Annotated in this window: 211 protein-coding genes, 1 tRNA gene and 1 pseudogene (1 of these 213 running past the window's edge); 101 read left to right on the plus strand and 112 right to left on the minus strand. The window is 70.3% G+C overall.

Annotated elements, in window-relative coordinates; all coding sequences use genetic code 11:
- Positions 1–234 (plus strand): hypothetical protein (locus EBE87_RS29650; RefSeq protein WP_233553335.1); only part of this gene is annotated, 234 nt, incomplete at its 5' end.
- Between the two features lie 37 nt (positions 235–271).
- Here the strand turns inward: EBE87_RS29650 and EBE87_RS08650 are convergent.
- Positions 272–1,249 carry a tripartite tricarboxylate transporter substrate binding protein gene (locus EBE87_RS08650; RefSeq protein WP_120639663.1) on the minus strand — a complete coding sequence of 326 codons (978 nt, stop codon included), beginning with the start codon at positions 1,247–1,249 and terminating at the stop codon, positions 272–274.
- 143 nt (positions 1,250–1,392) lie between these two features.
- On the minus strand, positions 1,393–2,283 hold the full coding sequence (locus tag EBE87_RS08655; RefSeq protein WP_120639664.1) for a LysR substrate-binding domain-containing protein: 891 nt from the start codon (positions 2,281–2,283) through the stop codon (positions 1,393–1,395).
- 135 nt (positions 2,284–2,418) lie between these two features.
- Between EBE87_RS08655 and EBE87_RS08660 the strand changes: the two genes are divergently transcribed.
- The 3 genes from EBE87_RS08660 (at position 2,419) to EBE87_RS08670 (ending at position 4,643) form a co-directional block, all read left to right on the plus strand.
- Entirely contained in the window at positions 2,419–2,661 is a 243-nt protein-coding gene (locus EBE87_RS08660) for a DUF1127 domain-containing protein (protein WP_120639665.1), read from the plus strand.
- A gap of 101 nt (positions 2,662–2,762) precedes the next feature.
- Positions 2,763–3,137, plus strand: a complete 375-nt coding sequence (locus tag EBE87_RS08665; protein ID WP_120639666.1) for an MAPEG family protein — start codon at positions 2,763–2,765, stop codon at positions 3,135–3,137.
- Positions 3,138–3,212: 75 nt separating this feature from the next.
- Positions 3,213–4,643: a M20 family metallopeptidase gene (locus EBE87_RS08670; RefSeq protein ID WP_120639667.1), complete on the plus strand. Its 1,431-nt coding sequence runs from the start codon at positions 3,213–3,215 to the stop codon at positions 4,641–4,643.
- A 135-nt stretch (positions 4,644–4,778) separates the two neighbouring features.
- Here EBE87_RS08670 and EBE87_RS08675 read toward each other — a convergent pair whose 3' ends face one another.
- The 8 genes from EBE87_RS08675 to EBE87_RS08710 all read right to left on the minus strand — a co-directional run bounded on the left by EBE87_RS08675 (position 4,779) and on the right by EBE87_RS08710 (position 12,362).
- Positions 4,779–5,915, minus strand: coding sequence for a carboxylate-amine ligase (locus tag EBE87_RS08675; RefSeq protein ID WP_120639668.1), 1,137 nt, complete (start codon positions 5,913–5,915; stop codon positions 4,779–4,781).
- 163 nt (positions 5,916–6,078) lie between these two features.
- The gene (gene ahcY, locus EBE87_RS08680) at positions 6,079–7,380 is read right to left on the minus strand and encodes an adenosylhomocysteinase (protein WP_120639669.1); all 1,302 of its coding nucleotides are present in this window, start codon (positions 7,378–7,380) and stop codon (positions 6,079–6,081) included.
- Between the two features lie 93 nt (positions 7,381–7,473).
- Positions 7,474–8,103 carry a hypothetical protein gene (locus tag EBE87_RS08685; protein ID WP_120639670.1) on the minus strand — a complete coding sequence of 210 codons (630 nt, stop codon included), beginning with the start codon at positions 8,101–8,103 and terminating at the stop codon, positions 7,474–7,476.
- Between the two features lie 14 nt (positions 8,104–8,117).
- Complete coding sequence (gene ptsP, locus EBE87_RS08690) at positions 8,118–10,037, minus strand: phosphoenolpyruvate--protein phosphotransferase (protein ID WP_120639671.1); 1,920 nt, start codon at positions 10,035–10,037, stop codon at positions 8,118–8,120.
- Positions 10,027–10,296, minus strand: coding sequence for an HPr family phosphocarrier protein (locus tag EBE87_RS08695; protein ID WP_120639675.1), 270 nt, complete (start codon positions 10,294–10,296; stop codon positions 10,027–10,029). The genes ptsP and EBE87_RS08695 overlap by 11 nt, the downstream gene beginning before the upstream one ends.
- A gap of 89 nt (positions 10,297–10,385) precedes the next feature.
- On the minus strand, positions 10,386–10,850 hold the full coding sequence (locus EBE87_RS08700; protein ID WP_120639672.1) for a PTS sugar transporter subunit IIA: 465 nt from the start codon (positions 10,848–10,850) through the stop codon (positions 10,386–10,388).
- Positions 10,851–10,893: 43 nt separating this feature from the next.
- On the minus strand, positions 10,894–11,916 hold the full coding sequence (gene rapZ / locus EBE87_RS08705; protein WP_233553336.1) for an RNase adapter RapZ: 1,023 nt from the start codon (positions 11,914–11,916) through the stop codon (positions 10,894–10,896).
- Complete coding sequence (locus tag EBE87_RS08710; RefSeq protein ID WP_120639673.1) at positions 11,913–12,362, minus strand: HPr kinase/phosphorylase; 450 nt, start codon at positions 12,360–12,362, stop codon at positions 11,913–11,915. Before EBE87_RS08710 ends, rapZ begins: the two co-directional genes overlap by 4 nt.
- A gap of 113 nt (positions 12,363–12,475) precedes the next feature.
- Between EBE87_RS08710 and EBE87_RS08715 the strand changes: the two genes are divergently transcribed.
- Positions 12,476–13,435 (plus strand): threonine/serine dehydratase, encoded by a 960-nt coding sequence (locus tag EBE87_RS08715; protein WP_120639674.1) that lies wholly within the window; start codon positions 12,476–12,478, stop codon positions 13,433–13,435.
- A gap of 237 nt (positions 13,436–13,672) precedes the next feature.
- On the opposite strand, the gene EBE87_RS08720 is transcribed toward EBE87_RS08715, so the two are convergent.
- The gene (locus EBE87_RS08720) at positions 13,673–14,563 is read right to left on the minus strand and encodes an EF-hand domain-containing protein (RefSeq protein WP_122139952.1); all 891 of its coding nucleotides are present in this window, start codon (positions 14,561–14,563) and stop codon (positions 13,673–13,675) included.
- Positions 14,560–16,092 carry a hypothetical protein gene (locus EBE87_RS08725; RefSeq protein ID WP_147426238.1) on the minus strand — a complete coding sequence of 511 codons (1,533 nt, stop codon included), beginning with the start codon at positions 16,090–16,092 and terminating at the stop codon, positions 14,560–14,562. The genes EBE87_RS08720 and EBE87_RS08725 overlap by 4 nt, the downstream gene beginning before the upstream one ends.
- A 145-nt stretch (positions 16,093–16,237) precedes the next feature.
- Here EBE87_RS08725 and EBE87_RS08730 point away from each other — a divergent pair, with 145 nt between their 5' ends.
- From EBE87_RS08730 to EBE87_RS08740, 3 genes are read left to right on the plus strand one after another with little or no spacing between them, the layout of a single operon-like run.
- Complete coding sequence (locus EBE87_RS08730; RefSeq protein ID WP_120640954.1) at positions 16,238–17,221, plus strand: Bug family tripartite tricarboxylate transporter substrate binding protein; 984 nt, start codon at positions 16,238–16,240, stop codon at positions 17,219–17,221.
- A 55-nt stretch (positions 17,222–17,276) separates the two neighbouring features.
- Positions 17,277–17,780 carry a tripartite tricarboxylate transporter TctB family protein gene (locus EBE87_RS08735; protein WP_233553474.1) on the plus strand — a complete coding sequence of 168 codons (504 nt, stop codon included), beginning with the start codon at positions 17,277–17,279 and terminating at the stop codon, positions 17,778–17,780.
- 3 nt (positions 17,781–17,783) lie between these two features.
- Positions 17,784–19,331, plus strand: coding sequence for a tripartite tricarboxylate transporter permease (locus EBE87_RS08740; RefSeq protein WP_122139953.1), 1,548 nt, complete (start codon positions 17,784–17,786; stop codon positions 19,329–19,331).
- A 63-nt stretch (positions 19,332–19,394) separates the two neighbouring features.
- On the opposite strand, the gene EBE87_RS08745 is transcribed toward EBE87_RS08740, so the two are convergent.
- Entirely contained in the window at positions 19,395–20,204 is an 810-nt protein-coding gene (locus tag EBE87_RS08745; protein WP_120640726.1) for a siderophore-interacting protein, read from the minus strand.
- Positions 20,205–20,390: 186 nt separating this feature from the next.
- On the opposite strand from EBE87_RS08745, the gene EBE87_RS08750 reads away from it, so the two are divergent.
- From EBE87_RS08750 to EBE87_RS08760, 3 genes are read left to right on the plus strand one after another with little or no spacing between them, the layout of a single operon-like run.
- A complete protein-coding gene (locus EBE87_RS08750) occupies positions 20,391–21,521 on the plus strand; it encodes an ABC transporter substrate-binding protein (protein WP_120640725.1) in 1,131 nt (376 codons plus the stop codon).
- A complete protein-coding gene (locus EBE87_RS08755; protein ID WP_120640724.1) occupies positions 21,518–22,588 on the plus strand; it encodes a FecCD family ABC transporter permease in 1,071 nt (356 codons plus the stop codon). The genes EBE87_RS08750 and EBE87_RS08755 overlap by 4 nt, the downstream gene beginning before the upstream one ends.
- Positions 22,585–23,382: an ABC transporter ATP-binding protein gene (locus EBE87_RS08760; RefSeq protein ID WP_199707912.1), complete on the plus strand. Its 798-nt coding sequence runs from the start codon at positions 22,585–22,587 to the stop codon at positions 23,380–23,382. Before EBE87_RS08755 ends, EBE87_RS08760 begins: the two co-directional genes overlap by 4 nt.
- Positions 23,383–23,445: 63 nt before the next feature.
- On the opposite strand, the gene EBE87_RS29655 is transcribed toward EBE87_RS08760, so the two are convergent.
- From EBE87_RS29655 to EBE87_RS08780, 3 genes are all read right to left on the minus strand, one after another.
- Positions 23,446–24,528 carry a YsnF/AvaK domain-containing protein gene (locus tag EBE87_RS29655; protein ID WP_233553449.1) on the minus strand — a complete coding sequence of 361 codons (1,083 nt, stop codon included), beginning with the start codon at positions 24,526–24,528 and terminating at the stop codon, positions 23,446–23,448.
- An 18-nt stretch (positions 24,529–24,546) separates the two neighbouring features.
- A complete protein-coding gene (locus tag EBE87_RS08775; protein ID WP_120640723.1) occupies positions 24,547–24,969 on the minus strand; it encodes a DUF2382 domain-containing protein in 423 nt (140 codons plus the stop codon).
- Between the two features lie 130 nt (positions 24,970–25,099).
- Positions 25,100–25,591, minus strand: coding sequence for a hypothetical protein (locus EBE87_RS08780; RefSeq protein WP_120640722.1), 492 nt, complete (start codon positions 25,589–25,591; stop codon positions 25,100–25,102).
- Between the two features lie 172 nt (positions 25,592–25,763).
- Between EBE87_RS08780 and EBE87_RS08785 the strand changes: the two genes are divergently transcribed.
- The 9 genes from EBE87_RS08785 (at position 25,764) to EBE87_RS08825 (ending at position 35,472) form a co-directional block, all read left to right on the plus strand.
- Entirely contained in the window at positions 25,764–26,186 is a 423-nt protein-coding gene (locus EBE87_RS08785) for a DUF3830 family protein (RefSeq protein WP_120640721.1), read from the plus strand.
- A 139-nt stretch (positions 26,187–26,325) separates the two neighbouring features.
- Positions 26,326–27,135 carry a TrmH family RNA methyltransferase gene (locus tag EBE87_RS08790; RefSeq protein ID WP_122139977.1) on the plus strand — a complete coding sequence of 270 codons (810 nt, stop codon included), beginning with the start codon at positions 26,326–26,328 and terminating at the stop codon, positions 27,133–27,135.
- A gap of 89 nt (positions 27,136–27,224) precedes the next feature.
- Positions 27,225–28,223, plus strand: a complete 999-nt coding sequence (locus tag EBE87_RS08795) for a Bug family tripartite tricarboxylate transporter substrate binding protein (RefSeq protein WP_120640796.1) — start codon at positions 27,225–27,227, stop codon at positions 28,221–28,223.
- A 333-nt stretch (positions 28,224–28,556) separates the two neighbouring features.
- Positions 28,557–29,180: a DedA family protein gene (locus EBE87_RS08800; RefSeq protein ID WP_120640798.1), complete on the plus strand. Its 624-nt coding sequence runs from the start codon at positions 28,557–28,559 to the stop codon at positions 29,178–29,180.
- A 32-nt stretch (positions 29,181–29,212) separates the two neighbouring features.
- Positions 29,213–30,775: a TerC family protein gene (locus EBE87_RS08805; RefSeq protein ID WP_120640795.1), complete on the plus strand. Its 1,563-nt coding sequence runs from the start codon at positions 29,213–29,215 to the stop codon at positions 30,773–30,775.
- A 9-nt stretch (positions 30,776–30,784) separates the two neighbouring features.
- The gene (locus EBE87_RS08810) at positions 30,785–31,213 is read left to right on the plus strand and encodes a YqaA family protein (protein ID WP_120640794.1); all 429 of its coding nucleotides are present in this window, start codon (positions 30,785–30,787) and stop codon (positions 31,211–31,213) included.
- 118 nt (positions 31,214–31,331) lie between these two features.
- Positions 31,332–33,374 carry a hypothetical protein gene (locus EBE87_RS08815; protein WP_122139954.1) on the plus strand — a complete coding sequence of 681 codons (2,043 nt, stop codon included), beginning with the start codon at positions 31,332–31,334 and terminating at the stop codon, positions 33,372–33,374.
- An 87-nt stretch (positions 33,375–33,461) separates the two neighbouring features.
- On the plus strand, positions 33,462–34,325 hold the full coding sequence (locus tag EBE87_RS08820; RefSeq protein ID WP_120639910.1) for a DUF2272 domain-containing protein: 864 nt from the start codon (positions 33,462–33,464) through the stop codon (positions 34,323–34,325).
- A 16-nt stretch (positions 34,326–34,341) separates the two neighbouring features.
- On the plus strand, positions 34,342–35,472 hold the full coding sequence (locus EBE87_RS08825; RefSeq protein ID WP_120639911.1) for an NADH:flavin oxidoreductase/NADH oxidase: 1,131 nt from the start codon (positions 34,342–34,344) through the stop codon (positions 35,470–35,472).
- A 33-nt stretch (positions 35,473–35,505) separates the two neighbouring features.
- On the opposite strand, the gene EBE87_RS08830 is transcribed toward EBE87_RS08825, so the two are convergent.
- Positions 35,506–36,051 (minus strand): DUF1003 domain-containing protein, encoded by a 546-nt coding sequence (locus EBE87_RS08830; RefSeq protein WP_120639912.1) that lies wholly within the window; start codon positions 36,049–36,051, stop codon positions 35,506–35,508.
- Positions 36,052–36,228: 177 nt separating this feature from the next.
- Between EBE87_RS08830 and EBE87_RS08835 the strand changes: the two genes are divergently transcribed.
- The 4 genes from EBE87_RS08835 to EBE87_RS08850 are packed head-to-tail and all read left to right on the plus strand — an operon-like array spanning position 36,229 to position 40,499.
- The gene (locus EBE87_RS08835) at positions 36,229–36,765 is read left to right on the plus strand and encodes an invasion associated locus B family protein (protein ID WP_120639913.1); all 537 of its coding nucleotides are present in this window, start codon (positions 36,229–36,231) and stop codon (positions 36,763–36,765) included.
- A gap of 21 nt (positions 36,766–36,786) precedes the next feature.
- The gene (gene rlmN, locus EBE87_RS08840; protein WP_120639914.1) at positions 36,787–38,013 is read left to right on the plus strand and encodes a 23S rRNA (adenine(2503)-C(2))-methyltransferase RlmN; all 1,227 of its coding nucleotides are present in this window, start codon (positions 36,787–36,789) and stop codon (positions 38,011–38,013) included.
- Between the two features lie 4 nt (positions 38,014–38,017).
- A complete protein-coding gene (locus tag EBE87_RS08845; protein ID WP_120639915.1) occupies positions 38,018–39,226 on the plus strand; it encodes an MFS transporter in 1,209 nt (402 codons plus the stop codon).
- Positions 39,227–39,260: 34 nt separating this feature from the next.
- On the plus strand, positions 39,261–40,499 hold the full coding sequence (locus tag EBE87_RS08850) for an MFS transporter (RefSeq protein WP_120639916.1): 1,239 nt from the start codon (positions 39,261–39,263) through the stop codon (positions 40,497–40,499).
- 302 nt (positions 40,500–40,801) lie between these two features.
- Here the strand turns inward: EBE87_RS08850 and EBE87_RS08855 are convergent, their stop codons facing one another.
- Complete coding sequence (locus tag EBE87_RS08855; protein WP_120639917.1) at positions 40,802–41,455, minus strand: hypothetical protein; 654 nt, start codon at positions 41,453–41,455, stop codon at positions 40,802–40,804.
- A gap of 181 nt (positions 41,456–41,636) precedes the next feature.
- Between EBE87_RS08855 and EBE87_RS08860 the strand changes: the two genes are divergently transcribed.
- Positions 41,637–42,164 carry an ankyrin repeat domain-containing protein gene (locus EBE87_RS08860; RefSeq protein WP_120639918.1) on the plus strand — a complete coding sequence of 176 codons (528 nt, stop codon included), beginning with the start codon at positions 41,637–41,639 and terminating at the stop codon, positions 42,162–42,164.
- 63 nt (positions 42,165–42,227) lie between these two features.
- Here the strand turns inward: EBE87_RS08860 and EBE87_RS08865 are convergent, their stop codons facing one another.
- From EBE87_RS08865 to EBE87_RS08880, 4 genes are all read right to left on the minus strand, one after another.
- Positions 42,228–43,637: an NAD(P)(+) transhydrogenase (Re/Si-specific) subunit beta gene (locus tag EBE87_RS08865; RefSeq protein WP_120639919.1), complete on the minus strand. Its 1,410-nt coding sequence runs from the start codon at positions 43,635–43,637 to the stop codon at positions 42,228–42,230.
- Positions 43,638–43,641: 4 nt separating this feature from the next.
- Entirely contained in the window at positions 43,642–44,052 is a 411-nt protein-coding gene (locus EBE87_RS08870) for a proton-translocating transhydrogenase family protein (RefSeq protein WP_120639920.1), read from the minus strand.
- Between the two features lie 12 nt (positions 44,053–44,064).
- Complete coding sequence (locus EBE87_RS08875) at positions 44,065–45,225, minus strand: Re/Si-specific NAD(P)(+) transhydrogenase subunit alpha (protein WP_120639921.1); 1,161 nt, start codon at positions 45,223–45,225, stop codon at positions 44,065–44,067.
- A 72-nt stretch (positions 45,226–45,297) separates the two neighbouring features.
- On the minus strand, positions 45,298–45,948 hold the full coding sequence (locus EBE87_RS08880; RefSeq protein ID WP_122139955.1) for an NUDIX domain-containing protein: 651 nt from the start codon (positions 45,946–45,948) through the stop codon (positions 45,298–45,300).
- A gap of 128 nt (positions 45,949–46,076) precedes the next feature.
- Between EBE87_RS08880 and EBE87_RS08885 the strand changes: the two genes are divergently transcribed.
- The 9 genes from EBE87_RS08885 (at position 46,077) to EBE87_RS08925 (ending at position 53,501) form a co-directional block, all read left to right on the plus strand.
- Complete coding sequence (locus EBE87_RS08885) at positions 46,077–46,565, plus strand: SUF system Fe-S cluster assembly regulator (protein WP_120639852.1); 489 nt, start codon at positions 46,077–46,079, stop codon at positions 46,563–46,565.
- 12 nt (positions 46,566–46,577) lie between these two features.
- On the plus strand, positions 46,578–48,068 hold the full coding sequence (sufB, locus tag EBE87_RS08890) for a Fe-S cluster assembly protein SufB (protein WP_120639851.1): 1,491 nt from the start codon (positions 46,578–46,580) through the stop codon (positions 48,066–48,068).
- Between the two features lie 69 nt (positions 48,069–48,137).
- Complete coding sequence (sufC, locus tag EBE87_RS08895; RefSeq protein ID WP_120639850.1) at positions 48,138–48,881, plus strand: Fe-S cluster assembly ATPase SufC; 744 nt, start codon at positions 48,138–48,140, stop codon at positions 48,879–48,881.
- The gene (gene sufD / locus EBE87_RS08900) at positions 48,878–50,155 is read left to right on the plus strand and encodes a Fe-S cluster assembly protein SufD (protein WP_120639849.1); all 1,278 of its coding nucleotides are present in this window, start codon (positions 48,878–48,880) and stop codon (positions 50,153–50,155) included. The genes sufC and sufD overlap by 4 nt, the downstream gene beginning before the upstream one ends.
- Position 50,156: 1 nt before the next feature.
- Positions 50,157–51,401 carry an aminotransferase class V-fold PLP-dependent enzyme gene (locus EBE87_RS08905; protein ID WP_120639848.1) on the plus strand — a complete coding sequence of 415 codons (1,245 nt, stop codon included), beginning with the start codon at positions 50,157–50,159 and terminating at the stop codon, positions 51,399–51,401.
- The gene (gene sufU / locus EBE87_RS08910; RefSeq protein WP_120639847.1) at positions 51,401–51,868 is read left to right on the plus strand and encodes a Fe-S cluster assembly sulfur transfer protein SufU; all 468 of its coding nucleotides are present in this window, start codon (positions 51,401–51,403) and stop codon (positions 51,866–51,868) included. The genes EBE87_RS08905 and sufU overlap by 1 nt, the downstream gene beginning before the upstream one ends.
- A complete protein-coding gene (locus tag EBE87_RS08915) occupies positions 51,861–52,235 on the plus strand; it encodes an SUF system Fe-S cluster assembly protein (RefSeq protein WP_233553353.1) in 375 nt (124 codons plus the stop codon). Before sufU ends, EBE87_RS08915 begins: the two co-directional genes overlap by 8 nt.
- 15 nt (positions 52,236–52,250) lie before the next feature.
- The gene (locus EBE87_RS08920) at positions 52,251–52,619 is read left to right on the plus strand and encodes a HesB/IscA family protein (protein WP_120639845.1); all 369 of its coding nucleotides are present in this window, start codon (positions 52,251–52,253) and stop codon (positions 52,617–52,619) included.
- 231 nt (positions 52,620–52,850) lie between these two features.
- Positions 52,851–53,501: a DVUA0089 family protein gene (locus EBE87_RS08925; RefSeq protein ID WP_158600978.1), complete on the plus strand. Its 651-nt coding sequence runs from the start codon at positions 52,851–52,853 to the stop codon at positions 53,499–53,501.
- 210 nt (positions 53,502–53,711) lie between these two features.
- On the opposite strand, the gene EBE87_RS08930 is transcribed toward EBE87_RS08925, so the two are convergent.
- The 8 genes from EBE87_RS08930 to EBE87_RS08970 form a co-directional block, all read right to left on the minus strand.
- Positions 53,712–54,737 carry an MBL fold metallo-hydrolase gene (locus EBE87_RS08930; RefSeq protein ID WP_120639843.1) on the minus strand — a complete coding sequence of 342 codons (1,026 nt, stop codon included), beginning with the start codon at positions 54,735–54,737 and terminating at the stop codon, positions 53,712–53,714.
- A 58-nt stretch (positions 54,738–54,795) separates the two neighbouring features.
- On the minus strand, positions 54,796–56,097 hold the full coding sequence (locus EBE87_RS08935) for a class I SAM-dependent RNA methyltransferase (RefSeq protein WP_120639842.1): 1,302 nt from the start codon (positions 56,095–56,097) through the stop codon (positions 54,796–54,798).
- Positions 56,098–56,167: 70 nt separating this feature from the next.
- Positions 56,168–56,656 carry a cellulose biosynthesis protein BcsD gene (bcsD, locus tag EBE87_RS08940; RefSeq protein WP_158600977.1) on the minus strand — a complete coding sequence of 163 codons (489 nt, stop codon included), beginning with the start codon at positions 56,654–56,656 and terminating at the stop codon, positions 56,168–56,170.
- 71 nt (positions 56,657–56,727) lie between these two features.
- Positions 56,728–61,419 carry a UDP-forming cellulose synthase catalytic subunit gene (bcsA, locus tag EBE87_RS08945; protein WP_158611641.1) on the minus strand — a complete coding sequence of 1,564 codons (4,692 nt, stop codon included), beginning with the start codon at positions 61,417–61,419 and terminating at the stop codon, positions 56,728–56,730.
- Positions 61,419–62,255: a cellulose synthase operon protein YhjQ/BcsQ gene (locus EBE87_RS08950; RefSeq protein WP_120641139.1), complete on the minus strand. Its 837-nt coding sequence runs from the start codon at positions 62,253–62,255 to the stop codon at positions 61,419–61,421. The genes bcsA and EBE87_RS08950 overlap by 1 nt, the downstream gene beginning before the upstream one ends.
- 10 nt (positions 62,256–62,265) lie before the next feature.
- On the minus strand, positions 62,266–62,811 hold the full coding sequence (locus EBE87_RS08955; RefSeq protein WP_147465024.1) for a hypothetical protein: 546 nt from the start codon (positions 62,809–62,811) through the stop codon (positions 62,266–62,268).
- 499 nt (positions 62,812–63,310) lie between these two features.
- Positions 63,311–64,390 (minus strand): glycosyl hydrolase family 8, encoded by a 1,080-nt coding sequence (locus EBE87_RS08965; RefSeq protein ID WP_122139958.1) that lies wholly within the window; start codon positions 64,388–64,390, stop codon positions 63,311–63,313.
- A gap of 49 nt (positions 64,391–64,439) precedes the next feature.
- Complete coding sequence (locus tag EBE87_RS08970; RefSeq protein ID WP_120641185.1) at positions 64,440–65,138, minus strand: alpha/beta fold hydrolase; 699 nt, start codon at positions 65,136–65,138, stop codon at positions 64,440–64,442.
- 522 nt (positions 65,139–65,660) lie between these two features.
- On the opposite strand from EBE87_RS08970, the gene EBE87_RS08975 reads away from it, so the two are divergent.
- On the plus strand, positions 65,661–67,178 hold the full coding sequence (locus EBE87_RS08975) for a DEAD/DEAH box helicase (RefSeq protein WP_233560072.1): 1,518 nt from the start codon (positions 65,661–65,663) through the stop codon (positions 67,176–67,178).
- A 132-nt stretch (positions 67,179–67,310) separates the two neighbouring features.
- Positions 67,311–68,501, plus strand: a complete 1,191-nt coding sequence (locus EBE87_RS08980) for an acyl-CoA dehydrogenase (protein WP_120640311.1) — start codon at positions 67,311–67,313, stop codon at positions 68,499–68,501.
- 255 nt (positions 68,502–68,756) lie between these two features.
- Here EBE87_RS08980 and EBE87_RS08985 read toward each other — a convergent pair whose 3' ends face one another.
- Positions 68,757–69,239, minus strand: a complete 483-nt coding sequence (locus tag EBE87_RS08985) for a peroxiredoxin (RefSeq protein ID WP_120640310.1) — start codon at positions 69,237–69,239, stop codon at positions 68,757–68,759.
- A gap of 108 nt (positions 69,240–69,347) precedes the next feature.
- On the opposite strand from EBE87_RS08985, the gene EBE87_RS08990 reads away from it, so the two are divergent.
- Together EBE87_RS08990 and EBE87_RS08995 are read left to right on the plus strand one after the other, a co-directional pair.
- A complete protein-coding gene (locus EBE87_RS08990; RefSeq protein ID WP_120640309.1) occupies positions 69,348–69,971 on the plus strand; it encodes a YqgE/AlgH family protein in 624 nt (207 codons plus the stop codon).
- Between the two features lie 65 nt (positions 69,972–70,036).
- Entirely contained in the window at positions 70,037–71,569 is a 1,533-nt protein-coding gene (locus EBE87_RS08995; RefSeq protein ID WP_120640308.1) for a UxaA family hydrolase, read from the plus strand.
- Positions 71,570–71,608: 39 nt separating this feature from the next.
- On the opposite strand, the gene EBE87_RS09000 is transcribed toward EBE87_RS08995, so the two are convergent.
- The 6 genes from EBE87_RS09000 to urtA all read right to left on the minus strand — a co-directional run bounded on the left by EBE87_RS09000 (position 71,609) and on the right by urtA (position 78,456).
- Positions 71,609–72,925 carry an MFS transporter gene (locus EBE87_RS09000; RefSeq protein ID WP_233553392.1) on the minus strand — a complete coding sequence of 439 codons (1,317 nt, stop codon included), beginning with the start codon at positions 72,923–72,925 and terminating at the stop codon, positions 71,609–71,611.
- A gap of 188 nt (positions 72,926–73,113) precedes the next feature.
- On the minus strand, positions 73,114–73,806 hold the full coding sequence (urtE, locus tag EBE87_RS09005; RefSeq protein WP_120640306.1) for an urea ABC transporter ATP-binding subunit UrtE: 693 nt from the start codon (positions 73,804–73,806) through the stop codon (positions 73,114–73,116).
- Positions 73,807–73,809: 3 nt separating this feature from the next.
- Positions 73,810–74,547, minus strand: a complete 738-nt coding sequence (gene urtD / locus EBE87_RS09010; protein ID WP_120640312.1) for an urea ABC transporter ATP-binding protein UrtD — start codon at positions 74,545–74,547, stop codon at positions 73,810–73,812.
- A gap of 8 nt (positions 74,548–74,555) precedes the next feature.
- Entirely contained in the window at positions 74,556–75,656 is a 1,101-nt protein-coding gene (gene urtC, locus EBE87_RS09015; RefSeq protein WP_120640305.1) for an urea ABC transporter permease subunit UrtC, read from the minus strand.
- Entirely contained in the window at positions 75,653–77,206 is a 1,554-nt protein-coding gene (gene urtB, locus EBE87_RS09020) for an urea ABC transporter permease subunit UrtB (RefSeq protein WP_122139959.1), read from the minus strand. Before urtB ends, urtC begins: the two co-directional genes overlap by 4 nt.
- Positions 77,206–78,456 (minus strand): urea ABC transporter substrate-binding protein, encoded by a 1,251-nt coding sequence (urtA, locus tag EBE87_RS09025; protein ID WP_120640763.1) that lies wholly within the window; start codon positions 78,454–78,456, stop codon positions 77,206–77,208. Before urtA ends, urtB begins: the two co-directional genes overlap by 1 nt.
- A gap of 168 nt (positions 78,457–78,624) precedes the next feature.
- Between urtA and EBE87_RS09030 the strand changes: the two genes are divergently transcribed.
- The 9 genes from EBE87_RS09030 (at position 78,625) to ureG (ending at position 88,020) form a co-directional block, all read left to right on the plus strand.
- Positions 78,625–81,945 (plus strand): hybrid sensor histidine kinase/response regulator, encoded by a 3,321-nt coding sequence (locus EBE87_RS09030; RefSeq protein ID WP_120640762.1) that lies wholly within the window; start codon positions 78,625–78,627, stop codon positions 81,943–81,945.
- Complete coding sequence (locus EBE87_RS09035) at positions 81,945–82,826, plus strand: response regulator transcription factor (protein ID WP_120640761.1); 882 nt, start codon at positions 81,945–81,947, stop codon at positions 82,824–82,826. The genes EBE87_RS09030 and EBE87_RS09035 overlap by 1 nt, the downstream gene beginning before the upstream one ends.
- Positions 82,827–82,985: 159 nt before the next feature.
- On the plus strand, positions 82,986–83,813 hold the full coding sequence (locus tag EBE87_RS09040) for an urease accessory protein UreD (RefSeq protein ID WP_158611642.1): 828 nt from the start codon (positions 82,986–82,988) through the stop codon (positions 83,811–83,813).
- Between the two features lie 39 nt (positions 83,814–83,852).
- Positions 83,853–84,155, plus strand: a complete 303-nt coding sequence (locus EBE87_RS09045) for an urease subunit gamma (RefSeq protein ID WP_120640764.1) — start codon at positions 83,853–83,855, stop codon at positions 84,153–84,155.
- Between the two features lie 11 nt (positions 84,156–84,166).
- Positions 84,167–84,472 (plus strand): urease subunit beta, encoded by a 306-nt coding sequence (locus EBE87_RS09050; RefSeq protein WP_120640765.1) that lies wholly within the window; start codon positions 84,167–84,169, stop codon positions 84,470–84,472.
- A gap of 3 nt (positions 84,473–84,475) precedes the next feature.
- Complete coding sequence (gene ureC, locus EBE87_RS09055) at positions 84,476–86,185, plus strand: urease subunit alpha (protein ID WP_120640766.1); 1,710 nt, start codon at positions 84,476–84,478, stop codon at positions 86,183–86,185.
- An 8-nt stretch (positions 86,186–86,193) separates the two neighbouring features.
- A complete protein-coding gene (locus tag EBE87_RS09060; RefSeq protein ID WP_120640767.1) occupies positions 86,194–86,712 on the plus strand; it encodes an urease accessory protein UreE in 519 nt (172 codons plus the stop codon).
- A complete protein-coding gene (locus EBE87_RS09065; protein WP_456316300.1) occupies positions 86,633–87,388 on the plus strand; it encodes an urease accessory protein UreF in 756 nt (251 codons plus the stop codon). The genes EBE87_RS09060 and EBE87_RS09065 overlap by 80 nt, the downstream gene beginning before the upstream one ends.
- Entirely contained in the window at positions 87,385–88,020 is a 636-nt protein-coding gene (gene ureG, locus EBE87_RS09070; protein WP_120640769.1) for an urease accessory protein UreG, read from the plus strand. The genes EBE87_RS09065 and ureG overlap by 4 nt, the downstream gene beginning before the upstream one ends.
- A 135-nt stretch (positions 88,021–88,155) precedes the next feature.
- On the opposite strand, the gene EBE87_RS09075 is transcribed toward ureG, so the two are convergent.
- The 3 genes from EBE87_RS09075 to EBE87_RS09085 form a co-directional block, all read right to left on the minus strand.
- Positions 88,156–89,775 (minus strand): FAD-dependent oxidoreductase, encoded by a 1,620-nt coding sequence (locus EBE87_RS09075; RefSeq protein WP_120640770.1) that lies wholly within the window; start codon positions 89,773–89,775, stop codon positions 88,156–88,158.
- Positions 89,776–89,941: 166 nt separating this feature from the next.
- The gene (locus EBE87_RS09080) at positions 89,942–90,727 is read right to left on the minus strand and encodes an anti-sigma factor family protein (protein ID WP_122139961.1); all 786 of its coding nucleotides are present in this window, start codon (positions 90,725–90,727) and stop codon (positions 89,942–89,944) included.
- Positions 90,711–91,490, minus strand: a complete 780-nt coding sequence (locus EBE87_RS09085; protein WP_233553538.1) for a sigma-70 family RNA polymerase sigma factor — start codon at positions 91,488–91,490, stop codon at positions 90,711–90,713. Before EBE87_RS09085 ends, EBE87_RS09080 begins: the two co-directional genes overlap by 17 nt.
- 42 nt (positions 91,491–91,532) lie before the next feature.
- On the opposite strand from EBE87_RS09085, the gene hpnA reads away from it, so the two are divergent.
- The 7 genes from hpnA (at position 91,533) to EBE87_RS09120 (ending at position 99,516) form a co-directional block, all read left to right on the plus strand.
- Entirely contained in the window at positions 91,533–92,552 is a 1,020-nt protein-coding gene (hpnA, locus tag EBE87_RS09090; RefSeq protein ID WP_120641175.1) for a hopanoid-associated sugar epimerase, read from the plus strand.
- Entirely contained in the window at positions 92,549–93,685 is a 1,137-nt protein-coding gene (locus tag EBE87_RS09095) for a glycosyltransferase (protein WP_122139962.1), read from the plus strand. Before hpnA ends, EBE87_RS09095 begins: the two co-directional genes overlap by 4 nt.
- Positions 93,682–94,560 carry a squalene synthase HpnC gene (gene hpnC, locus EBE87_RS09100; RefSeq protein WP_120639958.1) on the plus strand — a complete coding sequence of 293 codons (879 nt, stop codon included), beginning with the start codon at positions 93,682–93,684 and terminating at the stop codon, positions 94,558–94,560. The genes EBE87_RS09095 and hpnC overlap by 4 nt, the downstream gene beginning before the upstream one ends.
- On the plus strand, positions 94,557–95,408 hold the full coding sequence (gene hpnD, locus EBE87_RS09105; protein ID WP_120639957.1) for a presqualene diphosphate synthase HpnD: 852 nt from the start codon (positions 94,557–94,559) through the stop codon (positions 95,406–95,408). The genes hpnC and hpnD overlap by 4 nt, the downstream gene beginning before the upstream one ends.
- Positions 95,405–96,670, plus strand: a complete 1,266-nt coding sequence (gene hpnE / locus EBE87_RS09110) for a hydroxysqualene dehydroxylase HpnE (RefSeq protein WP_120639956.1) — start codon at positions 95,405–95,407, stop codon at positions 96,668–96,670. Before hpnD ends, hpnE begins: the two co-directional genes overlap by 4 nt.
- Complete coding sequence (gene shc / locus EBE87_RS09115) at positions 96,667–98,604, plus strand: squalene--hopene cyclase (RefSeq protein WP_120639955.1); 1,938 nt, start codon at positions 96,667–96,669, stop codon at positions 98,602–98,604. Before hpnE ends, shc begins: the two co-directional genes overlap by 4 nt.
- Positions 98,605–98,838: 234 nt before the next feature.
- On the plus strand, positions 98,839–99,516 hold the full coding sequence (locus tag EBE87_RS09120; protein WP_120639954.1) for a phosphorylase family protein: 678 nt from the start codon (positions 98,839–98,841) through the stop codon (positions 99,514–99,516).
- Here EBE87_RS09120 and hpnH read toward each other — a convergent pair.
- Positions 99,445–100,641: an adenosyl-hopene transferase HpnH gene (hpnH, locus tag EBE87_RS09125; protein ID WP_120639953.1), complete on the minus strand. Its 1,197-nt coding sequence runs from the start codon at positions 100,639–100,641 to the stop codon at positions 99,445–99,447. The genes EBE87_RS09120 and hpnH overlap by 72 nt on opposite strands.
- A gap of 14 nt (positions 100,642–100,655) precedes the next feature.
- On the minus strand, positions 100,656–101,624 hold the full coding sequence (gene ispH / locus EBE87_RS09130; protein WP_120639952.1) for a 4-hydroxy-3-methylbut-2-enyl diphosphate reductase: 969 nt from the start codon (positions 101,622–101,624) through the stop codon (positions 100,656–100,658).
- Between the two features lie 199 nt (positions 101,625–101,823).
- Here ispH and EBE87_RS09135 point away from each other — a divergent pair, with 199 nt between their 5' ends.
- Positions 101,824–102,444 carry an ABC transporter substrate-binding protein gene (locus EBE87_RS09135; RefSeq protein WP_147426152.1) on the plus strand — a complete coding sequence of 207 codons (621 nt, stop codon included), beginning with the start codon at positions 101,824–101,826 and terminating at the stop codon, positions 102,442–102,444.
- A gap of 168 nt (positions 102,445–102,612) precedes the next feature.
- Here EBE87_RS09135 and map read toward each other — a convergent pair whose 3' ends face one another.
- From map to htpX, 11 genes are all read right to left on the minus strand, one after another.
- Entirely contained in the window at positions 102,613–103,419 is an 807-nt protein-coding gene (gene map, locus EBE87_RS09140) for a type I methionyl aminopeptidase (RefSeq protein WP_120639950.1), read from the minus strand.
- Positions 103,420–103,462: 43 nt separating this feature from the next.
- Positions 103,463–104,083, minus strand: coding sequence for a TetR/AcrR family transcriptional regulator (locus EBE87_RS09145; RefSeq protein ID WP_120639949.1), 621 nt, complete (start codon positions 104,081–104,083; stop codon positions 103,463–103,465).
- Between the two features lie 161 nt (positions 104,084–104,244).
- Positions 104,245–106,833 (minus strand): hopanoid transporter HpnN, encoded by a 2,589-nt coding sequence (gene hpnN / locus EBE87_RS09150; protein WP_122139963.1) that lies wholly within the window; start codon positions 106,831–106,833, stop codon positions 104,245–104,247.
- A 140-nt stretch (positions 106,834–106,973) separates the two neighbouring features.
- Complete coding sequence (locus EBE87_RS09155) at positions 106,974–107,819, minus strand: fumarylacetoacetate hydrolase family protein (protein ID WP_120640709.1); 846 nt, start codon at positions 107,817–107,819, stop codon at positions 106,974–106,976.
- 14 nt (positions 107,820–107,833) lie between these two features.
- Positions 107,834–108,580, minus strand: a complete 747-nt coding sequence (locus EBE87_RS09160; protein ID WP_120640710.1) for an SDR family oxidoreductase — start codon at positions 108,578–108,580, stop codon at positions 107,834–107,836.
- Between the two features lie 179 nt (positions 108,581–108,759).
- Entirely contained in the window at positions 108,760–110,541 is a 1,782-nt protein-coding gene (locus EBE87_RS09165; protein WP_120640711.1) for an IlvD/Edd family dehydratase, read from the minus strand.
- Between the two features lie 87 nt (positions 110,542–110,628).
- Entirely contained in the window at positions 110,629–110,898 is a 270-nt protein-coding gene (locus EBE87_RS09170; protein ID WP_120640712.1) for a hypothetical protein, read from the minus strand.
- A 33-nt stretch (positions 110,899–110,931) separates the two neighbouring features.
- Positions 110,932–111,102, minus strand: coding sequence for a hypothetical protein (locus EBE87_RS29365; protein WP_199707910.1), 171 nt, complete (start codon positions 111,100–111,102; stop codon positions 110,932–110,934).
- 203 nt (positions 111,103–111,305) lie between these two features.
- Positions 111,306–111,512, minus strand: a complete 207-nt coding sequence (locus EBE87_RS09175) for a cold-shock protein (protein ID WP_120640713.1) — start codon at positions 111,510–111,512, stop codon at positions 111,306–111,308.
- Between the two features lie 182 nt (positions 111,513–111,694).
- On the minus strand, positions 111,695–112,759 hold the full coding sequence (locus EBE87_RS09180) for an alpha/beta hydrolase (protein ID WP_120640714.1): 1,065 nt from the start codon (positions 112,757–112,759) through the stop codon (positions 111,695–111,697).
- 98 nt (positions 112,760–112,857) lie between these two features.
- Complete coding sequence (gene htpX, locus EBE87_RS09185) at positions 112,858–113,841, minus strand: zinc metalloprotease HtpX (protein WP_122139964.1); 984 nt, start codon at positions 113,839–113,841, stop codon at positions 112,858–112,860.
- Positions 113,842–113,883: 42 nt separating this feature from the next.
- On the opposite strand from htpX, the gene EBE87_RS09190 reads away from it, so the two are divergent.
- Both EBE87_RS09190 and EBE87_RS09195 read left to right on the plus strand, forming a co-directional pair.
- Positions 113,884–114,069 carry a DUF1674 domain-containing protein gene (locus EBE87_RS09190; protein WP_120640904.1) on the plus strand — a complete coding sequence of 62 codons (186 nt, stop codon included), beginning with the start codon at positions 113,884–113,886 and terminating at the stop codon, positions 114,067–114,069.
- Positions 114,070–114,306: 237 nt separating this feature from the next.
- Positions 114,307–114,633 carry a DUF1330 domain-containing protein gene (locus EBE87_RS09195; protein ID WP_120640903.1) on the plus strand — a complete coding sequence of 109 codons (327 nt, stop codon included), beginning with the start codon at positions 114,307–114,309 and terminating at the stop codon, positions 114,631–114,633.
- Between the two features lie 60 nt (positions 114,634–114,693).
- On the opposite strand, the gene EBE87_RS09200 is transcribed toward EBE87_RS09195, so the two are convergent.
- Together EBE87_RS09200 and EBE87_RS09205 are read right to left on the minus strand one after the other, a co-directional pair.
- On the minus strand, positions 114,694–115,134 hold the full coding sequence (locus tag EBE87_RS09200; protein ID WP_120640900.1) for a nucleoside deaminase: 441 nt from the start codon (positions 115,132–115,134) through the stop codon (positions 114,694–114,696).
- On the minus strand, positions 115,131–115,889 hold the full coding sequence (locus tag EBE87_RS09205; protein ID WP_120640902.1) for an SDR family NAD(P)-dependent oxidoreductase: 759 nt from the start codon (positions 115,887–115,889) through the stop codon (positions 115,131–115,133). Before EBE87_RS09205 ends, EBE87_RS09200 begins: the two co-directional genes overlap by 4 nt.
- Positions 115,890–116,014: 125 nt before the next feature.
- Here EBE87_RS09205 and EBE87_RS09210 point away from each other — a divergent pair, with 125 nt between their 5' ends.
- The 4 genes and pseudogenes from EBE87_RS09210 (at position 116,015) to rsmD (ending at position 119,070) form a co-directional block, all read left to right on the plus strand.
- Positions 116,015–116,758, plus strand: a complete 744-nt coding sequence (locus tag EBE87_RS09210) for a hypothetical protein (RefSeq protein ID WP_147426236.1) — start codon at positions 116,015–116,017, stop codon at positions 116,756–116,758.
- Positions 116,759–116,797: 39 nt separating this feature from the next.
- On the plus strand, positions 116,798–117,511 hold the full coding sequence (locus tag EBE87_RS09215) for a gamma-glutamyl-gamma-aminobutyrate hydrolase family protein (protein WP_120640898.1): 714 nt from the start codon (positions 116,798–116,800) through the stop codon (positions 117,509–117,511).
- Positions 117,508–118,275: pseudogene (locus EBE87_RS09220) on the plus strand (pseudouridine synthase); the annotation flags it as partial. The gene EBE87_RS09215 and the pseudogene EBE87_RS09220, both read left to right, overlap by 4 nt.
- A 231-nt stretch (positions 118,276–118,506) precedes the next feature.
- Positions 118,507–119,070, plus strand: coding sequence for a 16S rRNA (guanine(966)-N(2))-methyltransferase RsmD (rsmD, locus tag EBE87_RS09225; RefSeq protein ID WP_120641285.1), 564 nt, complete (start codon positions 118,507–118,509; stop codon positions 119,068–119,070).
- Positions 119,071–119,319: 249 nt separating this feature from the next.
- Here the strand turns inward: rsmD and EBE87_RS09230 are convergent, their stop codons facing one another.
- From EBE87_RS09230 to hemH, 14 genes are all read right to left on the minus strand, one after another.
- Complete coding sequence (locus tag EBE87_RS09230; RefSeq protein ID WP_122139966.1) at positions 119,320–120,033, minus strand: 2OG-Fe dioxygenase family protein; 714 nt, start codon at positions 120,031–120,033, stop codon at positions 119,320–119,322.
- On the minus strand, positions 120,030–120,764 hold the full coding sequence (locus EBE87_RS09235) for a pyridoxine 5'-phosphate synthase (protein ID WP_120641231.1): 735 nt from the start codon (positions 120,762–120,764) through the stop codon (positions 120,030–120,032). Before EBE87_RS09235 ends, EBE87_RS09230 begins: the two co-directional genes overlap by 4 nt.
- Positions 120,761–121,771, minus strand: coding sequence for a 4-hydroxythreonine-4-phosphate dehydrogenase PdxA (pdxA, locus tag EBE87_RS09240; protein WP_122139967.1), 1,011 nt, complete (start codon positions 121,769–121,771; stop codon positions 120,761–120,763). The genes EBE87_RS09235 and pdxA overlap by 4 nt, the downstream gene beginning before the upstream one ends.
- Positions 121,772–121,845: 74 nt before the next feature.
- Entirely contained in the window at positions 121,846–122,259 is a 414-nt protein-coding gene (locus EBE87_RS09245) for an NUDIX domain-containing protein (protein ID WP_120639157.1), read from the minus strand.
- Between the two features lie 8 nt (positions 122,260–122,267).
- On the minus strand, positions 122,268–122,759 hold the full coding sequence (locus EBE87_RS09250; protein WP_120639158.1) for an MOSC domain-containing protein: 492 nt from the start codon (positions 122,757–122,759) through the stop codon (positions 122,268–122,270).
- 8 nt (positions 122,760–122,767) lie between these two features.
- Entirely contained in the window at positions 122,768–123,145 is a 378-nt protein-coding gene (locus EBE87_RS09255; RefSeq protein ID WP_120639159.1) for a nuclear transport factor 2 family protein, read from the minus strand.
- A complete protein-coding gene (locus EBE87_RS09260; RefSeq protein WP_120639160.1) occupies positions 123,142–123,549 on the minus strand; it encodes a hypothetical protein in 408 nt (135 codons plus the stop codon). Before EBE87_RS09260 ends, EBE87_RS09255 begins: the two co-directional genes overlap by 4 nt.
- Before the next feature lie 107 nt (positions 123,550–123,656).
- On the minus strand, positions 123,657–124,370 hold the full coding sequence (gene trmB, locus EBE87_RS09265; protein ID WP_120639161.1) for a tRNA (guanine(46)-N(7))-methyltransferase TrmB: 714 nt from the start codon (positions 124,368–124,370) through the stop codon (positions 123,657–123,659).
- Positions 124,371–124,445: 75 nt separating this feature from the next.
- Entirely contained in the window at positions 124,446–125,633 is a 1,188-nt protein-coding gene (metK, locus tag EBE87_RS09270; RefSeq protein WP_120639162.1) for a methionine adenosyltransferase, read from the minus strand.
- Between the two features lie 223 nt (positions 125,634–125,856).
- On the minus strand, positions 125,857–126,627 hold the full coding sequence (gene dapB, locus EBE87_RS09275) for a 4-hydroxy-tetrahydrodipicolinate reductase (protein ID WP_120639163.1): 771 nt from the start codon (positions 126,625–126,627) through the stop codon (positions 125,857–125,859).
- A gap of 85 nt (positions 126,628–126,712) precedes the next feature.
- A complete protein-coding gene (locus tag EBE87_RS09280) occupies positions 126,713–128,704 on the minus strand; it encodes a BCCT family transporter (RefSeq protein WP_120639164.1) in 1,992 nt (663 codons plus the stop codon).
- A 172-nt stretch (positions 128,705–128,876) separates the two neighbouring features.
- Positions 128,877–129,329, minus strand: coding sequence for a protoporphyrinogen oxidase HemJ (hemJ, locus tag EBE87_RS09285; protein WP_120639165.1), 453 nt, complete (start codon positions 129,327–129,329; stop codon positions 128,877–128,879).
- On the minus strand, positions 129,326–129,982 hold the full coding sequence (locus EBE87_RS09290) for an HAD family hydrolase (protein ID WP_233553288.1): 657 nt from the start codon (positions 129,980–129,982) through the stop codon (positions 129,326–129,328). The genes hemJ and EBE87_RS09290 overlap by 4 nt, the downstream gene beginning before the upstream one ends.
- Entirely contained in the window at positions 129,979–131,097 is a 1,119-nt protein-coding gene (hemH, locus tag EBE87_RS09295) for a ferrochelatase (protein WP_120639166.1), read from the minus strand. Before hemH ends, EBE87_RS09290 begins: the two co-directional genes overlap by 4 nt.
- A 137-nt stretch (positions 131,098–131,234) precedes the next feature.
- On the opposite strand from hemH, the gene EBE87_RS09300 reads away from it, so the two are divergent.
- The 4 genes from EBE87_RS09300 to rho all read left to right on the plus strand — a co-directional run bounded on the left by EBE87_RS09300 (position 131,235) and on the right by rho (position 136,978).
- On the plus strand, positions 131,235–131,825 hold the full coding sequence (locus tag EBE87_RS09300) for a nucleotide exchange factor GrpE (RefSeq protein ID WP_120639167.1): 591 nt from the start codon (positions 131,235–131,237) through the stop codon (positions 131,823–131,825).
- A gap of 229 nt (positions 131,826–132,054) precedes the next feature.
- Positions 132,055–133,980, plus strand: a complete 1,926-nt coding sequence (gene dnaK / locus EBE87_RS09305) for a molecular chaperone DnaK (protein WP_120639168.1) — start codon at positions 132,055–132,057, stop codon at positions 133,978–133,980.
- Between the two features lie 95 nt (positions 133,981–134,075).
- Positions 134,076–135,224 (plus strand): molecular chaperone DnaJ, encoded by a 1,149-nt coding sequence (gene dnaJ / locus EBE87_RS09310; protein ID WP_120639169.1) that lies wholly within the window; start codon positions 134,076–134,078, stop codon positions 135,222–135,224.
- A gap of 479 nt (positions 135,225–135,703) precedes the next feature.
- Positions 135,704–136,978 carry a transcription termination factor Rho gene (rho, locus tag EBE87_RS09315; protein WP_007439422.1) on the plus strand — a complete coding sequence of 425 codons (1,275 nt, stop codon included), beginning with the start codon at positions 135,704–135,706 and terminating at the stop codon, positions 136,976–136,978.
- A gap of 36 nt (positions 136,979–137,014) precedes the next feature.
- On the opposite strand, the gene EBE87_RS09320 is transcribed toward rho, so the two are convergent.
- The 5 genes from EBE87_RS09320 to EBE87_RS09340 all read right to left on the minus strand — a co-directional run bounded on the left by EBE87_RS09320 (position 137,015) and on the right by EBE87_RS09340 (position 141,289).
- On the minus strand, positions 137,015–138,058 hold the full coding sequence (locus tag EBE87_RS09320) for a DUF2125 domain-containing protein (RefSeq protein ID WP_158600936.1): 1,044 nt from the start codon (positions 138,056–138,058) through the stop codon (positions 137,015–137,017).
- Positions 138,059–138,371: 313 nt separating this feature from the next.
- Entirely contained in the window at positions 138,372–139,139 is a 768-nt protein-coding gene (locus tag EBE87_RS09325; protein WP_120639171.1) for a lysophospholipid acyltransferase family protein, read from the minus strand.
- Positions 139,136–139,735: a YdcF family protein gene (locus tag EBE87_RS09330; protein WP_233553290.1), complete on the minus strand. Its 600-nt coding sequence runs from the start codon at positions 139,733–139,735 to the stop codon at positions 139,136–139,138. The genes EBE87_RS09325 and EBE87_RS09330 overlap by 4 nt, the downstream gene beginning before the upstream one ends.
- 11 nt (positions 139,736–139,746) lie before the next feature.
- Positions 139,747–140,622: a cell division protein FtsX gene (locus EBE87_RS09335; RefSeq protein ID WP_199726492.1), complete on the minus strand. Its 876-nt coding sequence runs from the start codon at positions 140,620–140,622 to the stop codon at positions 139,747–139,749.
- On the minus strand, positions 140,615–141,289 hold the full coding sequence (locus EBE87_RS09340; RefSeq protein ID WP_120641254.1) for a cell division ATP-binding protein FtsE: 675 nt from the start codon (positions 141,287–141,289) through the stop codon (positions 140,615–140,617). Before EBE87_RS09340 ends, EBE87_RS09335 begins: the two co-directional genes overlap by 8 nt.
- A gap of 107 nt (positions 141,290–141,396) precedes the next feature.
- Here EBE87_RS09340 and EBE87_RS09345 point away from each other — a divergent pair, with 107 nt between their 5' ends.
- The 6 genes from EBE87_RS09345 (at position 141,397) to EBE87_RS09370 (ending at position 148,927) form a co-directional block, all read left to right on the plus strand.
- On the plus strand, positions 141,397–141,828 hold the full coding sequence (locus EBE87_RS09345) for a zinc-ribbon domain-containing protein (RefSeq protein WP_158611643.1): 432 nt from the start codon (positions 141,397–141,399) through the stop codon (positions 141,826–141,828).
- A gap of 148 nt (positions 141,829–141,976) precedes the next feature.
- Positions 141,977–143,074 carry a TRAP transporter substrate-binding protein gene (locus tag EBE87_RS09350; RefSeq protein ID WP_120640670.1) on the plus strand — a complete coding sequence of 366 codons (1,098 nt, stop codon included), beginning with the start codon at positions 141,977–141,979 and terminating at the stop codon, positions 143,072–143,074.
- Between the two features lie 97 nt (positions 143,075–143,171).
- Complete coding sequence (locus EBE87_RS09355; RefSeq protein WP_120640671.1) at positions 143,172–143,993, plus strand: undecaprenyl-diphosphate phosphatase; 822 nt, start codon at positions 143,172–143,174, stop codon at positions 143,991–143,993.
- A gap of 335 nt (positions 143,994–144,328) precedes the next feature.
- The gene (locus tag EBE87_RS09360; RefSeq protein ID WP_120640672.1) at positions 144,329–145,012 is read left to right on the plus strand and encodes a GntR family transcriptional regulator; all 684 of its coding nucleotides are present in this window, start codon (positions 144,329–144,331) and stop codon (positions 145,010–145,012) included.
- Between the two features lie 91 nt (positions 145,013–145,103).
- On the plus strand, positions 145,104–146,717 hold the full coding sequence (locus tag EBE87_RS09365; RefSeq protein ID WP_120640673.1) for an ABC transporter substrate-binding protein: 1,614 nt from the start codon (positions 145,104–145,106) through the stop codon (positions 146,715–146,717).
- Between the two features lie 146 nt (positions 146,718–146,863).
- Entirely contained in the window at positions 146,864–148,927 is a 2,064-nt protein-coding gene (locus EBE87_RS09370) for a methyl-accepting chemotaxis protein (protein ID WP_120640674.1), read from the plus strand.
- 29 nt (positions 148,928–148,956) lie between these two features.
- On the opposite strand, the gene EBE87_RS09375 is transcribed toward EBE87_RS09370, so the two are convergent.
- The gene (locus tag EBE87_RS09375) at positions 148,957–149,505 is read right to left on the minus strand and encodes a hypothetical protein (protein ID WP_233560064.1); all 549 of its coding nucleotides are present in this window, start codon (positions 149,503–149,505) and stop codon (positions 148,957–148,959) included.
- Positions 149,506–149,526: 21 nt separating this feature from the next.
- A complete protein-coding gene (locus EBE87_RS09380; RefSeq protein WP_120641150.1) occupies positions 149,527–150,192 on the minus strand; it encodes a bactofilin family protein in 666 nt (221 codons plus the stop codon).
- A 354-nt stretch (positions 150,193–150,546) separates the two neighbouring features.
- On the opposite strand from EBE87_RS09380, the gene EBE87_RS09385 reads away from it, so the two are divergent.
- Together EBE87_RS09385 and EBE87_RS09390 are read left to right on the plus strand one after the other, a co-directional pair.
- On the plus strand, positions 150,547–151,530 hold the full coding sequence (locus tag EBE87_RS09385) for an adenosine kinase (RefSeq protein WP_120641149.1): 984 nt from the start codon (positions 150,547–150,549) through the stop codon (positions 151,528–151,530).
- A gap of 4 nt (positions 151,531–151,534) precedes the next feature.
- Positions 151,535–152,458, plus strand: coding sequence for an AEC family transporter (locus tag EBE87_RS09390; RefSeq protein WP_122139970.1), 924 nt, complete (start codon positions 151,535–151,537; stop codon positions 152,456–152,458).
- Between the two features lie 10 nt (positions 152,459–152,468).
- On the opposite strand, the gene EBE87_RS09395 is transcribed toward EBE87_RS09390, so the two are convergent.
- Together EBE87_RS09395 and EBE87_RS09400 are read right to left on the minus strand one after the other, a co-directional pair.
- A complete protein-coding gene (locus EBE87_RS09395; RefSeq protein ID WP_120638048.1) occupies positions 152,469–153,404 on the minus strand; it encodes an alpha/beta fold hydrolase in 936 nt (311 codons plus the stop codon).
- Positions 153,405–153,423: 19 nt separating this feature from the next.
- Complete coding sequence (locus EBE87_RS09400) at positions 153,424–154,401, minus strand: Bug family tripartite tricarboxylate transporter substrate binding protein (protein WP_120638049.1); 978 nt, start codon at positions 154,399–154,401, stop codon at positions 153,424–153,426.
- Positions 154,402–154,524: 123 nt separating this feature from the next.
- On the opposite strand from EBE87_RS09400, the gene EBE87_RS09405 reads away from it, so the two are divergent.
- The 3 genes from EBE87_RS09405 to EBE87_RS09415 all read left to right on the plus strand — a co-directional run bounded on the left by EBE87_RS09405 (position 154,525) and on the right by EBE87_RS09415 (position 157,468).
- Positions 154,525–155,442: a LysR family transcriptional regulator gene (locus EBE87_RS09405; RefSeq protein ID WP_120638050.1), complete on the plus strand. Its 918-nt coding sequence runs from the start codon at positions 154,525–154,527 to the stop codon at positions 155,440–155,442.
- A 104-nt stretch (positions 155,443–155,546) separates the two neighbouring features.
- Positions 155,547–156,527 (plus strand): Bug family tripartite tricarboxylate transporter substrate binding protein, encoded by a 981-nt coding sequence (locus EBE87_RS09410; protein WP_233553176.1) that lies wholly within the window; start codon positions 155,547–155,549, stop codon positions 156,525–156,527.
- Between the two features lie 8 nt (positions 156,528–156,535).
- Positions 156,536–157,468, plus strand: a complete 933-nt coding sequence (locus EBE87_RS09415) for a class I SAM-dependent methyltransferase (RefSeq protein WP_120638052.1) — start codon at positions 156,536–156,538, stop codon at positions 157,466–157,468.
- Positions 157,469–157,474: 6 nt separating this feature from the next.
- On the opposite strand, the gene EBE87_RS09420 is transcribed toward EBE87_RS09415, so the two are convergent.
- The 3 genes from EBE87_RS09420 to EBE87_RS09430 all read right to left on the minus strand — a co-directional run bounded on the left by EBE87_RS09420 (position 157,475) and on the right by EBE87_RS09430 (position 160,264).
- Positions 157,475–157,557, minus strand: a tRNA-Leu gene (locus EBE87_RS09420).
- A gap of 306 nt (positions 157,558–157,863) precedes the next feature.
- Complete coding sequence (locus EBE87_RS09425) at positions 157,864–159,555, minus strand: stimulus-sensing domain-containing protein (protein ID WP_120638053.1); 1,692 nt, start codon at positions 159,553–159,555, stop codon at positions 157,864–157,866.
- Positions 159,556–159,562: 7 nt separating this feature from the next.
- The gene (locus EBE87_RS09430) at positions 159,563–160,264 is read right to left on the minus strand and encodes a response regulator transcription factor (protein ID WP_120638054.1); all 702 of its coding nucleotides are present in this window, start codon (positions 160,262–160,264) and stop codon (positions 159,563–159,565) included.
- Between the two features lie 317 nt (positions 160,265–160,581).
- On the opposite strand from EBE87_RS09430, the gene EBE87_RS09435 reads away from it, so the two are divergent.
- The 3 genes from EBE87_RS09435 (at position 160,582) to EBE87_RS09445 (ending at position 164,574) form a co-directional block, all read left to right on the plus strand.
- Positions 160,582–162,180: a phosphoenolpyruvate carboxykinase gene (locus EBE87_RS09435; protein ID WP_120638055.1), complete on the plus strand. Its 1,599-nt coding sequence runs from the start codon at positions 160,582–160,584 to the stop codon at positions 162,178–162,180.
- A 239-nt stretch (positions 162,181–162,419) separates the two neighbouring features.
- A complete protein-coding gene (locus EBE87_RS09440; protein ID WP_120638056.1) occupies positions 162,420–163,319 on the plus strand; it encodes an oxygenase MpaB family protein in 900 nt (299 codons plus the stop codon).
- 61 nt (positions 163,320–163,380) lie between these two features.
- Positions 163,381–164,574, plus strand: coding sequence for an amidohydrolase family protein (locus EBE87_RS09445; RefSeq protein ID WP_120638057.1), 1,194 nt, complete (start codon positions 163,381–163,383; stop codon positions 164,572–164,574).
- Positions 164,575–164,692: 118 nt separating this feature from the next.
- Here the strand turns inward: EBE87_RS09445 and EBE87_RS09450 are convergent, their stop codons facing one another.
- The 8 genes from EBE87_RS09450 to EBE87_RS09485 all read right to left on the minus strand — a co-directional run bounded on the left by EBE87_RS09450 (position 164,693) and on the right by EBE87_RS09485 (position 172,502).
- A complete protein-coding gene (locus EBE87_RS09450) occupies positions 164,693–165,928 on the minus strand; it encodes an argininosuccinate synthase (RefSeq protein ID WP_120638058.1) in 1,236 nt (411 codons plus the stop codon).
- Positions 165,929–166,171: 243 nt separating this feature from the next.
- Positions 166,172–166,687, minus strand: coding sequence for an NUDIX hydrolase (locus EBE87_RS09455; protein WP_199707317.1), 516 nt, complete (start codon positions 166,685–166,687; stop codon positions 166,172–166,174).
- Positions 166,688–166,911: 224 nt separating this feature from the next.
- Positions 166,912–167,922, minus strand: a complete 1,011-nt coding sequence (locus EBE87_RS09460; protein WP_120638060.1) for an inorganic phosphate transporter — start codon at positions 167,920–167,922, stop codon at positions 166,912–166,914.
- A gap of 12 nt (positions 167,923–167,934) precedes the next feature.
- Positions 167,935–168,576 (minus strand): DUF47 domain-containing protein, encoded by a 642-nt coding sequence (locus EBE87_RS09465; protein ID WP_158600865.1) that lies wholly within the window; start codon positions 168,574–168,576, stop codon positions 167,935–167,937.
- A gap of 304 nt (positions 168,577–168,880) precedes the next feature.
- Positions 168,881–169,447, minus strand: a complete 567-nt coding sequence (locus EBE87_RS09470; RefSeq protein ID WP_120638062.1) for a transposase — start codon at positions 169,445–169,447, stop codon at positions 168,881–168,883.
- Between the two features lie 102 nt (positions 169,448–169,549).
- Positions 169,550–170,887, minus strand: coding sequence for a hypothetical protein (locus EBE87_RS09475; protein ID WP_199707319.1), 1,338 nt, complete (start codon positions 170,885–170,887; stop codon positions 169,550–169,552).
- Between the two features lie 212 nt (positions 170,888–171,099).
- Positions 171,100–171,528: an NfeD family protein gene (locus EBE87_RS09480; protein ID WP_120638063.1), complete on the minus strand. Its 429-nt coding sequence runs from the start codon at positions 171,526–171,528 to the stop codon at positions 171,100–171,102.
- Complete coding sequence (locus EBE87_RS09485; RefSeq protein ID WP_120638064.1) at positions 171,528–172,502, minus strand: SPFH domain-containing protein; 975 nt, start codon at positions 172,500–172,502, stop codon at positions 171,528–171,530. The genes EBE87_RS09480 and EBE87_RS09485 overlap by 1 nt, the downstream gene beginning before the upstream one ends.
- A 148-nt stretch (positions 172,503–172,650) precedes the next feature.
- On the opposite strand from EBE87_RS09485, the gene EBE87_RS09490 reads away from it, so the two are divergent.
- A complete protein-coding gene (locus EBE87_RS09490; protein WP_120638065.1) occupies positions 172,651–173,523 on the plus strand; it encodes an alpha/beta fold hydrolase in 873 nt (290 codons plus the stop codon).
- Positions 173,524–173,538: 15 nt separating this feature from the next.
- Here EBE87_RS09490 and EBE87_RS09495 read toward each other — a convergent pair whose 3' ends face one another.
- A complete protein-coding gene (locus tag EBE87_RS09495) occupies positions 173,539–173,973 on the minus strand; it encodes a DoxX family protein (RefSeq protein ID WP_120638066.1) in 435 nt (144 codons plus the stop codon).
- A gap of 116 nt (positions 173,974–174,089) precedes the next feature.
- On the opposite strand from EBE87_RS09495, the gene EBE87_RS09500 reads away from it, so the two are divergent.
- Positions 174,090–175,040, plus strand: coding sequence for a LysR family transcriptional regulator (locus tag EBE87_RS09500; protein ID WP_120638067.1), 951 nt, complete (start codon positions 174,090–174,092; stop codon positions 175,038–175,040).
- 296 nt (positions 175,041–175,336) lie between these two features.
- Here EBE87_RS09500 and EBE87_RS09505 read toward each other — a convergent pair whose 3' ends face one another.
- Entirely contained in the window at positions 175,337–176,362 is a 1,026-nt protein-coding gene (locus EBE87_RS09505; protein WP_120638068.1) for an AI-2E family transporter, read from the minus strand.
- 176 nt (positions 176,363–176,538) lie between these two features.
- Between EBE87_RS09505 and ndk the strand changes: the two genes are divergently transcribed.
- Positions 176,539–176,958 carry a nucleoside-diphosphate kinase gene (gene ndk / locus EBE87_RS09510; RefSeq protein ID WP_120638069.1) on the plus strand — a complete coding sequence of 140 codons (420 nt, stop codon included), beginning with the start codon at positions 176,539–176,541 and terminating at the stop codon, positions 176,956–176,958.
- Positions 176,959–177,058: 100 nt separating this feature from the next.
- On the opposite strand, the gene EBE87_RS09515 is transcribed toward ndk, so the two are convergent.
- Positions 177,059–177,217 (minus strand): preprotein translocase subunit SecE, encoded by a 159-nt coding sequence (locus EBE87_RS09515; RefSeq protein ID WP_120638070.1) that lies wholly within the window; start codon positions 177,215–177,217, stop codon positions 177,059–177,061.
- A gap of 123 nt (positions 177,218–177,340) precedes the next feature.
- Here EBE87_RS09515 and EBE87_RS09520 point away from each other — a divergent pair, with 123 nt between their 5' ends.
- Together EBE87_RS09520 and EBE87_RS09525 are read left to right on the plus strand one after the other, a co-directional pair.
- Positions 177,341–177,829 (plus strand): GFA family protein, encoded by a 489-nt coding sequence (locus tag EBE87_RS09520; protein WP_120638071.1) that lies wholly within the window; start codon positions 177,341–177,343, stop codon positions 177,827–177,829.
- A 77-nt stretch (positions 177,830–177,906) separates the two neighbouring features.
- Complete coding sequence (locus EBE87_RS09525) at positions 177,907–179,286, plus strand: GDSL-type esterase/lipase family protein (protein WP_120638072.1); 1,380 nt, start codon at positions 177,907–177,909, stop codon at positions 179,284–179,286.
- A 197-nt stretch (positions 179,287–179,483) separates the two neighbouring features.
- Here the strand turns inward: EBE87_RS09525 and EBE87_RS09530 are convergent, their stop codons facing one another.
- Positions 179,484–180,341 carry a LysR family transcriptional regulator gene (locus EBE87_RS09530; protein WP_120638073.1) on the minus strand — a complete coding sequence of 286 codons (858 nt, stop codon included), beginning with the start codon at positions 180,339–180,341 and terminating at the stop codon, positions 179,484–179,486.
- Positions 180,342–180,435: 94 nt separating this feature from the next.
- Between EBE87_RS09530 and EBE87_RS09535 the strand changes: the two genes are divergently transcribed.
- Positions 180,436–180,816, plus strand: coding sequence for a tautomerase family protein (locus EBE87_RS09535; protein ID WP_120638074.1), 381 nt, complete (start codon positions 180,436–180,438; stop codon positions 180,814–180,816).
- A gap of 60 nt (positions 180,817–180,876) precedes the next feature.
- Here the strand turns inward: EBE87_RS09535 and EBE87_RS09540 are convergent, their stop codons facing one another.
- From EBE87_RS09540 to purM, 3 genes are all read right to left on the minus strand, one after another.
- The gene (locus EBE87_RS09540) at positions 180,877–181,818 is read right to left on the minus strand and encodes an SPFH domain-containing protein (protein WP_120638075.1); all 942 of its coding nucleotides are present in this window, start codon (positions 181,816–181,818) and stop codon (positions 180,877–180,879) included.
- Between the two features lie 85 nt (positions 181,819–181,903).
- Entirely contained in the window at positions 181,904–182,563 is a 660-nt protein-coding gene (gene purN / locus EBE87_RS09545) for a phosphoribosylglycinamide formyltransferase (protein ID WP_456316272.1), read from the minus strand.
- Positions 182,560–183,627: a phosphoribosylformylglycinamidine cyclo-ligase gene (purM, locus tag EBE87_RS09550; RefSeq protein WP_120638078.1), complete on the minus strand. Its 1,068-nt coding sequence runs from the start codon at positions 183,625–183,627 to the stop codon at positions 182,560–182,562. Before purM ends, purN begins: the two co-directional genes overlap by 4 nt.
- A 66-nt stretch (positions 183,628–183,693) precedes the next feature.
- On the opposite strand from purM, the gene EBE87_RS29660 reads away from it, so the two are divergent.
- The 6 genes from EBE87_RS29660 to EBE87_RS09575 all read left to right on the plus strand — a co-directional run bounded on the left by EBE87_RS29660 (position 183,694) and on the right by EBE87_RS09575 (position 190,860).
- Positions 183,694–184,497 carry a hypothetical protein gene (locus tag EBE87_RS29660; RefSeq protein WP_233560066.1) on the plus strand — a complete coding sequence of 268 codons (804 nt, stop codon included), beginning with the start codon at positions 183,694–183,696 and terminating at the stop codon, positions 184,495–184,497.
- Positions 184,481–185,083 carry a CDP-alcohol phosphatidyltransferase family protein gene (locus tag EBE87_RS09555; protein ID WP_233553546.1) on the plus strand — a complete coding sequence of 201 codons (603 nt, stop codon included), beginning with the start codon at positions 184,481–184,483 and terminating at the stop codon, positions 185,081–185,083. The genes EBE87_RS29660 and EBE87_RS09555 overlap by 17 nt, the downstream gene beginning before the upstream one ends.
- Positions 185,084–185,162: 79 nt before the next feature.
- On the plus strand, positions 185,163–186,356 hold the full coding sequence (locus tag EBE87_RS09560) for an AI-2E family transporter (RefSeq protein WP_233553548.1): 1,194 nt from the start codon (positions 185,163–185,165) through the stop codon (positions 186,354–186,356).
- A 3-nt stretch (positions 186,357–186,359) separates the two neighbouring features.
- Entirely contained in the window at positions 186,360–187,094 is a 735-nt protein-coding gene (locus tag EBE87_RS09565; protein WP_122139972.1) for a P-loop NTPase family protein, read from the plus strand.
- Positions 187,036–189,327, plus strand: coding sequence for an RNA degradosome polyphosphate kinase (locus EBE87_RS09570; protein WP_408887706.1), 2,292 nt, complete (start codon positions 187,036–187,038; stop codon positions 189,325–189,327). Before EBE87_RS09565 ends, EBE87_RS09570 begins: the two co-directional genes overlap by 59 nt.
- Positions 189,328–189,351: 24 nt before the next feature.
- Positions 189,352–190,860 carry a Ppx/GppA family phosphatase gene (locus EBE87_RS09575; RefSeq protein ID WP_120640182.1) on the plus strand — a complete coding sequence of 503 codons (1,509 nt, stop codon included), beginning with the start codon at positions 189,352–189,354 and terminating at the stop codon, positions 190,858–190,860.
- Positions 190,861–191,134: 274 nt separating this feature from the next.
- Here the strand turns inward: EBE87_RS09575 and EBE87_RS09580 are convergent, their stop codons facing one another.
- The gene (locus tag EBE87_RS09580) at positions 191,135–191,908 is read right to left on the minus strand and encodes an inositol monophosphatase family protein (protein WP_120640181.1); all 774 of its coding nucleotides are present in this window, start codon (positions 191,906–191,908) and stop codon (positions 191,135–191,137) included.
- Entirely contained in the window at positions 191,908–192,444 is a 537-nt protein-coding gene (locus EBE87_RS09585; protein WP_120640180.1) for a c-type cytochrome, read from the minus strand. The genes EBE87_RS09580 and EBE87_RS09585 overlap by 1 nt, the downstream gene beginning before the upstream one ends.
- 190 nt (positions 192,445–192,634) lie before the next feature.
- Here EBE87_RS09585 and EBE87_RS09590 point away from each other — a divergent pair, with 190 nt between their 5' ends.
- Complete coding sequence (locus EBE87_RS09590) at positions 192,635–193,489, plus strand: prephenate dehydratase (protein WP_120640183.1); 855 nt, start codon at positions 192,635–192,637, stop codon at positions 193,487–193,489.
- Between the two features lie 37 nt (positions 193,490–193,526).
- Here the strand turns inward: EBE87_RS09590 and dut are convergent, their stop codons facing one another.
- Together dut and coaBC are read right to left on the minus strand one after the other, a co-directional pair.
- Positions 193,527–193,976, minus strand: a complete 450-nt coding sequence (gene dut / locus EBE87_RS09595; RefSeq protein ID WP_120640179.1) for a dUTP diphosphatase — start codon at positions 193,974–193,976, stop codon at positions 193,527–193,529.
- A gap of 10 nt (positions 193,977–193,986) precedes the next feature.
- A complete protein-coding gene (gene coaBC / locus EBE87_RS09600; protein ID WP_120640178.1) occupies positions 193,987–195,195 on the minus strand; it encodes a bifunctional phosphopantothenoylcysteine decarboxylase/phosphopantothenate--cysteine ligase CoaBC in 1,209 nt (402 codons plus the stop codon).
- A 217-nt stretch (positions 195,196–195,412) separates the two neighbouring features.
- On the opposite strand from coaBC, the gene EBE87_RS09605 reads away from it, so the two are divergent.
- A complete protein-coding gene (locus tag EBE87_RS09605; RefSeq protein WP_120640177.1) occupies positions 195,413–195,718 on the plus strand; it encodes a hypothetical protein in 306 nt (101 codons plus the stop codon).
- Positions 195,719–195,794: 76 nt separating this feature from the next.
- Here the strand turns inward: EBE87_RS09605 and EBE87_RS09610 are convergent, their stop codons facing one another.
- The 3 genes from EBE87_RS09610 to rpe all read right to left on the minus strand — a co-directional run bounded on the left by EBE87_RS09610 (position 195,795) and on the right by rpe (position 199,445).
- Positions 195,795–196,907, minus strand: coding sequence for a glycosyltransferase family 4 protein (locus EBE87_RS09610; protein WP_120640176.1), 1,113 nt, complete (start codon positions 196,905–196,907; stop codon positions 195,795–195,797).
- A 220-nt stretch (positions 196,908–197,127) separates the two neighbouring features.
- Positions 197,128–198,774: a heparinase II/III family protein gene (locus EBE87_RS09615; RefSeq protein WP_199726493.1), complete on the minus strand. Its 1,647-nt coding sequence runs from the start codon at positions 198,772–198,774 to the stop codon at positions 197,128–197,130.
- Positions 198,774–199,445: a ribulose-phosphate 3-epimerase gene (gene rpe, locus EBE87_RS09620; protein ID WP_120640629.1), complete on the minus strand. Its 672-nt coding sequence runs from the start codon at positions 199,443–199,445 to the stop codon at positions 198,774–198,776. The genes EBE87_RS09615 and rpe overlap by 1 nt, the downstream gene beginning before the upstream one ends.
- Positions 199,446–199,609: 164 nt before the next feature.
- On the opposite strand from rpe, the gene trxA reads away from it, so the two are divergent.
- Both trxA and EBE87_RS09630 read left to right on the plus strand, forming a co-directional pair.
- Entirely contained in the window at positions 199,610–199,942 is a 333-nt protein-coding gene (gene trxA / locus EBE87_RS09625) for a thioredoxin TrxA (RefSeq protein ID WP_120640628.1), read from the plus strand.
- 8 nt (positions 199,943–199,950) lie between these two features.
- Complete coding sequence (locus tag EBE87_RS09630) at positions 199,951–201,144, plus strand: PQQ-dependent sugar dehydrogenase (RefSeq protein WP_120640627.1); 1,194 nt, start codon at positions 199,951–199,953, stop codon at positions 201,142–201,144.
- A 242-nt stretch (positions 201,145–201,386) separates the two neighbouring features.
- Here EBE87_RS09630 and EBE87_RS09635 read toward each other — a convergent pair whose 3' ends face one another.
- Both EBE87_RS09635 and mutS read right to left on the minus strand, forming a co-directional pair.
- On the minus strand, positions 201,387–204,197 hold the full coding sequence (locus EBE87_RS09635; RefSeq protein ID WP_120640626.1) for a [protein-PII] uridylyltransferase: 2,811 nt from the start codon (positions 204,195–204,197) through the stop codon (positions 201,387–201,389).
- A 378-nt stretch (positions 204,198–204,575) separates the two neighbouring features.
- Positions 204,576–207,170, minus strand: a complete 2,595-nt coding sequence (mutS, locus tag EBE87_RS09640) for a DNA mismatch repair protein MutS (protein WP_122139981.1) — start codon at positions 207,168–207,170, stop codon at positions 204,576–204,578.
- 234 nt (positions 207,171–207,404) lie between these two features.
- On the opposite strand from mutS, the gene EBE87_RS09645 reads away from it, so the two are divergent.
- From EBE87_RS09645 to EBE87_RS09660, 4 genes are all read left to right on the plus strand, one after another.
- A complete protein-coding gene (locus tag EBE87_RS09645) occupies positions 207,405–208,988 on the plus strand; it encodes an ABC transporter substrate-binding protein (RefSeq protein ID WP_120639627.1) in 1,584 nt (527 codons plus the stop codon).
- Positions 208,989–209,078: 90 nt separating this feature from the next.
- Positions 209,079–209,549, plus strand: coding sequence for a methylated-DNA--[protein]-cysteine S-methyltransferase (locus EBE87_RS09650; RefSeq protein ID WP_120639628.1), 471 nt, complete (start codon positions 209,079–209,081; stop codon positions 209,547–209,549).
- Positions 209,546–210,520, plus strand: a complete 975-nt coding sequence (locus tag EBE87_RS09655) for a quinone oxidoreductase family protein (protein ID WP_120639629.1) — start codon at positions 209,546–209,548, stop codon at positions 210,518–210,520. The genes EBE87_RS09650 and EBE87_RS09655 overlap by 4 nt, the downstream gene beginning before the upstream one ends.
- Before the next feature lie 197 nt (positions 210,521–210,717).
- On the plus strand, positions 210,718–211,728 hold the full coding sequence (locus tag EBE87_RS09660) for a polysaccharide pyruvyl transferase family protein (RefSeq protein WP_120639630.1): 1,011 nt from the start codon (positions 210,718–210,720) through the stop codon (positions 211,726–211,728).
- Positions 211,729–211,750: 22 nt separating this feature from the next.
- Here the strand turns inward: EBE87_RS09660 and EBE87_RS09665 are convergent, their stop codons facing one another.
- The gene (locus EBE87_RS09665; protein ID WP_120639631.1) at positions 211,751–212,506 is read right to left on the minus strand and encodes a GNAT family N-acetyltransferase; all 756 of its coding nucleotides are present in this window, start codon (positions 212,504–212,506) and stop codon (positions 211,751–211,753) included.
- Positions 212,507–212,785: 279 nt separating this feature from the next.
- Between EBE87_RS09665 and EBE87_RS09670 the strand changes: the two genes are divergently transcribed.
- Positions 212,786–213,664 carry an aldose 1-epimerase family protein gene (locus EBE87_RS09670; RefSeq protein ID WP_120639632.1) on the plus strand — a complete coding sequence of 293 codons (879 nt, stop codon included), beginning with the start codon at positions 212,786–212,788 and terminating at the stop codon, positions 213,662–213,664.
- A 27-nt stretch (positions 213,665–213,691) separates the two neighbouring features.
- On the opposite strand, the gene EBE87_RS09675 is transcribed toward EBE87_RS09670, so the two are convergent.
- From EBE87_RS09675 to EBE87_RS09700, 6 genes are all read right to left on the minus strand, one after another.
- The gene (locus tag EBE87_RS09675) at positions 213,692–214,720 is read right to left on the minus strand and encodes an acyltransferase family protein (RefSeq protein WP_158600962.1); all 1,029 of its coding nucleotides are present in this window, start codon (positions 214,718–214,720) and stop codon (positions 213,692–213,694) included.
- A 179-nt stretch (positions 214,721–214,899) separates the two neighbouring features.
- Positions 214,900–215,322, minus strand: a complete 423-nt coding sequence (locus EBE87_RS09680; RefSeq protein ID WP_120639634.1) for a hypothetical protein — start codon at positions 215,320–215,322, stop codon at positions 214,900–214,902.
- Positions 215,323–215,333: 11 nt separating this feature from the next.
- Positions 215,334–216,914: an ABC transporter ATP-binding protein gene (locus tag EBE87_RS09685; protein WP_120639635.1), complete on the minus strand. Its 1,581-nt coding sequence runs from the start codon at positions 216,912–216,914 to the stop codon at positions 215,334–215,336.
- Between the two features lie 238 nt (positions 216,915–217,152).
- Positions 217,153–218,184: an ABC transporter permease gene (locus EBE87_RS09690; RefSeq protein ID WP_120639636.1), complete on the minus strand. Its 1,032-nt coding sequence runs from the start codon at positions 218,182–218,184 to the stop codon at positions 217,153–217,155.
- 1 nt (position 218,185) lies between these two features.
- Positions 218,186–219,298 (minus strand): microcin C ABC transporter permease YejB, encoded by a 1,113-nt coding sequence (locus EBE87_RS09695; RefSeq protein ID WP_120639637.1) that lies wholly within the window; start codon positions 219,296–219,298, stop codon positions 218,186–218,188.
- Positions 219,299–219,305: 7 nt separating this feature from the next.
- On the minus strand, positions 219,306–221,201 hold the full coding sequence (locus tag EBE87_RS09700) for an extracellular solute-binding protein (RefSeq protein WP_122139973.1): 1,896 nt from the start codon (positions 221,199–221,201) through the stop codon (positions 219,306–219,308).
- A 159-nt stretch (positions 221,202–221,360) separates the two neighbouring features.
- Between EBE87_RS09700 and aroC the strand changes: the two genes are divergently transcribed.
- Positions 221,361–222,359 carry the 5' portion of a chorismate synthase gene (aroC, locus tag EBE87_RS09705; RefSeq protein ID WP_120639564.1) on the plus strand. It continues 108 nt past the right edge of the window, so only the first 999 of its 1,107 coding nucleotides appear in the window; it begins with the start codon at positions 221,361–221,363; its stop codon lies beyond the right edge, outside the window.

Here is a 222,359-nt window from a genome sequence, read left to right on the forward strand (position 1 = left end):
GATCCATCGCCAATAGACGCCAGATCAAACCTTCCAAAAGCAATTCATACTTCCAGAAAACCAGATGCAATTTTCAAAGATCAAACCGACGACTTCATCGGCCGGGGGCCTTATCTGGCGATCTCTCGACCACCTGTCAACCCCTGGCCTCAGCCAATCATCGTCCGTTCGCCGTTAGCAGCGCCAACCGGCGGCGTGGGGCGGCTTATATGCCCCTCCGCCACCCTTGCCTAGTGCCTTTTTGACCTTTCCGCTTCCGTTGCGAAATGGCTCAGCTATCGGCCTGGATCTTGTTGGCGCGGATCACCTCGCCCCAGCGGGTGATCTCCCGCTGCAGGAAGGTGCCGCATTCGGCCGGGGTGGAGCCCACCACGTCGGCCCCCTGCTCCTCGATCTTCTGTCGCACGTCGTTGTCGGCCAGCACCGTCATCAGCGCCGCATGCATCTTGTCCAGGATCGGCTTCGGCGTGCCGGTGCGGCCCAGCAGCGCCCACCAGGTCGGCGCCTCGAAGTCGCCGACGCCCTGCTGCGCGAAGCTCTTCACGCCCGGGACATGCCGGGTCTCCCCCCGGGTGGTCACGCCCAGCGGGCGCAGCACGCCGGCTTTGATGTGCTGGCTGATCACCACGACGTTGGACATGAAGAGCGGTACATGCCCCGCCACGGCATCCTGGGTGGCCGGGCCGCCGCCCTTGTAGGGCACATGCACCATACGGAAGCCGCCCACCTGCTGCAGCAGGGTGGTGGCCACATGCGCCAGGCCGCCGACGCCGGAGGTGGCGTAGTTCAGGCTGTCCGGGTCCTTCTTCGCCGCCGCCACCACATCGGCATAGGTCCGGAAGGGCGTGCTGTGATGCGCCACCAGGGCCAGCGGGCCGGTGGCCACCAGGCTGACCGGGGCGAAGGCCTCCATGGTGTGGAAGGGCAGCTTCATCACGCTTTCATTGGTGGCCTGGGTATCATAGGCCAGCATCCAGGTGGTGCCGTCCGGTGCCGCCCGCGCCGCCTCGATGGCGCCGATCGAGCCGGAGGCACCGCCCCGGTTGTCGATCACCACCGGCTTGCCCAGCACCTCCTGCAGCTTGGGCTGGATGATGCGGGCCACCGTGTCGGTGCTGCCACCGGGCGGCCAGGGCACCACCAGCCGCAGCGTGCGGTCCGGCCAGGCTTCCTGCGCCCGCAGCAGGCCCGGCATCGCCAGCCCCGCCGCCGTCAGCGCCAGCAGGCCCCTTCGATCGGTTGTCGTCATTCTTGCTACTGCTCCCAATCCCGAAGTCCCCCTGGGGGCTTTTGCCATCCTTGCGGGGAATGCCGCGAAAGGCGCCGGCGCTCCGGCTCCCCGCTTCATTACGGATCAGTGCAGCACCCAGGTGCCCCACAGGGCAAGCACGATCAGTCCTCGCGGTCGGGCAGGCCGCCGGGTTCGTGGCGGAAGCTGTCGATGATGTGCCGCTCCAGCGCCTCGGTCACCGGGGTGTCGCTGCCGCTGGCCAGGGCGATCTCGAATTCGGGCAGCGGCGGCAGCCCGTCCGATTCGCCCAGCACCCGCAGCCCCGGCGGCAGGGGCGTGGCCAGCCCCACCGTGATGGCCAGCCCCGCCAGCACCACCGCATGCGTCCCCATCTGGGAGGAGGAGCTGTAGGTGACGCGCCACGGAACACCGGCCGCGTCCAGCGCCGCCGTGGCCGCCCGGCGCCAGATGCAACTGGAATGCCCGAGCGACAGCCGCAGCGGCGAGAGCCGGTGGATGGCATGGGCGGAAGGCCCTACCCAGTGCAGCGGCCCGCGCCAGAGGGAGGTGCTCTCCGGCTCCCGCCCATGGCCGGCGGAAAAGATGGTCAGGTCCAGTTCCCCGTCATCCAGTCGTTCCAGCAATTCGTTGGAGGGGGCGCAGATCACCTCCATCTCCACCGCCGGGTGGCTTTCGGCGAAGCGGGCCAGGATCTCCGGCAGCCAGACCAGGACGTAGTCGTCCGGCGTGCCCAGCCGCACATGGCCGGTGATGTCGGGGGAGCGGAAATTGGCCAGGATGTCGTCATGCATGGCCAGCCAGGGCCGTGCCCGCTCCAGCAGCCAGGAGCCATGCGGGGTCAGGGAGAAGCCGTTGCGGCCGCGCAGCAGCAGCGGCTGGCCCAGTGCGTCCTCCAGCCGCCGCATCTGCATCGAGACCGCCGACTGCGTCCGCCCCACCCGCTGGGCGGCGCGCGTGACGCTGTTTCCCTCGGCGATCAGCACGAAGGAGCGCAGCAGATCCGGGTCCAGGCCAGGCGGCAGGGCGAGCATGGGCACATCATCAACAACGTTGATGCCGCACGGCAAAACAATTCGTTTTCGTTATTTCGTTCGCGGCCGCAGCATCCGCCATGCCGAGGGGTACAGGATCCCCGGCAGAAGAACGGAGCTTGAAAGGTCCTTCCAATGTCCGCCCATCTTGGCCACGCCTCCTCCCTGCCTTCCGCGCAGAGCAGCGCCACCGGCGCCCAGGGCTGGTCCGCCCATTTCCGCCGCGCCGTCACGGCCGTCGAGACGCGCCTGCAGCTGCGGGATTTGGACGAGCATATGCTGCGCGACATCGGCATGACGCGCCACGATGCCCTGCTGGAGGCCGCCCGAGCGCCCTGGGATATCGGCCCGGACGGCAAGCCGCAGCGACGGCCCTGACCCTGCCGCCGGGGGAAGCCCCCCTCCCCCGGAAGCCGCCGCCTGGACAGCCGGGCGCCGGGGCGGTCTGCTAGCCCCTTCCCTCCCCTGAAGGCGGCACCATGACCCTGGCGAACTGGATGATCCTGGCGGCGGCGCTGCTGCCCTATCTGGCGGCGGTGGTCGCCAAGGCGGGCGCCGCCGGCTTCGACAACAGCGCCCCGCGCGCCTGGATGGAACAGCAGGGCGGTTACCGGCAGCGGGCCGACTGGGCCCAGCGCAACCATTTCGAGGCCTTCCCACCCTTCGCCGCCGCCGTGATCCTGGCCCAGATGGCCAGCGCGCCGCAGGAGCGGATCGACCTGCTGGCCCTGGCCTTCGTGCTGCTGCGGCTGGCCTATACCGGCGCCTACCTCGCCAATCTCGCCACACTGCGCAGCCTGCTCTTCGGGCTGGGGATCGGCTGCGTGGTCTGGCTCTTCCTGCTGCCGCTCTAGCTGGGCCAGCACGCCGCTTGACGCATGGGCGTGCCGGCGCCACTCCCGCCTCTCCGGGCAAGCAGGAGCATGGCCATGCGCAACACCGAAGAGATCTGGCATCTGGTCGATACCAAGAAGGATGCCTTCACCGACCTCAGCGACCGGGTCTGGGGCATGCCGGAACTGCTCTACAACGAGCACCGCTCCTGCGCCGAACATGTCGCGATGCTGGAGGAACAGGGCTTCCGCGTGACGCGCGAGGTCGCCGGCATCCCCACCGCCGTGATGGGCGAGGCGGGCGAGGAAGGCCCGGTCATCGCCTTTCTCGGCGAATACGACGCCCTCCCCGGCCTGTCCCAGGAATCCGGCGTGGCCGAGCCGCGCCCGGTGGAAGCCGGCGGCCATGGCCATGGCTGCGGCCACAACCTGCTGGGCGCCGCCGCCCTGCTCGCCGCCACGGCGCTGAAGGACCACCTGGAGCAGAACGGCATCAAGGCCCGCGTGCGCTACTATGGCTGCCCGGCCGAGGAAGGCGGCGCCGCCAAGACCTTCATGGTGCGCGCTGGCGCCTTCAAGGACGTGGACGCCGCCATCACCTGGCACCCCTTCGCCTGGGCCGGCGTGCAGGAAGCCGATTCGCTGGCCATGACGCGGATCGACTTCTCCTTCACCGGCCGCAGCAGCCACGCCGCCGCCGCGCCGCATCTCGGCCGCTCCGCGCTGGACGCCGTCGAGCTGATGAATGTCGGCGTCAACTACATGCGCGAGCACATGCCCTCGGACGCGCGCATCCACTACGCCTACCTGAACGCCGGCGGCATCGCCCCCAACGTGGTGCAGGGCCAGGCCAAGGTGCGCTACGCCGTGCGCGCCCATACGCTGCACGAGATGTTCGCGCTGATCGAGCGCGTGAAGAAGATCGCGGACGGCGCAGCGCTGATGACCGAGACCACGGTCGAGAGCCAGATCCTCTCCGCCACCGCCAACCTGCTCGGCAATGCGCCGCTGGAGGAGGTGATGCAGCGCAATTTCGAACGCCTCGGCCCCGTGCCCTTCGACGAGGCGGATCGCGAATTCGCCCGCCAGATCCAGGCAACTCTCTCGCCGGCCGATATCGCCAGCAACTACAACCGCTCCGGCTTCAAGCCGCGCAGCGACGAGCCGCTGGCGGAGAAGATCCAGCCCCCCATCGCCGAGCGCAGCGGCGCCAGCCTGCTGGGCTCCACCGACGTGGGCGATGTCTCCTGGGTGGTGCCGACGGTGCAGGCCAGCGGCGCGACACTGGCCATCGGCACGCCCGCGCATTCCTGGCAATGGACGGCGCAGGGCAAGATGCCGGCGGCCCACAAGGGCATGACGCATGTGGCCAAGGTGATGGCCGGCACCGCCGTGGACCTGATCGAGAACCCGGAGCTGCTGGCGGCCGCCAAGGCCGATCTCGCGGCGCGCACGGAAGCCACGCCCTATGTCTGCCCGATTCCGGAAGGGGTGCAGCCGCCGCTGAAGATGGCGACGGGCGGCTGAAGGCCGGGGGAATGAATTCCCCCGGACCCCCTTCTTTTTTTCTTCGAGTTGCGGCTGCGCCGAAGGATTCGGCCCTGCCACCGGAGGGTCAGGCCAGACCCGAAACCTGAAGAAAGAAGAAGGGGTTCGGGGAATTCATTCCCCGACCTTCTCCTCCCCCCGCGTCGTCCTCGCCAGCCAGTCCACCACCGCCCCCAGCGCTTCCCGCTCGCTGGCGCCGCCCTGGCGTGCCCGGGCGAAGACCGTCGCCTGCCGGTCAGCGCTGGTGCCTTCGCTGGCGATGCGGCGCAGGGCGCTGATGTCCGGCGCGCAGCCAAGCGCCTCGGCATCCTCCGCCACCAGGGCCAGCAGGGTGTCCAGCGCATCGGCGAAGGGCACCGCCTCCCCCTTGGCCTCGTCGATCAGCATGGCGCGGGCGCCGTCGCGCTGCGCGCGCCAGAGGTTCTCGGCCACCAGGGCGCGGGAGGTGCCGGTCATGCCCCGGTTCAGCTCCGGCCGCCGGTCGGCGCACCGCACCAGGCAGCGGTAGAGCGCGGCGATGGCGATGGTATCCTCCAGCCGGGTGCAGGCATCGGCCACGCGCAGCTCCAGCGTCGGGAACTTGATGGAGGGGCGCAGCGTCCACCACAGGAAGCTGGCATCCTTGATGGCGCCGGCGCGGGTCATGATCTCCACGTAGCGGGCGTAATCCTCCGCGTCGTGGAAGAGGTCGGGCAGGCCGGTGCGCGGCATCTCGCCAAAGACCGAGAGGCGATAGGCGGCGAGGCCAGTCTCCTGCCCCTGCCAGAAGGGCGATGAGGCGGAGAGCCCCAGCAGCAGCGGCATGAAGGGCATCAGCCGGTTCATAAGGTCGATGCGCGCCTCAGGGCGCGGCACCTCGACATGCACGTGCATGCCGCAGACCACGTTGCGGCGGCCCAGCATCCGCAGGTCCCGCATCAGGCCTTCGTAGCGCTCGGCCTCCGTATGGTCCTGGCTGGACCACTGGGCCAGGGGGTGGGTGCCGGCGGCCAGCACCAGCACGCCATGCTCCCGCCCGATATCCGCCAGGCCACGGCGCAGGCCGGACAACACGCCACGCGCCTCGGCGAAATCGGTGGAAGGGGGCGAGGCGACTTCCACCTGGCTTTGCAGCAGCTCGCGCTCGGCCTCCGGCAGGCGGTCGCGCACGGCGGCATGGAACCCGGCCACGGTGGGGCCGGGGGTGCCACGGGTGGTGGCATCGGCGAGGAAATACTCCTCCTCGATGCCGAAGCGGTAACTGGCGGTCACGGGCGCTCCCCTCGCAGCAGGCCGCCAGGGCGGCGGGCGAGGATGGCAACAAACCGACGCGCTGAAGGTTTCCCATGGAACGCGAACCGCCGCTCCCTCTTGCGGGAAGCGGCGGCGCGGCAGCCAGACTGGCGCGCCGGGGCACGGGCCCCGGCGGCTGGTCTCAGTAGCGGTATTCTTCGTGCTTGAAGGGGCCGGAGACACCGACGCCGATGTACTCGGCCTGCTGCGGCGTCAGCTTGGTCAGCTTGGCGCCGACCTTGGCGAGGTGCAGCGCCGCCACCTTCTCGTCCAGCTTCTTCGGCAGGGTATAGACCTTGTTCTCGTAGTTCTTGTGGTTGGTCCAGAGCTCGATCTGCGCCAGGGTCTGGTTGGAGAAGCTGGCGGACATCACGAAGCTCGGGTGGCCCGTGGCATTGCCCAGGTTCACCAGCCGGCCCTCGGACAGCACGATCAGGCGCTTGCCGTCGGGGAAGATCACCTCATCCACCTGCGGCTTGACGTTGTCCCACTGGAAGTTCCGCAGGGCGCCGATCTGGATCTCGGAATCGAAGTGGCCGATGTTGCAGACAATGGCGCGGTTCTTCATCGCGCGCATGTGGTCCAGCGTGATGACATCGACATTGCCCGTGGCGGTGACGAAGATGTCGCCGCGCGGCGCGGCGTCTTCCATCGTCACGACCTCATAGCCTTCCATCGCGGCCTGCAGGGCGCAGATCGGGTCGGCCTCGGTCACCAGCACGCGGCAGCCGGCATTGCGCAGCGAGGCGGAGGAGCCCTTGCCCACGTCGCCATAGCCGGCGACGACGGCGACCTTGCCGGCCATCATCACGTCGGTGCCGCGGCGGATGGCGTCCACCAGGCTCTCGCGGCAGCCATAGAGGTTGTCGAACTTCGACTTGGTGACGCTGTCGTTCACGTTGATGGCCGGAACCTTCAGCGTGCCCTTCTTCGCCATCTCCCACAGGCGGTGCACGCCGGTAGTGGTTTCCTCGGACAGGCCGCGCACGTTCTTCAGCAGCTCGGGGTACTTGTCGTGCATCAGCACGGTCAGGTCGCCGCCGTCATCGAGGATCATGTTGATCTCCCAGCCATCCGGGCCGCGGACGGTCTGCTCGATGCACCACCAGAACTCCTCCTCGTTCATGCCCTTCCAGGCAAAGACGGGGATGCCGGCGGCGGCGATGGCGGCGGCCGCATGGTCCTGGGTGGAGAAGATGTTGCACGAGGACCAGCGGACCTCGGCGCCGAGCGCGGTCAGCGTCTCGATCAGCACGGCGGTCTGGATGGTCATGTGCAGGCAGCCGGCGATGCGGGCGCCCTTCAGCGGCTGGGAGGGGCCGTATTCCTCGCGGATCGCCATCAGGCCGGGCATCTCGTCCTCGGCCATCGAGATCTCCTTGCGGCCCCATTCGGCCAGGGAGATGTCCTTCACCTTATAGTCGGCAGTCATGGTCGCGCTCATACGGCAGCCCTCTCGAAGATGGGGCGCGGCGTAACATGCCCTGGCCGGCATAGCCAGCAAGACCGACAAGATATCAGGATATCTTTATGTATCTCAGGTCGGGTCCATCAGGCGGGAGAGGAAGGTGACCATGGCATCCATGTGGCTCACCCCGGCGCGCGGCCGCAGCAGCCAGAGCGACTCGGCCTGGGCCTCGGCCTCGAAGCAATCCAGGATGGGGCCGTAATTCCCCATCCGCTCCGGCAGCATGTCGTGCACCATCAGGCGCAGGCCGCGCCAATCCTCCCGCACCAGCAGGGCCGAGAGAGCGGAGGCGACGCGGAAGCGGCCATCCACGAAGACGAGGTCCGGCACCTGCCGCCGCCGCTGCCATTCGGCCCAGGGCGCGCGCAGGTATTGCGGCCAGAGCTTCACCGCGCCCGTGCCCTCGGGCGCGCCCCAGTTCCCGGTGGGGCCGATATCGCCATGCAGGGCCGCGATCCGTCCCGCGGCGATGCCGGGGGCGATCTCCTCATGCGCGCGGATGCTTTCCACCCAGCGGCGGTCGGAATCCACGGCCACGACCGTCTGGAACCCCACGCGCGCCGCTTCCAGCGTCGAGCCGCCCATGCCGAATTCGGCATAGCGGCGGGCACCGCCGCGCAGCCAGGCGCGGAAGGCTTCCAGCTCGACTGGGCTCATATGCGGCGGGCCGAGCCGCGCCGGGGCGATCGCCTGCTCCATGGCGGAAGCTCCCCTCAGCCGTCCTGGCCGAAGCCCATCACCAGTTCCTGGATGCGCTTCGGATCGCCCTGCTCCATCACCCGGCGGGCGAAGCGGGCGCAGTCGTCGATCTTCAGGCTGCGCACCATCTGCTTCACGCGCGGGATGGCGCTGGCATTCATCGACAGTGCCCGGATGCCCAGGCCCAGCAGCAGCGGCACCAGGCGCGGATTGCCCGCCATCTCGCCGCAGACCGAGACCGGCATGCGCAGCCGCAGCGCCGCCTCGGTGGCGAACTGCACCAGCCGCAGCACCGCAGGGTGCAGCGGGTCGTAGAGGTGGGCCACCTCCGCCTCCGCCCGGTCCACCGCCAGGGTGTACATGGCCAGGTCATTGGTGCCGATGGCGAAGAAATCGGCTTCCAGCGCGATGGCATCGGCGGCCAGCGCGGCGCCGGGCGTCTCGATCATGGCGCCCAGCAGCGGCATCTTCTCCGGCAGCGGCACGCCCTTGCGGCGCAGGCGGCGGCCCACGCGCTCATAGATCTCGCGCGCCTGCCGCACTTCCTCCGGCACCGTCACCATCGGCAGCAGGATGCGGATCTGGCCGGCGGGCGCGCCCTGCCCCGTCACCTGCTGAGCGGCGGTGCCGGCCACGCGCAGGATGGCGGCGAACTGCGCCTCCAGCAGTTCCGGCTTCTTCAGCAGCATGCGGATGCCGCGCAGCCCCAGCGCCGGGTTCGGCCCGGCATGGAAGGGCCCGATGCCCTCCGCCAGCGCCTCCATGTCCTTCTCGCCGCCCCAGTCCAGCACGCGGATGGTGACGCAGTCGCCCGCCATCGCCTCCACCACCTGGGTATAGGCGGCGACCTGGGCATCCTCGTCCGGCAGGTCCTCGCGGTTCATGAAGAGGAATTCGGTGCGCAGCAGCCCGATGCCCTGGGCACCGGCCTGGGCGATCAGCGGCAGCTCGGCCGGGATCTCCAGATTGGCCTGCAGCTCCACTTCCTCGCCATCCTGCGTGATGGAAGGCAGGCGGCGCAGCTTGGCCAGCCGCGCCTTTTCCTTGGCATAGGCGGCCAGGGCCTCCCGCCCCGTCTCCAGCGCGGCGGCGCCGGGGCGGAGCACGATGGTGCCGGCGGCGCCGTCCAGCACCGCCTGGTCGCCCCGGGTGGCGGCCTCGGTCAGGCCGGCGCAGCCCAGCACGCTGGGAATGCCCAGCGCCCGCAGCATGATGGCGGTATGGCCATCGGCGCCGCCCTCGTCGGTGGCAACGCCCGCGATGCGGGTGGGGTCCAGCAGCGCGGCATCGGCGGGCGTCAGCTCCTCCGCCACCAGGATGGCGCCGGCGGGCACGTCCTTCAGGCTGCGGAAGGGGGTCGCGGTCAGGTTGCGGGTCAGGCGGCGGGCGATCTCCCGCACCTCCCCGGCGCGGCGCTTCAGCCCGGGCTTGTCATCGTCCTTGGTGGCCAGGATGGTGGCGGCGATGCTCTCGGCCTCGTCCTGCACCGCGGTCTCGGCACCCAGCAGCTCCTCACCGATGCGGCGGCGGGCGCCACGGATCAGCCGGCTGTCGCCCAGCATCATGGCATAGGCGTCGAGCAGGGGCTCCAGCTCCTCCTGCGCTTCCTCGGGCAGCACGCCCAGGCGCGCCTTCAGCTTGGAGACCTGCTTGCGGCTGGCGGCGACGGCGGCGGCCAGGCGCTGGCGCTCACCATCCACCTGCCCCGCCTGGATTCTGCGGCGCGGCGCCTCGGGCGGCACCTCGCTGGTATCAAAGACCGCGCCGATGATCACGCCCGGAGAGACCGGGATGCCCTTGATGGTGAGTTCCCGCGCGCGGCGGGACGCCGCCGCTGTCTTGCGGCCACCCTCGGCGGCCTTGGGCGCGGCGGTGGATTTGGCGGCCCCGTCGGGGGCCCTGGCTACGGTGCTGCGGCTGCCCTCAGTCTTCATGGAATCCGGCCTCGATCAGGCCGGCCACAGCATCGAGGGCTTCACGGGCGTCCCAGCCTTCCGCGTCCACCACCACCTCGCTGCCTTTGCCGGCACCCAGCATCATCAACCCCATGATGGAGCATGCGGGTACGGTCTGACCATGGCGGGAAACATTTACGCAGGCTGAAAAACGCTCGGCGGTGGTCACCAGCTTCGCCGCCGCCCGCGCATGCAGGCCCCGGCTGTTGCTGATGGTCACGGTGCGGCGCAGCACCATGGGGTTATCGGCCCCCGGCTGTGCCTGGGCCTCGCGAAAGGAATCGGAGGGCGCGAGGAGGACAGGGCGCAGGTGCGGGGACAGGTTCATCAGCTCGTTCCGGCCTTGCCGTCGGCACCGCACAGGACCATCGGCTCCGGCGGGGTGCAGCGGCTGGGTGTGGCGCAGGAGATGTAGCGCCGCCCCGCAGACATGGCGTGTTCCACGGCTTCCGCCAAGGGCTGGGCGCCGCGAACCCGCGCCAGCTTCACCATCAGCGGCAGGTTGATGCCGGCGATCACCTCGATCGGGCCGCCGGCCAGCGAGGGCTCCTCGGCCACCGCCGTGGCGAGGTTGGAGGGGGTGCCACCGAACATGTCGGTCAGGATCACCACGCCGTCGCCCTGGTCCACCGCGGCGACGCAGTCGCGAATGTCCTGCCGGCGGCCCTCCATGTCGTCCTCCGGGCCGATGCAGACCGTGGCGACGCCGCGCTGCGGCCCCACCACATGCTCCATCGCCAGGCGCAGCTCATCCGCCAGACGACCATGGCTGACCAGGACCATCCCGATCATCGCACGGCCGCCGCGACAGGACAGCACGTCATGAAAAGGCGCATCATTGCGTACAAGAAGAAGGGGCCTCCCGACCCGCAGGGGAAACAAGGGCAGCCGGGCCATCCCCGGCCCGCTGTGGCATGGGGCTCCCGGCCCCTGCCTGATCTTTGTGGACACTCTCCGGCCGGGTGAGCTCCCGATGGGTGAGATCAACCCGCCAGCCGCCACGCGCCAGATGAGCCGCCAGCATTTCCGCCAGCAGGACCGAGCGGTGTTTGCCGCCGGTGCAGCCCATGGCCACAGTGAGGTATTTCTTGCCCTCCGCCGCATAGCGGGGCAACAGCGGGTCCAACAGCGCCGTCATGCGTTGCCAGAATGGATCGAACGCCGAATCCTCTTGAATAAAGGCGGCGACCTTCCCATCCCGCCCCGTCAGGGGGCGCAGTGCCGGGTCGTAATGCGGGTTGCGCAGGAAGCGCAGGTCGAAGACCAGGTCGGCCTCCCGCGGCAGACCCTTGGGGAAGGCGAAGGAGAGCACGGCCACGGCCATGCCGCCCACGCCGCTGTCGCGGAAGCGCTGCTCGATCTGCCGGCGCAGGTCCGGCAGCGGCAGGTCGGAAGTGTCGATCACCGCATCCGCCACTTCCTGCAGCGGCGCCAGCAGGGCGGCTTCCCGCGCGATGCCATCGGCCACCCGCGCGCCCAGCGAGCCGCCGGGAGCCAGCGGATGCCGCCGCCGGGTCTCGGAAAAGCGGCGCAGCAGCACCGCCTCGTCGGCCGTGGCGTAGATCAGCTGCGGCGCGATGCCCGGCACCTGCCGCAGCCGACCCAGCAGCGCCATCACATCGGCGGTCTCGAAGCCACGGGTACGGGCATCGACGCCAGCCGCGATCGGCACGCTGCCGCCTTCCCGCACCACTTCCTCCAGCACCGAGAGTGGCGGGTTGTCCACCGTCTCGAAGCCCAGGTCCTCCAGCATGCGCAGGATGGAGGACTTGCCAGCGCCGGAAAGGCCGGTGACCAGCACCACCGGGCGCGGCGTGCCGCGGGCCGCGCCGTCCGGCTCCGGGGGAATATTGCTCATGCCGCCGACAATGCGCCGGCGTGCAGCGCGTAGCGCGCCTCGGCCACGCCCAGGGCCAGCTCGATCTTGGCGGGGGCGGAGCATTCGAAGGCATGCAGCGCCAGCAGCGGCAGGTCGCGGCCTAGCACGGTGAAGACACGCGGCTCCGGCAGCCGGGGCACATCCTCCCGCCCCACCAGCAGCACCGCCAGGCGCAGCTCGGCCGGCCCGTGCGGCAGGCTCTGGAAGATGCCGATGCCGCGCACTTCCAGCATCCCGGCCAGCTCCGCCGGCGCTTCCGCCAGCACCGCCTCACCCTGCGCCGAAAGCGCCACCTGATCGTCAGCCACCAGTTGCCAGCCGCGCTGCATCAACCGCAGCAGCAGGTCGGACTTACCGGACCCTGGCACCCCCAGGAACAGGACCCCTGCCCCGCCGGATGCGGCGCAGCTTCCGTGCTGCAACATGTCGGCCCCCGCTTCCCGCGTGAAATATCGGGAAATATGGCACTTTTTGGGCAGGGGCCACAAGGGCACCACCGGTTGCACTCTTCGCGGCGGGGATGCAACCCTGCCGCGACATGACCGACCTCGCCAATGACACCACCCCGCCCGTCACGGGCGACGCGATCCGTGCCGCCGCGCGGCGGATCGCCCCCTATATCCGCCGGACGCCGCTGCTGCGCCTGCCGGCCCAGGCGCTGGGCACGCCCTGCGACCTGGTGCTGAAGCTGGAGCTGCTGCAGGCCAGCGGCTCCTTCAAGCCGCGCGGCGCCTTCAACCGCATGCTCTCGGCGCCGCTGCCGAAGGCGGGGGTCATCGCGGCCTCCGGCGGCAACCACGGCGCGGCAGTGGCCTATGCCGCCCAGGCGCTGGGCGTGCCGGCTGAAATCTTCGTCCCCGAGATCACCGGCCCGGCCAAGGCCGCCCGCATCCGATCCTATGGCGCCCATCTGGTGCAGGGCGGCGCCGCCTATGACGATGCCCGCCGCGCCAGCGAGGCCCGCGCCGCCGAGACCGGCGCGCTGCAGATCCACGCCTATGACCAGCCCGAGGTCCTGGCCGGCCAGGGCACCCTGGCGCTGGAGCTGGAGGAAGACGCGCCGGAGCTGACGCATGTGCTGGTGGCCACCGGCGGCGGCGGGCTGATCGGCGGCATGGGCGCCTGGTACGCCGGCCGCGCCAACCTTGTCAGTGTCGAGCCCGAAGGCTGCCCCACCCTGCACACCGCCCTGCGCGAAGGCCGCCCCACCCCCGCCCCGGTGGGCGGCGTGGCGGCGGACAGCCTGGGCGCAAAGCAGGTGGGGGAGACCATGTTCCCCATCGCCCGCCGCTTCGTGCAGCAGGCGGTGCTGGTGCCGGACGATGCCATCCGCGAGGCCCAACGCCGGCTGTGGGAAGCCTGCCGGCTGGTGGCCGAGCCAGGCGGCGCCACCGCCCTGGCCGCGCTGCTCTGTGGCGCCTTCGTGCCACCGGAAGGCGCGCGGGTTTGCGTGGTGGTCTGCGGCGCCAATACCGACCCAGGCAGCGTGCTGGACTGAAGGCTGGAGGGGCGCAGCCCCTCCAGGCCACCCCGCCGGGGTGACAGTGTCACCCCGGACCCCGCCATCTGTTGAGCGCTGGGACGCGGTGATCCAGCCAGAGAATCGAAGGTGTAGGCGCCTAGAGACTCGGCAGGCATTTCATTTTTTGAACAAATTGAACAGCGGGGTCCGGGGGGGACTTTCCACCCCGGCAGGGTTCCAAGGGGCGGCGCCCCTTGGCCCCGGCTCGCCGGGTCATTCCTGCTCGAACAGCAGCCCCTCGACCACGCCGCGCAGCAGCGCCACGCCTTCCTGCAGTCCCTGCATCCGCACCGGCCGCCCATCCGCCTGGCCGGTGGCGCGGCCGAAGCCCAGCCGGTCCTGCGCCAGCTCGGCCGCCGAGAGCTTGCCGTCGCCGTCGTAATCCAGGCTTTCCATCAGCAGCCGGCCCATGGCCACGCCGGCCAGTAACCCGCCACCGCCGGTGGCCAGCACCGTCTCGGGCGTCGCGTCCTCGGCGGCGGCCAGCAGCCAGGAGGCGCCGCGCACCAGCCGGGCGATTTCCGCCACCGAGAGCTTGCTGTCGCCGGAAATGTCGCCTTCGCGGATCACGGCCGCGACGCAGGCCTCCGGGCTGGGCGCGGCGGGGCCGCAGGCGGCTTCCAATCCTTCCAGGGCAGAGAGGAAGGCCACGCCCTCGCCATGCAGCGCGGCCAGGCCGGGCGGCGCGGCGGGGCAGCGGTGCCAGGACTGCACGGGCGTTGCGCCGGGCAGGCGGTCGTCGCGCAGCTTGGGCTCGGGCTCGGCGGTTTCCAGCGCCTCGGCCGTGCCGCGCAGCAGGATGCGGGGGGCCTCGGCGCCACGGCCGGTGCCCAGGGTCCAGCCTTCCTGGAGGCGGGACTGGGAAAAGCGGATCAGCCGCGCCGGGCCGTTGTCCGGCAGGCGCACGGCGGCGCGGGCCGTCAGGTGCAGCGCGGCGGAAGGGTCGGCGCAGGCCCCCTGGTACCAGGGGCCGCGCAGCGGCTGGGGCACCGGGGCCTGGATGGCGGGCGGCGCCGGCTGCTGCGCCAGGGCCGGGCCGGCGGCCAGGGGCGGCGCCAGCAGCAGCACGGCGGCGGCGCGGAAGGTCTTCAGGCTGGGCATCATGGCAGGGCCACCTCGGCGCCGGAGCACAGGTTGAAGCCGGGGCGGGAAATCTCCCGCCCGTCGCGGAAGACAGCGGAAAGGGTCACGGTGCAGCCGACGCCCTCGGGCGGCTGGAAGTCCAGCGCCTCTCCCTGGCCCAGTACGGTGGCGCCGAGGCGGTCGGGGCCGCGCGGCGCGCCCTCGGGCGCCACATAGAGCTCCACGATGGGCGAAGGCCCGGTGTTGCGCAGCCGCACGCTGCCCTCGCGCGGCGGCGCGCGCTCGATCGGGCCGGGGTTGCGGTCCAGCTTGTCGGCCAGCACCCAGTCGGGACGCAGCACGATCAGCTGCGTGGCGCAGATGTCGATGCCGCGCCGCTCCTCGGCGCTGCCATTGCCGAAGACGATGCGCAGGTCGATCTCGCAGCCGCCCTGCAGCACCACTTCCTGCCGCCCGCCGCGCTCCAGCGTGCCGGTCAGCCGGTCGTCGCCCCATTCGGCGTCATTGGTGCCGGAGGCATAGGCCTCCTCCACCGCCGCGCTGTGGCGGTTGACCAGCACGAAGGCACGCTCCGGCTGCCGTGCGATGCCGCTGCCGTCGAAGAGCACACGGCCGGTGCCGCCGCAAAGCTCCACGCCGCGCTTCTCCTCGACGCTGTCGTCGTCATAGGTGGCGCGCAGGTCGGCCTGGCAGGCACGGCTGCGCAGGCGCATCGGGAAGGTGTCGCCGGCCTCCAGCGTGGCGCCGCCCAAGCGGTCGGGGCCCCATTGGTCCTGCGGGCGCGTCTCGCCCGGCTCCAGCGGCGGGGCGGCCATCAGGCTGCGCATCACCCGCCCGGCGCCATTGGCCACCTCCAGCTCCCGCCGGGGGATGGAGGGGTCGCCAAACACCACGCGGGCGCGGCGGCAGAGGTCCTGGCGCGGCTTCTCCTCCACCGAATCATCCTCGAAGACGCCGATCAGGTCATAGACGCAGTCGCGCACCCGGCCGAGGCGGAGGTTGAAGGTGGAATCCGGCCCCAGCACCTCGGCGGTCAGCCGGTCCTGCCCCCGGTCAGAGGGATTGCGCCGGTTGCCGGAGGGGATGGCATAAAGCTCGCGCAGGGTTAGGTCGGTGGCATTCTCCACCACCGCCTCGCGCAGCGGCACGCCGGGGTCGCCGAAGGTGACGCGGCCAACCTTGCAGAGATCCACCCCGCGCTTCTCCTGCGCAGTGCCATCGGCCAGCACCACGCGCACGTCGAACAGGCAGAGCGACTGGCGGCCCAGCGAGACCCGGAGCGTCGCGCCATTGGGCAGCGTCTCGGCGCCCAGCAGGTCGGTGCCCGGCTCCACGCTGCCGGTGGGGGTGACATAAAGCTCGTGCAGCGCCAGGCCCAGTTCATTGGCCAGGAAGAAGGTCCGCTCCTGCGCCTGGCGCGGCGCCTGCGTCGGGCCTGCGGCACGGGGCCCGGCCGCCGGCACGGCGCCACTCGGCCGCTGGGCAAAGCCCGGCGCTCCCGGCGCTCCCAGCAGCGCCAGCACACATCCCACTGCAAGCCAGATACGCATCCAGATCCCTGCCCCCGCATTGCAGCATGGGCGGGGCGCCCGCCCCGGTGCAAGGGTGCCAAGGTTGCTGGATTGCCATTTGCCCGGAGCGTGTTCTTCGCGCAACCTGACCGCACCAGAATCAACGAGCCGAGGAAACCTACTCATGCTGGCCCGCCGTCAACTCCTGTCCACCGCCGCCCTGGCCACCGCCGGCGTGGCCCTGGGCCTGCCGCTGTTTTCCTCCGCCGCTCGGGCGCAGGAGATGTTTTCCTCCCTGAACGTCTTCATCCCCGCCGGCCCCGGCGGCGGCTGGGACGGGCTCGGCCGCGCCATCGAGCAGGTGGCGCGCCAGGCGGGCATGGTCGGCACCTTCCAGTTCGAGAACGTGGGCGGCGCCGGCGGCACCGTGGGCCTGCCGCGCTTCGTGGCGCAGCGGCGCGGCCGCGGCGATGCCATCATCGTCGGCGGCGCCATCATGGTGGGCGCGGTGCTGGCCAACCGCTCCCCCATCGGGCTGAAGGACACCACCCCGCTGGCGCGCATGACCACCGAGCCCAGCGTGATCGTGGTGCCCGCCAACAGCGACATCAAGGACATCAAGGGCCTGCTGGCGGCGCTGAAGGACAATCCCGGCGCCACCTCGGTGGCCGGCGGCAGCGCGGGCGGCATCGACCACATCATCCTGGGCCTGATGCTGAAGTCGCAGGGCCGCTCGGCCAAGGATGCCTCCTATGTCGCCTTCGCCGGCGGCGGGCCGGCCCAGGCCGCCATCCTGGGCGCCCAGGTCAAGGCCGGCATCTCCGGCATCTCCGAATTCGCCGAGCAGGTGAAGGCCGGCCGCATGCGCGCGCTCGCCACCACCGGCGACAAGACCAGCCTGGAAGGCGTGCCGACGCTGAAGGAAAGCGGCATCGACATCGTCATGGGCAATTGGCGCGGCATCTTCGGCCCGCCCGGCATGAAGCCGGCGGACAAGGAGAAGATGGTGAAGTTCCTCACCGACCTGGATGCCGCCCCGGGCTGGCGGGAGATGTGCGAGCGCCAGGGCTGGGACCGCGCCTTCCTGGCGGGCGATGCCTTCGCGAACTTCCTGAAGGAAGACGAGGCCGCCACGGCCACCGTGCTCAAGGAAGTCGGGCTGGTCTGAGCCGCTGGAGAGCCGGCCCGGCGGGTGCGGGCCGGCTTGAAACAAGGGGGATGGCGTGAGTGAACCAAGGACAGGCTTCCTGAAGCCTGGGGCCGGCCCCGACCTCGCGGTCGGGGTCTTCGTGGTGCTGCTGGGGCTGCTGTGCCTCTGGCAGGCCAGCATCATCCCGGCCACGCCGCTTTACGCGCAGGTCGGGCCGAAATTCGTGCCCTATCTGGTGGGGGCGCTGGTGGCGCTGATCGGCGCCGGGCTGGTGGTGCAGGCGCTGCGCGGCGGCTGGTCCGCCGAGATGGAGGAGGTGCGCGACGCGCCGCCCACCAACTGGCGTGCCCTCGGGCTGGTGGGCGCGGGGCTGGTCGCCAACCTCGTGCTGATCGACACGCTGGGCTTCGTCTTCGCGGCCACCGTGCAGTTCGCGCTGGTCTCCGCCGGCTTCGGCAGCCGCAACCTGCTGCGGGACGTGCTGATCGGGCTGGCGGTTTCGCTGAGTGCCTTCCTGGCCTTCGACAAGCTGCTGGGCGTCGATATCGGCGCCGGCATCCTGGAAGGGATTCTGTAAGTCATGGATGTCTGGTCCGGGCTCGCCCTCGGCTTCGGCAATGCGCTCACCCTCACCAACATGGGCTGGGCGTTGCTGGGCTGCTTCCTGGGCACCGCCATCGGCGTGCTGCCGGGCATCGGCCCGGCGCTGACCATCGCGCTGCTGCTGCCCATCACCTTCAAGGTCTCGGCGACGGGCGCCTTCATCCTGTTCTGCGGCGTCTTCTACGGCGCCATGTATGGCGGCTCCACCACCTCCATCCTGCTCAACACGCCGGGTGAATCGGGCTCCATCATCACGGCGCTGGAAGGCGCCAAGATGGCCCGCAACGGCCGCGCGGGTCCGGCGCTCTATACCGCGGCGGTGGGCAGCTTCGTGGCCGGCACCATCGGCACCCTCGGCCTTTCCTTTCTCGGGCCGCTGGTGGTGGACCTGGCGCTGAAGCTGGGGCCAGCGGAATATTTCTCGCTGATGGTGCTCTGCTTCGTCACCGTCTCGGCGGTGCTGGGCAGCTCGGCGCTGCGCGGGCTGGCCGCGCTGGGGCTGGGGCTGATGCTGGGGCTGATCGGCATCGACCTGCAGACCGGCCAGCCGCGCATGACCTTCGGCGTCATCGAGCTGCTGGACGGCACCGACGTGGTGCTGGTGGCCGTGGCGCTCTTCGCGGTGGGCGAGACGCTCTACCTCGCCTGGCGTTACCATGACGAGCACGCCCAGGTGCGCGAGATCGGCCGGCTGTCGATGTCGAAGGAGGACTGGAAGCGCTCGGTCGGCCCCTGGTTCCGCGGCGCGGCCCTGGGCTTTCCCTTCGGCGTCATGCCGGCCGGCGGCAGCGAGATGCCGACCATGCTGAGCTATTACTTCGAGCGGAAGCTGGTGCGCCCGCAGTTCCGCAAGGAATTCGGCACCACCGGCGCCATCGAGGGCGTGGCGGGGCCGGAGGCAGCCAACAACGCGGCGGCCGCCGGCATCCTGGTGCCGATGCTGACGCTGGGCCTGCCGACCTCCGCCACCGCGGCCATCATGCTCTCGGCCTTCCAGTCCTATGGCATCCAGCCGGGGCCGATGCTCTTCACCACCCAGGCCGACCTGGTCTGGACGCTGATCGCATCCCTCTACATCGCCAACATCATGCTGGTGGTGCTGAACCTGCCGCTGGTGGGGCTCTGGGCGCGCATCCTGAAGATCCCGCAGCCGCAGCTCTACGCGGGCATCCTGGTCTTCGCCACCATCGGCACCTACGGCATCAGCAACAGCGTGGTGGACCTCGTCATCCTCTACACGCTGGGCGTCATCGCCATGTTCATGCGGCGCTTCGACTTCCCCACCGCGCCGGTGGTCATCGGCATGATCCTGGGCCCGATGGCGGAGCAGGCGATGCGCCAGGCCCTGACCATCAGCCAAGGCGACTGGTCCACCTTCGTCACCCGCCCCGTCTCGGTCTGCATCCTGGCGCTGGCGCTGGTGGCGCTGGTGGGGCCGCGCCTCTACGGCCTGGCCAGCCGCCGCCGCGCCCTGGCCGCGCGGGCGGAGGCCGGTGGCCCCACCGCCGGGCCGCCGCCGGGCTGATGTCACCAGGGGCGGCAGGCCACCTGCCGCCCCCCTCCTCAATCCGGCGTAAGAGGCGCCGCCTCAGCCCTCCAGCGTCTCATGACTGGCGGCGGCGCCGTGCTTCCAGTAGCCGGAGGCCTTCACCGCTGCCTTGTCCAGCCCGTGCCGCTCCAGCAGCACGGCACGCAGCGCGCGGGCCACGGCGGATTCGGCGGCCACCCAGGCATAGCCCTCGCCTTCCGGCAGTTGCAGGCCAGCCAGCGCCGCCACCAGCGCCTCCGGCTGCCCCGGCGCGGCGCCGTCGCGGTGCAGCCAGGTCACCGAGACCTCGGCTGCGGAGGGCAGCGGCTGCTCGGCCGAGGCATCCGCCACCTCGGCCAGCACCAGGGCACGCGGACCGGCAGGCAGCTCGGCCAGGCGGCGGGCGATGGCGGCCAGCGCCGTCTCGTCCCCCGCCAGCAGGTACCAATCCAGCCCCTCAGGCGGGATAAAGGAGCCGCGCGGGCCACCGACGCCGATGCGCTGCCCCGGCGCCGCCTGCGCCGCCCAGGTCGCGGCCGGGCCTTCCCCATGCAGCACGAAGTCGATCTCCAGCTCCGTTTCGCTGAAGCGGCGGGGGGTATAGTCGCGGGCGGCCGGGCGGGGGCCTTCGGGATAGATGGGACCATTGGGGCCGGGGGTCGGCAGCAGCGGCTCGGCCTCCCCCGGATGCGGGAAGAAGAGCTTCACGTGGTCGTCGAAGCCGGCGCTGACGAAGCCCGCCAGGGCCGGGCCGCCCAGGGTGATGCGGCGCAGGTGCGGGTTGGGCTGTTCCACCCGCAGCACCTCCAGCAGGCGGAAGCGCAGTTCGTGGCGCACGCGCCGGGCCGCGAGGGAAGAGGTCGTCGTCATGTCGGAGAAGCTCCGTGGTCGGAAGTGCCGGGCCTGGGCCGGACGCGGCGGGCCCGGCATGGCGGGCGGCGGCGGGAAGCGTCCCGGGGCCGTCCCCAGCGGGACCGCCCTTATGATATTGCAAATCGTTTTCATCGGGTCTAGCCCGCCTTGCCCATCCCGCCTCCCGGTTCCGGAGACCCGCCGATGCTTCGCCGTGCCCTGGCTGCTGCCTGTTGCGCCGCTGCCCTGCTCGCCCAGCCCTGGGCCGCGGCACGGGCCGCCAGCGTTACCGACCTCGCCGGCCGCAGCGTGGAACTGCCGGCGCGGGTGGAGCGGGTAATCCTGGGCGAGAGCCGCATGCTGCCGGTGCTGGCCATCCTGGAGAAGGGCGACCCCACCGCCCGGCTGGTGGGCATGCAGGACGATCTGCGGCAGGTGGACCCGCAGGGCTATGCCCAGTTCCGCGCCGTGGCGCCCCGGCTGGACGAGATCCCCCGCCTCGGCCGCAGCAGCAGCGAGACCTTTTCCGTCGAGCGCGCCATCGGCAGCGTGCCGGACCTGGCGATCTTCGGCGTGGACGGCCATGGCCCCGGCGCGCAGTCCCGGCAGGTGATCGAGGCGCTGGAAGCCGCCGGCACCGCCATCGTCTTCGTCGATTTCCGTGGCGACCCGCTGAGCAACACCCCCCGCTCCATGCTGCTGCTGGGTGAGGCCCTGGGCCGGCAGCAGGAAGCCGAGGCCTTTGTCGCCGAATGGCGCAAGCAACTGGCTCTGGTGACGGAGCGGCTGGCCGAGTCCAAGCCCCGCCGCCCGCGCGTCTTCCTGGAAAGCCGCGTCGGCTTTTCCGAGGACTGCTGCGACACCATGGCCCGCGCCATGATGGCGCATTTCCTCGACGCGGCGGGGGCCGAGAATACCGGCGCCGCCCTGGTGCCCGGCGCCACCGGCAAGGTCTCGCTGGAGAAGCTGCTGGCGGACCAGCCGGAATTCTGGGTGGGCACCGCCGTCGGCGCCGTGGGCGCGGCGCCGCAGCCGGGCCATGCCCGCATCATCCTGGGCCATGGCGCCACGTCGGAGCTGGCGCGCGCCACCCTCGACGCCGCCCTGGCCCGCCCCGGCGTGCGGGAGCTGGAAGCCGTGAAGGCGCGCCGGGCGCTCGCCATCTGGCACAGCTTCTACAACTCGCCCTTCAACGTGGTGGCGGTGCAGGTGCTGGCGAAATGGCTGCATCCCGACCTCTTCGCCGACCTGGACCCGGAGGCCACCATGCGCGGACTGTACGACCGCTTCCAGCCCGTGAAGCTGGACGGCACCTTCTGGGTGGCGGCGCAATGAGCGGCCAGGGCCTCGCCGCCGCCCCGGCACCGGACAGCCTCGCCGCCGGCTATGCCGGCTTCGTGCGGCGGCGCTTCATGCTGCTGGGCCTGCTGGCCGTGGCGCTGCTGCTGGCGCTGCTGGCCGATATCGCCACCGGGCCGGCGCAGCTTTCGCTGGGCACCGTGGTCTCCGGCCTGATCGACCCGGCCAGCCTGCCGCGGCCGATCCAGGTGATCCTGTGGAACGTGCGGCTGCCCTACGCCATCATGGCGGTGCTGGTGGGCGCCTCCCTCGGCCTTTCGGGCGCCGAGATGCAGACGGTGCTGAACAACCCGCTCGCCTCACCCTTCACGCTCGGCGTCTCGGCGGCGGCGACGCTCGGCGCCTCGCTGGTCATTGTCATGGGCGTGGGGCCGCTGGGGCTGCCACAGCATATCGCGGTGCCGATCGGCGCCTTCGCCTTCGCCGCCGGCGCTTCCGTGCTGGTGCAGGCCATGGCGCGGATGCGCGGCACGGGCGTCGATACCGTGGTGCTCTTCGGCATCGCGCTGGTCTTCGCGCTGAATGCCGCGGTCGCCCTGCTGCAGTTCATCGCGGATGCCGAGACGCTGCAGCAGATCGTCTTCTGGGGCATGGGCTCGCTGGCCCGCGCCACCTGGCCCAAGATCGCCGTGGTGGCCATCGTGCTGGCGCTCTGCCTGCCCTTCTCCATGATGGGGGTGTGGAAGATGACAGCGCTGCGGGCCGGTGAGGCGCAGGCGGAATCGCTCGGCATCGACACCGCCCGCCTGCGGCTGGTGGTGATGCTGCGCGCCAGCCTGCTGGCGGCGACCGCCGTGGCCTTTGTCGGCACCATCGGCTTCGTGGGTCTCGTCGGCCCCCACATGGCGCGGCTGCTGCTGGGCGAGGACCACCGCTTCTTCCTGCCCGGCGCCGCCCTGGCCGGGGCGCTGGTGCTGTCGCTGGCCTCCATCGCGTCGAAGATGCTAGTGCCGGGGCTGATCATCCCGGTGGGCATCGTCACCTCCCTGGTGGGCGTGCCGCTCTTCCTGGCGCTGCTCTTCGGCAAGGGACGCGGGCAGTGAGCACCCAGCAAAGCACCGGCCTGCTGCTGCAGGGCGTCACCGCCGGCTACCGCAACCGCCGCGTCATCGAGGGCTTCGACCTGCCGGCCCTGCCGCCGGGCACGCTGCTGGGCCTGCTGGGGCAGAATGCCGCCGGCAAGTCCACCCTGCTGCGCGGCATCGCCGGGCTGGGGCGGGCCAGCGGCACCATCGCGCTGGATGGCGTCTCCCTGCCCGCGCTTTCAGCGGCCAGGCGCGCGGCGCTGGTCGGCTACCTGCCGCAGAGCCTGCCCTCGCCTTCCCCGCTGGTAGCCTATGAGGCCGTGCTCTCCGCCTGCCGCGCCGTGCGCGGCGACCTCAGCCACGCCCAGGCCGAGGCCGCCATTGCCCGCGCCTTCCAGAACCTCGGCATCACCCATCTGGCGCTGCGGCGGATGAGCGAGCTGTCCGGCGGCCAGCGGCAGATGGTGGGGCTGGCGCAGGTGATGGTGCGGGAGCCGAAGCTGCTGCTGCTGGACGAGCCCACCAGCGCGCTGGACCTGCGCTGGCAGCTTTCCGTGGTGCAGGCGGTGCGGGATGCGGTGCGGGCGAGCGGCGCCATCGGCATCGTCGCCATCCACGACATCAACCTGGCCATCCGCGCCTGCGACCAGGTGGCGGTGCTGGCCAAGGGCCGGCTGCTGGCCGCAGGCCCGCCGGCCCAGGTGGTGACGCCGGACGTGCTGGCGGAATCCTTCGGCGTCGCCAGCCGGGTGGAAGCCTGCTCCCAGGGCGTGCCCGTGGTGCTGGTGGACCGGGCGCTGTCGGTGGTCTAGGCAGGCCGGAGGCGCCGGCACGCGGTGCCGGCGCCTCCCTGCGTCACGGGCCCGCCCGCCGGGTCAGACCTTGTCGTCCGGCAACGGGGTGCCGGTCTTGCCCGTGGTGTCGCGGGTATCCTCGACCTTCACGTCCTGGCGGCGCACGGTGCCCTCCACCGTCTCCGTGCGCTCGGTCGCTTCCTTGTTGATCGAAACCTCCTCCACCACCCGGGCTTCCTTGGAAACCACGGGCTCCTCCCGGTGCTCCACCGCCTCAATGGTCTGCTCGCGGAAGGCGTCATCGGCATCGCTCAACGGCCGGTCGACGGGGCGGCGCTGCACTTCCACATATTCCTGGCGCAGCGAAACCTGCTCGGACACCGGTGTCTCAACCACATAGGCGCGGACACGGACACGGCCCTGCTGCGTGTCGCGCTTGCCGACGCGCAGCGTCTCCTGAACAACGGGGATCACGCCTTCCTCGCCGGTGCGGCCGTTCCCGGTAGCGGCCATGCCGCTGCCGCCAGTTCCGCCGTTTGGCGCCGCGCCGAGCCCGGAGCCCGCGATGCCCAGGCCGGGTCCCGTGGTCGTTCCGGTGCCGGTGCCGGTGCCGAGGTTGCTGTCCTTGAACTGGCTGGTTTCGGCCGCTGTGGCGCTGCCTGGCTTGGCATCCCGGCCCGTTCCGGCGGCAGCGCCGATGCCGGTGCCGGCCGCCATGCCGGCACCAAGCCCGGTGGCGGCGGCGCCGGTGGTGGTGCCGGTGGTGGTGGCACCGGTGGTGGTGGCACCGGTGGTTGTGCCGGTGTCAGGCTGATAGCCCTGCCAGCCGCTGCTGCGCCATTCCTGCTCCCGCGCATCCAGATCGACGGCGCCATGTTCCTCGAAGACATCCATGGCATGGGTCACCTGGCCTTCCTCCAGCTCCGCCGCCAGCAGATAGCCGCCACGGCGCAGGCCCTCGGAATAGGCGTAGCGATCCTCGTCCGGCACAAACAGGCTCTTCAGCGAAGCCCAGAAGCCTTCGGGCTCCGGGTTGTCCATGGCGGTGCCATTGCCGTGCAGGGTGATGCGGGTGCGATCCACGCCGTCATGGGTGACGAGGTGGTCGATCACGGCCTCCGCGGCGCCACGGGTATCGAACAGGCCAGTAATGGTTCGGGTCATCTTGGGTCCCTCAGCGTGTTATGGGGAGCCGGCGGACCCTGATTCATCAGGACGATCCAATTCATTGGGTGCCAGCCTCTCAATAACCGCGCGCTGCACACGCCGTTCCACTGGCTGTTCGACGATTTCATCTATTTCATCGAAACGGACATGAACTTCTTCTTTTAGGTATAATTTTTTTACTACTACGAGAACTTCCTCAACCACCGGGATGATCAGCACGCCACCCTCCTCGCGTGTTGCCGGTGCCTGGTCGATTTCCTGCCCTATCGGCACCCGCTGTACCCGGGCGCTGCGGCTGCGCAGGGTTTCACGCACCGTTTCCTCCACCGTTTCCGTGCGGACGGAAACGCGGACGCGGCCGGTTTCCAGCAGCTTCTTCTCGACCCGGAGTTGTTCCTCGCTCAGCGGGAGCATGGTCTCGGGCTGCTTGGCCGACATGATGGCTCACCCCTCAGGACTGCACGGTATCAACGCGCCCGCCGGCACGCCGGTTCCAGCCGCAGCGGCGGCCGGTGGCTCCTTTGGTCAGGCGGAAGCTGGCGCCCGTGATGCGTCTGCCGGGCTGTTCTCAGCGCGGCGTGGTGTCGGCGATGTAGGACCGCGCCCGCCCATCGCCGACATCAGGCTCCCGCTGGCCGCTGCGCGGCTGACCCGCACCGGGGCTCGAGGCCATGCCGCCCGGCGCGCCGGTGCCGGCGGCCGGCGGGACGTAATCCTTCCAGCCTTCCGCCCGCCACCGCGCCAAGAGGCTGTCGAGATCGACGGCGCCATGGGAGGTGAAGACGCTCAGCACATGATCCACCTTGTCTTCTGGCAGTTCGACGGCCACCAGGTAGCTGCCGCGCCGGATCGCCTCGGCATAGGCGTGGCGGGCGGAATCGGGAATGAACAGGTGCAGCATCGAGGTCCAGAAGCCGTCGTGCTCGTAGCCGTCGTCGGCTTTGTCGGGGCCATGCAGGGTGATGTGGCTGCGGTCGATGGAATCGTGGCTCATCAGGTGGTGGATGACCGATTCGGCGGCGCCGCGCGTGCTGAAAAGGCCTGTGATGGTGCGTGTCATGGGGTGCGCTCCCTTCCGCCCGCGCAGCGTGGCGCCCTGGCGGCATGGTGGGGTTCTTTTGCTGAACAAAACCCTGCCCCGCCATGGTCGTTGCAGCCGGTCCCGCTGGCGCTGGTCCCCCGCCCGCCGGGCCGCTAGACATGCCGGGCCTTCCGCACAGGAGTTCCGAGCCTTGGCCGACATCCGCATCGACATCGGTGGCGAAATCTTCTCCGCCCGCTTCGAGGAAGCCGCCGCGCCGCAGACGGTGGCCCGCTTCCGCACCATGCTGCCCTACCGGGACCGCATCATCCATGTGCGCTGGAGCGGCGAGGCCTGCTGGATCCCGATGGGCGAGCGCGACCTGGGCGTGGGCTTCGAGAACGCCACCCGCCACCCGGCGCCGGGGCAGGTCATCGTCCATCCCGGCCATGTGACGAACATGAGCGAGACCGAGATCCTGGTGGCCTATGGCCCCTGCTCCTTCGGCTCCAAGGCGGGGCCACTGGCCGGCAACCACTTCCTGACCATCACGGACGGGCTGGACCGGCTGGCCAATGTCTGCCGCTCCGTGCTCTGGGACGGCGCCAAGCAGATCACCTTCAGCGCCGCCTGAGGCGCCAGGGCGGCCCCTCACAAGCCCGAGGCGGCCGCCCCCCCTACCCTCCTGGCACCGGCCCGCTGACGCCCTGGCCGCCAGGAAGCGCCGCTGAAATCCCTTGGCGGCGGCGCCCGGTGGCGGCAGAGACGCCGGCATGACCCTGCCGCCGCGCCGCCTGCCGCCCCGTCCTTCCCCCGCCCCGCGCGACCCCGCGCCCGCCGCCCCGCCGCGCCCGCCCCAGCCGCGCGCGCCGGAGCCGGACCGGATCTGCGGCCCCGTGGCGGTCGCCGCCCTTTTCGCGCACCGGCCGCAGGCGGCGCTGCGGCTCTTCTACCTGCCGACCCGGCGGCTGGAGGCCGGTCCTTTCTGCGCCCAGCTCGCCCGCACCCGGAAGCCCTACCGGGAAGTGCCGGCGGCGGAGCTGGCCAAGATCGCCGGCACGATGCATCACGGCGGCATCGTCGCCATCGCCCAGCCGCGTGCCGTGCCTGCCCTGCCGGCCGCCGAGGCGCTGCCGGGCAAGCTGCTGCCGGTGCTGGACGGCATCGGCAACCCGCACAACCTGGGCGCCATCGCCCGCTCGGCGGCCTTCTTCGGCTGCGAGGCGATGGTGATCTCGGGCGACCCGCGCCAGGCTGGCCTTTCGGATTCCGCCTGGCGCACCAGCGAGGGTGGGCTGGAGGCCCTCTCCCTCTACCGCGCCGCCGACCTGCCCGCCGCCCTGGCCGCCCTGGCGCCGCGCTTCCTGACGGTGGCCGCCGTGGCGCGCGGGGGCGAGCCGCCCGAGGCCCTGGCGGATGACCCCCGCTCCGTGGCGCTGGTGCTGGGCAACGAGGAACAGGGGCTGGCGGCTTCCACCATCGCCGCCTGCGAACGGCAGGTCACGCTGCCCGGTTCCGGCGCCGTGGAAAGCCTGAATGTCTCGGTGGCGGCGGCGGTGCTGATGCATGCGCTGCGGCGATGACACCCTTTCTGCGTCGCAAGAACCCCTTGCTCCGGCGATGACAAAAGGGTGAAACCCCTGTCGGACCTCAGCCGGAGCCTCCCAAGACCATGACCATCAGCCGTCGCGCCATCCTCGGCGCTGCCGCCACCTTGCCCTTCGCCACCCCCAGCATCCTGCGGGCGCAGGATAACTTCCCCTCCCGCACCCTGCGCATCGTCGTGCCCTACGCGGCCGGCGGCTCGGTGGACCTGACCGCCCGCCTGATCGCGGAAAAGCTGCAGGCCGAGCTTGGGCAAAGCGTGGTGGTGGACAACCGCGGCGGTGCCGGCGGCAACCTGGGCGTTTCCGAGGCCGCGCGCTCCGAGAAGGACGGCCACACCATGGTGCTGGCCTCCGCCTCCATCCTCTGCGCCAACAAGTTCCTGTACCGGAAGTCGATGCCGATCGACCCGATCAAGGACCTGGGCCCCATCACCCGCGTGACCACCGGCACGGTGTTCATGACGGTGAATGCCAACAGCCCCTACAAGACCTTCCAGGACGTCATCGCGGCGGCCAAGAAGGATCCGGGCAAGCTGACCATGGGCTCCTCCGGCACCGGCACGGTCAGCCACCTGACCATCGCCAAGGTCTGCAAGGTGACGGGCGCCGACATCACCCATGTGCCCTATCGCGGCGGCGCCCCGGCACTGCAGGACCTGCTGGCCGGCAACATCGACATGATGTTCGACGTCATCCCGCTCTCGATGTCCAACGTGCGCGAAGGCCGCCTGCGCGTCCTGGCCGCCGCCTCGGCCGAGCGCGTGACCTATTCGCCGGAACTGAAGGACGTGCCGGCGATGAAGGAGCTGCTGCCCGGCAGCAACATCGACATGCAGTCCTGGTACGGCATGAACCTGCCGGCCGGCGTGCCCGCCGACCGCGTGGCCAAGCTGCACGCGGCGATGGTGAAGGTGGTGGATAACAACGACTTCCGCGGCAAGATGGAGCCCAACGGCTTCACCACCGTGGTGGATGCGAGCCCCGCCGCCTATGGCACCTACATGCAGGAGCAGGAAAAGTTCTGGAAGGGCCTGGTCGAGGATTCGGGCGCCAGCCTGGACTGATCGCCGGACAGGCGGGCGGGCGGGGCCAAAGAGGGCTCCGCCCTCTCTGGACACTCCCGCTGGGGTGACAGTGTCACCCCAGGCCCCGCCATCTGTCTGGCGGCGTGTCCCGCCGGAGGTCCATGCGGCCTTCGGATCTTCCGGGAAGCCTGCGGCCCAGGCCACGCGCCGGCCCGGGCGGCCCAAGTGAAAACTGACAGCGGGGCCCCGGGGTGGACTGTCCACCCCGGCGGGGGTTCCAAGGGGGCGGCGCCCCCTTGGCCCCGGATGACATTTCGTGTCTCCCCCTTTTGAGCCCTGGCAGCCGCACCCCCGACCTGTTACCGGATGTTCATGTTGGAAGACTGGACATCGGGCTTCGAGGCCTGGTTGCGCGCGCATGCCGCCTGGGGTGCGCCGCTGACCTTCGTGATCGCCTTCCTGGAATCCTTCCCCATCGTCAGCATCCTGGTGCCTTCCACGGCGCTGCTGCTGGGCATCGGCGCGCTGCTGGGGGCGGAGATCCTGCCCCCCGGCCCGGTGCTGCTGGCCTGCGTGGCGGGCGGCATTCTGGGCGATGCGGCGGGCTACTGGCTATCGCGCGCCATTGGCGGGCGGCGGGTGCGGCGCTGGCTGCCGGCCTCCTGCCGCCGGCCTTATGCCTGGTCCGTGGTGGTGTTCCGCCGCTGGGGCTGGTGGGCGGTCTTCATCGGCCGCTTCCTGGGCCCGATGCGCGCCGTGACGCCGTTGGTCGCCGGCGTCACCGGCATGGGGCAGCGCCGCTTCCAGAGTGCCAATATCCTCTCCGCCCTGATCTGGGCCCCGGTGATGCTGATGCCGGGCAGCATCGGCGGCTGGCTGGCGCGGCAGATGGGACCGGAGACCAATCCGCTGGCCCTCGCAGCCGTGCTGGGCGGCATCGTGCTGCTCTGGCTGGGCTGGCAGCGCTTCCGCCCCCGTATCGCCGCGCCCCGCTGACCACGACCGCTTTCCGAGGCTGATAGCCGTCCATGGAATGGATTGCCGACCCCACCGCCTGGCTGGGCCTGGGGACCTTGATCGTGCTGGAGCTGGTGCTCGGCATCGACAACCTGATCTTCATTGCCATCCTGGCGGACAAGCTGCCGCCGGAGCAGCGCAACCGCGCCCGCCTCATCGGCCTGGGGCTGGCGCTGCTGATGCGGCTGGGGCTGCTGGCGGCCATCTCCTGGATCGTGGGGCTGACGGCGCCGCTCTTCTCGGTGGCTGGCATCGCCATCAGCGGGCGCGGGCTGATCCTGGTGCTGGGCGGCCTCTTCCTGCTGTTCAAGGCTACGATGGAGCTGCACGAGCGGCTGGAAGGCGGCCACGGGGCCAAGGAAGGCCCGCGCGTCTGGGCCAGCTTCTGGCAGGTGGTGGCGCAGATCGTGGTGCTGGACGCGGTCTTCTCGCTGGATTCCGTCATCACGGCCGTCGGCATGGTGCAGCACCTGTCCATCATGTACATCGCGGTGGTGGTGGCCATGGCGGTAATGGTGGCCGCCAGCCGGCCGCTGATGCGCTTCGTCTCGGCGCATCCGACGGTGGTGATCCTTTGCCTCGGCTTCCTGCTGATGATCGGCTTCAGCCTGATCGTCGAGGGCCTCGGCTTCCACTTCCCCAAGGGCTATCTCTACGCCGCCATCGGCTTCTCCATCCTGATCGAGGCCTTCAACCAGCTCGCCCGGCGCGGCCATGCCCGCGCCATGAGCACCGGCGACCTGCGGGACCGCACGGCCATGGCCGTGCTGCGCCTGCTGGGCGGCGGCCAGGCGGAAGCCGAGCCGGCGCGCGAGGCGGATGGCGAACCCCCGCCGCCGCCGGCCTTCGGGCCGCAGGAACGCTCCATGGTGCAGGGCGTGATGGCGCTGGGGGAGCGGCCCGTGCGCTCGATCATGACGCCGCGCAACGAGGTGGTCTGGCTGGATATCGAGGACCCGCCGGCCGAGCACCGCCGCACCCTGGTGGAAAGCGGCCGCTCCCGCCTGCTGGTCTGCCGCGGCCGGGTGGAGGAGATCGTCGGCGTCGCCCTGGCCAAGGACCTGCTGCGGGACCTGCTGGAGCATGGCGCCATCGACCCCGCCCGCTCCATCCGCCCGCCGCTGGTGGTGCATGACCGGCTGGACGTGCTGCGGCTGATGGAGCGGCTGCGCGGCGCCCCGGTGCAGATGGCGGTGGTGCTGGACGAATACGGCACGCTGCAAGGTGTCGCCACGCCCACCGATATCTTCGAGGCCATCGCCGGCGAATTCCCCGAGGGCGAGGCCGGCCTGCCGCTGATGGAGCAGCAGGCCGATGGCGTATGGCTGCTGGACGCGCATCTGGATCTGCACAGCCTGGACCGCCAGCTCGGCACCCGGCTGGCGGATGAGGCGGGGCAGTATTCCACCGTCTCCGGCTATCTGATGGCCCGGCTGGGCCGGCTGCCGGTGCTGGGGGACGTGGTGCAGGTGCCGCAGGAATCCGGCAGCCTGGCCTTTGAGGTGACGGCGGTGCAGGGCTTCCGCCCCGCGCGCCTGCGGCTGCGCCAGAACCCCGCCGAAGCCCAGGGCTGAGCCGCGCCGGTGGAGGCCCTGGCGGCCTATGGCGGGCTCTTCGCCGCCGCCTTCCTGGCCGCCACCCTGCTGCCGGCGCAGTCCGAGGCGCTGCTGGCCGCCCTGCTGCTCGGCGGCCAGCACCCGGCCTGGGCGCTGGTGGCCGTGGCGGGGGCCGGGAATGTCGGCGGATCGCTGGTCAATTACGGGCTGGGGCGGGGGCTGGAGCGGTTCAGCGAACGGCGCTGGTTTCCCGTCTCCGCCGCCGCCCTGGCCCGGGCGCAGCACGCCTATGCCCGCCATGGCCGCTGGGTGCTGCTGCTGAGCTGGCTACCGGTGGTGGGGGACCCACTGACCCTGGTGGCCGGGGTGATGCGGGAAAAGCTCTGGGTCTTCCTGCTGCTGGTGACGCTGGGCAAGGTCGGCCGCTATGCCGCGCTGGCGGCGATGCTGGGCTGAGGCCGGCAGGCTGGCTTGATACATGGAGCCGGGATGACGGCATCCTTACGGGCCTGCACAGCCCCGCCCGAGGGGGTTATAGGATAGGGCCGACTGAACGCCGCACCGGATCTCTGCCATGCCCGATATGCTTCGCCCCCCCGAGCGGGACCGCCTGATCGCTTATCTTGAGCGGAATCTGGCGCGCCCCCGGCAGCTCGGCGGGAGGGAGGTGCTGGCGCTGCGCGACAATCCTGCCGGCGGCTCGCCCGAGGCCGAGCTGTGCTGGACGGCCGATGCGGCGGCGGCGGTGGAGCTGCTCTCCATGCCCGCCCTGCGGCCACGCTGGGCCGCGCTGGGGGACGGGCTGACCGACTTCCTGCTGGCCATGGGCGAGGACACGCTGCTGCATGACCGCACCGCCCGCACCGGCTGCGTGGTGGACAACCTGGACCCGCGCGAATTCCGGGTGCTGACCGGCACGCATGAATTCACCGGCGACCTGTCGCGCGGCCTGGTGCGGCAGGCGCTGCGCGGCCCCGCCGCCAGCCGCCACAGCGGCCCGGCCACGGTGCGGGAGGTGCTGCATACCGGCAACCTGGTGGAATTCCGCATCGGCAAGAGCAGCCATTGCCTGGATGTGGAAGACACCGTCGTCCGCTTCGGGCTGGTGCCGCAGGAAGGCGGCGGCGTGGTGCTCTTCCATGAAAGCGAGCTGCGCGCCCCGCATGGCCTGCTGCGGCGGGAAGGCGTGGTCGGCACGCTGCGCTACGAATACATCGTGAGGCCGGAAGACCCGCGCCTCGGGCTGCGCGTCTCGCTGCAGGCGGCGCGCGGCGTGTCGCTGAGCGAGGTGCGCGTCACCACCGCGCTGGACGAGCTGTCCGGCGGCCCGCCGGAGCGCCCCTTCGGCCGCATCGTGCTGGGCGCCGAGGGCCGCCTGCGCCCGCTGCGGCTGGAGGCCGAGACCCTGGCCAACCTGCACCAGGGCCCGGCCCATTCGCTGAGCCTGGTGGAGGAAGCGCAACCCGCCGCCGCCACCGGCCTGCACCTGCACATGCCCTCCGCCCAGCGGCTGCGCAGCATCAAGCTGGCGACGCGGGCGGTGGAGGGCGCGGTGCGGCCGCACTGGCTGCTGACCCGCTACCAGGCCGCCACCCTGCCGGCCGGCGAGAGCTTCACGGTGGAGGAGGAGCGGCTGCTGGCCGCCGGCACCCTGGCGGCTTCCGAGCACGCCTATGCCGCCCTGCTGGCCCAGCCGGCGCGGCTGGCCGGCCGCGACCCCGGCACCGGGGAAGCGCAGGGGCTGGCGCTCAATGCCGTGGCGGCGCAGCTGCTCTTCGCCACCAGCGGCGCCTATCAGGAAGCCGAAGCTCCGCCCCTGGCGCCGGAGCGGCTGGCGCGGCTGCGTGCCTGGTACGACCGGCATGTCCTGGCCTTCTTCGCCGCCATGGCCGATGCCGTGTCCGCCGATGCGCTGGCGGCGCCGCTGCGCCCCGGCCGCGTCGGGCTGCGCGGGCTGAGCTTCGCGTTGCTGTCGCTGGAGATGGTGACGCGCCTGCCCGCCGTGTCCGGCGCGCCCGACTACCACGCGCTGCTGCGGACGGGGCTGGAGGCGCTGCTGGCACGGCAGGACACCACCGATTCCGAGGGCACCTTCACCGAGGCCGGCGGCGAGGCGGCGCTGGACGGCCATGCCGCCGCCATGCTGCTGCTGGCCCGGCTGGCGCTGCGGCAGCCGGAGGAACGGCTGGCGGCGGCGCTGCGGCTCGGCCTGGCGGCGCTGCGGCTCGGCCCCTCACTGCGCGGCGGGGAGCCGCGGGCGCAGCACCACCCGCTGCTGCGCCTGCGGCGCGCCGATGGCATCTGGTCCGGCGACGACGGCTTCCGCTCCGCCAAGCTGGGTGTGCTGATGCGCGCCATGGCGGTGCTGACGGAGGCCGAGAAGGCCGGCGCCGTGCCGCTGCAGCCGGCGGAGCGCGAGCATATGCAGGCCATCTTCGATACCTGCTTCCGGCTGCTGCGCGGCCGTGTGCGGCTGCAGGGGGAGGATCTGGAGGTGCTTTCCAGCCCCGTCGCCAGCGCCGGCGACGCCGCCACCCAGCCCCTGGTGCTGCTGGCGCTGCTCTCGCCGGACGAGGCGGCGCTGGCCGCCGGCGCGCCGGCGCAGCAGCCGGCCTGAACCGGCGGAAAGCCCCGCCCCAGCTTGGAAGCGGCGGCCAGCGCGGCGATAAGGCGGCTCCGCGTCCACGGAGGAACCGTCGCGCCCATGCCTACCGCCTTCCGTCTCGCCCTGCCCCTGCTGGGCACGCTGCTGCTGGCCGCCTGCGCCACCTCCGCCCCGCCGCCGCCGCCCCCGCCGCTCTCCTATCCCGCCTCGGCGCGGGAGCGGATGCAGCGCATCGCGCTGGAGGAATGGGCGGAATGGGGCCGCATCGTGGTGCGGGACGGTGCGCCCCGCCCGGCCGGGCCCAGCCAGGAATCGCGGCTGGCCAATTTTCCCCGCGTGCTGGCCTATTGGCGCGCGGTGGAGGGCGAGGGCCGCGCCGCCATCGACCGCAACCGCGACCGCTATGCCACGGTGCTGAGCTACCCCGAGGCCCCCGGCGGCATCTGGAGCGAGCCGGCCTGGTCGGCCGCCTTCATCTCCTTCGTGCTGCGCAACGCGGGCGTGGACCAGCGGGAATTCCCGCCTTCCGCCGCCCATGCCTTCTACATCGACGGCATGCTGCGGGACGCGGCAACCTTCCCCGCCCAGGCGCCCTTCATCCCGCGCGCGGTGGAGAGCTACGCCCCCGTGCCGGGGGACCTGGTCTGCGCCGACCGCTCCCGCCGCCCCCTGCTGTCCTGGCAGGAGCGGCTGGCCGAGGCCGGGCAGTTCCGCCCCATGCATTGCGACATCGTGGTGGCCACCGGGCCCGGCACCGTGCAGGCGGTCGGCGGCAACATCGCGGATGCCGTGACCTTGTCGGTTTTTGCCACTGACTCGGCAGGTCGGGTATTGGCACGGCCGCCGGGACAGCCCACTTGGTTCGCCATATTCGAAAACCGCCTGGGCCGCCTGCCGCCCTTTGGCGGGCCTGCCGCCACCACGCCCATCGCGGCGCGCGGGGGCCCGGGCCCATCGTCCTGAACGGAGATCTCCCCCTTTGACCGACCTTTTCTCCCCGATCACGCTGCGCGGGGTGACGATCCGTAACCGCATCGGCGTCGCGCCGATGTGCCAGTATTCCTGCGACCCGCGCGGCGATGCCGCCGGCAAGGCCACCGAGTGGCACCTGGCGCATCTGCATGCCCGCGCCATCGGCGGCGCCGGCCTGGTGGTGACGGAAGCCACCGCCGTGACGCCGGAAGGCCGCATCACGCCGCAGGACCTGGGCCTCTGGAGCGACGACCAGATCGCCGGCCATGCGCGGCTTGCCCAGGTGATCGCCTCGACGGGCGCGGTGCCGGGCACGCAGATCGCCCATGCCGGCCGCAAGGCCAGCACCAACCAGCCCTGGGTCGGTGGCGTGGCCGGCGACGACGCGCATGGCTGGGAGCCGCTGGCCCCCAGCGCCGTGGCCTTCCCCGGCCTGCGGGAGCCGCGCGCGATGTCGGAGGCGGAGATCCTCTCCACCATCGAAGCCTTCGCCGCCACCGCCCGCCGTGCCGTTAAGGCCGGCTACCGCTTCATCGAGCTGCACGCGGCGCACGGCTACCTGCTGCACCAGTTCCTCTCGCCGCTGTCCAACCAGCGCAACGACGCCTGGGGCGGCGACTTCGCCGGCCGCAGCCGCATCGTGCTGGAAGCGGTGAAGGCGGTGCGCGCCGTGATGCCGGACGACATGCCGCTGGGCATCCGCTTCTCCCACACCGACTGGCTGGACGGCGGCTGGACCACCGAGGAGACGGTGGAGCTCTCCCGCCAGGTGAAGGCGCTGGGCGTGGACCTGGTGGATGTCTCCTCCGGCGCGCTGCTGCCGGCCAAGATCCCGCTGGAGCCGGGCTACCAGGTGCCGGGCGCCCGCGCGGTGCGGCATGGGGCAGAGGTCGCGGTGGCGGCGGTCGGCCTGATCACCGAGCCGAAGCACGCGCAGGAGATCCTGGAGGCCGGCGACGCCGACATGATCTTCCTGGCCCGCGCCCTGCTGCGCGACCCCTACTGGCCGCTGCATGCCGCCGAGGCGCTGGGCCGGGCGGAAGCCTTCCAGGCGCCGGCGCAGTATGACCGCGCCTGGGGCGCGGCCGGCACCAAGGGGGTGGACTTCGCCACCGCGGCGCCGCTGCCAGTCCTCTGAGGCCGCAGGGGCCGGGCACCCTGGTGCCCGGCCTCATTGCTCCTGCTGGCGCGCCTCCAGCGCATCCAGCACCACCTCGGGCGCCACGTCCTTCGTGGCCTCGCGGATCTCGGGGTCGGCGGCGGCCTCGATGCCCATCTTCTGCGCCATGGCGGTGACCAGCGCGGTCAGCGTGGTCAGCTCATGTTCCGCCAGCAGGTTGATCTGCAGGTCCAGGTCGGCGCGCTTGTCGGCCGCCGCCGCCATGCGGTTCTGGCTGATCAGCACGAAGGTGGAAAGGAAGATGGCCTCCACCGAGGCCACCATGGCCAGCACCACGAAGGAAGGGTCGAAGCGTGGCACCCCGGGCACCAGGCCCAGGTTGATCACGATCCAGCCGCCATAAAGCGCCAGGTGCAGGTAGACGAAGCGCATGCTGCCGGTGAAGGCGGTGATGGCCTGGGCCACCCGCTCTTCCCGAGTCGCATCGGCGGCCTCCTGGCGGCGGCGCTCTTCCAGCGCCTCGATATTGCGCCGAAGCGCGGCGCTGAGGCTGTCCGGCCGGGGGGGCGGCACGGTGGGGGTGACATTCTCTGGCATCTGGGCACCCTCCTTGGCCGGCAGTGCTTGCCGGCGCTGGATAAAGCCTGGCCCGCCAGACCAGTTGCGGTGAGCAGCTTGGCCTTGGCCGCCATCCGTTGCGATAAGCGGCGCACGCGTATCGGACTACCTCTTTGCGCGGTTGCGGTGCGGCAGGGCGAACCTTAATTGGAGGGCATGACACGGCTCCTCCCCCTCCTTCTGTTGCTGGGCGCCACCGGCGGTTCGCTGGTGGGCATGTCCGGCTTGGCATTGGCACAGCAGAAGCCGGCCCCTGCCGGCCCGCGCGCGCTTGGCACCTTCCAGGACTGGACGGCTGCGACCTATGCCGAGGCCGGCAAGAAGGTCTGCTACGCCTTCACCCGCGCCAGCAAGACGGAGGGCGCCGGCAGCCGGCAGAATGTCATGCTGACCGTGACGCACCGGCCGCAGGGGCGCGACCAGGTCGCCGTCCGTGCCGGCTACACCTATGCCCGCAATGCCGAGGTCGAGGTGAAGGTGGGCTCCAACGAGTTGCCCTTCTACACCGCGCAGGACAATGCCTTCGCGCGTGAGGGCGCCAAGGCCGTGGCGGCCTTCAAGGGCGGCGCCGATGCCGTCTCCACCGGCCCCGGCCCGCAGGGGCGCGGCAAGGCGACCGATACCTTCTCCCTGTCCGGCTTCTCCGCCGCCTATGACGCCATCAGCAAGGAATGCCCGCCCGGCCGTCGCTGAGGCAGCATTCGGAATCCTGTCATGACCCATCCCGCCGCCGCTGACGTCAGCCTGCCCCCGGTCGAAGCCGACCTGACCGCGGCCGAGCGCGCCCGCATCCTGGCCAAGTCCGCCCTCTTCGCGCCCCCCGACGCCACCCTGGCGGACGGGCGCCGCGAGCTGGTGGGCCTGTCGCGCGAGGAACTGGCGGCGGAGATGGTGGCGATGGGCGAGAAGCCCTTCCGCGCCAAGCAGCTCTGGCACTGGATCTACCACCAGGGCGTCACCGACTTCTCCAAGATGCCTACCATCGCCAAGCCGATGCAGGCCAGGATGGCGGAGCGTTTCGTGGTCGGCCGCCCCGGCGTGAACCTGGAGCAGACCAGCACGGACGGCACGCGCAAGTGGCTCTTCGGCTTCCGCGACGGGCAGCAGGTCGAGACCGTCTATATCCCCGACCAGCAGGAAGACCGCGGCGCCGTCTGCATCTCCACCCAGGTGGGCTGCACGCTGAGCTGCAAGTTCTGCCACACCGGCACGCAGAAGCTGGTGCGCAACCTGGGCGCGGCCGAGATCGTCGGCCAGTTCATGGCGGCGCGCGACAGCTACAACGAATGGCCCAGCCCGACGGACGGCACGCCGCGCCTCTTGTCCAACATCGTCATCATGGGCATGGGCGAGCCGCTCTATAACTACGAGAACACCGCCAAGGCGATGCGCATCATCATGGACGGCGAGGGCATCGGCCTCTCCCGCCGGCGCATCACCCTCTCCACCTCCGGCGTGGTGCCGATGATGGACAAATGCGGCGCGGAACTCGGCGTCGGCCTCGCGGTGTCGCTGCATGCCGTGCGCAACGACATCCGTGACGAGATCGTGCCGCTGAACCGCAAGTATCCGATCGAGGAGCTGATGGCCGCCTGCCGCCGCTACCCGGCGGCCTCCAACGCGCGGCGCATCACCTTCGAATACGTCATGCTGAAGGGCGTGAACGACTCGGAGGCCGATGCGCGGGAGCTGGTGCGGCTGCTCGACGGCATCCCGGCCAAGGTGAACCTGATCCCGTTCAATCCCTGGCCCGGCAGCCCCTACGAGACCTCCTCCAACAACGCCATCCACCGCTTCGCCAAGGTGGTCTCGGATGCCGGCTATTCCTCGCCCATCCGCACTCCGCGCGGGCGCGACATCCTGGCCGCCTGCGGCCAGTTGAAGACCGAGAGCGAGCGCAAGCGCGCCGCCAGGCCCGCCGCCGCCCCGGCCGCGGCGTAACGGCATGAGCGAGCAGGCGGTGGGCAAGACCGCCCCGGGTGTTTCCTCCGGGGCGGCGGCCTCCACCGTCCTGCCGTTGCTCTCGCTGGCGGCCTTCGCCACCGGCTGCGGCATGCGGATGCTGGACCCGCTGCTGCCGACGCTGGCCGCCGACCTGCGCGTCACAGTGGCGGAAGCCGCCATCGTCATCTCCGCCTTCGCCCTGCCCTATGGCCTCTGCCAGATGGTGCTGGGGCCGTTGGGGGACCGTTTCGGCAAGCTGCGCGTGCTGGTGCTGGGGCTGCTGCTCTACAGCCTGGCCATGGCCGCCTGTTCCCTGGCGGGCAGCCTGGGGCATCTGGTGGCGCTGCGCGCCGTGACCGGCGGGCTGGCCGGGGCCATCGTGCCGCTGGCCATGGCCTGGATCGGCGACAACGTTCCCTATGCCGACCGGCAGGCCACCCTGGGCCGCTTCCTCACCGGCATGGTCATGGCGCAATTGCTGGCCGGGCCGCTCTCCGGCGTAGTGGGGCAGGCGCTGGGCTGGCGCGCCGTCTTCCTGCTGGTGGGCGCCCAGGCGCTGCTGACGGGCTTCGGCATCATGGCCGTGCTGGGGCGCAAGCTCTGGCACCCGGACAAGCCCGCCAGCGCCGGCAGCGGCTTTTCCCGCTATCTCACCCTGCTGCACCGCCCCGCCGGACGGCGGCTGCTGACGGCGGCCTTCGTTGACGGGCTGCTGCTCTTCGGCGGCGCCTTTCCCTTTATCGGCTCCTACCTCATCCAGGTCTTCCACCTGGAAGCCTGGCAGGCCGGGCTGGTGGTGGCAGGCTTCGGCCTTGGGTCTCTGGTTTATACCCGCATGGCGCGGCTGCTGGTCTCGCGCCTGGGTGAGGCCCGGGTCTCGCTGGTGGGCGGGCTGGTGCTGGCTGCCGGCCTCGGCGGCCTGGCCCTGGCGCCCAACTGGTGGGTGGTGGCGGCTTTGCAGGCGCTGCTAGGCCTCGCCTTCTTCATGTTCCACGGCACCTTGCAGGCCCGCAGCACCGAGGCCCTACCGGAAGCCCGCGCCACCGCCGTTTCCGCCTTCGCCATGGCGCTGTTCCTGGGCCAGGCGCTGGGCTCAATCTGCTTCGGCGCCGTCATGGCCCGCGCCGGCTATCCTGGTGCCTTCCTGATCGCAGGTGTCGCGATGGCGGCCCTGGCCCTCTGGACACGCGCCACCCTGCTGGCACGATAGCCGCCACCTGCCACACGGATTCAAGCAGATACCAATGAATAACAGGGAGGGCTCGGCCGCCTTCGTGGCGCCGCTGCTCGTGCTGGCCCTCGGCCATATGATCTCCAACCTGCTGCGCACGCTGCCGGCCATCTCGGCCGATGTGCTGGCGCGCGACATCGGCACCACGCCGGAAGGGCTGGCCTCGCTGACCGGGGCCTATCACCTCACCTTCGCCATGGGGCAGATCCCGCTCGGCGTGGCGCTGGACCGCTTCGGCGTGAAGCCGGTGGCCCTGACCCTGCTCGGGATCGTCACGCTGGCGGCGGCGGCCTCGGCCATGGTGAGCGGCCCGGTGGGCTTCCTGCTGACCCAGGTGGCGCTGGGCCTGGGCAGCTGCGGCGCCCTGCTCTGCCCCATGACGCTGGCGGCCAAGATCCTCAGCCCCGCCAAGTTCGGCCTCTGGTCCGGGCTGATCCAGGGCACGGGCAATGCGGGCATGCTGCTCTCCGCCAGCCCGCTGGCCTGGGTGGTGGAGCATTCCGGCTGGCGCGCGGGCTTCTGGGTCGCCGCCGGGCTGGCGCTGGTGGTGGCCCTGCTGGTGGCCAAGCTGGTGCCGGCGCCCGTGCCCGCCGCCATGCCTCCTGGCCCCCGCCCCTCCCTGCTGGCCGAGGCGCGGGAGGTCATCCGCCTCGGCCTGTCCCGCCGCCTGCGCGGGCTGGTGCTGCTGGCCTTCGCCTCCTTCGCCGTCATCATGGGGCTGCGCGGGCTCTGGGGCGGCCCCTGGCTGATGGAGGTGAAAGGCCTCAGCCGCATCGAGGCCGGCAACCTGCTGCTGCTCTTCACCGTGGCGCTGATCGGCGGCGCCATGCTGAGCGGCATGCTGGACCGCATCCTGGGCCACCGCCGCCTGCTGCTGGCCCTGGGCCATGCCGGCGCCAGCCTCTGCCTGCTGCTGCTGGTGGCCGGCGGACCGGGCGGCTGGCTCTCCGAGATCCTGGGGGTGCCGATGCTGCCGGCGGCCTACGACGCCGCACTCTTCCTGGCCTTCGGCCTCGCCATCACGGTGCAGCCGCTGGCCTTCGCCATGACGCGCGCCCTGGTGCCGCCGGAACAGGCGGGCAAGGCACTCTCGGCCGTCAACCTCTCCTTCTTCCTGGGCACAGCGGTGCTGCAGGCGGCCTCCGGCCCCGTGGCGGCGGCCTGGGGCATCGGCGCGGCGCTGGTCTTCCTGGCGCTGGCCAACCTGGTCTGCACCGCCTTCTTCATGGCGACCACGCGGCAGCAGGCCTGAAGCGGGGCTGGAGGCCGGGGCCAAAGAGGGCTCCGCCCTCTCTGGACGCTCCCGCCGGGGTGGAAAGTCCACCCCGGACCCCGCTGCCAGTTTCGGGTCAAGACCGGACAGACACGGCGCAGCGCCAGCCACCAGCATTGAAAATCGGACAGGGCCACGCGGGCTGAGGCCGCAGTCGCCGGAGGTCCAGGACCTCCGGCGCCCCTCCGCGTCACTGAACAAATGGCGGGGTCTGGGGTGACCCTGTCACCCCAGCGGGGAAGGTCCGGAAGGGGCGGCGCCCCTTCCGGCTCCGCCCTCCCTCAGCGGAAGGTCAGTTCCCGCGTCGCGCAGAGGTTCACGTCCCGCCGTTCCTCGCTGCGGCCGTCGTCCCAGACGATGCGCAGGTCGTACTGGCATTCGCCGTCGGGCAGGCGGATGGTGCGGCGGCCATGGGCGCGCAGCATCTCGCGACCCAGCTGGTCCTGGCCCCAGTCATCCTCGTTGCTCGGGCTGGCATAGATTTCCCGCACCGGGCTGTTGGCTTCGTTGCGCAGGGTGAAGCTGGGGTCGCCGCCCTTGCCGCCCTGGCGCTGCGCCTGCCGCGCGCCGGTGCGCTCGGGCGTGCCGATCACCACGTCGCGGTCCAGGCAGGTGTCGATGTCCCGCCGCTCCTCCACCAGCCCGCCTTCGAAGCCGATGCGCAGGTCGGTGCGGCAGCCGCCCTCCGGTGCCATGCGCACCGGCAGGTTGGCGCCATTCGCCAGGGGGCCCCGGCTGTCCAGCCGGTTGTCGCCCCAGTCACTGCTGTCGAGCGGCGAGGCGTAAAGGCGCTCGATCACCCGGTTGCTGCGGTTGATGAGGTTGAAGGAACCGTCCTGGTCCCCCGCCGCCTGCGCGGGTGCGGCCGTGAGGGATGCCGCCAGCAGGCCGGCCAGGCCTAGGGCGGACAGGAGGTAGGGCGCGGGACGCGGCATCGGGTGGCTTTCCTTCGTGGCTCACCACCGGGCGCGGCTGCGCCTGTGGCTTGACAGCAAGTTGTTGGCCTGATGCCGGCTTTGACAAGCCGGGCGGCACGCAAGATCGCGGGAGAAGTCAGCCTGCCGCAACGCATCGTGCTTCCCTATCTTTGCACCCAGAACGATGCCGGAGCCTGCCATGCCCCCCGCCGAAGCCACCCCGCCGCAATGGGACGAGGAGATCCTGGCCTATGCCGCCCAGGTCTTCCAATGCGCCCGCGCCGGCGATGCCGAGACCATGCGCAACCTGCTGGCGCGCGGCCTGCCCGCCAACCTGACCAACGACAAGGGCGACACGCTGCTGATGCTGGCCAGCTACCACGGCCACCTGGAGACGGTGCGGACCCTGCTGCACCACGGTGCCGACCCCAACCGCCTGAACGACCGTGGCCAGACCCCGCTGGCCGGCGCCGCCTTCAAAGGCTTTCCCGAGATCGTCTCGCTGCTGCTGGAGAAAGGCGCGGAGGTCGATCTCGGCGGCGAGGATGGCCGCACCGCCCTGATGGTCGCCGCCATGTTCAACCGCCGGGACATCGTGACGCAGTTGCTGTCCTTCGGGGCGGACCCGCACCGCCAGGATGCCCAGGGCAAGACGGCGCAGATGGTGGCCGAAGCCATGGGCGCCGCCGAGACGGCGCAGCAACTGGCGGCGCTGAGCTCGCCCTGAGGGCCGGGCGCCAAACTCGAAGAACGAAGATGGGGTCCGGGGAATTCCTTCCCCGGCCTTTCCTTACTTCTGCAGTGCCTGGACGATCTGCTGCGTCACCTTCTTGGCGTCGCCGAAGAGCATCATGGTGTTGTCGCGGAAGAACAGCTCGTTCTCCACGCCGGCATAGCCGCTGGCCATGCCGCGCTTGATGAAGAACACCGTCTTGGCGCGCTCCACGTCCAGGATGGGCATGCCGTAGATGGCGGAGGACTTGTCGGTCTTGGCCGCCGGGTTGGTCACGTCATTGGCGCCGATCACGAAGGCGACGTCCGCTTCCGCGAATTCGGGGTTGATCTCCTCCAGCTCGTGCACCTCCTCGTAGGGCACGTTCGCCTCGGCCAGCAGCACGTTCATGTGGCCGGGCATGCGGCCCGCGACGGGGTGGATGGCGTAGGAGATCTCGGCGCCTTCCTTCTTCAGCAGGTCGCCCATCTCGCGCAGCACCTGCTGCGCCTGCGCCACCGCCATGCCGTAGCCGGGCACGATGATGATCTTGGATGCGTTCTTCATGATGTAGGCGGCGTCCTCCGGGCTGCCGGACTTCACCGGGCGCGCCGGCTGCGCGGCACCACCGCCCGCCGCTGCGCCACCGGCCTCGGCGCCGAAGCCGCCCAGCAGCACGTTGATGATGCTGCGGTTCATGCCCTTGCACATGATGTAGGACAGGATGGCGCCGGAAGCGCCGACGAGGGCGCCGGTCACCACCAGCAGCAGGTTCTGAAGAGTAAAACCGATGCCCGCCGCCGCCCAGCCGGAATAGCTGTTCAGCATGGAGACCACGACCGGCATGTCGGCGCCGCCGATCGGGATGATCAGCAGGAAGCCCAGCGCCAGCGCCAGGATGGCGATCAGCCAGAACAGCACGCCACTGCCGGTGGCGACAAAGGCGATGACCAGCACCACCAGCAGCACGCCGAGGCCGAGGTTCAGCCAGTGCTGGCCCTTGAAGGTAATGGGCGCGCCGGACATCAGCGCCTGCAGCTTGGCGAAGGCGATGACGGAGCCGGAGAAGGTGATGGCGCCGATGGCCACGCCCAGCGACATTTCTACAAGTGACCCGCCATGGATGGCGCCGGCATGGCCGATGCCGAAGCTCTCGGGATTGTAGAAGGCGGCGGCTGCGACAAAGACGGCGGCTAGGCCTACCAGGGAGTGGAAGGCGGCCACCAATTGCGGCAGCGCCGTCATCTGGATGCGGCTGGCGAGCACGGTGCCGACCGTGCCGCCGATGGCGAGGCCCGCCAGCACGATAACGATGCCGGAGAGTTCCATCCCCGGCCGCAGCAGCGTCGCCACGATGGCGATGCCCATGCCGATCATGCCGTAGAGATTGCCGCGGCGGCTGGTGGTGGGATGGGAAAGCCCGCGCAGCGCCAGGATGAAGAGGACGGAGGCGACGAGGTAAGCCAGGGTGGTCAGGGACTGTGCCATGGCCTCAGCCCTTCTTCTTGCCGGCGAACATGGCCAGCATCCGTCGCGTGACGAGGAAGCCGCCAAAGATGTTCACCGCCGCCAGCGTCGCGCCCAGGAAGCCGAAGAACTTGGCGATCCAGCTATCCCCCAGGCCCGTGGCCAGGATGGCGCCGACGATGATGACGGAGGAGATGGCGTTGGTGACGCCCATCAGCGGGGAGTGCAGCGCCGGCGTCACGTTCCAGACCACGTAGTAGCCGACGAAGCAGGCCAGCAGGAAAATGGTCAGGAGCATCAGGAAGGGCTCGGCGGCCTGGGCCACCGGGGCGATGGGGGCCAGGGTGTTCTCGGCCATCATGCGGGCCTGGGCGGCCATGGCCAGCGCGCGCTCGGCGGTGGTCGTCGCCTGGTTGGCGAGGTCGGTCGGGTTCATCTCTCGCCCTCCTCAGGCGGCCTGGGTCAGTTGCGGGTGCACCACGGCCCCGCCGCGCGTCAGCACCACGCCGCGCACGATCTCGTCGTCTTCCGGCAGGCGGGGCGCCTTGGCGTCCTTGTCCCAGAAGGTGGTCAGGAAGGTCAGCAGGTTGCGGGCGTAGAGCGCGCTGGCGGCACCCGCGATGCGGCCCGGCCAGTTGCCGTAGCCCAGGATCTTCACGCCATTGCCGGTGACGATGGCCTGCCCCGGCACCGTCAGGGCGCAGTTGCCGCCGGCATCGGCGGCGATGTCCACGATCACGCTGCCGGGCTTCATGCTGTCCACCATGGCTTCCGTCACCAGGGTCGGCGCCTTGCGGCCCTGCACCAGGGCGGTGGTCACCACCACGTCCTGCTTGGCGATATGGGTGGCCACCACCTCGGCCTGCTTGGCGTAGAATTCGGCCGAAAGCTGCTTGGCATAGCCGCCGGCGGTCTGGGCCGCCTTGCTTTCCTCGTCCTCGTAGCCGACGAAGCTGGCGCCGAGGGACTTGATCTCCTCCTTGGCCGCCGGGCGCACATCGGTGGCCGAGACGCGGCCGCCCAGCCGCCGCGCGGTGGCGATGGCCTGCAAGCCCGCCACGCCCGCGCCCATCACGAAGACATTGGCGGCCGGAATGGTGCCCGCCGCCGTCATCAGCATGGGGAAGCCCTTGTCGAAGGCCACCGCGCCCTCGATCACCGCGCGGTAGCCCGCGAGATTGGCCTGGGAGGAGAGGATATCCATGCTCTGCGCCCGGGTGATGCGCGGCAGCAGCTCCATGGAACAGGCCTGGAGCCCGGCATCGGCATAGGCCTTGGCGCGCTCGGGGTTGCCCAGCGCCTCCAGCGTGCCCAGCAGCAATGTGTCGCGCGGGATGAGGGACAACTCGTCCACCTCGCCCTCCCCGGCGGCCAGCGGCGCGCGGACCTTCAGCAGGATGGCGGCGCCGGCCAGGGCGGCAGCGGCATCGGGGGCGATCTCGGCGCCCGCCTCGCGATAGGCGGCATCAGGGTAGCCGGAAGCCAGCCCGGCGCCGCTTTCCACCGCCACCGCCGTGATGCCGAGGCCGATCAGTTTCTTCACCGTCTCCGGTGTCGCGGCGACGCGGGTTTCCCCCGCACGCCGTTCCTTGAGCACAGCAAGGCGCATCGGCCCCTCCTCCCTCGATCACGGGGAGGATGAAGGCCGCATGGACATCCGGCAAGGTGAAGCTGTTTCAGCTCAGCTCCGGGCTGCCTCCGGCACCGCCGGCAGGCGTTCCGGCAGCGCCTGGTCGAAGCCCTGGTAGCAGACCAGCGGCCGTTCCGCCCGCGCTTCCGGCGGCAGCGCCATGATGGCCGAGAACTGTTGCAGCACGCAGGCGGTGATGGGCGCCACCGCGGCGCCCGCCACTTCCTCCAGCGTCATCCAGGCCAGGGTCTCCAGCTCGCCGCAGCCGGCCAGCGTGCCGCGCGCCGCCTCGGCGGGGGCGGACAGGAAGCGGGCATTGAAGCGGATGGGGCTTTGGCGCGGCGTGACGGCGCGGCAGACGTAATCCAGCACCTCCAGCGCCGGGGCGGAGTGGCCGGGGGGCGCCAGGGTCAGGCCGGTTTCCTCCTCCAGCTCCCGCGCCGCCGCCATCGCCAGGGCGCGCGCCAGCCGGGGCGGCGCGGCCCGCTCCAGCGCCGCGCGGGTGGCGGGCTTCGGCTCGCTGGCGGCGGGGGCGGCGCGGTCGGCGAAGTCCACCCGCCCGCCGGGAAAGACCAGGCGGCCGGGCATGAAGCGGTGGCCGGCATGGCGCAGGCCCATCAGGATCTCGGTATCCCCACTGGCACGCTGCCGCCACAGGATCAGGCTGGCGGCATGGCGGGGGAAGGCGGCGGATTTCGGCATGCGCCCAGGGTGGCACCGCCATGCCCGGCAGGCAAACCAGGGGTGCGGCTTCCTTGACATTCGGGGGTCCAAAGCGCATCTGCCTGAAACCGGACGAATCAGGTCCACTTTAAAGGAGAGGCCCGCTTTTGCTGCGGCTGTCGAAGCTCACCGATTACGCTGTGGTCGTGCTGGCCCGGCTGGATGCCGAGGGCGGCATGCAGACCGCGCCCTGCCTGGCCCAGTGCACTGGCATCGCCGAGCCCACGGTGGCCAAGGTGCTGAAGGCCCTGGCCCACACCGGGCTGGTGGACGGGCTGCGCGGCGCGCGCGGCGGCTATCGCCTGACGCGGCCGCTGGCGGGGATCGCCCTTTCCGACGTCATCCTGGCGGTGGATGGGCCGATCGCGCTCACCGCCTGCGTCGATGGCGCCTCCGGTGGCTGCGAGACGGAGGCGACCTGCCCCGTGCGCGGCCGCTGGGACCCGGTGAACGAGGCCGTGCGCGGCGCGCTTGCCTCCATCACCCTTGCTGACCTTGCCGGTCCGGCCACGCGCACCTGTCAGTCGCATGGCCGCACCGCTGCTGCTTCCGCCAATCCCCTGCCGGCCATGCCGGCATCCCTGGCTGCCGAGTAGGGACCCCGACCCATGCCTGCCGTGACCGAAACCATTGACGCCGTCCAGTCCGTTACCGAGGGTGCCTACAAGTACGGCTTCGAGACGGACATCGAGATGGAGTTCGCCCCCAAGGGGCTGAACGAGGACATCGTCCGCTTCATCAGCGCCAAGAAGAACGAGCCGCAGTGGCTGCTCGACTGGCGGCTGAAGGCCTATGCCATGTGGCTGAAGATGGAGGAGCCGCGCTGGCCCGCGGTGAAGTACCCGCCCATCGACTACCAGGATTCCTATTACTACGCCGCGCCGGTGAAGAAGGCCGGGCCGAAGTCGCTCGACGAGGTCGATCCCGAGCTGCTGAAGACCTATGCCAAGCTGGGCATCCCGCTGAAGGAGCAGGCCCTGCTGGCCGGCGTCGAGGGTGCCGAGCTGGATGGCGAGCGCCTGCCCGTCGCCGTGGACGCGGTCTTCGACAGCGTTTCCGTCGCCACCACCTTCCGCGCGCGGCTGGAGAAGGAGGGCATCATCTTCTGCTCCATCTCCGAGGCGGTGCAGAAGCATCCGGAGCTGGTGCGCCAGTATCTGGGCAGCGTGGTGCCGCAGGGCGACAACTTCTTCGCCGCGCTGAACAGCGCGGTCTTCACGGATGGCAGCTTCGTCTACATCCCGAAGGGCGTCCGCTGCCCGATGGAGCTGTCCACCTACTTCCGTATCAACGCCAAGAGCACCGGCCAGTTCGAGCGCACGCTGATCATCGCCGAGGCCGGCAGCCATGTGAGCTACCTCGAAGGCTGCACGGCGCCGATGCGCGACGAGAACCAGCTGCATGCCGCGGTGGTGGAGCTGGTGGCGATGGATGACGCCACCATCAAGTACAGCACGGTGCAGAACTGGTACCCCGGCGATGCCGAGGGCAAGGGCGGCATCTACAACTTCGTGACCAAGCGCGGCGCCTGCCGTGGCGCGCGTTCCAAGATCTCCTGGACGCAGGTGGAGACGGGCTCGGCCATCACCTGGAAGTATCCCTCCTGCATCCTGCAGGGCGATGACAGCGTGGGCGAGTTCTACAGCGTCGCCATCACCAACAACTACCAGCAGGCCGATACCGGAACGAAGATGTTCCATATCGGCAAGAACACGAAGTCGACCATCGTGTCCAAGGGCATCAGCGCCGGGCGCGGGCAGAACACCTATCGTGGCCTGGTGAAGATCAGCCCGAAGGCCAGCGGCGCCCGCAACTTCACCCAGTGCGACAGCCTGCTGATCGGCGACCAGTGCGGCGCCCATACGGTGCCCTACATCGAGAACCGCTGCATCTCCGCCAAGGTGGAGCATGAGGCGACCACCTCGCGCATCGCCGAGGACCAGCTCTTCTACTGCCGCCAGCGTGGCCTGAGCCAGGAAGACGCGGTGGGCCTGATCGTGAACGGCTTCTGCCGGGAGGTTCTGAAGGAACTGCCGATGGAATTCGCGGTCGAGGCGCAGAAGCTGCTGCAGATCAGCCTCGAAGGCTCGGTTGGCTAATCCGCCGGTGGAGCGGGGCGCGCGGGCGCCCTGCTCCCGGCCACAGATTTTGGGACGGACGAGTTACACATGTTGAAGATCGAAGGCCTGACGGCCGAAATCGATGGCAAGCAGATCCTGAACGGGATCGACCTGGAGATCCCGACGGGCGAGATCCATGCCATCATGGGCCCGAACGGCGGTGGCAAGTCCACGCTCTCCTATGTCCTCGCGGGCCGTGACGGCTACGAGGTCACGGGCGGCACGGCCACCTTCAATGGCATCGACCTGCTGGCGCTGGAGCCGGAGGAGCGCGCCGCCGCCGGCGTCTTCCTGGCCTTCCAGTACCCGGTGGAGCTGCCGGGCGTCGGCAATGCCAATTTCCTCCGCACAGCGCTGAACGCCATCCGCCGCACCAAGGGTGAGCCGGAACTCGACGCCATGCAGTTCCTGAAGCTGGCCCGCCAGCGGATGAAGGAGCTGTCGATGCCGGAGGACATGCTGAAGCGCGGCGTCAATGTCGGCTTCTCGGGCGGCGAGAAGAAGCGGAACGAAGTGCTGCAGATGGCGCTGCTGAAGCCCGGCCTCGCCATCCTGGACGAGACGGATTCCGGCCTCGACATCGATGCGCTGAAGATCGCGGCCGATGGTGTCAACGCGCTGCGCGGCCCGGATTTCTCCGCGCTCGTCATCACCCACTACCAGCGCCTGCTGAACTACATCGTGCCGGACCGCGTGCATGTGCTGATGGGCGGCCGCATCGTGCAGTCCGGCGGCCCGGAACTGGCGAAGCAGCTTGAGGAGAGCGGCTACACGGCCGTTCAGGCGGCATGAACGCGATTTTCGAACCCGGCCCCCTGGGCTTCCTGCGCCGCTACGAAGGCCTGCAGCCCCGCCTGCCCGGCGCCCGCACCCCCTGGGTGCAGGCGCTGCGGGACAAGGCGGCGGAGGCCATTCGCGCCAATGGCTTCCCCACCCGCAAGATCGAGGCCTGGCACTACACCGACCTCGCCCTGCTGGCCCGCACCGGCTTCGCCGAGGCGCTGACGCCGGTCGATGAGGATGTGGTGCTGCCGGAGGCCGTGGCGCCGAGCCGCGCCGTGCTGATCGACGGCCGCTTCCGCGCCGACCTGACCAATGCCCCGGTGCGCAGCCTGGGCGCCGACCTCTCGGCCGCCGAGGGGCTGCTGGGCAGCGTGGCGCGCGTGGACGACGTGCCGATGGCGGCGCTGAACACCATGCTGTTCGAGGACGGCGTGCTGATCAACGTGCCGGCGGAGCAGAACGCGGGCGCCATCGAGCTGCTCTCCATCATCCAGGCCGAGGGCGACCGGCCGGTGGCGGTGCATCCGCGCCATGTCATCCGCCTCGGCGCCGGCGCGCAGCTCGTGCTGATCGAGCGTGCCATCGGCCGTGGCGAGGGCCGCTACCTGCACAACCCGGTCATCGAGATCGAGCTGGCGGAAGGCGCGCACCTGACCCATGCCCGCATCCAGCAGGAAGGCGCCGAGGGCATCTTCCTGTCCACGGTCTTCGCCAGGGCGGCGGCGGGCGCGACCTATGACAGCTTCCTGCTGCATGCCGGCGCCAAGCTGTCGCGCAGCGAGGCCTATGTCTCGCTCGATGGCCCCAAGGCCATGGCGCATCTGAACGGCGCGCAGCTGCTGTCCGACGGCCAGCATGGCGACTGCACCACCTTCCTGGACCACGCGGCGCCCGATTGCGCCAGCCGCCAGACGGTGAAGACGGTGCTGGCCGGCAAGTCGCGCGGCGTCTTCCAGGGCAAGATCCACGTCCACCAGATCGCCCAGCGTACCGACGGCTACCAGATGAACCAGGCGCTGCTGCTCTCGCCCGAGGCGGAGATCGACAGCAAGCCGCAGCTGGAAATCTACGCCGACGACGTGAAGTGCTCGCATGGCGCCACGGTGGGCGAGCTGGACGAGGACCAGCTTTTCTACCTGCGTGCCCGCGGCATTCCCGCCGCCACCGCCCGCTCCATGCTGATCGAGGCCTTCCTGCAGGAAGCCGTCGATACGGTGGAGGACGAGACGGCCCGCAACGCATTGGCCACCGCCGTTGCCGGCTGGTGGGAAAAGGTCGCGTAACATGGACGGCGCGGTGCTGGCCCCTGCCTTCGACGTGGAGCGCGTGCGGCGGGATTTCCCGATCCTGTCGCAGACCGTGCGTGGCAAGACGCTGGTGTTCCTGGATTCCGGGGCATCGGCGCAGAAGCCGCGCGCGGTGATCGACACCATGGTGCGCACGATGGAGACGGCCTACGCCAATGTCCATCGCGGCGCCTATAACCTGTCTGAACGCGCCACCGCCGATTACGAGGCCGCCCGTGCCGCCGTCGCCCGCTTCCTGAACGCGGCGGATGAGCGGGAGATCGTCTTCACCAGTTCCTCCACCGCCGCCATCAACCTTGTCGCCCATAGCTACGGGCGCGGGGTGATGCACCCCGGCGATGCCGTGCTGATCAGCGAGATGGAGCACCACGCCAATCTCATCCCCTGGCAGATGCTGCGGGATGCGCATGGCGTGGAATTCCGTGTCTGCCGCATCACCGATGCCGGTGAGCTGGACCTTGAGGATGCCAAGGCCAAGCTGGCGGACGGCAAGGTCAAGCTGATGGCCGTCACCCACATGTCCAACGTGCTGGGCACCGTGACGCCGGCGGCGCAACTGGCCCGGCTGGCCCATGCGCATGGCGCCAAGCTGCTGCTGGACGGCTCCCAGGCCGCCGTGCACCGGCGCGTGGATGTGCAGGCCATCGGCTGCGACTTCTATGTCTTCACCGGCCACAAGCTCTACGGCCCCACCGGCATCGGCGTGCTCTGGGCGCGGCGGGAGCTGCTGGAGCGGATGCCGCCCTTCCTGGGCGGCGGCGACATGATCGCCGAGGTGTCGCTGGAGCGCTTCATCGCCGCCGAGGTGCCCAACAAGTTCGAGGCCGGCACGCCGCCGATCATCGAGGCCATCGGCCTGCATGCCGCCATCGACTATGTGGAAGCCATCGGCATGCCGGCCATCGAGGCGCATGAGCGCGCCCTGGTGGACCATGCCATGGCGAAGCTCACGCCCATTGAGGGCCTGACCCTGCTGGGCCGGGCGCAGGACCGCGGCGGCGTTTTCGCCTTCGCGCTCGACAATGCGCATGCCCATGATCTCGCAACCCTGCTTGACCGAACCGGCATCGCCGTTCGCTCCGGCCGCCATTGCGCCGAGCCTCTGCACGCACGATTTAACGTGGAAAGCACCTGCCGCGCCTCCTTCGGCCTCTATACCACGATGGAAGAGGTCGATTACCTCGCCGAGGCGCTGGTCAAGGCCAGGGAGTTTTTCGCGTAATGTTCGATGACCTGCGCGACCTGTATCAGGAAGTCATCCTGGACCACGGCCGCAAGCCCCGGAACTTCCGCCGGCTGGAGGATGCCAACCGCTACGCGCGCGGTGACAACCCCATGTGCGGCGACCGGATGGAGCTCTGGGTGAAGCTGGATGACGGGGGCCGCATCGCGGATACCGGCTTCCAGGGCCGGGGTTGCGCCATCTCCATGGCCAGCGCCAGCCTGATGACCGAGACGGTGCGCGGCAAGACCGCCGCCGAGGCGCATGAATTGGGCGAGAAGTTCCGCGCCCTGGCCATGACCGGCACCTGCCCCGAATGCGAGGCCAGTCTGGCCGACGACATGGAGCGGCTGCAGGTGCTGGGCGGCGTGTCCGAATACCCGAGCCGCGTGAAATGCGCGACGCTGGCCTGGCACACGCTGAACAATGCTCTGGACAACAAGCAGGAGGCGGCAAGCAGTGAGTGACAACACGACAACCGCCTCCAGCACCGGCCACGGCGCCTGGACGCCTGATGGCGAGACCCGCCCTGCCGTCTCCGAGGACGCGGTGATCAGCGCCATCGGCACGGTCTATGACCCCGAGATCCCGGTGAACATCTACGAGCTGGGCCTGATCTACGCGGTCGAGATCGGCGATGACGGCAAGGTGGCGGTGGAGATGACGCTGACCGCGCCTTCCTGCCCCTCGGCCCAGGAACTGCCGCAGCAGGTGGAGGAAGCCATCCGCCTGATCCGCGGCGTCACCGACTGCACGGTCGAGGTGGTCTGGGACCCGCCCTGGGACCCGTCCCGCATGAGCGAGGACGCCCGCCTCGCCCTGAATATGTACTGAGAGAGGGGTTTTTCGATGAGCACCTCCACCACCGCCCCCCGCCCCGCCCGCGCCCTGCCGCCGCTGATGCAGGTTTCCGACGCCGCAGCCGAGCGCCTGCGCGGCCTCTATGCCGGCGGGCAGGAAGGCAAGCTTCTGCGCGTGGCCGTCAACACCAAGGGCTGTTCCGGCATGGCCTATGACCTGACCTGGGCCGATGCCCCTGGACCGGGCGACGAAGTGGTCACCACCAATGGCGTGACGGTGCTGGTGGACCGCAAGGCCACGCTGTTCCTGATCGGCACCACCATGGACTACGAGGTGAAGGCCATGTCCGCCGGCTTCACCTTCGTGAACCCCAATGAGAAGGGGCGCTGCGGCTGCGGGGAAAGCTTCCACGTCTGAAGCGCCTGCAAGGCGTGCAGCCCGGCCTGGCAATTTCTGCAAAATGCTGAATGAGGCGCGGCGGAGGGGACATCCCCTCGGTCGCGCTTTTCTGCGCCTTGTCCAAAAACCGTTGCAATGTCGGAAGATTTAACACTCACGCTTGAGATCTCAATTAAGTTGCTGATCCGCAACATTGGCACACCCCTTGCACCTCCTCCCTTGCCCAATGACGGGCATGGGAGCTGGAGCATGCGAAAGACTCTGCTGGCGGCATCGGCCGCCGTGGCTCTGCTGATGGGGGCAGTGCCGGCCTCGGCGGCAAATTTTTCCTTCACAGGTAACTTCGAGATCGATGACGCGGTCCAACTGTTCAACTTCAGCCTGGACACCGAATCCACGGTGACGCTGCGCACGCTCTCCTATGCGGGCGGCACCAATGCGGCTGGCGAGACCATCGCACGCGGCGGCTTCGACCCGATCCTGTCCCTGTTCAACGCATCGGGGGTGCTGCTGGGCGTCGGTGACGATGGCGGCTATGGCGTTGTCGGCACCGATGCCCTGACCAATTCGGCCTGGGACGCCTTCCTGACCACGACTCTGGCGGCGGGCTCCTACACCGTGGCCCTGACGCAGTACGACAGCTATTCCTTCGGCAACCTAGCGGATGGGTTCTGGCGCAGTGGCGAGGGCAACTTCACCGTCTATATCGGCTGCCCGGAAAATGGCGCGGCCTTCAACGATGCCTCGGGCGAGGTGGGCTGCGCCCGCAACGGCCAGTGGGCCGTCGATGTCCTGAACGTCACCAGCGCCGTGGCGGTGCCGGAGCCCGCTTCCCTGTCGTTGTTCGGGCTGGGCCTGGCCGGGCTGGGCTTCATCCGCCGCAGGAAGACGGCGGCCTGAAAACCCGCAACTGCGGGCGGCCTGGGTCCGTCATGGCCCCGGGCCAATACCTGAAGGCTGGGGCGCTGCCCCAGACCCCGCCGGGGTGGTGAAGACCACCCCGGACCCCGCTGCCAGTTTGGCCCCGGCCTGGCGCCGGTCTTTCCAGTCTCCGCAGCCGCCGGCCGGTAGCTGAAGGCGGGGCCTCCCGGGCCCCGCCCCATCACGCAATCAGACGCCGGTGGACCAATCCGCCGGAATGAAGCGGTAGCCCTCGCCGTCCTTGACGACATAGCCATTCGCCGGGAAGGGGAAGTGGTAGCCCATGCAGCGGATGCGGTCGCTGGCCACGCGGTCCAGCACCTCCCGCCGGGTCTTTTCCGCCTGGTCGGCATCCATGTCGAAGACCAGGTGCCAGTCGGGACGCGCCAGGTTCAGTTCGGGCCGGTTGGTCACGTCCCCCAGCACCAGCGCCTGCGCATCGCCGCTGGAGAGCAGGTAGCTGGTGTGGCCCGGCGTATGGCCGGGGGTGGAAAGCGCCACCACGCCCGGCACCACCTCGCCATCGCCGCTGATCTTGCGGATGCGGTCCTTGTAGGGCTCGAACCGCTTGCGGACATTGGCGAAGGCGCCCTTCATCGCTTCGGGTGCCTTGGCGGCATTCTCCTCGCTCATCCAGTAGTCCCACTCGGCCTCGGGCACGATCAACTGGGCCTTGGGGAAGAGAGGCTTGCCGTCGGCGGTGGTCAGGCCGGTGATATGGTCGGCGTGGAAATGGGTGAAGATGATCTGCGTCACCTTCTCCGGGTCCAGCCCCGCCGCCTGCATATTGGCGGCCAGGCGCCCGGCGGTATTGCCCAGCTGCCCGCCGCTGCCGATGTCAAAGGCGATCAGCCCGTCCGCCGTCTCCAGGAAGGGCACGGTATAGGGCAGGCGCAGCGCGTCGGTGGGCAGGAAGGCGGCCTTCAGGGCTTCCTCCACCACTGCGGGATCGGCATTGCGCACGAAGCCCTTGGTGGGGTCCGGGCGGACACCATAGCCGTCACTGACCATGGTGACGGTACGGTTGCCCAGCTTGAAGCGGAAGAAGCCTGGGTTGGGCGCCGGGCCGGCGGCACCGGCCGCCTGCGCCGCCACGCTGGGCACCGCCTGGGTCTGCGCGACGGCACTGCCCCAGGGGGCCCAGCCCAGCCGCGCCAGCAGTGGCGTGGCGGCCAGCACGCCCGCCGCCGCCATCAAGCCACGTCGGTCGATCATCGAATTCTCTCCCGGTCCAGGGTCGTGTCTCGTCGAAGTGGGCGCGCCGGGGCCGGGATCAAGCCTTGCGGCCACGTGCGAAGACCACCACGGCTTCCAGCTGCGCCGACCACAGGAACTGGTCCACCGGCGTGGCCGAGGCCAGCCGCCAGCCGGCCGCCTGCAGCAGCTTCGCGTCCCGCCCCAGCGCCGCCGGGTTGCAGGAGACATAGATGATCCGCTCCAGCTTGGTGGTGCGGGCCAGCAGCGGCATCTGGTCGGCGGCGCCGGCGAAGGGCGGGTCCAGCACCACGGCGGCGAAGGCGTCCAGTTCCTTCGGCATCAGCGGCTGGCGGGACAGGTCGCGCCGCACCGCCTGCACCTTTCCGCCGGAATGGCGCGCGGCGGCATCCAGCGCCGCCACCGCATCCGGCGCGCCCTCATAGGCCGTGACGCGGGCGCGGGCAGAGAGCGGGAAGGAGAGCGTGCCGAGCCCGGCGTAAAGGTCGGCGATGCGGGCCTTGCCGGTGAGCTTCGGCGGCAGCCCGGCCAGCACGGCGGCGACGATCGCGGCCTCCCCCTGCGGCGTCGCCTGCAGGAAGGCGCCGGGGGCCGGCGCCACCGACACGCCGCCCAGGGCGATGGAGACGGCGCCGACCTGCGCCACATTCTCGCTCACCATGCCCTTCAGCGGCGCGCAGGCGATGCGCGGCAGGCCATGGGCGCGGGCGAAATCGGCCAGCAGGGCACGGTCGGCGACATTGGGGATGCCGTCCAGCCGCAGCAGCAGGTCGGGGCCGCTGTCCAGCAGGTTCAGCACCGCCGAACCCTCCCGCCGGAAGGCCGCGAGGCTGCGCAGCATGGTCTTCAGCGGCTGGAACAGCGCCACCAGCGCCGGGTCCAGCACCAGGCAGGTGTCGAGATCCACCACGGCGCCGCTGCCGCGGGCATGGAAGCCCAGCACCGGCACGCCATCGGCCCGGCGCAGCGCCAGGTCGGCGCGGCGGCGGGTCTGCGGCGGCGTCACGGCGGGCTCGGCCACAACGGCATCCGGGTAGCCGGCGCGGGAGAGTGCCTCGGCCAGCCGCGCCCGCTTCCATTCGGCGTAGGGCGGAATGGCCATGTGCTGCATGGTGCAACCGCCGCAACGGCCGAAATAAGGGCATGGCGGCTCGGCCCGCTCGGGCGCCGGGCGCAGCAGCGCGGTCAGTTCGGCGGCCTGGCCCTCGCCCAGCTTGCCGGTGACGCGGGCGGCCACGCGTTCCCCGGGCAGGGCGTAGGGGATGAAGACGGGGCGACCATCGGCACCCTGGGCCACGCCGTCGCCGGCGGCACCCAGGCGGGCGATGTCGTATTCGGTCGGCTCTGGCGGCAGGGGCATGGCGGCGGCATGCCCGCCCGGCCCCGGGATGACAAGCGCCGAGATAACAGGGCTGCGCCCTGCCCGCTCCTCAGGCGCCGTATTGCAGCCGGGCCAGGCCGGGCTCCAGCGATTCCAGCCGCACGGTGGCCGGGCCGGCTTCCTCGCCCCCCGGCTGGGCGGCGAGCCAGGCGCCGTAGAGCCCCTCCAGCACCGGGCCCAGCCAGGCGCCGGCGGGGTCCTGCGCCGTGCCGATGCAGGGGGCGGCGCTGTGGCGGAAGCGCAGCCGGCGGTCCTGCGGGTCCAGCTCCAGCGCCACATGGCCCCAGGCGGCGGCGGCCAGCGCCTCGTTCATCAGCCGCTGCAGCCCTTCCAGCGTCTCTGCGGGGGGCAGCGGCATGGTGGCGGCGAAGCGCTGGCCCACGGCGCGCAGCAGGGCATCCCGCGCCGCGCGGTCCATCTGCGCGTCCAGCACCTCCAGCAGCGCGGCCAGGAAGCCGCGCCACTGCCGGCTGACATCGCGGCGCGCCAGATAGGCCAGGGCGGCGTGGTCCGTCGCGGCGTGGTCCGTCTCAGTCATAAGCCTTTGCATCCTCCACGTCGTTGCTTCTGCCGGTGGTCGCTCTTGCCAAGCCTTCAGGTACCAAGCCTTCAGGTCCGGGTCCGCAGCCGGCGGGCGGCACGGCGGCGCATCAGCCAGTAGCTCGGCATGGCCACCAGCAGGGCAGCCACCAGCACCAGCAGCAGCAGCGTGTCCGGCCGCGCGCCCAGGTAATACTGCGGCCAGAGCCAGGGCGGGATGAAGCCCACCGTGTAGTTCCGCCCGACCTTGTAGGAGGTCATCCGCCCGTTGGAGAGAATGGCGAGGTCGCCCTGGACGCGCGGCAGCAGCTCCACGTCGCGGAAGGCCGCCACCATGGCCTCGACGCCCTGCGGGCTGGTGCCGGTCAGGGCCACCACGCTGCGCTTGGGCGCCAGTGGGCTCTCGAAGCCCAGCAGCATGCCGCTGCCGGCACCCGGCGCCGCCAGGGTGGCCTGCAACTGGTCGCGCTGCTGCCGCTCGTCATCGCTGATGAAGAGGTTACGGAAGCCGCCCAGCGCATCCCCCAGCGACAGGGTGACGCGGTTGCCCTCGATCTGCAGCGGGCTGCGGTCGCGCAGCATGTCGGCCAGCGCCGGCTGGCGCGTGATGGCGCCGATCAGCATCAGGTCCCGGTTCGCCACTTCCTGGATGCCGGAAGGGCGGGCGATGGCGATGCGGGTGGCGGCATGGCCCACATTGGCGGAAAGCCGCCCCAGCAGCGTCAGGAAGGCCGAGATCTCGGAGCCGGTCGGCCGCTCCGGCAGCACCGCCGCCGTCTCGGCGAAATCGGCCAGCCGGGTATAGGGAAAGCCGCTGCCGGCGAAGAAGGCCAGGTTCGGCATCTCCGTGAAGCGGTAGCCGCGCGACAGGTCCAGCGTGCTGTCCGGGTCGATCGAGGCGCGCACGTCGCCGGGGATGGAGACGCAGTCGCCGCGGTTCAGCGGCCGCATGTCGAAGCGCAGCTGCAGCTCGTTCTGCCCGAAGATCAGGTAGGGCGGCAGCCCCACCTGCCCTTCCGAACGGTCGCCGGTGCCGGCGGCGCGCACCCGGCGCGCGATCCAGTTCCAGGGCCAGCCCGGCTCGGGCTCCCGCAGCGGGAAGGAGCGCAGGTAGACATTGTTCAGCCCGGCATCGAGGCGGGAGACCGCCACGTCGGTGATCGGGCCCGGAGGCGCGCGGTAGAAGACATCCACCGGCAGGGCGCGGTCGCGCCAGGTGTAGAGGTCGGGCGCGGTGCGGAAGGGCAGCGCGATGGTGCCCGGCGCGAAGCCGTAGGATTGCAGCTCCGAGGGGTCCACCAGCTCGCCGAACTTCACCGGGCGGTCGGAGCGCACCCAGCGCGGCCCGTCATAGGGCTGGCGCGGCGGCATGTCGGGCGCCTGCACCATGGCGATCTCGCCCGAGAGCGCCTGCCGGCCCACCGCCAGCGCCTGCGCCGCCGCGGCGGCATCGGCGCCGTTGCGGCCGCCCACCACCAGCAGCAGCCCGTCCGGGTCGGAAGGGTTGGGCACCACGGCCAGCGTCGGGCCATCCATGCGCGGCAGCGCCAGGCCCGGCACCGCATCCGGCCCCGCCGCGATCACCACCGCATTGCCGCGCGCCGGCACGCCGCCGCTGACCGGGAAGGTGGCGCCGCGGTAGTCCGCCTGCACCGCGAACCAGGAGGTCGCGATGGCGGCGGCGCGCACGATGTCGTTGCCGGCGCCTTCCGGCAGCACCACCGGCAGGTTCAGCGGCTCCCGCAGCACGCGGTGGTCGAAGAAGGGCTCGGGCAGCCGCGCCAGGTCGCGCGGCAGCGGCAGCCGCTCCAGCGTCAGCTGCACGGTCGAAAGGTCGGAGACCGTGGACCAGAGCAAGCCGGAGAGCGGGTCGTTGCACTCGATGGCGTAGCGGCCGGTGAAGCGGAAGTTCAGCCGGTTGGCATCGGCGAAGAAGACCGGGTTCATCGGGAACTCGACCGGGCCGAAGGCCGGGCGCGCCTTGTCCGGCGTGACGGTGCCGACGAACTGGTCGTTCAGCGTGATGGCGACCTGGCTCAGCTCTGGGATCAGCGCCGGCGAGGTGGCGCCCTGGATGGTCAGCTTGGCGCCGGTCACCACCTCATCCGCCCGGATGCCGAAGAGCAGGCCCTGGAGGTCGGAGGTGCCGCGCAGCTGCATCGGCCCCGCGAGGCCGAGCTGGCGCAGGCTGCGCGTCTCGATGCGGGAGGAGCCGACGGCCCCGGTGGGCGCGCCAAAGGCATAGGGAGAGGCCGGCGCCGCCGGCGCGGGGGCCACGGGCGCGGCGGCCGGCGGCAGCGCAGGCGGCGGCTGCGCCACCAGCGGCTGGCCAAAGGGCGCCTGCGGCGGCATCAGCGGCGCCTGCACCAGCACCATCCCTGGCGCGGCGGCCGGGGCAATGCCGAGCGGCAGCGGCAGGCTGCCGGCCACCGCCAGGGTCGGCAGCGGCGGCGGCGCCTGTGGGCGCTGGGCGGAAGCGGCGGCGGGCAGGCCCAGCGCCGCCAGCAGCAGCGCGGCGGCGCGGCGGCCACCCCGCGCGGTGGGGCTGGGCGGCGCGGTGGAGGCATCGGCCGCCGGCGCCTCGCCGAGGGAGGAGGCAGGCTGGGCCAGCGGCGCGCGGCCGGCGCGGGCCTGGGCGGCGCGCTCCTTCCGGCGGGCACGGCGGGCGCGCAGCGAGAGCTGGCTGTTGCCACGGAAAAGACCACCGACGCTCAACACCACCTCCAGCATCGCGCGCAGCGGGCGGTCCGCGCGCACATCGTCCCAGTGCAGCCAGGCATCGGCGCGGCCGAGCGCGACACGCACGATATTGCCTTCATCCAGCAGCCCGCGCGGGGCGAAGCGCACCTGCATGCGGTTGCCCTGCCAGCGCAAGGTCTCGGCCGGCACCGGCACCGCCTCGGTGCCGATATCGAATTCCAGGAGGACCATGCCCTCCGGCAGCACTTCCGGCCGCTCCACCGTCAGCGCCGCGCCGCCAAGGGAAAGGTCGATGCTCTCCCCTTCCAGCCGGCGGCCATCGGGCAGCACCACCGTCATCGGCACGCGGGCGGCGACGCGGTGGCGCTCGCGGATCTGGCGCCGCTCGCGGCCCACGGCGAGGCCGGCCAGCACCGTCACAAGCGAGAGCAGCACCCAGACGGCGTTCAGCGCATTGGCCTGGAACTGCAGCGAGGAGGGCGGATTGGCTACCATGCCGTAGATGCCCGACATCAGCCCCAGCACCAGCGCGCCGCCCAGCACCAGGTTGGGGCCCACGGCGCGCACGTCGAAATAGCCGTCCTGCAGCGTGCCGCCCTTGTCGGTGACGTTGAACTTGCCCTTGGTGGGGTCCAGCAGCGTGGTCATGACCACCGGCAGCAGATAGAGCGCCAGCACGGTCTCGTAGATCTCGGACCAGAAGGAATGGCGCACCTTGCCCTGCAACCGGCTGTTGGTGACCACCGAATGCACCACATGCGGCCCGGCATAGGCGACGATCGCCAGCGGGGAGGCCGCGATGATGTTCTCCCCGAACAGCAGGAAGGCCAGCGGCGAGGTCAGGAAGACGACGCGCGGCAGCGGGAAGAGGAAGTGCCACTGCGCGTTGAGGTAGCAGAGGCGCTGCGCGAAATTCAGGCCGCGGCCCAGGATCGGGTTGTCGACGCGCAGGATCTGGATCATGCCGCGCGCCCAGCGCATGCGCTGGCCGATATGCGCCAGCAGGCGGTCGGTGGCGAGGCCGGCGGCCAGCGGCAGGCGCAGATAGGCGGTGCGCCAGCCCAGCCGCTGCATCTTGAGCGAGCAGTGGCAGTCCTCGGTCACGGTCTGGGTCGGCACGCCGCCCACTTCCTCCAGCGCCGTGCGGCGCAGCACGGCGCAGGAGCCGCAGAAGAAGGTGGCGTTCCAGGTGTCGTTGCCCTGCTGCACCAGCCCGTAGAAGAGCAGGCCCTCGTTCGGCACGCGCTTGCCGGAGGCGAGGTTCCGCTCGAAGGGATCGGGCGAATAGAAGTGGTGCGGCGTCTGCAGCATGCCGATGTCGCGGTCCCGCAGCATCCAGCCCAGGGTCAGCTGCAGGAAGGCGCGGGTCGGCACGTGGTCGCAGTCGAAGATGGCGACATATTCGCCGCTGGTCTTGGTCAGGGCGTGGTTGATGTTGCCGGCCTTGGCGCCCTTGTTGTCCGGGCGGATCATGTAGCCGCAGCCGACTTCCTCGCAGAAGGCGCGGAAATCCTCGCGCCGGCCGTCATCCAGCACGTAGATGTTCATCTTGTCGCGCGGCCAGTCCATCGCCAGCGCGCCGAAGACGGAGGGCTTCACCACTTCCAGCGGCTCGTTGTAGCTGGGGATGAAGACATCCACGACCGGCCAGTCCGCCGGGTCCGGCGGCAGCGGCACGGGCTTGCGCTCCAGCGGCCAGGCCTGCTGGAAATAGGAAAGTAGCAGCGCCAGCACGGCGTAGACCTCGGCCAGCAGCAGGCCGGTGCCGAGGAAGGTGGCGATATAGCCGGAATAGCCCAGCGTCTCGGTCACGCGCCAATAAAGGTAGCGCAGCGAGATCATGGAGGAGAGCGCGATCAGGAAGAAGGACGCGGCCTTGCCCGGCAGGCGGTTGACGATCAGGAAGACCAGGAAGCCGCCCAGCGCCAGCCAGGCCTGCTGCTCCGCCTCCAGCGGCGTGACCATGAAGATCAGCCCCAGCAGGACGCCGATCAGCACCACCGCCGCGTTCAGCAGCGGAATGCGCCCCAGGAAGCTGGTCATGCGACGACCCAGGCGCATCAGTGCGTTCCCCATTCCGGAGCCGTCCAGGGCATAGCCGCGCGCGGCGGGGCCGGTGGGGGCATGGTCGCATTGGCTGGCAGCAGCGCCGTGATCGCCTGCGCCAACTGGCGGATATCCTCGGCGGCGCGGCTGCCCGGCGCGGCATCGGCCACCAGCCGCTGGCCGGTCAGGGCCTCGGCAAAGGCATCGTCGCGGCTGACGGCGCCGAGCAGGCGGGAGCCCAGGTGGCGCGCCACCGCCTCCGCCGCCGTGCGGGACAGGCGGGAGGCCATGTCCACGCCATTGAGCACGAATTGCAGCCGCCCGGCGAAGAGCGCGGCCATGGTGCCATTGCCCAGGAAGCGCCCGGCCTCGATCTCGGCCAGCATGGCGGCGGAGATCGCCTCGCTTTGCAGCACCGTCACCACCAGGTTGGCCATGGGCATCAGGATGGCCAGGGCCTGGGAAGGGCCCGGCGGCATGTCGGCCACCACCACCACGCGCGGGTCGGCCAGCATCTCCCGCACCGGGGTGGCCAGCAGGCCGGGGTCACGCTCCAGCGCCACGCCGTATTCCAGCGCGTCGCGCAGCTCCATCGCGCCATGCGGCAGCAGCAGGGTGCCGGAGGCCGCCTGGCGCAGGCAGGAGCGCCAGTCCGGCCGCCGCAGCAGTTGCGCGTTGAAGCCGGAAAGGTCGCCCACCGGCACGCCGAAATGCAGCCGCAGCGAATTCTGCGGGTCGAGGTCCAGCGCCAGCGCGGTGCGACCCTGGCGGCGCAGCATATCCGCCACATTGGCGGACAGTGTGGTCTTGCCGACGCCGCCCTTGGGCGAAGCAAAGCAGATCAGCGGCACCCGTCAGTCCTCAAGCGCGCCTGTCAGGGCGCAGGCCCCGCAGGATGTCCTTCAGTGAATCGGTCGGCTTCGGCGGCTCCGCCGGCGGCGGCGGCACGGCGGATACCATGCGGAACATCTCCGCCAGCGAGCCGGTGGCCGGCGCGGGGGCGTGGCGAGTCCTGGCCGCCACGGCGGGCGGTTCCGGCGCCATTGCGGCGGCGGGCGGCGGCGCGGCGGGCTGCTGCGACCAGAGCGGTTGGGCCGGGGCAGTGGCCGGCGGCCCGCCGAAGCCACCCGGTGGCAGGTTCAGCAGCGCCTGATCCGGTGTGGGGGCCTGGATCGGCCGCCCCGCCAGTGGCGCGAAGCCATGCGGCTGCGGCGCGGCCAGCGGCAGGTCCCAGACGGCGGGCTGCGCCAAGAGGCCCAGCAGGCCCTCGCGCGGCGCCGGGCTGGCGGCGCTGGAGGCGCGCAGTTCCTCCAGCAGCGAGGCAGACCGCTCAACCGGGGCCGCCGGTGCATCCTGCGTGGCGGTGCCGCGCAACGCCATCAGCAGCGACTGTGCCGTTTGGGGCATATGGGCTGCCAGCTGCGGTTGCGGTTGCGGAAGCGGTTCCGCCGGCACGGGGGCCAGCATTTCGGGCAAGGGCGGCGGCGCGGCAGGCAACGAAGGCGTGGACGCGGCAGGCGGTGCCGGTGCCTGGATGGCAGGCGGAACAGCGGCAGCCGCGATGGGCTGCGCCCGCACAAAATCAACCATGGATTGCAAAGCTGTGGCTGGCCTGCCGGCTTCAGGGAGAACCTCCGGCGCAAACGGTCCACGCTCCTCGCCCGGCGCCTCGACCGAGAAGCTGGCTTCAGCGGGAGCAGTTGCGGAACGGGGTGTTTGTCTCAGCGGGCCATTGCCGAAGTTGCGGTAGCGGATAACGGGCGCACGCAGAGCCGCGGCCACCCTCGCAACGTCACGATCCTGTCCCATCCACCGCTACCAATCCCTGAGTGTTCACAGAATGCAATTTAGGGCAGCGAAACGGAACCAAATTTTCGCGGGATGATAGCAATATACTGTCTTATTTTTAAGAAATTTCCGCGCCAGCCAGGATCGTCATGATTTTCAGGATGGCTGCGTAATAGTCGTCTGTGTTTTTCGGCAGGAGCACTGTTGCTTCACCGCCAAGCCTCCGCTCATCTCCCGCGATGAAGCGCCGGATGGCCGCGGCCCCCTCTCCCGAGGGATAGGGCGAAACCTGATTGTTGCCCAGGTCGGCCCAGGCCGGCAGATGCGGGTGACCGGGATCGCTCCAGAAGGCCAGGGCTGCCCGCACCGCCGGCTCGTCGCCCAGCCCGGCCCAGGCCATGTAGAGCGGCACGCGCATCGCGTCATAGGAGAAGCGCGGCGGCCAGGCCGGCGCCAGGCCGAGGGCGCCATCCGCCCGCCGCAGCGTCAGCCAGTCCGGCGGCAGGCCCCAGCGGCCGAAGCGGGCCAGGCGCAGCAGCCCAACCCCATCGGCCACCAGCCGCAGCCAGGCCGGGTCGGGCACCGCCCGCGCCAGCAAGCGGATGGCGGGGAAAGCGTAATAGGAAGGATTGAGCACCACGCTCTCCGCCTCCTCGAACCCGGCGGCGCCGGGCAGCAGCACGGTGCGCCCGGCCACCTGCCGCAGCAGCAGGCGCAGGATGTCGCGGGCCATGGCGGTGCCGGCCTCGGCATAGGCCGGCTGTGCCCAGCGCCGGGCGGCCAGCAGCAGCGCGGCGGCGATGAAGAGGTCGCCATCCGTGGCATTGTTGCGGTCCGACCATGTCTGCGCCGCGCCGGGGCGGTAGCGCCAGGCATGCAGGCGGTCCTTCGGCCGGCGCAGCGCCTGCCGGGTCCAGCCCAGCAACTGGTCGAAGGCGGCGCGGTCATCGCAGCGCTCGGCGCAGAACAGCGCCCAGCCCTGCCCCTCGGAATGCGAGATGCCGCCGTTGCCGGTATCCACCACCCGCCCCTCAGGCAGCAGGAAGCGGGCGCGGAAGCCCTGCCAGGCGGCGCGCAGATGCGGCGGCGCCTCGGGCGGCGCGGCGGCAGCGGCGATGGGCCAGCCGCCCAGGGCGGGCAGCGCCGCCAGGCGCAGGAACCCGCGGCGCGGCAGGATGGATCGGCGGGCAGGATGCATCGCCGCAGCTTCCGCCCGCCATCCTTGCCGAATCCTGAAGCCCGGGGGCTCAGGCGCCCAGGAGCCATTCCCGCATCAGGCCCGTGACGGCCTCGGGCTGCTCCATCGGCGGCAGGTGGCCGGCCTGCGGCACCCGCGCCAGCCGCGCGCCCGGAATGGCCGCGGCCATTTCCTCGGACAGTTCGGGCGGGGTGAGCTGGTCCTGCTCCCCCACCACCACCAGGGTCGGCACGGCGATGCCGGGCAGCATGGGCCGCGAATCGGGGCGGTGCAGGATGGCCTGCTGCTGCCGCAGGAAGGCCTCGCGGCCGATGCGCTCCGCCATCTCCCGCACCTCGAAGCCCAGCGGCCCGTCCAGATGCGCGGGGTGCAGCAGGCTCGGCAGCAGGCGCGGCGTCACGCCCTTGAACTGGCCCGAGCGCGTCAGCGACATCAGGCCGCGCCGGCGGCGGGATTGTTCCTCGGTATCCGGGCGGGCGCCGGTATCCATCAGCGCCAGCCGCGTCACCCGCTCCGGCGCCCGGCGCATGATCTCCAGCGCCAGGTAGCCGCCCATCGAGAGCCCGGCCAGCGCGAAGCGCCGCGGCGCCACGGCCAGGGCGCGGAGCGCCATCTCGCCCAGGCTGGCATCCTGGGTGGTATCGGCCACCTGGCAGGCGGCTACCCCCTCCAATCCGGCGATCTGGTCGCGCCAGAGCCGCTCGTCGCAGAGCAGGCCGGGCAGCAGCAGCAGGGGATGGAGGGTCATGGGCGGCGGGCTTTCCTCGGGCAGGGCGCTGATCAGCAGTTAACCGCGTCAAAATGCCGGGTAAATGGGCCGAAAACCTTGCCAAGAAGCGCCTTCCGGCGCATAGGGGCGCCGATGCCGGATGAAGGGCCGCGCGGATCGCGCGTGACCGGCCGGCACGATGTGCCCCCATGAGGCCCGCCGCATGGTCGGCGAAGGGACCTACTGCACTTGAGCGATCAGCCTGTCACGCCCGCGGATGCCGCGGCCGAAAACGAGCATTCCGATGCCCTGCCCCCGCCGGACGCCCTGCCCGGCGCTGAACCGGTGGCTGGTCCGCCGGAAGAGCCCGTGACGGTGGCGAAGACCGAGGCCGAGACGCAGGCCGACGAAGAGGCTGCGAGCTGGGACCAGCACGAAGACGAGACGCCCCGCACCGTCTTCGCCGACCTCGGCCTGTCCGAGCTGCTGCTGAAGGGTGTCGAAGACGTCGGCTACCTGCACCCGACGCCGATCCAGGAACAGGCGATCCCCATCGTGCTGATGGGCCGCGACGTGCTGGGCTGCGCCCAGACCGGCACCGGCAAGACCGCCTCCTTCGTGCTGCCCATGATGGACATCCTGGCCGGCTCCCGCGCCAAGGCCCGCATGCCGCGCAGCCTGATCCTGGAGCCGACGCGCGAACTCGCCCTTCAGGTGGCCGAGAACTTCGTCAAGTACGGCCAGCACATGAAGCTGACCCATGCGCTGCTGATCGGCGGCGAGAGCATGGCCGAGCAGACGGATGCGCTGAACCAGGGCGTGGACGTGCTGATCGCGACCCCGGGCCGGCTGCTGGACCTGTTCGACCGCGGCCGCGTCATGCTGGCCGATTGCAAGGTGCTGGTGATCGACGAGGCCGACCGCATGCTGGACATGGGGTTCATCCCCGATGTCGAGCGCATCGTCTCCATGCTGCCGCCGCTGCGCCAGACGCTGTTCTTCTCCGCCACCATGGCGCCCGAGATCCGCAAGCTGGCCGACGCCTTCCTGCAGAACCCGAAGGAGATCACGGTCTCCGCCCCCGCCTCGGTGGCCACCACCATCACGGCCGGGCTGGCGATCGTGCCGGAAGGCGAGAAGCGCCGCGCGCTGCGCAAGCTGCTGAAGCGCGAGCCGGTGCAGAACGCGCTGATCTTCTGCAACCGTAAGCGTGACGTGGATGTGCTCTTCAAGAGCCTGACCAAGCACGGCTTCTCGGTCGGCGCCCTGCATGGCGACCTGGCGCAGTCCGTGCGCTTCGCCACGCTGGAGAAGTTCAAGAACAACGAGCTGCAGTTGCTGGTCTGCTCCGATGTCGCCGCGCGCGGCATCGACATCGGCGGCCTCAGCCACGTCTTCAACTTCGACCTGCCCTTCCATGCGGAGGACTACGTCCACCGCATCGGCCGCACCGGCCGCGCCGGGCGGGAAGGCCATGCCTATTCCATCGCGACGGCCGACGACGCCAAGCTGCTGGCGGCCATCGAATCCCTGACCGGCCATGTGATCCCGCGCATCACCATTGAGGGTATCGAGCCGGTGAGCGAGGAGGAGATGACCGAGGCGCTGGAATCCAAGGGCCGTGGACGCGGCCGTGGCGGCGCACGCCCGGCTGGCCGCGAGGAGCGTGGTGGCCGCCGGCCCGAGAAGGACGCCCGCAGCGGTGGCCGCCGCGAGGAGGCGCCCCGCCGTGGCCGCCGCCGCGACGAGGAGCAGCCCCGCCCGCGGGAAGAGGACGTGGTGGAGGCCCCTGCCGCCATCGCCCCCCTGCCCGAGGAAAACCGCCGCCCGCGCGAGGAGCACCGCCGCCACCGGGAGGAGGAGCGCCCCCGCGCCCCGCGCGAGGAGCATGCGCGCGAGCCGCGCGGCCGCGACGAGCGCCGTGGCCGCGACCGTGACGAGAACCGGCGTGACCGGCGCGACCGCGACGACCTGGGCCCGCCGGTGGTGGGCTTCGGCGATGCGGTGCCGGCTTTCATGCTGATCCCGATACCGCGCACCAAGCGCGACCATCGTGCGTCGGAAAACGACGCCGCCTGAGACGATCCCGGCGCCTTCCAGGCCGGGCCGGGTTGCCGGGGCGGGTCTGGGGCGTCACTCTCCCTCACGCTGAGATCGCGCCACCGGCTGCCCGCCTTCCGGGCCGCCGGCCCGGCCGAGGAGGAAACGCCCATGAACGTCGTCACATCGCAGACCCGCCCCGCCTTCAACTGGGAAGACCCGCTGCTGCTGGAAGACCTGCTCAGCGAGGACGAGCGGATGATCCGCGACGCCGCCCGCGCTTATTGCCAGGAGAAGCTCTTCCCGCGCGTGCTGGAGGCCAACCGGCACGAGGTCTTCCACCGGGAGATCATGAACGAATTCGGCGAGATGGGCTTTCTGGGCGCGACGCTCGACAGCCACGGCTGCGCCGGCGTCAACTATGTCTCCTACGGCCTGATCGCGCGTGAGGTGGAGCGGGTGGACAGCGGTTACCGCTCCGCCTTCTCCGTGCAGTCCTCCCTCGCCATGTTCCCCATCTGGGCCTATGGCACCGACGCCCTGAAGGACCGCGTGCTGCCCGGCATGCAGCAGGGCAAGCTGGTCGGCTGCTTCGGCCTGACCGAGCCCGATGCCGGCTCCGACCCCGCCTCCATGCGCACCCGCGCCAAGGCCGTTGATGGCGGCTACCTGCTCTCCGGCTCCAAGACCTGGATCACCAATTCCCCGATCGCTGATGTCTTCGTGGTCTGGGCCAAGGACGATGCCGGCGACGTGCGCGGCTTCGTGCTCGAGAAGGGCATGAAGGGCCTGACCGCGCCGAAGATCGAGGGCAAGTTCAGCCTGCGCGCCTCGACCACCGGCATGATCATGATGGACGAGGTCTTCTGCCCGGAAGAGAACAAGCTGGACGTGAAGGGCCTGAAGGGTCCCTTCTCCTGCCTCAACCGCGCCCGCTACGGCATCGCCTGGGGCTCGCTGGGCGCCGCCGAGTTCTGCTGGCACGCCGCGCGCGACTACACCATGGGCCGCCAGATGTTCGGCCGCCCGCTGGCGCAGACGCAGCTGATCCAGAAGAAGCTGGCCGACATGCAGACCGAGATCACGCTCGGCCTGCACGGCGTGCTGCGCCTGGGCCGGCTGTTCGACGAGCACCGCGTGGCGCCGGAGATGATCTCCCTGCTGAAGCGCAACAACTGCGGCAAGGCGCTGGATATCGCCCGCGTGGCGCGTGACATGCACGGCGGCAACGGCATCGCGGACGAATACCATGTCATCCGCCACGTGATGAACCTGGAAGCCGTGAACACCTACGAAGGCACCCACGACGTCCATGCCCTGATCCTGGGCCGGGCGCAGACGGGCCTGAACGCCTTCTTCTGAAAGGCTGGAGGGGCTCTGCCCCTCCAGGCCACCCGCTGGGGTGACAGTGTCACCCCAGGCCCCGCCATCAGTTTTGGCACTGGTAGCACGGCGGTTCCGCCGGAGGCCCATGACCTCTCGGCTGCGGCTTTCAGATCCACACGCGGCGGCCTGGCGCCGCCGCGCGTCCTTCAGCCCCGATTCGAAACCCGAAGCGGGGTCCGGGGTGGACTTTCCACCCCGGCAGGGTCCAGGGGCGGCGCCCCTGGCCTGTCCTCAGAGTGCCGCGAGCACCGTCTCCGCCTTGGAGACCTCGAAGGCGCCGGGCTCTTCGATGCCCAGGTAGCTCACCACCCCATCCTTGGCGACGAGGGCGAAGCGCTGGCAGCGGATGCCCATGCCGCGCGCCGTCAGGTCCAGTTCCAGCCCCAGGGCCTTGGTGAAGGCGGCCGAGCCATCGGCCAGCAGCAGCACCTCGTCCTGGATGCCCTGGCTCTCGCCCCAGGCCTTCATCACGAAGGGGTCGTTCACCGCCATGCAGGCGATGGTGTCGACGCCCTTGCCCTTCAGCACCGCCGCCTGCTGCACGAAGCCCGGCAGGTGCTTGGCCGAGCAGGTCGGCGTGAAGGCGCCGGGCACGCCAAACAGCACCACGGTCTTGCCGGAAAAGAGATCCTGCGTGGAGAGTTCGCGCGGGCCTTCGGCGCTGGCCTGGGTCAGCTTGGCCGCGGGGATGGTGTCGCCGATCTTGATGGTCATGGTCACGCTTTCCTGCCGATATGGTCGGCGGTGACTTTTACGCCATCGGCTTTCCTGTCAACCGGGGTGCTTGCACGCCGCCCCTCGCCCCGCCATCTTCAAACCACCATGGCGAGACGCGCGAGCGAGCACGAATTTCCCGAGGCGAGGCTGCCCCGTTCCCCGGCGGGCATGGCGGAAGGCTATCTGGGCGGCCAGCTTCTGGTGGCGATGCCGAGCCTGATGGACCCCCGTTTCGCCCGCGCCGTCATCTGCATCTGCGCGCATTCGGCGGATGGTGCCATGGGCATCGTGCTGAACAAGCCGCTGGAAACGCTGAGCTTCGAGGACCTGCTGAAGCAGCTGGAGGTTGAGCCCCTGCCGCCGCAGCGCCAGATCCGCCTGCTGGCGGGTGGGCCGGTGGAGGGCGGGCGCGGCTTCGTGCTGCACACCGCCGACTGGGAAAGCGATGCCAGCCTGAAGGTCTCCGGCGACCTCGCGCTGACCGCCAGCGTCGATATCCTGAAGGCCATCGCCGGCGGGGGCGGGCCGCGCCAGGGGTTGCTGGCACTGGGCTATGCCGGCTGGGGCCCCGGACAACTGGAGATCGAGATCCAGCGCAATGCTTGGCTGAATGTCACGCCGGACGAGGCGCTGCTCTTCGACAGCCAGCCGGATACCCAGTGGCGGCAGGCCCTGGCCAAGCTGCGGATCGATCCGCTGCTGCTTTCGGCCGATGCCGGCCACGCCTGACGCCGGGAGTTTTTTCTCGCCCGCCCCCGTGCCACGATGCAGGCCCCCTGGAGGAAACAAAGACGATGGATATCGCGGTCGACACACCCTTCATCCGCCTGCACCCGGAGGATACGGTGCTGATCGCCCGGCGCGCGGCCCCTGAAGGCAGCCCGGTAGCCCCCGGCATCCTGGCCGCGACCCGCATTCCGCCCGGCCACAAGGTCGCGATCCGCGCGCATCAGGTGGGCGAGCCGATCAAGCGCTACGGCCAGATCATCGGCTTCGCCACGCAGCCCATCGCGCCCGGTGACTGGGTGCATGTGCAGAATTGCGGCATGGGCGAATTCACCAAGGACTATGCCTGGGGCATGGATGCCAAGCCCACGCTCTACGTGCCCGAGCCCGCAACCTTCATGGGCATCGTGCGGCCGGACGGGCGGGTGGCAACGCGCAACTACATCGGCATCGTCACCAGCGTGAACTGCTCGGCCCATGTGGCCTCGATGATCGCGGATGCCTTCAAGCGCAACCCGTTCGTCGGCAACGACCCGCTGGCCGAATACCCGAACGTGGACGGTGTGGTGGCGCTGACCCACAAGACCGGCTGCGGCATGGGCGACAATGACGGGCTGCGCATCCTGCGCCGCACGCTGGCGGGCTTCGCGCGGCACGTGAACTTCAGCCATGTCATCGCCATCGGCCTGGGCTGCGAGGTCAACCAGATCTCCGGCCTGCTGGAGGAACAGAACCTCGCCGGGCGCCTGCGCAACATGGACATCCAGACCATGGGCGGCACCCGCAAGACGGTGGAAGCCGGCATCGCCTTCGTGAAGGAAGTGCTGGAGGAATCCAACAAGGTCCACCGCCAGCCTGTGCCGGCCAGCCATCTGACGGTGGCGCTGCAATGCGGCGGCTCGGACGGCTATTCCGGCATCACCGCCAACCCGGCGCTGGGCTATGCCTCCGACCTGCTGGTGCGGCACGGCGGCACCGTCATCCTCTCCGAGACGCCGGAAACCTATGGCGCCGAGCACCTGCTGACCCGCCGCGCTGTTTCACGTGAAGTCGGTCAGAAGCTGGTGGACCTGATGGCCTGGTGGGAAGACTACGCCGCCCGCGGGCAGGCGGAGCTGAACAGCAACCCCTCCCCCGGCAACAAGGCGGGCGGGCTGACCACCATCCTGGAGAAGTCGCTGGGCGCCATGGCCAAGGCCGGCACCACCAACCTGACGGCCGTCTACGACTACGCGGCCCCGGTGACGGAGAAGGGCTTCGTCTTCATGGACACGCCGGGTTACGACCCGGTGGCGGCCACCGGGCAGGTGGCGGGCGGCGCCAACATGGTCTGCTTCACCACCGGGCGCGGCAGCGTCTTCGGCTGCAAGCCTGCGCCCTCCATCAAGCTGGCGACCAACAGCGCCATGTACGAGCGGATGGAGGAGGACATGGACGTGAACTGCGGCACCATCCTTTCCGGCCGCGAGAGCGTCGAGGAATGCGGCCAGCGGATCTTCGAGCTGATCCTGCGCGTGGCTTCCGGCGAGCATACCAAGAGCGAAAGCTACGACTTCGGCGCGGCAGAATTCGCGCCATGGCCGATTGGCGCAACGATGTGAAGGAGAAGGCCAGGGGGAATTCCTTCCCCCGGCCTTTTTTCAATCCTGCTCGATCATCTTGCCCCGCGTCTCCGGCAGCCGGACAACGCAGACCAGGGTGATGACGGCGATCAGCGCGATATAGCTGGCCAGGATCCAGGGCGTGCCATTGGCCAGCGCCAGGAACCAGCCAGCGCCCAGCGTACCCACCGAGCCGATCAGCGCGCCGATCTGCTGCACGAAGGAAATGCCGCTGGCGCGCATGCGGGTGGGAAACAGCTCCGCGAAGAAGGCGGCCTGGGGCGCGTACATGGCGGCATGGCCGATGGCCAGGGTGCCGACCAGCATGATCCAGATCAGCGGCTGGTGGTCGCCATAGACCACCCAGAAGGTGGGATAGACCAGCGCCAGGTTGACCGCCGCACCCAGCAGGTAGACCGGCTTGCGCCCGATGCGGTCGGACAGCATGCCGAACAGCGGCAGCGCGATCAGTTCCAGCAGGATGGCGATCAGCGTGGCTTCCGTCATCACGCTGCGGTCGATGCCGCGGGACACCGCATAGGCGGTGATGATGACGGCATAGGTGGTGAAGACCGTCGCCTCCAGCAGCTTGGCGCCGATGCCCAGGATCACCGGGCGCGGATATTCGCGCAGCATGCGGGACAGCGGGTTGGGCTCGCGCTGGGCGCCCTCGCGCTTGAACAGCGGCGATTCCGAGAGATGCAGGCGGATATACATGCCGATGCCCACCAGCACGGCGCTGAGCAGGAAGGGAATGCGCCAGCCCCAGGAGAGGAAGGCCTCTTCCGACAGGGTGGAGGTCAGCAGCGCGAAAAGCCCCAGCGGCAGCACGAAGCCGGCCGGCGCGCCCAGCTGCACCAGCGCGCCATAGAAGCCGCGTGAGCGTGCGGGCGCATGTTCGCAGGTGATCAGGATGGCATTGCCCTGCTCGCCACCGATGCCGAAGCCATGGATCAGCCGCACGATCACCAGGATGATGGCACCGGCCGAACCGATGGTCTCATAGGTCGGCAGCAGGCCGACGACGAAGGTGGCGATGCCCACCATCAGCAGCGTGGTCACCAGCGCCGACTTGCGCCCCTTGCGGTCGCCGATGATGCCGAAGACCAGGCCGCCGATCGGCCGCGCCAGGAAGCCGGCGGCATAGGTGCCGAGCGCCACCAGCGAACCCACCAGGGGGCTCAGCTCCGGAAAGAAGAGCTTGTTGAAGACCAGGGCCGAGGCCGTGGCATAGATGAAGAAGTCATACCATTCGACGGTGCTGCCGATGCAGGAAGCCAGCGCCACCTTCCGCAGCATGGCGGGGGAAGCTTCCGTTGGCGCGCCTGCCGCGGCCGGAACGGTGGTCGTGCTCACATCCAATCCTCCTGTGGCATCGGCAGAAGAAGGACGTGGGCCGGCAAGGAAAGCTGGGCGCAGTCTCCGCGCGGCGGTGGGTCGTGTTCCTCTGCGCGATGTTGTTCTGCCCCCGCGCTGGGGATGCAGCAGGAATACTACCATACATGAATAGCAGGCAAGTGGCCACGAGGCGGCCGGGAACGGCGTCACACCGTCAGCAGCCGCCGCACCGCCTCCTCGTCCAGCGTGCCCGACTGGCCGGCCAGGGCCACCTCTCCCCGCACCAGGATGGCGAGTTCATCACCCAGCTCGCGGGCGAATTCGTAATATTGCTCCACCAGCACCACCGCCATGTTCCGCTGCCGGGCCAGCAGGGCGATGACGCGGGCGATGTCTTTTATGACATTGGGCTGGATGCCCTCGGTGGGCTCATCCAGGATCAGCAGGCGCGGGCGCGCGGTCAGGGCGCGGGCAATGGCCAGCTGCTGCTGCTGCCCACCCGAAAGGTCGCCGCCCCGCCGGCGCAGGAACTGCTTCAGGATGGGGAAAAGCTCGAAGATATCGTCGGTGAGCTTCGACCCGCGCGGCGCGGCGGCCAGGGCGGTCTCCAGGTTCTCCTTCACGGTCAGGAAGGGGAAGATCTCCCGCCCCTGCGGCACATAGCCGATGCCCGCCCGCGCCCGGTCGGCGGCGGCAAGGCCGGAGATATCCCGCCCCTCCCAGACGATGCGTCCGCCCCGGATGCGCTCCAGCCCCACGATGGCCCGCATCAGCGAGGATTTGCCCACCCCGTTGCGCCCCAGCACGCAGGTGATCCGCCCCGGGTCGGCGCCGAGGGAGACGCCGCGCAGCGCCCGGCTGGCGCCATAGAAGAGGTCGATGCCTTCCACCCGCAGCATGGCTCAGCGTCCCAGATAGACTTCGATGACCCGTGGGTCGTTCTGCACATGGTCGATGCTGCCTTCGGAGAGCACCGTGCCCTCGCAGAGCACCGTCACCTTCTCCCCCAGCGCGCGGACGAATTCGAGGTCGTGTTCCACCACCACCACCGAACGCTGCCCGGCGATGCGGCGCAGCAGGGCGGCGGTGTGCTCCGTCTCCTGGTCCGTCATGCCCGCCACGGGCTCGTCCACCAGCAGCAGCTGCGGCTCCTGCATCAGCAGCATGCCGATCTCCAGCCATTGCCGCTGGCCGTGGGACAGGATGGCGGCGCGGTCCCGCGCCCGTTCCGCCAGCCCGATCTCCTCCATCACACCCTCGATGCGCCGGCGCGCCGGGGCGCCCAGCACCCAGCGCAGGCAGGACCAGGGGTCGCGCGGCGCCTTCAGCGCCAGCTCGAGGTTCTCGAAAACCGTCAGCGCATCGAAGACCGTGGGCTTCTGGAACTTGCGGCCGATGCCGAGATTGGCGATGGCGGGCTCGTCCAGCCGCGTCAGGTCATGCTCGCCGAAGCGCACCACGCCGGTGGTGGGGCGGGTCTTGCCGGTGACGATATCCATCATCGTGGTCTTGCCGGCGCCATTGGGGCCGATGATGGCGCGCAGCTCCCCCGGCTCGATGATCAGGGAGAGGTTGTTCAGCGCCCGGAAGCCATCGAAGACCACGGAGACGCCATCGAGGTAGAGGGAGGAACCGCTCATGCCACCGATCATTGCCCTGGCCCCTTGCTCATCAGCCCCGCCAGCCCGCGCGGCAGGAAGAGCGTGACGGCCACAAACAGCCCGCCCAGCACGAAAAGCCAGAGATCGGGCGCGAAGGAGGTCAGCCAGGTCTTCAGCGCATTGACCGAGAAGGCGCCGAGCAACGCCCCCACCAGCGTGCCGCGCCCGCCGACCGCCACCCAGATCACGGCCTCGATGGAGTTGCCCGGGCTGAACTCGCCGGGATTGATGATGCCGACCAGCGGCACGTAGAGCGCCCCCGCCAGCCCCGCCAGCATGGCGGAAAGCACGAAGACCGAGAGCTTCACATGCGTGGTGTTGTAGCCCAGGAAGCGGACGCGGCTTTCGGCATCACGCACCGCCACCAGCACGCGGCCGAGCTTGGACTGCGTGATATGGCGGCAGAGCAGCAGCGACAGCCCCAGCACCGCCAGCGCCGCGTAGAAGAGCATGGCGCGCGTGCCGCCGGAATTCAGCGGCATGCCCAGCAGTTCCTTGAAATCGGTGAAGCCGTTGTTGCCACCGAAGCCCATGTCATTGCGGAAGAAGGCCAGCATCAGCGCATAGGTCATGGCCTGCGTGATGATGGAGAGATAAACGCCGGTGATGCGGGACCGGAAGGCGAGGTAACCCACCACCCCCGCCAGCAGCCCCGGCACCAGCAAAGCCATCAGCAGCGCGAAGGGAAAACTGGAAAAGCCCCACCAGGTCCAGGGCAGTTCCGTATAGCCCAGGAAGACCATGAAATCCGGCAGCACCGGGTTGCCATAGACGCCGCGCGGCCCGATCAGCCGCATCAGGTGCATGCCCATGGCATAGCCGCCGAGGGCGAAGAAGGCGCCATGGCCGAGGCTGAGGATGCCGGCATAGCCCCAGGCGAGGTCGATCGCCAGCGCCAGCACGCCGTAGCAGATCCATTTTCCCGTGACGGCGACAACGAAGTCCGAGACATGCAGCGCCGAATCCACCGGCAGGCGGTTCAGCAGCGGCAGCAGCGCCAGGATGGCGAGGCCCGCCAGCAGCAGCCCGCGCAGGACCAGCGCGCCATGCAGGCGCGGCGGCGGGGCCAGGGTGGTTGTCGCGCTCATTGTTCCGCAGCCCTTCCCTTGAGGGCGAAGAGGCCCTTCGGCCGCCGCTGGATGAACAGCATGATGCCCACCAGCACGGCGATCTTCGCCAGCACCGCCCCGGCCCAGGGCTCCAGCATCTTGTTGACGAGGCCCAGGGTGAAGGCGCCGATCATGGTGCCGGCAAGGCTGCCGACACCGCCGAAGACCACCACCATGAAGCTGTCGATGATGTAGCCGGTGCCGAGGTTGGGGGAGACATTGTCGATCTGGCTCAGCGCCACCCCCGCCATGCCGGCGATGCCCGAGCCGAAGGCGAAAGTCATGGCATCCACCCGCCCGGTGCGGATGCCCATGGTGCTGGCGATGCGCCGGTTCTGCACCACCGCCCGCATCTCCAGCCCGAAGCGGGTGAAGCGGATGGCGGCGATGGTGACAGCCAGCACCAGCAGCGCGAAGAGAATGATCCAGAGCCGGTTCTGCGTCACCTCCACCCCGCCGGGCAGGGTGACGATGCCCTGCATCCAGGCCGGGCTGGTGACCTCCTGGTTCTGCGCACCGAAGATCAGCCGCACCGCCTGCTGCAAAATCATGCCGACGCCGAAGGTCATCAGCAAAGTCTCCAGCGGGCGGCCGTAGAGATGGCGGATCAGCATGCGCTCCAGCGCCACGCCCACGGCGGCAGCCACCAGAAAGGCGGCGGGCACGGAAAGCGGCAGCGACCAGGGCGCCAGCGGCGTCGCGCGCAGCAGGCCCTGCACCACCACGGTGGTATAGGCGCCCAGCATCACCATCTCGCCATGCGCCATGTTGATGATGCCCATCACCCCGAAGGTGACGGCCAGGCCCAGCGCCGCCAGCAGCAGCACGGAACCCAGCGAGAGGCCCTGGAAGGCGGTTTCCGCCGCGCGGCGCAGTTGCAGGCGCTTGTCGATGGCGGCGATGGCGCCATCGATCTCGGGCGCGAGGTCCGGGTTGGCGGCGCGCGCTTCCAGCAGCAGGGAGCGCGCTTCCGGCGAGCCGGTGCCGCCCAGCAGCAGGATGCCCTGGCGCCTCGCCGCGACATCCGGCGCCGCGAGGCGGGAGGCCGCCAGCGCCTGCTCCATCGCCGGGCGCACGGCGGCATCGCCCTCGCGCCCCAATGCGTCTTCCAGCAGGGCGATGTTGTCGGTGCTGCGGGCGCGGAACAGGCCCTGCGCGGCGGCGATGCGCGCGGCGGGCTCGGGCGCCGCCAGTTCCAGCCGGCCGAAGGCGCCGCGCAGGGCACCGCGCACGCGGTTATTGATGCGCACCGCCTCCAGCGGGGCCGTGGGGGCGGGCGCGCCGGTCAGCGCCTCCCGCCCACCGATCACCAGCACCCCCTCCGGCGTCTTTTGCAGACGGCCTTCGGAGAGCGCGCGCAGGATCGGCAAGGCACGCGGGTCCCCCAGGGCGCCGAGGCGGTCCACCGCCTCAGCCTGGGCCGCGAAGCCGCCGGCCAGGCCGGCGGCGGCAGTCTGGACGCCGTCCTGCGCCCGCAGCGGCGCTGCCAGCAGCAGGAACGCCGCCACGAGGCACAGGAGGCGCGACATCAGCCGGCCTTGGCGCGGCTGGCGTTCTCCGGGATGTAGGGCGACCAGTTCTCGGCCTTGATGGCCTGCGGCGTCTTGTAGACGATGCTGAACTGCCCATCCGCCTGGATCTCGCCGATCATCACCGGCTTGGAGAGATGGTGGTTCTCCCACATCTGCTCCGTGTAGCCGGAGGGCGCATCGACCTTCTGGCCATACATCGCCGTGCGCACCGCATCCACCGCCGTGCTCTTGGCCTGGGCCACCGCCTGCGCCCACATCCTGAAGCCGGTATAGGTGGCCTCCATCGGGTCGTTGGTGACGCGCTTGTCGTTCTTGATGTAGCTGCCCCACATCTTCTTGAACTCGGTGTTCACCGGGCTCTCGACGCTCATGAAGTAGTTCCAGGCGGCCAGGTGGCCGACCAGCGGCTTGGTGTCGATGCCGGCCAGCTCCTCCTCGCCCACGCTGAAGGCAACGCAGGGGATGTCCTCGGCCTTGATGCCCTGGTTGCCCAGCTCACGGTAGAAGGGCACGTTGGCATCGCCGTTGATGGTGGAGACGATGGCTGTCTTCTTGCCCTGGCCGGCGAACTGCTTGACGCGGGAGACGATGCCCTGCCAGTCGGAATGGCCGAAGGGCGTGTATTCTTCCATGATGTCGGCATCCGCGATGCCCTTCTTGTTCAGGAAGGCGCGCAGGATGCGGTTGGTGGTGCGGGGATAAACATAGTCGGTGCCCAGCAGCACGATGCGCTTGGCGCCGCCGCCATCCTCGCCCATCAGGTATTCCACCGCCGGGATGGCCTGCTGGTTCGGCGCGGCGCCGGTATAGAACACGTTCTTGGACTGCTCCTCGCCCTCATACTGCACGGGATAGAACAGCAGGCCGTTCAGTTCCTCGAAGACCGGCAGGACGGATTTGCGGGACACCGAGGTCCAGCAGCCGAAGGTGACATCCACCTTATGCACCTGCAGCAGCTCGCGCGCCTTCTCGGCAAACAGCGGCCAGTTGGAGGCGGGGTCCACCACCACGGCTTCCAGCTTGCGGCCCAGGATGCCGCCCTTCTTGTTCTGGTCCTCGACCATCATCAGCACGGTGTCGCGCAGCGCCGTCTCGCTGATCGCCATGGTGCCGGACAGCGAATGCAGCACGCCCACCTTGATGGGGCCGGTGCCCTGGGCGAAGGCGGGACGGATGGCCGGCAGCGCCAGGGCGCCGGCGGCGCCAGCCAGCAAGGCGCGGCGGGAGAAGGGGGTCCGGACGGTCATGGATCGCTCTCCTGGGGCAATGGCGGGGGCCGCCTTGCAATGGATGCGCCCAGTCTCGCGGCAATCCTTCCGGGGGCGTTATACGTCAAATGACGTAGGCGGGGCCTGCTTGACCCTGCGGCCGGCCCTGCCCCACTCTTCCCGCCAGAGCACCCCCAGGGACATCGCATGGCGACACGCCAGCGCATCATGCGCATCCGGCGCGACTACAACCGCTGGGTGGCCGACGAAACGATGGAGGACTATGCCCTCCGCTTCACGGCGGAAAGCGCGCGGAAATGGTCCGCCTTCCGGGTGGCCAATACCGCGCTGGGCTCCATTTCCTTCCTGGCGCTGGAAGCGATCGGCGGCGCCCTGACCGTGGCGCATGGCTTCACCAACAGCATCGCCGCGATCCTGTTCGTGTCCGCGCTGATCTTCGTGGCGTCATGGCCCATCTGCCTGAACGCGGCGCGGGCGGGCGTGGATATCGACCTGCTCAGCCGTGGCGCCGGCTTCGGCTATATCGGCTCCACCATCACCTCGCTGATCTATGCCAGCTTCACCTTCATCTTTTTCGGCATCGAGGCCGTCATCCTCGCCGCCATGCTGGACAGTTTCTTCAATGTCCCGCTCTGGCTCGGCTACATTCTTTGCGCCGTGGTGGTGGTGCCGCTGGTCACGCATGGCATCACCTTCATCAGCCGCGTGCAGACCTGGACGCAGCCGCTCTGGCTGGTGCTGAACGTGCTGCCCCTGGTGGCGCTGCTGGTGGCGCACCCCGAATGGATCGAAGGCTGGACCGCTTACGGCGGCGAGCATGGCACGGGCGGCTTTAACCTCCTGGCCTTCGGCGCCGCCGCCTCCGTGCTCTTCGCGCTGATCACCCAGACTGCGGAACAGGTGGATTACATCCGCTTCCTGCCGCCGCGCAGAACGCAGAAGCCCTGGGTCTGGTGGGGCGCGCTGCTGGCGGGCGGGCCGGGCTGGATCGTCTTCGATGTGCTCAAGCTGCTCGCGGGCTCTTTCCTCGCCTATGCCGGGCTGCAAGCCGGGCTCTCCGTGGCGCAGGCGGTGCAGCCGGCGGAGATGTACCGCCTCGCCTTCGGGGCACTGATCGGCTCGCCCGTGCTGGTGCTGGTCGCGACATCCGTTTTCGTCGCGCTGTCACAGATAAAAATCAACGTCACCAATGCCTATGCGGGCTCGCTGGCCTGGTCCAACTTCTTCTCGCGGCTGACGCATAGCCATCCGGGCCGCGTGGTCTGGCTGGTCTTCAACATCGCCGTGGCGCTGCTGCTGATGGAGCTTGGCGTCTACAACACCATCGAGCAGGTGCTGTTCATCTACTCCAATGTCGCGGCGGCCTGGATGGGCGCGCTGGTGGCAGACCTTGCAGTGAACAAGCCGCTCGGCCTCAGCCCGCCAGGCATCGAGTTCAAGCGCGCGCATCTCTACGACGTGAACCCGGTGGGCGTCGGCAGCATGCTGCTTTCGGTGCTGGTCTCCTTCCTGGCCTATTACGGCTTTCTCGGCCCGCTGGCGCAGGCCATGTCCACCTTCATCGCCTTCGGCACCGCCTTCGCCGCCGCGCCGGTGCTGGCCTGGGCCACCGGCGGGCGCTTCTATCTGGCGCGCAAGCCGCGCGCCGCCTGGGCGCGGAATCCCGCCCTCTCCTGCGTCATCTGCGAGCATGACTTCGAGCCGCGCGACATGGCCTATTGCCCCGTCTATACCGGCCCCATCTGCTCGCTCTGCTGTTCGCTGGATGCGCGCTGCGGCGATGGCTGCAAGCCGCATGCGCGCCTCTCCGCCCAGGTCATGACGCCGCTGCGCGCCGCCCTGCCGGCGCCGCTGCTGCGCGCGCTGTCCACGCCGGTCGGCTCCTTCACGGTGGTCTTCCTGCTTTTCGCTGCCACCATCAGCATCGTCTTCCTTGGCATCCGCGCCCAGGCGCCAGCCAGCGCCGATCTCGACGCCGCCTTCTGGAAGGCTTTCTTCGTGCTGATGGTCATCGGCGGCATCACCGCCTGGACGCTGGTGCTGGCGCATAACAGCCGCGCCGTGGCGCAGGAGGAAACCCGCCGCCAGACCAGCCTGCTGATGAGCGAGATCCGCGCCCACAAGCGCACCGACGCCGCGCTGCAAAAGGCCAAGGAGAACGCCGAGGCCGCCAACATGGCCAAGAGCCGCTACGTGATCGGCATGTCGCATGAGCTGCGCTCGCCGCTCAACGCCATCCTCGGCTATGCGCAACTGCTGGAACGCGACCCCGCCATCCCCGAACGCCGCCGCGACGGCCTGCGCACCATCCGCCGCTCCGGCGAGCATCTGGCGGCGCTGATCGAGGGCCTGCTGGATATCTCCAAGATCGAGGCCGGGCGCATCGAACTCTACCGCGACGAGATCCGCTTTCCGGACTTCCTGGACCAGATCGTGCAGATGCTGCGGCTGCAGGCGGAGGCGAAGGGCATCGCCTTCTCCTTCGACGCGCCGCCCCGCCTGCCGGAGATCGTGCATACCGACGAGCGGCGGCTGCGGCAGATCCTGATCAACCTGCTCTCCAATGCCATCAAATTCACCCGCGCGGGCAGCGTCACCCTGGGCCTGCGCTTCCGCTCCGAGGTCGCGGAATTCGAGGTCATCGACACCGGCATCGGCATCGCCGAGGAAGACCTCGCCCGCGTCTTCGAGCCCTTCCAGCGCGGCGCCAATGTCCATGCGCCCTCCACCCCCGGCGTCGGCCTCGGCCTCACCATCACCAGGACGCTGACGGAGGTGATGGGCGGCGAGATCTCCGTCACCAGCAGGCTGGGCGAAGGCAGCCGCTTCCGCGTCCGGCTGCTGCTCTCGGGCAAGGGACATGCGCCAGCGGTGGTGGAACACCGCATCTCCGGCCGCGCCGGCGCCAGCCAGCCGCTGCGCGTGCTGGTGGCCGATGACGACCCCGCCCACCGCGCCCTGGTGGCCGACCTGCTGGAGCCGCTGGGCTTCGCCACCCGCCTCGCCAGCGACGGCGCCACCTGCCTGGCGCTGGCGGCGGCGGAAGCGCCGGATCTCTTCCTGCTCGACATCGCCATGCCCGGCATGACCGGCTGGGAGCTGGCCCGGCGGCTGCGGGAGGCGGGGCAGACCGCGCCCATCGTCATGGTCTCCGCCAATGCGCTGGAACTGGGCCCGCCCGGGGAGGGCCAGCACCACAACGACGTGCTGACCAAGCCCATCTCCGTCACCGCCCTGCTGGAGAAGATCGGCCAGTTGCTCGGCATTTCCTGGACCTTCGCCGACCCGCCGCCCACTGCCGCCCCCGCCGCGCGGCTGACGCCGGCCCAGGCCGCCAATCTGCGCCAGCTCGCCGCCATCGGCTATGTCGGCGGCATCCGCGAACGGCTGGACGCGCTGGAAGCCGAGGCACCGGAGGCCGCCCCCGCCATTGCCGCCCTGCGCGGCTATATCTCCGACTACCGGCTCGATGCCTTCATGGCCGCGCTGCCGAAGGAAGATGCCTGATGGAACGCCGCGACATCGTGCTGGTGGTGGATGATGCCCCGGGCACCCTGGGCCTGCTGAACGACACGCTGGAATCCGCCGGCTACATGGTGCTGGTGGCGCAATCCGCCGCCGCCGCCATGACCGTGATCGAGCGCATCACCCCCGATATCGTGCTGATGGATGCCGTCATGCCCGGCATGGACGGTTTCGAGGCCTGCCGCCGCATGAAGCGCAACGCATCGCTGATCTCGGTCCCCGTCATCTTCATGACGGGCCTGACGGAAAGCGAGGATGTGGTGCGCGGCTTCGATGCCGGCGGCGTCGATTACGTCATCAAGCCCGTGGCGCCCGATGAGGTCCTGGCCCGCATCAGCGCCCATCTGGCCAATGCGCGCCTGACCCGCAGCGCCCATGCCGCGCTGGATGTCGCCGGCCGCTTCCTGCTGGCGGTGGACCGCGACGGCACCGTGCTCTGGGCCACGCCGCAGGCCGCCAGCCTGCTGCGCCTGGCCAACCCGGCCGATGCCAGCCTGCCCGGCTGGCAGCCCCTGGCCGATGCCCAGGTGCCCCGCCTGCCACCCGTGCCGCTGCCCGATGGCCGCCGGCTGGAGTTCCACCATGTCGGCCAGATCGAGCCCGAGGAACTGCTGCTGCGCGTCACCGCCACCGACCCGAAGCGGGAGGAAGCCGTGCTGCGCGACCGCCTGGGCCTGACGGCGCGGGAGGCCGAAGTGCTGCTCTGGCTCGGCCGCGGCAAGAGCAACCGCGACATCGCCGAGATCCTGACCATGAGCCCGCGCACGGTGAACAAGCACCTGGAAGGCATCTTCGCGAAACTCGGCGTGGAGAACAGGGCCTCCGCCGCCGCGCTGGCGGTGCGCGTGCTGGGTGGCGGGTAAGGCCAGGGGAATGAATTCCCCTGGACCCCTTCTTTTGTCTTCGAGTTCACCAGACGAAACATGCGGCTCCAGGACTGGAAGAAAAAAGATGGGGGCTTGGGGGAATTCTTCCCCCGACCTTCTTCCCGCCCCGCCCCAGCCTTGGCAGAGTGCCGCCCGATGCCGCTTCCCCTCCCCCGCCACCAACGCGCCCATGGCCGGGCGGAGCTGGGCTTCGCCCGGACGGAGCGCGGCACCGTGCTGCGGCACCTCTTCCATGCCGCGCCGCTGCGCGTGCTGTTTCCCACACCGGAGCCGGACGACCTGCCGCTGGCCGCACTGGTGAATGTCGGTGGCGGCCTGGCCGGCGGGGATTCGCTGGAGATCGAGGTCAGCCTCGCGGCCGGCGGCGGCGCCAGCCTGACCACGCCAGCCGCCGAGAAGGTCTATCGCAGCCTGGCGGAGCCGACGCGCCTGTCCACGCGACTGGAAGTTGCCGAGGGCGCCACGCTGGAATGGCTGCCGCAGGAGACCATCCTGTTCGACGGCGCGCGGCTGGAGCGGCGGATGCAGGCCCGCCTCGCCCCCGGTGCCCGGCTGCTGGCGGCGGAGATGCTGGTCTTCGGCCGTGTCGCGCGCGGGGAGCGGCTGGGGCACGGGGCGCTGTTCGATTCCTGGCGGCTGTGGCGCGGCGGGCGGCTGCACTGGGCCGATGCCACGGATCTGTCGGGCGATATCGCTGCGCGGCTGTCGGCGCCTTTCGGCTTCGCGGGGGCCGAGGCCAGTGCCCTGCTGCTGCTGGCCGCCAGCGTGGAGGAAGCCAGCGCGGGCCGCGATCTGCTGCGCGCGGCGGGGCATGAGGCGACGCTGGCCCGCCCTGGCCTGCTGCTGGCGCGCTTCCTGGGCCCGGCGGGCGCCGTGCGGGAGGCGCTGGCCGGTGCCATCCCGGTGCTGCGCGCCGGCGTGCTGGGCCTGCCCGCGCGCCTGCCGCGCTTGTGGACGAGTTGAGCGCGCCAGCGCCGGAATGAACCCCCGAAGGAGAGCCCCATGCATCTGACGCCGCGCGAGAAGGACAAGCTGCTGATTGCCATGGCGGCGGAGGTGGCGCGCAGGCGGCTCTCACGCGGGGTGAAGCTGAATCATCCCGAGGCCATCGCCCTGATCACCGATTACGTGGTGGAAGGCGCGCGGGACGGCCGCAGCGTGGCGGAACTGATGCGCGATGGCGCCACCGTGCTGCGCCGCGAGCAGGTGATGGAAGGCATCCCGGAGATGATCCACGAGATCCAGGTGGAAGCCACCTTCCCCGATGGCACCAAGCTCGTCACCGTCCACAACCCGATCCGCTGAAGGAACGCGCCATGATTCCTGGTGAAGTCATCGTCGCGTCTGGTGAGATCGAGTTGAACGCGGGGCGGGAGGCGGTGGAGCTGGAAGTGGCCAATACCGGCGACCGGCCGATCCAGGTCGGCAGCCACTACCATTTCTTCGAGACCAATCCGGCGCTGCATTTCGACCGCGCGCAGGCGCGCGGGCGGCGGCTGGATATCGCCGCCGGCACCGCCATGCGCTTCGAGCCCGGGCAGAGCCGCCGCGTGCGTCTGGTGGAATACGGTGGGGACCGCATCGTGCACGGCTTCCGCGGCGAGACGGAAGGGAAGGCCTGAGCCATGGCAACGAGAATCTCCCGCACCGCCTATGCCGGCATGTATGGCCCCACCGTGGGCGACAAGGTGCGGCTGGCGGATACCGAGTTGTTCGCCGAAGTGGAGCGCGACCTCACCACCTATGGCGAGGAGGTGAAGTTCGGCGGCGGCAAGGTCATCCGCGACGGCATGGGGCAAAGCCAGCGCTCGCGCGAACAAGGCGCGATGGATACCGTCATCACCAATGCGCTGATCATCGACCACTGGGGCATCGTCAAGGCCGATGTGGGGCTGAAGGACGGGCGCATCGCCGCCATCGGCAAGGCCGGCAACCCGGATACGCAGCCGGGCGTGGATATCGTCATCGGGCCGGGCACGGAGATCATCGCCTGCGAGGGGCGCATCCTGACCGCCGGCGGCATCGACCCGCATATCCATTTCATCTGTCCGCAGCAGATCGAGGAAGCGCTGGCCTCCGGCGTCACCACCATGTTCGGCGGCGGCACTGGCCCGGCGCATGGCACGCTGGCCACCACCGCGACCCCCGGCCCCTGGCACATGGCGCGGATGCTGCAGGCGGCGGAAAGCTTCCCGATGAACCTCGGCTTCCTCGGCAAGGGCAACGCAGCCCTGCCGGATGGGCTGGAGGAACAGATCCGCGCCGGCGCCTGCGGGCTGAAGCTGCATGAGGACTGGGGCACCACGCCCAAGGCCATCGACACCTGCCTGCGCGTGGCAGATGCATTCGACATCCAGATCGCCATCCATACCGACACGCTGAACGAGAGCGGCTTTGTCGAGGATACCATCAAGGCCATCGGCGGCCGCGCCATCCAGGCCTTCCATACCGAGGGCGCGGGCGGCGGCCATGCGCCGGATATCCTGCGCGTCATCGGCGAGCCGAATTTCCTGCCCAGCTCTACCAACCCCACCATGCCCTACACGGTGAATACCGTGGACGAGCATCTCGACATGCTGATGGTCTGCCACCACCTGGACCCACGCATCGCCGAGGACGTGGCCTTCGCGGAATCCCGCATCCGCAAGGAAACCATCGCATCCGAGGATATCCTGCACGACCTCGGCGCCATTTCCATGATGTCCTCGGACAGCCAGGCGATGGGGCGGGTGGGCGAGGTGATCATCCGCACCTGGCAGACCGCGCATAAGATGAAGCAGCAGCGCGGCCGCCTGCCGGGCGAGACGGGCGACAACGACAACCTGCGCATCCGCCGCTTCATCAGCAAGTACACCATCAACCCCGCCATCGCGCAGGGCATCAGCGAGCATGTCGGCAGCATCGAGGTCGGCAAGCTGGCGGATCTGGTGATGTGGTCGCCCGCCTTCTTCGGCGTGAAGCCGGAGATGGTGCTGAAATGCGGCACCATCGCTATGGCGCCGATGGGCGACCCCAATGCCTCCATCCCGACGCCGCAGCCGGTGCATTACCGACCGATGTTCGGCGGCTATGGCCGCGCCATGCAGGCCAGCAGCGTAACCTTCGTCTCGGCCGCCTCGCTGGAGCGCGACCTCGCCGGCAGCCTCGGCCTCAACCGTCGCCTGCTGCAGGTGAAGAACACCCGCAATATCGGCAAGCGCGACATGGTGCTGAACGACGCGCTGCCACGCATCGAGATCGACCCTGAGACCTACGAGGTCCGTGCCGATGGCGAATTGCTGATCTGTGAACCCGCCGCCGTGCTGCCCATGGCGCAACGCTATTTCCTGTTCTGAGCCCTGCCATGACCGAAACCACCCTCCCCCGCGCCACCCAGGTCTTGCCCGCCGGCCAGTGGCAGGCGCGCACCGCCAGGGACAGCATCACCGCCGGCTTCGACGACCGCCACCGCCGCCGCAAGCGCTACACCGGTGAGAAAGGACTCAGCTTTCTGCTGGACCTTCCCGAAGCCATCGCGCTGCGGGATGGCGACGGCCTGCTGCTGGAAGGCGGCGGCGTGGTGCTGGTGCGCGCGGCGCCGGAACCGTTGATCGAGGTGCGCGGTAGCAGCACCGAACATCTGCTGCGGCTGGCCTGGCATCTCGGCAACCGCCACCTGCCGGCCGAGATCAGCGGCGAGCGCATCCTGATCCGCGAGGACCATGTCATCCTGCGCATGTTGCAGGGCCTTGGCGCCACCGTGGCCAAGGTGGAAGCGCCCTTCAACCCCGAGGGCGGCGCCTATGGCGAGCACAACCGCCACACCGGCCACCGCCACGGCGAATTGCACGATCATGGCGATGGCCATCTCCACGCCCACTGACACGGCGGCGTTGGCGCGGCTGCTGAACTGGCTTTCGCCCGCCTATCCCGTCGGGGCTTATACCTACAGCCACGGCCTGGAACGCGCAGTGGAGGATGGCGCGGTGCGCGACCGCGCCACGCTGGTGGATTACGTCACGGCGGTGCTGGAGGCCGGTGCGGGGCGCATCGACGGCGCCTTGCTGGCCGCCGCCCATCGCGCCGCCGAGGCCGGGGATGACGCCGCGCTGGACACGGTGGCGGACCTCGCCGCCGCCTGGCGCGGCACCGCCGAGACGGCGCTGGAAACCATGGCGCAGGGCAGCGCCTTCCTGCGTGTCACCACCGTCGCCTGGCCGGATGCGCGGCTTTCTGCCTTCGCGCGACGGCATGGCAACAGCATCGCGCATCCGGTGGCGCTGGGTGCCGCCGCCGCTTGGCAGGATGTGCCGCTGCGCGCCACGCTCTTCGGTTTCCTGGCCGGGTTCGCGGCCAATATCGTCTCGGCGGGCGTGCGGCTGGTGCCGCTGGGGCAGACGGATGGGCAGCTCGCCACAGCCGCGCTGCTGCCCGCCATCGAAGCCGCCACCGAAGCGGGCCTTGCCGCCGATCTCGACCGCCTCGGCACCGCCGCGCCGGCGCTCGACCTTTTCTCCCTGCGTCACGAGACGCAATACACAAGGCTTTTCCGCTCATGAACGCTGTGTCCCGTGGCCCCTCGGCCAACGGCCCCTTCCGCGTCGGCATCGGCGGCCCCGTCGGCTCCGGCAAGACGGCGCTGACCGACCGGCTTTGCAAGCACCTGCGCGATGCGCACAACATCGCCGTCATCACCAACGACATCTACACGCGGGAGGATGCCGAGTTCCTGACCCGCTCCGGGGCGCTGGAACCCGACCGCATCATCGGCGTCGAGACCGGCGGCTGCCCGCATACCGCCATCCGCGAGGATGCGTCCATCAACCTCGCCGCCGTGGACGAGATGAACAGCCGCTTTCCCGGCCTGGAAGTGCTGTTCATCGAAAGCGGCGGCGACAACCTGGCCGCCACCTTCAGCCCGGAGCTGGCGGACCTGACGATCTATGTCATCGACGTCTCGGCCGGCGACAAGATCCCGCGCAAGGGCGGGCCGGGCATCACGCGCTCCGACCTGCTGGTGATCAACAAGACCGACCTCGCGCCGCTGGTGGGCGCCGACCTCTCGGTGATGGACCGGGACTCGAAAAAGATGCGCGGAGAGCGCCCCTTCATCTTCACCAATCTCAAGGCCAACCAGGGCGTGGCGGAGATCGCGGATTTCGTGCTGAAGGCGGGTGGGATCGTCGCATAAGGAAGGCTGGGGAATGAATTCCCCAGGCCCCTTCTTTTTTCTTCCAGTTCAAGCGCGTGCATAGGCAGGGCCGCGAATCCTGAAGTTCGAAAAAGGAAGAAGGGGGGCCGGGGGAATTCCTTCCCCCGGCCTTCTTCACGCCGCCACCGCCACCGGAACCTGGGCACACGCCAGGATATCATCCGCGATCCGCAGGCTGAGCGCCGCGATGGTCAGCGTCGGGTTCGCCCAGCCCGAGGTCGGGAAAAGCGAGCTTCCCGCCACGTAGAGATTCGAGATCCCGTGCACCCGCGCGCGGGCATCCGTCACGCCCCGGCGTGGGTCGGAGGACATGCGCGTGGTGCCCATGTGGTGATAGCCGCCGATCGGGTGGGTGCTGACCAGCGGGTCCGTCTGCCACTGGCGCGGGGTTTCCGCCAGCCAGGGGGCGGGGTCCACCTCGCCCAGGCCCAGGCGGCGGGCCTCGGCGCCCAGGGCGCGCACCAGCCCTTCCACGCTGCGCACGTCCAGTTCCGTCAGGCGCCAGTCCAGCACCGGGCGCGGCAGGCCGGTGGCATCCGTCTCAGTCGAGAGCATGACGCGGCTGTCGGGGTTGGGCGCCTGCTCGGCCCGTACCAGCAGGGCCAGTTCCAGCTTGCCCAGCCGGTGCAGCAGCCAGGGGCGCAGCGGGTCGCTGACGGACTGGATATGGCGCACGGCGGATTTCACGCCCTTCCAGGCGGCGCGGCCATGGCGGTTGGGCGCGAAGTCGTGCTTGGCGCGCATGTAGAGCCGCATGCCCCAGTGCTGCGTGCCATGGGCCGGCGGGCGGGGCGCGATGGTGAGGGAGGTGTTCAGCAGCCCTTCCCGCCGTTGCAGCGCCTCGCCCGGCGCCACCAGGGGGGAGACAGCGTCGTTGCCCAGGCGGTGCCGCTTGGCGAAGGCGGCCAGCAGCGCCCAGGCCCTGGGGCTGCGGATGCGCCCGCCGCGCGCATGCGGGTGCTCCATGAAGTAGCGGCCCACCTGGTCATGGGCATTGCCCAGGCCCATCGGCATGGTGGAGCGGGCGGCCAGCAGCAGCCTGGCATTCTCGATGCCGCCGGCGGCCAGGATGACGCTCTTCGCCGCCACCCGCAGCCGGGCGCCCGAGAGGCCGCGCGCCACCACCCCGGTCACCGCCCGCGCATCCGGCGTGGCCTGGATATCGGTGGCGGTGGCATGGGTGACGATGGTGCAGCGCGGATGCTCCACCACGTCGCGGCAGCGGGAGAAGCTGAAGCGGTCGGATTGCCCGTCGAAGCACCAGAGCGGCAGGCTGATGCGGGCGGGGTTGAATTCCGGCAGGGGCACGCCGCTGGCGCGCAGCTCCGCCGCCGTGGGCGGGCGGGGTGAAAGCCCGAAGGCCGCGCGCGCCTCCTGGTAATAGGGCGCCAGCGTCGCGGCCGTGATGGGCCAGCCGGAATGCGGCACCCAGTCGCGTTTCTCGAAATCGATCGGGTCCAGCTCGGCGCAGCGGCCACCCCAGATGGCGGTGGTGCCGCCGAAGAGCCGCAGCCGCGCGTGGTCCAGCTCGTAGTAATCCTCGCCGGCATTGCGGCCGGCATTCAGGTCGGCGGTGGCTGCCTCGTAGTCCAGCCCGCCGCTTTCCAGCAGCACCACGGAGCGCCCCGCCGCCAGCAGGCGCCGCGCCGCGGTGATGCCGGCAACCCCCGCGCCGATGATGCAGACCTCGCCAGCCACATCGCAGGAGCCGCGGGCATCCAGGTCAAACCGCATCCGTCACCACATCGATCTTGGCGGCCGGCGCGGAGAAGGCGCGGGCCGCGAATGTCCAGGGCCACGCCACAGGCGGCATGACAGAAGGCTTACGGGGCCCAGCCCCCGCTTCTTCCCAGCCCACATTTTCTTGATCGCCAGGCTCAGGCTGGCAGAGGGACCGGCCTCAGTTCGCCCGGGCGGCGATGCGGCCCATCATCACGGCGGCGGCCTGTTGCAGCGCCGCGTCGTCGTTCTGGCCGATCAGCGCGGCGCCCAGCCCGTCCCGCCGCCAATAGGCCACCGAACGGTCTTCCCGGCGCAGCATGCGCAGCGGCAGCGGCTGCTCATGCCCCGTATGCACCAGATAGAGCGAGAGCGGGCCGGAGTCGGGCATGCGGAACACCACCGCGACGCTGGGCCCAGCGACCGAGGGATAGACCTGCACGTCCAGCACGCTCCAGTCCTCCGGAAACTCCGGCAGCGCGATGGCGGTGTTGCGCAGGATCTCGTCCCGGTCGAACTGCGGCGCCTCGAGCTGCGAGGCCATGACGGCGCGCAGCAGCGAGGTGCGGTGCGCCTGCATCGCCTCCGCCGTGAAGCGCGGCGGCAGGGCGGCGGCCTCGGTGGGGGAGACGCCCACGGAATCCACCTGCCAGTGCACCAGCCAGCCCAGCCCGATGCAGGCGGCGACCAGCGCGCCGCGCCGCAGCCCGCGGCCCAGGTGGCCCATGCTCAGGCCGCGCTGCAGCCGCCGCGCCGCCAGCGCTGTGCGCGAGTCCGGCGCTTCCGGCGGGTGGGCCAGGGCGGCGCGCAGGGCGTCGCGGATGCGCAGGTCGTCCATCACCCGCGCGGCCAGGGCGGGGTTGCGGGCCAGCGCCTCCTCCACCGCGATGCGGCCGGGCAGGTCGAGCTGGTCGTTCAGATAGGCGTCGATCTCCATCTCGCCGGGGAAATCAGGCCTGCGGGTCATGCGAACCTCCCACCACACGGAGTTGCGGGTGCCGGGCGGGCGGGGCCTCGCCCGCATCCATCTGCCGCAGCATCTCCCGGGCGCGGCTGAGCCGGGACATCACGGTGCCGGCGGGGACATCCAGGATCTCCGCCGCCTCGGCATAGGAGAGGCCTTCCAGCGCCACAAGATGGAAGGCGGCGCGCTGCGGCTCCGGCAGGGCGAGATAGGCCTCGAAGATCTCGCGCAGGTGCAGCGCGTGGTCCTGCCCCGGCTCGGCATGTGGCGTGGCGAGGCTGCCCACCGCGGCGATGCGCGCGTTCTCGGCGTTGCGGCGGCGCCAGCCGTCGATGAAGCTGTTGTGCAGGATGGCGAAGAGCCAGGTGCGCAGGTTCTCGCCCCGCCGGAAGGTGGCGCGGCGCTCATAGGCGCGCAGCAGCGCGGTATGCACCAGGTCCTCCGCGTCCTCCGCATGGCGCGTCAGCGCGCGCGCATACCGGCCCATTGGAACCAGATGCGCGGTGACGTCGAAGGATCTCCACCCGAAGCTCATGCTGCCCATACGAAGCTGACGGGCCGCTTCTTCCTGCCCGGCGGCAAAATAATGCTCGCCCGCCACGCCACCAAGCCGCGCGGCGTCCCGAAGGGGATTGGACGGCGGCCGCCGCCTGCCGTATCGGGGGGCCTGAAACCAGCCGGCGCCCTGCCCCTCGGGGCGGTGCCGGAGGGGCGGCATCCGCCGGGCCGGCGGCCCCGCCCGCTGGCGAGAGGAGGTGGCACCCATGCCCGTTGCATCGACCCGAGACGGCCAGGGCGCCGCATACCCATGACGCCGGCGCATCCGTTGCGGGCGGGCGACCTGGTGCTGGTCACCGGTGCTTCAGGCTTCCTGGGCTCGGCGGTGACGCGGGCGCTGCTGGCGCGTGGGCTGCGAGTGCGCGCCCTGCTGCGCCCCACCAGCCCGCGCAACAACCTCAAGGGCCTGGATTGCGAGATCGCGCAGGGCGACCTGACCAATGCCGCCTCCCTGCGCCCGGCGCTGCACGGGGTGCGCTACCTGTTCCATGTGGCGGCGGATTACCGGCTCTGGGCGCCGGACCCGCAGGCCATCCTGCGCGCCAACCTGGACGGCACCCGCAACCTGATGCGGGAGGCGATGGCGGAAGGGGTGGAGCGCATAGTCTATACCAGCAGCGTCGCCACCCTGAAGGTGGCCGGCGCCACCCGCCCGGTGGACGAGACGGCGCCGCAGGACCCCGCCGGCGCCATCGGCATCTACAAGCGCTCCAAGACCCTGGCCGAGCGCGCGGTGGAGGACATGATCAACCGCGACCGGCTGCCGGCGGTGATCGTGAACCCCTCCACCCCCATCGGCCCGCGCGACATCCGGCCCACCCCCACCGGGCGCATCATCCTGGATGCGGCGCGCGGCAAGATCCCGGCCTTCGTGGATACCGGGCTGAACTTCGCCCATGTGGACGACATCGCCGCCGGCCACCTGCTGGCCTTCGAGCACGGGCGGGTCGGCCAGCGCTATATCCTGGGCGGCCAGAATGCCTCGCTGCAGGATTTCCTGGCGGAGGTCGCGCGCCTGACCGGCCGCCGCACCCCCACCACCAGGCTGCCCCGCGCGCTGCTCTTCCCGGCGGCCTGGGGTGCGCAGATGGCGGCCCGCCTGACGAAGCGGGAGCCGATGCTGACGGTGGACGGGCTGCGCATGGCGCGCCACCGCATGTTCTTCACCTCCGCCAAGGCCGAGCGGGAACTGGGCTACCGCGCCCGCCCCTATGCCCAGGGCGTGGCGGATGCGCTGGGCTGGTTCCGGGGCGCGGGCTACCTGCCATGAGCCTCTGGCTGGCCCTCGGCCTCGTCTCGCTGCTGATCTGGCTGGTGCTGGTGCTGGCGCGGGGCGGCTTCTGGCTGGCGCGGGAGCGCGACGACCGCGACACGCCCCCCGCCCCCGCCCATTGGCCCAGCGTGGTGGCCGTGGTGCCGGCGCGGGACGAGGCGGATGTGATCGCGCGATCGGTCGGCAGCCTGCTGCAACAGGACTATCCCGGCCCCTTCCGCGTCGTGCTGGTGGATGACGGCAGCACCGACGGCACCGCCGCCGCCGCCGGCACCGACCCGCGGCTGGAGGTGCTGCCCGGCGCGCCGCTGCCCGCGGGCTGGACCGGCAAGCTCTGGGCGCAGCAGCAGGGCGTGGCGCGGGCGGGCGAATCGGCGCCCGACTACATCCTGCTGACCGATGCCGATATCGGCCATGCGCCGGAGAACCTGCGCGCCCTGGTCAGCCGCGCCGAGCAGGGCCGGCACGCCATGGTGACGCTGATGGCCGAACTCTCCTGCGCCACGCGGGCGGAGCGCTTCCTGATCCCGGCCTTCGTGTTCTTCTTCCAGATGCTCTACCCCTTCGCCTGGGTGGCGCGGCGGGACCGGCGCACGGCGGCGGCGGCCGGCGGCTGCATGCTGGTGCGCCGCGCGGCGCTGGAGGCGGCGGGCGGCATGGCCTCCATCCGGGCGGAAATCATCGACGACTGCGCCCTGGGGCGGCGCATGAAGGCGCAGGGGCCGGTCTGGCTGGGCCTGACCCGCCGCGCCCGCAGTCTGCGCCCCTATGGCAGCGTGGCGGAGATCAGCCGCATGGTCTCGCGCTCCGCCTATGCGCAACTGGGCTATTCGCCGCTGCTGCTGGCGGGCACGGTGCTGGGCATGGTGCTGACCTATCTCCTCCCCCCCGCCCTGGCGCTCTTCGGCCAGGGCGCCGCCCAGGCGGCGGGTGCTGCAGCCTGGCTGCTGATGGCGCTCGCCTTCCAGCCGATGCTGCGCTTCTACCGCGTGTCGCCGCTCTGGGGGCTGGCGCTGCCGGCCATCGGCGCGGCCTATACGCTCTTCACGCTGCAATCGGCGGTGCAGGTCTGGCGCGGCCAGGGCGGCATGTGGAAGGGCCGGGCGCAGGCCATGGCGGGTGAGGCATGAGCGACTCCAGCAACTTCGCTTCCGGCAAGGGCGACAAGGACGAGAATTTCCCCGTCGCCTCCCGCCTCGTGCGGCCGGAACTGCGGCCCACCATCCTGGCCTTCTACCGCTTTGCCCGCGCCGCCGACGACGTGGCCGACCATGAGACCGCCGCGCCGGAGGACAAGCTGGCGCAACTGGCCCGCATGGAAGCCGGGCTGCGCGCCGACTCCGCCGCCAATGCCGAGGGCGCCGCGCTGCGCCGGGCGCTGGAGGCACGCGGCCTGACCGACCAGCACGCGCTGGACCTGCTGGAAGCCTTCCGCCGCGACGTGACCCAGACGCGCTACGCCGATTGGGCGGAGTTGATGGATTACTGCCGCTATTCCGCCGCGCCGGTCGGGCGCTTCATGCTGGACCTGCATGGCGAATCCCGCGCCACCTGGGCCGCCAATGACGCGCTTTGCGCCGCCTTGCAGGTCATCAACCACCTGCAGGACTGCGCCAAGGATTTCCGCGCGCTGGACCGCGTCTATATCCCGCTGGACCGGCTGGGCGCCCATGGCATCGGCACGGAGGCGCTGGGCGCCGCGCAGGCCTCCCCGGCCCTGCGCGCCGTCATCACGGAACTGGCGGAACAGACAGAAGCCCTGCTGGCGCAGTCCCGCCGCTTCGCCGGGCAGATCGCGGACCGGCGGCTGGCGCTGGAAGTGGGCGTCATCCAGGCCCTGGCGGAAAGCCTGACCCGGCGGCTGATGCGGTGGGACCCGCTGTCCCAGCGCGTGCACCACCGGCCGGTGGAGGCGTTGAGCATCGCCTTGGGCGGCGCCGCGAGCGTTGCCGTGGGGCGGCTGGGGCGGATATTCCGGCCGCAGGCAATCGGCACCCCGGGATGACCACCGACACCCTTCTCGCGCCCCAGGCGGTGAATCTGCAGGCGCAGGTTTCCGGCAGTTCCTTCTACACCGCCATGCGGCTGATGCCGCGCGCCGAGCGCGAGGCGATGTTCGCCATCTATGCCTTCTGCCGGCTGGTGGACGACATCGCCGACGACGGCACCCGCCCCCGCCCCATCCGGGCGCAGGAGCTGGAACGCTGGCGCGCCGACCTCGCCGCGCTCTACGCCGGGCAGCCCGCCGGCCGCGCCGCCTTCCTGGCCGGGCCGGTGCGGGACTTCGGCCTGCGCCACGCCGATTTCCTGGCGGTGATCGACGGCATGGAGATGGATGTGGCCGCCGATATCCAGGCGCCCGGCCTCGCCACGCTGGACCTCTACTGCGACCGCGTGGCCAGCGCGGTGGGGCGGCTTTCCGTGCGCGTCTTCGGCATGGAGGAAGCGCCGGGCCTGGCGCTGGCCCATGAACTGGGCCGCGCGCTGCAACTGACCAATATCCTGCGCGACCTGGACGAGGATGCCGGCATCGGCCGCCTCTACCTGCCGCGCGAAGTGCTGGATGCCGCCGGCATCGCCGGCGACGACCCGCTGGCCGTGGTGGCCGACCCGCGCGTGGATGCCGCCTGCCGTGCCCTGGCCCCCCGCGCCCTGGCGCATTTCGCCGCCGCCGACCAACTGCTGGCCAGCCGCCCACGCGGCCGCCTGCTGGCGCCAAGGCTGATGGCGGCGGTCTACCGCGTCATCCTGGAAAAGATGCTGGCCCAGGGCTGGACGGCGCCGCGCCGGCGCGCGCGGGTCGGCAAGGCGCGGCTGCTCTGGCTGGTGGCGCGCTGCGGCCTCGCGCGATGACGGTGCATGTGGTCGGCGCCGGGCTGGCCGGGCTTTCGGCGGCGGTGGCCCTGGCGGGCAAGGGCGCCCGCGTGGTGCTGTGGGAAGCGGCGAAGCAGGCCGGCGGCCGCTGCCGCTCCTACCACGACGCGCAGCTCGGCATGGTGATCGACAACGGCAACCATCTGGTGCTCTCCGGCAATCCGGCGGTCGGGCGCTACCTGCGCGCGATCGGCGCCGAGGCGCGGCTGGCGGGGCCGGAACAGGCGGATTTCTCCTTTCTCGACCGGCGCGACGGCAGCCGCTGGGTGCTGCGGCCCAATGCCGGCGCCCTGCCCTGGTGGGTGTTCTTCGCGAACCGCCGCGTGCCCGGCACCGGCCCGGGTGATTACCTGGCACTGGCCAGCCTGCTGCGCCGCCACCCTGGCCGCCGCATCGGCGATGTCATGGCCTGCCACGGCCCGCTCTGGGACAAGCTGCTGCGCCCGCTGCTGGTCTCCATCCTGAACACCCGGCCCGAGGATGGCGATGCCGGGCTCGCCGGCGCCGTGCTGCGCGAAAGCCTGGCCAGGGGCGGCCGCGCCAGCCGCCCGCGCATCGCGACACCAACGCTGGACGCCGCCTTCGTAGCCCCGGCGCTGGAGTTCCTGCGGGCGGCGGGCGCCGAGATCCGCCTCGGCCAGCGGGTGCGCGGGTTGCGGCTGGAGGGCGGGCGCCTCGCCGCCCTCGCCCTGGCGGAAGGCGAGGTGCCGCTCGGCCCCACCGATTCGCTGGTGCTGGCGGTGCCGCCCTGGGTGGCGCAGGAACTGCTGCCCGGCCTCCAGGCGCCGGACGATTTCCGCCCCATCCTGAACGCCCATTTCGCCGCCACGCCACCGCCGGGCGCCCCCGCCATGGTCGGGCTGGTGGGCGGCACGGCGGACTGGGTCTTCGCCTTCCCAGACCGGCTGTCCACCACCACCAGCGATGCCAGCGCGCTGATGGAGCGCGACACGGAAGACCTGACCGCCGCGCTGTGGCAGGATGTGGCCGCCACCCATGGCCTTTCCGGCCCGGTGCCACCCTGCCGGCTGGTCAAGGAACGGCGCGCCACCTTTGCCGCCACCCCCGCCCAGGCCGCGCGCCGCCCCAAGGCGCGCACCGCCTGGCAAAACCTGTTCCTGGCGGGCGATTGGACCGATACCGGCCTGCCCGCCACCATCGAGGGCGCCTTGCGTTCGGGGGAGGCCGCCGCCGCGCTGGCCTTCGCCGGGCCGGGCGCATCGGAGGCCGCTGCCGCATGAACCATATCGCCACCCCCGACCTGGACAGCCTGGAGCACGACCTGCGCCGCGCCACCGCGGCCCTGCTGCGCCAGCAGCGCCCGGATGGCCACTGGGTCTTCGAGCTGGAGGCGGATGCCACCATCCCCGCCGAATACATCCTGCTGCGCCAGCACCTGGCCGAGCCGGATGCGCCGGAGCTGGAGGCGAAGCTCGGCCGCTACCTGCGCCGCATCCAGGGCGAGCATGGCGGCTGGCCGCTGTTCCATGGCGGCAGCTTCGATATCAGCGCCTCGGTCAAAGCCTATTTCGCGCTGAAGATGATCGGCGACGACCCGGACGCGCCGCATATGGCCCGCGCCCGCGCCGCCATCCTGGCCGCCGGCGGCGCCGCGCGCGCCAATGTCTTCACCCGCATCCTGCTGGCGCAATACGGCCAGTTGCCCTGGACGGCGGTGCCCACCACCCCGGTGGAGCTGATCCTGCTGCCGCGCTGGTTCCCGGTGCATCTCTCCCGCATGTCCTATTGGGCGCGCACCGTGATCGTGCCGCTGCTGGTGCTGCAGGCCATGCAGGTGCGGGCGCGCAACCCGCGCGGCATCGGCGTACCGGAGCTTTTCACCGACGCCCGCCTGCCCCGGAAGAAGGTGAAGACGCACCACCACCCCGGCTGGGCCGCCTTCTTCAACGGCGTCGACCGCGTGCTGAAGGTGGCCGAGCCGATCTGGCCGCGCGGCAGCCGCCAGCGCGCCATCCAGCGCTGCGTGGACTTCGTGACGGAGCGCCTGAACGGCGAGGACGGCCTCGGCGCCATCTACCCCGCCATGGCGAACAGCGTGATGATGTACGACGCGCTGGGCTACCCGCCGGAACATCCGCACCGCGCCATCGCCCGCCGCTCGGTCGAGAAGCTGCTGGTGGTGGGTGAGGAGGAAGCCTATTGCCAGCCCTGCGTTTCCCCGGTCTGGGACACCGCGCTGGCCGCCCATGCCCTAATGGAAGCCGGCGAAGCGGAAGCCGCCCTGCGTGGCCTGGAATGGCTGAAGCCCTTGCAGGAACTGGAGGTCAAAGGCGACTGGGCCGATCAGCGCCCTGATATCCGCCCCGGCGGCTGGGCCTTCCAGTACCGCAACGCGCATTACCCGGACCTGGACGACACCGCCGTGGTGGTCATGGCCATGGACCGCGCCCGCCGGCAGTTCGGCACCGGCACCGGCTATGACGAGGCCATCGACCGTGGCGCCGAATGGACCGTGGGGCTGCAAAGCCGCAACGGCGGCTGGGGCGCCTTCGACGCCGACAACGTCCACCACTACCTGAACAACATCCCCTTCGCGGACCACGGCGCGCTGCTGGACCCGCCCACCGCCGATGTTTCCGCCCGCTGCGTCTCCATGCTGGCGCAGCTCGGCGAGCCGCGCGGCAGCCTGCGCATGCTGAACGCCATCGACTACCTGGAGCGGGAACAGGAGGCCGACGGAAGCTGGTTCGGCCGCTGGGGCGTGAACTACATCTACGGCACCTGGTCCGCCCTCTGCGCCCTGAACGCCGCCGGTTTCGATGCCAGCCGCCCCAGCCTGCGGCGCGGCGCCGACTGGCTGCTCCGCATCCAGAACGCCGATGGCGGCTGGGGCGAGGACTGCGACAGCTACAAGCTGGACTACAAGGGCTATGAGCCCGCCGCCTCCACCGCCTCCCAGACCGCCTGGGCGCTGCTGGGCCTGATGGCGGCGGGCGAGGTGGACCATCCGGCCGTGGCGCGCGGTATCGCCTGGCTGCGGGAACACCAGGAAGAAGACGGGCTCTGGGGCCAGGAAGCCTATACCGGCGGCGGCTTCCCGCGCGTCTTCTATCTGCGCTACCACGGCTACCCGAAGTTCTTCCCGCTCTGGGCCATGGCGCGCTACCGCAACCTGCGGCAGGGCAACAGCCGGCAGGTGGTGCATGGGATGTAAGGCTGGGGGAATGAATTCCCCCAGGCCCCCTTCTTCTCTTTTCGAGTTCACGGGTGCGCCTGCGGCGGCACCCTCCCACTCCGGTTCGCGCCGGAGGTCATGGACCTCCGGCGACTGCCGCCGTCATGCGCGCGGCCTTTGTGTCAGAAGCCGCGCGACACTCCACGCCAGTGTCAAACTCGAAGAAAAAAGAAGGGGTTCCAGGGGAATTCATTCCCCTGGCCTTTTCCGCCCATGACCATCCTCGCCGCCACTGGCCTGCATCGCGAGGCCCGCATCCTCGCCGCCACTGGCGTCCAGCCCATTCCTGGGGGCGGCGACGCCGCACGGCTGGAAGCCGAGTTGAACCGGCTGGCGCCAAGCGCGCGAGGCATCATCAGCATCGGCATTGCGGGCGCGCTGGCGCCGGGGCTCCGCCCCGGAGACTGGGTGGTGGCGGAGATGGTGCTGGGGGATGAAGCCGCCGCCACCGATGCGGCCTGGGCGGCAAGGCTGGCCGCTGCCCTGCCCGGCGCGCGGATTGGCACCATGCTGGGGCAGGATGCCATGGCGGCGGAGGCGGCGGCAAAAGCCGCGCTGCACCGGGCCACGGGCGCGCTGACGGTGGATATGGAATCGCATGTGGCGGCGCGGGTGGCGCGGCGGCATGGGCTGCCGCTGGCCGTGGCGCGGGTGGTGTCGGATGCGGCGCGGCGCACCCTGCCGCAGGCCGCATGCGTCGGCATGCGGCCGGATGGTGGGGTGGACCTGCCGGCGGTGCTGCGGGCGCTGGCCAGGGCGCCCTGGCAGCTTCCCGCCCTGGTACGGACGGGGTGGGAAGCGGAGTTGGCCTTCCGGGCCTTACTCCGCGGCCACCACCTCATCGGGCCCGGGCTTGGCGGCCCCGGTGCGGGTGATGCGCGGGCGGTGTGAGCCCGCAGGCTTGCTGGCGCGGATCTCGGCCAGCTTCTTTTCCACATGGCCGGAGAAGACGTATTCGGCCGGGCGCTGGTTATCGATCGGGATGTCCTTGGCCATCGGGCCTTCGGTGCGGATGCCCGCCACCGTGACGGCCAGGGCCTTCAGCGGGTTGCGGATCATGTCCTGCACGGCCGAGGCCTCGAAGCCCGAATGGACCATGCAGTCGGCGCATTTCTCGTAGTTGCCGACGCCGTACTTGTCCCACTCGGTGTCGTCCATCAGTTCCTTGAAGGTCTTGGCATAGCCTTCGCCCAGCAGGTAGCAGGGCTTCTGCCAGCCGAAGACGGTGCGCGTCGGGTTGCCCCAGGGCGTGCACTTGTAGGCTTCGTTGCCGGCCAGGAAGTTCAGGAACATGCGGGACTGGGTGAAGGGCCAGTTCTTGCCGCCGCGCCCGCGCGCCAGGATGCCGCGGAACAGTTCCTTGGTCTTGGTGCGGTTCAGGAAGTGCTGCTGGTCCGGCGCCCGCTCATAGGCATAGCCGGGGGAGACGGTGATGCCGTTCAGCCCCAGTTCCTTCATCTCGTCGAAGAAGGCGGCCGTCTGCGCCGGGTCGGCGTCGTTGAAGAGGGTGCAGTTGATGCTGACCTGAAAGCCCTTGGCCTTGGCCAGCCGGATGGCTTCCACCGCCTTGTCGTAGACGCCCGTCTGGCAGACGGACTTGTCGTGCATCGCCTCGTTGCCATCCAGGTGGATGGACCAGGTGAAGGCCGGGCTGGGCTTGTAGTCGTCGATCTTCTTGGCCAGCAGCAGGGCATTGGTGCAGAGGATGACGAACTTGCCGCGCTTCAGGTAGCCCTCGACGATCTGCGGCATCTCCTTGTGCAGCAGCGGCTCGCCACCGGCGATCGAGACCACGGGCGCGCCGCATTCGTCGATCGCCTGCATGCAGTCATCGACCGAGAGGCGCTGGTTCAGGATCTCGTTGGGGTAGTCGATCTTGCCGCAGCCGGCGCAGGCCAGGTTGCAGCGGAACAGCGGCTCCAGCATCAGCACCAGCGGGTAGCGCTTGCGGCCGGTCAGCTGCTGCTTCACCACATAGGCGCCGATCTTGGCGGCCTGCAGCACGGGAATTCCCAAGGCTGCGCTCCTCTCTACTGCACGGGTTTAACGACCGGCAGAACAGCCGTCGTGGTCTCGATGGTTCTGAGCTCGGGTGGCAGACGGAATTCCACATCCTCGCGGATTCCGTTCATCTGGCTCACCTCGGCAGCGCCATACCTGCGCAGCGCCCCGATCACGTCAAGAACCAAATGCTCGGGCGCCGAGGCGCCGGCGGTCAATCCCACCGTGCGCACGCCTTGCAGCCAGCCAGGGTCAAGCTCGCTGGAATCGGCGATCAGGTGGCTCGGCAGGCCCAGTTCCGTGCCGATTTCCCGTAAGCGATTGGAATTGGAGCTGTTGCGGCTGCCCACCACCAGCAGCAGGTCCACCTCGGCGCAGAGGTCCCGCACCGCCGCCTGCCGGTGCTGCGTCGCATAGCAGATATCCGAAACCTCGGGGCCTTGCAGGTCGCTGAACCGCGCCTCCAGCGCCGCGATGACGCCGCGCGTGTCGTCCACGCTCAAGGTGGTCTGGGTGATATAGGCCAGCGGCGCATCGGCCGGCAGCGCCAGCCGCGCCACGTCCTCGGCCGAGGCTACCAGATGCACCGGCGCCCCCACCTGCCCCAGCGTGCCCTCCACCTCCGGGTGCCCGGCATGGCCGATCAGCACCAGGGTGCGGCCCCGCGCCACGTATTGCCGCCCCTGCGCATGCACCTTGGAAACCAGCGGGCAGGTGGCATCCAGTACCGGCAGGCCGCGCCGCCCCGCCTCATCCACCACCGACTGCGGCACGCCATGGGCGCTGAAGACCGTGACGGCGCCATCCGGCACCTCTGCCAGGTCCTCGACAAAGATGGCGCCCTTGCGCTGCAGCTCCTCCACCACATGGCGGTTGTGCACGATCTCATGGCGGACATAGACGGGCGCGCCGAACTTCTGCAGGGACCTTTCGACGATCTCGATGGCCCGCACCACCCCGGCACAGAAGCCGCGCGGCTGCGCCAGTAGTATCCGCATACAGGTCCCCCCATCGCCCGGCGCCGGCCATGCCGCCGCGTCAGACCCCGGCTGAACCTATGCCGCCCCAGCCCCGGCGCGATAGCCGCTTTCCGCCGCCCGGCGGGAACACTGCGGTGAGGAGGCACCCCCGCTTCGTCAGCGGCTTTTGATCCAGGCCGCCTCGGAGCCGGGCCGCGCGGCATGCTATGGGCCGCACATGAGCATCCCACGCCGTTCCTTCCTGTTCATGGGCCTGTCCCTGGCCCTCGTCCTCGGGCCGCTGGCGCCGCTCGCCGCCCAGCCGGCCGCCGACCCGGCCGCGCAGCCGGTCGAGCAGCTGCACGCGGCGCTGCTGCAGGCCATGCAGCAGGCGCAGTCCCTGGGCGTGGAAGGCCGCGCCAAGCTGCTGACCGCGCCCGTGGAGCAGGCTTTCGACCTGCCCGGCATGGCCCGCACCGCCGTGGGCGCCCGCTGGTCCGGCTTCACGCCGGAGGAGCAGAAGGCGGTGGCGGAAGCCTTCCGGCGCTACACGATCGCCAGCTATGCCCGCAACTTCAGCGGCTTCAGCGGCCAGAGCTTCACCACCAACCGGGTGGAGCCGCAGGGCGAGGACAAGGTGGTGATCACCACCCTGAACAACCCCGGCGGCGCCCCGGTGAACCTGACCTACCGCCTGCGCCAGACCGGCGGCGCCTGGAAGATCATCGACGTGCTGCACGATTCCATCAGCGAACTGGCCATCCGCCGCTCGGAATTCTCCGGCGCCGTGCGCCAGGGCGGGGCTGGGCTGCTGGTGCAGCGGCTGAACGAACAATCCGACCGGCTGATGCGGCCCTGAGAAGGAGGGACGGGGGAGTGGAACCCCCTCCCCCCATCTCTTCCAGGTTTTGGTTCGCGACCTGGGCGGCAACCCAGCCAAGGATGACCGGGCGGGCCGGTACGCCCCACTGGAAAGCCGGATGCCGGCTTCCCCGCCGATGAACCGCCGCTGGGCGGCGGCCGCCCCCTAAGCGCCCGCGAAGGGAGGTTTGCTGAAGCCCGCCGGGGACAGGGTGAAGATCTCGCAGCCGCTCTCGGTCACGCCGATGCTGTGCTCGAACTGTGCGGAAAGGCTGCGGTCACGGGTCACGGCCGTCCAGCCGTCGCTGAGCACCTTCACATCCGCCCGGCCGGCATTGACCATGGGCTCCACCGTCAGAAACATGCCGGGGCGGAGCACCACGCCCTTGCCCTTCTGGCCATGGTTCAGGACATCTGGCGCGTCATGGTAGGCACGGCCGAGGCCGTGGCCACAGAAGTCCCGCACCACGCTGAACCGCGCCGCCTCGACATGGCCCTGCATGGCGTGGCCGATATCGCCGAGCGTCGCGCCGGGGCGCACCGCGGCGATGCCCCGCATCATCGCCTCATAGGCGACCTCGATCAGCCGGGCCGCCCGGGTGCTGATCCTGCCGACCGTGTACATGCGGCTGCTGTCCCCATGCCACCCGTCGAGGATAACGGCGAGGTCGATGTTGAGGATGTCCCCCTCCATCAGCGCGCGGCTGCCGGGGATGCCGTGGCAAACGACATGGTTCAGGGAGATGCAGGTCGCATGGGAATAGCCGCGGTAGCCGAGCGAGGCCGGCACGGCGCCATGATCGAGAATGAACGCGTGGCACAGCCGGTCCAGCCCGGCCGTGGACATGCCCTCATGGACATGCGCGGTCACCATGTCGAGGGTCGCCGCCGCAAGCTTCCCCGCCGCGCGCATGCCGGCGAAATCCTCGGGCGTGTGGAGCCTGATGCGCCGGTCGTCGACGATGTTGTTCATGCTGACTGGTTCATGACGGCCTGAGGCGTATCGGGGAAAAGGCTCAAGCCGCCTGCGTGCTTCCGGCGCGCTGGCCTGCACTGGCGAGCGGCACCCCCGCATGCAGTTCCGCGATCATCTGCCCGGCGAAGGCCGGTATGGAACTGTCTGTCAGAAGATACGGCCGGAGGATGGCGATGGGCGCGTCAAAGATCAGGAACTTGGCGCGCGCGAGGTCTTCCTCCCGGATGGCGCCGCTGCCGACGGCCTGGGCGATGCAGGCGCGGAATGCCGCGTCCATCTCCTCCTCCAGCCGCTCCATCTCCTGCCGCAGCGGCTCCGGAGGGGGTGTATCCTCAAACAGGGAAACGGGCTCGTGCAGCAGCAGGAAGCGGGCCCGCTGGCGGTCCTCGCCTGACCAGGGCAGCAGCGCCAGGGCGGCCTCGCGCGGCCGCCCGGCCCGCAGCAACGGCGCCAGCAGCCTGGTCAGGGAGCCGTAGCTGTCGTTCCAGGCCGCGGCGAGGATGGCGGAGCGGGATGCGAAGCGATGATAGATCGAGCCAGTCGGGGCACCGACCCGGCGGGCGATGGCCTGCAGGGTTGCGGCGCCCGGCCCTCCCTCGGCCACAAGGGCGATGGCGGCGTCGATGAAGTGCTCTGCCGAGAAGCGCGCGGTTCTGACCATGCAAATAGACTAATCATTCTAGAATGGTCTGTCCATATGACGACATCCGCGCCGGCCATCCCTTATGCGAGGGCGCGGCCCGGCACGGGGCTCCGGCCGCAGGCCCATTCGCAAACCCCAAAGAACCGAAGGCGGCTTGGGGGACATTCATCACCCAGCCCTTACCGCGCCGGCTTCGCCAGCAGCGCCGGTTGCAGCAGCAGCGTCGTCACCAGCACCCAGAAGAGCGAAAGCATCAGCAGCAGCCCCATGCTGGCCGTGCCGGGGTGGCTGGAGAGCCAGAGGTTGCCGAAGCCGGTGGCCGTGGTCAGGGCGCTGAACAGGATGGCGCGGGTCAGGCTGGAGGGCAGCAGGCGGCTCTCGCCCTTCCGCCAGGCCATGACGAAATAGATGTTGAAGGCCACGCCGATGCCGAACAGCAGCGGCAGGGCGATGATATTGGCGAAGTTCAGCGGCAGCCCCAGCACCACGCAGGAGGCCAGCGTCAGCAGGCCGCTGAGCAGCACCGGCAGCACCGTCAGCAGCACGTCCCGCAGCCGCCGCAGGATCACGGCCAGCAGCAGCGTGATGGCGATGCCGGACAGCAGCCCGGCCTGCTGGAAGGCGGTGACGATGGTGCCCGCGGCGCCCTGGATGGAAATGGGGGCCCCCACCGCATCCGGCGCCACCGCCTGCACGGCGGCGGAGAAGCGCTGCAGCACCGCGTTGTCGTTGGAATCCCCGCGCGGGAAGACCTGGATCAGCGGGCGGCCATCCCGCGCCACCCAGTCGGCCACCAGGTCGGGCGGCAGGGTCTCGGCGGTCACCGGGCCGGCATCCAGCATGGCGCGGATCTGGCCGAGCAGGGTGCGCAGCGGCGGGATCACCGCCTCGGCCAGGGCCACGCGGGTGGTGGCGGGGCCGGCGGCCAGGGCATCCAGCGCCGTGGCCAGCCGGCGCGCGGCGATGGCGGCGGGGGTCTGCTCCTGCTCGGCGGCGGCGCGGAGGGCGACGGCGGTGGCGATCATGGCGCGCACCACATCGGCATCCGTGGGGGCGGAGCGCACGCGTGGCGGATCCAGCGTCAGGGCCAGCAGGTCCGCCGCATCCGCGATGGCGGCCAGCTTTTCCGGCTGCTGCTCCGGGATGAAGCTCTTGAGGGAGACGACCTGCGCCACTTCCGGCAGGGCGGCAAGGCGGGCGGACAGGGCATCGACCGCCTCCAGGGAGGGCGCCAGCACGCTGATGGTATTGGGCGTGCGGTCCGGGTCCCGCATCAGGTCCTCCAGCGTGGCGATGGATTCGGCCTTCTGGCTGCGCAGGTGGATGGGGTTGAAGTCGAAATGCAGGCGCGGCAGCACAGCCAGCGAGGCCAGGGCCGCCACCACGGCCAGCCCCATCACCAGCCGGTGGCGGCGGTGCAGCCAGCCTTCCAGCGGCGCCAGGGCGGGCCAGCCGACCTCCGCCTGCTTGCCGCGCGGGCGCAGCAGCACCACCAGCGCCGGCAGCAGCGTGATGGACAGCAGGAAAGCCACCACCATGCCCATGCCGGCGATGATGCCGAGTTCCGAGACGCCCAGGAAGCTGGTGGGCAGGAAGGCGAAGAAGCCCACCGCGGTGGCCAGCGCCGCCAGCGCCAGGGAGGCGCCGACGCCCCGCCCGGCCGCCGCCAGCGCGGCGCGGTCATCGGCCTGCCCCAGCCGCTCGGCCCGGAAGCGGACGCAGACCTGGATGCCGAAATCCACCCCCAGCCCCACGAAAAGCGGGATGAAGGCCACCGAGATCAGGTTGAAGCGCCCGGCCACCAGCAGCCCCAGCCCGGCGGTGATCACCAGTCCGATCAGCGTGGTCAACAGAATGGCGCCAACCAGCCGGGCGGAACGCACTGCCAGCCAGAGCATGACCACCAGCGCCAGCAGCATGGCGCCGCCCATCACCTCGCCGCCCTCGGCCAGGGTGCCGAATTCCTCGTCGGCCATGGGCACCGGGCCGGTCAGGCGCACCGTGACGCCATGCGCCGGGTCCAGCCTCAGCTCCCGCGCCGCGGCGCGGATGGCATCGGTGGCGCGGGTGCCCGGCTGCAGGTTGGAATAGTCCAGCTCCGGCCGCATCAGGATGAAGCGGCGCAGCATGCGCGTGCCGGCCGGCTGGTCGGAGAAGAGGTTCTGCCAGGAAAAGAAGGTGGGCCGGCCCTCCACCACCCGGGTGAAGGTTTCCGCCAGCGCCGAGAGCGGACGGGCGATGTCGTCAAGCCGGGCCTGCCCCATCTCCACCCCGCGCAGCACGGTGTCCAGCGCGCCCATCACGCCGCGCAGGCTGGGATCGGCGGCCAGGGGGCCGAGGAAGGGCTGGGCCTCGATCAGCTTCTCCGTGGCCGCCTGCACTTCCTCCAGCGGCAGCAGCATCAGGCCGTGGTGGTCGAAGAAGGGGCCGCCATCGGGGCGGTGCACGTCGTGCAGCAGCTCCGGCATGGCCTTGAGCCGCTCGGTCAGGCGCGCGGCGCCGGATTCGGCCAGTTCCGGCGTGGCGCCATCCACCACCACCACGACGAGGTTGTGCAACTGGGGGAAATTGGCCTCGTAGGCCAGCTCGCCCTGCCGCCAGGGCAGGTCGGTGGCGATCAACTCCGCCGTATCGGCCGTCAGCGCGAAATGGCGGCTGCTGTAGAAGCCGGCGCCCAGCGCCAGCAGCAGCGCCAGCAGCAGCGTGAGCCAGGGCCACCGGGTGCCCGCCGCGACGATCCGGGCAGTCAGGGATGTCTGGGTGAACACATCGGCACCTTGCGCTGGAAGGATGGCGCCGGCCCCCTTTGGGCGGCGGCATGTTGTCTTCAGCGGTCGCGGGCCGGGCGGTCAAGGCCCCGCCGGTGGCCTGGGGCCGCCCGCCGCAGGGGCGGGACGGCCCCCGGCGCTCAGGCGGCGGCGACGGTCTTCTGCACCTGCTCGCCTAGGCCGGCGATGCCAAGGCGGATGGTCTGGCCCGGCTTCAGGTAGACCGGCGGCTTCTGGCCCATGCCCACGCCCGGCGGGGTGCCGGTGGTGATCACGTCGCCCGGATGCAGCGTGATGAACTGCGAGACATAGGAGACCACCTTCTCCACCCCGAAGATCATGGTGCGGGTGGAGCCGTCCTGGTAGCGGTGGCCATCCACCTCGCAGAACATCGCCAGGTCCTGCGGGTCCGGCACCTCGTCCTTGGTCACCAGCCAGGGGCCGAGCGGGCCGAAGGTGTCGCAGCCCTTGCCCTTGTCCCACTGGCCGCCGCGCTCGATCTGGAATTCGCGCTCGGAAACGTCGTTGCAGACGGCATAGCCGGCCACGTAGTCCAGCGCCTCGGCCTCCGAGACATTCTTGGCCTTGGTGCCGATGACGATGGCCAGCTCGACTTCCCAGTCGGTCTTCTGGCTGTTCTTCGGGATCTCCACATCGTCATTGGGGCCGCAGAGCGCGCCCAGCGACTTCAGGAAGATGATCGGCTCCTTCGGGATGGCCGCACCCGTCTCCGCCGCGTGGTCGGCGTAGTTCAGGCCGATGCAGACGAAGTTCTTCATATGCGCCACCGGCGGGCCGAGGCGCGGATTGCCGGAGACGGCCGGCAGCGAGGCCGGGTCAAGCGCCGCCAGCTTCGCCAGCCCGGCGGCGGAAAGCGCATCGCCCGAGAAATCCGGCAGCACGCCGGAGAGGTCGCGGATGGTGCCGGCGGCATCGAGCAGGCCCGGCTTTTCCTGGCCCGGCGGGCCGTAACGCAGCAGCTTCATGGTTCAGCGCTTCCTTAGTTGGTCCAGCCGCCATCGATGACGATGGCCTGGGCGGTCACGAACTGGCTCTCCGGCGCGGAGAGATACAACACAAGCTCGGCGATTTCTTCCGGCGTGGCGAGGCGCCCCATGGCCTGGCGGGAGACAAAGGCGGCGCGCGCCGCCTCCACGCTGCCGGCGGTGCTGGCATTGGCGGCGATGCGCTCGCCCAGCGAGGGGGTGTCCACCGTGCCCGGGCAGACGCAGTTGCAGCGGATGCCCCTGGTGACGAAATCGGCCGCCACGCTCTTGGTCAGCCCGACCACGGCGGCCTTGGTGGTGCCATAGGCGAAGCGGTTGGCGACACCCTTCACCGAACCTGCGGCGGAAGCCATGTTGACGATGGCGCCGCCCCCCTGGGCCAGCATGCCCGGCAGCGCCGCCTGGATCACCTTCCACTGCGCCCGCACGTTCAGCGCGAAGGCGAAGTCCCAGTCCTCGTCACGGCAGTTCAGCACGTCGTTCTGGTGCACGAAGCCGGCGCAGTTGAAGACCACGTCGAAAGGCCCGTTGTCCTCGATGGTCGCCTTCACCGCCGCGTCGTCCAGCACGTCCAGCGGCATGGCGGCGATGCCATCCCCCAGGCCCGCCAGCTTGGCCGCGTCCCGGTCGGTGGCGACCACCGTGGCGCCTTCACGGGCATAGGCCAGCGCGGCGGCGCGGCCGATGCCCTGCCCCGCCGCCGTCACGAAGCAGCGCTTTCCTTGCAGCCTTCCGGCCATGCAGTTCTTCTCCCATGCAAAGGCTGGGGGAAGGAATTCCCCCAGACCCCCATCTTCTCTTTGCGGTGTTTTTCAGCGTGGCACCGCCGGGCCGGCGGCAGGCCTCACTCGAAGAAAAAAGAAGGCGCAAACCTATACGTTTGCGCGGGGGAATTCCTTCCCCCGACCTTCCTCCCCCGTCAGTGGTTGTGCCGGCTCTCGCCGCGCGTCTCCAGGATGTTCAGGTAGAGCGTCGCCGGCTCCAGGCAGCCGCCGGTGCCGAGCTGGCCCACCATGGAGCGGTAGATCTCCTCCCACGGCGTCTTGTTCAGCAGCTTGGGCGGCGTCCAGGCGGCGCGGCGGGCTTCCATCTCCTCGGCCGGGATCAGCAGGTCCACCTTGCGGGTCTTCAGGTTGATGCGGATCGGGTCGCCCGACTTCATCAGTGCCAGCCCGCCGCCCACCGCCGCTTCCGGGGAGACATTGAGGATGGAGGGGGAAGCCGAGGTACCGCTCTGCCGGCCGTCGCCCATGGTGGGCAGGCTGTGCAGCCCCGCTTTGATCATGGCGCCCGGCGGCTGCATGTTCACCACCTCGGCGCTGCCCGGATAGCCCACCGGGCCGCAGTTGCGGATGACCAGCACGGTATGCTCGTCGACGCCGAGGTCCGGGTCCTCGATGCGGTCGTGGTAGTCCTCCGGGCCCTCGAAGACGATGACCTTGCCCTCGAAGACATCCTCGGGGTCGGACAGGAAGCGCTTGCGGAACTCGGCGTCGATGACGCTGACCTTCATCACCGCGCTCTCGAACAGGTTGCCGGAGAGGACGACGAAGCCGGCCTGTTCCTTCAGCGGCGTGTCATAGGCGCGGATCACCTCGCGGTCCGGCAGCGGCGCGCGCTTCAGGTCCTCTTCCAGTGTCTGGCCGGTGACGGTCTTGACGCCGAGGTGGAGCTTGCCGGCATCCGCCAGCTCCTTCATCACGGACTGCACGCCGCCGCCGCGGTAGAACATCTCGCCCAGGAAGCGGCCGGCCGGCTGGCAATCCACCAGCAGCGGGATCTCGGCGCCGATGGTCTGCCAGTCCTCGGTGGTCAGCTCCACGCCCATGTGGCGGGCGATAGCCACCAGGTGCGGCGGGCAGTTGGAGGAGGCACCGATGGCGCTGGCCAGGACGATGGTGTTCTCGAAGGCCTCGCGCGTCATGATGTCGGAGGGGCGCAGGTTCTCCTTCACCATTTCCACGATGCGCGCGCCCGTCGCATGGGCGATCTGCCCGCGCTCGCGATAGGCCGCCGGGATGGAGGCGCAGCCGGGCAGCGACATGCCCAGCGCCTCGGCCAGCGAGTTCATGGACAGCGCCGTGCCCATGGTGTTGCAATGGCCGACTGAGGTGGCGGAGGAAGCCACCATCTGCATGAAGCCGTCGTAGTTGATCTCGCCGGCGGCGAGCAGCTTGCGCGCTTCCCAGACGATGGTGCCGGAGCCGGAGAGCCGCCCCTTCCAGTGCCCGTCCAGCATCGGGCCGCCGGAGAGCACGATGGCCGGGATGTTCACGGTGGCCGCGCCCATCAGGCAGGCCGGCGTCGTCTTGTCGCAGCCGGTGGTCAGCACCACGCCATCCAGCGGATAGCCGTGCAGCACTTCCACCAGCGACAGATAGGCCAGGTTGCGGTCCAGCGCCGCCGTGGGGCGCTTGCCGGTCTCCTGGATCGGATGGATGGGGAATTCGAGGGGAATGCCGCCGGCATCGCGGATGCCTGCCTTCACCCGTTCGGCCAGGGCGATATGGTGGCGGTTGCAGGGGGCGATGTCGCTGCCGGTCTGGGCGATGCCGATGATCGGCTTGCCGGACTGCAGCTCGCCACGCGTCATGCCGAAGTTCAGGAAGCGCTCGATATAGAGCGCCGTCATGCCCGGGTCTTCCGGGTCGTCAAACCAGCGCTGGCTGCGCAGCTTGAAGTGCTTCTTGGTCTGGTCCATCGGGCCGTCTTCCTCTTGCCTCTCCCTGTTGCCAGCCTCCGTCCGGGGTCGGCGGCTGTCAATCGGGGGGAGGCAGAGGAAGGCGGCTCAGCGGCCCCGCGCGGCTTTCAGGGAGCCAGGCTTGGGCGCCGCCTTGATCACCGGGGTGCGGGTGAGAGAGGCGATCACCGGGCGCGGTTGGCCGGAAGCCTTGGAGATTTCCTCGTCCTGGCTCTCGATCAGCTTGCGCGCGGGTTCATCGCCATCCAGCCCGCCCAGGATCTCCGCCGGCACCTTGCGGTTGGAGCGGCGGGAGCCGTCTTCGTAGAGAACGTCGAAGAAGACCCAGGTGCCGGTATTGCGCTGCTTGGCGGTCATCAAAAACTCCTGCCGCCGGAGCAAAGGGCGGCTTTATGCCTGTTCGTCAGTCTCAGCCGCGGGCGGGGCATCGCTGGCGGGCGCCGTGGAGGCCTCGCGCTCAGCCTTGCGCTGCTCGCGCTCACGCTGCTTGGCATCGGCCTTGGCCTGCTTGGCCCGGTCACGATCAGCGCGCTGTTGGTTGTAGTTTGGGGCTCGTGCCATGAGGAATCCTCCCGTGTCTTGGTCAAAGGGGCCGCCGGTCTCCGCGGCCAGGTGGCACGGTAGAGGGCGCGCGGCGCGGGCGCGCGGGATGCATCGGCCCGTAAGGGTCATGCAACCGGCGCGGGCAGCTGCTGCCCGGCCGGAAAGGCCGCACGCCGGTGGCGCGCGGCCCGTTTGGTCAGGCGCCGGAGCGCCCGGCCAGGTCAGGCGCGGCGCAGGTTGCCGGCCGAGACCTTGCCATCCTTGCCGCGCTGCAGCTCGAACTCGACCCGCTCGCCTTCGTTCAGGCTCTGCATGCCGCCGCGCTGCACGTCGGAGATGTGCACGAACACGTCCTTGGAGCCGTCTTCCGGCTGGATGAAGCCAAAGCCCTTAGTCGTGTTGAACCACTTGACGGTACCGATAGCCATCGGGGTGCTCCGTTGATGATGTCACCGCCGCACGACATGTGCTGCGGATCAACTTGATGGACGGGCACCAGGCACGATGCACGAACGGCCGGGCACGAGGCGCAGGCCAAACCAGTCGACGCTGTGTATCTAGGCGCCCCCCGGCCCAATCGCAACCAATATGACCAAAACGTCAGATGGGATCAGCCGCTGAGCCCTTCCTCCAGGAAGACCTGCACGGCCTGGAACAGGGCCCCGCGGTTACGCTCCAGCATGATGCCGTGCGTGCCCTCCCCCAGCAGCACCATGCGCTTGGCGGGCGCGGCGGCCATGGCCTGGAACAGCGCCAGCGCCTGGGCCGCCGGCGCTTCCCGGTCCCATTCCGCCAGGGTGATCAGCACCGGCACCGTGACACGGGCGGCATCGAAGAGGCGGCGGCCGGCCTGCAGGTCCGCCAGCGGGCCATTCGGCACCCGCAGCACGGAAGGCACCTGCCGCGCCCCTTCCGGGTCCACGGCGAAGGTGGTGTCGGCCCAGTGCTCGTACCAGCCGGCGGGGAAGAGGCCGCCGCGCCGGTTGTCGGGCACGCCCTCCACCCAGCGCGCCCGCACCTCGGCCCGCGTCAGGCTGCGATAGGAGGGCAGTGCCGGGCCGGCGGCGCCCGGCGCGCCGTTGGACTGGGGCGCGCTGCCCTGCGGGGTGGCGGCCTCGGCCGGCCATTCCGGCGCGTAGAGCACCAGCCGGTCCACCAGGGCGGCATTGTCCACCGCGAAGCGCGCCATCAGGCTGGCGCCCCAGCCCCAGCCCAGGTGCACCAGCTTGGGCACGCCCCGCTTCTCGCGGATAAAGGCGGCGGCGGCGGCGATATCGGCCAGGGCATCCCGCGCCGTGGTCAGCGGCTGCCCGCCCGGCGGCTGCGCCATCGCGGCATCGCGCGTTGAGCGGCCGTAGTTGCGCAGGTCGACGCTCCAGACATCGAAGCCGCGCCCGGCCATGTAATCCATCCAGGAGACGCCGCCGGCCGGCAGGTCGAAGGTCGTGCTGGCCGGAAAGGTGCCGTCATGGACGCAGAGCACCACGCGGTCCGCCCGCGCCGCCGTGGCCCCTTCGGGCCGCTTGTTGCGCAGGTAGAGCTGGATGCCGGGGCCGGACGGCACCAGGAATTCCTCCAGCACCACCCCGGCCGGCTGGGCGGAAGCCGGGCCTGCGGCAGGCAGCAGCAGCGGGGAGGCGATCAGCGGGGCGGCAAGCAGCACGCGGCGGCGCATGGACTTCTCCGGTGGCGGATTCGGGGGGCCTCGGCCCGCCCGGTTGCGGGGGGCAGCATAGGCCAGAAGCGGAGCGATCCGAAATCGTTCGCGGCGGCTCAGCCCCAGGGCCCGCGCGGCCGCCGCGGCGGCGCCGGGCGCGCCCCACCGCGCGACCAGGGCCCGGCCCCGCGCGCCTGCGGCATGGCGGGGGCCATGGGTGCCCCGCCCGGCACGCTCCAGCCGCCCCGGCCGCCGCCCATCCGCTGCGCCATTTCCATCAGCGCCGCCACCCGGTTCTCGGTGCGGGGATGGGTGGAGAACAGCCCGTCCAGCCGCGCGCCGGAGAGCGGGTTGACGATGAACATATGCGCCGTGGCCGGGTTGGCTTCCGCCTCCGGGTTCAGGAAGACGCTCCGCCCCTGCTCCAGCCGCATCAGGGCATGGGCCAGCCCGGCGGGGTTGCCGGTGATCTCGGCGGCGCCCCTGTCGGCCTCGTATTCGCGGGACCGGCTGACGGCCATCTGCACGATGGCCGCCGCCATCGGCGCCAGCAGCATGACCAGCAGGCCCACCACCGGCCCCGGCCCCCGCTCCCGGTCCCGCCCGCCGAACAGCCAGCCGAACTGCGCCAACATGCCGATGGCACCCGCCAGGCAGGCGGTGACGGTCATGATCAGCGTGTCGCGGTTGCGGATATGCGCCAGCTCATGCGCGATGACGCCGGCCACTTCCTCCTCCGGCATCAGTTCCAGCAAGCCGGTATTCACCGCCACCGCCGCATTCTGCGGGTTGCGGCCGGTGGCGAAGGCATTCGGCTGCCGCTCATGGATCAGGTAGAGCGCCGGCATCGGCAGCCCGGCGCGGGCCGCCATGGCCTCCGTCATGCGCCAGAGCGCGGGCGCGTCATGCGGGCCGATCGGCCGGGCATTGTACATGCGCAGCACCATCCGGTCGCTGCCCCACCAGGCAAAAAGATTCGTGACGCAGGCCACGCCCAGCGCCACCACCATGCCGCCCCGGCCGCCCAGCAGGCCACCCACCGCCACGAACAAGGCCGTCATCGCCGCCAGCAGAACCGTTGTTCGCAGATATCCGCCCATGACCCCTTCCCTGTTCCGGCCTACACACCCCAGATGTTGCGCATGATGAAGCCCGAACAAGAGGCCGCCACGCCGGCCACCCCCGCCCCGGCCGAAGCCGAGCCCCAGTCCACCCCCCCGGCGCCGCCCAAGCCCAAGTCGATGCCGGTCGAGATCGGCGGCCCCGCCGGGCCGGAACCGACCCGCTTCGGAGACTGGGAACGCAAGGGCCGCGTCAGCGATTTCTGAGCGGAAAGGCCCTTCCGGCCGCTGGCGGCCGGAAGGGCCATGCCCCGGATCGGGATTGCAGCCGGGAACGGTTGGCAGGGCAGGAAACAGCCCCGCCCATCCCGCAGGGGAGGCCGACCAGCCCCATCCTCAGCACGATCATTTCCTAACAGAAACGTTTTGACGCCTTCCTGTTGTTGCGCGACAAGAGCTGGAACGCCGCAGTGCCCGGCCCCGGCCCACAGGAGGATGGAAACCATGCCCGTCTATGTCATCGCGGACATCAAAGTGACCGACGACGCATGGGTGCCGTCCTATGCGGCCGCGGTGCATGACATCGTCCACCGGCATGGCGGCAAGTACCTGGCACGCAGCGGCAAGGTCAGAACCCTGGAAGGCGCGCCGCTCGACACCACGCTGATCGCGCTTCTCGAGTTCCCCTCCGCCGAAGCCGCGGAGGCATTCGCCCAAGACCCCGACTACGCCCCCTATGCCGCGGCGCGCCAGAAGGGCAGCGACAGCCGCTTCCAGATGATCGACGACACCGACCTCGCGGGCACCATCCCCTATCTGCGCAAAGGCTGAACAGGCCCTTCGAAGGCAACGCCTGCAGGCCGGGCGGGAGCCCTCCCCGGCCCCAGGCCTTCAGCGCAGCCGCGCGAAGAAATCCCGCAGCAGCCCGGCGCATTCCGCTTCCCGCACCCCGCCCACCACTTCCGGCGCATGGTGGCAGGAGGCGGCCTGGAAGATCCGTGCCCCGTGCTCCACGCCGCCGCCCTTGGGGTCATAGGCGCCGAAGACCACCCGCCGCACCCGGAAGAAGCTGGCAGCCTGCGCGCACATCGGGCAGGGCTCCAGCGTCACAGTCAGGGTGCAGTCCGGCAGGCGCGGGCTGCGGCGGGCGGCGGCGGCGGCGCGCAGCGCCAGGATCTCGGCATGGGCGGTGGGGTCGTGCAGTTCCTCCACCCGGTTGCCGGCGCGGCCCAGCACGGCGCCGGCGGGGTCGGTCACCACCGCGCCCACCGGCACCTCGCCCCGCGCCGCCGCCGCGCGGGCTTCCTCCAATGCGATCTCGATGGGGGTCACAGGCCCAGGAGCTGGCCGCCATCCACCGCGAGCGTCTGCCCCGTCACCCAGCGCGCGGCGGGAGAGGCCAGGAAGAGCACCACATCCGCCACTTCCTCCGGCACGCCGAGCCGGCCCTGCGGCATCGAGGCCAGCACGGACTGGTAGACCGGCGAGCCTTCCAGCCGCCGTTCCTCCCACCGCCCGCCGGGGAATTCGATCGAGCCGGGGGCGACGCCGTTCACGCGGATCTGCTTGCGGCCCAGCACGCGGGCCTGGCTCATGGTGTAGTGGTCCACCGCCGCCTTGGCCGCGCCATAGGGCAGCGAGCGCGCCGCCGCCCGCAGCGCCGAGATGGAGGAGACATTGACGATGCTGCTGCCGCCCTGCAGGCGCGGCGCGGCCTCGGCCAGGAAGGGCTCGGCGGCGTGGCTGGCGCGCACGATGGCCATGATGTCCACCTGGAAGGAGGCGGCCCAGCCTTCCTCGTCATCCTCCGAGCCGAAGCCGGAAGCGTTGTTCACCAGGGTGTCGATGCCGCCCAGCGCCGCGGCGGCCTTGGGGATGAAGCGGGCGATGTCGGCGGCATCCGCCAGGTCGCAGGGGGCGGCGAAGGCGCCCTCGCCCAGCTCGGCCCGCGTCGCATCCAGGGAGGCCTGGCCGCGGGCGCAGATCGCCACCCGCGCGCCAGCCTGGGCAAGGCCCAGGGCAATGGCGCGCCCGATGCCGCGGCTGCCGCCCATCACAACGGCCCGCCGGCCGGAAAAATCGAACATGTGCATCTCCTCGCTTGCGCGCAGCAGAGGCGAAAGCACAGCGCGCCGCAAGAGGGCGGCCAGGGCCGCGCTTGTATCCGGCCGCCGCGCCGCGCATCTGCCATCCATTCATGGGGAAGAATCCGATGCCGCGCCTGCTGCCCCTGCTTCTGGCCCTGCTGCTCGCCACCGCCGCCCAGGCCGAGGTGGCGCCGGATGCGATGCGCCGGGGCGAGGAGGCCGCCGCCGCCTTTGTCCGGCAGGTGCCGCCCACCACGCCGGTGGCGGCGCTGCCGCGCCTCAGCAACCCCGCCACCCGGCCGATGCTGGAGGCGCTGTGGAACAGCGAGGCCGTGCTGGCCGGGCGCCCGCAGGGCGAGGCCGGCACCCAGGCGCTGCAACGCTGGGGCGATGCCGGCGCCACGATGCTGCGCCGCTACCTCGGCATCCTGCAGGCCGGGGTGAACGACCAGGCGGAACTCGGCCGCCGCATCGCAGCCCACCAGGACGAGCTGACACGCGCCTTCACCTTCCTGCTGCGGGTCGGCACCAGCGTGCAGCAGGGGGCGCGAGACCGCGTGTCCCGCCTGCCGGAAGCGCAGCGGCGGGGGCCGGAGGTGACGCAGGCGCTGGAGCGGCTGGGCACCGGCTTGGCGCAGATCAGCCAGGGGATGCTGGGCCTGTTGCGCACGCAGGGGCTGCGGCCGGAGAACAGCCGCGCCATGGCGGAGGCCCTGGCGCAGGACCTGCCGCTGTTCCGCCCGCTGCTGACGCCCCAGCTGCGGCAGGCGGTGGCGCAATCGGCCGCCGGGGTGGCGCCCGGGTTGCAGGACGCGCCCACCCGTGAGGCGGTGGAGCAGGTGCGGCAGATGCTGGCCGGCGCGGAATAACATTTGTCGGCGCCCGCATCACGGTCTAGGGACCGCTGCATGCGCAAGATGCCCTTGATCGGTGTGACCCTGGACGCGGAGCCGGCCGGTGGCTGGTCCAAGCTGCCCTGGTACGCCATCCGCCAGAACTACCTCTCCGCCATCGCCGCCGCCGGCGGCCTGCCCATCGCCCTGCCGCATGAGCCGGAACTGGCGGAAGCCTATCTGGAGCGGATCGACGGCTTGCTGGTCACGGGCGGCGCCTTCGACGTGGACCCCGCGCTCTACAATGGCGGCCCGGCGCATCCGACCGTCTCGCTGAAATCCACCCGCACCGCCTTCGAGCTGGCGGTGACGCGCGGCGCGCTGGCCCGCGACATCCCCGTGCTGGGCATCTGCGGCGGCGAGCAGCTCCTGGCCGTGGCCTTCGGCGGCACGCTCATCCAGCATATCCCCGACAGCGTGGCCGGGTGCCTGGCGCATGAGCAGCCCAACCCGCGCACCGAGCCGGGCCATGAGGTGAGGATCGCCGCCGGCACGCTGCTGGAGCGCATCGCCGGCACCGCGCGCATGGCGGTGAACTCCGCCCACCACCAGGCGGTGGAGCGGCCGGGCAACGGCGCCATCGTCAATGCCGTTGCACCGGATGGGGTGATCGAGGGCATCGAGCACCCGGGGCACCGCTTCGCGCTCGGCGTGCAGTGGCACCCGGAATACGCGGTGGACCCCGCCGACCACCGCATCTTTGACGCCTTCGTGGAGGCCGCGCGATGAGCGAAGACACCGAGACCGAAGCCGAGGGCCAGCGCGGCGAGCGCATCGCCAAGTGGCTGGCCCGCGCCGGCGTCGCCAGCCGGCGGGATGCCGAGAAGCTGGTGGCCGAGGGCCGCATCCGCCTGAACGGCGAGGTGGTGGAAACCCCCGCCACCTTCGTGGCGGAGGGCGATTCCGTCAGCCTGGACGGCAAGCCGGTGGGCGCGCCGGACCGCACGCGGCTGTTCCGCTACCACAAGCCCGACGGGCTGGTGACCACCCACAAGGACCCCGAGGGCCGCAAGACGGTCTTCGAGGAACTGCCGCCGGGCCTGCCCCGCCTGGTCTCCGTCGGCCGGCTGGACCTGACCAGCGAGGGCCTGCTGCTGCTGACCAACGACGGCGCGCTGAGCCGCAAGCTGGAGCTGCCGGGCAATGCCTGGGTGCGCCGCTACCGCGCCCGCGTGCATGGCTTCGTGGATGAGCGCGCGCTGGCCGCCCTGGCCCGTGGCATCACCATCGAGGGCGTAGCCTATGGCCCGATCGAGGCCGGGCTTGATTCCCGCCAGGGCACCAATTCCTGGCTGACGGTCTCGCTGAAGGAAGGCAAGAACCGCGAGGTGCGGCGGGTGCTGCAGCACCTGGGCCTGACCGTGACGCGGCTGATCCGCGTGGCTTACGGCCCCTTCCAGCTCGGCACCCTGCCCAAGGGCGCCGTGGAGGAAGTGAATGCCAAGGTGCTGCGAGACCAGCTGGGCCTGGAAGCGCCGCCGCGCGTGAGGCGGGGCGTGGACATCGCCGCCCAGGCCGCCGCCGCCTCGGCCGAGCCGAAGCCGGAGGCCCTCTCCCGCAGCCGCCCGGCCAAGCCGCCGCAGCCCAAGATCCCCCGCGCGCGCAACGCGGCGCGGTCGCTCGGCCTGGACGGGCCGCCGCGCCCCACGCGCGGCGGCGGCGCCAAGGCGGGCGGGCCCAAGCCCGGCACCCGCGCCGCCCGGCGCCCGCGCGACTAGCGGGCCATGCGCATCGTCGCCGGCCGCCATCGCGGCCGGAAGCTGGCCGCCCCCGCCGGCGCCACCACCACCCGCCCCACCGCCGAGCGGATGCGGCAGGCACTGTTCGACATGCTCTGGCACGCCCCCTGGGCCGGCCGCGCGGCGGTCGAGGGGCAGGCGGTGCTGGATGCCTTCGCCGGCACCGGCGCGCTGGGTCTCGAAGCGCTTTCGCGGGGCGCCGCCAGCGCCAGCTTCATCGAGCAGGACCGCGCGGCCCTGGCGGCGCTGCGGGCCAATATCGCCGCCTGCCGGGAAGACGCCGCCGCCACCGTGCTGGCCGCCGACGCCACCCGCCCGCCGCGTGCCAAGGCGCCTTGCGCGCTGGTCTTCCTGGACCCACCCTATGGCAAGGACCTGGTGCCGCGTGCCCTGGCGGCACTGGGCGCCGCCGGCTGGATCGCCCCCGGCGCCCTGGTCTGCGCCGAGGTGGGGCGGGAGGAGGAACCCAGCCTGCCCGGCTTCGAGCTGCTGGCGGAGCGGGTACATGGCGCCGCCCGCGTGCTGGTGCTGCGGGCGCCGAAGGATTGAAAGGTCGGGGGAGTGAACTCCCCCGAGCCCCCTCCTTTTTCTTCGGGTTTTCGGCTGCGCCTGCGGCGGCACCCTGGTGCGGGTTGCGCCGGAGGTCATGAACCTCCGGCGACTGCGGCCTCAGCACCTCTGGCCTTTTCAGACATGGCTTCGCCACCGGACAGCCAATTCGCCGTCCTGGCGCCACCCAACCCAGAAGAAAAAAGAAGCGGGGGTCCGGGGGAGAATTCATTCTCCCCTGGCCTTTCTTCAAACGAAGGTCAGCACCAGCACGTCGCGGAAGCCCGGCTCGCCGTCCCGCAACGGCAGAACCGGCGTCACGCCGTGCCAGACGCGGGCATCGTCCAGCAGCACGGCGTCCAACGGATTCTCCAGCACGAAATGGCCTTCCCCTTCCCGCCCATCGACGCGGATGCCGGTGGCGCCGCCGGCCACGTTGTGGCGCCGCACCAGGGCCACCAGCACGAAGGCCACGCCGTCGCGGTGCATCCCTTCCGGCGTCGGCTGGCCCGGGGTGCCGGGGCGGGCCTCGATGCGGAACTGGTGCATCTCGATCCGCCAGGGGCGCGCGCCCTGGCCGGCGGCCTCGAAGGCGGCGCGGGCGCCGGACAGCAGGGCCGCCAGGGCCGGGCTTTCCGCCACCGCCGGCAGCACCGGCGCGAAGCGGCGCTGCACCCCGCCGTTCAGCGGGTTGTTGTTCAGCGTCTGGTAGTGCGGCCCGTCCGGGTCGCGCTGTACCACTCCGCCGGCCTCGGCATGGAAGATGGCGTGGCGGCGCAGGCGGTAGCGACCGCCATCGGCCATGTACTCGTCCGGGCGCAGGTCGTCCCAACTGGCGGCGAAATCCTCCCAGGCGGCGCCGGAGAGCGCCTGCCCCGCCGGGTCGAAACCCGCCCGCAGCGCCGCGCCGGGCAGAAAGGCATGGCCATCGTGCCGGATGGCCTGGGCGAGGTCAGCACTCATCTCCGCGCGTCCAGCATCGCCTGCTTCATGCGGCGGATGCTGGGGCCAAGGCCGTCGAACAGCGCCTGCCCCATCAGGAAATGGCCGATGTTCAGTTCCACGATCTCCGGCACCGCCGCCAGGATGGCCGCCGTCTCGTAATCCAGGCCATGGCCGGCATGGCATTCGATGCCGGCCTCCGCCACCAGCCGGGCGGCGTGGCGCAGGCGTGCCTCCTCCCGCGCGCGGGCCTCGCCGCGGGCCTCGCACCAGGTGCCGGTATGCAGCTCCACCGCCCCGGCACCGAGGCGCGCGGCGGCGGCGATCTGCGCCGGCTCCGGGTCCAGAAACAGCGAGACGCGGGCGCCGGCCTCGCGCAGCGCCGCCACAACGGGGGCCAGCGCGGCTTCCTGGCCGACGGCATCCAGCCCGCCCTCGGTGGTCAGCTCGGCGCGGCGCTCGGGCACCAGGCAGGCGGCATGGGGGCGGATCTCGCGCGCGAAGGCCACCATCTCGGCCGTGGCGGCCATTTCCAGGTTGATGGGGGCGGAAAGTTCGGCCCGCATCGCCCGCACATCGGCGTCGCGGATGTGCCGGCGATCCTCGCGCAGATGCACGGTGATGCTGTCGGCGCCCGAATCCAGCGCCAGCCGGGCGGCGGCCAGCGGGTCCGGATGGTGGCCGCCGCGCGCGTTGCGGAGCGTGGCGACGTGATCGACATTGACGCCGAGGCGGATGGCGGGCGCGGTCATGGCGCGGCTCCAGGCTGGGGAAGGGTCGTGGCGGCCATCCCGGCCGCCATGCGCAGGGCCGCCATCAGGCTGCCGGGCTCGGCGATGCCGCGCCCCGCGATGTCGAAGGCGGTGCCGTGGTCGGGCGAGGTGCGGATAAAGGGCAGGCCCAGCGTGACATTGACGCCGCCATCCATGTCCAGCGTCTTCAGCGGGATCAGCCCCTGGTCGTGATACATGCAGAGTGCGGCATCGTAGCCGGCACGGGCGCGCGGCGTGAACATGGTGTCCGGCGGCAGCGGCCCGAAGGCCTCGATGCCCTCCGCCCGCAGTGTGGCGATGGCGGGGGCGACGATGCGCGCTTCCTCATCCCCCATGGCGCCGCCCTCCCCCGCATGCGGGTTCAGCCCGGCCACCGCGATGCGCGGCGCGGCGATGCCGAATTGCGCCCGCAAAGAGGCTGCCAGCACCCGGCCGGTGCGGATGATCTCGCCGGTGCTCAGCATCTCCAGCACCCGCCGCAGCGAGACATGGATGGTGACGGGCACCACCCGCAACTCGGGGCAGGCCAGCATCATCACCGGCGGCTCCGCCAGTCCGGCCAGCGCGCCAAGGAACTCCGTATGGCCGGGGAAGCCGAAGCCGGCGCCGTAGAGCGTGGCCTTGCTGATGGGATTGGTGACCAGCCCCGCCACCTGCCCTTCCTGCGCCAGCCGCACCGCGTGCTCGATGGACGCCACCACGGCGGGGGCATTGGCGGCATCGGGCTGGCCGGGCACGGCAGGGGCTGCGAGCGGCACGGGCAGCACCGGCAGCGCATCGGGGAAGACGGCGCGGGCCTCGGCGGCATCGGCCACGGCGCGCAGCGGCACCGCCAGCCCGAGCCGTGCCGCCAGCGCCGCCAGCCGCGCCGGGTCGTCCAGCGCCACGAAGGCGGGGCCTTCACCGGCACGGCAGCGCATCCAGGCGGCCAGGGTCAGCTCGCCGCCGATGCCGGCCGGGTCTCCCATGGTCAGGGCAAGAATCATCCTGGCAGCAGAACCGGTTTCCCGCCGGCCCGGAAGGCGCGGCACCGGCATGCCTGCCCCGCGCGCAGCGGTGCTTAGCCTGGCGTCTCCGCCCGCAGCGCACGCAGCGCCGCCAGCGTGGCGCAGGTCAGCGCCGCCGGCACCGCTTCCAGCGGGAACCAGTCCAGCCCGTCATGCTTCTGCGGCTCCTGGATACGCGGGACGCCCGTGAAGGTGGAGGCGAGATAGACCGGCGCGAACCAGTGCTGGCCGCCGGCGCGGTCGATCTGATCCACCACGCAGAGCAGCCTTTCGGCACGGATGCCGAGGCCGGTTTCCTCCCGCACCTCGCGCTCCACCGCCGCCGCCGCGGTCTCGTAAAGGTCCACCTTGCCGCCCGGCAGGCCCCAGCAGCCGGCCTCCGGCGCCTTCAGCCGCCGGATCAGCAGGATGCGGCCATCCACCACGATGGCCGCGCCGCAGCCCAGCCTCGGTTCCGCCTGCGTCATGCTGTCCTTCAATCCAGCCGCGCCACCGCATCGCCCAGCCGGATGGCGCCGCCTTCCAGCACCCGCGCGGTGACGCCGCCATGGCCACGGACGGCATTGTAGCCGCCGGGGCCGAATTCCTCCTCCATGCGGGAACAGGGGTGGCATTCGCCGGTCATCTCCAGCACCGCCTCCCCCACCCGGAAGCGCCGTCCCTTCAGCGCCAGCAGATTGAGGCCGGAGATCACGAGGTTGCGCCGCAGCCGCTCCGGCGCCACCTCCTCCAGCCCCAGGAAGGCGCCGATGGCAGGCAGGTGCTCGGCCTGGATCAGCGTCACCTGCCGGGCGCCGTTGCGGCCGGCATAGCGGTCGCCTTCCAGCCCCTGCCCGGCCAGCAGCGCCGCTTCCTCCACTACCCGCAGGGCCGCGCGCCGGGCCGGGCGCAGCCCGATCCAGCGGAGGACACCTGGGCGCATCGGCCCATCCAGCAGCCGGGCCAGGGGCGAGGCCGGGTTCAGCATGCGGCCCCTCAGGCCACCGCCGCGCCCGAGCAATGCGCCGCCAGCACCCGCAGCCCCGTCGCTTCCCGCCGCCAGAAGCGGCTGTAGCGGAAGGCGCCCACAAAGGCATTGCCGTCCCAGGTGCCGGCCATCTCGGCCCGCAGCGTCACCACGGCGGCATCCCCCGCCAGGCGGATCTGGCGGTCGGAGACATCCACGCGGCTGAGCCGCAGCAGGCGGTCGCGATGCGCGGCCAGGTCCTCGGCCTTGCCCATCACGTGGCCGGTGTGGCTGGTGAAGATCAGCTCATCCGCCAGCAGGCGGTCCAGCGCCTCGACATGGCCGCGCAGCATGGCGTCGCGCAGCTCGGCCTCGGCCGCCTCGACTTCCGCTTCCGTCAGGCTCATTGCTGCGCCGCCTGCCGCAGCTCATCCAGCGTGGTCTGCACAGCGGCACGGGCCGAGGCCACCTCCGGCCGCAGCAGGAAGCGCTGCTGGCGCTGCTGGAACTCGATATCCTCGCCACTGGTCAGGGTCAGGGTGGTGGCCAGGAAGCCCTGCATGGCCTCCGGCGAGGGCGTCGCGCCCTTGGCATTGGCCTCGTCGATGCGCAGGATCAGGTCGCTCAGCCGGCGCAGCCAGGCGAAGTCCGGGTCGTGCATCACGGCCTGCAGCAGCGCATAGGGGTTGCCGCCGGCGGGATGGCCCGCCGCCTGGGCATTGAGCAGCGCCCGGTGCCAGCCCGCCACCGCCGCCGCCAGGCGCCGGGAGGGATGCGCAACCGCCGCGCGGCGTGCCTGGGGATGAGTCATGGCTGCGGTCTCCTTCGCGTCCGGTGCTTCAGGGATTGGTGGCAAGGGAACAGGGCCGCTGCAAGTGAAGTCCGGCGCGGCTGGCTGCCACGCCGGCCGACCCTCCATCAAACGCGTTCCCACACCCAGTACATCGGTTGCCGGCCCTCGCGCAGCGCCTTGGCCTCGTAGCGCGTCGGCGGCCAGCCTTCCGGCCGCACCAGGTCCAGCGAAACCCGCCGGAACAGGTCCTGCGCCTCCATCACCTCGATCACCCATTGCTGATAGGTGGGGTCGTCGGTGGCGATGCGCCATTGCCCGCCGGGACGGATGGCGGCGGCCAGCGCGGGCAGAATGGAGGGATGCACGAAGCGCCGCTTGGCATGCCGCGCCTTGGGCCAGGGGTCCGGGAACATCAGGAACAGCCGCGACAGGCTGCCCTGCGGCAGGGAGCGGATCAGCCGCCGCGCATCCTCGGTCCAGAGGCGCAGGTTGGGCGGCAGCGGCGCCGTGGCCTCGCCCCCCTCCGGCACCAGTTTGCCCAGCAGGGAGCAGATGCCGTTCTCGAAGACCTCGGAGGCGATGAGGCCGACCCGGGGATGGGCCTGAGCCTGGGCATGGCTGTGCTCGCCACCGCCGAAGCCCACCTCCAGCCAGACTTCCTCGGGCGCATTGCCGAAGGCGGCGGCGGGATCGCGCGCCGCGTCCTCGGCCGACAGGCGCAGGCGGGGCAGCGTGACATCCAGCAGCGCCTGCTGGCGCGGGCGCAGCGGGTGGCCGCGGCGGCGGCCGTAAAGGCGGTCGGGAACCGGCGGGGGGTTTTCGGCGGTGTCTTCGGTCATGGTCGGGGGCCCATTACGCGGAAGGGGGCGATGCCAGCCGGCACCGCCCCCCGCAGCATGATACGCGAGAAAGGATCAGCGGCCGAAGGCGCGCTTCAGCTCATCCGCCAGATCGGTCTTTTCCCAGGTGAAGGTGCCCAGGTCGGCATCCGGCGTGCGGCCGAAATGGCCATAGGCGGAGGTCGGCACATAGATCGCGCGGTTCAGGTGCAGGTGCTCACGGATGCCGCGCGGGGAAAGGTTGACCATGTCGTTGACGACCTTGGCCAGCTTGGTCTCGTCGATGTCGCGGCCGGTGCCGTGCAGGTCGAAATAGACCGAGAGCGGCTTGGAGACGCCGATGGCATAGGAGACCTGGATCGTGCACTTCTCGGCCAGGCCCGCGGCCACCACGTTCTTGGCGAGGTAGCGGCAGGCATAGGCGGCCGAGCGGTCCACCTTGGTCGGGTCCTTGCCGGAGAAGGCGCCGCCGCCATGCGGGGCCGCGCCGCCGTAGGTGTCCACGATGATCTTGCGGCCGGTCAGGCCGCAGTCGCCATCGGGGCCGCCGATCACGAAGGTGCCGGTCGGGTTTACGTAGAACTCGTCCTCGGGCACCGCCCAGCCCTCGGGCAGGGAGGTGGCGACGATCGGGCGCACCAGCTCGCGCACCTGCTCCTGCGTCATCCCCTCCTCATGCTGGGTGGAGACCACGACGGAGGTCACGCCGACCGGCTTGCCGTCCACGTAGCGCAGCGTCACCTGGGACTTGGCGTCCGGCAGCAGGCCGGCCACCGTCTTGTCCTTGACGCGGCGCAGCTCGCTGATGCGGCGCAGGATCAGGTGGGAATAATACAGCGGCGCCGGCATCAGGTCCGGCGTCTCGGTGCAGGCGTAACCGAACATGATGCCCTGGTCGCCGGCGCCTTCGTCCTTGTTGCCCGCCGCGTCCACGCCCTGCGCGATATGGGCGGACTGCGCGTGCAGGTGGACGGAAACATCGGCATTGCGCCAGGAGAAGCCTTCCTGGTCGTAGCCGATGTCGTGCACGGCCATGCGGGCGAGATGCGCCAGCAGCTCATGCGTCACGCTGCCGGGGCCACGGGTCTCGCCGGCCAGGACGATGCGATTCGTGGTGACCAGCGTCTCGCAGGCCACGCGGGAATAGGGGTCGGCCTCCAGGAAGGCGTCCAGCACCGTGTCGCTGATGCGGTCCGCGACCTTGTCGGGATGGCCTTCGGAAACGGATTCCGAGGTAAACAGGTATTCGCCCTTGTCGCGCATGGCCTTATCGTCCTCTTGTCGCGATGGCGACCGGCTCGCCCCGGCCTGGCTATCCCCCGGAGATCCGGGCGGGGCTGTTTCGCAGGGGTGGCACAAGGGGTCAAGGGCGCTTGGGGACGGGGTTGGCATGCGCCGCCCCTGCCACCGGCATGGCGCCGGCGGCTAGCAGCGGCGCGGGCTTGGCCGTTGCGCCGGCCTTCCGCGCCGGAATGGCGCGCGCGGCTCAGCCCATGCCCAGCACGTGCTTCATGTCATAGAGGCCCGGCGCCTGGGTGGAGACCCAGCGCGCCGCCCGCACCGCGCCCACGGCATAGACGCGCCGGTCGAAGGAACGGTGGGTCAGCGCGATCTGCTCGTTGCCAGCGGCGAAGAGCAGCGTGTGCTCCCCCACCACCTGCCCGCCGCGCAGCGCCGCGAAGCCGATGGCGCCGGTCTGGCGCGGCCCGGTATGGCCGTCCCGGCCGCTTTCCATGCCGCATTCCTCCAGCGTGGTGCCGCGCCCGCGCGCCACCGCCCGCCCCAGCCCGATGGCGGTGCCGGAAGGCGCGTCCACCTTCTGGCGGTGGTGCATCTCGACGATCTCGGCGTCGTATTGCTCGGCCGGCAGGGCAGCGGCCATGCGCTCGGCCAGCGCGAAGAGCAGGTTCACGCCCGGCGCGAAATTGGCGGCATAGACGATGGGCGTGACGTGGGCCGCCTGGGCCACCGCCGCCTCCTGCCCCACCGACAGGCCGGAGCTGCCCAGCACGAAGGGCTTGCGGTGCGTCGCCGCCAGGGCGGCGTGGGTGGCGGCCAGGGCGGCATTGGTGAAGTCGATCACCACGTCGCTGGCGGCGAACAGCGCGCCGGTGTCGGAAAACAGCGTCACCCCCTCCAGGCCGCCGCTGCGCGAGGTGCCGCCGGCCAGCTGGGCACCGGAGGCCAGGACTTCCTCGGCCAGGAGGCGACCCATGCGGCCGGAAATGCCGGCAATGCCGATGCGGAGCGTGCTCATGGACGGCGGGACCCTGCTGTTGCTGCACAAGGGCAATGCGCGGCGGGGCGGCGCGCCGTCAAGCGCCGCCGCCGCCAGGCTTTCCTCAGCCCGCGCGCACGGCGTGCAGGTACTGGAAGTGCCGGTCGTACTGCTGCAGCACGTCCTGCATCAGCTCCTCCCGCGTGAAGCCCATGACGTCGTAGTCCTGGCCGCCGGTTTCCAGGAAGACCTCGGCGCGGAAGAAGTGCTCGTGGTCCTTTTCCCGCTCCATGTAGGCGTAGCTCGGCGTCTCGTAGCGGCGCAGGCGCACGCCGTACTGGAACTCCTCGGGGGAACCGGGCATGGCGGTCAGCTGCAGGCGGTCCTCCCGCACCGTCACCTCGGCTTCCAGCCCGCGCTGCCGCAGCTCGGCCGCCACGGACTCCAGCACCGGCCGCGCCGTGTCGCGCAGGAAGCGCTCGGCCTCCGGCCGGCGCGGATGCGCCAGGATGCCGTGCAGCTGCCGCTGCCAGCTCAGCCCCTGGCGCGGCCGCAGGCTCTGCGCCAGCGCGTCCTGCCGCAGCCCTTCGCGCTGCAACCCGCGCCACAGGCCCCAGCACATCACCAGCATCACGGCCATGAAGGGCAGCGCGCTGGCGATGGAGGCCGTCTGCAGCGCGTCCAGCCCGCCCGTGCTCAGCAGCACCGCCGCGATCACGCCGCCGAGGATGGCCCAGAAGACCCGGCGCCACACCGGCCCGTCCTCCCGCCCGCCCGAGGTGATGGTGTCGATCACCAGCGCCGAGCTGTCGGCGCCCGTGACAAAGAAGAACACGATCAGCGCCATGGCGAACCAGGAGACATAGGTGCCGAGCGGGTACTGCTCCAGGAACACGAAGAGGGCCAGCGTCACGTCCTGGGCCACGGCCTCCGAGACGGCGGTGTTGCCCTGGTAGAGGTGCAGGAAGATGGCGGCGTCGCCGAACACCGTCATCCAGGCGAAGGAGAAGCCCGCCGGCACCATCAGCACGCCCAGGACGAATTCGCGGATGGTGCGGCCGCGGGAGATGCGGGCGATGAACATGCCGACAAAGGGCGACCACGCCACCCACCAGCCCCAGTAGAACAGCGTCCAGTCGCCCAGCCAGGCGCCCGGAAGCTCGCTGGGCGCATAGGCGTACATGTAGAAGGTGCGCAGGATGAACTGGTCGAGATAGGCGCCGAGGTTCTGCACGAAGGCGCGCAGCAGGAAGGTGGTCGGCCCCACCGCGAAGATGAACAGCATCAGCGCCGATGCCATCACCATGTTCAGGTTCGACAGGAACTTGATGCCCTTGTCGAGCCCGGTGGCGACCGAGATGGTGGCCATGGCGGTGATCACCGCGATCAGCGGCAGCTGCACCCAGAAGGCGATGGGCCAGCCCATGACATGGTTGAACCCCGCGTTCACCTGCAGCACGCCGAGGCCGAGCGAGGTGGCGACGCCGAACAGCGTGCCGATGGTGGCGAAGATGTCCACCGCATGCCCGATCGGCCCGTGGATGCGCTCGCCGATGATGGGATAGAGCGCCGAGCGCATGGTCAGCGGCAGCCCGTGGCGATAGGAGAAATAGGCCAGGCTGAGGCCGATCACGGCATAAACCGCCCAGGCATGCAGGCCCCAGTGGAAGTAGCTGATCTGCATGGCCATCCGCGCGGCCTCGACCGTCGCGGGGTCTCCCACCGGCGGGGCTGTGAAGTGCTTGATGGGCTCCGCCACGCCGAAGAACACCAGCCCGATGCCCATGCCGGCGGCGAAGAGCATGGAGAACCAGGCACCGTAGCTGTAGTCGGGCTCCGAATGATTGGGGCCGAGCTTCACCTTGCCATGCCCGGTGAAGCCCAGCAGCAGCATGAACAACAGGAAGATCGCGACGGAGAGCAGGTAGAACCAGCCGAAATCGGCCACGATCCAGCCCTGCAGGGTGCTGAAGAAGGCGGCGGAGGCCCCGGGCGCCACGATGCCGGCCAGCACGAAGACGGCGGTGATGCCGACGGCCCAGAAGAAGACCGGCTTGTTGACGCCCTCCATCAGCCCCTTGCGCGGAGCCGGAGACGGGTCTGACGTGGCGGACATGGCGGACCTTCCCCTTTCAACCGGGCGGAGCACCGGAACGGCCCCGCTTGGGGAGGGAAAGATGCCGCCGCCATCAGGGGTTGCAGCAGCGGGAGGTGTGCACCCGCCCCCGGCACCAGGAAGGCGGCCGCTGGCGGGGGCATCCGGGCGGAGGCGAAACCCCCGCCCCGGCTCAGAACGGCCGCACGATCACCATGACGACGATCAGGATCAGCAGCAGCGTCGGCACTTCATTGGCGATGCGCCAGTAGCGTTCGGAATGCTTCCGCTCGTCGCGCTCGAAGCTCTTGCGCGCGGCGGCGAGGTGGCCGTGGAAGCCGCTCATCAGCAGGAAGCCCAGCATCTTGCCGTGCCACCAGCCGGCGGACCAGTCGATGACGCCCGGCGTCAGCACCAGGATGATGCCGAAGATCCAGGCTGCCGCCATGGCCGGGTTGATGATGGCGCGCAGCAGGCGGCGCTCCATCACCTTCAGCATCTCGCTGCGCTCGCCGCCCACCGGCGCCGGCGTGTGATAGACGTAGAGGCGCGGCAGGTAGAACATCCCCGCCATCCAGGCGAAGACCGAGATCAGGTGCAGCGCCTTGGTCCAGGGGTAGAAGGCGGCGAACGCGTCGATCGTCATGCGACGATTCCCAGCAGGCGGGGCAGGTCCTCCATGCGGGTGAAGGGCGTGGCGCCCTCGGCCTCCAGCAGGGCGGCGGGGGTCTCATGGGCGAAGCCCATGACGCGGCAGCCGGCGGCGATGCCGGCGCGGGTGCCCAGCGCGCTGTCCTCCACCACCACGCAGTCCCGCGGCGCGGCGCCGCAGGCGGCGGCGGCGGCCAGGTACATGTCGGGCGCCGGCTTGGGGCGCGGCACATCCTGGTAGGAGAAGACGCGGTCGCCGAACAGCGCGGCCAGCTTCAGCCCTTCCAGCTTGGCTGCCAGCTCGTCCCGCCCCGAATTGCTGGCGCAGGCGATGGGGACGCCGGCTTCCGCCAGCGCCCGCACCACGGCCAGGGCGCCGGGCATGGCCGGCGTGTCCTGCCGCATGCGGGCGGCGATCAGGGCGGAAAGCTCCGCCGGCCATTCGGCCGGCAGCGGGCCGACCTGCCGCTCGATCACCGGCACCATGTCGGGGATGGCGCGGCCCAGGAAGATGCCCTGGCACTGCTCCGCCGTGACGGGCCAGCCGCGGGCGGTCAGGTCCTCGGCCACCATGCGGCTGACCAGCGCCTCGCTATCGGCCAGAACGCCGTCACAATCGAAGAGCACGGCAGCGGGGCGCGCCATCATGCCGGCACCTTGGCGGACTGGGCGCGCGGCGGCTTCACGCCGGTATGGGGGCAGCCGGAATGCACCTTGGGGCATTGCCGCGCGCCGGCGAAGGAACAGAGCCGCCGCTCCCCGGCATCACGCACCCGGTGCACCAGGGCGGCCATGGCCGCGATGAAGGCGGGGTCGCTGTTCTGGGTGGGGCAGCGGTGGTAGCCGGGCACGCCCAGCTTATGCGCCAGTTCCCGGTATTCCACGTCCAGCTCCACCAGCGTCTCGGAATGCTCGGAGACGAAGGCCAGCGGGTGGACCAGCACGGCCACCTTCTCCTCGGCCGCCTTGTGCAGCGCCTCCTCGGTGGAAGGGCCCAGCCATTTCTGCGGCGTGACACGGGACTGGTAGCAGATCTGCCAGTCCAGTCCCTCCAGGCCCCAGGCCTCGACAATGGCCTCGGCGGTGCGCTCCACCTGCCATTGGTAGGGGTCGCCCTGCTTCACGATGGTCTCGGGCAGGCCATGGGCGGAGAAGAGCACGCGCAGCTTCGTGCCCTCCGGCACCTGCGCCCGCGCATCGTCATAGGCCCGGCGCAGGATGGCGGCGGTGGCCTGGGCGAAGCCGTCGTCGGAATGCCAGCAGCAGAGGGTGCGGGTGGGCAGCGAGAGCCCGACCTCGGCGCAGGCCTCGTTCCAGGCGGTGATGGAGGAGCCGGTCGTGGTGGTGGAGAATTGCGGGTAGAGCGGCAGCAGCACCACTTCCTCGGCGCCCCATTCCTTCACCGCCCGCGCGGTGGCTTCCGAGAAGGGATGCCAGTAGCGCATGGCGATGAAGCAGCGCGCCTCGATCTCCTCGCCCAGCGCGCCCTGCAGCGCGGCGCCCTGCTCCTCCGTCAGCGGCAGCAGGGGCGAGCGGCCGCCGATGATGGCGTAGTTCTCGCTGGCCGCCTTGGTGCGGCGCCAGGCGACGAAGCGCCCCAGCGGCTGCCGCAGGAAGCCTGGCATGCGCAGAATGGCCGGGTCGGTGAACAGATTCGTCAGGAAGGGCCGCACCGCCTCCGGGGAATCCGGCCCCCCGAGGTTGAACAGGACAATGGCGACACGGGGTCGCGCGGCTCGCGGGCGGTCAGGGGGGGGCTGCATGATGAGGTGGAGATGCCATCCCCCGCGCCAGGGTCAAGGGCATCGTGCACGGGAGGTTGCCGCGCAACAACTTGTCCCCAGCCCCTTCCGCGCTTAGGTGAAGGGCCGACCGGACCCATCCGGGCTCCCGCAGTTGCATGAAGAATGAGCGCCCGATGAACGAGCAAACCAACACGCCCCCTCCGGCAGCCGAGACGGAGCAGAACCAGCAGCAGCAGCCGCAGCAGCCCGCCGATGCCATGGCGCGCATCGCGGAGCTGGAGGCGGAGCTGACCCAGATGAAGGACCGCTGGCTGCGCTCGGAAGCCGAGATGCAGAACCTGCGCGCCCGCACCAAGCGCGAGGTCGACGATGCCCGCCAGTACGCGGTGCAGAAATTCGCCCGCGACGTGGTGGAGGCGGCCGAGAACCTGCGCCGCGGCCTCGATGCCCTGCCGCCCGCCAAGGATGACGAGCCGGAGCTGCTGGCCAAGCTGCGCGGCGGCTTCGAGGGCGTGGAGCGCAACTTCGTGTCCATCCTGGAGCGCAACGGCGTCGTCAAGCAGGACCCCGCCGGCCAGCCCTTCGACCCCGAGCTGCACCAGGCGATGGCGCAGCAGCCGCCGCCGGCAGGCGTGGCCGCCGGCACCGTGATCCAGGCCTGGACCCCGGCCTGGACGCTGAACGGCCGCCTGCTGAAGCCCGCCATGGTGGTGGTGGCCGGCGAGGGCGTTTCCGAGACCGCCTGAGCGGTCCCTGCCCCCTCCTGCTGCAGGTCCTTTGCCTGCACAATTTTTACGCAAGCCTCCAGGCCCACTCTTGTCCGGAGGGCCTGGGGCCAATACATCGGAAGCACAGGCCGGCCCCGCCTTTCCGGGACCGGCCAGACCCATTCACCCCCATCCGCTACAGAAGCAAACCGGGGATGGGCGCGGCGCCTCGATCGGGCCGCCCCCATCCGCCAGAAGGAGAATTCGGATGAGCAAAGTTATCGGCATCGATCTCGGCACGACCAACAGCTGCGTCGCCATCATGGAGGGCAGCGAGGTCAAGGTGCTGGAGAACGCCGAGGGCGCGCGCACCACGCCGTCCATGGTCGCCTTCACCAAGAATGGTGAGCGTCTGGTCGGCCAGGCCGCCAAGCGCCAGGCCGTGACCAACCCGACCGACACGCTCTATGCCGTCAAGCGCCTGATCGGCCGCCGTTTCGATGACGCCATGGTCAAGAAGGAAGCGGGCCTGGCCCCCTTCAAGATCATCCGCGCCGACAATGGCGACGCCTGGGTCGAGGCCGGCGGCCAGAAGATGGCGCCGCAGCAGATCAGCGCCAATGTGCTGACCAAGATGAAGGAAACCGCCGAGAACTACCTCGGCGAGAAGGTGACGCAGGCGGTCATCACCGTCCCCGCCTACTTCAATGACAGCCAGCGCCAGGCCACCAAGGAAGCCGGCGCCATCGCCGGCCTGGAAGTGCTGCGCATCATCAACGAGCCGACCGCGGCCGCCCTCGCCTATGGCCTGGACAAGAAGCACGCCGGCACCATCGCGGTCTACGACCTCGGCGGCGGCACCTTCGACGTGTCCATCCTGGAGATCGGCGACGGCGTCTTCGAGGTGAAGGCCACCAACGGCGACACCTTCCTGGGCGGCGAGGACTTCGACCAGCGCATCATCGATTACCTGGCCGATGAGTTCAAGAAGGAGAACGGCATCGACCTGCGCGGCGACAAGCTCGCCCTGCAGCGGCTGAAGGAAGCGGCCGAGAAGGCCAAGATCGAGCTGTCGAGCGCCAAGCAGACCGAGATCAACCTGCCCTTCATCACCGCCGATGCCTCCGGCCCGAAGCACCTGGTGCTGCAGCTCTCCCGCGCCAAGCTGGAGTCGCTGGTGGACGATCTGGTGCAGCGCACCCTGGAGCCCTGCAAGCAGGCGCTGAAGGATGCCGGCCTGGCCGCCAATGAGGTGGACGAGGTGATCCTGGTCGGCGGCATGACCCGCATGCCCAAGGTCATCGAGGCGGTGAAGAACTTCTTCGGCAAGGAGCCCGCCCGCAACGTCAACCCGGACGAGGTGGTCGCCATCGGTGCCGCCATCCAGGGCGGCGTGCTGAAGGGCGACGTCAAGGACGTGCTGCTGCTGGACGTGACCCCGCTGTCGCTCGGCATCGAGACCCTGGGCGGCGTCTTCACGCGCCTGATCGACCGCAACACCACGATCCCGACCAAGAAGTCGCAGACCTTCTCCACCGCCGACGACAACCAGACCGCGGTCACCATCAAGGTGTACCAGGGTGAGCGCGAGATGGCGGCGGACAACAAGCTGCTGGGCAACTTCGACCTGCAGGGCATCCCGCCCGCGCCGCGCGGCGTGCCGCAGATCGAGGTGACCTTCGACATCGACGCCAACGGCATCGTCTCCGTCTCGGCCAAGGACAAGGCCACCGGCAAGGAGACGCAGATCAAGATCCAGGCCAAGTCCGGCCTGTCCGACACCGACATCGAGCGGATGGTGAAGGATGCCGAGGCGCATGCCGAGGAGGACAAGAAGCGCCGCGCCGTCGTCGAGGCCAAGAACCAGCTGGAAGCACTGATCCACACCACGGAGAAGTCGCTGAAGGAGAACGCGGACAAGATCCCCGAGGCCGAGAAGGGTGAGGCCGAGGCCGCTCTTTCCGCCGCGCGTTCCGCCAAGGACGGCGACGACCTCGATGCCATCAACACCGCGACCGAGCGTCTCTCGGCGGCCGCGATGAAGGTGGGCGAGGCCATCTACAAGGCCGCCCCGCAGGAGGGTGCGGCCGAGGGTGGTCCGGGCGCCCAGGCCCAGCAGGGCCAGCCGGGTGGCGAGAAGGTGGTGGACGCCGAGTTCGAGGAAGTCGACCCGAGCAAGAAGAAGCCGAGCTGAGGCGCGGCTTCCCAGTGAACTGAGCGTCGCGCCCGGCTTCCGCGAGGAGGCCGGGCGCAGTCTTATAGACCCTGAAGTGGGGGACTGACCCGGCTATGGCCAAGCGGGATTACTATGAGGTTCTGGGTGTCGCCCGGGGCGCCAGCGAGGATGAGCTGAAGAAGGCTTATCGCAAGCTGGCGATGAAGCATCACCCGGACCGCAACCGGGACGACAAGGAAGCCGAGGCCAAGTTCAAGGAATGCTCCGAGGCCTATGAGGTCCTGAAAGACGCCGAGAAGCGCGCGGCCTACGACCGCTACGGCCACGCCGCCTTTGAGGGCGGCATGGGCGGCGGCGGCGGGGGCGGCGGCAATCCCTTCGGCGGCAGCGGCTTCGAGGACATCTTCGAGCAGATGTTCGGCTTCGGCGGCGGCGGTGGCCGCCAGCGGCAGGGCCAGGCGGCCGGCCGTGGCGCCGACCTCCGCACCGAGGTGCAGATCACGCTGGAGGAAGCCTTCGCCGGCGCCAAGCAGACCGTGCGCGTCCAGACCGGCGTGCAATGCGACGCCTGCAACGGCTCGGGCTCCGAGGGCGGCAGCACGGCGGCGCAGACCTGCGGCACCTGCGGCGGCGCCGGCAAGGTGCGCGCCCAGCAGGGCTTCTTCCTGATCGAGCGCGCCTGCCCCACCTGTGGCGGCAGCGGCCGGGTGGTGAAGAACCCCTGCAAGGTCTGCCAGGGCGCCGGCCGCGTGCAGCGGGAGCGGACGCTGAACGTCACCATCCCCGCCGGCGTCGAGGACGGCACCCGCATCCGCCTGACCGGCGAAGGCGAGGCCGGGCTGCGAGGGGCGCCTTCGGGTGACCTGTATGTCGATGTCGGCATCCTGCCGCACAGTATCTTCCAGCGGGACGGCGCCAATATCTACGTGCGCGTGCCGCTGCGCATGACGCAGGCGGCGCTGGGCGAGGCCGTGGAAGTGCCCGTCATCGACGGCGGCCGCGCCCGTGTCACCATCCCGGCCGGCACGCAGTCGGGCGACCAGTTCCGCCTGCGCGGCAAGGGCTTCTCCGTGCTGCGCTCGGCGGCGCGGGGCGACATGTACGTGCAGGTGGCGGTGGAAACGCCGCAGAACCTCTCGGCCCGCCAGCGCGAGCTGCTGGAGGAATTCGAGGCCGAGGCCGCCGAGCGTGCCAAGAGCAGCCCGGAAAGCGAAGGCTTCTTCGCCAAGGTGCGGGAATTCTGGGAAGGGCTGGGGCGCTAATCCCCTGCGCTGCTGGAGGGGCGCTGCCCCTCCAGGCCTCCCCGCCGGGGTGACAGTGTCACCCCGGACCCCGCATCAGTTTTGGCTTCGCGCTGAGGCTCGGGCGGAGCTCCACAGCCTCGGGCGGTTGCGGCCTTTCAGGCTCCCGCCGCGTCGTGGCGGACCTGGGGCTGGAAGCAGGTTGCGCCCGGGCAACCTCATGCACGGAATTTCATCCGGAACCTCTTGAACAACCGCTTCTTTCGCCCATTTGCCCATTGACGAGGCGGTGGCCATGACCTTAGCGTTGCGGCGCTTCCCGTCCATGGCGGTCTTCCAGGTCTTTCGGCCTGTCATTCCGCCTAGACTCCCCTCCTTGATCCTTTCGGGACATTGCCGACACCACGCCTACGGGCGTTCGTCGCACATGGGCAGGCCGACTCGGCCATGCCTTTGGGAAGTGTCCCCTGCTTTACGCCGGAACGGAACGCGTCCCGCCCATGCATCTTTCTGAACTCAAGGCCAAAAGCCCCGCCGACCTGCTGGCTTTCGCCGAGTCGCTCCAGATCGAGAATGCTTCCAGCCTGCGAAAGCAGGACATGATGTTCGCGATTCTGAAGCAGTTGGCCGAGAACGACCAGGCGATCCATGGCGACGGCACGCTGGAGATCCTGCCGGACGGCTTCGGCTTCCTGCGCTCTCCGCAGTCCAACTACCTGCCGGGTCCCGACGACATCTATGTCTCCCCCGCCCAGGTGCGCCGCTTCGGCCTGCGCATCGGCGACACGGTGGAAGGCCAGATCCGGGCGCCCAAGGATGGCGAGCGCTATTTCGCGCTGCTGAAGGTCAATACCGTCAATTTCGAGCCGCCCGAGGCTCTCCGCCACCGCATCAACTTCGACAACCTGACGCCGCTCTACCCGACGCGCCGGTTGAAGATGGAGAATGAGAACGCAGAGCCGCCGCCGAAGGGGATGCAGAAGGACAACACGCCGCGCGTGATTGACCTCGTCGCCCCCATCGGCATGGGCCAGCGCGCGCTGGTGGTGGCGCCGCCGCGCACTGGCAAGACCGTGATGCTGCAGAACATCGCCCGCAGCATCAGCGCCAACCACCCCGATGTCTTCCTGATCGTGCTGCTGATCGACGAGCGGCCCGAGGAAGTGACCGACATGGCCCGCACCGTCCGCGGTGAAGTGGTCGCCTCCACCTTCGACGAGCCGGCGACCCGCCACGTGCAGGTCACCGAGATGGTGCTGGAGAAGGCCAAGCGGCTGGTCGAGCACAAGCGCGACGTCGTCATCCTGCTCGACTCCATCACCCGCCTGGGCCGCGCCTACAACTCCGTCGTGCCCTCCTCGGGCAAGGTGCTGACGGGTGGCGTGGACGCCAATGCGCTGCAGCGGCCGAAGCGCTTCTTCGGTGCCGCCCGCAACATCGAGGAAGGCGGCAGCCTCACCATCATCGCGACCGCCCTGATCGATACCGGCAGCCGCATGGACGAGGTGATCTTCGAGGAGTTCAAGGGCACGGGTAACTCCGAGCTCATCCTCGACCGCAAGCTCTCCGACAAGCGCGTCTTCCCGGCCATCGACATCACCAAGTCCGGCACCCGCAAGGAAGAAGTGCTGGTGGACCGCGCCACGCTGTCCAAGATGTGGGTGCTGCGCCGCATCCTGAACCCGATGGGCACGCAGGACGCGATGGAATTCCTGTTGGACAAGCTGAAGTACAGCAAGACCAACCAGGACTTCTTCGACGCGATGAATACCTGAACCCAGCGAAGGGGGCCGAAAGGCCCCCTTCTCCGTTCAGGGCCAGGCCACCGGCGGCAGGCGCAGCAGCGGGATGCGCGCGGCGCTCAGCGCCTGCTTCTCCAGCACCAATGGCAGCTCGATCACCGGCACGCTGCTGCCGGCATCCAGCCGCGTCAGCAGCGGCAGGATCTGCCGCGCCATGCCGGCGGCCCGCGGCTGCACCAGCCCGGCCCCGGCCAGGGCATCCAGGGTATGCGATGGGTTGGCCAGCCGCAGGGTGCCGGCGCCACTGGGCTGCAGGCTGTCGTCCAGCGCCAGGGTCGCGGCGGCGCTGGCCGCCATGGCGCCCCAGCGCAGCGTCATGCCCTGCACCTCCAGCCGCCCGCCGGCATTGCGCCAGGCCGCCAGTTGCCGTGTCAGTGGGCCGATATCGCCCAGGCTGCCATGCAGCACGGCCTGTGCCGTGGCTTCCTCCATCCGCTCCCCCAGTGCCTGGGCGCCGGGGACAGCCAGGCCGCGCAGCCGGGCGGTGAAGGCGGTGCTGGTGGCGCCGCTGGCATCGAAACTGGCCTGCAGGCTGTCCAGCATGATGGGGCCGGAGGGGCTTCCCAGCCGCAACCCGGTGCCATTCAGCGCCCCTGCCAACGGTGCGGCGGTGCCGTTCAGCGTCAGGTCCGCCCTCAGGGCCGTGCTGCGCAGCGGCATGGGCGGGCCCTTCAGGGCGATCTGCTGCGCCCCCTCGGCCTCCACCCGCAGGCGGTCGGGCTGCCAGGGGCGGAGCGAAAGCCGCACCGACTCCGCCTGCCAGGAGACGCCATCCCGCGCCAGCCGCAGGCCGGGCAGGCGCAATGCCGCCCAGCCGGGCCAGCCGCCGCGCTCCGGCGGGCCATAATCCACCTGCATGCCCTGCAGGCGCTGCCGCCCGGCCCAGTTCTCGACAGCCAGCTGGAGCTGACCGGTCATCCACCACAGCAGGCCGGCATAGGCACCGCCCACCACCAGCAGCAGGATCAGGAAGCCCGACAGCCACCGGCGCAGCCGGGACCGACGAGGAGACGATGGCGCGGCCGGAGCGGCGGCTTGGGTTGAGGTTCTCACGCTGGGGATATAGGACGACGCTGGCCGCTGCCCATGGGCCATGCCAGCCGGAAGGGCGGATCAAGCCGGTGAAAAAGCGGCCCTGCCCCGCGTCAATCCACAGCGGCGGAAATTGTCCACAAGAGCTTTGGCACTTCCCTGTGACATCCAGGACACGTTAGCGGCTTGTTCTCCGACTCGGAACAATATGCAGCAAAATCAAACCGTTATGCAGTTAGGAGCTTTGGCGCGGCATTTTCGGGGGCCTGTGAATCCAGGACTCGCAAGCCTTTAGGCCCCTTTCTTGGAGAATGGCAGAAAGGCTGTTCCTGACTTATCCCACAGAATTATCCACAGGGAGGGGATAGTTGGCGGGCAGCAGCCGCAGGCTCTCCGATTCGATCGCCTCCTGCATCTGCGCCAGCAGCTTGGCACGCGGCAGGCCCTCCGGCAGCGGCGGCAGCACCGCCACCGTCAGCGTGCCCGGATACTTGGCGAAGGAGCGGCGGCCCCAGAAGACGCCGCTGTCGGTCGCCGCCGGGATGATGGGCCGCCCCACCGCCGCGCCCAGCGCCACCACGCCCGGCAGATAGGGCACGCGCTGGCCAGGGCTGGTGCGGGTGCCCTCGGGGAAGATGATGATCTGCGAGCCCTCGGCGGCGGCGGCGCCGGCTTCCCGCACCATGCGCTTCAGCGCGTTGGCGCCGCCGGCACGGTCCACCGCCACGGCGCCGTATTTGCGCGCCAGCGTGCCCCAGACCGGGATACGCAGCAGCTCCTGCTTCAGCACATAGACAGGGTCCGGCAGCAGGGCCAGCCAGACGATGGTGTCGAAGGCCGACTGGTGCTTCGCCGCGAGCACCGCCGGGCCGGTGGGCAGGTGTTCCCGGCCCGTGACCCGCACATGGATGCCGCAGACCACTCGCAGCAGCCACAGCATCAGCTTCGCCCAGCCTTGCACGTATCGGCGTATCAACCGGCGTGACAGGGGCAGCATCAGCATCCCCAGCGTCACGCAGCCGGCGGTCAGGCCGAAGAAGAGCAGGTTGAACAGCGCCGAGCGCAGCAGCACCAGCAGGCTGGCGGGGGGTTCTGGGTTCATCGTTGCGGCAAATCGGTCTTGAGGGCGGAAAGGCCGAGGAAGGCGCCGATCAGCTTGGCGTATTCCCGCAGCAGCAGCGAGGCACGCGGCCCCGCCACCTGCACCGGATGCGGCACCAGCGCCACATCCGGCAGGTTGCGGCGCAGTTCCAGCAAGGCGCGCGGCATATGATAGGCGGCGGTGACCACGCGCAACGAGCGAATCCCCTTCCCCCGCGCCCAGGCCGCGATCTCCTGCCCGTTGCCGCGGGTGCTGGTGGCCAGCCGCCCCAGCGTGACGGCCGGGGTGGCCACGCCGGGCGGCGCGCCGCGCACCGGCGGCGGCTCGGTCTCGGCACCCGGCAGTTCGGCGGCCGGGATGTTGTTGCTGCGCGCCAGGTCCGCCAGCTCGGCGCTGCGGCCGACGCCGGAGACGATCAGGTGGTCCGCCAGGCCGTCGGAGAGCAGGCGCAGGCCCATCTCCACCCGTTCCGGCCCGCCGGTCAGCACGGCGATGCCATCGGTAGGGCGCAGCGGCATCTCCGGCCGCGCCCGACTCTGCCCCAGGAAGAAGGCGAAGCCGGCCAGCAGTGCCAGGGCCAGGAGGCCCGGCAGCAACCACCACCGGCTCACGGCAGGCGCCGCAACCAGCGGCGGACGCTGAACTGCGCCGTGGCCCAGCCGATGGCGCCCGCCACCGGCGGCAGCAGGGCCAGATCCATCCAGGGCAGCGCCGCGATGGTCACCGCCTCGCCCCCCGCGAAAGGCGCGGCGAGGGAGGACAGCGCGATCAGCGCCGGCACCGCCAGGGCGGCGCCGGCCAGGGCGCCGCCGGCGGCCAGCGCGCCGATGCGGCGGGCGAAGCGCCCGGCGATGTCGCGCTGGGTGGCGCCCAGGTCATGGAAGATCTCGATGGCCTCGCGCCGCGCCGCGATGCCGGCGCGCGTCGCCACCGCCACCACGGCGACGGCCACGCCCACCACCAACGCCAGCACGGCCAGCGCCACGCCCTGCACACTGCCGGCCAGGGCGGCGAGCCGCGCTACCCAGATGCCATGCGCCTCCAGCTCGGCACCCGGCACCGCCTCGGCCAGCCGGGCGGCCAAGGGGCTGGGGTCGATGTCGGGGTTCACCAGCCGCAGCTCCATCACCGCCGGCAACGGCAGGGCGGCCATGCCGTCATCCACCGCCGGACCCAGCCAGGGGCGCAGCAGGGCGCGCATCCGCTCGGGGTTCACGGCCTCGGCGCTTTCCACCTCCGGCATGGCGCGCAGCACGGCCAGGGCCTGGTCCATGCGGCCGGCCTGCTCGGGCGGCAATTGCACCGTCACGGCGGCGGCGGCACCGGCTTCCCAGCGGTGGCGCAGGGCTTCGGCGCCCCGGCTGCCGGCCAGCGCCAGGGCCGCCAGCAGCGCCATGGCCGCGACGAGGCCCGGCAGCAGCCGGTCCGACAGCGCCCGCTTCAGCCCCAGCGGGTCGCGCGCGTAGCGGGTGCGCCTAACCATGATGCACGACCTTGCCGGCCTCCAGCACCAAGGAGGGGGCGGGAAAGCTGGCCACCAGTTCCTCGGAATGGGTGGCGACGACCACGGTGGTGCCCAGGCGGTTCATCTCCGTCAGCAAGGCCAGCAGGCGGCGGGCCTGATGCGAATCGAGGTTGCCGGTGGGCTCGTCCGCCACCAGAAGCTGCGGGCGCGTCACCACGGCGCGGGCAATGGCCACGCGCTGCTGCTCGCCGCCGGAAAGCTGCTGCGGCAGCGAGGTTTCCTTGCCCGCCAGCCCCACCCAGCGGAGGATCTCCGTCACGTCCGGCCGCGCGCTCGACTCGGAACGGCCGGCGAGGCGCAGCGGCAGGGCCACGTTGTCGAAGGCGGACAGGTAGGGCAGCAGCCGGAAGTCCTGGAAGACCACGCCGATTCGCCGCCGCAGCGCCGGCAGCTGCGCCCGCCGGTCCGCCCGCACCGTCACGCCCAGCACCTCCATGGTGCCGCGGGTGGGCAGCTGCGCCAGATGCATCAGCCGCAGCAGCGAGGACTTGCCGGCGCCCGAGGCGCCCAGCAGCCAGGTGAAGCTGCCGTCCGGCAGGGTGAATGTCAGGTCGGACAGGGCTTCCGGCCCCTCCCCCCCATTGGGGGCGGGGTAGCGTAGTCCGACGGCGGTGAAGCGCACCATGGCGGAGGGGAATGCCACGACATGCGCCCACGCACCACCCGGCAAGACAGGCTGCCGAAGCACGCAACGGGCTTGCAGCGGCCATGGGCTTGGCCATAGCAAGGCCCATGCGCATCGAATGCCCCGCCTGCGGCGCCGCCTATGAGGTGCCGGAACACCTGCTGACGCGCCCGGACGGCACCCCGGCCCGGCCGGTGCGCTGCCTGCGCTGCGGCCAGGAATGGCAGCCGGCGGCCCAGGCGCCCGAAAGCCCGCCCAGCCCCCCGGCCTCGCCCAGCCGGGCGGAAGCCGCCGGCCCCGCCGTGCCGCAGCCGGTCCTGCCCGCCCGCCACGCCGCGCCGACGCAGTTGCAGCCCGGCCCCGCGCCGGCCCCCGTGGCGGTGCCGGACAGCCGCGGCACGATGGCCCCTCTGCTAGCCTGGGCAGCCTCGCTGGTCCTCCTGGCCGTGGTGCTGGCGGTCCTGGTGCTGCAGCGGGAGGCGGTGATGGCCGCTTGGCCGCCGGCGACGCATCTCTTCCACGCGCTGGGGTTGCGCTAGCTCATAATCTTTCCCGGAAACGGCGCTCCACGCACGATCCGCATGCACTGCGGCCCTTCAGGGTCAGCATCATTGCCCAAAACCCTTCCGCGCCCGCACCGGATGCCCTAAACACCTGCGCGACAGCCTCCTGGGGGAGAGAATGCCCATGAACCGCCGTGCCCTGCTCGGCGCCGCCGCCACCGCTGCGCCGGCCGCCGCCCTGACCCTTGCCACGCCGGCCCTGGCGCAATCGGCCCCCGATGTGCGCTGGCGCCTGACCAGCTCCTTTCCGCGCAACCTGGATATCCTGATCGGCGCGCCGGAAACCATCGCGCGCCGCGTGGCGCAGCTGACAGACAACAAGTTCCAGATCCGCGTCTTTCCGGCCGGCGAGATCGTCGGCGCCGCCCAGGCGCTGGACGCGGTGCAGAACGGCACGGTCGAGTGCTGCCACACCGCGCCCTACTACTTCACGGGCAAGGATTTCACCTTCGCCTTCTACACGGCGGTGCCCTTCGGCCTGAACACTCGCATGTCCAATGCCTGGTACCGCCATGGCGGCGGGCGGGAACTCGCGGCCGAGCTGTTCAAGGGCTACAACATCGTCAACTTCCCGGCGGGCGACACGGGCGCCCAGATGGGCGGCTGGTTCCGCAAGGAAATCAAGACCCTGGCCGATATCCAGGGCCTGAAGTTCCGCATCGCCGGCCTGGCGGGCGAGGTTTTCGCCAAGATGGGCGCGGTGCCGACCCAGGTGCCGGCCGCCGACATCTACCCGGCGCTGGAGCGCGGCTCGATCGATGCCGTGGAATTCGTCGGCCCCTATGACGACGAGAAGCTCGGCCTCAACCGCGTGGCGCCCTTCTACTACTTCCCCGGCTTCTGGGAGCCCGGCGCCAAGCTGCATTTCATGGCCAACCAAGCCGCCTTCGATGCCCTGCCCGCCACCTACAAGGCGGCGCTGGAAATGGCCTGCGCCGAGGCGGATGCCGAGATGATCGCGCGCTATGACGCCGGCAACCCCAATGCGCTGCGCCGGCTGATCGCCGCCGGCACCCAGCTGCGCCCCTGGCCGCGCGAGGTCATGGCCGCCGCCTGGAAGGCGACCCACGCGCTCTACGACGAAGCCAGCGACAAGAACCCGCTGTTCAAGAAGACCTGGGAATCCTACCGCAAGTTCCGCGACGACGAATATGCCTGGTTCCGCGTTGCCGAGAATTCATACGATAACTTTGCCTTCACCGCGGCGCAGACGGTGAAGTAAGCGCCGCGCTTCCGCCGCCTTCGCTGTATACCGAGGCCAGCCGGCACCCTGCCGGCTGGCCTTTTTTCGTCCCGCCGCACACAGGATGCCCGCGCGCATGGATGCCTACCTGCTGCTCTCCGCCCTGCTGATGGGCATCGTGGAGGGGCTGACCGAGTTCCTCCCCATCTCCTCCACCGGCCACCTGATCCTGCTCGCCGAAGCCATCGGCTTCGAGGGCCCGCCCGGCAAGACCTTCGAGATCACCATCCAGCTCGGCGCCATCCTCGCCGTCATCTGGGTCTTCCGCCACCGGCTGGTGCGGATCGCCACCGGCATGTGGCAGCGCGGCTCGGCCGAATACTACACGGCGCTGAACCTGATCCTGGCCTTCCTGCCCGCCATGGTGCTGGGCGCCACGCTGCACGGCTATATCACCAAGCTGCTCTTCACGCCGCTGGTGGTGGCCATCGCGCTGATCCTGGGCGGCGTCGCCATCATCGTGATCGAGCGCATGCGGCCCAACCCCACCATCCATTCCATCCCCGAGATCGGGCCGCTGGCGGCGCTGCTGGTCGGCCTTGGCCAGGCGCTGGCGATGATCCCGGGCACCAGCCGCTCCGGCGCCACCATCATCTCCGCCCTGCTGGTGGGGGTGGAGCGCAAGGCAGCGGCGGAATTCTCCTTCCTGCTCGCCATCCCCACCATGGTCGCGGCCACCGCCTTCAGCCTGTTCAAGGCACGGCACGAACTGGACTTCTCCGGCTTCGGCGTCATCGCGCTCGGCTTCGCCGCTGCTTTCATTGTGGCGCTGATGGTGGTGCGCTGGCTGCTGGCCGTGATCAGCCGCATCGGCTTCACGCCCTTCGGCTGGTACCGCATCGCCCTGGGGGCGGTGATCCTGGTCTGGCTGGCCCTGCGCCCGGCCACCGGGGCCTGAGGAGCGCTGGAGGGGCATTGCCCCTCCAGGCCTCCCCGCTGGGGTGACAGGGTCACCCCAGACCCCGCCATCAGTTTTGGCGCGGTGGCACGGTGGTCATCGACCGCCGACGACCACGGCTTCAGCCCGCGTAGCTTTTGCAGAATTGCATGCAGGCGGCTGGCGCCACGCCGCGTCCTTCGGCCCCAGCCATAATTGACAGCGGGGTCCGGGGTGGACTTTCCACCCCGGCGGGAGTGTCCAGAGAGGGCAGCGCCCTCTTTGGCCCCGCTGCTTGTTCCTGGCCTCTCGCCCTGTATCACTCTTCCCGGGCTTTCCCAGGAGACGCTTCCCGCATGGCCGAGACTCCCGCCGTTGATCCTGTCCGCGCCCTGGAGACAGCCATCGCGCAGGATATCCACACCGGGCAGCTCCTCCCTGGCGCCTGGCTGAAGCAGATCGCGTTGCAGCAGCGCTATGGCCGCAGCCGTGGTGACGTACGGCGGGCGCTGGACAAGCTGGTGGCGCAGCGGCTGGTGCAGCAGGTGCGCAATTTCGGCTACCGCGTGCATGGGCTGGACAGCGCCCGGCTGGAGGAGCTGCAGCAGGTGCGCCAGATCCTGGAAGCCGCCGCCGCCGGGACCATGATCGGCCGGGCCGATGCCGCCATGCTGGCCCGGCTGCGTGACCTGGCGGATGCCTTTGCCCAGGCGGTGGAGCATCGCCCGGTGCTGGAGCAGCATGAGGCCAACCAGGCCTTCCATGCCGCGCTGCTGGAACTCTGCCCCAATGCCGAGCTGGTGCGGCTGATCCGCGAGACGCGCCTGCGCATGCCCTCCGCCCCCATGACGCAATGGTCGGAGCCGGGCTGGGTGGAGGAATCCGCCCGCCAGCACCATGCCATGGTGGCGGCCCTGGAAGCCGGAGACCGCGAAGCCTTCTGCGCCGTGGTTCGCGCCCATATCCGCCTGCCGCGCCCGCGTGAGGCCGCCGCACCGCCCGGCCGCCGGCGCGGCAGCCGGGCCGCGGCAGCCGATTGACAGCAAAATTGGCGCCAGTTTCTTATGCCAAGCTGACGCACGGCCCTGCCGGGCGCGCCGCCTTCCCTCCGGACCGGTCAGGACCCTTGCCATGCCAGGCTTTCGCCCCACCCGCCGCTGGCTGACGCGTGCCACGCTTGGCGCCGCCGCCGGTGCCTTCCAGGCGCCAGGGTGGCTGGGGGCGGCGCTGGCGCAGGGGGCCGGCAAGCCGGGCGGCACGCTGCGCATCGGCATGGCCGCGCCCAACACCACGCTGGACCCGCATTTCCAGAGCAACGCGCCCAACAATGCCGTGGCCAGCCATATCTTCGACGCGCTGATCACCAATGACGCGCGCTCTCTTTCCCGCCCCGGCCTCGCGCGGGCCTGGAAGGTGCTGGACGACACGCATTGGGAATTCCAGCTGCGGGAGGCGAGGTTCAGCGACGGCACCGACTTCACCGCCGAGGATGTGATCGCCTCGCTGCAGCGGGCCAACGACATCCCCAGCAGCGCGTCCTTCCGCACCTATACGCGCAGCATCAAGGCCATGACGGCCCCGGCGCCGCACCGGCTGCTGATCGAGACGCAGGGGCCGGACCCGCTGCTGCTGAACTCGCTCGGCCGCCTGCGCATCATCAGCGCCGACCACAAGGATGCGCCGACCACCGAATTCAACAACGGCAATGCCGCCATCGGCACCGGGCCGCTGGTTCTGCAGGAATACGAGCCCGGCAGCTTCCTGCGCCTGACGCGCAATGACGGCTGGTGGGGCGGCCGCCTGCCCTGGAACGAGGTGGTGCTGCGCCTGATCACCGACGATGGCGCGCGGCTGGCGGCGCTGCTCTCCGGCGAGCTCGACATCGTGGAGGCCGTGCCGTCCCAGGGGGCGGAGCGGGTAAAGGGCAGCCCCGGCTTTCACCTCATCCGCGGCATCTCCTCCCGCTTCGTGTATTTCGCCATGGATCAGAGGCGGGATGTTTCCCCCTTCATCACCGACCATGCCGGCCAGCCGCTGGAGAAGAACCCGCTGAAGGACAGGCGGGTGCGGCAGGCGCTCTCCATGGCCATCTCGCGCGAGGCGTTGGTGGAGCGGGTGATGGCGGGCGATGCCGTGGCCGCCGCCCAGTTCCTGCCGAAGGGCAGCGCCGGCACGTCGGACAGGCTGGAAGCGGTGCCGCATGATCCTGACGCCGCCCGCGCGCTGCTGGCCGAGGCGGGCTATCCGGACGGCTTCCGCCTGACCATCCACGGGCCGAACGACCGCTATGTGAACGATGCCCGGATCGTGCAGGCCGTGGCGCAGATGTTCACCCGCATCGGCATCGCCACCCAGGCCGAGGTGCTGCCCTGGTCGGTCTATTCCCGGCGCAATTCCGGCGCGGAATTCTCTCTCTCCCTCGCCGCCTGGGGCGTGAACACGGGCGAGACTTCCAACCCGCTGAAGGCGCTGGTCGCCACCTACGACAAGAAGGCCGGCATGGGCGCCAGCAATTCCGGCCGCTACTCAAACTCGGAACTGGACAGGCTGGTGCAGCAGGCGCTGCGGACCATGGAGGATGGCGCCCGCAACGCGTTGCTGGCCCAGGCCTGCGAGATCGTCTTCACCGACCATGCGCTGCTGCCGCTGCACCACGAGGTTTCGGTCTGGGCCGCGAGGAAGGGCGTGACCTGCGAGACGCGCGCCGACCAGTACACGCTGGCCACCGGCATCAGCCGTGCCTGAGGGCTGCCTCAGTGTTTCACATGAAAAGGTTTGAATCTTTCTTGCCGCAGCAAAGAGGATTGGCGGCGGCGACCTGAGGCACAAGGCAAGGCTTTCTTAAGCCGCAGCACGGATGGTCGCGCACCGGAACACCGGGGATTGCCGCCATGCGTATCAGAACCTTTTTCCTGGCCTGCTTCTGCGGCGTCGCGGTGCCCGGGGCGGCCGCCTCGCTCTGGCTCTCCGCCACCTCCTGGGGCGCGTGGCAACAGGCGCAGGAAGCCCGCGCCGCCACCCGCGCCGTCAGCGACGCACAGCGGGCGCAGACCGCCATCTCCGCCGAGGTCGGCGCCTTCGCCTCGCTGCTGCGCATGGCCGAGCCGGATACCGAGGGCGCCCGCAAGGCCGCGCCGCAGACCGACCGGCTGCTGCAGGCGGCGGCGTCCAGTGCCCGCCAGGGCGGCTTCCAGGCCAGCCTGGCGGAGGACGCCCTGGCGCGCATTCCCCCCACCCGCCAGCGCGCTCTGGAGGAAATGGGCAAGCCGCTGGCGGCACGGGACGCCAACCTGCCCAATGTCACCCAGGCTGTGCGCAACGAGGCGGCCGATGCGCTGCGGCGCCTCGGCATGCAGGCGTCGCTGCGGGTTTTCGAGACCTCGCCCCGCGCCGCGCTGCTGGTGGAAGTCGCCAGCGCCACCATGGATTATCGCGATTTCATTGGCCGCCGCAGCGTCGGCGTCACGGCCTGGGTCAGTGGCCAGCCGGTGCAGCCGCCGGCCTATGACGAGATGCAGCAGCATACCGGCCGCATGGAACAGGCCTGGATCGGCGCCCAGCGCCTGATCGCCGCCATGCCGGAGAGCACCCGGCTGCAACAGGTGCTGCAGCAGCAGAAGGGCGTGCAGGAGCAGAACGAGGCCCGCTGGCGCCAGATGCTGGCCACCGCGCGCAGCGGCCTGGGCGGCGGCGCCGTCGCCTGGGGCACCACCGTGCCGGAATTCCGCCCCTGGTCGCTGCGCTCGCAGGCCGAAATCCTCACCCTGCGCGACGCGGCGCTGGACGAGGCCATGGCGGTGACCAACCGCGCCGCCGACAGCGCGCGGCTGCACCTGCTGGAAGCGGTGGTGCTGGCGCTGCTGGTCACGGGGCTGGCGGCGCTGTCGGTGACGCTGCTGCTGCGGCGGGTGGTGCAGCCGCTGCGGGCGCTGACCGGCAGCGTGACACGCATCGCCGATGGCGAGCTGGAGTTGCCGGTGCCGGGTCAGAACCGGGCGGATGAGCTGGGCGCCATGGCGCAGGCGGTGGAAACCCTGCGCGCCGCCTCGGCCGAGCGGCGGGAGATGGCGCGGGCGCAGCAGGAAGGCCAGCGCGAGCAGATCGCCCGCGCCGGGCGAGTGGATGCGCTGCTGCGCGGCTTCGAGCAGGAAACGGCGGGCGCCCTGCGCGCCGTGGCCGCCGCCGCCAGCGAGATGGACGCCACCGCCGCCGGCATGGCGGAGATCGCCGCCTCCGGCAACAACCGGGCTTCCTCCGTCGCCAATGCCTCGCAGCAGGCCAGCGGCAATGTGCAGACCGTGGCGGCGGCGGCGGAGGAACTCTCCGCCTCCATCGCCGAGGTGGCGCGGCAGGTGCGCGAAGGCGCCGCGCGGGCGCAGCAGGCCTCGGAAGCCGCGCAGAACACCGACCGCACAGTGCGCGGGCTGTCGGAAGCCGCGGGGCGGATCGGCGATGTGGTGCAGCTCATCACCGGCATCGCCAGCCAGACCAACCTGCTGGCCCTGAACGCCACCATCGAGGCGGCGCGGGCGGGCGAAAGCGGCAAGGGCTTCGCCGTGGTGGCGGGAGAGGTGAAGTCCCTGGCCAGCCAGACCGCCCGCGCCACGGAGGAGATCGGCCAGCAGATCGCCGCCATGCAGGGGGAGACGGAGCGCACCGTGCAGGCGATCGGCGAGATCGCCCGCATGATCCGCGAGTTGAACGATGCCACCGGCCTGGTGGCGGAAGCCGCCGGCCAGCAGGCCGAGGCGACGCGGGAGATCGGCCATGCCGTGGCCCAGGCGGCGGCGGGGACGGAGGAAGCCTCCCGCCATGCCACCGGCGTCAGCGACGACGCGGAACGCACCGGCCGCGCGGCGGGCGATGTGCGCAGCGCGGCGGGGGAGCTGGCACGGCAGGCGGAAGGCCTGCGCGGCCAGATGGACCGCTTCCTGGCCAGCATCCGCGCCGCCTGAGGCGCATCCCGGCCGGGGCGAGAGGGCCGCTAGCTCCTGCGGGCCTGGTTCGCCAGCTCCTGCAGGCAGGCGGCCTCGGTGCGGCGCTCGGCCCCCGCCGCGCGGGCCGTGGCATAGGTGACGCGCAGCCCGGCCGGCGCGGCGCGAGAGCCGGCGGGCCCGCCCGGCTCGCCATAGAACATCACGTCCAGGTGGCAGAAGGGGCTCTGGTAGAGCCAGATCTCCGCATCCCCTTCCCGCCGGCGCAGGCGCGGCTCGCCCAGCAGGCGCCGCACCGTGGCGGGGGGCTGGCCCAGCAGCTGCGCCGCCTGGGCGGGCAGGCCAGTCAGGGCGGGCATGGCGGCGCCGACAGGTGCGGTCTCGCCTTCCGCCGGCGGGGCGGCCAACGGGCGCATGCCGACCAGATTGGCGCGGTAATTGGCCAGCACCTCATCCAGCACCGCTTGGCGGTCCAGGACAGGTTCCTGGGCGCAGGCGGCCAGCAGGCAGGCCAGCAGCAGGGGCAGAAAGGGGCGGAGGGGCATGGCGGCGGGGATAACCTGCGCCACGACGGCGGAAAAGGGAATGGGCCGAGCCATGGTGGCCCGGCCCTTCCGGCTTCAGCCCAGCTGGTCGACGTCGCTGGCGGCCAGCGGCAGCGCCGGGCGCGGGTTGGAGGGCATCGAGTCGCCCAGCATCTCCATGCGACCGGAGACCTGGCCGCCTTCCTCCACCTGCAGGCGGCGGCAGCGGGCGATGCCCATCACCTTGCCGGAGGCGCGGATGATCAGGTTGCCGCGCACCGTCAGCGTGCCGTCGAAGATGCCGGCGATCTCGGCGTCATCCACCTCGACCTCGCCCTTGAAGACGCCGGACTGCGCGATCTGCAGCTCGGCCGCCTGCATCATCTGGCTCTCGACCGTGCCCTCGACCACCAGCCGCTCGGCATCCGTCACGGTGCCCTGCAGGCTGATGCCCTTGCCCACCACCATGGAGCGGCGCTCGATGGCCTGGGCCGGGCGGCTGCTGCCGCCGGGGGTGAGGATGGGGCCGGTGCCGGCCATGGGCGCGGGACGGGGCGGCATGCCCATACCGGTCGGCTGGCCGGGCTTCGGCGGCAGGGTCATGGCGGCGGCCTCCTTGGTGGGCGCGGGGCGGAAGGGGGGAACGGCAAGATCCGGATCACGGGCCACCGGCACGGTGGTCGGTTCTGCTCCCTCCGGCGTGCCGGGCGGTGCTCCCTGGGCGGGAGTGGGATCTTCGCGGCGGCGGCGAAAGACGGACATGGGCTCCCCCTCTGCTCGGCTATCAGGCATGGTTCCGGCCGGCGGCACGGAACTGGGTTTGGACCGCGGCCTTCAGGGCGCCGCGCCCCCTTGGGCTATCACGCGGCATGGCGGGGGGACAACCGGTGCCACCCCCCTCCTGGAGTAATTTTTTCAGCGACTTCCCGCATCGTGGCGCCCCCGGGGGCGGTGCGACGCTCCTGGTTGAAGCTTGGCCTTGGCCCTTGCCGCGGCAGGCGGCCGGGCGGCGGCTCTCCGCCCGGCCACATGCCCGGCTCCCTCTGGCCCACCCCCTCTGGTCCATCGGCCGGGCGGCTGCTATCGCCGGGGCTCATCCGCGCAAGGTTTCTCTCCATGGCAGCACCCACCCTCGACATCCTCGGCATCGGCAACGCCATCGTGGACGTGCTGGCGCGGGCGGATGACAGCTTCCTGGCGCAGCACGGCATGAACCGTGGCGCCATGGCGCTGATCGACGCCGAGCGCGCGGAAGCGATCTATGCCGCCATGGGCCCGGGGCTGGAGAGCAGCGGTGGCTCCGCCGGCAATACCTGCGCCGTGGCAGCCGGGCTGGGCGCCCGGGTGGGCTTCCTGGGCAAGGTGGCGGACGACCTGCTGGGCCGCACCTTCGCGCATGACATCCGCGCCGCCGGCGTCGCCTTCCCCACCGCGCCGCTCTCCGGCGGGGCGCCCACCGCGCGCTGCCTGATCCTGGTCTCGCCCGATGGGCAGCGGACCATGAACACCTTTCTCGGTGCCTGCGTCAGCTTCGGCGAGGATGACGTGGACGAGGCCGCCGTCTCCGCCGCCGCCGTGACCTACATGGAAGGCTATCTCTTCGACCCGCCGGCGGCGCAGGCCGCCTTCCACCGCGCGGCCCGGGTGGCGCATGCGGCGGGGCGGCAGGTCTCCATGACGCTGTCCGACCCCTTCTGCGTCGGCCGCCACCGCGCCGCCTTCCGCGACTTCGTGGCCGGGCACACCGACATCCTCTTCGCCAACGAGGCCGAGATCCTGTCCCTCTACGAGACCGATAGCTTCGAGCAGGCGATGGAACGCGCCCGCGCCGATGTCGGCATCGCCGCCCTGACGCGCAGCGAGCATGGCAGCGTGATCGTCTCGGGCGACCAGACCATCACCGTCGCCGCCAAGCCCACCCAGGTTGTGGACACCACCGGCGCCGGCGATGCCTATGCCGCCGGCTTCCTGGCGGCGCTGACGCGCGGGTTGCCGCTGGCCGAATGCGGCCGCTGGGGTTCCGTCGCGGCGGCCGAGGTGATCAGCCATTTCGGCGCCCGGCCGCAGGCGGAGCTGAAGGCGCTGGTCGGCGCCGCCTGACGCCATGGCCCTGCCCCTTGCCGCGGGGGCCGATGCCTTCGCCGCCACTTTCGGCATGCTCGGCCTCGGCGCCCTGCTGCGCCGCACCCTGCTGCCGGACGATGCTGTCTGGGCCGGGCTGGAGAAGCTGGTCTTCTTCGTGCTGCTGCCGGCGCTGCTGGTCAGCGCCATCGGCACGCTGGACCTGGCCAACCTGCCGCTGGGCGGCATGGCGGTGGTGATCTGGGGCACGCTGGCCCTGGGCACGGCCGGCAGCATCGCCCTGGCGCGGGCGCTGGGGCATGGCCACGCGGCCATGACCTCGGTGCTGCAGGGCGGCATCCGCTACAACAACCTGCTGGCCTTCGCCACCGCGGGCGCGGTGCTGGGGCCGCCGGGCATCGCCATGGGCGGCATCGCCACCGGGCTGATCGTGCCCTTCGTGCAGGTGGTGATCACCGTGGCGCTGACGCTGGGGCGCGCCACCAGGCCCAGCCCGCTGCGCCTGCTGCGGCAGATCGCGCTGAACCCGCTGCTGCTGGCCTGCCTGGCCGGTTTCGCGCTGGCGCTGGCCGGCGGGGTGCCGCCGGGGGCCTCGGGCCTGCTGCGCGGGCTGTCGCAGGCCAGCCTTGCCACCGGGCTGCTCTGCGTCGGCGCGGCGCTGACGCCGGGGGCGATGGCCGACCGCATGCCCACCCAGGCGCTGACCGCCGGCTTCAAGCTGCTGCTGATGCCGGCCATCGCCATGGGGCTGGCGGCGCTGACGGGGCTGGAGCCGCTGGCGGCGGCCACCGCCATCCTCTTCATGGCGCAGCCCACCGCCTCCACCGCCTATGTGCAGGCGCGCGCCATGGGGGGCGACGCGCCGCTGATGGCGGCGATCATCACCGGCCAGCATGTGGCGGCGCTCGCCACCCTCTTCTTCTGGGCCATGCTGCTGGCCGGCTGAGGCGGCGCGCTCAGCCCAGGCAGGCGCCCAGCCAGCGCAGGATGCGTGCCAGGACCTCCTGGTTGTTGTTGTCCATCATCGGCATGTGGCTGTTGCCGTGGATGCCCTGCGCCGGCAGGTCCAGCCAGTCCGCCCGGCCGCCCTGCCCCGCCAGGGCCTCGGCGAAATCGGCGCAGCGGCGGGACACGCCGCGCCAATGCGCCGAATGCTCGCGGTAGTCGCCCATCACCATCAGGGTCGGGATGTCGCGCAGGGCGGCGGGGTCGGCGAAGCCGGTCGGCTCCACCGCCACCATGGCGCGCACCAGCCCCGGTGCCGCCGCGGCGGCGCGGAAGGCGGGTTCGCCGCCCTGGCTGTGGCAGAGCAGGATGCAGGGGCCGATACGCCGCAGCACCGCGCCCAGCGCCGCCGCCGCCGCATCCCCCAGCGTGGTCCAGCGCGGCACGAAGCCGCGCGCGAAGGCCTCCAGCGCCGCCACGGGAAAGCGCTGGCCGGGAAAGGCCCGCCGCTGGCCACCGGCATCGACCTCGCCGAAGCGGAAGCGGGTCCAGCTTTCCTCGACCGTGCGCAGGATCGGCTCGCCGGGCCAGAGTCCGGGCACCGGGCACCAGCCGGCCCGGCCGCGCTCGGTGTTATCCACCACATGCACTTCCAGCCCGGCGGCCAGCAGCCCGTGCAGCCAGCCGGGGCGCCCGTCGGGCGTGGTTTCCCACATGGCGCCGGACATGCCGCCGCCATGCAGCAGCACGATCGGCGGCAGCCGGGACCGCGTGGCGGGGGTGAAATACTGCACATAGGCATGCTCGATCGCGAGCGCGCCGTTGGGGTCGTGCCGGTAGGTCGTGGTGCTGGTGAATTGCAGCTCCCGCACCGGCTCGCCGCTGATCTCCACCACCCGCCCGCCGGCGGTATAGGAGCCGAAATCCGCGAGCCGGAATTCCGGCATGGCCACCGCCTCCTTCCGTTCAGTCGGCGACAATGTTGCGCTCTTTGATGATGGCGCCCCACTTCACCACGTCGCCGGCAATGAAGCCGCCGAGCCTATCGCGGCCGCCGCCGATCACATCGACCCCCAGTTCCTTCATGCGCGCGGCGACGGCGGGGTCGTGCAGCGCGGCGTCGAAGGCCGCGTTCAGCTTCCGCAGCACTTCCTCCGGCGTGCCGGCGGGGGCGAAGACGCCGAACCAGGGCGTCACCACCAGGTCGGGGATGCCGGCCTCGGCCGAGGTCGGGATCTCGGGCGCCGCGGCCGAGCGCGCGGTCTGCGCCACCAGCAGCGGGCGGAGCTGGCCGGTTTTGATGTTCGGCAGTGCTGCGGGCAGGTTGTCAAAGTAGAGCTGCACGCGGTTGGCCAGCAGATCCGCCGTCACCTGCCCGGCGCCGCGATAGGGCACATGCGTGACCTCGATCCCCGCCAGCTGGTTCAGCAGCTCGCTGGCCAGATGCGGGGAGGAGCCGACGCCGGAGGAGGCGTAGTTGATCGACTGCTTCTTCGCCAGCGCGACAAATTCGGCAAAGGTCTTCACCGGCAGCGCCGCCGGCACCACCATCACGCTCGGCACCGTGCCGATCATGACCACCGGCGCGAAGTCGCGCTGAATGTCATAGGCCGGTTTGGCGTAGAGGCTGCCGGCGGTGGAGCAGGAAAAGGCGCAGACCAGCAGCGTATAGCCATCGGCCGGGGCGCGGGCGACCATCTGGCCGCCGATATTGCCGCCGGCGCCGGCGCGGTTGTCCAGCACGAAGGGCTGTTCCAGTTGCCGGCCGACCTGGTCGGTCAGCAGCCGCGCCAGGATGTCGGGCGTGCCGCCGGCGGCATAGGGCACCACCAGCGTCACCGGCCGGTTGGGGAAGTTCTGCGCCTGCGCCGGCTGCGCGAGCCCCGCCACCGCCAGCAGCCCGGCCAGCAGCCTGCCAAGGCGTGAGATGCGCGATCTGGACATGGTTCTTCCCCTTTGCGCCTCGCCCGGCGCCGTGATGGCCAGCTTGTCCGGCTGGAGCAGAGCTACCGAAAGGCGGAGCGATTGAAAAATAGGATTTCTCACCCTCCGTGATAGGCTGCGCTTATGTCACTGCCTCCCATCTCGCTCCGGCAGCTCCGCGCCTTCGCGGCGGTCGCCCGGCTTGGCAGCTTCCGCCGCGCCGCCGAGGAGCTGAACCTGTCCCAGCCCGCGCTCAGCCAGGCGGTGCGGCTGCTGGAGACCGAGACCGGCGCCGTGCTGCTGGAGCGGAACACCCGTGGCGTGACCGTCACCGAGGCCGGGCGGCGGATGCTCTCCACCTGCGAGAGCATGCTGCAATCGCTGGAATTCACCGTGGCCTCCCTGCGCCGCAACGGGGCGGAGGAAGCGGCGCGGCTGCGCATCGCCGCCCTGCCCTCCATCGCGCGGCAGATCGTGGTGCCGGCCTATCGCCACTTCCGCGCCGGCAGCGCCGCGGCGGCGCTCTTCATCCGCGATGCGGTGGGGGAGGAGGTGATCCGCATGATCCGCGCCGGCGAGGTCGATTTCGGCCTGACCACCCCGCCGCGCCAGGGCGCCGAGTTGATCGTGCATCCGCTGCTGCGCTCCCCCATGCGGGTGGTGGTGGCGCCGGGCCATCCTTTCGCCGCCACCGGCGCGACCTGGCGGGAACTGGCGGAAGAGCGCTTCATTTTCGTCGGCCGCAGCTCCGCCACCTATGAGATCACGGCTTCCGCCTTTCGCGCCGCCGGGCGCTTACCACGCCATTTCATCGAGACCCAGACCGCCGAGACCGCCGCCTGTATGGCGGCCGAGGGCATCGGCGTGACGGTGCTGCATGCCCGCAACCTGGATGAGATGGCGCATTACGGCTTCGCCCAGGCGCCGGTGCGGGCGCCGGAATGCGCGCTGGAGATCGCCCTGATCCGCCCGGTGGGACGGGCTCTGGCGCCGGCCTCTCTCGCCTTCTGGGAATTCCTGGCGCAGCGGAGCGCACCGGAAGCGCCCCCCGCGCATCCCTGAGTCCCGCCGCGCTCTGGCACGCTGGCGCGACGCCCCGGCGCGCCGCATGATGCGCGCCCAGCGCATGCCGCAGGGCGCATGCCATCCAGAGAAGGTATCCGGTGATGTTGGGACGGCGCGACCTCGCCCGTGGTCTGGTTTCGGTGGCGCTCGCGGGCGCCAGCGGCGCCGCGGTGGCGCAGGGCGCATCCTGGCCGGACCACCCGCCGCGCTGGGTCGTCGGCTACCCGCCCGGCGGCCCCAGCGACACCTTCGCCCGGCTGATCGCCAGCTTCATGGGCCCGCGGCTCGGCTTCAACATGGTGGTGGAGAACCGCCCCGGCGGCGGCGCCGTGCTGGCCAGCGAGACCGTCGCCCGCAGCATGCCCGATGGCTACACGCTGCTGCATACCGACAACGGCAACCTCGTCTACAACCCCGCGCTCTACGGCAAGCTGCCCTACGACCCGGACCGGGACCTGACCGGCGTCGGCTTCATCGGCCGCTTCCCGCTCTTCCTGGTGGTGCGGCCGGACAGCCCGGTGAAGACCCTGGCGGATTACATCGCGGCCTCGAAGCAGCGGGCGCCCACCTATGGCTCCCCCGCCGTCGCCTCCCCGCATCATCTGGCCATGGAGATGCTGAAGCGCCGCGCCGGCTTCGAGGCGACGCATGTGCCCTACCGCGGCGGCCCGGCGGCCATGCAGGACCTGATGTCCGGCACGGTGGAGAGCGTGCTGATCGACTGCGCCACCGGCATCCCCTTCCTGCGCGATGGCAAGGCGCGCGGCCTGGTGGTGCTCTCCGAGGCCCGCTCCGCGCAGGCGCCGGACGTGCCTACGGCGGCGGAACTCGGCATCGCCGATGCGGTGGCTTTCGGCTGGCAGGCCATGCATGCCCCCACCGGCACGCCCGAGGCCGCCATCGCCCGCCTGAACACCGAGCTGAACGCCGCCATGGCCGCGCCGGAAATGCTGGCCCGCGTGGCCGGGCTCGGCATCGAGACGGCACCCTGGACGCCCGCGCAGCTCAACAGCTTCGTGGCCACCGAGAATACCCAGTGGCGCCCCCTGATCCGCGAGCTGGGCATCCGGCTGGATAGCTGAGCGCCGCCATGTTCGGCTTCCGGCGCCGCAGGCGGCCCGCCTTCGGCTTCGCCCGCGTCGCGGCCTGGAACACCAAGGTGCTGGGCGCCGTGCTGGCGCGGCAATGCTACGAGGCCGGCCTCGCCGGCCCCGACATCCCGCTGCCGGCCGAGCCGGAACATATCGGCCTCGCCGGCTGCCTCTGCCGCCAGGCGGATCTCGAATCCCCCTGGCTGCACCACTGGTGCGGCGCGCTGGGCATGGTGCCCTTCTACCACCGCAAGGTCTGGGAAATGGCCTTCGTGGCCCAGGCCATCTGGGAAGCCGGGCTGCTGGCGCCCGGCAGGCGCGCGCTCGGCTTCGCCGTGGGGCGGGAAGCCCTGCCCGGCTTCCTGGCCGCGCGCGGGCTGGAGGTGCTGGCCACCGATCTCGACCCCGCCGACCCCCGCGCCGCCCGCTGGATCGGCACCGGCCAGCACGCCCCGCCGCCCGCCCTGCCCTTCCGCGCCGTGGACATGACGCGCATCCCGCGCGACCTGCACGGGCAGTTCGACCTGGTCTGGTCCGCCTGCGCCCTGGAACACCTGGGCAGCCTGCGCGCGGGCGAAAACTTCATTCTGGAAGCCATGCGCTGCCTGAAGCCCGGCGGCATCGCCATCCACACCACGGAATTCGACCTGGACGCCGATGGCCCGCCCCTCTCGCGCGGCGGCACCGTGCTGTTCCAGGCACGGCATATCGAAAAGCTGGGCCGCCGGCTGGCCAGCGCCGGGCACCGCATGCGGCCGGTGGATTTCGACCCCGGCGCCGGGTTGCTGGACCAGTTCATCGACCAGCCGCCCTATGGCGCGGCGGCCGACCGCTGGCCGCTCTCCCAGCCGGCGGAAACGCCGCATCTGCGGGCGCTGGTGGAAGACCGCGTCGCCACCTCGATCGGACTGATCATCGAGGCGAAGCACTGAAGGGTTTGCGGACGGCGGGATTCGAACCCGCACTCCCCTGAGGGAACCAGATTTTAAGTCTGCTGCGTCTACCGTTCCGCCACGTCCGCATCTGGTGGAAAGGGTTCTGCCATAAGCCGGGCCTGGGCCAAAGGGGCTCCGCCCCTCTGGACGCCCCGCCGCGGTGGAAAGTCCACCCCGGGCCCCGCTGCCAGTTTCAGATTGGGGCCTGAAGGGCGCTGCGCGGTGCCAGCCGCCAGCAATGAGAATCTGAAGGCCACGCAGGCTGAGGACGCAGTCGCCGGAGGTCATGGACCTCCGGCGCGACCACCGTGCCGCAAGGAAAAACTGATGGCGGGGTCTGGGGTGACACTGTCACCCCAGCGGGGGTCCAGGGGGCGGCGCCCCCTGGCGCTTCACCCCACCGGCAGCCGCACCACGAAGCGCGCGCCGATCACCTTGCCATTCTCGTCCCGCCGGTTCTCGGCGCTGATGCGCCCGCCCAGGCCCTCGACGATCTGCCGGCTGATGGACAGGCCCAGGCCGGAATGCTGGCCGAAGCTCTCGCCGGTCGGGCGCTCGGTGTAGAAGCGGTCGAAGATGCCTTCCAGCTTGGCCTCGGGGATGCCGGGGCCTTCGTCCTCGATGGTGAATTCCATCATGGCGCCGGTCTGCCGGGCGCGGACCCAGACGGTGCCGAGCTTGGGCGAGAAGCTGACCGCATTGCCCAGCAGGTTGCGGAAGACCTGCACCAGCCGCCCTTCCACGCCGCGCACCACCAGGGGCACGGGCGCGGCGTCGAGCACCATCACCGGGTCCTCGTCCTCGTCGCGGGTGGTGTTGTGCAGTTCCACCAGGGCTGAGAGGATCGGCGCCACGTCCACCGGCTCCGACACCGTGCGGGAGAGTTCGGCATCGACGCGCGACGAATCGGCGATGTCGCCGATCAAGCGGTCCATCCGGACCGCGTCCTCCGCGATGATGGACAGCAGGCGCTTCTGCTGGTCCGGCTTTTCCACGCGCAGCAGGGTTTCCAGCGCGGAGCGCACGCTGGTCAGCGGGTTGCGTAGCTCATGCGCCACGTCGGCGGCAAAGCGTTCGTTCTGGTCGATGCGGGCCCAGAGCGCGGTGGCGGAGGATTGCAGGTCCCGCGCCAGGATGCCGATCTCGTCCGTGCGGGCCAGCAGCGCGGTGGGGACGGAACCGGCGCGGCCCTTGCCCTGCCGCATGGCGGCGGCGGCGCCGGCCAGCGCCAGGATGGGCGAGGCGATGGTGCGCGAGAGATAGAGCGAGGCCGCCACCGTCAGCAGCAGCGCCAGGACGAACAGGCCCAGCACGGAGGTGCGGATTTCCAGCAGGCGCTGGTCCACTTCCCGCGCCTCGCGCGTCAGCAGCACGATGCCGATGCTCTGGCTGCCGCGCCGCGCGGGCTCGGCCACCGAGACCAGCAGCCGGCCTTCCTTGGTGCGGCGGATATAGGGGCGGACGCCGCCTTCGAGGGCGAGGCGCAGTTCCTCCCGCCGGTCCGGGCCCAGTTCGGGCTGCCAATCGAAGGAAGGAGCGTCGGGCGCCACGTCCACATAGATGTCGCCGTTGCGGCGGGCGCCGAAGAGCGAGCGCGGCAGGATGGTCAGCAGCCGGTCGTAGAAGCGCCCCACCCCGCCGGCCAGCAGCCCGCGCGTCTCGGGCGGCGTCAGGGGCTCGGTGATGATGGCGCCGCCCTGGCCTTCCCGCACGCGGCTGTCGGCCACCAGCAGGCCGGAGGTGTCGAAGAGTTTGGCCTGCGTATTGGCGGAAGGCTCCACCAGGCGGCGCAGCAGCGGGCGGGCGGTGTCGGGCACCAGCACGGCGCGGTCGTCCTGCAACCGCACGGCGGCCTCGGCGATGCCGGCGGCATAGATGCGGGCCTGGGTGCGCAGGCTTTCCACCTCCGCCGCCAGCAACCCGGTCTGGTACTGGTCGAGGTAGAGCAGGGAGGCCGCCAGCAGCGCCGGCGCCACCATGTTGACCAGCAGGATGCGGCGCAGCAGCGGCGAGACGCGCCGCCGCCCCTCCCGCAAGGGGCGGAGCTGCGGCAGGGCTGCGGGGGCGCCGCTGGCGTCGGGCATGGGGTCCTCAGGCTTCCTTGTAGCGGTAGCCGATGCCGTAGAGCGTCTCGATCATGTTGAAGTCGTCATCCACCTGGCGGAACTTCTTGCGCACCCGCTTCACATGGCTGTCGATGGTGCGGTCGTCTACATAGATGTTCTCGCCATAGGCGGCGTCGATCAGCTGGTCGCGGTTCTTCACCATGCCGGGGCGTTGCGCCAGCGCCTTGACCAGCAGGAATTCCGTGACGGTCAACTGCACCTGCTGGCCCCTCCAGGTGCAGGTGTGCTTGGTCTCGTCCAACACCAGGTCGCCGCGGGAGATGACGCCGGTGGGCGGCGCGCCGGAACCCTCGGCCCGGCCGGCCTCGTTGCGGCGCAGCAGGGCGCGGATGCGCTCCAGCAGCAGGCGCTGGGAAAAAGGCTTGGTGATGTAGTCGTCGGCGCCGAGCCGCAGACCCATCAGCTGGTCCAGCTCCTCGTCCTTCGAGGTCAGGAAGATCACCGGCATCGAGGAGCGCTGGCGCAGCCGCTGCAACAGTTCCATGCCATCCATGCGGGGCATCTTGATGTCCAGCACCGCGAGGTCCACGGGGCGTGCCAGCAGGCCCTGCAGCGCGCTTTCCCCATCCGTGTAGGTGCGCACCTGGAAGCCCTCGGCCTCCAGCGTCATGGAGACGGAGGTGAGGATGTTGCGGTCGTCATCGACCAGGGCAATGGTGGCGGGCATCGTTCCCCCAAGAGAATGTGATCGTCAGGGCATCCGGGGCTCCTGCAGGCCGATATGGGGGCCGATTGTGGCGCAAGCCGGGCCGGATGCTGGATACAACGCGGCATAAGGCAGTTTGGCGCGCGACGGAACCGCGCATGCCGCGTAAGTTGTCGTATGATATGACCTCAACACATACGTTGACGCGGTTCATGCCGCCGCCCTAGCGTCCCGCCAGATGTCGTCCAGGTGAGAGATGGATTCGACCTCAACCCTGTGGCTACTGCCCCGGCGGACCCCCGCCGGAGGATAAGCGCCTTACGGAGAACGTCGCGCCTATGACCGCGAACACCGCCGCCCTTTCCGGCACCGGCGTCACCACCGCCGCCGATATCCACGCCAACCTGACGGCCCCCGGCCTCTACGCCCATGCACTGCGCCGCGGTGAGGGCCGTCTTTCCGCCGATGGCGCCTTCATCGGCGTGACCGGCGTGCATACCGGCCGCTCCGTCGCCGACAAGTTCGTGGCCGATGACCCCGAGGCCACCCAGGAAATCTGGTGGGGCAAGGTCAACCGCAAGCTCGAGCCCGCCAAGTTCGACACCTTCACCGCCGATGTGCGCTCCTGGCTGGGCTCCCAGAAGGAACTCTTCGTCGAGGACCTTTATGCCGGCGCCGACCCCGCCTACCGCATCAAGGTCCGGCTGGTGACCACCAATGCCTGGCACGCGCTGTTCGCCCGCAACATGTTCATCCGCCCGCCGGTGGAAGAGCTGGCCGGCTTCGAGCCGGACTACGTGATCCTGCACGCGCCGGAGATGGAAGCGAAGCCCGAGCATGGCGGCCGCGCCGGCTCCACCACGCTGATCGCGCTCTCCTTCGCCAAGAAGATCATTGCCATCGCCGGCACCAGCTATGCGGGCGAGATCAAGAAGTCGATCTTCACGGTCATGAACTGGCTGCTGCCCGCCCAGGGCGTGCTGCCGATGCACTGCTCCGCCAATGTGGGCAAGGCTGGCGACACCGCGCTGTTCTTCGGCCTCTCCGGCACCGGCAAGACCACCCTCTCCTCCGACCCCGAGCGCGCGCTGATCGGCGATGACGAGCACGGCTGGTCCGACAAGGGCGTCTTCAACTTCGAGGGCGGCTGCTACGCCAAGGTCATCAAGCTTTCCCAGGAAGCCGAGCCGCAGATCTGGAACGCCTCCCACCGCTTCGGCGCGGTGCTGGAGAATGTCATCGCGGATGAGCGTGGCAACCTCGACCTCGACGACGGCTCGCTGACCGAGAACACCCGCTCCTGCTACCCGATCGAGTTCATCCCGAACACGGCGCCGGGCGGCATGGCCGGGCTGCCGAAGAACGTGGTGATGCTGACCGCCGATGCCTTCGGCGTGCTGCCGCCGATCGCCAAGCTGACCCCGGCGCAGGCGATGTACCACTTCCTCTCCGGCTACACCGCCAAGGTGGCGGGCACCGAGAAGGGCCTGGGCAAGGAGCCGCAGGCGACCTTCTCCACCTGCTTCGGCGCTCCCTTCCTGCCGCGCCACCCGGAAGTCTACGGCAAGATGCTGGCCGAGTTGATCGGCAAGCACGGCGCCCAGGTCTGGCTGGTGAACACGGGCTGGACCGGCGGCGCCTATGGCACCGGCCAGCGCATGTCCATCAAGCACACCCGCGCCCTGCTGCGCGCGGCGCTGGATGGCAGCCTGAACAATGCCGAATTCGCCACCGACCCGTTCTTCGGCCTCGCCGTGCCGCAGAACGTGCCGGGCGTGCCGACCGAAGTGCTGAACCCGCGCGCGTCCTGGGCCGACAAGGAAGCCTATGACAAGACGGCCAAGCACCTCGTCTCCCTGTTCGAAAAGAACTTCGAGACCTTCGCCAGCGGTGCGAGCGAAGAGGTGAAGAAGGCGGCGCTGCGCAGCGTCGCCTGACAAGGCCGGGGGCCCTGCCCCCGGACCCCACTGGGGTGGCGGTGCCACCCCAGGCCCCGCCACCCGTTCAGCCCGGGTGGTGACAGGATGCCGCCGGCCGCCACGCGCCGGGGCCAAGGCTGCCTCTGGTAAAATCCGACAGCTTCACCCGGCAGCCCCGGCGTGGCTGGAACGTTGAATGGCATGGCCCATCTGAAGGACATGCCTGTGACCTTCCTCTTCCGCCGGGGGATTTCCTGATGCCGGGGCGCGCCGCCGCCCTGCCCTTCCTGCTGGCCCCCTTGGCGCAGCCGGTGAAGCAGGCCATCGCCGCCCAGGTCAGCGCCATCTTCAACGACCGCAGCCGGGGCGAGGCGCCGGTGATGCGCCGGCCGGACGGGCTCTTCGGCCCTAGCTCCGTCGCCTGGCGCGTGCATGGCGATGTCACCTCCATGATGGTGGGCGGCATTGCCGGGCTGCTGCTGCAGATGCTGCACCCCGCCGTGCTGGCCGGGGTCTGGGACCATTCCAACTTCCGCGCCGACATGCACGGCCGGCTGCGCCGCACCGCGCGCTTCATCGCGATCACCACCTATGGCGGGCGGGAGGAAGCGGAGGCGCTGATCACCCGCATCCGCCGCATCCATGACCAGGTGCGCGGCCAATTGCCGGACGGCACGCCCTACGCCGCCAACGACCCCGCCCTGCTGGCCTGGGTGCATGTGACCGAGGCCACCAGCTTCCTCGACGGCTGGCGCCGCTATGCCGAGCCGGAGATGTCCCTGGCCGACCAGGACCGCTACTTCGCCGAGATGGCCCAGGTGGCCGAGGCGCTCGGCGCCGCCCCGGTGCCGCGCAGCCGGATGGAGGCGCAGCGGCTGATCGCCGCTATGCGGCCGGACTTGCGCTGCGATGCCCGCACCCGGGAAGTGGCGGCGCTGATCCTGAACCGCCCTGCCCCGCACCCCCTGGCCGAGCCCTTGCAGACCCTGACCATGCAGGCCGCCATCGACCTGCTGCCGGATTGGGCGCGGCGCCTGCACGGCCTGCCCGCGCCCGGCCTGCGCCTGCCGCTGATCCGCGCCGGCACCCGCGGCATCGCCCGCACCCTTCGCTGGAGCTTCGAGCGGCCGGCGAGACGCTCCCCGGCGCAAGGCTGACCATCCCGCGGCGCGGAGCGCTTTTTCTGGAAGATCATCGCCGGCTTCGCTAGGGTCGGACATGGAACAGCCTTCAACCCCCGCCGTGGCCCCGGTCGTGACGACCGATATCCACACGCACCTGACCGGTGCGCCGCGTTCCGCCGAACTCATCCGCCTCGGGCTGCTGCACGACCTGCATTACCCGGCCGCCATGCTGCGCCTCGCCGGCATCCCCCTGCCCGAAGGCGTCCGGCTGAGCGAGGAAGACACCCGCATCCTGCCCGGCGGCATCGCCGCCCCGGCCCGTGGCTCGCCCATGCTGCGCCTGCGGGAACTGCCGCGCGAAAGCCACGCCCAGTTGGAAGCCGCCATGGAAATGCCCCGGCGCCCCGCCGATGGCAGCGGCCCCGACCCCTTCCTGCTGCTGGAACGCGCCTATTCCGTCCGCCGGCCCCTCGGCGCCCATCCGGCGCTGCTGGCGGGCATCCTGGATTCCGTGGCGGCCGATGCGGCACGGGACGGCGTGCGGCATATCGAACTCAGCGCCAGCGCGCCCCTGGCGGAGGATGGCGAGGCCTGGCTCCGGGCGGCGGAAGCGGCGGCGCGCGGCGCCCTGGCGCTCCGCGGCGTGCGGATCCTTTTCCTGGCCACCGTCAACCGCCATGCCGCACCGGCCGATATCGCCCGTGCCCTGGCGCGGCTGGATGCGCTGATGGCCGCCTTCCCGCTGCTGGCCGGGCTCGACATCGCCGGGCACGAGACCAACCCGACCGGCGACTTCATGCCCACCGTGGTCGCCTGGGCCTCCGCCCGCGTGCGGCGCGGGCTGCCCACCGTGGTGCGGGTGCATGCAGGGGAGACCGCCTGCCACCCCGGCAATGTCCGCATGGCCCTGGAAGGCTTCCGCGAAGCCGGGCTGCCGCCGGGCATGGGCCGCATCGGCCACGCGCTCTACGGCGTCGGCCGGCGTGAGGTGGCATTGGCGCGCGAGATCGGCGCGGTGGTGGAAATGGGCATCGGCTCCAACCGCGCGCTGGGCTACCGCAGCGGGCCAGGGCGCAGCGGCGGCGGCGGGCGGCTGGCGCGGCTGATCGGCGCCGGCGTGCCCACGGTGCTGGGCACGGACGGGCATGGCATCTACGGCACCTCCCCGGCGCGGGAAGCGGTGCGGGCCCTGCGGGACGGCGCCAGCGCGGCGGTGATGGCGGAAGTCGCGCGGCATGAGGCGGACCACCTGCGGCGGGTGGCGGCGGCCTTTCCGGCAGTGGCCTGATAAAGAAAGGGCCGGGGGAAGGAATTCCCCCGGCACCCCCATCTTCTTTTTGCGGTTCGGACCGTGCTGCCCGTGGTGAGCGGGCGTGGGGGAGAGAAGGTGCCCTCCCCCGCGCGGGTCAGACCGCGCCGCCCTTGCGGCCGGCCATGGCGCCGAGGCGCAGGCGCAGCGCGTTCAGCTTGATGAAGCCCTGGGCATCGAACTGGTCGTAGGCGCCCTGGTCGTCCTCAAAGGTGACGTGCTTCATGGAATACAGGCTGTTCGGGGACTGGCGGCCCGTCACGATGGTGTTGCCCTTGTAGAGCTTCAGGCGGACGGTGCCGCTGACGCTCTTCTGGCTCTCATCCACCATCGCCTGGATCATGCGGCGCTCGGGCGCGAACCAGAAGCCGTTGTAGATCAGCTCCGCATACTTCGGCATCAGGCTGTCCTTGAGGTGCGCCACCTCACGGTCCAGCGTGATGCTCTCGATCGCGCGGTGCGCCACGTAGAGGATGGTGCCGCCGGGCGTCTCGTAGCAGCCGCGGGACTTCATGCCGACGAAGCGGTTTTCCACCAGATCCAGGCGGCCGATGCCGTTCTCGCGGCCCAGCGCGTTCAGGCGGGTCAGCAGCGTGGCGGGGGAAAGGCGCTCACCATTGATGCCGACGGCGTCGCCGCGCTCGAACTCGATGGTGATCTCGGTCGCCTTGTCGGGCGCGTCCTCGGGGCGGATGGTGCGCTGCCAGACGATCTCCGGCGGCTCGTCCCAGGGCTCCTCCAGGATCTTGCCCTCGGAGGAGCTGTGCAGGAGGTTGGCGTCGACGCTGAAGGGAGCCTCGCCGCGCTTGTCCTTGGCGATGGGGATCTGGTTGGCCTCGGCGAATTCCAGCAGCTTGGTGCGGCTGGTGAGGTCCCATTCGCGCCAGGGGGCGATGACCTTCACGTCCGGCTTCAGGGAATAATAGCCGATCTCGAACCGGACCTGGTCGTTGCCCTTGCCGGTGGCGCCGTGGGAGACGGCGTCCGCCCCCACCTGCTCTGCGATCTCGATCTGCCGCTTGGCGATCAGGGGCCGGGCGATGGAGGTGCCCAGCAGGTACTGGCCCTCATACAACGCATTGGCGCGGAACATGGGAAACACGAAGTCCCGCGTGAATTCCTCACGCAGGTCGTCGATGAAGATGTTCTCTTCCTTGATGCCGAGCATCAGGGCCTTGTCGCGTGCCGGGCCCAGCTCCTCGCCCTGGCCCAGGTCGGCGGTGAAGGTCACCACCTCACACCGATAGGTGGTCTGCAGCCACTTCAGGATGACAGAGGTGTCCAACCCGCCCGAATAGGCGAGAACCACCTTCTTCACGTCCTTCACCGCCATTGCGCCGGGTTCCTTTTGCCGAGGAGAGAATTCCGCGTGGGTTTGCCGCAGGCGCGCGGTGCGGGCAAGGCGGTCATGACCATGCCAGCCGCACCGAACGCGGGATGCTGGCCCGGCCAAGGGCGTTGTGGGAGAGGCGGAGAAGGACGCGGAGCGCTTCCGCCGGCGGTTGCGGGCTGGGCGGCAGGCGGCGCGGGGCTCCGGACGAGGCGGGTCCGGCCGCAGCCAGGGCGGCGTGCTTGTTCAGGTTGAGGGCCGCTGCAACCGGCCCTGCTTCGCCAAGCTCTCCAGGAGGAGGCGCAGATCGTCTTCCTGAACCTTCGTGGCCGCCTCCGACAGCGGGAACCATTGCCGGACCCGCTGTGCCCGCTCTGGCCAATCGTCGAGTTGCTGGTCGACCCACATCGCGAAGACCTCCACCTGGCACGGCACCGCCTGGGCCTGCGGCATCTCCTTCAGGTAGCAATAGGTTCCCAGGGAGTCCGGCTGCACCTCGCCCATGAGCCCGGCTTCCTCGAAGGCCTCCTTGGCCGCGACCTCCGGCCCGGTCAGATCCTGCTCGGCCCAGCCTTTCGGCAGCACCCAGCGCCCGGTTCCCCGGCTGGTCAGCAACATGATCCAGACTTGGTCACCCTGCTGCGCCAGCGGCACGGCGGCGAATTGTTGCCCGCTTTTCCGCAGAACCCGCCCGGCCATGAAACACTCCCCATGATGTCCATAACAGATCACGATACGGCATTGGTTGACCCCGGCAATCACGCGCTGGCCTCCGGCAGGCCGCTGTTTTCAGCAGCCTTGCGGGTCAATTCGCCCAGGGAGTGGCGGGCCCGGGCGGAAAGGTCAGCGAAGACCTTCCGGCCCGTGAAGCCCGGCGGCCAACCCCGCGCCCGGCAGGCCCGCGACAGCCCTGAAGACAAAGGGCGCCGGGGCAGGCACCGTCCCGCTCCCGCGGGCGGCTTGTAGAAGGCCTCCGGAAAGGCCGCTCAGCCCAGCACCATGGCGCTCAGCCAGTAGCCAAGCGCGCCCACGGCCGCGGCGGCAGGCAGGGTCACGACCCAGGCCCAGACGATGCGCCGCGCAACGCCCCAGCGGACGGCGGAGACACGGCGGGCGGCGCCGACGCCCACGATGGCGCCAGTGACGGTATGGGTGGTGGAGACGGGAATGCCGAGCCAGGTCGCGCCGAAAAGCGACAGGGCGCCGCCGGTTTCCGCGCAGAAGCCCTGGACGGGGCGCAGTTCCGTGATGCGCGACCCCATGGTGCGGACGATGCGCCAGCCGCCCATGAGCGTGCCGAGGCCCATGGCGGCATGGCAGGCGATGACGACCCAGAAGGGCACGTGAAAGGTCTCCCCCGTCATCCCCTGGGAGAAGAGGAGGATGGCGATGATGCCCATGGTTTTCTGCGCATCGTTGCCGCCATGTCCCAGGCTGAAGAGGGAGGAAGAGAGGAGCTGGAGCACCCGGAAGCGCCGGTCGACCGCATAGGGTGTGGAGCGGCGCGCGGCCCAACTGGTGATGAGCACGAGGAGCAGGGCGAGGAGAAAGCCGAGCAGCGGCGAGATGACGATAAAGGCCGCGACCGTGCCGACGCCGCCCCAGAGCACCGCCCAGAAGCCTGCCTTGGCGACAGCGGCGCCGACCAACCCGCCGACAAGGGCGTGGCTGGAGGATGAAGGGATTCCCCAGATCCAGGTGGCCACGTTCCAGGCAATGGCGCCGATCAGCGCGCCGCTGATCACGGCGGGGTCCACTGCATCCGCCGCGACGATGCCCTGGCCGATGGTGTTGGCGACGTGCAGGCCGAAAAAGAGGAAGGCGATGAAGTTGAAGAAGGCGGCCCAGACCACGGCGACGCGCGGCGCCAGCACGCGGGTGGAAACAACGGTGGCGATGGAATTCGCGGCGTCGTGCAGCCCGTTCAGGAAATCAAAGAAGAGGGCGATGGCGATCAGGGTGACGAGAAGCGGCAGCCCGATGCTGACGGCGGTCACGCGCGGCGTTCCTCAGACCTGCTCGACCATGACGGCCTGGATGAGGTCGGTCACGTCCTCGCAGCGGTCGGCCACCGCCTCAATGCCATCATAGACCATCTGCACCATGAGCTTGTGGCCGGGGGAGCTGGTGTCGGTTTCGGCGAACAGGGCGTCCATGCCGGCCTGCAGGGCGCGGTCCGCCTCGCTCTCGATCGCGTCCACTGCCTCGCACATGGAACCCAGGGCGCGGGCATTGCCGGAGATGTCTTCCAGCAGGGGCATGCCGTCGCGCAGGCTCTCGCAGGCGCGGATGATGCAGTCGGCCATGGTCAGCATCTGCGGCGTGACCGAGACCTTGTAGAGGGTCAGGCGCCGCCCGGCATCCTTCATGCGGTCGATCACATCGTCCAGCGCGTCGGTCAGGCTCAGGATATCGGCGCGGTCGAAGGGCGTGATGAAGGAGCGGTGGATGGAGCGGATGGTGGCGCGGCTGATCTCGTCCGCCTCACGCTCGATCCGGCGAAGATCAGCATAGTGGGCGGCATTGGCGGGGTCCGCCAGCATGGCGCGGAAGACATGCGCGGCATCCACCGTGCGGGCGGCCTGCGTGGCGAAGGCAGCCACGAACGTATCATCCCGCGGCATCAGCATGCGGAAGAGCTTGAGGACCATGCATCGGCTCCAGGGGACCTGAGGAGCGGGAGCCACTAACGCAAAACATGTGGCAGGTCGATGACGGCGATACTCCGCAGCTTGGGGACCATGCTGCCAGCCAGCACGAGTTTCGGCAGCCATCGGGATGATGAAGCGGTGGCCCACATGGTTTGCCTGGGGGCGTGGTTCGCCCGGCATGCGTAGCCGGCCCCATGAACTTCCCCGATCACCTTTTGGTATTCGAAGCAGCCAGCCTGCTTTCGGCCAGCACCACCTGAGGCCTGTCATCTGGAAACCCGCAGGCGCGGTGCGGGCAAGGCGGTCATGCCCATGCCAGCCGCACGGAACGCGGGATGCTGGCCCGGCCGAGGGCGTTGCGGGAAAGGCGGAGCAGGCTGCGGAGCGCTTCCGCCGGCAAATTGGGGTTGAGCGGCAGGCGGCGCAGGGTTTCGGACAAAAGCGGGTCCGGCAGCAGCCAGGGCGGCGCGTTCAAGGCCGCGCGCAGGCCGAGGCGGCGGATAAGCACCAGCAGCGGCAGGCCGCCAAGCCGCGCGGCACGGCGGCAGGCACGGCAGATGCTGTATTCCAGCGCGCGCAGCGGGTGGCCCGGCGGGGCGGCGGCGAGTGCGCGCAGCAGGCGGTGCCAGAAGCCATCATGCACCAAGCGGCGGAAGAAGCGGGCGACGGTTTCGGGGCGGCCGAAATGCGACGGCAGGTTCTTCCACGGGTCGCCGAGTTGATGGGCGAGGTGGAAGATGGCGTCCAGCCGCTGGCGTGGGTCTGAGGTGCGGCGGCCTTGGGGAGAGAGGGTCGGGAGGAAGGGCTGGAGAGCGGCCCAGGTAGCATCGGAGAGCGATGTCCAGGAAGTCGAGGTATTGAAGTTGGACATGCAAGCTCACCTCCAGACTGCGAGCACAAGATAATAGGAATTTATGCTTATGTCAAGCCGCCCCCCGAACTTCAGTGGCACCCGCCGCATTCGGCCCGTGCATCATTCGTTTAGGCAATGCACCACAAGATCGGCAAAAGTGTCCCACAATGCCATCAAGTGATCGCTTGCGGGCGCGAGGTTTGGCGAATGAACATATTTATTGAGGGTATCAACAGAGATTATCGCATCCATAGTACGCGCCTTGCGAACAACTTCCAGGTAACGCTTGTTGATTTTGCCTTGCGTATGCAGATTTTCCGCTGAAGCAACAAGCTTTTTTGCTAGCGGGTCATTCTCGACTACAGCCGCTAACTTGGCTTGCTTGATATAATTATCTACTGAAAGTTCCAAGAGAACGCGACACAAAACAGCAATCGCATTGGGGTGTTCTTCCAATCGAAGTTTATACTGCAGCTCATTCCAAATATCTTTATGGCGCTGGAGCCTACCGGTCCATGCCACTCCATAATCGTGATGCGGAATAAGTGTTAGTCGCTTCTGCAGCCTTGATGCTTTTACTACAATAGGCTTTGGGTTAGGAAAAAATTCAGGCTCTGGATCTGATTTTGCGGGCTTCGGCTTTTCTCTTTTGGGAAGCTGCAACGCGTCAGCGGCAGTTGGTAAAATGCCTTCTGCTTCGAGTTCATCCAGATATTCTAACTTGCGATCAACATCCCACACATCATCAAGAGTTTTCCGTCGACGGGCCAAGTCATCGGCAATTCGTGCTAATGCTTTAAGAACAGCATCTTCCTTGCGGGTGAATTCGAATCTTCCCTTCGCTATTGTGATGCCCACACGATGACGAAAGGCTTCCGCAGAGAGAAGGCGGTTAAGGTTACTACGAGGGATACGCCCTCGGCTTGGCATCAAACCGACTAATTTTAGTCGGCTCTCAATTTCATCTGCAACGTTGAGCTTACCGCCTTTCCCCGTTCGGTTGACGAACGTGGATTTCATGCGATCATCCCAATTACTCTGACCTACGCCTCCCTGACTGCCTGTGTGCCTTCTATATAAAATTTCGTCTATCTTATCGCGGTCGCTCTCCACCCTGCACATAGTCTGCACCGGGAATGAGCCCTCCCACTGGGCACGAAGATCAGCGAAAAAATTCTTTAATTCTATACTCGGAGCACGTCCGGGAGATGAAAGTAATTTCAGACATGTTATGCGGCGATTACCATCATAGACTGTAAATCTATCGCCCTCCAGGCAAACCAAAGGAGGTTCATAAATTCCGCCAGTGTTTACGATATCCTTAGCAAGACCACGCATCTGGGTAGACATGTTTGAAAATAACCACGCAATGGCTGCTGTTTCATTTTCAAGCTCACCATGACGATCATTCGCGCGATTGGTAGAGAGATTTTCAATGGGGACTAACTTGTAGCTCACCGAACTCCCACCCTTCAGCTTTCCAAATAATATCTACATAGAAATAATATTCCGCAATACGCAATTGCCTTTCTCCCATCCACAGGCCCTAGCGACCGCCAATCCCTGCTGATAACCGGACTTTAATGCAGGTCCAGGAGGCTCAGCCTCCTGGCGGATAGGGGTCCGGGGGAAGGCGGCGCCTTCCCCTGGCCGGATGCCGCAAGCGCGCCCTACCCCGGCCGCACCAGCAGGGTCATGCCCTGCACGGCGATGACCTCGACCCGCGCGCCGGGATCGGCTGCCGTTGTCAGGCGCACGGGCCAGTCAGAATCGCCGATGCGGGCGCGGCCTTCCAGCCCCTGGGCTTCCAGCAGGTGGCCAGTGCGGCCGACGAGGCCGGAGGATGGGGTGTTGAGGGCCGCGGGTGCCGCGCGGGGGCGGAACAGTTTCAGGCTGACGCCGATGCCGGCGGCCAGCAGCGCCATGAAGACCAGGGCGGTGGCGATGAAGCCGGGGTCGAAGGCCAGCAGCACCAGCCCGGTGCCCAGGGCCGCCGCGCCGATCCAGACCAGGAAGGCGCCGGGCAGCAGCAGTTCCGCCGCCATGGCCAGCAGGCCCAGCACCACCCAGATGGCCCAGGGGGCGAACCAGCCGGTCATCAGGTGTTGGGCACGCTGCGGGGGGCTGGCGGGGTGGGGCGTGGCGGCGGCGGTGTGCCGGTGCCGGCGCGGAAGATTTCCAGCGCGCCGGTGATGCCGCCGGCCAGGGCGGATGCCTCCACCGGCACCACCACGAGTTTGGAGGCGGGGTTGCCGGCCAATTGGCCGAAGGCCTGGATGTAGCGTTCGCTGATGAAGTAGTTCAGGGCGGCGGTGCCGCCGTCGCGGGCGGCTGCGGCCACGACCTGGGTGGCGCGGGCCTCGGCCTCGGCCAGGCGTTCGCGGGCCTCGGCGTCGCGGCTCGCGGCTTCCAGGCGGCCTTCGGCTTCCAGGATCTGGGCGGCCTTGGCGCCTTCGGCGCGCATCACGGCGGCTTCGCGATCGCCCTGGGCACGCATGACGGTGGCGCGGCGCTCACGCTCGGCCATCATCTGGGTGTTCATGGCGACAACGAGGTTGGCGGGCGGCTCGATCTTGCGGATTTCCACGCGCGTCACCTTCACGCCCCAGGGGTCGGTGGCGCCGTCCAGCGCGGAAAGGAGGTGGGAGTTGATCTTGTCGCGCGAGGAGAGCGCGGAATCGAGGTCCATCTCGCCGATGATGGCGCGGATGTTGGTCATGGCGAGCGCCGAAAGCGCCTGGGTCAGGTTCTGCACCTGGTAGGCGGATTTCTCCGGGTCCATGACGCGGTAGTAGACGATGCCGTCGACGGAGACATTGGCGTTGTCGCGGGTGATGACGGCCTGCTCGGGGATGTCGAGCACGATTTCCTGCACGTTCACCTTGTGGCCGATGGCGTCGATGAAGGGGATGACGAAGTTGAGGCCGGGGTGCAGGACGCGGGTGAAGGCGCCGAAGCGTTCCACGGTCCAGTTATAGCCCTGGGGGACGGTGCGGATGCCCTTGAAGGCTGTCAGCACCACGAGGCCGAGCAGGATGATGGTGACGATCAGGCCGGCCGATGGTGTGTCCACGCTGCTTCCCCTTTGATTTTCGCGGGGATGCTAGACCGTTCCGGCCGCGGTGTAGAGGGCGGCGGCGGTTGTGGCCCCGGGGCAGAATGGTAGCGGGCGCTTCAGCCATAATGCTATCCTTTCGGGCCAAGAAGGATCGGAGGAAGTCATGGGCCCTGCCTTTACGCGCCGTCCGTTATTCGGGCTGGCGGCGGCTACCTTGCTGGCGCGTGCCGTCCGGCCCGCCGCCGCGGCTGGCCTGCCGGAGTTGCGGGAGGTGGCGCTGCCGGGTGTCCGGCTGGCTTACCGGGACAGTGGCGGGGATGGCGTGCCGGTGATGCTGCTGCATGCCAATACGGGCACCAGCGCCAGTTGGGCGCCGCAGTTCGAGGCTTTCGCCGCCGCGGGCTATCGCGTCATCGCCACCGACCGGCGCGGCTGGGGCGGCAGCGTGGCGGAGCCCGGCAGCGGGCCGCAGCCGGGCAGCGTGGCGGAGGATCTGGGCGCGCTGGTGGATCACCTGAAGCTGCCGCGCTTCCATTTGCTGGGGATTGCGGGCGGCGGCTTCATCGCGCTGGATTACGCCGCCTGGCGGCCGGAGACGCTGCGCGGCCTGGTGGTGGCGGCCAGCACCGGTTCCTTCTCGGAGCCGGAGATGCAGCAGTTGAACCGGAATGTCGCCATTCCCGGCTTCACGGAGCTGCCGGAGCCATTCCGGGAGATCGGCCCTTCCTTCCGCGCCGCTTATCCGGAGCGGGTGGCGGAATGGAGCCATGCGCAGGAGGCGGCGCGGCAGAAGGGCGCGCCCCCGCAGCCGCTGCGCACGCCCAATACCTTCGCGAAGGTGGAGGGCATCCGCACGCCGCTGCTGGCCATCACCGCCAGTGCGGACCTGCTGGCGCCGCCGGCGCTGATGGCGCGCTGGCTGAAGCACCTGCCGCAGGCGGAGGTCTTCAACATCGCCGATGCCGGCCACTCCGTGGCGATGGAGCAGCCGGAGCTGTTCAACAGAGCGGTGCTGGATTTCCTCCGCCGCCATTGAGCGGCGGCGGCGGGGTCAGGCCGCCTGGGCAGTGGCGGCGGGGCGGCCCAGCAGGCGGCGGATGTCAAGCGCATGGGCGCCGGCGCCGAGGCCGGCCTGGACCAGCATCAGCAGGATCCAGAAGACCGGGAATTCCCAGCCGCCGCCGTTGTTGCTGAAGACCCAGCCATTGCCGCCGTGCTGCAGGGCGGCGCCGACCAGGATGGGCAGCGTCAGCAGCGAGACCAGCGGCACCCAGAGGCCGAGGATCAGCGCGATGCCGGCCGCCGTCTCGGCCAGGGCGACGATGGCGCCAAAGACGGGCGGATAGCCCAGGCTGCCGAAGTAGCCCATGGTGCCGGCCAGGCCGAAGGTCAGCACCTTCATGTAGAAGCCATGGGCCAGGAAGAGGATGCCGAGGCCGAGGCGCAGCAGCAGCGTGGCATAGGGGGCGAGGCGGGTGTCATTCATGGCGGGAACCTTTGATGAAGGGCTGCGGCCGCATCGGCCGCTGTTGACGCCAGCGGTACCAGCCCCGTGCCCGTGCTTCCAACGCGGATCGGAAACGGTCATCATCAGCGGCATCAATGGCCGACCTTTCCAGCCTCGACCTGAACCTGCTGCGGGTATTCGACGCGGTGGCGCGTGAGCGGCACGTGACGCGTGCGGCGCAGCGCCTGCACCTGTCGCAGCCCGCCGTCTCCAATGCGCTGACGCGGCTACGGCAGGCGCTGGGGGATGAGTTGTTCCTGCGCCGCCCGGGCGGGGTGGAGCCGACGGAGCTGGCTCTTTCGCTGGCCGCCCCGGTGGCGGAGGTGCTGGACCGGCTGCGGGAGACGCTGGCCGCCCATGCGCCCTTCGACCCCGCCACGTCCGACCGGGTCTTCAGCCTGGGCTTTTCCGAATATGCCGAAGCGGTGCTGGCGCCGCCGCTGCTGGCGCATATGGCCAGCCACGCGCCGCAGGCCATGCTGGCCATCCGCCATGCCGACCGCGTCAATGCCATGCAGATGCTGGAGGCGGACGAGGCGCAGATGGTGCTGGGCATGCTGCCTGAGCCCCCTGCCCTCTATACCCGCCTGCGCCTGCTGCCGGAGGCCTTCCTGGTGCTGATGCGCCCCGGGCACCCGCTGGCCGGGGGCGAACTGACGGTGGAGCGCTTCGCGCAGCACCCGCACCTGTTGCATTCCCCCAATGGCTCCCGCGAAGGTGCCCTGGACCTGCCGATGCGGGAGGCCGGGCACCCGCGGCGGATCGGCGCCGTGGTGGCGCATCTCTCGGCGGTGCCGGCCATCCTGGGCGGGACCGACATGGTGATGGCCCTGTCCGCCCGACTGGCACGGCAGATGGCGGCAGCCCATGCCCTGGCGCTGCGCCCCTGCCCGGTGGAGACGCGCCATACCCGGCTGTCCCTGATCTTCCATCGCCGCTTTGAGGCAGACCAGGGCCATGCCTGGCTGCGCCGCCTGCTGCTGTCGGTGGCGCGCGATGCCTCGCCGCGGGAGGAATGCGAGCGGGTGCGGCAGGGGTTGGTCTGAGGCATCCGGGCCGGGGCAAGAAGGGGCGCCGCCCCTTCCGGACCTTCCCCGCTGGGGTGACAGGGTCACCCCAGGCCCCGCCGTCAGTTTTAGGCACGCTGGTTGGAACGGAGGTCATGGACCTCCGGCGGCTGCGGGTTCAGCCCGCGTGGCCTTTGGATTTTCCAGGCTGGCGGCTGGGACCATGCCGCGCCCTCCAGGCCCCTCTTAAACTGGCAGCGGGGTCCGGGGTGGACTTTCCACCCCGGCGGGCGTGTCCAGAGAGGGCAGCGCCCTCTTTGGCCCCGGCCTGTGGTTCAGCGCAGCACCACCGGGGCTTCCTCCGGCCGCTCCTGATCCAGGTAGTCCTCCACGTAGAGCCGGTGCACCAGCATCATGCCCATGGCGGCCAGGGGTGTGGCCAGCGCCAGGCCGGTGATGCCGAAGAGCGTGCCCATCGCCACCTGGGCCATGATGGTCAGGGCCGGCGGCAGGTCCACGCTGCGCTTCTGGACATAGGGGGTGATGAGGTAGCTCTCCACCGTCTGCACCGCGAGGTAGAGGCCCACCACCGACAGGGCGCCGGTCATGCCCGAATCCAGCCCCAGCAGCACCGCCGGCACCGCCGCCATGACCGGGCCGATATTGGGGATGAAGGTCAGCAGCGCCGCGATCATGCCCAGCAGCGGCGCCAGCGGGATGCCGAGCGCCCAGAGCCCGAGGGTGGTCAGCACCCCCACCACGGTCATGGAGACCAGCTGCGCCCCCAGCCAGCCGCGCAGGGTCTCGGCGATCTCCTCGCAGGTGGCGCGCGCCTTGGGGCGGAGGGAGGGCGGGAAGAACAGCTCGATGCCACGGCGGTAGAGCCCGGGGTCCACCGCGAAATAGAGGCCGAGGAAGATCAGCAGCACGAAGTTGCCCAGCGCGCCAAAGGTGCCGCCCAGCACCGCGAAGGCGCTGCTGCCCCCGCCGCTGGGCAGTTGCAGGTTCTCGGGCTTGGCCTTCTCCAGCAGTTGCTGGCCCCAGCTATACTGGGACAGGCGCTGCGTGCCCTGTTCCATCACACGCGGCACCTGTTGCCAGAGCTGGTTGGCCTGTTCCGCCAGTTGCGGCGCCGCCATCAGCGCGAAGGCCACGCCCAGCAGCACCAGCAGCAGCGTGAAGACCAGCACGCGCGCGGTGCCGGACAGACCGAAGCGCTTGAACAGCAGGTCGCCGCCGCCGCGCAGGAAGACCCCCAGCAGCGCGCCGCCGAAGGTCAGCAGCAGCGCATCCGGCACCTGCCACACCAGCAGCACCAGGATGAGGGCGAAGACGATGACGGAAACAGGCCGGCGCCGCATGGCGGGATCCTTCAGGCAGGGAGCGCCGGTTAAAGCCCTGGTCCGGGCCGGAAGTTGCCAAGGCCCCGCCAGCCGGCGCCGCTTGTCACGCGCTGGCCCCTTGCGCGCGGCGGCCACCCCGCTTATCCGGCGCGCTGATATCCGCCTTTCGTTCCCCCAGCTAAGGATGCCTTTCCATGGCCGAGCGTACCCTCTCCATCATCAAGCCTGACGCGACCCGCCGGAACCTGACCGGCAAGATCAACGCCAAGTTCGAGGAGCAGGGCCTGCGCATCGTGGCGCAGAAGCGCATCCAGCTCTCTGAGGCCCAGGCCGGCGCCTTCTATGCCGAGCACAAGGCCCGCCCCTTCTACAACGACCTGGTCTCCTTCATGACCTCGGGCCCCGTTGTCGTGCAGGTGCTGGAAGGCGAGAACGCCATCGCCCGCAACCGCGAGATCATGGGCGCCACCAACCCGGCGAACGCCGCCGAGGGCACCATCCGCAAGGAATTCGCCGAGAGCATCGAGGCGAACTCCGTGCACGGCTCCGACGGCCCCGAGGCCGCGGCGCGCGAGATCTCCTTCTTCTTCTCCGGCATCGAGCTGGTGGGCTGAAGCAAGCCGCGGGCGCCCTCGGGCGCCTGCGCATGAAAAAGGGCGGCCCCGGAAGGGAGCCGCCCTTTTTCATGCGCGGTCCGTGCAGGCCGCGCGGGCCTCAGCCCCAGCAGCCGTAGAGCATCAGCAGCAGCAGGGTCACGGCCACGATGCCCCAGGTGGTCGCCTTGGTGAAGACGGACCAGCCATGGGCGCGCTCGCCCACGATATCCTCCGCCTTGACTTCCACGAAGTCGATGTCGTGCTTCACCTCGGCCATGGACGTCCCCTTGTTGCGCCAGCGTCCCGCGAGGTTTAGCAGCGCCGCGCGCCGGGGCAAGGGGGAACGGGGAGCTTGGCCGGGCGTTAAGCGAGGCATCCACCCTGCCGGAGCGCCCTGCCCATGCCCCTGACCCTGGAAGGTTCCTGCCGCTGCGGCGCCGTCCGCTTCACGCTGCGGAGCCATACGCCCGTGCCCTACCAGCGCTGCTACTGCTCCATCTGCCGCAAGACGGCCGGGGGCGGCGGCTATGCCATCAACATCATGGGCGATGCCGACAGCCTGCAGGTGCATGGCCAGACCGCCACCTACCGCGCCGAGTTGCAGGCGGACGACGGCACCTGCGAGACCAGCAGCGGCCGCCGCCACTTCTGCCCGACATGCGCCAGCGCGCTGTGGATGGCGGACCCGAGCTGGCCGGATCTGGTGCATCCCTTCGCCTCCGCCATCGACACGCCGCTGCCGGTGGCGGAGGAGAAGGTGCACCTGATGCTGCGCTACAAGGCGCCCTGGGTGGAGCCGCAGATCGGGCCGCGCGACGCGACCTTCGACGAATACCCGGAGGAATCGATCGAGGACTGGCACCGCAAGCGCGGGCTCTGGGTGGACTGAGACGGGGCGGTTGCTTTTGCCCGCCGATCCACCAAGACTTCCCCCAGCGGCCGCGCGAGCCGCGTGAGGACAACGCCATGAACCGCAGAACCTTCGCCACCGGTGGCACGGGCCTGCTGCTGGCCGCCGGCGCCCTGGCGGCCGGGGCCACCAGCCCAGGCGCCTTCGCCCAGGTCACCGCCCCCACCACCCCCGGCGCCGCCGGGCCGCGCTGGGCCACCAGCTGGGCCGCGTCGGTCCAGGGCCCGTACCCCACCGGCAATCCCTCGGCCCAGCCGGACCAGCGCTTCGCCTTCCCCGACCCGGCCGAGGGCGCGCGGGACCAGACGCTGCGGCTGGTGCTGCGGCCGACCGTCTGGGGGCCGCAGGCGCGGCTGCGTTTCTCCAACGCCTTCGGCACCCGGCCGCTGGTGCTGGATGGCGTCCATGCCGGGCTGCAACTGGGCGGCGCCACGCTGGTGCCCGGCAGCAACCGCCCCGTGCGCTTTGGCGGGCAGGACAGCGTGACCATCCCGCCCGGCGGGCAGGTGTGGTCGGACCCGGTGGAGCTGCCCTTCGCCGCCGATCCGGCGGCGGCGCTGCTGGCGGGGCGCAAGCTGGCGGTATCCTTCCATGTCGCGGGCGGCAGCGGGCCGATGACCTGGCACGCCAAGGCGCTGCAGACCTCCTATGCCACGCCGCCCGGCGCCGGCGCCCATGGCGCGGAGGAAGGCGAGCAGTCCTTCGCCTTCTCCACCGCCTCCTGGTTCTTTCTGGATGCGGTGGACATGATGGCGCCCTCCGGCACGCCGGTGATCGTCGGCTTCGGCGATTCCATCACCGACGGCACCGCCTCGACCATGAATGGCGACGACCGCTGGCCGGATGTGCTGTGGCGCCGCCTCGTGGCCAGCGCCGGGCGGCCGGTGGCGGTGGTCAATGCCGGCATCGGCGGCAACCAGGTGGCCGGCCCCGCCAGCTATGGCCCCACTGCCCCCTTCGCCGGCGGCCCTTCCGCCCTGGCGCGGCTGGAGCGGGACGTGCTCTCGCTCTCCGGCGTCACCACCGTGATCTGGCTGGAAGGCATCAACGACTTCAGCAAGAACGGCAATGCCACGCTGGAAGCGGTGCGGGACGGCATGCAGCAGGGCGTGAAGCGGCTGCGGGAGGGCATCCCGGGCGTGCGGGTGATCGGCGCCACCGTCACCACCGCGCTCGGCAGCAGCAGCGCCGCCCATGGCCATGCGGAGCAGGACGAGAAGCGTAAGGCGCTCAACGCCTTCATCCGCGATTCCGGCACCTTTGACGGCGTGGCGGATTTCGACGCCGCCGTGCTGGACCCGGCCAGCGGCGGGCTGCGGGCGGAGATGGTGCCGGAATCCACCACCGGCGGGCCAGGCGACAAGCTGCACCCCAACCGGGCGGGCTACCTGGCCATGGCCAACAGCATCGACCTGCGGATGCTGCTGGGGCGGTGAGAGGCGCGTGGCGGGAGGCTGGGAGGCCTTCCGCCGTGGCGGGCGCTATGGTGAATCTGATTGGATGCCGCTGCTATCGACCCAAACCGGGCTCTTGCAGCAGTGATCCAAGCAGCCGGGCTTGGCTGTGAGCGGAACGGCCGCTTTCCGGCTAAGCATCGGGGAAGCGTCCATTGCGGACAGTCGCCCGCCGTCCTCTATCCCCTCACGGCGCTGCGGAATGCCGCTGACAGGGTAGCCAGGGCATCTCGGGGCCGACCTTCTGCCATCCGCGAGTGGATCAGGATGGGCAGGCGCGGCAGCGGAGGAAGTCCAAGCCTGTCCCCCACGTCCACGGCACCGAGCGGCAGCATGCGCGGCGCCAGGGCAGCGACGCCCAGCCCGGCGGTCACGGCGGCCACAACAGCGGGAACGCCGCCGCCGACGAAGATCTCGGTCCAAGCAATGCCTGCCGCGTCGAGGACCTGGCCAGCCAACGCCCGCACGCCACAGGGCTCGGCCAGCGTAGCCACGGGCAAAGGCTCGTCGGCGCGGTGCTGCCAGCCGGGGGCTGCGAACCAGCCGAAGCGTTCCTCGGCGATGATCTCGCCGTCCTCCCGCCCGGCATGGAGGCGGACAATGGCCGCATCCAATTCCCGCCTGTCGTAGCTCCGCAGGAGGTCGCCCGAGGACCCGATGCGGATCTCCATCAGCAGATGGGGGTCCTGTGCGTTCATGCGAGCGATCAGGGCCGGGAGTTCCGGCCCTGCGACATGCTCGCTGATGCCGATGGTCAGCCGCTGCCGTGCCCCGGAGAGGGCGGTCAGGGCGCGATCATGCACCGCCCGGAGCGAGCGGGCGTGCTCGAGGAAGGCAAGCCCCCTCGCAGAGAGTTGGACATGACGGGGAGTACGCTCCACGAGACGGCAGCCAAGTCTTTCCTCAAGCCTTTTGAGTTTCAGGCTGATCGCGGCCTGGGTCGTCCGCATGGCGTCGGCCGCCCGCGTGAAGCTGCCGTGATCGGCAATCAGAATGAAAGCCCAGACTGCATCAAGATCGAGCGGCCGTTCTGTCATAACGGTGCATTATCTCAGATATTGGCATCCATATTCTAGCGAAATGAACGATGGAGACGCACTCTCTGGCTGACCAACGAAAGGAGCTTGGCCCGTGCCCCTGGTTCACATCGCTATGCGTGCTGGCAAGTCGGCAGCATACAAGCAGGCAATCTTCGACGGCCTCTATCGCGCTCTGCATGAAACGTTCGACGTGCCCGAGGACGACCAGTTCATGGTCATCACCGAGCATGACACGGCGAGCTTCCGCTACGGAAAATCCTACCTCGGCATTGCTCGAAGCGACGAACTCGTCTTCATCCAGATCACGGCCAACAACACTCGCACTGTGGAACAAAAGAAGGCGCTGTTTCGTCGGGCCATGGAGCTGTTGGGCGAGGCGCCCGGTCTGCGGTCGGAGGACGTATTCGTCAACCTTGTCGAAGTGACGAAAGAAAACTGGTCCCTGGGACAGGGCTTGGCTCAGTACGCCTGATCGACAGGAGGGGAGGCCTGCTCTCCACCCATTCCAGCCCTTCCTTGATGGGCTTTCACCCTAGGGCATGGCGCCGGTATTGATCACCGGCGTCGCGTCCTTGTCGCCCACCAGCACCACCAGCAGGTTGGCGACCATGGCGGTCCGCCGCTCCGGCTCCAGGGACAGGCCCTTGCGCTCCAGGGCGGCCAGCGCGTCCTCCACCATGTCCACCGCGCCGGCCACGATCTTGCGCCGGGCGGCCAGCACCGCCTCGGCCTGCTGCCGCCGCAGCATGGCGCCGGCGATCTCGGGCGCATAGGCCAGGTGGGTGATGCGCGCTTCCTCGATGCGGATGCCGGCGCGGCGCACCCGGTCCTGCAGCTCCCGCACCAGGCCCTGCACCACCTCGTCGCCGCCATCCAGCAGCGTGGCGCGCGACTTCGGCACGGGCGGGCCTTCGGGGCTGCCCTGCGCGATGGCCACTTCCTCGGCGTCATAGGCGTGGCTACCGGCGATGCGGCGCAGCGCGGCATCGCTCTGCACCCGCACGAAACTCTCGTAGTCGTCGATCTCCAGCAGCGCCGCCGCCGCATCCGAGACCGACCAGACCACGGCGGCGCCGATCTCGATCGGGTTGCCCGCCGCGTCATTGACCTTCAGCGCCGCGATCTCATGCGTCCGCAACCGGCGGGAGACCTTGGAGCGGGTGTAGAAGGGATTGGTGAGGCGCAGTCCCGTCTGGCTGTCGCTGCCGCTGTAGGAGCCGAAGAGCAGGAAGACGGCGCTTTCATTCGGCGCCAGCACATAGACGCCGCGCAACAGGATGGCGCTGAGCGCCAGCGGCAGGAAGCCCAGGGCGGATTGCCCGGGGTTCTCCGCCGTGGTGCCGCTGGCGATCAGCGCCACCCCGGCGGCCGCCAGCACCAGGATGGCCAGCAGGGCGGCATAGCCATTGACCGCCAGCCCCTGCCGCTCCGCCACCGCGGCCTCGCGCTGCCTGGGATCAGCCGGTTCGTTCATGCCGCGGGCTCCTTCTGGCGCAGGCTTCCCGCGATCATCCCGGCCACCCGGAACGCCGCAAGCCGCCAGGGGGAACCCCTGGCGCTCAGCCCGGGTTGCGCAGCACCGTGGCGCTGGGGGCGGCGGCGGCCTCGATCACCGCGCGGCCTTCCTCCACCCGCACCCGCCCGGCGGCGACCAGCGCCAGGGCGGCGGGGTAGAGGATATGCTCCTGCTCCAGCACCCGGGCGCCGAGCGTGTCCTCGGTGTCATCGGGCAGCACGGGCACGGCGGCCTGGGCGATGATGGGGCCTTCATCCACGCCCGGCGTCACCAGGTGCACGGTGCAGCCATGCAGCCGCACCCCGGCGGCCAGCGCCCGGGCATGGGTATCCACGCCGGGGAAGGACGGCAGCAGGGAGGGATGGATATTCACCATCCGCCCGGACCAGCGGTTGACGAAATCCTCCGTCAGCACCCGCATGAAGCCGGCCAGGGCGATCAGCTCCACCCCATGCTCGGCCATGGCGGCTTCCATCGCCCGCTCGAAGCCGGCGCGGTCGCGGCCGAAGGGGCGGCTTTCCACCACGGCGGTGGGGATGCCGGCATCATGCGCCCGCGCCAGCCCGCCGGCGGCGGGCTTGTTGGAGAGCACCAGCACGATCTCGGCCGGGAAGCCAGGGTCGGCGGCGGCGCTGAGCAGCGCCGCCATGTTGCTGCCCCGGCCGGAGATCAGGATGGCGGTGCGGCGGCGCGCCCCGCTCACGCCGGCCATTGCGGCGTGAGGTTCTCCATCCGCACCTCGGGCTCGGCGCCCGCGGTGCCGGCGGTGATCTGGCCGATGCGGCTGACCTGCTCGCCCTCGCCGGTCAGCAGGGCGATGGCGGTCTCGGCGTCATCGGCCGAGACCACCAGGATCATGCCGATGCCACAGTTGAAGACGCGCAGCATCTCCTCCGGCGCCACATTGCCGGCCTGGGCCAGCCAGGCGAAGACCGGCGCAGGGGTCCAGGCGGTGGCATCCACCACGCCCACGGTGCCCTGGGGCAGCACGCGCGGCAGGTTGCCGACGATGCCGCCGCCCGTGATATGCGCCGCCGCCTTCAGGATGCGCGCCTTGTGCAGCGCCAGCACCGACTTCACGTAGATCCGCGTGGGCTCCAGCAGCGCATGGCCCAGCGTGGTGCCGGTGGCGAAGGGCGCGGGTTCCTGCACCCCCTTGCCGCTGGCCTCCAGGATGCGGCGCACGAGCGAAAAACCGTTGGAATGCACGCCGGAGGAGGCGAGGCCCAGCAGCACGTCGCCGGGGCGGACATCCGGGCGGGGCAGCAGCTGGTCGCGCTCGGCGGCACCGACCGAGAAGCCGGCGAGGTCGTAGTCGTCCTTGGCATACATGCCCGGCATCTCGGCCGTCTCGCCGCCCACCAGGGCGGAGCCGGCCTGGCGGCAGCCCTCGGCGATGCCGGCGATCACGGCCCGCGCCTGGGCCAGCTCCAGCTTGCCGGTGGCGAAGTAGTCCAGGAAGAACAGCGGCTCGGCGCCCTGCACCACCAGATCGTTCACGCACATGGCAACCAGATCGATGCCCACGGCGTCATGATAGCCGGTATCAATGGCAAGCCTCAGCTTGGTGCCGACGCCATCGGTGGAGGAGACGAGCACCGGGTCGGTATAGCCGGCCGCCTTCAGGTCGAAGAGCGCGCCGAAGCCGCCCAGGCCGCCCATCACGCCGGAGCGGTGGGTGGCCTTGGCCAGGGGCTTGATGGCATCCACGAGGGCATCGCCGGTTTCGATGTCCACGCCGGCGTCACGGTAGGTCAGACTGGTCATGAAGGGGCCCGATAAGCTATGCGCAAAGACCCAGGGGTCGACGGCCCGGGCTTCCAAGGGGGCGGAATGCAACATTTTCGGCGGCTGGCTGCAACTGCTGTCATCACGGGCCTGCTCGGCATGCCGCTTCTGGCAGGCGCACAGGAGGGTGGCGGCGGCTTCGTGCAACGCGGCGTGACGGTGGAAACCACCGCCGAGAACTCCGTGATCGCCCGCACCAAGGCGCTCGCCGCCGCGCAGCGTCAGGCCTATGAAAAAATGGCGAGCGAGCTGGGTTTCAGCCGCAGCGCCTCCGATTCCCAGATCGAGTCGATGGTGGACAGCATCATCGTGGAGCAGGAGCGCGCCACCCGCACCGGCTACAACGGCCGGCTGACGGTGAATTTCAACCAGCGCAAGGTCTCCAACTTCGCCGGCCTCAGCACGGGCGGCGGCGGCAGTGCCACGGCCGAGGCCGGGGGCGGCGGGGCCGGCATGCCTTCCTCCTCCTCCTATGTCGCGCCGCCGGTGGTGCCGACCAACCAGGCCTTCAACCCGGCCGCCGCCTTCGTGGAGACGGTGGCGCATTTCAACAGCATGCCGGAATGGCTGGACCTGCGCCGCCGCCTGCTGGGCAGCCCGGAGGTCAGCTCGGTCGACATCGTCGCCATCGCGGTGGATGGCGCCCGGCTGCGCCTGGGGCTGCGGATGCAGCCGGCCGAGGCGGCGCCGGGCCTCGCCAGCCGTGGCATCGTGCTGCAGCAGGCCGGCGGCATCCCGCCCGCCGGGCAGCCAAGCGTGCTGGCGCCGCCGGTGCGCATGGGCGCCAGCCCGGTGCCGGTGGCGCAGCCTGGCGCAGCCTGGCACCTCGGCCTTGCCGGCGGCGCCTGAGCCGCGCCTGCCGCCCCCGGTCCGCCCCCCGCATCCCGAGGGGGCGGAAGCCGGACCGCTGACCCTGCCCAACCTGATCACCCTGGCACGGCTCTGCGCCGTGCCGGGCACCATCTGGCTGATCGCCCATGGCCAGTTGGACTGGGCCTTCGTGCTCTTCGCCGCCGCCGGCGCCTCGGACGGCATCGATGGCTGGATCGCCCGGCGCTGGCATCTGCGCTCCACCCTCGGCGCCATGATGGACCCGGTGGCGGACAAGGCGCTGATGACCGGCGCCTATGTCACGCTGGCGATGATCGGCATGATGCCGGACTGGCTGGCCATCATCGTGGTCTTCCGCGACCTGCTGATCACCGGCGGCGTGCTGGTGCTCTGGCTGGCCGGGCATGCGCCGCGCATCCGGCCGCTGATGCTCTCCAAGCTCAATACCCTGATGCAGATCCTCTTCGCCGGGCTGACGCTGTTTGTGGCGGGTTTCGGTCCGGGGCCGGGCCCTGCTATGGAGATGCTGGCCTGGGGCGTGGCCGCCGTGACCATCGCCTCCGGCCTCGCCTATGCCCGGGAAGCGGCGCGCCAGGCGCGTTGAGCCGCCGCGGGCACAAGGCCGGTTGCGCCGCCAGGGCGCGGAGGACGCCGCCCCGGCGGGCGCGTGACACAGGGTGAGCATGACCCCAGAGACCACCAAGCCCGCTCCCCTTCCCGCCAGCCCCGACCTCCGGGCGCGCAGCGCGCGGGGGGAGCCCCGCCTGCCCGCCCCGCCCCTGCCGCCGCCCTTTCCCCGCACCGCGACGCGGGCGCAGCGCATCACCCTGGTGCTGGGGCTGCTGGCCTCCGCGATGTTCCTGCTCTGGCTCTTCTCGGCCATCCTGACGCCCTTCGTGCTGGCCGGCTGCATCGCCTATTTCCTGGACCCGGTGGCGACGCGGATGAACCGCCTCGGCCTTCCGCGCGGCGTGGCGGCGCTGCTGCTGGTGGCGGGATTGATGGCCGCCGCCCTGCTGGCGCTGCTGCTGCTCTACCCGCTGCTGATCGCCCAGGTCGGCACCCTGCTGGCGCGGCTGCCCAATTATGTCGCCGGCATCGGCAGCGCCATCCAGGAGGGCATGGCGGCGCTGGAGAAGCGCTTCGGGCCGGAGGTGATGGACACCCGCCTGCGGGACCTCGCGGTCAGCCAGGTGGGCGCCATCCTGTCCTTCATGGGCACGGCGGCGACCCGGGTGATCGGCGGCGGCTATGCGCTGCTCTCGGTCTTCACCCTGGTGGTGGTGACGCCGGTGGTGGGCTTCTACCTGCTGCGGGACTGGCCGCGCATCATGCGCCGCATCGAGAGCTGGCTGCCCCGCCGCTATGCCCGCACCCTGCGGCAGCTGGCGCAGGAAACCGACCGCGTGCTCTCCGCCTGGCTGCGCGGGCAATTGCTCTGCTGCGCGCTGCTCTGCGTCTATTACGCCATCGGGCTCTCCGCCGTGGGGCTGGAGCTGGGGCTGATCCTGGGCCTGACCTCGGGCGTGCTGAGCTTCATTCCCTATGTCGGCTCCATGACCGGGCTCGGCACCGCGCTGCTGCTGGCACTGGGGCAGTTCGGCACCTGGGAAGGCGTCGGCATGGTGGCCGCCGTCTTTGTCACCGGGCAGATCGTCGAGGGCTACATCATCTACCCGCGCCTGCTGGGGCACCGGGTGGAGTTGCATGCCGTCTGGGTCATCTTCGCCCTGTTTGCCGGCGGCGTGGCCTTCGGCTTCCTGGGGGTGCTGCTGGCGGTGCCCATGGCGGCGGCGCTGGGCGTGCTGGCCCGCTACTGGCTGCGGCGCTACCTGGAAAGCCCGCTCTACCTCGACCCGCCCCGCACCGGGAGCTGAGCCTTGGACACCCAGCGCCAACTGGCCCTGCCGCTGGACCTGCCCCAAAGCTTCGCCGGTGAGGTGCTGCCGGATTCCTCCAATGCCGAGGCCATGGCCTGGCTGGGGCAGGAGGCGCGCTGGCCGGCGCACCGCCTCGCCCTCTTTGGCCCGGCCGGGGTGGGCAAGTCCCACCTGCTGCGGCAGGAGGCGACGCGGCGCGGCTGGCGGGTGCTGCAGGGCCCGGCGCTCTCCGGCGTGCCGGAACCCGCCCCCACCGCGCTGGACGACGCCGATTGTGTGACGGATGAGGAAGCGCTCTTCCACCTGATCAATGCCTGCGCCGCCGCCGGCCTGCCGCTGCTGCTGGCCGGCCGCACCCCGCCCTCCCGCTGGCCGGTGAGGCTGCCGGACCTCGCCAGCCGGCTGCGCGCCACCGCCACCGCCGGCATCGCCGAACCCTCCGCGCAACTGCTGGCCAGCCTGCTGGCGCGGGATTTCTCCGAGCGGCAGCTGATCGTGCCCGCTGGCGTGCAGGAGTGGCTGCTGGCCCGCCTGCCGCGCGAGGCCGCCGCCGTGGCCCGCGCGGTGGAGCGGCTGGACCGCGCCGCACTGGCCGCCGGCGGCGCCGTCACCCGCGGCCTGGCCCGCGCCGCCCTGGCCGACTGGCCCGGCTTCAGCGCCGATGCTCTTCATTTTCATGACGTTTCCGCGGCGGAGGCCGCTCTTCCCTCCCCGGCCACACCCGCCTTGTTGTAGGCTGGCGGGCATGGATGCCACCGCCGCCACCCATTCGCCCGCCCCGCCCGCCGAACCGGCCGAAGCCGCCGCCATCGCCGCCGATGCGCCGGCCCGCTTCATCAACCGCGAATTGTCCTGGCTGGACTTCAACGCCCGCGTGCTGGAGGAGGCGGAGAACCCCAAGCACCCGCTGCTGGAGCGGCTGCGATTCGTCGCCATCTCCGCCTCCAATCTCGATGAATTCTATTCCGTCCGCGTCGCCGGGCTGGTGGGGCAGGAACGCGCCGGCATCTCCCCCTCCTCCCCCGACGGGCTGACGCCGGGGCAGCAGCTGGTGGCCATCCATGCCCGCGCCGCCGCGCTGGTCGAAGGCCAGCACGCCGCCTGGCGCAACCTGCGGGGCGAGCTGCGGGAGGCCGGCATCGGCGTGGTGGCGGTGGAGGAGCTTTCGGAAGCCGACCGCCGCTGGCTGGAAGGCTGGTTCCTGGAGCGCGTCTTCCCCGTGCTGACGCCGCTGGCGGTGGACCCGGCGCATCCCTTCCCCTTCATCGCCAACCTGGCGCTCTGCATGGTGCTGAAGCTGGTGCGGGAGGAGGATGGCGGCATCATGCGCGCCCTGCTGCCGGTGCCGCCGCAGATCGACCGTTTCATCCGCCTGCCGCCGACCGAGGACGTGCCGAACATCACCGCCGGCACCGGCCCCATCCGCTTCGTGCTGCTGGAGGAGCTGATCGGGCTGTTCCTGCACCGCCTCTTCCCCGGCTACATCAATGTCGAGCAGGGGCTCTTCCGCCTGATCCGCGACACGGACGTGGAATTCGAGGAAGAAGCCGAGGACCTCGTCCGCTCCTACGAGACGGCGCTGAAGCGGCGCCGGCGCGGCCGCGCCATCCAGCTGGCCGTCGATGCCCGCATGGCCGCTGACCTGGTGGACTTCGTGGCCGAGGAACTGGACGCGCCGCGCGCCGAGCTGTTCATGGTCGATGGCCTGCTGGGCATGGCGGACCTGAAGCAGCTCATCGTGGACGACCGCCCCGACCTGCTCTTCACGCCCTATACCCCCCGCTTCCCCGAGCGCATCCTGGATTTCGGCGGCGACTGCTTCGCCGCCATCCGCGCCAAGGACATCGTGGTCCACCACCCCTACGAGAGCTTCGACGTGGTGGTGCAGTTCCTGCGGCAGGCGGCGCGCGACCCCAATGTGGTCGCCATCAAGCAGACGCTCTACCGCACCTCGCGCGACAGCCCCATCACCCGTGCGCTGATCGAGGCCGCCGACCTCGGCAAGTCCGTCACCGCCATGGTGGAGCTGAAGGCGCGCTTCGACGAGGAACGCAACATCGCCCTCGCGCGCGAGCTGGAAGCGGCCGGGGTGCAGGTGGTCTTCGGCTTCGTGGACCTGAAGATCCACGCCAAGATGTCGCTGGTGGTGCGGCGGGAAGGCGGCTCGCTCCGCTCCTACGCCCATTTCGGCACCGGCAACTACCACCCCATCACGGCCCGCATCTACACCGACCTCAGCTTCTTCACCGCCGACCCCGGCCTGACGCGGGACGCGCAGAAGCTGTTCAACTACATGACCGGCTATGCCCGGCCGGAGACCATGGACGGGCTGGCCTTCGCGCCGCTGACCATCCGCCCGGCGCTGATGGGGCTGATCGAGCAGGAGATCGCCTTCGCCCGCGAGGGCAAGCACGCCGGCATCTGGCTGAAGATGAATTCCCTGGTGGACGAGGCGCTGATCGACGCGCTCTACCGCGCCAGCCGCGCGGGCGTGAAGATCGAGTGCATCGTGCGCGGCATCTGCTGCCTGCGCCCCGGCGTGCCGGGCATGAGCGAGAATATCCGGGTGAAGTCCATCATCGGCCGCTTCCTGGAGCATTCCCGCGTGCTGGTCTTCGGCAATGGCCACCGCCTGCCGTCCCGCCGCGCCCGTGTCTTCATCTCCTCGGCCGACTGGATGGCGCGCAACATGGACTGGCGCGTCGAGACCCTGGTGCCGGTGGAGAACCCCACCGTGCATGCCCAGATCCTGGACCAGATCATGGTGGTGAACCTGAAGGACACCGCCCAGTCCTGGCAATTGCATGCCGACGGGCACTGGCGCCGGCTGGATGAAGGGCCCAACCCGGTCTCCGCCCACAACTATTTCATGACCAACCCATCCCTGTCCGGGCGCGGCAGCGCGTTGCATCGTGCACCACGCAATGCCACACCCCGGCGGCGCCAGGATCGCGTCGCCCAGGATTAACGCCCGCCACCGAGGACTTCACGCTTGGACTTACCGGAGACCGCCACCCTCCCCGCCACATCCGGTCATCCGCCCCGCTGCGGCGTCGTGGATCTCGGCTCCAACTCGGTGCGCCTGGTGGTCTTTGAAGGACGTGGGCGCAACCCGCTGCCGATCTTCAATGAAAAGGCCGTGCTCGGCCTCGGGCGCGGGCTGCAGACCACCGGCAAGCTGAACGAGGCGACGGTGCCGCAGGCCCTGACCGTCATGGCCCGCTACCACGAGGTCGCCCGCGCCATGGGGGCGGAGCCGGTGCAGGTGCTGGCCACCGCCGCCATGCGCGACGCCGCCAACGGCCCCGATTTCGCCGCCGCGCTGCAGGAGCACATGCCCGGCGTACCCATCCATATCCTGACCGGGGAGGAGGAGGCGCGCCTTTCGGCCGAGGGCGTGCTGATGGGCTTCCCCGGCGCCGACGGCATCCTGGGCGACCTCGGCGGCGGCTCGCTGGAGCTGGTGGAGCTGAACCGCGGCGCCATCGGCCGCATGGTCTCCCTGCCCCTCGGCGCCATCCGCCTCTCCGACCGCGCGGGCGGCGACGTGGCCCGCGCGCGCGGCATCGCCGAGGAGGAGCTGGCGCAGGTGCCCTGGCTCTCCGAGGGCCGTGACCGCGACCTTTACCTCGTCGGCGGCGCCTGGCGCGCGCTGGCCAAGATCCATATCGCCCAGACCTCCTACCCGCTCTCCATCGTCCACCACTACGTGCTGCGGCGGGACGAGGCGCGCGACCTCTGCGGTCTGCTGATCGCCGCCACCCGCCGCACGCTGGAACGCATCCCCGGCGCCCCCGGCAAGCGCCTGCAGGACCTGCCCTTCGCCGCCGTGGCGCTGCGCCGGCTGCTGCGCGCCACCGGTGCCCGCCGCGTCGTCTTCAGCGCCAACGGCATGCGGGAAGGCTGGTACGCCCGGCAAATCCCGCCGGAAGCGCGGGCGCTGGACCCGCTGCTCTGCGCCGGGCAGGAAATGGCAGCCCGCTATGGCCGCGACACCGACATGCCCCAGGCCCTGGTGGACTGGACCGCGCCGATCTGGACCCAGGAAAGCCCCGCCGACGAGGCATTGCGCCAGGCTGCCTGCTGGCTCTCGGATATCGGCAGCCACGACCACCCGGACTACCGTGCCGAGCAGTCCTTCCTGCGCGTGCTGCGCCAGCCCGGCATCGGCCTGGACCACCACGAGCGCGCCTTCCTGGCCCTGACCATCGCCCTGCGTTACGAGCCGGAAGCGGATGCCGCCTTCCTCACCCCGGCCCGCATGCTGCTGGATACCGGCGCCATGCGGCGGGCGGAGATGCTGGGGGCGGTGCTGCGGCTGGCCTATACCCTCTCCGGCGGCACGCCGGCCCTGCTGGCACGCACCTCGCTGCATGTCTCCGGCGCCACGCTGACCCTGCGGCTGACCGGCGGCGGCGTCTTCGCGGGCGACAGCGTGCAGCGGCGCGTGGAAACCCTGGCGGCGACGCTGGGGATGGAAGGGAAGGTCGACCCCGGCTGAAGGCAGGCCAGGGGCGCCGCCCCTGGACCCCGCCGGGGTGGAAAGTCCACCCCGGACCCCGCTGCGAGTTTTTTCCGGAGCCTTGGGGTGTCTGGCGGCAGGCCAGCCGGCGGAGCCACGGATTCCTGAAGGCCACATGGGCTGAACCCGCAGTCGCCGGAGGTCATGGACCTTCGGCGGAACCGCCTGGCCGCGAGTTGAAAACAGATGGCGGGGTCTGGGGTGACACTGTCACCCCAGCGGGGTGGTCTGGAGGGGCGGAGCCCCTCCGGCCTCACGCCGCCAGCAGCGCCACGATTTCCGGCAGCAGCGCCGGGTCTCCCACCGCGATCACCTGCCCCGGCCCGTCCAGCCGCAGTGGTTGGCCCTGCCAGTCGGTCAGGCGGCCGCCGGCGGCTTCCACCACCGGGGCCAGGGCGACCCAGTCCCAGGGCTTCAGGTCGCTTTCGACCACCGCATCCACCAGCCCGAGCGCCAGCAGGCCGAAGCCGTAGCAATCGCCACCCCAGGTGACGCGGCGCGCGGCCTTCCGCACGCGGTCGAAGCGCGGGGCTTCATCGGGCGTGAACATGTCGGGGCTGGTGCAGGAGAGTTCGGCCTCGGCCAGCCGGGCGCAGGGGCGGCTGCCGGGGGTGCCGCCCAGCGGGCCGCGGAAGCGCAGCGGCTCCCCGGCCACGCCGATCCAGCGCTCGCCGGTGGCGGGCTGGTCGATCAGCCCCAGCACCGGGCGGCCGTGGTGCATCAGGCCCAGCAGGGTGCCGAAGATGGGGCGGCCGGTGACAAAGGCGCGGGTGCCGTCGATCGGGTCCACCACCCAGACATATTCGGCCTCGGCGGCGGTGGGGCCGTATTCCTCGCCCAGGATGCCGTGCTCGGGGAAGCGCTCGGCCAGCAGGGCACGGATGGTGCGCTCGGCACCCTTGTCGGCTTCCGTCACCGGGCTGGCATCACCCTTGGCTTCCACCAGCAGGCGGGAACGAAAAAGGGGGCGGATGACCGCCCCCGCCGCATCGGCGGCCGCCTCGGCGGCCGCGATGAAGTCCCGCATCAGGGCAGCGGCTGCGGATTGCCGGACAGCGTGCGCAGATAGGCGATCACGTCCGCGCGCTGCTGCACGTTGCTGATGCCGGCGAAGGCCATGCGGGTGCCGCGGATATAGCGCGCGGGGCCGGCCAGGAAGTGGTTCAGCTCCTCGTAGCCCCAGGGCTTGTCCTTCAGGCCAGCCATGGCGGGCGAGTAGTTGAAGTCCGGGCGGTGGGCATGCGGCCCGCCGACCACGCCATAGAGGTTCGGGCCGACCTTGTTGGCCTGGCCTTCCTCGAAGGTATGGCAGGCTGAGCAGAGGCGGCCGGCGATCTGCTTGCCGTTGTCCACATTGGCGGCGGCCAGCAGCGGCGAGATATCGGCGATGGCTGGCGCTTCCTGCGCGGGGGCGCCACCGGCAGCCGGCACGCCCTCGATGGCGATGGCCGTCTTTTCCAGGCGCTTCGGGTGCACGACCTGCTGGCCAATGAAGCCCGCCACCATGAAGGCGATGCCCGCCGTCAGCACGGCTGCAAATGCCTTGTTAGCCTCCAAGCTCATGCCGGCGTCCGTTCCCTGAATGTATGGCACCTTAGAGCCCGACGCGTTTGCGCCGAACCGGGGCCTCGACTAGAAGCGGTCGGACCATAATGGCAGAGGCCCTCCGCTTCAACCCGTGTGCACCGCGGCGCCACCGGAGAACGGCGAGTGCCGGCCAAAGTGGGATCTTTGTGCACGGATGGTGAATGAGATGAGCGGTGTGATCGCGTTCCAGGGCATGCCCGGGGCTTATTCCGACCTGGCCTGCCGCGCCGCCTATCCAGGCTGGACCACCCTGCCCTGCCCCTCCTTCGAGGCCGCCATGTCCGCCGTGCGCGAAGGCCGGGCCGAGCTGGCCATGCTGCCCTGCGAGAATTCGCTCGCCGGCCGCGTGCCCGACATCCACCGCCTGCTGCCCGACTCGGGCCTGCATGTGGTGGGCGAGCATTACGAGCGGGTCGAACACTGCCTGCTGGCCCATAAGGGCGCCAGCCTCGCCTCCATCCGCCGCGTCCATAGCCACCCAATGGCGCTGGGCCAGGTGCTGAACCTGATTCGGGACATGAAGCTGGAGCCGGTGATCGAGGCCGATACCGCCGGCGCCGCCAAGCTGCTGGCCGAGGCCCATAGCCTGGAGGACGCGGCCGTCGCTTCCTCCCTGGCCGGCGAGATCTACGGGCTGGACATCCTGGCCCGCAATGTCGAGGACTCGGCCGACAACACCACCCGCTTCTATGTCATGGCGCGGGAGCCCCGGCCGCTGCCGGCGGGCACCGCGCGGGCGGTGACCACCTTCGTCTTCCGCGTCCGCAACATCCCGGCGGCGCTCTACAAGGCGCTGGGCGGCTTCGCGACCAATGGCGTGAACATGACCAAGCTGGAAAGCTACATGCTGAACGGGCGCTTCACCGCCACGCAGTTCCTTTGCGACGTGGACGGCGACCCGGCGGAGCCCGGCCTGCGCCGCGCGCTGGAGGAACTGGCCTTCTTCTCCCGCGAAATGCGCGTGCTGGGCACCTACCCGGCCAGCCCGCACCGGCTGGAGCACGGGCTGGAAGCAGACTGAGGCCGGGGCCAAGGGGCGGCGCCCCTGGCCTGCCCCCTCAGTGCCCGGTGCTGCCGAAGCCGCCCGCGCCGCGCGCCGTTTCCGGCAACTCGTCCATCTCGGCCCAGGCTGCCCGCACCACCGGCGCCACCACGCCCTGGGCGATTCGCGTGCCGCGTTCCACGGTGAAGGGCTCGGCCCCGGTGTTCAGCACGATCACGCCGACCTCGCCGCGGTAATCCTCGTCGATGGTGCCGGGGCTGTTGGGCAGGGTGATGCCGTGCTTCAGCGCCAGGCCGGAGCGCGGGCGCACCTGCAACTCATAGCCCTCGGGCAGCGCGATCTGCAGGCCGGTGGGCACCAGGGCGCGGCCTCCCGGTGGGATCACCATGGGCTCGCGCACGGCGGCCAGCAGGTCGAAGCCGGCGGCGCCGGTGGTGGCATAGCTGGGCAGCGGCAGGCCTTCGGCATGCGGCAGGCGGCGGACGGCAATGGTCACGGTGCTCATGCGGCGGCCTCTAGCGCGTCGCGGCCAGAGGCTCCAGCGCCTCCGCCACCCGGGCGGCGAGGCGGCGGGCCACTTCCTCCTTGGGCAGGCGCGGCCAGTCCTCGACTCCGGCGGCGGTGACCAGATGCACGGCATTCTCGGCGCCGCCCATCACGTCGCCGGAAACGTCATTGGCCACGATCCAGTCGCAGCCCTTGCGGGCGCGCTTGGCGATGGCGTTGGGCACCACATTCTCCGTCTCCGCCGCGAAGCCCACCACCAGGCCGGGGCGCATGGCATGGGTGGAAAGGGTGGCCAGGATGTCGGGGTTCAGCGCCAGTTCCAGCGGCGGCGGGGCCTCGCCGGGGATCTTCTTCAGCTTCTGCCCGGCCTCGCGCGCTGTGCGCCAATCGGCCACGGCGGCGGCGCAGATGGCGGCATCGGCGGGCAAGGCGGCCTCGCAGGCGGCCAGCATCTCGCGCGCGCTTTCGATTCGCACCACCGTGACGCCCACCGGGTCCGGCTGCGTCACGGGGCCGGAGACCAGGGTGACGCGCGCGCCCAGCGCCGCCAGGGCGCCAGCGATGGCATGGCCCTGCTTGCCGCTGGAGCGGTTGGCGATGTAGCGCACCGGGTCGATCGGCTCATGCGTCGGGCCGGAGGTCACCAGCACATGCCGCCCCGCCAGCGGGCGCGGGCCGGCCAGGATGGCCTCGATGGCGGCGAGGATTTCCTCGGGCTCGGCCAGGCGGCCGGGGCCGCTCTCGGCTTCGGCCATGGCGCCGTCATTGGGGCCGATGCTGCGGATGCCGCGCGCGGCCAGCAGCGCCATGTTCGCGCGGGTGGCGGGGTGGGCCCACATGGCCCAGTTCATCGCGGGGGCCACCAGCACCGGGCGATCGGTCGCCAGCAGCAGCGTGGTGGCCAAGTCATCGGCCAGGCCATGCGCCATGCGCGCCAGCATATTGGCCGAGGCGGGCGCCACCACCACCAGGTCCGGCATCCGCGCCAGGCGGATATGGCCGCGCTCGGCTTCCTCGGCCAGCGACCAGAGGTCCTGCTGCACCGCCTCCCCCGCGATGGCCTGCAGGGCATGGGGGGTGACGAAGCGGGCGCCGCCCTCGGTCAGCACGGGGGTGACCTGGGCGCCGGCCTTACGCAGCAGCCGCACCAGCGCCAGGGCCTTGAAGGCCGAGACGCTGCCGGAGACGATCAGGAGAATGCGCTTGTCGGCGAGCATGGCCGCCACGCTAGCCGCTGGCCGGGCAGGCCGGAAGAGTGGGCGTGGCGCCGCCGCGCGGGCCTGCGCCCTCGCGTAAAATTGTCAGGCTTTGGCCATCGGCGGCGCAAATACCAACCATTGCCGTAGGAAATTGGCCAAGCTTGCCGCGATGCCTCATGAAGCAGGCAAGCGAATGGCGCAGAGCCATTCAAAGCACTCAAGGATAATAAGAAAAATGTTCCGCAAGGTTATTCTGTCCGCCATCCTCGCCACCGGCACCGCGGGCGCCGCCGTGGCCCAGGAGCCGCTGACCATTCTCGGCACGGGCGAGAACTTCGCCGTCGAATACTCCAATGATGGCGGCAATATTCTGGGCGGCGGCGCCGTGCAGGTGATCGGCAATGGCGAAGGCGCCGTGTACCGCCACGCCCCCAATGCCCCGGCCCAGGGTGGCTACCTCCCCCGCGTGGTCGGCAATGGCGAGAGCGCCCGCATCGTCTATTCGCCGGCACCCGTGGCGGATTACGCCCCGCGCGGCTGAGGCCACCCTTCCCCCCGCGCCATCCAGATCCCCCTCCGGATGCAGGCCGGCCGCCCCAGGCCGGCCTTGCGCGTTTTCAGAGGCCCATCAGGTCCAGGGTGCGGGCCACCACCTTGGCCTCGTCGAAATGCGCCAGGGCATAGCGGCGCCCGGCCTCGCCCATACGGACGCGCAATGCAGGGTCGGCGGCCAGCGCCGCGATGGCCTGGGCCAGCGGCTCCACCGTGCGGGGCGGCACCAGCAGGCCGGTCTCACCCGGCAGCACCTGCTCACGCGGGCCGCGGATATCGGTAGCCACCACCGGCAGGCCGCTCAGCATGGCCTCAATGACGGACATCGGCAGGCCCTCGAAATGGCTGGGCAGGCAGAAGATATCCGCCGCCGCCAGCACATCCGGGATGTCGTCCCGGTAGCCCAGCCGCACCAGCCGCCGCCCCAGCACGCGCTCGGCCCGGGCGAAATCCTCCGCCATGTCGGGGCCATGGTCCGAGTCGAGCCGGTTGCCCACCACCCAGAGCGTGGCATTCGGCACCTGCTCCATGGCCCGCAGCAGCTCCACATGCCCCTTGTGGCGCACGATGCGGGAGACGATCACCACCACGCAGTCTTCCGGCGCCGCGCCCAGTTCCGCCCGCAGCGCCGCCCGCGCCGCCGGGTCGGGCGCCGCGAAGCGCGCCGGGTCCCGCCCATTGCCGATGCCCACCGCATGCCGCGCAATGCCGAGGCGCCGGGCATCCGCCGCTTCCTCCTGGCTCACGGTCATGAAGACATCGGTGGCGCGGCCGCCGATCCATTCCAGCCCCAGCGCCAGTCCCTTCCGCCAGGCCGGCCCGGGCTGGTTGAACAGGAAGCCATGGCCGGTATAGGCGATACGCGGCACCCCCGCCGCCTTGGCCGCCGCCCGCGCCAGCAGGCCGGAGATGGGCATGTGCCCATGCACCAGGTCGAACTTCTCCGCCCGGAAGATATCCAGCAGCGCCTTGAAGGCGCGCGCCTGCGCCAGCGGGTTCAGGCTGCGCGCCATGGGCACCGGGATCATGCGGAAGCCCTCGGCGCGCGGGACCTCCAGCATCGGGCCATCGGCGCAAAGGCCCACCACCTCATGCCCGCGCGCGCGCGCGCCGCGCATCAGCGGCAGCACGAAATGGCGCATGGAGAAATCGACGTTGCAGACTTCGGCAATCTTCATGAGCCGTGGCGCCAGGGGAGAATGAATTCTCCCCCGGACCCCCTCTTCTTTTCTTTTTTCGAGTTTGGCGGCGCGTCAGGGAATCGGCCGCCGGAGCATGCAAAGGGCCAAGCGGGTGCCGCCGCAGGCGCACCCGTGAACCCGAAGAAGAAGGAGGGGGCCTGGGGGAGTTCGCTCCCCCAGCCTTCTCCGCCCGGCCAACCCAGGTGCAAGGCCCGCCTCAGCCCTCTCCGGCCGGCTGCGGCAGGTTCACCCGGCTCAGCGCCCATTGGACGGAGGCGATGCCGGCCTCAGCCGTCAGCACCACCTGGCTGCTGCGGCGTGGCTCGCCCGCCATGAAGACGCTTTCCTCTAGCCCGGCCTTGGCCCGGCTGGCGCGCAGGCGCCAGGAAGCGCCGGAAGGCAGGCGCAGCAGCACCGCGTTCTCGTCTTCCTGCAGGCTGGCGACGATGCCGGGATGCAGGTGGAAGCGGATGGCGAAGGCAGGTGTATCCTCGCCCTCCACCGCATCCTCGCCGCGCAGGTCGTCGCCCGATTCGGAGAGGTAGAGACGGCGGCGGTGGATGACGCCGAAGCCCTTCTTGTAGCCGTCGTGGCTGGCATCCAGCCACTGTGCCCCATTGGCTTCCTGGCGCTCGGCCTCCACCGACTCGACCCGGCGGCCGAGGCCGTCGTCCTTCAGCTCGCTGCTGTTGGTGTCCGACAGCGTCAGGGTGGAATGCGCGGCGGTGGAGCGCAGCGCGTCCCGCCAGGCGGCCTCGGCCGCGGGCGCCGCGCCGCAATTGACGATGACGCGGTCCCGGCCCACCGAGAGTTCGAAGGAGAGCGTGCCGGCGCCGTGCAGCCGGTCGGCATGGCGCGGCAGGCCGGCGGGGCCGCTGGAGGGGCCGCGCTGCGCTTCCGGCGGCGCGCCGCAATCCACGATCACCAGGGTGCGGCCTGCCTGCAGGCGCTGGAAGCCGGCCTCGCCCAGGATCAGCGGCGCGCGGCCACGGGCCTGCCCCTGGGTCAGCACCAGGTCCACCAGGGCCGCGCCTTCGTCCCGCGTGCCGTTGAAGAGCGCCAGCCCGCCATCGCCATGGCGGAACAGCCGCAGCGCGGGCGCGGCGCGGTCCAGCGCCAGGCCCAGATGCGGCGGCGCCTCCAGCCCGGCGCCATGGATGAGGTTGCGGATCTCGATCAGGTCCTGCACCGCCAGCAGGAGCTGGGCGGGGCTGCGCTCGACATGCGCGCCGTCGGGCAGGATCTGGCGGTCGATCTCGGCCGGCAGCAGGCGCAGGCAGCGGGAGATCCAGGCTTCCTCGGCCAGGGCCACGGCGGCGGCGAGGCCGCCCTTCAGCGCCGCGAGCGCGCCGCGATGGCCGCATTCATCCGGCAGGCCCGCCACCAGCACGCGGGCATCCTGCGCCAGCCGCACCATGATGGCGCGGCGGAAGCCGTCCTCGGCGGTGGCGGCCAGGAAGTCCCAGTGCCCCAGCCAGGCGGAGATGCGGGTGCCCACCACCTCCGGCACCACGGCCATGGCTTCCTGCGCGCCATTGGCCAGCCAGTCGGCGGCCAGGTCGCGCGCGCGCAGCCGGGCGCCGTCGGTGCCGAGCGCCCGCAGGTCCCGCAGCCAGGTGAAGCCATGCACGGCGGCGCGCCAGGCCGGCGGCCCTCCGGCCGGGGACCAGCCCTGGCCGCCTTCCTGGATCAGCATCAGCGGCCGGGTGCTGCCCTGCACCTCGCATTCGCCGCGCAGCAGGCGCTGGCCGCGCGCGGCATCGCCGGGCCAGAGGTCGCGGAAGGCGCGCGCCGGCGCCTCCGGCACCTTGACCGGCTTGAGCCCCGCGACAACCTTGCGCGCCCCGCGCAGCCAATCCGACATCAGGCAACCATTCCGCTGGGTTGGCGCAGCGCCGCGATGGCGGCGGCGTAATCCGGCTTGCCGAAGACCGCCGTGCCGGCGACCAGCGTATCCGCCCCGGCCTCGACGCAAAGCGGCGCCGTCGCGGCGGTCACGCCACCGTCGATCTGCAGGTGGATGTCGCGGCCGCTGGCATCGATCATGCGGCGGATCTCGGCGATCTTGGGCAACTGGGAGTGCAGGAAGGACTGGCCGCCGAAGCCGGGGTTCACCGTCATCACCAGCACCAGGTCCAGCAGGTCCATCACCGGGGCCAGGACACTGGCCGGCGTGCCCGGGTTCAGCACCACGCCCGCCTTCTTGCCCAGTGCCCGGATGGTCTGGAGCGAGCGGTGCAGGTGCGGCCCGGCCTCGGGATGCAGGGAGATCAGGTCCGCCCCCGCTTCCGCGAAGGCCGCGAGATAGGGGTCGGCCGGCGCGATCATCAGGTGCACGTCGAAGGGGAGGCTGCAATGCTTGCGCAGCGCCTTCACCACGGCGGGGCCGAAGGAGATATTGGGCACGAAATGCCCGTCCATGATGTCGAGGTGCAGCCAGTCCGCGCCGGCGGCCTCGATGGCCGCCACTTCCTCGCCCAGGCGGGCGAAATCGGCGGCGAGCAGGGATGGGGCAATGATCAGGGGGCGTGTCACGCCAGTGTTTATGCCTCCCACAACAGAGCCGAACAAGCAGGCCCCCCCGGCTTTCCGCCACCGCATGACGATGGCTTGACCAGCGGGGCCGCCGACACGACTTTCTACCCGACTCAAAGCGGGGGGTGGCTCCCCGCCATCCGCCTGCGAAAGGACGACAACACATGAGCGAACTGACCAAGCCTGTCAGCGACGACAGCTTCAAGACCGACGTGCTGCAGGCCTCCGGCCCCGTGCTGGTGGATTTCTGGGCCGAGTGGTGCGGCCCCTGCCGCATGGTGGCGCCGATCCTGGACGAGATCGCCAAGGACTACGAAGGCCAGCTGACGGTGGCCAAGGTGAATATCGACGAGAACCCCGTGACGCCGAACGACTACGCGGTGCGCGGCATCCCCACCATGATCCTGTTCAAGGACGGCAAGCCGGTGGAGACCAAGGTCGGCGCCCTGCCGAAGAGCCAGTTGAAGGACTGGATCGCCGGCGCGCTGGCGAAGTAACCCGGCCCATGCCCCGCACCGGTTTCCGCGCCCAGCCCCTGGCCGCGCTGGCCGGCGCGGGGCTGGCTGTTCTGGCCCTGCTGGCCACCCCCGCCCAGGCACAGCGCGTGACCGGCACCGGGGAAGTGGTGCGCGGCGCCAGCCTGCCCTTCCGCGTCACCACCTTCGCGGCCGGGCTCGAGCGCCCCTGGGGCGCCGCCTTCCTGCCCGATGGCCGCCTGCTGGTGACCGAGCGCCCCGGCCGCCTGCGGCTGGTGGACAAGGATGGCACCGTTTCCCCGCCGCTGGGCGGCGTGCCGGAAGTGGTGGCCGCCGGCCAGGGCGGGCTGCTGGATGTGCAACTGGCCCCGGATTTCGCCAGCACGCGGGAAGTTTACTTCTGCCATTCCGTCCTGCTGCAGGGCCAGGGCGGCAGCGGCGCCGCCACGCGGCTGGTGCGCGCCCGCCTTTCCGCCGATGCCACGCATCTGGACGCTGCCCAGCCCATCCTGGACGCGACGCCGCCGCAATCCTCCGGCCGCAACCACTTCGGCTGCCGCATCGCCTTCGATGCCGAGGGCAAGCTGTATCTCTCCACCGGCGACCGCTTCATCGACAAGATGCGGGCGCAGCGGCTGGACGACCTGGCCGGCAAGGTGCTGCGGCTGGAGCGCGATGGCCGCCCCGCCGCCGGCAACCCCTTCATCGGCCGGGCCGACGCGCGGCCAGAGATCTTCACCTATGGCCACCGCAATCCGCAGGGGCTGGCCTTCAACCCCCGCACCGGCCACCTCTGGGAAGCCGAGTTCGGCGCGCGTGGCGGCGACGAGGTGAACCTGCTGAAGCCCGGCGCCAATTACGGCTGGCCGCTGGTGACCTATGGCGTCGACTACAACGGCAGCAGGATCGGCGAAGGCACCTCCCGCCCCGATGTGGAGGAACCGCTGCGGCACTGGGAGCCGTCGGTCAGCCCCTCCGGCATTGGCTTCTATGACGGCGCGGGCTTTCCGGCCTGGCGCGGCAGCCTTTTCATGGCCAGCCTGAGCACCCCCGGCCTGCTGCGCCTTTCCACCGAGGGCGACCGCATCACCGGGGAGGAACGCCTGCTTTGGGGCGAGCTGCGCTTCCGCCATGTGCTGCAAGGGCCGGACGGGCTGGTCTACATCCTGACGGACGAGGGCCGCGGGCGCATCCTGCGGCTGGAGCCGGTGGCGGCACGCTGAAGGGAAAAGGCCAAAGGGGCTCCGCCCCTCTGGACACCCCGCTGGGGTGACAGTGTCACCCCAGGCCCCGCCATCCGTTTTTGCCACCCTTGGCCGGATGGCACTTCGAACATTCCGAAGGCGTCGCGCCAACAGCGCAGCGCCCTTCAGGCTTTGATCACAAAAAACCCGCAGCGGGGTCCGGGGTGGACTTTCCACCCCGGCGGGGGTCCAGGGGGCGGCGCCCCTTGGCCCCGGCTCCCTTAGACAGGCTCCGCCGAGGGCGAGCCCAGCGCCGCCAGCAGCGCGATGCGCAGCGAGGCCAGCTTGCGCTCGTTCTCGATCTTCAGCCCGAAGACATCCTTCACGTAGAAGACGTCCACCGCCCGCACGCCATAGGTGGTGATATGGGCGGAGGCGATCTGCAGCCCCTGCTCGCTGATCGCCGCCGTCATGTCGTGCAGCAGGCCGGGCCGGTCGCGGCCGTTCAGCTCGATCACGGTGTGGGTGTTGCTGGCGTGGTTGTCGATCACCACGCGCCCCGGCACCTGCACCGCGCGCAGCCGCGCCGGCTCCCGCCGCACCTTCAGGATCTCCTGCTCCAGGTCGATGGAACCGGACAGCGCCTGCTCGATCAGCACGGAAAGCCGCGCCAGCTTGTGCGGGGCATCAAAGGCGCCGCCCTGGGCATCCTGCACCCAGAAGGTATCCAGCGCCCGGCCATTGGTCATGGTGTGGATGCGCGCATCCACAATGGAGGCGCCGGCCACCGCCAGCGCGCCGGCGATGCGGGAGAAGAGGCCGGGGTGGTCGGTGCAATAGACCGTCACCTCCGTCACCGCCCGGCTTTCCAGCACGCGGGTGGAGACGGTGAGCGGCGCGCCGCGCGCCTCGGCATCCCGGATCAGCCCGGCATGGCGGACATGGGTCTCGGGGTCGAAGGAGAGCCAGTAGCCGGGGTAGCCGAGGTTGAGGAACTGCTCCACCGCTTCCGGCGGCTGGTCCGCCATCAGGGCGGCGGCGGCCTGGCGCGCGCGGGAGACGCGCACGTCCCGCTCCGGCACCGAAAGGCCGCCGGCCAGCACTTCCGCCACGCGCCAGTACAGCTCGCGCAGCAGGGTGGCCTTCCAGCCGTTCCAGACCTTGGGGCCGACCGCGCGCATATCGGCGACCGTCAGCACCAGCAGCAGGCGCAGCCGTTCCGGCGACTGCACCACCTCGGCGATGTCGAGGATGGTCTTGGGGTCGTCGATGTCGCGCTTGAAGGCGGTCTGGCTGACCAGCAGGTGGTTCAGCACCAGCCAGGAAACGGTCTCGGTTTCCTCGGTGGTCAGGCCGAGGCGGGGGCAGATCTCCAGCGCGAGGCCCGCGCCCAGCTCGGAATGGTCGCCGCCGCGGCCCTTGGCGATGTCGTGCAGCAGCGTCGCGACATACAGCGCGCGGTGGGACTGGAGCTGGCCGATCAGCTCGGAGGCGACCGGCACGGCCTCCTCCAGCTCTCCCCGTTCCAGCTGGTTGAGCACGCCGATCGCCTCGATCGTGTGCTCCTCCACCGTGAAGACATGGTAAGTGTCGAACTGCATCAGGCCGACGATGCGGGCCCAGTCCGGGATGTAGCGGGACAGGAAGCCGACCTCGTTCAGCACCCGTATCCAGCGGTGGCTGTCCCTGCCCTGCAGCAGGTCCAGGAAGATGGCGGCGGCATCCGGGTCGTCGCGCAGCGCCTGGGCGTGGGAGGCATTGCGGATCAGCGCGCGCTGGGCCAGCGGATGCAGCTCCAGCCCCCGGTTCCGCGCCGCGCGCACCAGGCGCAGCATCACGGCGGGGTCGGCGGCGATGTCCTTGTCGGGGGCGAAGATCAGCTTGCCATCGGCCAGGGCGATGCCGGCGGCGGTGAGGCCCGGCTCCTCCGACTTCTGCACGGCCGGCGCGCCCAGGGCGGCACGCTCGATCGCCGGTTCCAGGAGGTGGGACAGGCGCACCACGTCCCGGGCGGTGAGGAAGAGGTGCTTCATGAAGCGCTCCACCCCATCCTGCTTGCCGTGGCGGGTATAGCCCATGCGGGCACCCACCACGGGCTGCAGGTCGAAGGTCAGGCGCTCCTCGGCACGGCCGGTCACGTAATGCAGGTGGAAGCGGACGGTCCAGAGGAAGTCCCAGGCGCGCCGGAAGGCACGGGCCTCCCGCTCCGTCAGCAGGCCGCCGCCGGGGCTCTCGGGCCCCACCAGCTCCGGCATCCGCTGCACGCCGAAGGCATAGCGGGCCAGCCAGTACATGGTCTGGATATCGCGCAGGCCGCCCCGGCCTTCCTTGATATGTGGCTCCACCAGATAGGGGCTGTCACCGTAGCGCTTGTGGCGCGCGGTGCGCTCGGCGCGCTTGGACTGCAGGAACTGCCCCAGCCCCCAGTCCTGCCGCGCCTGGCTGAAGGCGGCGTCGAAACGCTCGAAGACCCCACGCTCACCGGCCAGGAAGCGGCCATCCAGCAGCGCGGTCTGGATGGTGGCATCGGCGCGCGCATCCTCCAGGCACTCGCGGATGGAGCGGGTGGCATGCCCCACCTTCAGCCCGAGGTCCCAGAGCAGGTAGAGCATGAACTCCACCGCCCGCCGCCCGCGCGGCCCCAGTGGGCTGTCGGAGAGGAAGAGCAGGTCGATATCGGAAAAGGGCCCCAGCACGCCGCGCCCATAGCCGCCGGTGGCGGCCAGCGCGAAAGGCGGCTCGGAAGCCGCGGCGAAGGCATGGGCGGGCTCGGCCTGCCCCGCCATCGCATGCTCCGGCGCCACCTGGGCCAGGGTATAGGCATGGATGGCCGAGATCAGGCCATCCGTCAGCTCCGCCAGCGCCCGTGCGGCGGCGAGGCCGGAGAGCGCATGCTCCTCGAAAGCCTCCTGCACGCGGGACTGGATGCGGCCGAGTTGCCGCCGCAGCAAGGTGAGCGCCACATCCCGCGCCACTGGTGGGCCGGAGCGTGGCACCAGGTCGAGCGCGAGGTCCGGCAGGGGCCGAGCGCCACCAAAGGCCGGGGGAGAAGACGGAGCGATGGCGTCAGGCATGTCGCCGCTGCTGATCATTCTGGGATAATATCCCGTGCTGCGCCGCGGCAACAGCGCTCATGATACGAATAGGTGTCATGTTCTGCATCGAGCGGACAGCAGCCGCGCGGCGACAATCAACCACGGCAGGACCCGGGGAGCCAGCACTGTATTGGCACGAAACCGGGACCGGAGGGAACCGCCCTGCCGGCCGGACACTCCCTCAAGCCCCGCTCCGGCTTTTTCCGCCCCGCGGCACCGAAGCCACACCGGCGGCCTCGCACTGCTCAACCGGCCACCCACGCCCTCCCCTGGCAGAACCACCGCGCCGGATGCTCCGGACCGATGGCGGGGCCTGGGGTGACACTGTCACCCCAGCGGGGGTTCCAGGGGGCGGCGCCCCCCCTGGCCGCGCCCTCAGTGCAGCAGCGCCTTCAGCCGGTAGACCGCTTCCAGCGCCGCGCGCGGCGTCAGCGTATCCGGGTCGATCTCCTCCAGCGCCGCCCGCAGCGGGTCCGGCCCTTCCGGTTCCGGCGCCGGCGCGGCCGGGGCGGCGCGGGCGAAGAGCGGCATTTCCCCCGCCAGCGGGTCCAGGCCCCTCGCCCGTTCCTCCAGCGCCGCCAGCACGGCGGTGGCACGGGCCACCACCTCGCGCGGCACGCCGGCCAGCTTGGCGACATGCAGGCCCCAGGAGCGCTCGGAGGCACCGGGGGCGACGAGGTGCAGGAAGACCACCTCGCCCCGGTGTTCCCGCACCTTCATGGTGGCGGGCGCCAGTTCCGGCAGCTTGCCGGTCAGCGCCGTCAGTTCATGGAAATGGGTGGCGAAGATGGCGCGGCAGCGGATGCGGTCGTGCAGCGCCTCCAGCACCGCCCAGCCGATGGCCAGGCCATCCCAGGTGGCGGTGCCGCGCCCGACCTCGTCCAGCACCACTAGGGAGCGGGCGGTGGCCTGGTTCAGGATGGCGGCGGTCTCGGTCATCTCCACCATGAAGGTGGAGCGGCCGCCGGCGATGTCGTCCGCGGCCCCCACGCGGGAGAAGAGCCGGTCCACCAGCCCGATGCGGGCGCTTTCCGCCGGCACGAACAAGCCCGCCTGGGCCAGCACGGCCATGATGGCGTTCTGCCGCAGGAAGGTGGACTTGCCGGCCATGTTGGGCCCGGTCAGCAGGCAGAGGCGGCGGCCGGGGGAGAGGTCGGCATCGTTGGGCACGAAGGCGGCGCCCTTCAGCGGGTCCCGCGCCAGCGCGGCCTCCACCACCGGGTGGCGGCCCTGGGTGATGCAGAAATCCGGGCGGTCCACCAGTTCCGGGCGGCACCAGCGCTGGCCGGCGGCCAGTTCGGCGGCGGCGGCGTGGATGTCGAATTCCGCCATGGCCTGGGCGCTGGCATCGATGCCGAAGGCGGCGCGCAGGCAGAGGTCGCGCAGGTGGCGCACCACCAGGGCCTCGCGCTTCGCGGCCTGCTGCCCGGCCTCGGCCAGCTTGCGGTCCAGCTCCGCCAGCGCGGCGCAGGTGAAGCGGATGGCATTGGCCATGGTCTGGCGGTGGACGGGCGCCATGGGGCCGGGCTCGGGCGGGGCGCGCAGCAGCTTCTCGCCGGCGGCGGCGGGCATTTCCGCCAGGTAGCCGAATTGCTGGTGGTGGCGGATCTTCAGGCTGGCCACGCCCCAGGCCTGGGCCAGGTCCATCTGCATGGCGGCGATGGCGGCGCGGCCGTCGTCGCGCAGCCGGCGCAGGGCATCCAGTTCCCCGTCATAGCCGGGGGCAACCACGCCGCCATCCTCGATGCGGGCGGGCAGGTTCTCCGCCAATGCGCGGTCCAGCTCGGCATGCGGGGAGGCCTCGGGCACCAGGGCGGCGGCGGCATCCTCCAGCAGCACCGGCAGCGGGCGGCCGTGCAGGAAACCGGCCATGGCCTCGGCGCGCGCCAGCCCGTCCCGCAGGGCGGCGAGGTCGCGCGGCGCGAAACGGTCCAGCGAGAGGCGGGCCAGGGCGCGGGCCATGTCCGGCGCGCCCTTCAGGTGGCCGCGCAGGGTGGCGCGGGCGGGGGCATCGGCCAGCAGGGCGGCCACGGCATCGTGGCGGGCGGCGATGGGCGCCATCTCCGCCAGTGGGCAGGCCAGGCGGGCGGCCAGTTCCCGCGCGCCGGCGCCGGTCAGCGTCCGGTCCACCGCCGAGAGCAGGCAGTTGCGGGTATCGCCGCGCTCGGAGCGCAGGATCTCCAGGGAGCGGCGCGTGGCGGCATCCATCCGCAGCGTGCCGCCACCGCCGGCGGGCTCGGGCGGGCGCAGGCGGGGGGCGGCCTCGCCCTGGGTCGCGCGCAGATAGGCCAGGGCCATGGCGGCGGCGCCCAGCTCGGCGGGCTGGAAGGCGCCGAAGCCCTCCATGGTGGCGACGCCGTAGAATTCCGCCAGGTCCCGCGCCGGGTCGCGCGGCGGCTCGGCGGCGGCGATGCGCTCGGCCCAGGGGGCCAGGGCCGCGTGGCCTTCCAGCGCGGCGGGGGTCAGGACCTCGGCGGGTTCCAGCCGGGCCAGCAGGGCGGCCAGCTCGGCCTCCGACAGCACTTCGGTGCGGAAGGCGCCGGTGGAAAGGTCGGCCCAGGCGGCGCCCAGGCTGCCTTCGCATGGGCAGAGCGCCAGCAGCCAGGCGGGACGGCTGCCTTCCAGCAGCGCGTCTTCCGTCACGGTGCCGGGGGTGACAAGGCGCACCACCTCCCGCCGGATGGTGGGCGCCTTGCGGGCCTTGGCCTGTTCCGGCGTCTCCCGCTGGTCGCAGATGGCGACGCGCAGGCCGGCGCGGATCAGCCGCGCCAGATAGCCTTCCAGCGCATGCGCCGGCACGCCGGCCATGGGGATCGGCTCCCCCTGGTGCTCGCCGCGATAGGAAACGGCGAGGCCGAGCAATTCGCCGGCCTTGTGCGCGTCCTCGAAGAACAGCTCGAAAAAATCGCCCATGCGGAAGAAGACCAGCGCGCCGGGGTGCTGCGCGCGGGCGGCGAACCATTGCGCCATGGCGGGCGTGGCGCCTTCCGCCGAGCGGGAAGGCCTGGCGGCGGGCGCGCGGCCGTCATCGGGCGCGCGGAAGGGCTGCTGCGGGGTCGGGGCGGCAGGATGCATGGGGCGAGTCCTAGCCCGGATCGCCGCCGCCCGGAATGGCAGGGCGGGCTTGCCGCGGCCGGGAAAGCCGTCCAACACTCCGCCGACATCGGCGGATGAAAACCGCCGGTCCAAAGAAAGGCTGATCCGATGCTACGACGCTCCTTGCTGAAAGCCGCCGCCGCGGCACCGCTGCTGCCCGCCCTCGCCGCCCCTGCCGTGGCGCAGAACAGCCGCGCCAGCACGCTGCGTTTCGTGCCGCAGGCCAATCTGGCCGCGCTGGACCCGATCTGGACCACCGCCACCGTCACTGGCAACCACGCCTACTACGTCTTCGACACGCTCTATGCCCTCAACGCCGCCGGCCAGGTGAAGCCGCAGATGGCCGAGGGGCATGAGATCGGGCAGGAAGGCAAGCTCTGGCGCATCAAGCTGCGCCCGGGGCTGAAGTTCCATGACGGGGAGCCGGTGCGCGCCGCCGACTGCGTGGCCAGCCTGAAGCGCTGGTGCGCCCGCGACCCCTTCGGCCAGTTGCTGCTGAAGGTGGTGGACGAATGGCGCGTGGTGGATGACCGCAGCTTCGAGGTCCGCCTCAACCGCGCCTTCCCGCTGCTGAGCACGGCACTGGCCAAGTCCGACGGCTCCGCCCCCTTCATCATGCCGGCGCGGCTGGCGGCCACCGACCCGGGCAAGGCGGTGACGGAGATGGTGGGCTCCGGCCCCTACCGCTTCCTGGCGGACCAGTTCAATTCCGGCAGCAGCGCGGCCTATGAGAAGTTCGAGGACTATGTGCCGCGCGACGAGGCGCCGGACCACGCCACCGGCGGCAAGGTGGCCTATTTCAAGCGCATCGAGTGGCAGATCATCACCGATCCCTCCACCGCCGCCGCCGCGCTGATGAATGGCGAGATCGACTGGTGGGAGCGCCCGCTGGCCGACCTGCAGCCGATGCTGGCCCGCAATCCCGACATCATCCGCCGCGTGACGGACAAGGCCGGCCGTACCGCGCTGGCGCGGCTGAACTGCCTGCAGGAGCCCTTCAAGGACGTGCGCCTCCGCCGCGCCGTGCTGGCCGCGGTGGTGCAGGAAGACTACATGCGCGCCACCCAGGGCGACGACACCTCCACCTGGACCGAGACGCGCTCCCTCTGGCCCAAGGGCACGCCCTACTACGCCGACAACGCCGACCTGATGCCCGGCAGCCTGGACAAGGCGCGCGCCATGCTGAAGGAGGCCGGCTATGGCAACCAGAAGGTGGTGATCATCAACCCCACCGACTTCCCCGACATCGGCCCGCTGGGGCAGGTGACCGCCGATACGCTGAAGCGCGCCGGCATGAACGTGGAACTGGCCGAGACCGACTGGGGCACCGTGATCCAGCGCCGCAACTCGCGCGAGCCGGTGGAGAAGGGCGGCTGGAGCATCTTCCACACCACCGGCCCCTCCGGCTTCTACGGCAGCCCCGCCATGTCGCCGCTGGTGCGCGGCCAGGGCGAGGCCGGCTGGTTCGGCTGGTGGAAGAGCGAGCGGGCCGAGGCGCTGACCAACGAATGGCTCTATGCCACGGACGAGGCCGGCCAGAAGAAGGCCGCGGCGGAACTCGGCCGCCTGGGGCTGGAGGAAGTGGCGACGGTGCCGCTGGGGCAGTTCACGCTGCGCACCGCCTTCCGCAAGGACATCACCGGCATCGTGGACGGCACCGGCCCCTATCCCTGGGGCGTTCGCCGGGCCTGAACCCTTGGGGGGCGGCACCCGCCGCCCCCTTCCCGCGGTCCCGACGCTTGACGCGGGCCGCCCAGCGTGTCGAATCGTGGACGGATCGCCATGCCACAGCTCTCCCTCCTCACCCCCCTCGGCGCCCTGACCCTCTCGGAGGATGACGGCGCCATCGTCGCCTTGGACTGGGGCCGCGGGCGGGACCAGCAGGAAACGCCGTTGCTGCGTGCGGCGGCGGACCAGTTGCAGGATTATTTCGACGGGCGGCGGGTGCAGTTCGACCTGCCGCTGGCCCCCTTCGGCAGCCCCTTCCGCCAGCGGGTCTGGGCGGCGCTGCGCGCCATCCCGCCCGGCGAGACGCGCGGCTACGGCGACCTGGCGCGGGAGCTGGGCACGGCCGCGCGGGCCATCGGCGGCGCCAATGGCGCCAACCCCATTCCCATCATCATCCCCTGCCACCGCGTGGTGGGGGCGGCCGGCGCGCTGGGCGGCTATTCCGGCGGCGAAGGCCCGCAGACGAAGCGCTTCCTGCTTGAGCTCGAACGGCGCGCGGTGCGCCAGCAAGGATCCCTCCTATGAACCACGCCATCCGCGTCCATGCCCCCGGCGGCCCTGAGGTCATGGTGTGGGAAGAGGTGCCGCTGCCCACGCCCAAGCCCGACGAGGCGCTGGTGCGGCACCATGCCGTCGGGCTGAACTACATCGACGTCTATTTCCGCACCGGCCTCTACAAGGTGCCTTCCCTCCCGGTGACGCTGGGCATGGAAGGCGCCGGCGTGGTGGAGGCGGTGGGCAGCGAGGTGACGGACCTCAGGCCCGGCGACCGCGTGGCCTATGCCATGGCGCTGGGCGCCTATTGCGAGGCCCGCACCATCAAGGCCGACCGGCTGGTGAAGCTGCCGGACAGCATCGACTTCCAGACCGGCGCATCCATGATGCTGCAGGGCATGACCGCCCAGTACCTGCTGCGCCGCACCTTTCCGGTGAAGGCGGGGCAGACCATCCTGGTGCATGCGGCGGCCGGCGGCGTCGGGCTGATCCTGTGCCAGTGGGCCAAGGCGCTGGGCTGCACCGTCATCGGCACCGTCTCCACCGCCGCCAAGGCGGAACTGGCGCGGGAGAATGGCGCCGACCACGTGCTGATCGCGGGGAAGGACAATCTCCCTGCGCGGGTGAAGGAGATCACCGGCGGCGCCATGCTGCCCGTGGTCTATGACAGCGTGGGCCGCGACACCTTCATGGATTCGCTGGACTGCCTGGCGCCCTTCGGCACCATGGTCTCCTACGGCAATGCCTCCGGCCCCGTGCCGCCGGTGGATATCGGCATCCTGGCCGCCAAGGGCTCGCTCTTCCTGACGCGGCCGACGCTGGCGACCTATACCGCGCGGCCCGACGACCTGACCGCCACCGCCGCCGACCTCTTCGCCGCCGTGCAGTCCGGCGCGGTGAAGATCCGCATCAACCAGACCTATGCCCTGAAGGACGCCGCCGAGGCCCACCGCGCCCTGGAGGCGCGCCAGACCACCGGCAGCACCGTCCTCATTCCCTGAGTTGGATACGCTGTCAGAAAGCCTTTTTTGGGCCAAGCATAGCTTCCGGACATCTCTCGAAAGCTGATTTTCAGGGCGCCACGGCGGGTGGATGCAGGAGAAGCGGGCCGCTACTCGGCAGCCCGCGTCCTTGAGCGTACCGGACACTCTGTGGCTAAGCCAGGGCCACCAACCTTACACTAGGAGTTACAGCCAGGATGCTTCCTCGGAGCCATTATTTAGATTTGGAAGACGAGGCGAATCGTCTTGGCCGCAAGATTCCCCTGGTCTGGGTGCGTTCTACACAGAGCCGTATCGGCAATCTAGGCGACTCGTTGAGCAGCTTGGCAGTCGCGGTGCTGTCGGGATGCCCGATCGCCCATCAGGGCTTCACGACCAAAGCGCCCCGTTTGGTTGCGGTAGGCACCATCGCGCAGAACATGCGTGGATCAACCGTACATCTCTGGGGCACGGGGCTCGACGCAGGGCGCCGGGCCTTCGGCGATCGCATGGCGGCCTTTGCAGCGGCGCCCGACACAAATTACGTGGTCCATGCGGTTCGTGGCTCGCATACCCGTCAGGTCATGCTGCAGGCCGGCTTGCATGTCCCGCCGATCTTCGGCGACGCAGGTTGGTACATGCCGCGCATCATCAGCGACTACGGCATCGAGAAGAAATACGAGCTGGGCGTCATCCCGCATATCTCCGCGATGGCCAGCAAGACTCCGGAAGTTGACCTACGCCCTGGCGCCAAACGCTTCCGCGCCTCAGAGACCGATGGGATCAGGCTGTTTAATACCTTCCACGACGCCAGCTGGGCAGGATTCAAGAGCAAGTTCGAGGAGATGCTCTCCTGTAAGAGGATCATCACCACCTCCTTCCATGGCCTCATCATCGCGGATGCGTATCGCATTCCATGCATTTACTTTCCGCTTGGTAGCGGCGGAGTCAGGATCGCTGATGTGGAGCGGGACTCTAGGTTCGTAGATCACCGCGTTGCCGACTTCTATGCGGGCGGCGGGCGGAAGAAGCTTCCCGTCTTTTGTGGGGATGAGCATGAGGAGACCCAATGGGATAAGGTCATCGCGGCGATCGATGCTCATTACGAGCCTTTCACTCACCGTCATGAGACCAATTTCTTGGAAGCCTTCCCTTTCGAGCCTTCCGTCGACATCAGGGCCATCCAGTGGGATCTGGACGAGGCCAAGGCAGAGCAGGTGCCCTGGTGAAAGCCACTTGGCATAGCCTTCCTCAGGACGGTGATGTCGGGGCCTGCAAGAAATACCGGTAGCGATACATCTCCCGCAGGCCGAGTTGGCGGTAGAGCGCGATGGCCGGTGCGTTATCGGCCGAGACCTGCAGCCAGGCCGTCTCCGCCCCCTGTGCCGCCGCCCAGGCCACCGCGGCGCCCAGCACGCGCCGTCCCAGCCCCTGGCGGCGGAAGTCCGGATGCACCGCCACGTCGAAGAGGCCGGCCAGGGTTCCATCCGCCGCCACCTGCGCCGTGGCCGCCGGGCGGCCGTCGAGGCGCAGCAGCATCCAGGCGGCGGGCACCATCATCAGCGCCGGGGCACGGGTCTTTTCCTCCCGCCGCGCCGGGGTCTGGTAATCGGCGGTGGCGATCACGGAGAGCCAGTCCTCGTCCGGCGCCGGCAGGGCCTGCGCCGCCGGGTCTTCGGCGGCGAAGCCGATGGGGCCGGCCATGACCACCGAGCCCTTGTCCGCGCGGTAGCCGCGCGCTTCCAGCGCTTCGGTCAGCCCCGGCGGGTCCAGCGGCGTGGAACGGAAGCGGGCGGCCAGGCCCAGCCGCGCGTAATGCGCCTCGATGCGGGTGATGCGCGCCTCCAGCTCCGGGTCCGGCGCGGCGGACAGGGAGCTGGTGGCATTGGCGCGCCCGGTGCCGCCCAGGAAGGCCCGCAGCAGGAAGGGCCCGTCGAAGCCGGTGCGCGCCGCCGGCACTGCGGAATGGGAAGCGAGTTCGAGCTGCGTCACACTGGGTTCGGGCATCGGCGTCTCCGGCAGGGCACGGGTTCGGCGCCCGTGGCTCAGCCGGTGCCGCCGTAACGCGCGGGTGTCAACCGGTGGCCGCGAGCTCACCGCCGCGCAGGCGCTGGACCGGCACGACCGCCAAGGCGCCGAGCAGGCGCTGGATGCACTGCATCCACCCGCCTGAACCCGCCATCCTGTGAAGGCCCCCCGCCTTGGCGCGGGCGGCCCTTTGCGGCACAAGCACCGGCGGATGAGCGGGCCGCCGGACACCCGCGCCCGCCCGGCAGGAGGCGCGGCATGAGCGATCGGCACAGCATCGGCACGGCGGGGATCACCGCCACCATCAAGCCGGAGGGCGCGGAGCTTTGCAGCCTGCGCGACGGCGAGGGCGAGGAACTGCTCTGGCAGGCCGGACCGGAATGGCCGCGCCATGCCCCCGTGCTGTTTCCCGTGGTGGGCAAGCTGGCCGGCGATACCCTGCGCCACGCGGGCCGGGAATACCGCGTGACGCAGCATGGCTTCGCCCGCGACAGCCTCTTCACCTGGGCGGAGCGCGAGGCGCACCGCGCCGTGCTGCGGCTGGAAGACAGCGAGGCCACCCGCGCCGCCTATCCCTTCCCTTTCCGGCTGGAGATGATCTACGCGGCGGAGGGTTCCACGCTTTCCGTCACCACCCGCGTCACCAACCCCGGCGATGCGGTGCTGCCCTGCGGCGTCGGCGCGCATCCCGCCTTCCGCTGGCCGCTGGCGGCCGGGGTGGCCAAGGAAGCCCATCTGCTGGAATTCGATGCCCGCGAGACCGGCCCCGCGCTGTCGGTGCAGGATGCGCTGCTGGGGACGGAAAAGCCGCTGCCCTTCGATGGCCGCGTGCTGCCGCTTTCCCCGGACCTCTTCGCGCAGGACGCGCTGGTGATGCCGGGTGTCGCCAGCCGCTCGGTGCGCTTCGTGGCCCCGGGGGCGGAAGGCGAGGTCGCCAAGGCCATCACCGTCTCCTGGGAAGGCTTCAAGGACCTCGGCATCTGGTCCAAGCCGGGGGGCGCCCCTTTCCTGTGCATCGAACCCTGGTTCAGCATGGCCAGCCCGGTGGGCTGGGACGGCGAGATCGCGGAAAAGCCCGGCATCCTGCTGCTGCCGCCGGGCGAGAGCCGCGACTTCACCTGGCGCGTGGCGGTCTAGCCAGGGCGCCAGGCTGGCACGAAGGCCTCATCCCGCGGGCAGCGGGTTGAGCCCAGGACGCTTGCGCTGGCGCAGCATGTGAATCAGCGGCCGCTCGACCACGGCCCACATCACCAGCCCGCCCAGGATGCCGCTCAGCGCCAGCAGGACGAACTGCGGAAAGGGCGGCAGGTGCAGGTTCAGCTTCGTCAGCAGCATGACCTGCCAGGCCACGCCGATGCACGGAATGTGGAAGAGGTAGAGCGAATAGGAGGCGGAGCCCAGGATCGTCAGGGGCGTGGGGACCCGGAGCAGGTTCCGCCGTTCCGCTTCCGCGAGGCCCAGCACGATCAGGGCCGAAGGCAGGCCATAGGCGAAGCGCGCCGTGGTGCCATAGCCATCCAGAAGCGCCATGTTCTCCAGCCCGCTGGCCAGGCCGAAAGCGCCCAGCCCCAGCGTCAGGACCAGGCGGGGTGAGGAAATGGCGCCGGAGCGGAACAGCCAGGCGGCCGCGATACCGAACAGGAATTCGAGGTTGTAGGGACTGAAGACCATGGCAGGCAGAAGGCCTTCGCCTTCCTGGCCGGCCATGGTGACGATGCCGGCTAGCCAGGCGGCAAGCACCGTCAGGCCGGCATGGCGGCTCACGATCAGCACGGCGAAGATCAGGTAGAACAGCACTTCGAACTTCAGCGTCCAGGCCACGCCCACCAGCAGTTCGCCGTCCAGGGGCAACAAGGTGAAGGACCGCAGGAAGGTGGCGGTGGAGGGCATGCCATGGCTGCCCAGCGCGGCCATGACCATCGCCAGCGCCAGGGCCACCCAGTAGGTCGGCATCAGCCGCGTGAAGCGCTGCCTGGCATAGCGCCGGATCTGCTCCGGCCGGTCGATATCGGCGGAATGCACGAAGAAAATGATGAAGCCGCTGATGACGAAGAAGAAATCCACCCCGGCATGGCCAAACTGCAGTACCGCCTTGAGTGCCGGCACAGCGGTGGCTTGATTGAGGTGCAATACCGTGTGGTAGAGGATCACCAGAACAGCCGCGATGCCGCGCCCGGCCTCAATCCCTGACAATCTCCGCGGTTGGCTCGCCTCAACTTTCCCAAACAGACCAAACAGCATATCCGCACCTCCAGGCGCAGAAGTGCATGCCGAATTCGTTACATCAACGTAAAAAAGATGCAAAAATGAGACGAAGTGGCGTGGATAATCTGATTTTTATCCGCCACTTCGCCAGATACTAACCAGAAGGTTTAGAAGCCGCTGTTCGGCATGTTGCGCACAAAGGCGCGCCAGTCATGCTTGCGGGCCGCCGCGCGCTCCGTGCCATCGGGCAGCTTGGCATAGAGCGTCAGCGCATCCTTGGCCCAGAGCGCGTCGAAATTGGCCTCGTTCTCCAGCGCCAGGGCGGCGCTGCGCTCGAAGACGCCAGCCTTCACGCGCGGCTGGATCTTCATGACCCAGTAGATGGTGCCCACCGCCAGGATCAGCGCGCCGACATAGAAATGCACCAGCCAGATGCCCAGCAGGCTGGCCACCAGCAGCAGCGACAGCGGCCAGACATTCTCGCCCTGGTGATAGACCGGGGAGCCCGGGGTGTTCATCTTGCGGATATGCACGCCGAGCTGCACCTCGCCACGGTCGATCATGCCGCGGAGGGCTTCCAATTCCGTCATAGGCTCCTGGCTCACACTTCGAAGGCTGCGCGCATCAGGGCCTGGGTATAGGCCTCTCGCGGGGCGCGCAACACCGCATCGGCATCGCCGCTCTCCACCACCTTGCCGCCCTTCAGCACCATGATCCGGTGCGCCATGGCCCGCACCACCCGCAGGTCGTGGCTGATGAAGAGGTAAGCGAGCCTGTGCCGCGCCTGCAGGCCGCGCAGTAGTTCCACCACCTGCGCCTGCACCGAGACATCCAGCGCGCTGGTCGGCTCGTCCAGCACCAGCAGGCGCGGGTTCAGCACCAGCGCACGGGCGATGGCGACGCGCTGCCGCTGCCCGCCGCTGAATTCATGCGGGTAGCGCGTGGCCGTGGCGGGGTCGAGCCCCACCTCCTCCAGCGCCCCCTTCACCCGCGCTTCCCGCTGCGCCCGGCTGAGTTCCGGGGCATGCACCGCCAGCCCCTCCTCCACGATCTCCGCCACGCTCATGCGCGGAGAAAGCGAGCCATAGGGGTCCTGGAACACCACCTGCATCCGTGCCCGCAAGGGCCGCAACTGCGCGCGGGACAGGCCCTGGATCGGCTGGCCCTCGAATCGCACCAGACCCTCGCCGCGCTCCAGCTGCAACAGACTCAGCCCCAGCGTGGTCTTGCCGGAACCGCTTTCCCCCACCAGCCCCAGCGTCTCGCCCTCCCGCAGATTGAAGGAGACGCCGTCCACCGCGCGCACCTCGCCGACCTTCCGCCGCAGCAGCCCGCGCCGGATCGGGAAATGCACTTTTATCTGCTCAGCCTCCAGCACCACGGGGGCGCTGGGCGGCACCGGCTCCGGCTTCCCGCGCGGTTCCGTCGCCAGCAGCATTTTTGTGTATTCGTGCTGCGGGTCACCCAGCACCTGCGCCGCCGGCCCCTGCTCCACCACCCGGCCATGGCGCATCACCACCACATGGTCCGCATGCCGCCGCACGATGGACAGGTCATGCGTGATCAGCAGCATCGCCATGTTCAGGCGCTGCTTCAACTGGCCCAGCAGTTCCAGGATCTGCGCCTGGATGGTGACATCCAGCGCCGTGGTCGGCTCATCCGCGATCAGCAGCTTCGGGTCATTGGCCAGCGCCGCCGCGATCATCACGCGCTGCCGCTGCCCACCCGAAAGCTGGTGCGGAAAGGCATCCAGCCGGCGCGCCGGGTCCGGCAGCCCCGCACGCTCCAGCAACGCGATCACCCGCGCCCGCAGCGCCGCGCCGCGCAGGGGCTGGTGCAGCGTCACCGCCTCCCCCACCTGGCGGCCGATGCTGTGCAGCGGGTTCAGCGAGGTCATCGGCTCCTGGAACACCATGCCCGCCACGCTGCCGCGCAGCCGCTGCAACTCGGCCGGGCTGGCCTGCAGCACGTCGGTGCCATCCAGCAACACGCGCCCCGCCGGATTGGTGCCGCCCGATCCTAACAACCGCAGGCAGGACAGCGCCGTGACGCTCTTGCCCGAGCCGGATTCGCCGACCAGCGCCACCGTCTGGCCGGGCGAGACGCTGAAGCTGACCTCGCGCACCACCTCCTGGCCGCGGAAGGCGACGGACAGGTCCTGGACTTCGAGGATAGGCTTCATGCCGCTGGCGCCAGGAAGGACGAGAAGGCTGGGGTGGAAAGTCCACCCCAGACCCCGCTTCGCATTGGTGCTTCGGCGGAGGCGGCAGCGCGGGCGGGCTGCGAGAGGTCTTTGAACATCATCCCCACCGGGCCGCGCGCGCTGCGGTGGGTCGTGGCGGCACGGGCGGTGCAGCCCGCTCCAACTCGAAGCGGGGTCTGGGGTGGACTTTCCACCCCAGTCTTTCTCTTCCACAGCATCATCGCTCGCCTCCCGGCAGCTTGCGCGGATCGAAGGCGTCGCGCACCGCCTCGCCGATGAAGATCAGCAGGGTCAGCACGCCGCCCAGCACCACGAAGGCGGTGATGCCCAGCCAGGGCGCCTGCAGGTTGTTCTTGCCCTGGTTCACCAGTTCGCCCAGCGAGGGCGAGCCCGGCGGCAGGCCGAAGCCGAGGAAGTCGAGCGAGGCCAGGATGGTGACGGAGCCCGAGAGCAGGAAGGGCAGGAAGGTCAGCGTGGCCACCATGGCATTGGGCAGGATGTGGCGCAGCATGACGCGGCTGTCGGAAACGCCCAGTGCCTTGGCGGCGCGCACGTAATCCAGGTTGCGGCCGCGCAGGAATTCGGCGCGCACCACGCCGGTCAGCGCCATCCAGGAGAACAGCAGCAGGAAGACCAGCAGCGTCCAGAAGCCGGGCTCGATGATGGAAGAGAGGATGATCAGCAGGAAAAGCTGCGGCATCCCGGACCAGATCTCGATGAAGCGCTGGAAGCCGAGATCGACCCAGCCGCCGTAATAGCCCTGCACCGCGCCGGCCAGGATGCCGATGACGGAACTGGCCAGGGTCAGCGCGAAGCCGAAGAGGACGGAAATGCGGAAGCCCCAGATGATGCGGGCGAGCACGTCGCGCGACTGGTCGTCGGTGCCCAGCGGGTTGCGCCAGGAAGGGGGCGAGGGCGCGGGCTGGCCGAGGTCGCGGATGATGGTGTCATAGCGATAGGGCACGGCGGGCCAGATGGCCCAGCCGCGCTTCTCGATTTCCTCGCGCAGGATGGGGTCGCGCCAGACAGCCTCGGTGGGGAAGCCGTCGGAAAGGATGTCGCTTTCCGCGTAGCTGCGCAGCACGGGGAAGAACCACTTGCCTTCCACGCGGGCGACGATGGGGCGGTCGTTGGCGACGAATTCGGCGCCGAGCGTCAGCACGAACAGCACCGCGAAGATCCAGAGGGAGACCCAGCCGCGCCGGTTGGCGCGGAAGTTCTGCAGGCGACGGCGCAGAATGGGCGTCATGTCAGCGCCGTGCCTCGAAGTCGATGCGCGGGTCGATGAGGGTATAGGTGATGTCACCGATGATCTGCATCACCAGCCCCAGCAGGGTGAAGATGTAGAGGGTGCCGAACATCACCGGGTAGTCGCGGCGGATGGCGCTCTCGAAGCCCAGCAGGCCCAGGCCATCGAGCGAGAAGACGATCTCCACCAGCAGCGCGCCGGTGAAGAGGATGCCGATGAAGGCGGCGGGGAAGCCGGCGATGATCAGCAGCATGGCGTTGCGGAAGACATGGCCATAAAGCACGCGCTTTTCCCCCGCCCCCTTGGCGCGGGCGGAAAGGACGTATTGCTTGCCGATCTCGTCCATGAAGCTGTTCTTGGTCAGCATGGTCAGGCTGGCGAAGCCGCCGATGACGAGCGAGATGGTGGGCAGCACCATGTGCCAGCCGTAATCCAGCGCGCGCTGCCAGAAGGGCCAGTCGGCGGAGCCCGATGTGGTCAGGCCGCGCAGCGGGAAGATCTGCAGGAAGGACCCGCCGGCGAAGAGCACGACGAGGAGGATGGCGAAGAGGAACCCGGGCACCGCATAGCCCACCAGCACGGCGGCCGAGGTCCAGAAATCGAAGCGCGAGCCATCCCGCACCGCCTTGGCGATGCCGAGCGGGATGGAGATGAAATAGATCAGCAGCGTGGACCAGAGGCCGAGGGAGACCGAGACCGGCAGCTTCTCCAGCAGCAGGTCCAGCACCGGGCGGCCCTGGAACAGGCTCTGGCCGAAGTCGAAGCGCAGGTAGCCCTTCAGCATGGTCCAGAAGCGTTCATGCGCCGGCTTGTCGAAGCCGAAGGCGCGCTCGATCTCGGCCACCACGGCGGGGTCCAGCCCGCGCGCGCCGCGATAGGTGCCGACCGGGCCGCCACCTCCCCCTCCGCCGCCCCCGCCACCCGGGACGCGGACCTCGCCGCCGCCCTCGCCAGAGAGGCGGCCGATGGCGCTGCCGCCCTGGCCGCGCAGCTCCGCCAGCATCTGCTCCACCGGCCCGCCGGGGGCGAATTGCACGACGGCGAAATTGATCAGGATGATGCCGAACAGCGTCGGCACCAGCAGCGCCAGCCGGCGGAGGAGATAGGCGCCCACGCGTCGGCTACTGCGCCATCGTCTTGCGGTCGGCCGGCAGGGCGCGGTCGCGCGCCGGCTCCACCCACCAGCTCATCAGGTCCAGCCCATAGCGCGGGTTGCGCTCCGGCCGGCCGAACTTGTCCCACCAGGCGGCGCGGAAGACCCGGCTGTGCCAGTGCGGCACCACGTAATAGCTCCAGAGCAGCACGCGATCGAGCGCGCGGCAGCGGTCGATCAGCGCCTGACGGTCCGGGGCATTGACCACCAGCTCCACCAGCGCATCCACCACGGGGTCGGAGACGCCGATCAGGTTGCGACTGCCCGGCTCCTTGGCCTTTTCGCTGCTCCAGAAATCCCGCTGCTCATTGCCGGGGGAGAGCGACTGCGGGATCAGGTCCACCGTCATGTCGAAGTCGAATTCGTCGGTGCGCTTCTGGTACTGCGCGGCATCCACCGTGCGCACGCGGGCCTCGATGCCCAGGCGCTGCAGGGACTGCACGTAAGGCAGCGCCACGCGCTCGAAGGTCGGGCTGTCCAGCAGGATCTCGAAGGCAAAGGGCTGGTTCTGCTCATTGACCAGCCTGCGGTCCTTCACGGTCCAGCCGGCATCCTTCAGCAGCCCCAGGGCCTTGCGGGCGGCCTCGCGGTTGCTGTTCTGGCCGTCCGAGACCGGGACGCGGAACTCACTGGTGAACAGCTCCTCCGGCACCCGGCCCCGGAAGGCGGAGAGGATCAGCAGCTCGCCCTCGGAGGGCAGGCCGGTGGCGGCAAGCTCGGAATTGGAGAAATAGGAACTCGTGCGCGTGTAGCTGCCGTAGAAGAGGTTGGCGTTCATCCATTCGAAGTCGAACATCAGCCCCAGCGCCTCGCGCACCCGCCGGTCCTGGAACAGCGGGCGGCGGGTGTTCATGGCGAAGCCCTGCATGCCGGTGGGCAATTCGTGGCGGATCTCGTCGCGCTTCACCTGCCCCTGCCGCACGGCGGGGAAGTCATAGGCGGTGGCCCAGTCCTTGGCGATATTCTCCTGACGGAACTCCACCTGCCCGGCCTTGAAGGCCTGGAAGGCCACGGTGGCGTCGCGGAAATACTCGTAGCGCAGGGTATCGAGGTTGTTGGTGCCCTTCATGGTGGGCAGGTCGCGGCCCCAATAGTCGGGCACCCGCTTCAGCACGATGGAGCGCCCGGCCTCGAAGCGTTCCACCTTGTAGGGGCCGGAGCCCAGCGGCACTTCCAGCCCGGGCTGGGCGAAATCCTTGCCCTCCCAGAAATGCTTCGGCAGCACCGGCATCTGGCCCAGGATCAGCCCCAGCTCGCGGTTCTGGTCGGTGGAGAAGCGGAAGACGGCACGTTTCGGGCCATCCGCCACCACCTCGGCCACGTCGCCCCAATAGGCACGGTAGAAGGGGCGGCCCTTCTCGCGCAGCGCGTTGAAGGTCCAGACCACGTCATCGGCGGTGACGGGCTTGCCATCGTGCCAGCGCGCCTTGTCATGCAGCACGAAGGTGACGCCGCGCCGGTCCGCCGGCACCTCGATGGAGGCGGCGAGATGGGCGTATTCGGTGCTGGCCTCGTCCATGCTGGGGGCCAGCAGGGTGTCGTAGATCCGCACCACCGCACCCGCCGCCGTGCCGCGAAGAATAAAAGGGTTCAGGCTGTCGAAGGAGCCGATGGCGGCCAGCACCATCTCGCCGCCCTTGGGGGCATTGGGGTTCACCCAGGGCCAGTGCGGGAAATCGGCCGGCAGGCCGGGCTCGCCCAGCAGGGAGAGCGCATGGGTGCGGCGCATCTCGCCCGCCACCGGCGCGGCGGGCGCGGCCGGGGTGGCGGGGGCGGCGGGCGCGCTGCCCTGCGCGCGGGCGGCGAGGGCCAACCCGCTGCTGGCGAGAACAAGACCGGAAGCAAGGAGATGACGTCGGCGCATGGGCGATAGGATGTGGCTTCCGGCGCCGCAGGACAACCATTCCCGCGCGCCTCGACGGCAACGTCATGTTTCAGCGTAACGGGGGCGGGCTTCCCCTGCCCCCACCCTTCCCGCATAAGACGCCCGAGCCTTATCCGCACAGAGAACCCCCGCCCGCCCATGTCGCACAACAGCTTCGGCCATCTCTTCCGCGTCACCAGCTGGGGTGAGAGCCATGGGCCGGCCATTGGCGGCGTGGTGGACGGCTGCCCGCCGGGCCTGTCGCTGAGCGAGGCCGATATCCAGCCCTTCCTGGACCGCCGCCGCCCCGGCCAGTCCAAGTTCGTGACGCAGCGGCAGGAGGCGGACCAGGTCCGCATCCTGTCCGGCGTCTTCGAGGGGCTGACCACCGGCACGCCCATCGCCTTCATCATCGAGAACACCGACCAGCGGAGCCGCGACTACGGCGACATCGCCGATACCTTCCGCCCCGGCCATGCCGACCTGGCCTACCACCTGAAATACGGCGTGCGGGACTACCGCGGCGGCGGGCGGTCCAGCGCGCGGGAGACGGCGGTGCGGGTCGCCGCCGGGGCCATCGCCCGCAAGGTGCTGGGGGATACGGTGCGGCTGCGCGGCGCCCTGGTGCAGATGGGGCCGGATATCATCGACCGCGGCCGCTTCGACTGGGCCGAGGTGGAGCGGAACCCCTTCTTCTGCCCCGACCCCGTGGCGGCGGAGCGCTGGGAAGCCCTGCTGGCCGAGACGCGCAAATCCGGCAGCAGCCTGGGCGCGCTGATCGAGGTAGTGGCCGAGGGCGTGCCGGTGGGCCTCGGCGCCCCCCTCTACGGCAAGCTCGATGCCGAGATCGCCGCCGCGCTGATGAGCATCAATGCCGTCAAGGCCGTCGAGATCGGCGAAGGTTTCGCGAGTGCCGCCCTGACCGGTGAGGAGAATGCCGACGAGATGCGCATGGGACCGGATGGGGAAGTGGAGTTCCTGTCCAACCATGCCGGCGGCATCCTGGGCGGCATTTCCACCGGGCAGCCGGTGGTGGCGCGCTTCGCGGTGAAGCCCACCTCCTCCATCCTGACGCCCCGCCGCTCGGTGGACCGCTTCGGGCAGGAGATCGAGATGCGCACCAAGGGCCGCCACGACCCCTGCGTCGGGTTGCGCGCC

This window comes from Teichococcus wenyumeiae, from assembly GCF_003696345.1.
In the GTDB taxonomy this organism is placed as follows: Bacteria; Pseudomonadota; Alphaproteobacteria; order Acetobacterales; family Acetobacteraceae; genus Pseudoroseomonas; species Pseudoroseomonas wenyumeiae.

Excerpts from the sequence above, each read along its gene's own strand:
- EBE87_RS08650 (WP_120639663.1), bottom strand. The coding sequence starts at position 1,249 with ATGACGACAACCGATCGAAGGGGCCTGCTGGCGCTGACGGCGGCGGGG.
- EBE87_RS08655 (WP_120639664.1), bottom strand. The coding sequence starts at position 2,283 with ATGCTCGCCCTGCCGCCTGGCCTGGACCCGGATCTGCTGCGCTCCTTC.
- EBE87_RS08660 (WP_120639665.1), top strand. The coding sequence starts at position 2,419 with ATGTCCGCCCATCTTGGCCACGCCTCCTCCCTGCCTTCCGCGCAGAGC.
- EBE87_RS08665 (WP_120639666.1), top strand. The coding sequence starts at position 2,763 with ATGACCCTGGCGAACTGGATGATCCTGGCGGCGGCGCTGCTGCCCTAT.
- EBE87_RS08670 (WP_120639667.1), top strand. The coding sequence starts at position 3,213 with ATGCGCAACACCGAAGAGATCTGGCATCTGGTCGATACCAAGAAGGAT.
- ahcY (WP_120639669.1), bottom strand. The coding sequence starts at position 7,380 with ATGAGCGCGACCATGACTGCCGACTATAAGGTGAAGGACATCTCCCTG.
- EBE87_RS08685 (WP_120639670.1), bottom strand. The coding sequence starts at position 8,103 with ATGGAGCAGGCGATCGCCCCGGCGCGGCTCGGCCCGCCGCATATGAGC.
- ptsP (WP_120639671.1), bottom strand. The coding sequence starts at position 10,037 with ATGAAGACTGAGGGCAGCCGCAGCACCGTAGCCAGGGCCCCCGACGGG.
- EBE87_RS08695 (WP_120639675.1), bottom strand. The coding sequence starts at position 10,296 with ATGGTGCTGCGCCGCACCGTGACCATCAGCAACAGCCGGGGCCTGCAT.
- EBE87_RS08700 (WP_120639672.1), bottom strand. The coding sequence starts at position 10,850 with ATGATCGGGATGGTCCTGGTCAGCCATGGTCGTCTGGCGGATGAGCTG.
- rapZ (WP_233553336.1), bottom strand. The coding sequence starts at position 11,916 with ATGAGCAATATTCCCCCGGAGCCGGACGGCGCGGCCCGCGGCACGCCG.
- EBE87_RS08710 (WP_120639673.1), bottom strand. The coding sequence starts at position 12,362 with ATGTTGCAGCACGGAAGCTGCGCCGCATCCGGCGGGGCAGGGGTCCTG.
- EBE87_RS08715 (WP_120639674.1), top strand. The coding sequence starts at position 12,476 with ATGACCGACCTCGCCAATGACACCACCCCGCCCGTCACGGGCGACGCG.
- EBE87_RS08720 (WP_122139952.1), bottom strand. The coding sequence starts at position 14,563 with ATGATGCCCAGCCTGAAGACCTTCCGCGCCGCCGCCGTGCTGCTGCTG.
- EBE87_RS08725 (WP_147426238.1), bottom strand. The coding sequence starts at position 16,092 with ATGCGTATCTGGCTTGCAGTGGGATGTGTGCTGGCGCTGCTGGGAGCG.
- EBE87_RS08730 (WP_120640954.1), top strand. The coding sequence starts at position 16,238 with ATGCTGGCCCGCCGTCAACTCCTGTCCACCGCCGCCCTGGCCACCGCC.
- EBE87_RS08740 (WP_122139953.1), top strand. The coding sequence starts at position 17,784 with ATGGATGTCTGGTCCGGGCTCGCCCTCGGCTTCGGCAATGCGCTCACC.
- EBE87_RS08745 (WP_120640726.1), bottom strand. The coding sequence starts at position 20,204 with ATGACGACGACCTCTTCCCTCGCGGCCCGGCGCGTGCGCCACGAACTG.
- EBE87_RS08750 (WP_120640725.1), top strand. The coding sequence starts at position 20,391 with ATGCTTCGCCGTGCCCTGGCTGCTGCCTGTTGCGCCGCTGCCCTGCTC.
- EBE87_RS08755 (WP_120640724.1), top strand. The coding sequence starts at position 21,518 with ATGAGCGGCCAGGGCCTCGCCGCCGCCCCGGCACCGGACAGCCTCGCC.
- EBE87_RS29655 (WP_233553449.1), bottom strand. The coding sequence starts at position 24,528 with ATGACCCGAACCATTACTGGCCTGTTCGATACCCGTGGCGCCGCGGAG.
- EBE87_RS08775 (WP_120640723.1), bottom strand. The coding sequence starts at position 24,969 with ATGTCGGCCAAGCAGCCCGAGACCATGCTCCCGCTGAGCGAGGAACAA.
- EBE87_RS08780 (WP_120640722.1), bottom strand. The coding sequence starts at position 25,591 with ATGACACGCACCATCACAGGCCTTTTCAGCACGCGCGGCGCCGCCGAA.
- EBE87_RS08790 (WP_122139977.1), top strand. The coding sequence starts at position 26,326 with ATGACCCTGCCGCCGCGCCGCCTGCCGCCCCGTCCTTCCCCCGCCCCG.
- EBE87_RS08795 (WP_120640796.1), top strand. The coding sequence starts at position 27,225 with ATGACCATCAGCCGTCGCGCCATCCTCGGCGCTGCCGCCACCTTGCCC.
- EBE87_RS08800 (WP_120640798.1), top strand. The coding sequence starts at position 28,557 with ATGTTGGAAGACTGGACATCGGGCTTCGAGGCCTGGTTGCGCGCGCAT.
- EBE87_RS08805 (WP_120640795.1), top strand. The coding sequence starts at position 29,213 with ATGGAATGGATTGCCGACCCCACCGCCTGGCTGGGCCTGGGGACCTTG.
- EBE87_RS08815 (WP_122139954.1), top strand. The coding sequence starts at position 31,332 with ATGCCCGATATGCTTCGCCCCCCCGAGCGGGACCGCCTGATCGCTTAT.
- EBE87_RS08820 (WP_120639910.1), top strand. The coding sequence starts at position 33,462 with ATGCCTACCGCCTTCCGTCTCGCCCTGCCCCTGCTGGGCACGCTGCTG.
- EBE87_RS08830 (WP_120639912.1), bottom strand. The coding sequence starts at position 36,051 with ATGCCAGAGAATGTCACCCCCACCGTGCCGCCCCCCCGGCCGGACAGC.
- EBE87_RS08835 (WP_120639913.1), top strand. The coding sequence starts at position 36,229 with ATGACACGGCTCCTCCCCCTCCTTCTGTTGCTGGGCGCCACCGGCGGT.
- rlmN (WP_120639914.1), top strand. The coding sequence starts at position 36,787 with ATGACCCATCCCGCCGCCGCTGACGTCAGCCTGCCCCCGGTCGAAGCC.
- EBE87_RS08845 (WP_120639915.1), top strand. The coding sequence starts at position 38,018 with ATGAGCGAGCAGGCGGTGGGCAAGACCGCCCCGGGTGTTTCCTCCGGG.
- EBE87_RS08850 (WP_120639916.1), top strand. The coding sequence starts at position 39,261 with ATGAATAACAGGGAGGGCTCGGCCGCCTTCGTGGCGCCGCTGCTCGTG.
- EBE87_RS08855 (WP_120639917.1), bottom strand. The coding sequence starts at position 41,455 with ATGCCGCGTCCCGCGCCCTACCTCCTGTCCGCCCTAGGCCTGGCCGGC.
- EBE87_RS08860 (WP_120639918.1), top strand. The coding sequence starts at position 41,637 with ATGCCCCCCGCCGAAGCCACCCCGCCGCAATGGGACGAGGAGATCCTG.
- EBE87_RS08865 (WP_120639919.1), bottom strand. The coding sequence starts at position 43,637 with ATGGCACAGTCCCTGACCACCCTGGCTTACCTCGTCGCCTCCGTCCTC.
- EBE87_RS08870 (WP_120639920.1), bottom strand. The coding sequence starts at position 44,052 with ATGAACCCGACCGACCTCGCCAACCAGGCGACGACCACCGCCGAGCGC.
- EBE87_RS08875 (WP_120639921.1), bottom strand. The coding sequence starts at position 45,225 with ATGCGCCTTGCTGTGCTCAAGGAACGGCGTGCGGGGGAAACCCGCGTC.
- EBE87_RS08880 (WP_122139955.1), bottom strand. The coding sequence starts at position 45,948 with ATGCCGAAATCCGCCGCCTTCCCCCGCCATGCCGCCAGCCTGATCCTG.
- sufB (WP_120639851.1), top strand. The coding sequence starts at position 46,578 with ATGCCTGCCGTGACCGAAACCATTGACGCCGTCCAGTCCGTTACCGAG.
- sufC (WP_120639850.1), top strand. The coding sequence starts at position 48,138 with ATGTTGAAGATCGAAGGCCTGACGGCCGAAATCGATGGCAAGCAGATC.
- sufD (WP_120639849.1), top strand. The coding sequence starts at position 48,878 with ATGAACGCGATTTTCGAACCCGGCCCCCTGGGCTTCCTGCGCCGCTAC.
- EBE87_RS08905 (WP_120639848.1), top strand. The coding sequence starts at position 50,157 with ATGGACGGCGCGGTGCTGGCCCCTGCCTTCGACGTGGAGCGCGTGCGG.
- sufU (WP_120639847.1), top strand. The coding sequence starts at position 51,401 with ATGTTCGATGACCTGCGCGACCTGTATCAGGAAGTCATCCTGGACCAC.
- EBE87_RS08920 (WP_120639845.1), top strand. The coding sequence starts at position 52,251 with ATGAGCACCTCCACCACCGCCCCCCGCCCCGCCCGCGCCCTGCCGCCG.
- EBE87_RS08925 (WP_158600978.1), top strand. The coding sequence starts at position 52,851 with ATGCGAAAGACTCTGCTGGCGGCATCGGCCGCCGTGGCTCTGCTGATG.
- EBE87_RS08930 (WP_120639843.1), bottom strand. The coding sequence starts at position 54,737 with ATGATCGACCGACGTGGCTTGATGGCGGCGGCGGGCGTGCTGGCCGCC.
- EBE87_RS08935 (WP_120639842.1), bottom strand. The coding sequence starts at position 56,097 with ATGCCCCTGCCGCCAGAGCCGACCGAATACGACATCGCCCGCCTGGGT.
- bcsD (WP_158600977.1), bottom strand. The coding sequence starts at position 56,656 with ATGACTGAGACGGACCACGCCGCGACGGACCACGCCGCCCTGGCCTAT.
- bcsA (WP_158611641.1), bottom strand. The coding sequence starts at position 61,419 with ATGCGCCTGGGTCGTCGCATGACCAGCTTCCTGGGGCGCATTCCGCTG.
- EBE87_RS08955 (WP_147465024.1), bottom strand. The coding sequence starts at position 62,811 with ATGCCCCAAACGGCACAGTCGCTGCTGATGGCGTTGCGCGGCACCGCC.
- EBE87_RS08965 (WP_122139958.1), bottom strand. The coding sequence starts at position 64,390 with ATGCATCCTGCCCGCCGATCCATCCTGCCGCGCCGCGGGTTCCTGCGC.
- EBE87_RS08970 (WP_120641185.1), bottom strand. The coding sequence starts at position 65,138 with ATGACCCTCCATCCCCTGCTGCTGCTGCCCGGCCTGCTCTGCGACGAG.
- EBE87_RS08975 (WP_233560072.1), top strand. The coding sequence starts at position 65,661 with ATGGGCCGCGACGTGCTGGGCTGCGCCCAGACCGGCACCGGCAAGACC.
- EBE87_RS08980 (WP_120640311.1), top strand. The coding sequence starts at position 67,311 with ATGAACGTCGTCACATCGCAGACCCGCCCCGCCTTCAACTGGGAAGAC.
- EBE87_RS08985 (WP_120640310.1), bottom strand. The coding sequence starts at position 69,239 with ATGACCATCAAGATCGGCGACACCATCCCCGCGGCCAAGCTGACCCAG.
- EBE87_RS08990 (WP_120640309.1), top strand. The coding sequence starts at position 69,348 with ATGGCGAGACGCGCGAGCGAGCACGAATTTCCCGAGGCGAGGCTGCCC.
- EBE87_RS08995 (WP_120640308.1), top strand. The coding sequence starts at position 70,037 with ATGGATATCGCGGTCGACACACCCTTCATCCGCCTGCACCCGGAGGAT.
- urtE (WP_120640306.1), bottom strand. The coding sequence starts at position 73,806 with ATGCTGCGGGTGGAAGGCATCGACCTCTTCTATGGCGCCAGCCGGGCG.
- urtD (WP_120640312.1), bottom strand. The coding sequence starts at position 74,547 with ATGAGCGGTTCCTCCCTCTACCTCGATGGCGTCTCCGTGGTCTTCGAT.
- urtC (WP_120640305.1), bottom strand. The coding sequence starts at position 75,656 with ATGAGCGCGACAACCACCCTGGCCCCGCCGCCGCGCCTGCATGGCGCG.
- urtB (WP_122139959.1), bottom strand. The coding sequence starts at position 77,206 with ATGTCGCGCCTCCTGTGCCTCGTGGCGGCGTTCCTGCTGCTGGCAGCG.
- urtA (WP_120640763.1), bottom strand. The coding sequence starts at position 78,456 with ATGACCGTCCGGACCCCCTTCTCCCGCCGCGCCTTGCTGGCTGGCGCC.
- EBE87_RS09030 (WP_120640762.1), top strand. The coding sequence starts at position 78,625 with ATGGCGACACGCCAGCGCATCATGCGCATCCGGCGCGACTACAACCGC.
- EBE87_RS09035 (WP_120640761.1), top strand. The coding sequence starts at position 81,945 with ATGGAACGCCGCGACATCGTGCTGGTGGTGGATGATGCCCCGGGCACC.
- EBE87_RS09040 (WP_158611642.1), top strand. The coding sequence starts at position 82,986 with ATGCCGCTTCCCCTCCCCCGCCACCAACGCGCCCATGGCCGGGCGGAG.
- EBE87_RS09045 (WP_120640764.1), top strand. The coding sequence starts at position 83,853 with ATGCATCTGACGCCGCGCGAGAAGGACAAGCTGCTGATTGCCATGGCG.
- EBE87_RS09050 (WP_120640765.1), top strand. The coding sequence starts at position 84,167 with ATGATTCCTGGTGAAGTCATCGTCGCGTCTGGTGAGATCGAGTTGAAC.
- ureC (WP_120640766.1), top strand. The coding sequence starts at position 84,476 with ATGGCAACGAGAATCTCCCGCACCGCCTATGCCGGCATGTATGGCCCC.
- EBE87_RS09060 (WP_120640767.1), top strand. The coding sequence starts at position 86,194 with ATGACCGAAACCACCCTCCCCCGCGCCACCCAGGTCTTGCCCGCCGGC.
- EBE87_RS09065 (WP_456316300.1), top strand. The coding sequence starts at position 86,633 with ATGGCGAGCACAACCGCCACACCGGCCACCGCCACGGCGAATTGCACG.
- ureG (WP_120640769.1), top strand. The coding sequence starts at position 87,385 with ATGAACGCTGTGTCCCGTGGCCCCTCGGCCAACGGCCCCTTCCGCGTC.
- EBE87_RS09075 (WP_120640770.1), bottom strand. The coding sequence starts at position 89,775 with ATGCGGTTTGACCTGGATGCCCGCGGCTCCTGCGATGTGGCTGGCGAG.
- EBE87_RS09080 (WP_122139961.1), bottom strand. The coding sequence starts at position 90,727 with ATGACCCGCAGGCCTGATTTCCCCGGCGAGATGGAGATCGACGCCTAT.
- EBE87_RS09085 (WP_233553538.1), bottom strand. The coding sequence starts at position 91,490 with ATGGGTGCCACCTCCTCTCGCCAGCGGGCGGGGCCGCCGGCCCGGCGG.
- hpnA (WP_120641175.1), top strand. The coding sequence starts at position 91,533 with ATGACGCCGGCGCATCCGTTGCGGGCGGGCGACCTGGTGCTGGTCACC.
- EBE87_RS09095 (WP_122139962.1), top strand. The coding sequence starts at position 92,549 with ATGAGCCTCTGGCTGGCCCTCGGCCTCGTCTCGCTGCTGATCTGGCTG.
- hpnC (WP_120639958.1), top strand. The coding sequence starts at position 93,682 with ATGAGCGACTCCAGCAACTTCGCTTCCGGCAAGGGCGACAAGGACGAG.
- hpnD (WP_120639957.1), top strand. The coding sequence starts at position 94,557 with ATGACCACCGACACCCTTCTCGCGCCCCAGGCGGTGAATCTGCAGGCG.
- hpnE (WP_120639956.1), top strand. The coding sequence starts at position 95,405 with ATGACGGTGCATGTGGTCGGCGCCGGGCTGGCCGGGCTTTCGGCGGCG.
- shc (WP_120639955.1), top strand. The coding sequence starts at position 96,667 with ATGAACCATATCGCCACCCCCGACCTGGACAGCCTGGAGCACGACCTG.
- EBE87_RS09120 (WP_120639954.1), top strand. The coding sequence starts at position 98,839 with ATGACCATCCTCGCCGCCACTGGCCTGCATCGCGAGGCCCGCATCCTC.
- ispH (WP_120639952.1), bottom strand. The coding sequence starts at position 101,624 with ATGCGGATACTACTGGCGCAGCCGCGCGGCTTCTGTGCCGGGGTGGTG.
- EBE87_RS09135 (WP_147426152.1), top strand. The coding sequence starts at position 101,824 with ATGAGCATCCCACGCCGTTCCTTCCTGTTCATGGGCCTGTCCCTGGCC.
- map (WP_120639950.1), bottom strand. The coding sequence starts at position 103,419 with ATGAACAACATCGTCGACGACCGGCGCATCAGGCTCCACACGCCCGAG.
- EBE87_RS09145 (WP_120639949.1), bottom strand. The coding sequence starts at position 104,083 with ATGGTCAGAACCGCGCGCTTCTCGGCAGAGCACTTCATCGACGCCGCC.
- EBE87_RS09155 (WP_120640709.1), bottom strand. The coding sequence starts at position 107,819 with ATGAAGCTGCTGCGTTACGGCCCGCCGGGCCAGGAAAAGCCGGGCCTG.
- EBE87_RS09160 (WP_120640710.1), bottom strand. The coding sequence starts at position 108,580 with ATGGCCGGAAGGCTGCAAGGAAAGCGCTGCTTCGTGACGGCGGCGGGG.
- EBE87_RS09165 (WP_120640711.1), bottom strand. The coding sequence starts at position 110,541 with ATGGACCAGACCAAGAAGCACTTCAAGCTGCGCAGCCAGCGCTGGTTT.
- EBE87_RS09170 (WP_120640712.1), bottom strand. The coding sequence starts at position 110,898 with ATGACCGCCAAGCAGCGCAATACCGGCACCTGGGTCTTCTTCGACGTT.
- EBE87_RS29365 (WP_199707910.1), bottom strand. The coding sequence starts at position 111,102 with ATGGCACGAGCCCCAAACTACAACCAACAGCGCGCTGATCGTGACCGG.
- EBE87_RS09175 (WP_120640713.1), bottom strand. The coding sequence starts at position 111,512 with ATGGCTATCGGTACCGTCAAGTGGTTCAACACGACTAAGGGCTTTGGC.
- EBE87_RS09180 (WP_120640714.1), bottom strand. The coding sequence starts at position 112,759 with ATGCGCCGCCGCGTGCTGCTTGCCGCCCCGCTGATCGCCTCCCCGCTG.
- htpX (WP_122139964.1), bottom strand. The coding sequence starts at position 113,841 with ATGGGCGGATATCTGCGAACAACGGTTCTGCTGGCGGCGATGACGGCC.
- EBE87_RS09190 (WP_120640904.1), top strand. The coding sequence starts at position 113,884 with ATGATGAAGCCCGAACAAGAGGCCGCCACGCCGGCCACCCCCGCCCCG.
- EBE87_RS09195 (WP_120640903.1), top strand. The coding sequence starts at position 114,307 with ATGCCCGTCTATGTCATCGCGGACATCAAAGTGACCGACGACGCATGG.
- EBE87_RS09205 (WP_120640902.1), bottom strand. The coding sequence starts at position 115,889 with ATGTTCGATTTTTCCGGCCGGCGGGCCGTTGTGATGGGCGGCAGCCGC.
- EBE87_RS09210 (WP_147426236.1), top strand. The coding sequence starts at position 116,015 with ATGCCGCGCCTGCTGCCCCTGCTTCTGGCCCTGCTGCTCGCCACCGCC.
- EBE87_RS09215 (WP_120640898.1), top strand. The coding sequence starts at position 116,798 with ATGCGCAAGATGCCCTTGATCGGTGTGACCCTGGACGCGGAGCCGGCC.
- rsmD (WP_120641285.1), top strand. The coding sequence starts at position 118,507 with ATGCGCATCGTCGCCGGCCGCCATCGCGGCCGGAAGCTGGCCGCCCCC.
- EBE87_RS09230 (WP_122139966.1), bottom strand. The coding sequence starts at position 120,033 with ATGAGTGCTGACCTCGCCCAGGCCATCCGGCACGATGGCCATGCCTTT.
- EBE87_RS09235 (WP_120641231.1), bottom strand. The coding sequence starts at position 120,764 with ATGACCGCGCCCGCCATCCGCCTCGGCGTCAATGTCGATCACGTCGCC.
- pdxA (WP_122139967.1), bottom strand. The coding sequence starts at position 121,771 with ATGATTCTTGCCCTGACCATGGGAGACCCGGCCGGCATCGGCGGCGAG.
- EBE87_RS09245 (WP_120639157.1), bottom strand. The coding sequence starts at position 122,259 with ATGACGCAGGCGGAACCGAGGCTGGGCTGCGGCGCGGCCATCGTGGTG.
- EBE87_RS09250 (WP_120639158.1), bottom strand. The coding sequence starts at position 122,759 with ATGCTGAACCCGGCCTCGCCCCTGGCCCGGCTGCTGGATGGGCCGATG.
- EBE87_RS09255 (WP_120639159.1), bottom strand. The coding sequence starts at position 123,145 with ATGAGCCTGACGGAAGCGGAAGTCGAGGCGGCCGAGGCCGAGCTGCGC.
- EBE87_RS09260 (WP_120639160.1), bottom strand. The coding sequence starts at position 123,549 with ATGACTCATCCCCAGGCACGCCGCGCGGCGGTTGCGCATCCCTCCCGG.
- trmB (WP_120639161.1), bottom strand. The coding sequence starts at position 124,370 with ATGACCGAAGACACCGCCGAAAACCCCCCGCCGGTTCCCGACCGCCTT.
- metK (WP_120639162.1), bottom strand. The coding sequence starts at position 125,633 with ATGCGCGACAAGGGCGAATACCTGTTTACCTCGGAATCCGTTTCCGAA.
- dapB (WP_120639163.1), bottom strand. The coding sequence starts at position 126,627 with ATGAGCACGCTCCGCATCGGCATTGCCGGCATTTCCGGCCGCATGGGT.
- EBE87_RS09280 (WP_120639164.1), bottom strand. The coding sequence starts at position 128,704 with ATGTCCGCCACGTCAGACCCGTCTCCGGCTCCGCGCAAGGGGCTGATG.
- hemJ (WP_120639165.1), bottom strand. The coding sequence starts at position 129,329 with ATGACGATCGACGCGTTCGCCGCCTTCTACCCCTGGACCAAGGCGCTG.
- EBE87_RS09290 (WP_233553288.1), bottom strand. The coding sequence starts at position 129,982 with ATGATGGCGCGCCCCGCTGCCGTGCTCTTCGATTGTGACGGCGTTCTG.
- hemH (WP_120639166.1), bottom strand. The coding sequence starts at position 131,097 with ATGCAGCCCCCCCCTGACCGCCCGCGAGCCGCGCGACCCCGTGTCGCC.
- EBE87_RS09300 (WP_120639167.1), top strand. The coding sequence starts at position 131,235 with ATGAAGAATGAGCGCCCGATGAACGAGCAAACCAACACGCCCCCTCCG.
- dnaK (WP_120639168.1), top strand. The coding sequence starts at position 132,055 with ATGAGCAAAGTTATCGGCATCGATCTCGGCACGACCAACAGCTGCGTC.
- dnaJ (WP_120639169.1), top strand. The coding sequence starts at position 134,076 with ATGGCCAAGCGGGATTACTATGAGGTTCTGGGTGTCGCCCGGGGCGCC.
- rho (WP_007439422.1), top strand. The coding sequence starts at position 135,704 with ATGCATCTTTCTGAACTCAAGGCCAAAAGCCCCGCCGACCTGCTGGCT.
- EBE87_RS09325 (WP_120639171.1), bottom strand. The coding sequence starts at position 139,139 with ATGAACCCAGAACCCCCCGCCAGCCTGCTGGTGCTGCTGCGCTCGGCG.
- EBE87_RS09335 (WP_199726492.1), bottom strand. The coding sequence starts at position 140,622 with ATGGTTAGGCGCACCCGCTACGCGCGCGACCCGCTGGGGCTGAAGCGG.
- EBE87_RS09340 (WP_120641254.1), bottom strand. The coding sequence starts at position 141,289 with ATGGTGCGCTTCACCGCCGTCGGACTACGCTACCCCGCCCCCAATGGG.
- EBE87_RS09345 (WP_158611643.1), top strand. The coding sequence starts at position 141,397 with ATGCGCATCGAATGCCCCGCCTGCGGCGCCGCCTATGAGGTGCCGGAA.
- EBE87_RS09350 (WP_120640670.1), top strand. The coding sequence starts at position 141,977 with ATGAACCGCCGTGCCCTGCTCGGCGCCGCCGCCACCGCTGCGCCGGCC.
- EBE87_RS09355 (WP_120640671.1), top strand. The coding sequence starts at position 143,172 with ATGGATGCCTACCTGCTGCTCTCCGCCCTGCTGATGGGCATCGTGGAG.
- EBE87_RS09360 (WP_120640672.1), top strand. The coding sequence starts at position 144,329 with ATGGCCGAGACTCCCGCCGTTGATCCTGTCCGCGCCCTGGAGACAGCC.
- EBE87_RS09365 (WP_120640673.1), top strand. The coding sequence starts at position 145,104 with ATGCCAGGCTTTCGCCCCACCCGCCGCTGGCTGACGCGTGCCACGCTT.
- EBE87_RS09370 (WP_120640674.1), top strand. The coding sequence starts at position 146,864 with ATGCGTATCAGAACCTTTTTCCTGGCCTGCTTCTGCGGCGTCGCGGTG.
- EBE87_RS09375 (WP_233560064.1), bottom strand. The coding sequence starts at position 149,505 with ATGGCTCGGCCCATTCCCTTTTCCGCCGTCGTGGCGCAGGTTATCCCC.
- EBE87_RS09380 (WP_120641150.1), bottom strand. The coding sequence starts at position 150,192 with ATGTCCGTCTTTCGCCGCCGCCGCGAAGATCCCACTCCCGCCCAGGGA.
- EBE87_RS09385 (WP_120641149.1), top strand. The coding sequence starts at position 150,547 with ATGGCAGCACCCACCCTCGACATCCTCGGCATCGGCAACGCCATCGTG.
- EBE87_RS09390 (WP_122139970.1), top strand. The coding sequence starts at position 151,535 with ATGGCCCTGCCCCTTGCCGCGGGGGCCGATGCCTTCGCCGCCACTTTC.
- EBE87_RS09395 (WP_120638048.1), bottom strand. The coding sequence starts at position 153,404 with ATGCCGGAATTCCGGCTCGCGGATTTCGGCTCCTATACCGCCGGCGGG.
- EBE87_RS09400 (WP_120638049.1), bottom strand. The coding sequence starts at position 154,401 with ATGTCCAGATCGCGCATCTCACGCCTTGGCAGGCTGCTGGCCGGGCTG.
- EBE87_RS09405 (WP_120638050.1), top strand. The coding sequence starts at position 154,525 with ATGTCACTGCCTCCCATCTCGCTCCGGCAGCTCCGCGCCTTCGCGGCG.
- EBE87_RS09410 (WP_233553176.1), top strand. The coding sequence starts at position 155,547 with ATGTTGGGACGGCGCGACCTCGCCCGTGGTCTGGTTTCGGTGGCGCTC.
- EBE87_RS09415 (WP_120638052.1), top strand. The coding sequence starts at position 156,536 with ATGTTCGGCTTCCGGCGCCGCAGGCGGCCCGCCTTCGGCTTCGCCCGC.
- EBE87_RS09425 (WP_120638053.1), bottom strand. The coding sequence starts at position 159,555 with ATGCCCGACGCCAGCGGCGCCCCCGCAGCCCTGCCGCAGCTCCGCCCC.
- EBE87_RS09430 (WP_120638054.1), bottom strand. The coding sequence starts at position 160,264 with ATGCCCGCCACCATTGCCCTGGTCGATGACGACCGCAACATCCTCACC.
- EBE87_RS09435 (WP_120638055.1), top strand. The coding sequence starts at position 160,582 with ATGACCGCGAACACCGCCGCCCTTTCCGGCACCGGCGTCACCACCGCC.
- EBE87_RS09440 (WP_120638056.1), top strand. The coding sequence starts at position 162,420 with ATGCCGGGGCGCGCCGCCGCCCTGCCCTTCCTGCTGGCCCCCTTGGCG.
- EBE87_RS09445 (WP_120638057.1), top strand. The coding sequence starts at position 163,381 with ATGGAACAGCCTTCAACCCCCGCCGTGGCCCCGGTCGTGACGACCGAT.
- EBE87_RS09450 (WP_120638058.1), bottom strand. The coding sequence starts at position 165,928 with ATGGCGGTGAAGGACGTGAAGAAGGTGGTTCTCGCCTATTCGGGCGGG.
- EBE87_RS09465 (WP_158600865.1), bottom strand. The coding sequence starts at position 168,576 with ATGGTCCTCAAGCTCTTCCGCATGCTGATGCCGCGGGATGATACGTTC.
- EBE87_RS09470 (WP_120638062.1), bottom strand. The coding sequence starts at position 169,447 with ATGTCCAACTTCAATACCTCGACTTCCTGGACATCGCTCTCCGATGCT.
- EBE87_RS09480 (WP_120638063.1), bottom strand. The coding sequence starts at position 171,528 with ATGACCGGCTGGTTCGCCCCCTGGGCCATCTGGGTGGTGCTGGGCCTG.
- EBE87_RS09490 (WP_120638065.1), top strand. The coding sequence starts at position 172,651 with ATGGGCCCTGCCTTTACGCGCCGTCCGTTATTCGGGCTGGCGGCGGCT.
- EBE87_RS09495 (WP_120638066.1), bottom strand. The coding sequence starts at position 173,973 with ATGAATGACACCCGCCTCGCCCCCTATGCCACGCTGCTGCTGCGCCTC.
- EBE87_RS09500 (WP_120638067.1), top strand. The coding sequence starts at position 174,090 with ATGGCCGACCTTTCCAGCCTCGACCTGAACCTGCTGCGGGTATTCGAC.
- EBE87_RS09505 (WP_120638068.1), bottom strand. The coding sequence starts at position 176,362 with ATGCGGCGCCGGCCTGTTTCCGTCATCGTCTTCGCCCTCATCCTGGTG.
- ndk (WP_120638069.1), top strand. The coding sequence starts at position 176,539 with ATGGCCGAGCGTACCCTCTCCATCATCAAGCCTGACGCGACCCGCCGG.
- EBE87_RS09515 (WP_120638070.1), bottom strand. The coding sequence starts at position 177,217 with ATGGCCGAGGTGAAGCACGACATCGACTTCGTGGAAGTCAAGGCGGAG.
- EBE87_RS09520 (WP_120638071.1), top strand. The coding sequence starts at position 177,341 with ATGCCCCTGACCCTGGAAGGTTCCTGCCGCTGCGGCGCCGTCCGCTTC.
- EBE87_RS09525 (WP_120638072.1), top strand. The coding sequence starts at position 177,907 with ATGAACCGCAGAACCTTCGCCACCGGTGGCACGGGCCTGCTGCTGGCC.
- EBE87_RS09530 (WP_120638073.1), bottom strand. The coding sequence starts at position 180,341 with ATGACAGAACGGCCGCTCGATCTTGATGCAGTCTGGGCTTTCATTCTG.
- EBE87_RS09540 (WP_120638075.1), bottom strand. The coding sequence starts at position 181,818 with ATGAACGAACCGGCTGATCCCAGGCAGCGCGAGGCCGCGGTGGCGGAG.
- purM (WP_120638078.1), bottom strand. The coding sequence starts at position 183,627 with ATGACCAGTCTGACCTACCGTGACGCCGGCGTGGACATCGAAACCGGC.
- EBE87_RS29660 (WP_233560066.1), top strand. The coding sequence starts at position 183,694 with ATGCAACATTTTCGGCGGCTGGCTGCAACTGCTGTCATCACGGGCCTG.
- EBE87_RS09560 (WP_233553548.1), top strand. The coding sequence starts at position 185,163 with ATGACCCCAGAGACCACCAAGCCCGCTCCCCTTCCCGCCAGCCCCGAC.
- EBE87_RS09570 (WP_408887706.1), top strand. The coding sequence starts at position 187,036 with ATGACGTTTCCGCGGCGGAGGCCGCTCTTCCCTCCCCGGCCACACCCG.
- EBE87_RS09580 (WP_120640181.1), bottom strand. The coding sequence starts at position 191,908 with ATGCGGGACTTCATCGCGGCCGCCGAGGCGGCCGCCGATGCGGCGGGG.
- EBE87_RS09585 (WP_120640180.1), bottom strand. The coding sequence starts at position 192,444 with ATGAGCTTGGAGGCTAACAAGGCATTTGCAGCCGTGCTGACGGCGGGC.
- EBE87_RS09590 (WP_120640183.1), top strand. The coding sequence starts at position 192,635 with ATGAGCGGTGTGATCGCGTTCCAGGGCATGCCCGGGGCTTATTCCGAC.
- dut (WP_120640179.1), bottom strand. The coding sequence starts at position 193,976 with ATGAGCACCGTGACCATTGCCGTCCGCCGCCTGCCGCATGCCGAAGGC.
- coaBC (WP_120640178.1), bottom strand. The coding sequence starts at position 195,195 with ATGCTCGCCGACAAGCGCATTCTCCTGATCGTCTCCGGCAGCGTCTCG.
- EBE87_RS09605 (WP_120640177.1), top strand. The coding sequence starts at position 195,413 with ATGTTCCGCAAGGTTATTCTGTCCGCCATCCTCGCCACCGGCACCGCG.
- EBE87_RS09610 (WP_120640176.1), bottom strand. The coding sequence starts at position 196,907 with ATGAAGATTGCCGAAGTCTGCAACGTCGATTTCTCCATGCGCCATTTC.
- EBE87_RS09615 (WP_199726493.1), bottom strand. The coding sequence starts at position 198,774 with ATGTCGGATTGGCTGCGCGGGGCGCGCAAGGTTGTCGCGGGGCTCAAG.
- trxA (WP_120640628.1), top strand. The coding sequence starts at position 199,610 with ATGAGCGAACTGACCAAGCCTGTCAGCGACGACAGCTTCAAGACCGAC.
- EBE87_RS09630 (WP_120640627.1), top strand. The coding sequence starts at position 199,951 with ATGCCCCGCACCGGTTTCCGCGCCCAGCCCCTGGCCGCGCTGGCCGGC.
- EBE87_RS09635 (WP_120640626.1), bottom strand. The coding sequence starts at position 204,197 with ATGATCAGCAGCGGCGACATGCCTGACGCCATCGCTCCGTCTTCTCCC.
- mutS (WP_122139981.1), bottom strand. The coding sequence starts at position 207,170 with ATGGCGCAATGGTTCGCCGCCCGCGCGCAGCACCCCGGCGCGCTGGTC.
- EBE87_RS09645 (WP_120639627.1), top strand. The coding sequence starts at position 207,405 with ATGCTACGACGCTCCTTGCTGAAAGCCGCCGCCGCGGCACCGCTGCTG.
- EBE87_RS09650 (WP_120639628.1), top strand. The coding sequence starts at position 209,079 with ATGCCACAGCTCTCCCTCCTCACCCCCCTCGGCGCCCTGACCCTCTCG.
- EBE87_RS09655 (WP_120639629.1), top strand. The coding sequence starts at position 209,546 with ATGAACCACGCCATCCGCGTCCATGCCCCCGGCGGCCCTGAGGTCATG.
- EBE87_RS09660 (WP_120639630.1), top strand. The coding sequence starts at position 210,718 with ATGCTTCCTCGGAGCCATTATTTAGATTTGGAAGACGAGGCGAATCGT.
- EBE87_RS09665 (WP_120639631.1), bottom strand. The coding sequence starts at position 212,506 with ATGCCCGAACCCAGTGTGACGCAGCTCGAACTCGCTTCCCATTCCGCA.
- EBE87_RS09670 (WP_120639632.1), top strand. The coding sequence starts at position 212,786 with ATGAGCGATCGGCACAGCATCGGCACGGCGGGGATCACCGCCACCATC.
- EBE87_RS09680 (WP_120639634.1), bottom strand. The coding sequence starts at position 215,322 with ATGACGGAATTGGAAGCCCTCCGCGGCATGATCGACCGTGGCGAGGTG.
- EBE87_RS09685 (WP_120639635.1), bottom strand. The coding sequence starts at position 216,914 with ATGAAGCCTATCCTCGAAGTCCAGGACCTGTCCGTCGCCTTCCGCGGC.
- EBE87_RS09690 (WP_120639636.1), bottom strand. The coding sequence starts at position 218,184 with ATGACGCCCATTCTGCGCCGTCGCCTGCAGAACTTCCGCGCCAACCGG.
- EBE87_RS09700 (WP_122139973.1), bottom strand. The coding sequence starts at position 221,201 with ATGCGCCGACGTCATCTCCTTGCTTCCGGTCTTGTTCTCGCCAGCAGC.